We start from the raw sequence: 171,528 nt of genomic DNA on the forward strand, positions 1-171,528 counted from the left end.
TGATTTTAAATCACCCTAACCTTCCTTCAGTCTTGTCTTATGGTACTCTGGCTGCTTAAAAACTGTCCGGAGTATTGTCTTAACAGATATATCTAAATCATGATTGATGGCTGGCTGCATGATTTGCTCCTTAAAATGGGTATTCCGGAAAATACCTAAAACCCTATCAGGGATTGAAACTCGACTGTGCAGCCCTGAGTCGATCGGCAATCCCTCTGCCGGAAAATACCTAAAACCCTATCAGGGATTGAAACGGCACGGCTCCAAGGATTAGAGGGATACGCCTACGGCCGGAAAATAACTAAAACCCTATCAGGGATTGAAACGCTTTTTGCTTAAGTGTTGCGAGGTTGTTGCGATCGGGCCGGAAAATACCTAAAACCCTATCAGGGATTGAAACATGATCAAATTTGGAAACGTCGGATAAGTAATAGCCGGAAAATACCTAAAACCCTATCAGGGATTGAAACTAATTTTTAATGCTTTTGCTACTTTTTTTGGCTTAGGCCGGAAAATACCTAAAACCCTATCAGGGATTGAAACTACTTTGGCTAATCGGTACAAAAAGCTTGCAGACGCGGACGGCCGGAAAATACCTAAAACCCTATCAGGGATTGAAACCCTCACCATTACTACGCTGTAATTGTTTAACATACTGCCGGAAAATACCTAAAACCCTATCAGGGATTGAAACAATGGGGGAGTTTTATTTATTCCACCTGAAAAAGTAAGCCGGAAAATACCTAAAACCCTATCAGGGATTGAAACTACTCAATAACTGTCGAGGGTGCATCGTCGGTAAGCCGGAAAATACCTAAAACCCTATCAGGGATTGAAACATCGACTTATTGAAGAAGAAATTCTCCCTGATGGCGCCGGAAAATACCTAAAACCCTATCAGGGATTGAAACCAACTTTTGAGTAAGCTCCGACAGAAATTCCTACCGCCGGAAAATACCTAAAACCCTATCAGGGATTGAAACGGCAATTATTACCTCTAACAGCGCCAGAGGTTTGGGCCGGAAAATACCTAAAACCCTATCAGGGATTGAAACTTGGAATTCTCCACCCATACCGCTGCGAGGGAAGCCGGAAAATACCTAAAACCCTATCAGGGATTGAAACCACCAATTTCTAGAGTTCGCTGACGCTTGGCATCTAGCCGGAAAATACCTAAAACCCTATCAGGGATTGAAACGCGCATCAATCTTCCGCAATACAACTACGATCGGTGCCGGAAAATACCTAAAACCCTATCAGGGATTGAAACATTTTTTAGACTTGCGATAATCCCAAGGCTTTTCGCGCCGGAAAATACCTAAAACCCTATCAGGGATTGAAACGTAGCAGTGTAAGCTCAAACCGCTTAAAACTTCGGGAGCCGGAAAATACCTAAAACCCTATCAGGGATTGAAACTACCGCTCCATCACGTCTGGCTCGAATTGGGTAAATTCAGCCGGAAAATACCTATTTCCCCATCTAGGGCTTGAAACGCCCAAACTACAAAATTATTGGCTCAAAAATAGACCTCTCCTCTCTCTTTTTATCTCCTCCCATAACCTCAAGCAATCGATCGACTACCCGCCTCCAAGTAAAATTTTCAGCCACAAAAGCCGGGCCCGCAACCCTAGCTTTCGCAGCGATTCCAGGCTGTTCGATCGCCCCTTGCATCAAATCAGTCAAATGTTCCCACTCAGGAGCTAAGATAAATAAGGTTTCCCCGTCACTCGCCACAGCCTTAAATGTACTCTCGATCCGCTGTGCAAAGTTCGATCGCGTAAAATCATCCGTAGGGCCGCCGGCAGTGCAAATAACCGGCAAACCAGAAGCTGCTGCTTCCAACACCGGCAGATTAAAACCTTCTGCCAAATAAGGAGAAACATAAGCATCTGCTGCTTGGTAAAACTCTGCTATTTGAGCAAAAGATAGCTGGCTACCCGTATAAATTAATCTCGGTAAAACCCTCGCTCTTTCGGCATCGTTGAGCGCAACTCGGCACGCTTCAGCAATCTCGTCTCTGGACGGATAAAGCAGTTCTGAACCTTTTAAAACTAATCTCGCATCTGGATATTTGTCAACTACCGCAGCGAAGGCTTTTAATAAAGGGCGAATACCTTTGCGATCCGTTTGCCCTCCAATGTTTAAAAATATAAAATAGTTTGACCAGCCGAAGCTTTCGCGCAGTGATTGACGCCGATCGCCCGCAGCAGGATAATAAATCTGAGGATCGACTCCCAAAGGTACAACGGCAATGCGATCTGCCTCAACTCCGCTGCGAATTAAGCCAGCTTTTGACCAAGCTGAAGGTGTAATAATTTTCGTTTCTGAGTTAACCCCAGTTTCGGCGATCGCCTTAACACCCATCGCCTGTAATACTGTACTGGTAACAATCCCCCATTCTGTCGCTGCAAATACCCAAGTTTGATCGCTGGTGGATGCCGAGAAGTCCCACGGGCAGTACATTCGCAGGGTAACATCCGCTGACTGATTTACCGCAGGGTTCTTAATGCTGCGAAGTAATGTTTCATTTGGGCGATCGAACAAACTAATTTTCGTCTCCCAAGCTGCGTCAATGTAGGGCATATCGCGGTGGAAAAGCTCAATTTGTCCTCGCCGGCGACTCCCTACGGGATAGCTGCGCCGCGCGTGCATTTCCAGCAGTTGAAATTGATTGGCTACGCAATAGGAATGATAAATAAAACGCCAGCCTTCAACAATAATCTGCAATTCAAAACTCTCGCTTTTGGAATTAAAAATTAACCTAATAATCATAAATTGGTAATTAGTAATTAGCCCGCAGAAATTACCAATTACTAATTACCAATTCCTTACTTAATCACTTGCCAATCCATAATCCGCCACTGTCCCTCTTGACGGATCAAGTCGTAGCGCACGCGCAGGTTTTCGTTGCGGGAAGAAACGAGCTGATCGCGATCGAACACTTCGGCTTTTTCCGCGACTTGGGCTTCTACTTGAGCGCGATCGGGATTAGTCGGATTCGTCTTAACGGCATCAACTTGCAGCTTGTGTACATAACGCTGGTGCGCGTTGTTTCGCTGTTGAGCTTCTGCCATCAATTGCCAGCGAGACAAAGCCGGTTCTGTCAGAACTTGCTTTAATTCTTCCACAGCGTGATTGGGGCCCAAAGCCGCTGCTTTCGCCGACAGCCAGCTTTGAACTAAGTCTCTTGCTGCTACCTCAGTCATTGCTCCCGACACTGCGCCTGTGGCGCTCGGCTCTGGCGCCGCGGCCAAGGCAGGGATTTCTACGGGCGGTTCTTCTAGGCGGACAAGGGCTTGCTCTCCTCGGAGGGGGCCCGATAGGGCTTGCATGGCGTTAGCCAACAGACTGAGTATTAACCACAGGAATAACAGGCTCAGGACACCTGCGACTATAAACAAAGCCAGCCTGTTTGGAGGCATGGACTTGACTTGGGTGGTAATTTCTGCTGCCTTGGTGCGCGCCCGATCGACAAAATCGCCCTTTAGCCCATTGCCGCTTGCTCCGCTGCGCCCTGAATGTTGGCGTCTGCGTTGTTTGGAAGTCGAGTCTGCAGGGTGTGGCACGGTAGCTATCGGGAGAGAGACGGGGGCAACAGCGCTCGACGCGGCCACCGTTGCCTGGGATTTCGTTCCCGAAGCTGCGGTGGAAGCCTCGCCCGGTACGGGGGTCAAAGTGACCGTACTGGCTCCCTGCTTGGCTGTGGGTGGCTGTGCAGGTATGGCAGCGGGCGATCGGCCTGCTGTCGGTTGCAGTCGCCCTGGGGGCTTGCCGGAGCGGGGCTGCACGACGACCCATTCGTTGGCGGTTTCTGCGTCCTGTGGCAAAGCTTCTAGGTAAGCTTGTACTTTCGGGTCAGCAAAGTAGTCTTTCAAGGACACTGACTCGTTGGCCAAGTCGCGGAAGTGGGGAAACACTTCTTCTTGTAGCCAATGTTCGGCGTACAAGCACAGTCCGGGCAACAAGTCAGGTGAATCTTGGGAATGTTCGCGAATGAAGGCCAGGGGTTCTTTTTCCGAACTGAGTTCGAGGGCTCTGCTGGCTTCTTCTGTCTGGCCCAGCAGCAGGGAACAAACGGCTTTTTCCAGGTGAACGTCTTGGCGGCGACCGAGCTGCATCAGCATCAGCTTGGCGCGACGGATCATCGATGGCTGTCTGGCCGCAAATCCTTGGGCTAACAGGGTGTAGACCGAGAGGTAAGTGGCGACTGCGGAGGGGCGGCCGGCTTCGGCTTCAAATAGCGCCTGCTGCTCGCTGCTGGTTAGGTGTTTACGCATCTGCTGCACGAACCGGAGGAAGTCTTCTATTCCTAAACCCGATCGATCGTCTCCCGAACCGTCGATACCGCCTCGTTCTTGAAGCATTTCTCGCAGGATTTGCAGTCCCCGGCGACGCTCGGCGACTTTTTCTTCGGGAAGTGATAATAGCTCTAAAATGTTGTACGGACGGAGTTTGTATATGTCGGCTTGCATTTCACCCCTCACGCTTGCAAATAGGCTTTCGCGCAGCAGCAATTCTTGACCTGCTTCTAATGATTTTGCGGCATTTTCGTACTGACCTTGCTGCCACTGTTCGCGGCCGAGTTCTAGACAGGCAAGGCTGACAGTTAAAACTATATCTGGCCTCACGAGCTGCGGGTCGCCGAAACGACCTTCTGCGATCGCGATGCTGCCATTGTTAAGATACGGGCGACCCAGCTTCTGTACGAGTTCGTATTCCCCCAGTTCTTGCAGTATGAGCAGGGCTCCTACGAATTGGTTGTCATCGATTTCAATACTTGGAGTGTGGGGGTCGGGAGCAGCCTCTAAAGCCTTGGACTCTGCCGGAGCGGTTTCTCCTGCGTCTTGCAGGACTGTGGCCGTGCCTGCTGAGGTTTTTGACCTCTGGTGCTTGGCTTCCTGTGCGGCTTCCGACTCTCGATCGTAAGTTTTGGCTAAAAAACTGGCATCGTAAGCTTTGCGCCCCTCTGAGTCTGACAGAACGGCGCAGGCTTCATCGAGCAGTTGTTTGCGGGCGACAATCGCAACTTCGGAATACTCCCGGCGCGGAAGCTGTAAAGTTCGATCGCGGTGAGCCTGCTGCAACTGTTCGGCAGTAGCTTGAATCGGTAGACCCAAAATCCGGTAGTAATCTAGTGGAATTAACATAAGTTAAAGAACTGTCCACTTCCCCAAAGCGCTAGCAACTGAATTAGCCTATCTTAAGTGACATACTCCCGCAAACCAAATCAAAAATTCTGGTGTTGGCTTCCAACCGCCCCATTCACGGTATCTTGGACTTGTCGTAGAGATATTCTGACTTTTTTCCCTCTACAGCGTTTTACAGTGAGGAAAATGCCTTGCCCCACTGCCCGTCAGCTAAAGGAGTGGTTTGACTCTTGAGCATTTTCGGGTTTGAGAGTAATGGAATTATATCATTCGTTTGCATGGGGTTTAGATGGGAGTTGGCTCTCCGAGTCCCCGCAATCCGCCCCGAGGGCCAAACTCATTTTAACAATTCGTGAACTGTTGCACAGAAAACGTTTGATCGTTTTCTGCTGCGGTTGTGTCCCATCTGGGTTTAAATTTAGATGTCTAGGAAGCCGATCGTCGGGTATTAATTATTTATGGTTCAGGAACGGACTTTACCAGTTTTTGACGCGCAAAGCGTAAACATTTCTCGCGATGAGGGCTTAATGCTCTACGAGGATATGGTCTTGGGGCGCTACTTTGAGGACAAGTGTGCTGAGATGTACTACCGGGGCAAAATGTTTGGTTTTGTCCACTTGTACAACGGTCAGGAAGCTGTGTCTACAGGCGTGATTCGATCGATGCGCCGGGATGACACTGATTACGTCAGCAGCACCTACCGCGATCACGTTCACGCTTTGAGCGCGGGCGTGCCGGCGCGGGAGGTAATGGCGGAGTTGTTCGGGAAGGAAACTGGTTGCTCGAAGGGCCGCGGCGGTTCGATGCACATGTTTTCGGCCGAACACCGACTGTTGGGAGGTTATGCTTTTGTGGCTGAGGGGATTCCTGTAGCTACGGGGGCGGCTTTTCAATCGAAGTACCGCCGCGAAGCTTTGGGGGATGAAAGTTCCGATGGCGTGACTGCTTGTTTTTTTGGCGATGGTGCTGCAAATAACGGGCAGTTTTTTGAATGTTTGAATATGGCGGCTTTGTGGAAGTTGCCGATTATTTATGTTGTGGAAAACAACAAATGGGCGATCGGGATGGCCCACGAGCGAGCTACTTCTGATCCGCTGATTTACAAGAAGGCTCATGCTTTTGGCATGGCTGGTTTTGAGGTTGACGGGATGGATGTTTTGGCGGTGCGGGAAGTGGCGAAAGAAGCTGTAGCGCGGGCGCGAGCCGGCGAGGGGCCGACTTTGATTGAGGCTTTGACTTATCGCTTTCGCGGCCATTCTTTGGCCGATCCTGATGAGTTGCGTTCTAAGGAAGAGAAGGAATATTGGTTCCCTCGCGATCCGATTAAGAAGTTGGCTGCTGATTTGATCGATCGAACTTTGGCAACTGCTGAAGAATTGAAAGAGATCGATAATAAAATTCAAGCAGTAATTGATGATGCAGTCGATTTTGCTGAGAAAAGCGCTGAGCCAGATCCTAGCGAATTGTATCGGTTTATCTATGCAGAAGATGAGTAAGCTTTTGTGCATTTAACTTGTATGTTTAGGGCTGCCAGGATGCCCAACCCCTACTCCCCACAAGAGTGATAGATCCCCGTAGGGACAGGGCGAAAGCCTTTGTCCCTACTGCACTTCTTCAACCTGCAATACGCTGTAAGACTTACGTACAAACTCTACTTGTAGGGTGTGCACTGCGAATCTTACTACCATAAATTAGGGCTAGAATCAAAGGTAGACTTTATAGACGAAAAGAGAGGCGATATGATAAATCTCGATCGCGATCTAACTCAATCCAGCAAAAATATGGGTGCAGTTCGAGTCAAAGTCAAGCTAACGAATGCCATTGATGAAGAGTTAGTCAAGAGAGGATTGCTCAATCCAAATCTGTTGCGTGTGTACGAAGCTGAAGCACTCATAGATACTGGCGCAGTACGCACAGCTATTCCTGTAGAAGTCTGCGAACACCTGGGTTTAAGAATTAGGAGTCAGGAAATAGCAAAATATGCTGATGGCAGACAAGAAACAGTAGGATTGACTGGGCCTATTATCATTGAAATAGAAGGGCGCGAGACAATTGAGGCGGCAATGGTTTTAGGCGATATGGTGCTAATCGGCCAAACTGTGTTAGAAACTTTAGATTTGCTGGTAGATTGCAAAAATCAGCGTCTAGTTCCCAATCCCGAAAATCCCGAAAGGCCTGTATTGAGAGTTTAATACTAAATTCAGTTTAAATATTTCCTTTATTTGTAAGGTTCGAGTGCTAATATCGGCATGATTCCAGCATTTTTAATTTGCACAAATTTAAGGGTTTACAAACGCTTTTAGTCGTAGAGCCATTCTTCAAACTCATCTCGATCCATAAACTTATGGTTTAATTATTGCGAAATAAATCGACCGAAAAAGGTAAGGCTCGGCTCGCTGGAACCTGTGAAATTAATTTTTTTTGAGATTGAATTTCATGAACGCTTAATGATACCGCAAGTGCGGTATAACATTCTATACTAAGTGTTGACTGCCGGAAACAACCACAAGATTAGCCGATCGCCCATCCTGTATATTGCCCCAAATACAGCGCCGCCCCCAACCCGCAAATCTCCCTTGCAGAAAGTACCACAAATGTGATACGGTTGAAGCTTGTGTCCAAATAACACCAGTCCATGCCAAAACTCAAAACTCGCAAAGCAGCCGCAAAGCGCTTTAGAGCGACCGGCAGCGGTAAGATCGTGCGCCGCAAAGCTTACAAAAGCCACTTGCTACAGCACAAAAGTTCAGCTCGCAAAAGCCGTCTCTCTAAGCTGGTCGTCATCGACGAGACCAACGATGCTAACGTGCGGTTAATGCTTCCATACTTGTAAAGTTTAACGGAAATTAAAGATGACACGGGTAAAACGCGGTAATGTCGCCAGAGCGCGCCGCAAAAAAATTCTCAAATTAGCCAAGGGTTTCCGAGGCGCACAGTCGAAACAGTTCCGCACAGCTAACCAACGGGTGATGCAGGCCCTGCGTAACGGTTATCGCGATCGCAAAAAACGCAAACGCGATTTCCGCCGCCTGTGGATTGCTCGGATCAATGCTGCATCGCGCCAGCACGGCACGAGCTACAGCAGACTGATCGGCAACATGAAAAAAGCCAACATCGAAATTAACCGCAAAATGCTGGCACAAATGGCGATCATTGACCCCGCAACATTCGGTAAAGTCGTGGAAATGGCTAATCGAGCCGGAGCCTGAAAGTTAGGTTGATTTTCAGAATGCACAAAGCAGAAGTAAGAAAGATTTAACTGTCTGCCAGAGAAGGAAAACTCCTGATGAATTTAGGAGGTTGAGACAAACTTTCCTTCTTTGTTCTTACTTCTGGGCTGTTGCTTTTTCAGAAATCGCGATCGGGCCGGTCGATCGCTATTTCCTTGTTTTTTATACAGTTGCAGAGGCAGATATCAGAGATTTCTACCGCCTTAAAATAAATAAAACCTTCCGCAGACCTACCTAAATTTAAGAAAAACATGGATAGTAATTTGCTCATTATTTACTTGTCAGTCCTGCTCGCTATACTCGGCAGCACTTCCTGGTTTGTGGTGCGCCAGATTCTCAAAACTCGGAAGCTGGAAATGTCTCTGGAACGCTTAGAAAATAAGCTGACAGTAGAAAAAGGAACAGCACAGGAATACTACGAATTAGGAAGTATCTATCTAGATAAAAAGCTTTACTCCCAGGCGATCGTACTGTTTCAAAAAGCCCTGAAAGCCAAAGACTTAGAAGGCGAAGAAAATCAAGCTGTTATTTACAACGCCCTCGGTTTTGCACACTTCGGCCAAGAACAGTACGACATCGCCATCCGCCACTACAAAGAAGCCCTGAAGTTGCAGCCAGAATACGTTACATCTCTCAATAATCTGGGTCACGCCTACGAGCGCAAGAAATTAACAGCCCAAGCCTTGGAAATCTATGAACAAGCTCTCGCCTGCGAGCCAGACAATACCACGGCCAAACAGCGAGTAGAGTCCCTTCGGAAGCGTTTGGTAATCTATAATTGAGCGCCCATGTTAGGAGCAATAGAGATCCCGCAAACCTGGTTTCATTCAGAAACCGGGTTTTTTCTTCACATAGTCCAAGATACTAAACTATCCAATACATTAATGCGTTAGTTTTTAAGAACAGGAATTCCAAGTGAAGCTCGATCACACACCGTCCCAGCACTTTAAATTAATGTCAAGATAAAAGCAGTACCTGCAATACCGGTCAGTCCTAACAATAGAAGGAGGAGAACGTAGTGACATCAATTCTCGTTGTCGAAGATTCGTGGTTGACTCGCAGGGTAATCTGCAAAATTCTCCGAGCAGAGGGATACGAGACTTGGGAAGCATCCAGCGGCCCAGAAGCTCTAGAACAGCTCGGCACTAAAACTCCAAACTGTATGCTCTTAGATCTGCTGATGCCAGAAATGGAAGGTCGGGAAGTCCTGCAAGCTATGCGCGATCGAGGATATAAAATTCCAGTGATCGTAATTACCGCAGACATTCAAGCCAGCACCCGCTCCGAGTGCATGGATCTCGGAGCCCTGGCAGTCATTCACAAAATGCCCAACTCAGACGAACTAATCGGGTGGATCAAAAAAGCTCTCAGTGTCAGCGAGGAGAGCGCCCAATGAAATTAAGCACTCGACAGCTCGATGCTTTGCAGGAACTCGTCAACATCGGGATCGGTCAAGCCGCAGGGGTTTTGAATGACATGATCGACTCCCCGATTCGCTTGCAAATCCCGTACCTTCAAATTCTGACTCCCACCGACGTGGAAGAAGAGTTAGAGCAGCACCTCAACGGCGAGCAAATCGCCGCCGTCCAGCTCAAATTCACAGGCTCCTTTGGAGGCATTGCCCAGCTAGTCTTTCCCACCAACAGCGCTGCTTTGCTGGTGACGATGCTCACAGGCGAAGAAGGAACTCACGATCTCGATTCAGTCAAAATTGGTACGCTGAGTGAAGTGGGAAATATTGTAATTAATGGGGTTATGGGTGCAATCAGCAACGTGCTTCAGCAGCGCCTGAACTACTCAATTCCCACTTATAGTGAAGGGACGATTGCTAGTTTGCTGATCTCTGGCGGTTTAGCTACTGATACAGTTGTTTTATTAGCCCAGACCAGTTTCATGATTGAAAGGCTTCACATTGAAGGAGATATTATTCTTATTTTCAATGTTAATTCCTTTGACACCTTGTTGACTGCTATCAATCAACTTGCCGGGGGTCTATGATTGAGGAGAGCAAAAGTATTAAGGAAAAGTTTGGGGTTCTCGACAGCGTACCAGTCGGCGCCTGCTTGCTGCAAGATGATTTTGTGGTGCTGTTTTGGAACACTTGTCTGGAAGAGTGGACTAAAATTCCCCGCAGCCAAATATTGGGAACAAAGATCACAACCCATTTTCCTCACCTGAGTCAGTTAAAGTACGCCACTCGCTTCAAGCAAATCTTTGCAGGAGGCCCGCCAACAATTTTTTCTTCTCAAATTCACAAACACCTGATTCCGGCAACTTGGCAAGACGGCCAGCAGCGAATTCAGCAAACTACTGTGACTGCTGTGCCGGCACTGGAGGCTGGCATTGAAGAACAGGAGATTAGAGACTGGATTCTCCATACTCTTGAGCTGGAATCAGACGGTAATGTCGGCTCCCGATCATCAAGAAGTGCTTTTGTGTCTAGGGAATCTCCACCATCAGCTTCGTCATCAATATGGCCGGGGGTCAATGCCCCATCGTTCTACGCGCTGTTGGTGATTCAAGACGTGACCGACCTCACCCACCGCATCCAAGCTTACCGCACAATGCGGGATCAAGCTTTGGAAGAAGTGCAAGTGCGTCAGCGGGTGGAGGAAGAATTGCGATCGAGCCAGCATTTCATCCAGCAGATTGCTGACGCGGCGCCTTATTTGCTCTACATCTACGATTTGACTCAACAGCGCAATGTCTACGTCAACGGTCAAGCTTCTAAATTGCTGGGCTACACTCCCAAAGAAATTTTACAGATGCAAACTGCTTTGTACTCGAGTTTGGTGTACCCAGAAGATTTGCCGAGGCTCAAGGCCCACCAGCAAAAATTTCCCTCGACCCAAGACGGGCATATTTTAGAGTTGGAATATCGCCTCAAACATCGATCGGGCGAATGGCGCTGGTTTCGCTGTCGCGACCAAGTGTTCGCCCGCACAGCCGACGGCTGCCCCAAACAAATTTTCGGCACTGCTCAAGATATCACCGAGTACAAGCGGGCAGAAGAGGCGCTGCGGCAGCAGAACGAACGAGAACTGCTGATGGCGACGATTACTCAGCACATCCGCCAGTCTCTGGATTTGGGGGAAGTGCTCAGCACGACAGTTACAGAAGTGCGTCAGTTCCTTCAGGCAGATCGAGTGATGATCGTCCGCTTCAACCCCTGTACCGGCAGTCTGTGCGCGGGCCCGGCGACGGGGGCGGTGACAGTGGAATCTGTAGCTCCCAACTGCCAGCCCATGTTGGGGGAAACCCTGGAAAATTTCTGTTTTGACCAGTTCTATCTCGAAGCATACCAACATCGAGCGATCCGACCGATCGCCGATATCTTGGCCGCGGATTTGCCGCAATATCAAATTGACTTGCTCGCACAATTTGCGGTGAGAGCTTATTTGGTTGTGCCTTTAGTGCAAGGAGACGAGTTGTGGGGGCTGCTGATGGCCCACCAGTGCAGTCCCCGGCAGTGGATGCAGTTGGAAGTAGAGTTGCTGTCTTCTCTAGCCACCCAGTTGGCGATCGCGATCAAGCAAGCAGAACTATACCAGCAGTTGCAAGCGGCCAACCTCAAGTTAGAGCGCTTGGCAACTTTAGACGAACTCACACAACTAGCAAACCGCCGCCGTTTCGATCAGTATTTAGAAATGGAGTGGCGCAGACAAGCCAGGGAACAAACGCCTCTGTCCCTGATTCTCTGCGATATTGATTCTTTTAAAAGCTACAACGATACCTACGGGCACCCAGGGGGAGACGAATGTTTGCGACAAGTCGCCGCGGCGATCGGCAATGCAGTCAATCGCCCCGCCGATTTAGTAGCTCGCTACGGAGGCGAAGAATTTGCCGTTATTTTGCCCAATACCGCGATTCAAGGCGCGGTGCTGGTAGCCGAACACATAGAGCTCAAAATCGCAGCTTTACAGCTTCCTCACGCTGGTTCTCAGGTGAGCTCGTACGTCACTCTCAGCCTGGGCGTCGCGAGTATTGTCCCTGCATCTGAATCGGGAGCCGAAATTCTGGTTGCTGCAGCCGACCAAGCGCTTTATCAAGCTAAACGACTTGGGCGCGCTCGTATCCAACTTTACCAGCCTGAGCCTGCTGCCAAGGCGAATGGGACAGGCACTTCGATACTTCCTGTAGATTTTTCCCTACCCAATACTAATTTACCCTCTCCCACTAGCGCTTGACGAATTGCCATATTTGTGGGTTCCGAGTAGTTATACCACTACGTAAAAAATGCCCCTGTCAGCGCGTGATCCAAACCCTGATATCCCTCTTCTGTCACTCTGCGAATTAAAGAAGTAAGAAATAAGCTAGCTCAAACATAAAAATAAAAGGGTTGGAATTGATTTATTCTATCAATTAAATCCTTGAACCCAAGTAATAAATTAAGATTACCGAATATTAGACCTCTTGCAAAATAATTTTCTGATATAATCAGAATTTTGGCTTAAGTAGGGCTTGCTGAATAATTGATCGCACGTTACGTGGCGAAAGGTTAAGAGAGCGTGCGATCGAGAGTAAAGTGCAAGATTGACTGGTAAAATAGGTCAAAACCCGTGCATCACCATCTACGAACGTGTACCGAAAAGTTGAGCTTGCTCTTAGTCCCCCATCCGAGTTTGAACTGCCCTTCGGGGGAAAGTTGTCAGCAGACAACCGTTGGGTAAAAATGGCATCACTCATCCCTTGGAATGAATTTGAAGCAGAATATGCTAAAAATTTCCCTACAGAAAAGGGCGCGCCAGCCAAATCTTTTCGGATGGCTTTGGGGGCATTAATCATCAAAGAAAAACTGGGCATCAGCGATCGGGAAACCGTAGAACAAATCCGCGAAAACCCATACCTACAATACTTTATCGGTCAATTAACATACAGTAATGAACTGCCATTTGACCCATCACTATTAGTTCACTTCCGCCAACGTATCGGTGCGGACCTAATCAATAAAGTGAACGAACGCACAATAGAAAAACTTCTAGAAACCACCCCAAGCCCACCCGAAAAAAAAAAGGATTCGGACGAAAAAAATGAGTCATCAAATCGAGGAAAACTGATTGTAGATGCCACCTGCGCCCCCGCCGACATCAGCTATCCGACCGACATAGGACTATTAAATCAAGCCCGAGTTCATACCGAAAAAATCATAGACATCCTCTATAAATTCCTCAAAAATCAAATTTCCAAAAAACCCAGAACCTACCGCAAAAAAGCCAGAAAAGATTACTTATTCATAGCCAAACAAAAACGACCTTCTCGCAACAAAAGAAGACAGGCAATTAAAAAACAATTGCAATATATCAAAAGAAATTTAGGTCATATTGAACAGCTAATCGATTTAGGTGCGAGCCTAGAAGGTCTGAATAAAAAGCAATATAAAACCTTGCTAGTCCTCACAGAAGTCGCTCGCCAACAGCAATGGTTATTTGACAATAATAAACAGAGCATATCGGACAGAATAGTAAGCTTAAGCCAACCTTACATCCGTCCTATAGTCAGAGGAAAAGCCGGAAAAAATGTAGAATTTGGAGCCAAACTGTCAGCCAGTTGCTTTGAGGGGTATATATTTTTAGACCGAATAAGCTGGGATAACTTTAATGAATCAGGGGACTTAAAAGCACAAGTAGAAGCCTATTATAGATTCACAGGATACTATCCTGCATCAGTTCACGCAGATCGCATTTATCGTACAAGAGAAAACCGAGCATGGTGCAAAGAAAGAGGAATTAGGCTGAGTGGACCTCCCCTAGGAAGACCTCCAGCAAATGTGAGTAAAGAAAAAAAGAAGCAAGCCGCAGAAGACGAAAAAATTCGTCAGGCAATTGAAGGAAAATTTGGACAGGGTAAACGAAGATTTAGCTTGAACCGAGTGATGGCAAAACTTAGTAATACTTCCTCTACAGCCATTGCAATTACTTTTTTAGTAATTAACCTTTCTACCTGGTTGCACCGGGTTTTTTTGTGTGTTTTTATGCCGAGCAGACCAAACAACACCTGTTTTGAGATTGAGAATAAAGTTCAATTATATCTGAAGCAAATTAACACAGAAAAACTTATATTAAATCGAGCTACAGGATATCCATCGCTCCTGCTCTTGGTTGGCGATCGATTATTCAGCAAACCCTAAGTAGAGCAGATTGCAGGTTATATCAGCACTTGACAATTATGAGTTGGCTCTCAGGTCTAAAACTCAAAACCTTTAATTCTAACATAGATTTTTTTTGCAAGAGGTCTATTTATAACCAAGGATAAACCAACCAAAATATAAGGATAGTTTAGATAAGCTGTTGTGCATTTAAACTGTGATACAAAATTACCATGATTTGTGTTTTTTAGTCCCATTGAATAATCAACTCTCCGTAAGGATTCAGGTATCTGAAACGTAGCCACAGAAAGACTTATAGAATTCAAGTATTCGCTAAATCAACAGCTTAATTTTCAATAGGTACGAAAATAAAAATTTTCAGGATTTCTTAATAAGAATGGATATTTGATGATTATTCCACCAAATGTTTACAGCGTATAGGTTTTACTGCTTTTCGCATGACCTGAATCCTTACAACTCTCCTTCCTTTAAGACGGGATATAAGAGATCTCTTGCAAAATATTTTTGTGCCATTATGGAAATTTTAGCCATTTTTATAATCTAGCAGGCTAGGCAAGTTTAAGCAGATGCCAATCTACCCAATAACTCAAACTTTGACCTAAAGTTGAGCAAAGTTTTAAGGCTCACACATATTTTTTTGCCACAGGCTTATTGCCAGAAGTTAGGTCCAGTAGTAGCCTGCCATCCAGTGATTTTAGAGCAGTTTCTCAAAGATTTTTGGGATTATTACCGGGAATTATTAGCTTACAAAGATTGCCCGAGTGCAGAAGCTGCACGGGAATTAAAGTCTAAATTTTGGCAACTTTTTGACACTTTAAGCGGTTATGAGTTATTGTATCAACGAAAACAATTAACTGCTGCCAAAGCATTTCTTGTTGCGAGCGGGTTTTAGAGCATCCTGAATTACCTTTGCATAATAATCCGGCGGAGTTAGCTGCCCGGACTATGGTGCAGCACCGTAATATTAGCTATGGGAATCAGACTATTGAGGGGACTAAGGCTTGGGATACTTTTATGTCTATTGTTGCTATTACTTGTCAGTTGGCAATCAGTTTTTTGAGTATGTGCGTGACCGCATTTCTCAACTGGGAAATATTCCATCTTTGGGGACTATTATTCTAGAAAAATCTTCTCTTCTTCCCTTGGGCTTATCCTGGTAGCTAGAATAACTGCTCCCCCTACTTATTGAGCAGATAACCTCACAAGCTTGATTTGGCACAACCGCTAGCCTTCACCCCAAGCTGACAAGAAGCCCATTATTCTCAAACGCAACATTTGTTCAAGAACACCTGGGTTTTAGCACCTGCTTGTACGTCCGGTGAGGCTTGCCACCACCGCCACTAACTCGGCAGCATCTACGGGTTTTGTCAAGTGCATCTGAAAACCTGCTAATAGTGCCTGCTGACGATCGTCATTCCGGGCATAAGCCGTCAGCGCGATCGCGGGTAGCCTACCGCCCCGCTGCACTTCAAATTGACGCAACTTGCGGATCAGGGAGTAGCCATCCTCATCCGGCATCCCAATATCGCTCACTAAAACATCGGGGCTGCGATCAGTTGCGGTTTCGATAATGGTCAAGGCCTCCTTGACCGAAGCCACAGCCATGACATCAGCACCATACTTTTCGAGAATTGTGCTCAGCAACTCTAGCGCGTCAGCCTCGTCCTCTACAACTAAGATTTGTAAGCCTTCAAGGGTCGGCGAGGCCTGAAACCTCCCATGCGCCTCGACGATCGAGTTTAATGGCTCTGGATCGCTCGGTGGTAGATGGATAATCATCACGGGCAGTTTGACTGTAAAGGTCGTCCCCTGTCCTATCCCTGGACTCACTACTGTTACAGTCCCGCCATGTAATTCAACTAATTGACGCACAATGGCTAACCCTAAACCCAACCCCCCATAACTGCGAGTGGTCGTGCTGTCGTGCTGGCTGAAGCGATCGAAGACAAACGGTAGAAAGTCCGAGCTGATGCCTGCCCCAGTATCGCTGACAGTAATTTCAACATGGGAATTAACCCGCTGCAAACGAATCTGGACTCGCCCGTCTTTAGGCGTAAATTTGAGGGCATTAGAAAGTAGATTCCATACAACTTGCTGCAACCTATCGGCATCACCCAAGAGCGGGCCAGCTTCTGAATCGAGCACGCTTTGCAGGCGAATAGACTTTGCCTCAGCCGCCAACTGTACAGACTCAATCGCCGATTCAATCACCGGCACGAGGTTGACAGGACGGACTCGGAGGCGCAGTTTACCTGTGATAATGCGAGAAACATCGAGGATGTCTTCGATGAGCTGGGCTTGAGACTTCGCGTTTCGCTCGATCGTCTCCAAAGCCCGCGCCACCTTATCCTCACTCAGGTTTTTCTGCCTTAACATCGTTGACCACCCTAAGATCGCATTGAGAGGAGTTCTGAGTTCATGAGAAAGAATCGAGAGAAACTCATCCTTGGCACGGTTGGCTGCCTCTGCGTCTGCCCGAATTATTTGTTCACGCATCAATAATTCGTCTTTGGTGCGATTAGAAGCTTCCAGTTGGGCAGTGCGTTCCTGCACCCGTTGCTCTAGCTCCACATTAATCGCCTGGATACGGCGGCGACTCTCTTCTAGTTCCTGGTTTGTAAAGGCAAGTTGAGCTGGACTGGGCGTATCGAGTGCCACTGGAATTAAGGGAATCAGTAAAAAGGTGAACGTATAGAAAGACCAAACACCAGTGACAGCTTTGATCAGTCCTGAAACCCAATAAATGGGGTGCCAAAGTGTCACTATTCCCATCAGGTGCGTCGTGCCACATAATGCAAAGATAAAAAAGAAACCCACCAGCAGCATCACGGTGTGAGCAGGCAGATCCTTACGCTCATTCGTAAAGTAAACAATGGCAAACGCCACCGAGTAATAAGCGAGGGTAGTCAAGGCATCGGACGTTAAGTGCAGCCAGACTAACCCCGGTTTCCAGAGGTAACAATGCCCGTGAGGAATGAAATTATTAGAAAAGAAGGTGCTCAAGAGGTCAGGCATATTAGTTTACGGCACTGTCAAGTTAATTTAGGGGGTGTCATCAATTCAACCAGATGACCGCAGCAGCCAGAAGAATCGCACGCCGGAAAGTTCACCGCCCTAGGGTGATAGCGCGTCGCGATTGCCTGATACTGCTTGAGCTTGGGGAAAAAGTTCTCAATCAAATGACGGGCTTTGTACAATTGAGCATCGTAAGTTTCCAGGGTCTTGCAATTGCGGCGAGGTGAAATGACGGTGATCTTCCCCTCGGCATTGAGGCGGTCAATCACACGCTGATCTGGATCATAGCCCTTGTTAGCCAGCAGTGTATCCGCCACCAGTAATGGCTGCAGTTGGTCGCCTCCTACTCGCGTCACCAGTTTGTCGGGGGTGAGGTGAAACCCCAACGGATTGCTCAACGCATCCACGCGATCGCATGAATCTTGTTACTCAATGGCCCTTTGCTGCCTCCAATTGCTTCATTCCTACGCTCCTCAAAAAGCTCAGCAGGAAGATGTTTCTTTCAAGTGGGAAAATGCCTGAATTGAAACTAAGTGTACCGCCGGGAAATAGTGGGTAAATGTGATTTAATATATGTCGTCAAAATTCGCTCCTAAAAACTAAAATAAAAAATGTTAGAGTTCGATCGCCTGTTCCAAACAATCGAAGAATTAGTAATGCTGCACTCACCCAGCGGTGCGGAGTCGGAAATTAACCAGCGGTTGATGGAAAAATTCGCCGCCCTAGGAGTGAATGCTTGGCTCGATCGCGCGGATAATGCAATCGCCCTAATTAAGGGCCGCAATCCCGAAAAGTCGATCGCCATTACCGCCCACAAAGACGAAATTGGCGCCCTAGTTAAAACAATAGGCGAGAGTGGCCGCGTGGAAGTCCGCAGATTGGGCGGCGCATTTCCTTGGGTTTACGGCGAAGGCGTGGTGGATTTGCTCGGAGACAAGCAAACAATTAGCGGGATTCTCAGCTTCGGTTCCCGCCATGTTTCTCACGAATCTCCTCAGAAAGCTCAGCAGGAAGATGTTTCTTTAAAGTGGGAAAATGCCTGGATCGAAACTAAGTGTACCGCCGAGGAATTAGCCGAGGCCGGAATTCGACCGGGCACGCGGATGGTGGTGGGAAAGCACCGCAAGCGCCCGCTGCGGTTGAAGGATTGGATCGCCAGCTACACTCTGGACAACAAGGCTTCAGTGGCGATTTTGCTGGCTCTGGCGGAATGTTTGAAAGAGCCTGCGGTGAATGTTTACTTGGTAGCGTCAGCGAAGGAGGAGGTTGGGGCGATCGGAGCTTTGTATTTCACCCAGCGCCAGCCGTTGGACGCGCTGATCGCTTTGGAAATTTGCCCTCTGGCGCCGGAATACCCGATTCGTGACAGCGAAAACCCGGTCTTGCTGGTTCAGGACGGCTACGGAGTCTACGATGAAGGATTGAACGCCCAATTGCGCGCAGCAGCCACAGCAGCCGATGTAGAGGTGCAGTTGGCGGTAATTAGCGGTTTTGGGAGCGATGCTTCGATCGCCATGAAGTTCGGTCACGTAGCCCGCGCCGCTTGTTTGGCTTTCCCCACCCAGAACACCCACGGGTTTGAAATTGCTCATCTCGGGGCGATCGGCAATTGCGCCGCCATCCTCAAAGCCTACTGTGACGAGCTTTCGGACGACTAGAAAAAAAAGTTTCGCAAAGTAGTTGACAGATTGGGAAAGATTAGTTAAGGTAATAAAGGTGCGGAACACAAGCAAACGCAACGACGCGCCCCCATCGTCTAGAGGCCTAGGACACATCCCTTTCACGGATGCGACGGGGATTCGAATTCCCCTGGGGGTATTGAAAATTTAAGTCTGATATCAAAGTGATATCTAGTATGTGGGGTGGGCATTTTGCCCGCCCTTATTGCTATTAGGACTTACGCACGGATAGCCAGAAACCGGGTTTTTGCTGAGAAGACACGTGAGATCCCGCAGCAACGGCAAAAATCGGCTTGATTTAGTTTGGTTCCTGCTGCAGCGTTGAGCGATTTACCCCGGATTATTGAGCCGATACATAGGCTCAATATAGTTGAACACTTAGACAGCTAATAGCAGCAAAGGGAGTGCGATGTACATACCTGTTACTTTCGACCACAGCGGCATCCAAAGGAACGAAGCAATAGAAATAAAAGTCAGAAACTTTAAAGACTTAAACTTACAGGAAAGACATATTGAAGAGTTCTTACGCAAAAACATTAATTTGCTCTTTGGGGATGACCAAACTCTTCTAGTTGTAGGTCAACAAGTTCGTAATGCGAGTAACGGGATTAGCGACCTGACTGCCATTGATGCAGATGGCAATATTGTTCTAATCGAAATTAAACGCGACGTACAAGACATCAAAGCCAGAAAAGAACCTTTTGAATTTCAAGCTATCAGGTATGCCGCGAGTTATGCCAAAATTTCGACACCTGAATCCCTTGTAGAGTTGGTCTATAGTTCGTATATAGAGATCCACAAAGATGAGTATGAATTAGGTGATTTGACTCCTAGTGAAAAAGCGAGACGAGAGTTGAATAAATTCTTGTCAAGCAATGACGCACTCAAAACCTTTAACAAAAAACAACGAATAATACTTATAGCCTCATCCTTTGATGAGCAAACCCTTTCTGCTGTTGCTTGGTTGATTGCAAATGGGGTAGACGCCATCTGTCTTAATATCACTCCTGTTTTTATAGGAGAGCAAGGTTTTTTGAGTATTGATAAAATTTTGCCTCCGGCACAACTGGATGATTTTTACGTGGGTTTAGCCGGAGAATCTTCTACAATCAAGGAAGAAATTATATCCACTGCTTCTGCCTTTAATAGAACTTGGCTACCTCGAATGGACCAGTTGTTTGAGTGGGAATTAATCAAAGCTGGGGATAGCATTGAAATTAAAAATTTTGAAAGCTCTGAATCTATAATAATTGATGATACATTTGTCAGATTTAATGGGGAAGAAATCTCCTATAATAATTGGGGAAAGAAAGTTACTGGTTGGTCTTCTATAAATATTTATGAATGGGCAATGCTTAGTTCTATTAAGAAGACATTACATGAACTAAGGATGGAAAAAATGGCAGAGTTGGAAGCAAAAGCCAGGCAAAGTGAAAAAGTTTAAAACGAAGATGTGGGATAGATTACAAAGTTGTGAGAAGGGATATTAGATCGTGTCCGCTCGATCGAAATTTCTGTAGTAGGTTGGGTTGAAATTAGTGAAACCCAACATCAACTTTTGTTGGGTTTCATTATTATATAGCAATCATCAATCTCGCAACTTCAACAACGGTTCAATCTGCTGCCTTTGAAACTGCAATTCATCCGCCAAAGGCTGGTAAATTTCCCGATCGCCAGATTCATTGCAATAATCCCACAAACCATTGTAACAGTGCCTGTCGTCGTCCCAACCTGGGTGGTTGACAATCGGATACAAGCAGATTCCCTCTATCGGAACTCCTGCTTTCATCGCCCCCATTACCTCAGTGCACACATAATTAAACCAGACAGGTCTAAAATCGTCTTCAGTACCTGTTTCTGCGATGAATAAGGGGCGGCGGTAGCGCTCAAACACTTCTTGCAGCATTTCACGAAACGGGCGATACAGCGGATCGGTGTATTTCATCGGCTCTTCATTGTGAATCCACTGATTGCGATCGTAATAATTCACCCCAATAATATCGAGATATTTTTCCTTGCCGCCAAGTTCCGGGCGAAAACGTCCAGCCAACATATCCCAAGCTTGATATTGAGATAAGCGATAACCTTCCGCTGCGTCCCGATCCTCCGGTTTGTCAGGATCGGCAATAATGTTAATTGTGGGATCGATTTGAACGATGCGAGTGCGGGGATTGACTTCCCAAACTGACTCTATCGCTGCGATCGCAGCTTTGACTAACTGGATTTTGATCTCGTCTCCCCGCCCTTTTGCAAACGGATTGATGTAGGCAACATCGCCGCCTGCCCAAGCAATAAATGAAATTTCATTGACAGGTGTCACGAAAGGTGTTTGGTCTGTTTCCTCAGTTAGCACTTCCATAAAAGCGCGCACCATGTTTGCAAACCTGGACACAAATTCGGGACTGAAAATATCAATATCGTCTGGCCAGCCGTAGTGAAACAAATCCCAAATTACCTGCATTTTCATGTCGCGGGCGGCCCGGATAATTGGCAGGGAACTGGAAAAATCGTATTTTCCGGGTGTCTGTTCAATTAAGTGCCAGCGGAGGCCTTCGCGGACTGTATAAATGCCTTGTTCCTGCAAGCGTTGGTAGTCGGCTGCTGCAAATTTATCGTGACCGGTGGCGGCTGTGACATCGAGGCGTTTTCCAGATTGCACTCTGTGGGTGGAACATTCAAATCCGCCCATGAAAAAACTTTGAAACATCAATCGAATGGGTAATGGGTCATTGGGCATTGGGCATTAGGCATTGGGCATGGGGCATGGGGCATTGGGCATTAGGAATTTAGAAATTGGTAATTGTTAGCAATTAACTAATAACTAATAACTAATAACTAATAACCGATCCCCCATGCCCCATGCCCCATGCCCCATGCCCGATTAGCACTGAGTAATAGCTTGCGGCTGTGAACTTTCTTCGGGAATATCCCAGCCGAGAGTTGCCGCAGCCATCGTCTCTAGGGGAAATTTGGGAGTGCGATCGGCATACAGCAAACCGTTAGCTTCTTGGTAAGTATCGGTTAACTGCGTGTAACAAAATCCACTGAACATTTCCACTTGGTTTACCACCTTCAGCAGCGCGGTGTAGCGCCTTTGCAGTTCCTTCGTGTCCCATGCGCGCACGTAGCCCCAAACCCTGTAAAAATCCGGGTTTTCGTGGCCGGCGCAGGCGATGCCACCGAATTCTGTCAGCATCATCGGCTGTCCTTGGTGCGGGTGGCCGTCGAGGGTGAGGACTCGCCCGCCGGGACGCCCGCGATCAAACAAATCTGCTAGCTGGACTTCGGGCCCGTAGCGCTTAGCTAGTGTTTGCGGGTTGTTGTCGTAGTCGTGAATCGCCAGGATGTCGGTATCGATGCTTTCCCAGCCGTCATTACCGATGACGGGGCGAGTCGGATCGAGGGTTTTGGTTAAGAAATACAGCGCTTGCACGTAGTTGCGGTGGGCTGCGGCTTCGACTAAATTCGGAACTCCCCAAGATTCGTTGAACGGTACCCAGACTACGATACAGGGGTGGCTGGCGTCGCGGTCGATGACTTCTGTCCACTCCCGCGTCAGCCGTTGTACGGCTTTGGGAGTGAAGCGGTAGGCGCTGGGCATTTCTTCCCAAACTAGGAGCCCCAGCACGTCAGCCCAGTACAAAAATCGGGGGTCTTCGATTTTTTGGTGCTTGCGGACGCCGTTGAAACCCATTGCTTTGACTAATTCGACATCGTGGCGCAAAGCTTCGTCGGAAGGGGCAGTCATCATGGTGTCGGGCCAGTAACCTTGGTCGAGCACCAGTCGCAAATAGTAGGGGCGGCCGTTGAGCATGAAGCGATCGCGCTGGATGCTGACAGTCCGCATCGCGGTATAAGATTTTACCTCGTCGAGGAGTTTCCCGTCGGCCCACAACTGTACTTGAGCGTTAATTAACGTAGGTTTTTCGGGGCTCCACAGCAATTCGTTGCGGTAGTCGTCGATACCAGGGTCCGAGAGGGCGATACGGCGGTGGATTTCGCCGTTGATGACTTCGTAGGTGTCGTTGACTAGCAGCAAACAGCCGATCGACAGTTTAACTTTAATCTGGATTCCCGACTGGCGATCGCCCGCGACAAACGCTTCAAAACCGATTTCCCAGCGTTCAAACTGCGGAGTCCAGCGGATGCGCTCGATATAAGTGTGAGGCACCAATTCTACCCAGACTGTCTGCCAAATCCCGGTCGTGCGCGGATACCAAATACTGTGCGGCTCTATTTGCCAGTCTTGCTTGCCGCGCGGTTTCTCCAAATCTTGCGGGTCGTCTTGGGCCCAGACTGTCACCCGCTGCGGCCCGTTGAGGTTCACAATTGCTGTAATGTCTGCGGTGAAAGGAGTGTGTCCGCCTTCGTGTTCTATGACAAACTGACCGTTCACCCAGACGCGGGCGCGGTAGTCTACGGCCCCAAAGTGGAGGAGAACTCTGCCTTCTGTGTGGGGTACGTCAAATTCGCGTTCATACCAGCAGTTGGCGTGAAAATTTGTGTCGCCGATCCCACTTTTTGCGGATTCTGGAGCAAACGGCACTTCTATAGTGTGAGTCCACTCAGAAATATCGATCGGCTGCACGCAGTGGCCCGCGTCATCGTAAGCAAACTTCCACTGACCATTGAGACAAATCCAGTTGCTCCGGCGCAGTTGGGGGCGCGGATAACCTGTTTTCCGTCCTTGAACAGTCACCTTACTATCAAGAGTTGCAGACTCTTCTATTTCACAATTTTCTAGTTCTCTACCTAACCAACTCATCGGCACATCTACCCAAAGTTATATTTATAGGTTAGCTACAATTACCACCACTTTGACAAGTTTTTTGCTGATTAATTTGCAAAAGTTCTGCCCATTAAAACAGCCTCATCTGAAGGCTCTCTTGTGCTGAAGTCATTAGTCAAAAGAAAAAAGAATAAACCAGGAAGATTTTTCCTATGCGCCACTCTCCCCCTCTCCCCCTCTTCCTCTAGCTAGCAAGACTTTGCAAACCTCCTAACGGTTCAGTTGGGTCACTTTTGAGATAAAAGTCTTCTGCAAACGGCAAACACTGAAATATTTGCTGTAGTCCCGTGAGTTCAAAGAGAATTCTAACTTGTTCGCTCATGGCAGAGATCAAAAGTATACATTCGCTGTCTCTCACTAATTTCACGATCGCCACTACAGCCATTAACTCGGAATTTTTCAGGAAATTTATTTTTGAGAAATCCAGCATCAGAATTTTGCCACCGCTTTCAATGAGGCGCTGTATTTCTTTCTGAAACTGAGCAAATTGAGAAACTTCCAAAACCTCATGAGACAAAACAATTTTAACTAGAACGTTCATTTTTACCTCAAAGCTTGTTTGAATTATTAAATAACTTTTGATAAAAACCTAGTAAGGTGCTCAATCAGCACCTTACCTTTTTACCAGGAACTCGCAACTTCCAGCTACTTGCTAACAGATTTGCCGTTGCCGTTGCCATTGCTGTTGCCCTGGTTGACAGCAGCGACTTCTAGAGAAGCTGCGGCTGGGCGATGGGAAACTCCATTGGATGAGCTTACATTAGAGGCAGAAGCGTTAACATTTTCTACCAATTCAATCACCGGCTTGGTAGTAATTTGTTTGTAAGTTGTCAGAGCTTGAGCGACCACTTGATCCATGTTGTAATACCTGTAAGTCGCCAGCCTTCCCACGAAAGATACTCCCGGAGTTGCATCAGCCAAAGCCTTATATTTCTTGTAAATTTCGGCATTTTCTGGACGCGGAACTGGGTAGTAAGGGTCTCCCTCAGCTTGGGGATATTCGTAGACAATGCTAGTTTTTAGATGCTCTTGTCCGGTGAGGTATTTAAACTCGGTGCAGCGAGTATATAAATGCTCGTTGGGGTAATTTACCACCGGTGCTTCTTGGTGTACGGCTACGTTCAGTGTTTCGTGCTTGAATTCCAAGGAACGGTAAGGAAGTTTGCCGTAGCAATAATTGAAATAGGAATCGACTGGCCCGGTGTAAATCATTTCTCCGTAAGGGATAAAACCCTCAATCTCCCGGTAGTCGGTATTCAGCATCACCTTGATGTTTGGGTGAGAAAGCATCTTTTCAAACATCCGAGTGTAGCCGTGCAGCGGCATTGCTTGATAGGTATCGGTGAAATAGCGATCGTCCCGGTTAGTGCGAGTGGGTACGCGCGCAATCACTGAGTTGTCGAGTTCTGACGGGTCCATGCCCCACTGTTTGCGGGTGTAGTTGCGGAAGAATTTCTCGTAAAGTTCGCGACCGACTTTGCTGACAACGACATCTTCGGAAGTGCGAATGTAATCTTTTGGTTCTGCTACTTTTGCGAAGAAATCTTCGACTTCAAATGAGGTGAGATTCAGTCCGTAAAGTTTGTTTACGGTGTTGAGATTGATCGGAATTGGCAGCAGTTGACCGTCAACACTGGCGAGGACTCGGTGTTCGTAAGGCCGCCACTCGGTGAAACGCGAAAGATACTCGAAAACAGGGCGCGAATTGGTGTGAAAAATGTGGGGGCCGTATTTGTGTACGAGGATGCCGTGGTTGTCGTAGTGATCGTATGCGTTGCCGCCGATGTGGTTGCGGGTATCAATTATCAGGACTGTTTTTCCAGCCTCATTTGCTAGTCTTTCGGCAATGACGCTACCTGCAAATCCGGCTCCGACGATTAAATAGTCAAACATTGAAACACCTCTGATTGTGGGTAAGGGTAAGGGTAAGGAATAATTGGTAATTGGACATACAGCGAGGAATGTTGAGTGTTAAGTTTTGAATCCGTAAAGTGTAACTCTTTAACTTCAACCTCAACATTCCTAACTTAAAACTTTCATCTTGGCTTCGGCTTTCTGCCGTTTCTCGTCGATCGCACTTTCGATCAACCCCAGCATTTCGCCCCAGGTATTGTCCCAAGAATTGTCTGCTAAAAAGGCGTCTACTTCGCTCAGCCACTTGGTGTGAACGTCCGAACTTTCGCTGAGGATTTCTTCGGCACAAGCAACGAATTCTTCAGAATTGCTAGCAATCCGAACCAAGCCGTTTTCTCCGTACGGCCGCACCACGTCGCGGATAGGAGTAGAAATCACCGGTTTGCCGGCAGCGAGGTATTCTGGAGTTTTCGTGGGACTAATAAACTTAGTCGATTCGTTGATCGCAAAAGGCAGCATAGCGATATCCCATCCGCCAAGATACGCTGGCAGTTGTTGATAAGATTTGCCGCCGAGATAGTGGATATTTGGGTGAGTTGGCAGAGTTGTCGGATCGATTTTTGCCACCGGGCCAATGATGACTAAATGCCAGTCCGGCCTTGCTTGGGCAATGCCCCCCAGCAGTTCGATATCCATGCGTTCGTCTATAACGCCATAAAATCCCAAACGCGGGTGAGGAATGTCTTTTTGATCCGTCGGTTCTTGTGAAAGATTCCTGGCTGTCGCAAAGTGTTCTTTTTCGATGCTGCTGGGGAAGGCGTGAATGTTTGGGTGCTGGTGCTGTTTAGCTTCGTAAAGGTTGTGTCCCCCGGTAAATACTACGCTAGCGCGCTTTAATAATTGGTTTTCATTGCCTTTTAAATCCGGGTGCGCGCCTTTGAATGCTGACAGTTCATCCATGCAGTCGTAGACTACAGCTAGCGGCTTTAAGTGGCTTGTGAAACTGACAGCCATTGGTGTGTAATACCAGAGGATGTACTGGCTAATTTCTGCCGCTCGAAACAAATCATCTAGCATGGCTTGCTGAGCAGTTTGTGCTGTTGCTTCGCTGGTTCCTTCACTCAGGTGCGGTACTATTACCCAGACTCCGCTTTCGTGGATGCTCACATCAAGCCACCAATCTGTAGCCGCGCTAAACACAGGTTCTTCTACAAAGAATACGCGACGAGTTTTGGCACAGCGACTCAAGAGATGTTGCGGACGTTGATAGACAAAATTCCAGCGCAAATGGGACAGGCAAACTAAATCTGGTGCATCTAAAGCCTCAGTTTTTGATAAGTTGGCGCGCAATGCGGGCGACGCAGCGAATTGAGATGGCGATTTGGCTGGATCTATAGAGGTAAATCGGATCTCCCATGCTCGCTCTTTATTGCTATAATTATTGTTTACTGAGTTTTCTGGGGGCGACATATTAGCCTCTGGAATTTGTCAATGAAAATTTGTCCGTTAAAATTGGTCAATAGGATATATTTCTCAGCAGGGTCTTACTGAAAGTCGCAAGCATAAATCTGAGAACTTTTATTGACGAGCAAGCGGCGCATTCAGTGAGCCAAACAAAGAAACTGTTTAGCTGCGGTAAGAACAGGCTTATCTGCTTTTTTCAGAATTGAAACTTAGAGATAAGTTAATATGGTTTGACTTGCTATTGTTGTTAAATGTAACCCAGTTTTTTTGCCCTAACTTCTATCTGAAGGATGACTTTTCTCTCAGGAGACACCTAGCTTGCACGCTGGGTTCAAAAGCCGTTAAGATGCCGATCGACCTTGTAAAATGACTTTTAACTGGCAGGTACGGGGTGAAAAAAGAGCGAGTTTTATTGCTTTATTTGAAGATGAGAGAAAATTTGCCATCAAGTTTATGTTGCTTTTTGATTTGACAAACCTTGCTTTTTTTTAACTCATCCGATCGCTAATTTAGAAAATTTGTATCCTAATATACAGAAGATTGACCGACATTTCTGACTTCCGATAGATTAACAATTGACAGTTTATAGAGTGGGGTTAAACTCACCGAAGAACACCTGTCTCAACAATACCCAAGAAACCAGGCAACCGCAACGATAAACCTAAGATTTTGCGCGAGTCTGCGGCAAGAAACCCAGGTGATGACATCTGCGCTGTGGGCGTCAGTTTAACCTCGCGCCCCCAGCACAAATGTCAATCATCCCTCTCAGGGCGGCTTCGCCGATATCTGCAATCAAACGCCAAATATCCACGTAAACCCGCGACTAGAAAATAGCAGCTACTTTACAGTCGGCGGCTGTCAATTTTGGCGATTCCTCCTCCAAAGGCAAAATCTTGCACCGTCGAACTCTTTAAGAAATCGTGAGGGAAACCCAATTCAATTGCACTTACTTTGTCTAACTGCTGCATTTGTTCCGGGGTTAATTCAAACTCCAAACAAGCGAGATTTTCCTGAAGTTGCGAGAGTTTGCGCGAACCCACAATCGGAATAACTGCGACTGGCTGTTGGATCAGCCAATTTAAGGCTACTTGAGAAGCAGGTTTGCCAATTTTGGCTGCTATTTTGCTAACTTCGTCCGCAATTTTGAGGTCTCGTTCGTTAATTTTTCCCGATTCAGGTGAATTCAGCCGTTTAGCTTCGCTGGCTGTTTCTGAAGTGTTGTATTTTCCTGTCAGCAAACCTGCTGCTAGCGGACTCCAAGCTGTGACGCCAATATCAAAGGCTTTTGCCATAGGGATCAAGTCCCGTTCAGGAGTTCGCTCTTTTAAAGAATACTCGATTTGCAAGCCGATAAATGGTGTCCAACCGCGCAGATTAGCGATCGTATTTGCTTGAGAAATAATCCAAGCCGGCGTATCGGAAATGCCGATATAAAGAATTTTGCCGGCGCGCACCAAATCGTCAAAAGCGCGCATCACTTCTTCAACGGGTGTGGTAAAATCCCAAGCGTGCAGCCACAGCAAATCTATGTATTCAACTTGCAATCGCTTCAAACTTGCCTCTACTGCTTGTACCATATTTTTGCGGTGGTTGCCGAAACCGTTGATTTCGCCATTCTTCATGTTGAGGCTATACTTAGTGGCAACTACCCATTTTTCGCGATCGGCTGCGATGAACTCACCGACATATTTTTCGCTAGTACCGTTGGTGTAGAGATTCGCGGTATCAATGAAATTGCCGCCCGCTTCTGCAAAGGCGTCGAACATTTTCCGGCTTTCGTCGTAGGAGCTCCCCCAACCCCACTCTTCCCCAAAAGTCATGGTTCCGAGGCAGATTTCCGAAACGCGAAGTCCGCTGTGACCTAGTAGTTTGTATCTCATGTCACCCTTCCGCTAGTTAGTGGTTGTTAACAGTTTAGATCGGGATTTCCCAAACTGTTGCCATCAGTCGGGGTGGCGGGCTTTTGTAATCTGTTAGCGTGGCGCTGAAGGTTGAATGTTTTGCCAAGTTAATCAAAATGTTGTAGCAGGGGCGAGACAGCATCGCCCCTGCGTTTAGTTTAAAAAGCGCGCAGGGGCGATCGTCTGACTAATGTATTTAGGATTACATTGCTAAATAAAAATACACTAAAACTTAAAAATAAATATCTATCTTTAGATAGGTATTTTATGAAAGAAGTTAAATAAAAAATTGTTATCTTAAATATCAGAAAACCAGACAGAACTAAAGAAAAAATTAATGTAGCTAAATTAACTTTTTAGCGTTATAGTGATTTATAGATTACAAAAACTAGGTGACTCACTTGGCTGATATCGTTGATACCGCCGTTTCGGCTGGATCTTTTACAACCCTAGTTGCTGCTGTCAAAGCTGCTGGTTTAGTAGATACTCTCAAAGGCGCTGGCCCCTTCACAGTTTTTGCGCCTACTGACGAAGCTTTTGCTAAGCTTCCCGCAGGTACTGTAGAAGCACTGCTTAAGGACATTCCTAAGCTCACAAAAATCTTGACTTATCATGTCGTTTCTGGCAAAGTTATGGCCGCTGATGTGGTCAAGCTGAAATCTGCCAAGACAGTGGAAGGTTCAGAAGTGAAAATTGATGCTTCCAATGGCGTCAAAATCAATGATTCTACCGTTACAACAGCCGATGTTGCTGCTGATAATGGTGTCATCCACATTATTGATTCAGTCTTGCTTCCTGCGTAAGCACAGATTTAGATAGCGCAATACTATCTTGAGGGCGGTGGCTGTTGTTAGCCACCGCCCTGTTTTCGTTGATAGTGGAAAGTTAAATATTTTACGCAGCTCGATAATTAAAACTATTATAGAGCAGCGGGCATTGGGCGATCGCACTCAGCTTGAGTCCGTCCCAAATTTTTCGCTGCTGAATTTACCGGGAAAACAGCTTGTAGGCTAACTCCCACAGGTACTCTGGAAAAAATTTTATCAAAAAAATCACAAAGTGCGATCGACCGCGTTAGCAATTGCCGATAATTAGCGGCCCACTTATTTTGCACTCGCGGGCTGATTGCCGGTTGATGCGTAGATACCATGCTACCAAACCCAACATTTCTCCGAGAAACTGGGTTTACCAGGCCTTGTCCTAATTAAGATACAATAAGAGCCACAAAGAAAGTGCGATCGACATTATTTGACATTCAAGCTATGCAATCTACAACTCAGTCCGAAACAGAACTGGCGATGGACGCTCCCAAACACGGATTGCCCGTTACAATTATTACAGGATTTCTCGGTATTGATTAATGCAGTTTACAGTGTTTTAGAACGCCTAGAAAATATCGACTATCTAGTAGTCGAAACAACCATATTCGCCCCAGCCGGCGGCATTCCCGACGATTTCGCTCACCCAGACTTTGCACTGCCCGTAAAAAGTAAGTAGAAAGTAAATTTATGTCGGTGGAAAGAGCAAAAAAAACTATTTATTTTAGCTCGCCACTGGGAACATTTGACCAGTTGATGCAGGCAGTTATCGCCCAACCTGCACTTACAGCCAAAGCTAGAATTGCATACCCCCGTTTTCTAGCTAAAAACTGTCCTTGGAAACACGCCATAGACCAGTTGCTAGATGTCATATTACCCGAAAACACGAGCTATAAAATTGAGAAATCCACTTTGTAATCAATAATTTTGTAACCAAATAACCCTTTTTGTTAAGGGTAACGGGTAATAGGTAATTGGGCATTGGTAAGGGGTAATCGGTGATGGGCGAGCGGTAACAAACCAAAACTAACAACTAACAACTAACAAATAAATGCGTATAATTGTTGAAGGCTGGCGCTTTTTGCCGCACTCCTACGCGATAACCAATCAATTTCAGCTACTAGAAATGCTGAAATATCCCAATTTAGAACTTTTCCACAAAGATATCCCCTATCTCGACGAAAATTGGCAGCCAGCAATCGGTTTGTTAGATGCAACTGCTGAAGCAGCAATAAAAAATATTCCCCACCCTTCCGCGTCTATAAAAGCAGACGCTACCTTACGGATCTCAGTACCTTACAATTTTGCACCCTCAAATACAAAACGGACGTGCTTGTTTGCCACAACAGAATGGGGAATTCTGCACAACGAAAACTTTAGAATAACGGGCGCAGCTTCCCTCCGCGAAGGACACAGCAACTCCGATATAATTATTATTACGCCTTCCCAGTGGTCGAAAACCGGATTTATCCGCAGCGGTGCGAATCCCGCTCGCACAATTGTCATACCCTGCGGCATCGATCCAAATATTTACAAACCTTTAACAAAATCGGAACGCGAAGCTTTGCGGAAACAGCTAGGATGGGACGGATTTGTCTTTTTGAATATCGGTGCAGGATCTCCCAATAAAGGCATCGATTTATTGTTAAAAGCTTTCGCAGTTGTAGTTGAAAGTTATCCCGAAGCCAGATTAGTATTGAAAGGAGAAGAATCAATATATGAGTCGGATTCTCTAATCGCTCAAAACCTAGACGAACTGACTTTTGACGAAGCAGAAAAAGTTTTGCCGCGCATGGCTTACATAGGAGAAACACTGCCTTTTGCAAAAATGGCTCAACTTTATCAAGCCGCCGATGCCTACGTATCTCTTTATTTAGCAGAAGGCTTCAATTTGCCCGCACTAGAAGCAATCGCTTGTGGCTTGCCGCTTATCTGCACTAAAGGCGGCCCGACGGATGATTTTACAACTCCTGATTTTGCTTTGCACGTCGAAAGTACGTTTCAAGAAGGTACTTCTAACGGTCAGCCGATATTTCGCATGATGCCAGATTTAGAACATTCGATCGCCTTAATGAAAAATATTATAGAACAGCCGGACTTGTGCGATCGCTCTCGCGAAGCAGGCCCCAAATTTGTAGCGGCTGGGTTTACCTGGAAACACGTTGCAGAACAACTCCTAGAGGTACTTTTGCCAACAATTCCAGCGGTCAATTAAAAAAGTGCGATCGCATAGTTGGCAATTTTAGATAATTAGCGCTTGTAACGCGCTGTTCGGAATTAATATAAGATACAATAAGAACCACAAGTTTAAGCTTCCGACATTATTTGACATTCAAGCTATGCAATCTACAACTCAGTCCGAGACAGAACTGGCGATGGACGCTCCCAAACACGGATTGCCCGTTACAATTATTACAGGATTTCTCGGCAGTGGCAAAACAACCCTGCTCAACCACATCCTGACCAACCAGCAGGGTTTGAAAACAGCAGTTTTGGTCAATGAATTTGGCGAAATCGGCATCGACAACGAACTGATTGTCACCACCGACGACAACATGGTTGAGCTGAACAACGGCTGCATCTGCTGCACAATTAATGAAGATTTAGTTAATGCAGTTTACAAAGTTCTGGAACGTCAAGAAAATCTTGATTATCTAGTAGTCGAAACAACCGGACTCGCCGACCCGCTGCCAGTAGCGATGACTTTTTTAGGCACAGAACTGCGCGACCTGACTCGTCTCGATTCGATAGTTACAGTAGTAGACGCAGCCAACTACAGCTTAGATTTGTTCAACTCTCAAGCAGCGTACAGTCAAATAGCTTATGGCGATATAATTATCCTCAACAAAACAGATTTGGTAGAAGAAGCAGATTTAGATTTGTTGGAAGTTAAGATTCGGGATGTCAAAGAAGGTGCTCGAATTCTGCGAACTGTAAAATCGCAAGTTCCCCTACCGCTAGTCCTCAGCGTCGGATTGTTTGAATCGGACAAATATTTCCAATCTGAAGAAACTCCTAGCAGTCACGACCATCACGACCATCACGACCACGAACATCACGACCATCACAACCACGAACATCACGACCATCACGACCACGGCCATCACGACCACGGCCATCACGACCACAGCCATCACGACCACTCCGACCATTTAGAAAATGACGGATTTACCTCAATTTCTTTCCAAAGTGACAAGCCGTTTTCTCTGAGAAAATTTCAATATTTCTTAGACAAACAACTGCCAACAAATGTGTTTCGCGCGAAAGGAATTATGTGGTTTGAAGAAAGCCCTAAACGGCATATTTTTCACTTGAGCGGGAAGCGATTTTCGATGGATGACGACGAGTGGAAAGGCGATCGCAAAAACCAGCTTGTTCTCATTGGTCAGGGTTTGGATACCGAGACTTTGCGATCGCAACTCGAAAACTGTCTTTGTATGCCTTCAACCAATCGCGGCAAAGGTTTTGGGAAAAACTAAAGGTTGAAAATTAAACAGAACAGACGTGCGCTGGCTAGAAACCAGGTTTTTTCATCGAGACTTCGCGGTTAAAACTTATATCTTGCACCACTCTCAATTAGCCTTTTAGGAACAGGCTTTCCGGCCTGTTCCACAAGAAAATATACTCTTTGTGGAACAGGCATCTTGCCTGTTCTTGAGTATGGTGCAAGATATAAGTTAAAACCAAGATTTATCCGAGAAACCTATTTTTTTTTCATAATTCCTATTAAAAAGGTAAGTTGACCTTTTGATTTTTAGTTTTAAATTTAAGCATTTCTAATTTCCCATGCGAGTCATCATCCAGCGAGTCAAATCATCTCAAGTCGAAATTGACGGTCAAATTGTCGGCAAAATTGGCTGCGGACTTAACTTGCTTGTAGGTATTGCAGACACCGACACCGAAGCAGAACTCGATTGGATGGCTCGGAAATGCCTGGAATTGCGTTTGTTTCCCGATCCGGCCGGGGATACCGGGCGCTGGGACAAGTCAGTACAAGACATCGGCGGCGAGTTGCTGGTTGTCAGTCAATTTACGCTCTACGGGGACTGTCGCAAAGGTCGGCGACCTTCTTTTGACCGAGCCGCAGCTCCTGAACGAGCCGAAATTTTTTATGAGAAATTTGTCCAAAAGTTGCGCCAAAGCGGCTTAAAAGTCGAAACAGGCGTTTTTGGAGCGATGATGCAAGTCTCGATCGAGAATGACGGGCCGGTGACTTTGGTATTAGAGAGAGAATCGGGGTGAGTTGTTGGCAAACAAAGCTCTCTGTGCTTCTTTCTTATTCCTTCTTCCTTCTTGAATAAGATCAAATTTTCAGATTAACCGGGTTTCCTAACTGCTGTTGCGTAGCTTCAGAAGACATTGCAGTTAGCTACACTCTGCCAAGTCTCGATTCCACAATCTCTAACGCCCAAAACCGCCTCAAATAGCCAGTTATTAGATTGTCCACTCAGCAGCCTGGCAGCAACCTCCATTTTCCTTGCGATCGCCCCACCCCAATAACAGCTCAGAATGCTTGTACAGTAAGGCTTTAACGGCAATAAAACCAATCTTCCACAGCCAGCGCTTAGAATCAGATTCAGCAGCCAAAAACTGTTGCATGAGAGAGTGGAACACTGGCATAACTACGGTTATCTCTACTTCCGTAACATTCAATGTATAGAGAGTTGAATCAGCACAGCAAGCGAAACCGCCAGCAACTGCCGCCTCACTCTCTGACAAATGTCCTCGCACACCCGCTGTGTCCTACCACCCGATAAACGCCATGACTGTCAAAGCTGCCACCAACACCGTCAACTGCAACACCGCTTCTGACCTCAACAGCATTCCGGCTGCATCCAGCGAACAAATCGCCGAAATCAATTCTCTTCCAAGCATCGATATCCTCGCTTTGGCTAACTTCGCCCTCAAAGAATTGCAAGCGGAAATGAAAACTGCCAGCCGCAGCGCTCAAGCAGTGGCGATGCGGATTGCTAAGGAAGTCGAACGGATTTGCCAAAAAAGCGATCGCATCCAAATTTCCGGCGAAGTTGAAGCTTGGCAAATCACCTTGGCGGAGCACCGGTTGCAAAAAACCCTGCAATACTACCGCCTCGGTTCCAAACAAGGCCGCGTCGAACTGCATTCTCACCTCGCGGCGATGATTTACCGCCATGTTGCTTCTTTCCGATCGAACTTGAACTTCCAAGCTCGCTACAACATGATTGAAGACTTTTTGCAAGGCTTTTACATCGAATCTCTCCGAGCTTTCCGCCGCGAACACCAACTCGATGTCACCTACCAGCCCCGCACGCAGCTAGAATTGGCTGAGTACATGGCTTTCACCGAACACTACGCCAAGCGCCAAATCGGCTTACCCGGCCGCAACCGCCAGCGCCTGATCGTGTTGCGCGCTCAAGGATTTGCCAAGGGTCAGCCTCCCGAAACTGCGATCGACATTGAAATGGCTGTAGAATCCGGCAAGGGAGAAGATGCAGAAATTTACAGCCGCTCTCCGGCGCTGCAACAAGTGCGCGAGCAAATGGTATCGGAAACTGTCGATCCTGCTGATGCTGTGCTGCGCGATCGAGTAGTCTCGGAATTAATCGCCTATCTGGAATCGCAAAATCAGCCAGAATGCGTGAATTACTTAACTTTAAAATTGCAAGACCTTTCGGCTTCGGAAATTGACCGCGCGCTCGGTTTGTCTTCCCGCCAGCGCGACTACTTGCAACAACGTTTCAAGTATCACGTCGAAAAATTTGCCCGCACTCAAAATTGGAAACTCGTCCACGAATGGCTGGGTGCTGATGTCGATCAAAAGCTGGGAATGACTTCGGACAAATGGGAAGCATTTCGCGCTCAACTTGCGCCCGAAATGCAGCAACTGTTAGAAATGAAGCGGAATCAAGAAAGCGACAAGGCGATCGCCACCGCGCTCAAATGCACTCCCAAACAAGTCCAAAAACGCTGGGCGCAAGTGTTGGAGCTGGCTAGCCAGACTCGCAACAGCAACCAAGCTTAAGTGGTACTCAAATATGAATGCAACTGTTTTCTTGAGACTGGAAAATGCGATCGGGTGCGGCACCTGTACAGGACTGCCCGCCCCGGCGTCCGCTCTCAAATCAACAATCGCTGCTACTAAATTATCGCCGCTTTTTGGCAAATTCAATTTATTAAAACAACATTACTTTTTTGAATATCTTTCGTTCCCTGGTTAGGCCGGGGAATTTGTTTTTATTAGTTATTACTCATGAGTTATCAGTTATGGAAAATTGCTGGCTGAAGAGGCGGCATTGCATATATTCATAATAATATTTAAACATAGGGAGTAGTATAACAAAGGCAAAGTTGTTCAAAGTTCAAATTGCGAAACTTGAGGGAGCGGAAGATGGATAAAAAATGAGAATTCATCTATCCAGAGACAGAAAAAAATTAAAATAAATATACTCATCGTACTATTCTGTTTTATTTAATACTTCATAAGAAGGAAGCATCAAATTTGAGTTATATCTAAAATGGAGGCATAAGTTGATGTAGATAGAAAGGGAAGGATTCCTATGTTACTTTACAAAATTGAAGATTTTAATCCCCACTACCGCGAAGCGGCTTTTAATGGCGAAGATATCAAAGGCCTGGATATCTATGCTGGAAATACAGATGAGAAGATTGGCTCCATCGATACCGCGCTAGTTGATGAGACAGGACGTTTCCGATATTTTGTTGTTGACACAGGTTTCTGGATTTTTGGCAAGAAGGTATTAGTTCCAGTTGCTCTTTGTCGAGTGGATGTTGATGCAGAGCGCATCTACGCGACGGGTTTGAGGAGTAAAGACCAAGCAGAAAGACTACCCAGGTATGAGGATGGGATGGTAGTTGATTACGATTATGAAGAACAAGTGCGGGGTGTTTATCGTACTCTAACGGTAGAAGGGTCTGCACCTGTAGAAGCATCATTGCCTTTAGAAGCATCTGCACCAGTTTCTATGCCGCGTTCTGTCTCTAACCAAGCTAGGGCTGCTGGTTATAACCGCAACACCTACACTTACGAACAAGAGCCTCAATTGTATGAGATGAACGAGCGCGAGCATCACAAATTCCGACTCTACGAAGAACGACTGGTTGCAGAAAAAAGCCGTCACAAAGCTGGCGAGGTAGCAATTGGCAAGCGAGTAGAAACCGAAACGGCACGAGTTTCAATTCCAACAGAAAAAGAGCGAGTTGTAATTGAGAGTGTAACTCCCGGAAAGGCAGGTGCGCCCGTAAATCGGGATACTCCATTCCAGCAGGAAAAGGTGATGCGTATGGAAGTTTACGAAGAAACTGCTGAGCTCAAAAAAGAAGCTTTTGTGCGCGAAGAAGTTAACATCAGGAAAGAAGTTGAAACGGAGATTGTTGAGGCAACGGAAACACTGCGTCGTGAAGAGTTGGAGGTGAAGAGGGAAGGGCGTTAGAGTGCGAATGAATTGAACAAGGTTTTGTAGTTGCGCTGTCTTCGCCCACATGAGCTGGGTCAGCTAAAAAGCTGGTAGGATACTTTGTTTTTAGGATGGTTTGGTCCAAGGGGTGCGGCAGCGATTTTCTATGCCATGCTGGGGCTACGTAAAACGGGATTAGAGTTAGCTTGGGTCATTAGTAGCCTAATTATTTGCGCGTCAATAATCCCCCACGGCTTTACTGCTGTGCCGTTGGCGAAAGCTTATGCTAAAATGCAGCGTAAAAGACCAACTTTTAATGATTTGGTAGGTAGATGAACAACCCCAACCTAGCCGAAAAACAAGCCATAGAACAAGAGCAAGGCGAGATTTTCCAACAGCTAGAAGATTGGCTGGAAGCTCCCATGCTGGTGCTGGCATTTGTGTGGCTAGCCCTCTTTACTATTGAATTAATTTGGGGATTAAATCCACTGCTAGAAGTCGTTAGCACGACTATTTGGATTATCTTTATTGCCGATTTTCTAGTTAAATTTGCCTTAGCTCCCCGCAAAATTTCCTATATCAAAAGCCATTGGATAACGGCTTTTTCTCTGCTGTTGCCTGCTTTGCGTACCTTGAGGATTGTACGAGTTGTGCGAGCATTCAAAACAGCACGGGCTGTGCGAAGTTTGCAGTTGTTGCGAGTTATGACTGGTACGAATCGAGGGATGCGGGCATTAGCTGCGAGTGTTAGCCGTCGCGGATTTGGTTATGTCGTAGGACTAACGATAATTATTACCTTGGTAGGTGCAGCAGGGATGTATGCTTTTGAAAAAGATGTCGCCGATGGTTCCTCCGGGTTAAATAATTACGGCACAGCCTTATGGTGGACGGCTATGCTAATGATGACAATGGGTTCGGAATATTGGCCCAAAACGCCAGAAGGTCGCATACTTTGCCTTGTTCTGGCACTCTATGCGTTTGCGGTTTTTGGTTATGTAACTGCGACCATCGCCACATTTTTTATTGGTCGCGATGCAGAGGATGACGAAGCAGAATTAGCAGGATCGAAATCAATTACAGCACTTCAAACTGAAATTGCTGCCTTGCGGGCTGAGATTCAGCAATTATTGAATCAGAATTCAAAGTCTTGAATTAGGTAGATGCCAAGATCAAGTTTTGGTCAGCGCTGGCACTACGTTTTCGCCAAATACCTCAATAAACTGCTCTTGTTCTCGGTTAACATTGTGCAAAATTACTTGATCAAACCCCAATTCAATATCTTTTTGCAACCACTCAATATGCTGCTCTTGGTCTGCCGAGATGCGGACGTGTTGATATAACTCCTCTGGTTGCACAAACTCCCCGGCGGCATCAAATTGATCGGGTGTTATCAGTTCTGTCAGCATTTTACTTTTGAAGATGTTACTACGCCATTGATGATGAGCGCCTTGTAGTGCTTTCTCTGCATTACTGTCATAGGAAAGCTGCACTTTCAAAATCATTGGTTTCCCTTCTCCACCACCGCGACGAAACGCATCGACGACTTTTTTTAACTTTTCAGGTGGGCGAGAAGTCGTAATTAATCCATCAGCCCAACTGCCCACCCATTCTGCGGTTTCTGGGGTAACTGCGGCGCCGATAATTAATGGGAGAATTTCCGGGCGGGTATAGAGTTTTGCATCTTCTACGCACACTAAACCGCGATGGGTGACGGTTTCTCCTGCCCAAAGGGCGCGGATAATATCGACACATTCTTTGAGGCGTGTGTTGCGATCGCTCTTAGTAGGCCACTTATCCCCAGTAATATGTTCATTCAAGGCTTGACCGCTGCCAACCGTTAGCCAAAAACGATTGGGAAACATTTCTGCCAACGTTGCCGCAGCTTGGGCAATAATAGCCGGATGATACCGCTGTCCGGGAGCGCAAACAACTCGATAGGAAAGCGTTGGCGTTGCTTGCATTGCTGCACCCAACCAAGACCAAGCAAAACCGCTTTGTCCTTGCGCTTCACTCCAAGGATGAAAGTGATCGGAAGAAAGGGCATGGGTAAAGCCAGCTTGTTCTGCCATTTGGACATATTTCAGCAGTTCGCTGGGCTTAAACTGTTCGTGGGAAGCGTGATAACCAATTTGTGCCATAAGTTTTTAGGAGTTTTGAGTTGAGTAGGGGCGGTGCCTTCGTGTCCGCGCTGAGTTTTGAGTTAAAATATCCAGACTTAAAAGCAGGTGATTTAACCAGGACGGCTAGTAAAAGTTTTGAGTCTTGAGTTAGATAAGTTTTTAATTCACCCAAAATAATCTTGGACTCAAAATTCATAACTTTCTGTATAACGAGCAAGCTTATGAGTGGAAAATTCGCCGATAGCGAGCTTCAATTACCGAGTAGATGCCATAGGCAATTAAACCCAAAGGTACTAGAGCCAAAATCACTGGACTAAAAGGCTGTTGTGCCAGAATTGCCAACACCTCGCCCAATCCCTTGGTTTGACTGGCATCCGATAGCCTTGCTGCTTGAATTAAGAAAAAACCAATTATAACGAAAACAATTCCACGGGCAGCAATTCCAAATCGACCCAACCGTGTCGCCCACTTTTGCTCGGTTGGACTCATTTCATCTAGCTTGAAATGGCGGCGAAATTTGGCTTTATATGCTTCGTAGAAATAAGAAAAGCCTACACCAATAACAATTGATCCCGCCAATCCTACCAACCATTGTCCAAACGGTTGCGCTAAAATTTGGGCTGTCAAATCTTCGGTTGTATTGCTATTACTACGGCCCGAACCCATTATCAGTTTTACAGCCGTTAAAGCCAAACCTGCATAACCTAAAGCACTTAAGGCGTAGCCAATGCGTTGGGCAATTCGCTTGGCATCCATTTTCTGTCCTTGGTGTTCTGGGTCGAGAATTGTCTGAACGATACGCCAAAGGGCATAACCAATAATGCCAATCGTTACCAGAAATAGCATAAATTTACCGAACGGTTGGTTAACAATTTCTGATAATGCACCGCTAGTATCCGTTGTCCTGCCGCCCATACTAAAGGCTGCTTGTGCTGCTAGAAAACCGACAATAAAGTAAACTAAGCCTTTGGAAGCATATCCCAATCTTGCCAGTCGCTCAAACCAGGGATGAGAAGCTGCCTGTCCAATTGAGTCTTTAATGCTGTCGGTGGGTGAGTTGTCCCGTTTCATATTTTTTATACTTTAGTTGTTAACGACTGCTGGCATAGGCAATGCTGCATTCCTTTCCAGTTACCTGAGTTCTTAAACAAACGATTTATATTATCATTTATTAACTTAATAATTAGCTTATTTAGAGATTTTTTTCATCTGTCTTGAGCGGGAGTGTCAGCGGTTGATTGAGTGATAAATTTCACATTTATTAGCCTTGACAAATCTCGCTTTATGGGCTAAGAGATAGCTTCCCTGATGGAGCAGTAGACCAGCAGTCTAGTATATCTTTGATTCAAACTTCTTTAACCAAAGTTTTAATAACAATTAGAATGGGTGGCGCTGAAAATAATCCCAAAAAAACCAATAAAAATTTAAATGCTGTCTAGAATGCTAATGTGTAATTGGAAAGCAAATATCCCTGCTTTTTCATAAGGATAGGGGTGACAAAATTTCCGGCTGCAATTTGTTTAATTAGGAAATATAGCAACAACACCTCACCTGTTTTCCAATGCTAATCTAATAAAAGCAGCCCTGCTAAAATTACGCTTAAAAATTCGCCGATATAGGGAATAAAAGCGCATATAAATGCCACAACTCCGTTGAGACAAAGCAGTATCACTTGCCCAACAAAGCAATAATGGTTGTAATATAAAAAGCGTAAATCCTTGAATTTCTTACTGCCTCCCCGAACTCGCGGGGAAGGTTGGGGTGAGGTAAAATATTTATGACTACTGCAAGGATTGCTATAACAGATTAATATGCGAATTTGTTCACATAAAAATCGTTTTAATTTGTTGGGTTAAATGGTCAATACTCGGAAGGTGATAAAAAAATGTCCGGGTAATCTTGCTTGCAACGAATAGCTCCCAACTCGCATATGAATAGTTGGGAATCTGGAATAGCTGCCCTAACTAGCTTATGGATGTTGTAAGAATGGATGCGCCCCAGTGTGGCTGTTGGGAATCAAGCATTGATCGCCAATAGTGCGATCGATCGCACTTAACTCAAAGCTGTATCATAACTTTTTCCTCAATCATCTTCCATCAGGGGGATATTTTCTTATGGCATCAGACAGATGGCAAGGTCTGGCTAGTTAGATTAAATGGAGATAGAAGCAAGATTTTGAGATGGTGAACAGAAACAAGAGACGTTTTGCCTAAGTCGATTTTTAAGACTCTAAATCCCCAGTGTCGCAAGAAGTTGATTGTTCAGAACCGGGAGGATTTGAGGAAAATCCAATCAACCACAACGGCAGTGGCTGTGTTGAGTTCAACCTTTTATTTACCGGAAATTGCCGAATTCGGTTCCCAAACATCCGGCATCCTGTCCTGCCCTTAACTGACTTTTCAGGAAAACTCTAATAGCTAACCACAAGGCGATCGCTTGCGACAGGAAGACAAGCAGAACCTATTTCTTACGTCGTTTGCTTTCACGATCAATTCAGCAATAAGGTGTATATAATGAATCAACTTAATCAACCAGAACCCTTGTCGCAACCGCTGACCCAAACTGAATTCGTCGCAACTTTTCGCTTGTTTAGTAGATTTAGCTTCTGGATACAGTTATTCTTGGGTGCTGTTTCCGGCATTGTTTTATTATTTGCTATGTTGGGTCGCAACATGAGCGAACAAACCAATAATGCAGGTATTGGTTTCGGGGTATTTTTAGCAATAGTTGGTCTGTTATTGCTGTGCTTTAGAATATTTTGGGACTTTCGCTATAGGCTTTTAGGCAGACTTTTGCACGCCGAAAATTCCCAGGTCTATCCCAGCAAAGAACATATTACTCACACCTTACGGATTGGATTAGTTTCTAGTTTGGTGGGGGTATTAATCGCCTTTGTTGCTTCTGAAGAAACAGTTGCTTTAGTCCTCGCAAAAACTCTTAGTCAGCCCCAAGCGATGACAGCTTATTCGCCAGAAAATGTGATTCGTTCCCTAGATATTTTTGTGACGATGGCAAACGTCAATCTGATTGGCGCTCACTTTTTTGGAGCTGTTACTTCTCTTGGGTTACTCAATTGGGTAGAGGAGTAGTTGGCAGCATTGGCGATCGCTAAAGGCAAACACAACTCCTATGCCGTCAGCACTTACAAGCGCTGGCAGATTTAACTAATGTTTATGCTGGTGCACTGTCTTGGCGAAAGAGAGCGAAGGCAGTGCAGCTACAAGCTAAACTAATTGGCTATTTGGATGAACATCGAATCGGAAATTCCTAGCGATCGCTCCTGCTAACTGTAGTCAGCCGGATCGACCGTTTTTTAATTGAAAAAACGTAATGTATTATCTTGATAGATGTTTAATATACCGTTATATTGATATATTTTTAAGGGGTACAAATACGACTTAGAATTATCTTCCGAAGGATGAGCTATAGCCGTGGAATTCAGCTTGCTCAATAGCCCTGTGGCAGTTTCTGAACACAGCCATGTTACACCGTTTCTCTATTAAGAAATTTACTGATATGAAAGACCTCTGGTATAAAAACGCAATTGTCTACTCCCTCGATGTTGAAACCTTCATGGACTCGGACGGCAATGGTGTCGGCGACTTTCAGGGACTTATCAACCGCCTAGACTATTTATCCGGGCTAGGAATTACTTGTTTGTGGTTGCTGCCGTTTTATCCTTCCCCTAACCGGGACAACGGTTATGACGTGATGGATTACTACAACATTGATCCGAGACTCGGAACCCTGGGAGATTTTGTCGAGTTCATGCACCAAGCAAGGGAACGAGGAATTCGCGTGCTCATCGATCTGGTAGTAAATCATACGTCCAATCAGCATCCTTGGTTTGTGGCAGCCAAAAGCGATAAAAACTCCAAGTATCGCAATTACTACGTGTGGTCAGAAAATCCACCCAAAACTGATCCAGAATTGCTGGTGTTTCCCGATGCTGAGGACAGTATTTGGGAGTACGACGAACAAGCAAACGCTTACTATTTGCATCACTTCTATAAAGAACAGCCAGATTTGAATATTGGCAATCCGGCGGTACGAGAAGAAATCTGCAAAATTATGGGTTTTTGGCTAGAACTGGGTGTGTCTGGATTTCGCATTGATGCTGTTCCCTTTTTAATTAAAGGAATTGGCATTGAAGGTGCAGACCCCGAAAGCCTGCGAGGTTTCTTGGAGGAAATGAGAGATTTTGTGTCATCGCGTCAGGGTGATGCAGTGTTGCTGGCAGAAGCAAATGTCGATCGCGAGCAAATTTCTATCTACTTTGCTAAGGGCGACAGAATGCACATTCTGTTCAACTTTTTGCTGAACCAGCATCTGTTTTTGGCCTTGGCGCGTCAAGAATCCACCGCATTGCGCGAGGGACTAAAAACCTTACCGGATATTCCTGATATTTGTCAGTGGCTTAATTTTGTGCGCCACCATGATGAACTGACGCTAGACCGCATTACTTCATCGGAACGAGAGGAAATTTTTGCAGCGTTTGCCCCTGAGAAAACTATGCAAATTTTCGGGCGCGGGATTCGTCGCCGCTTACCACCGATGATGGGAGGATCTCGCCGCCGGATTGAACTAATCTACAGTTTGCTTTTCACCCTGCCTGGTACACCCATGCTGCGCTATGGCGAAGAAATTGGCATGGGGGATGACCTTTCGCTGGAAGGTCGAGACAGCGTTCGCACGGTGATGCAATGGTCAGATGCAGCGAATGGTGGCTTCTCGACGGCTGCAACTGATGCCCTTGCCAGACCTGCGATCGCCCACGGAGAATACGGTTACAAACAAGTCAATGTCACCGCAGCGCAGCGCGATCCTGGCTCATTAATTAACTGGATGGAACGTGCAATCAGCATCCGCAAGCAATGTCCTGAGTTGGGTAGGGGGAAGTGGCACCTTCTGGAAACCGACTCTCCCTCGGTGTTAGCCCACTGCTGCGACTGGCAAGGCAGGACGGTGATGGCTGTGCACAATCTAGCCGACAAGCCTTGTACCGCTACGCTCAAATCTCACGAATACAGCAATCTGTGCGATTTATTTGGCGATCAGCTGTATGAACCTCTCGGTGCCGACTCGCCCTCTATTCCCTTAGAAGCCTACGGCTATCGCTGGTTTCGAGTAAATCGAATCCAGGCGTAAAAAAGTTAAAGTTGATGGCAGAACTAGCGACGTGGGCTCGTAGGAATGTACTTAGCAGTATTCTTGTCTGGAAGCGGTTCTATCTGACCTTGATTGACCAAAGCTTGATGAATTAGGGCAGTAGCACTACCCCGACTGAGCAACTCGTTCGGATTAAGAACTCTGGGATCTGGATAGTTGACCACTATCTTTGCCTTTGTCGCTGCTGCCACGGGTTCAACCGCATATTTAGGAAGTTTCTCGGCATCTTTATAGTACGAATTGAGAAAATCTAATGCCGAATTTTTAGCAGGCGCAGTTGCAGCTTTTGTCGTTGTTGGTGGAACAGCCTTAGTCGGTTTAGGTGCGGGCGCAGCAGCCTGCGGCTGCCTTGCCACTACAGGTAATAATGGCTGCATCAAAACAGTCGCTGCGAGGGGAAATGCCAAACGGTTCCTAGCAATTCGACGTTTATTTACTGGAGTTTGCCTTGCTGGAGTTGCAGCAGCTCGATCAGTTTTGACAGCAGGGGGATTGAAATCCATATTTAAACCCCTCATTAACACAACTAATGCTTGTGCCTTCGTCAAGGGCTGCTTCGGACGAAACTCATTTCCGGGAAAATCATTCATAAATCCCGTTTCATAAGCTTCTTGAATCGGAGTTTCTGCCCAGTAGTTTTTAGGCACATCCTTAAAGTAACTTCCACTCGGTATCTTTCTAACGCTTGCTCGATTAAAAGCTTGGCGGATCATCGCCGAAAATTCATCCCGATCTACAGCCTGTTTGGGTCTAAAAGTTCCGTCTAGATATCCGGTAACAATCTCTTTTTCAGCTAAGGAATCAATAAACGGACGCGCCCAGTAATTCGGCGGTACATCAGGAAATTTCGATTTAGCTTGTTGAGCAGCAACTTGCTGGGAACTTAGCACAAACCCAGTACCACTGACACTAATTGCTAAAGCTAAAAAGGCTACGCTGATTGACGGTAAATGCCTGCGAGTAGACATGATAAATTTCCTCCTGATTTTTGCATTTTTTTTTAACGATACTCTTTGGCTGAGTTAAAGCGGATTACTTTTTTTCCGCTCCGCATCCGATTCTGTTTTTTTTACATCTAACTCTTCGCGACGTACTGTGTCTGTTGCCTCAACCGTATCTTGCTCAACTTCTTTTCTGACTTGCACTTCCTCGCGCACGAACGCTTGCTTTTTGATATCCACACTTTCTTCGTAGATTTCAAAATGTGCCATTTCTTCTTGCTTGAAGGCGGTATCTGGAGTTACTCGACTCCCTGCATATTCTGGAGTTGTGTGCTCAATCACAACTCGCTCTTTTTCTACAGGAACTTCCAGTTGTACCGTTTTGGTTTCAACTTGTTTGCCAATTATTACCTCGCCTGTTTTGCGACGGGTTTTATCTGCAACTAATCGTTCTTCGTACAGTTTGAGTTTTTGATGATCCTGTTCGTTCATCTGATACAATTGGGGCTCTCGCTCGTAAGTATAGGTATCCCGGTCATAAGCAGGATTACTAGCTTGAGGCGAGACCGAATGTGTTGTAGAAACTCGCACAGGTGCTTCTAAAGGTAATGATGCTTCTACTGGTACAGACGCTTCTACTGTTGAAGTTCGATAAATACCCCGCACTTGTTCTTCATAATCGTAATCAACTGCCATCCCATGCTCATACCTGGGTAGTTTTTCCACTTGGTCTTTACTCCGCAAACCTGTAGCGTAAACACGCCGCCCATTAAAATCAATGCGACAAAGAGCGATGGGAAGTAAAACTTTTTTGTCAAAAATCCAAGAACCAGTCTCTACCACAAAATAGCGGCAACGTCCTGTCTCATCTACCAGCACAGTATCGATCGTGCCAATTTTATCATCGGTACTTCCGCCATACACATCCAGTCCTTTGATATCGTCGTCCTCAAAAGCGGCTTGGCGGTAGTTGGGATTAAAATCCTCAATTTTGTAAAGTAACATAGTTGTTTCCTGTACTATCTACATCAACTTGTGTACCTACTTTAGATAGATATCAGCTCTAATACTTCCTTCTTATGAATGATTCAGCAAATTGAAAATCATCAAGATAGCGATATTTTTTTATATTTTTCTATCTTTAGGTAGATGAATTTAGATTTCCTGTACTCAAGGGGGTAAATTTATCTAATCATTCGTAGGTTGGGTGGAGCCAACCTATAACGTTTCTGCCAGCAACTCTCACAAGGATTTATTAGGTTTTACGATCACTTTAACTAGGAGATATCCTACAAAATTAAGGGCATCTCTAAAGGAGCTGCTGGTTTTTTTTAAAGGAAGTTTCGATTTTATAAGCGAAGTTACTACTTTTGATATTTAAAATTTTTAACTTAAAAATATTATGCCCATCGGTAGATATTCTGGTAATGATGATTAAGTAAAATTAAATTACCTTCAAGAAAAAAAATGACGTAACGCAGGGGTTAATCTTTTATGACTTATCCAGATCGATCGGGCAATCCACTCACTGAGCCTACAATCGTCAATCCGCTGGTGGATTACCACGATCAAGTGAGGTGGGGGCCAATTTTGGCAGGAATTGCGATCGCTCTGGGTACTCAACTACTTTTAAGCGCTTTGGGAATGGCGCTCGGATTAAGCGCGGGTGCAACAGGCGCGGATGCAGGTTCCGTTGGTATTGGGGTCGTAATTTGGTCGATTATCAGTTTGCTGATTTCCCTATTTTTAGGCGGTTGGGTGATGGCTCAAAGCTGCGGCCCGATGACCAAGAAAACAGCATTTTTGAATGCAGCAATTCTTTGGGGAGCTACATTAGCACTTAGTGCTTGGTTATTAGGAAGCGGGATATCGGGTGCTGTTGGCGCTGCGGCTGCTAATGCTGGAGAAATTGCCAATCAAGTACAACAACAGGGCGGCGTTAATATACCGAATCAAGCGCAGAATGTAGACCCAAATCAAGTTCGCGATATAGCTGGTAATACAGCTAAAGCTACTTGGTCATTTCTACTTGGCTCTTTGCTGAGTTTGGCAGCGGCAATGATGGGTGGTGCTGTTGGCGCTCGCAAACCTCGCGTTTATGCTTGATTAGCGATGATAAAACCTGAAAATTCAACAAGCACACCAGCGAGTCGAATGATTTTATACCATTGTGATGATGATTCATCCTTTCTTGGAGAAGATGAACGAGCTAAAAACCTTTTATAAGGTTTGGGCATAGAGATTTAAAAGGAGATAAAGCGATGCAAGAGCAGAGGATCTGGCAAAAATATACAAGGTTAACAAGTTCGATCTTGTTAACGGCAACAGTTTTAGTTGCTCCCTCGTTCGCCGCTGATACAAATCAAAAACAGATTCAAGGTGAATCTTTACTAGCGCAAGTACCGGATAGCTGTCGCCAGGTTATTGCGAGGAATGGTCTTAATGTTCGGCGACAACCGACGGCTAACAGCGAAGCGGTTGGCATCATCGGTTCCGCACGAAATGTGACGATTCAAAGTCTTGGTGAGAATGGCTGGGTACCAATTACAGCCCCGATACAAGGCTACGTATATGGTGGTTTTCTCGGAGCGTGTGAAGCGGCAACAGCCCCGCCTCCTACTAACTGCCGCCAAGTTGCAGCCGCCAGAGGAATTAACGTACATCAAGCACCTTCCACTGATGGGGAAAGCGTTGGAGTCGTCGCGAATGGACGAAGAGTGACGATTGAAAGTATAGGAACGGATGGTTGGGTGCCGATTACAGTGCCTCTGAGAGGCTACGTCCAAGCTGAAAACCTGGCGTATTGTAGTTAATTGAAAAAACAGTGATGGATGACCAATCAAACCCAAAAAAAGAAACTAATTCACAGCAAAAACCTGGTTTGTTAAATTTCATTGCCGAGACAACAGAATTTGCACTGAATACAGGTAAAGCGGTTGTTGACACAGCATTTGATTGGGGGGAAGCTGCTGCTAAACAAACTTATCGATTGATTGGACAAGCGACGCAAGGAACCGGAGATGCGGTGACTTATGTTGGCAATCTTCCCTTTGTTAAACAAGTGGCAGGGGTACTCAGGCTTGATTGGTTAGTTGGGGTCAGCGATCGCATCGACTTAGCCAAAGCCGAAGCTCAAGTCAAGGAACTCCAACAAAAGTATCCCAATGAATATCCCAGCGAAATTGCCCATCGCATTATGGTGGAAAAAGCAATTCACGCCGGTGGTGTTGGATTTGCTAGCAGCATTTTACCTGGTGTCGCGGCTGCACTGCTGGCGATCGATTTAGCCGCGACTACTGCGATTCAAACCGAAATGGTTTATGAAATTGCCGCCGCTTATGGGATGGATTTGCAACAGTCAGCCCGAAAAGGTGAGGTTTTGGCAATTTTTGGGTTAGCGCTAGGCGGTAGCAACGCAATGAGAGCTGGTTTGGGCTTTTTACGCAACGTACCGCTGGCTGGCGCGATGATTGGTGCGAGTACGAATGCTACGATGCTGTACGCGCTGGGATATGCGGCGCGCCAGTTTTACGAAGCCAAACTGAGGGAAGAGACTGAAGAACCTGGAACCGAAACGCTGCAAGCGATCCAGCAACAAAGCGAGAAATATCTCGATGTTGCGATCGCGCAGCAAGCAGGGATGGATCAAATTATGGTTCACATGATTTTGGCAAGTTATCCCAACAAAAACTGGGAAGATATTCTGCCAGAATTGAAGGCATTGCAATTAAATGCCGATTCTCTCAAAAGGATTGCTGCTAACATCAAGTCCCCCAAACCATTGGGTGCATTGTTAGAGCAACTTAACCCGGACTTTGCAGTACCGCTATTAGCTCAATGCCGTCGCATTGCCGAAAGTCACGGAGAGGTTTCCGAAGCAGAACAGAGGGTACTGGATGCGATCGCACAAAAACTCAACGGTCAAGATGTGGCTTCGATATCCACTTGAAAAAAATTGTTGGTGCGTTAGCTTTCTGCGTTACTCACCATCCCCAATATTTACTGTCGCTGTGTAAGTCCTAAATTAGCCTCACGTTAAAGTAATCTACACCCTTAATATAGAGTTTGACAGGGCTAATTTTAATACTATCAATAATGACTGATATCAATTCCTGCCTGCTGCCGGAATGATATCAAATCCGCGCCTCGAAAGTCGGGCCTAAAGTCGAATCAAGCGGCCAACAAATAATTCGCGCAACTTTCATTTTTTTGACTCACAGTCAACAGTCAACAGTCAACAGTCAACAAGCATTCCGGTGCAACCGGAATCGATATGATGCAAGAGGAAGTTTTATGACAGCAGAAATATCCGGAGTCTGGGACAAGATTGAGAGCATGATCAATGGCTTCATTATCCTGCTGCCTAATATGATACTAGCGTTAATTGTTTTTGCAATCTTTTTCTTTGTTGGGAGGTCAATTAAGAGAGCGGTCAGGCGGCTTACCCGCAACCACCGCCAATCCCGGAATTTGGGACTGGTGTTGGGAAGGTTAGCCCAGGGTATTACTGTTCTGGTTGGTCTGTTTATTGCCTTGTCGATTATAATTCCCACATTTAGAGCAGGCGATTTGGTGCAACTGCTGGGAATTAGCGGGGTAGCGATTGGTTTTGCCTTTCGCGATATCTTACAAAACTTCCTAGCTGGTATCCTAATTCTTTTGACGGAACCGTTCCAAATCGATGACCAGATTGTGTTTAAAAACTTTGAGGGAACGGTAGAAAATATTGAAACTCGCGCTACAACAATCCGAACCTATGATGGTCGCCGGATTGTAATTCCCAATGCGGAATTGTTCACCAATTCTGTTACTGTGAATACCGCCTTTGATAAACGCCGGATGGAATACGACGTTGGTATCGGCTACGGCGATGATATTCACCGAGCCAAGCAGTTAATGATGGAAGCCATGCACAGTGTGGATGAGGTTTTGAATGACCCTGCTCCTGACGTGTTGCTGATGGAACTTGCAGGAAGTACCGTCAATATCCGCGCTCGATGGTGGATTGCTCCGCCACGACGAATGGACGATCTGCGATCGCGGGACAAGGTACTTTCTGCGATTAAAGAAAAGCTTACTGCCAACGGCATCGACTTGCCCTTTCCTACGCAGCAAATTTTGTTTCATGACCAAACCGAAGAGACCGATGGCGATCGCAAACGTCAACGGGAAGGATGGCCCGCTGGTAATGGCGAAGTTCCCAAACCCCGCAGCATCAGCGGTTCTCTGCGACAACTAATTGAACAGCGATCGCAACAAGACGGCAACGGACAATCTTCACGCCACCCCAACTCATGAAAAATGTCAAATTAAGCAAACTTTGGGATTCACTGCACTCTAGCTACTGGTTTATTCCAACGTTGATGGCGGTGGGGTCGATGATTTTAGCGATCGCCATGCTGACACTTGATCGCACGGGTAATATACCAAACTGGAGGTGGATTTACACGGGTGGAGCCGATGGTGCGCGATCGGTTCTCTCATCGGTTGCCAGTTCAATGGTCAGCGTTGTTGCTACAGCTTTTTCCATTACTATTGTGGCGCTTCAGTTGGCGAGTTCAAATTTTGGTCCCCGATTGCTGCGTAATTTTATGCAGGATACGGGCAATCAAATCGTGCTTGGCACTTTCATTGGCACGTTTATTTACTGTTTACTCGTACTGCGAACCATTCATGGAGAAGGAGAAGGATACAGTCTCTTTGTACCCCAACTCTCGGTGACAGTTGGTACCGGATTGGCAATTGCCAGTATCGGCGTACTGATTTACTTTATCCATCACGCATCAACCATTATTCAAGCCTCCCATGTAATTACTCAGGTTAGTGGCGATTTAGACAAAGCTCTAGATCGTCTGTTTCCCGAAAAAATCGGAGAAGGTAAGGCGAACAACTCGCGACAAGTGGGAGAAAATCCGGCCAATTTTGACTCGGAAGCAAGTCCAATCAAAGCCATGGGCGAGGGTTATTTGCAAGCAATCGATGACGACGAATTAATGAAAATTGCCCGTCAGTACAATCTGCTTGTACGTCTTACAACTCGACCGGGAAAGTTTATCGTCAAAGGCAGCGAGATAGCGATGGTTTTCCCGGAAAAACAGGTTAATCAAAGCCTGAAACAACAGATTAACGATGCTTTTATTCTGGGCAAAGAACGGACTGAATATCAAGATGTAGAATTTCCAATCGATCAGTTAGTTGAAATTGCCTTGCGTGCGATTTCTCCTGCTATCAACGATCCGTTTACTGCGATTCGGTGTATCGATCGACTCAGCGCCGGATTATCCCGCCTCGCTCAAAGGGATTTTCCCTCGCCCTATCGCTACGACGATGAACAGAATTTGCGCGTCATTGTTGAGGGAGTGACGTTTGAAGGGTTAGTGGATGCTGCCTTTAACCAAATTCGCCAGTACAGTAAATCAGATGTGGCGGTAACAATTCGTTTATTGGAAGCTCTAGCTTGCATCGCCACTTACACCCACAATTTCCAACAACGAGAAGCTTTACGGCGTCAGGCGGAGATGATTTTAAATAGTAGCCGCGAACAAATCTCTCAGGAGCAAGACCAGAAAGATGTGCAAGAGCAGTATCACCAAGTCATTAAAGCTTTAAGACAGGATTAATTTGGTAGAGCAGAGTTATGGTAATAACAGCAGCTTTGCGATCGGCTCCTAATACTTTAGCTTTAACCGCGCTGATTGCCATTGGTTTAGCGCTGACACATTTATTTTGCGGCAAGTTGCGGTTTGCTTCTATTCCTCGCAGTGGCTGGCTTTCAGCAGCAAGTGGGGTTTCGGTAGCTTATGTTTTTGTGCATATTTTACCGGAATTAAATCTGCACCAAGTGGTATTAGAGCAAGTAGAAGCAGGAGTTATTTCCTATCTAGAACACCACGTTTATTTAATAGCTTTGTTAGGATTGACTGTATTTTATGGCTTGGAGCGAATTGCAAATTTATCTCGTCAGCGGGGCGAAGAGGATGTGACCAGTCTTGGTGTTTTTTGGTTACACATTGCCTCTTTTTCAATTTACAACGCTCTGATTGGCTATCTGCTGCTGCATCGGGAAGAACCGGGCCTTACCAATCTGCTGTTGTTTTCTTGTGCAATGGCCCTGCACTTTGCAGTGAACGACTCTGGTTTGCGGCAACATCACAAGCATATTTATGACCGCATCGGACGCTGGATACTAGCAGCAGCTATTATTGTGGGGTGGGTGTTGGGGAGCGCTACTGAAATTGGAAAAACTGCGATCGCAGTTTTATTTGCTTTTTTAGCCGGAGGAATTGTTCTCAACGTCCTCAAAGAAGAATTGCCAGAAGAACGAGAAAGTCGGTTTTGGGCATTTGTCCTTGGTGCTGGAATTTACACCGCTCTTTTATTGGCTTTGTAGAGGAATCAAAGGCAGCCCAAACGTTCGAGCTTAAAACCACTAGAACGAGCCAATCCTTCTGTCAGACGACGCTTAAAATTACCGGGATAATTTTTCCGATCGCTGCTACCAACTGCGACGGTATTAACAGTCTTAACTTTAGTCAAATTTCTCAGCGCTCGAGGTTTATTATTCGCATCCCTTGCTGCCAGTTCATTCTTAATTTATCTAGACATCCAACACAGCACAAACGAAGTCAAAAGCCGGGTGGTTTCTCACATGATTGCAGCAAAGATTGGTTGGTTTACTTATCTAATTTTTTGGCCAGGATATCCGTCAGCGGAGACGGCGATTAGGAGCAAATATCGTTATTATTGATTGAATAATGCTAGTTAAAAAAAATAGCCCTCTCTTCCGTTAGAAGCCTGGGGCTATCGCTGGTTTCCAGTCAATCGCATCCAGGGGTAAAAAAGTTAATGTTGAGGGGAACACTAGCGACTATAACTATGAGGAATGTACTTAGCAGATTAGGTAAAAAACCCGGTTTATGGCGCTCATCCGTAAGTCCTATATATAATTAATTTTTAGGCGCGAATAAAAAATTTTCCTTTGAGGTAGAGCTGATGTTTCCAGTGTGGTTGCAGGCAGGATTTTGGGGTTTACTGGGGGGTTCGGCGCTGCTACTGGGAGCGGCGGTGGGTTACTTTGTCAGCATTCCCCAGCGCGCGATCGCGACAATTATGGCTTTTGGCGCTGGTGTCCTGATTTCAGCGCTATCCTTTGAACTGATGGATGAAGCTTACAAGCGCGGCGGTTTCGACTCGACGGCGATCGGCTTTTTGGGTGGCGCTGCTGTCTACACAGCCGCCAATTGGTTTTTGAGTCAACAGGGAGCAAAACACCGCAAGCGATCGGGCGCTTTGCACCCAGCTAAAACAGAGTCAGGCGATGGCGGATTAGCCATCGCCCTCGGCGCGCTGTTAGACGGGATACCGGAGTCGATCGTCGTTGGCGTCAGCATGATTTCTGGAGGCGCTGTCAGTTGGGTGACAGTAGCGGCAATTTTTCTCTCCAACATTCCCGAAGGGCTCTCCAGCGCCGCCGGTATGAAAAAAGCAGGGAGATCGATGGGTTACATTTTTGGAGTTTGGGGTGCGATCGCGGTTATTTCCGGTATCGCAGCATTGTTAGGATATACGGTTTTCAGCGGCTTTTCTGCAGAAGTAATAGCCGCTACTACCGCCGTAGCAGCAGGGGGTATTTTAGCAATGATCTCAGATACTATGATTCCCGAAGCATTCGAGGAAACTCACGATTTTGCCGGACTAATTACTGTCTGCGGATTTTTAGCTGCTTTTGTACTCAGCAAGTTAGCAGAAAGATAATTGATAATTAGCGATCGCTCCTCACTAATGTAGAATTGCCAATTGCTGAGAGTTATAGTATTTTTGATATAGACACAGATGAATTTGATATGTTGCCAAGCTGTATTGGGCAACAAAAAAGCTTATAATCAACATTAAAGGCCGCAGCCTGTCAAGAGGTGTTGGAAGATTTATGTGTGTCAACTTAGGGCATATCCTACATGAAAGGTACGAAATTCTCGCTTTGTTGGGAGAGGGAGGGTTTGCTAGAACCTACACGGCTGTACAAATAAACAAACCTAATAATCCTCTGTGCGTTGTTAAGGAAATTCCTTTTCCCCTATCGAACGATCCGCGCGTCTTGGAGAGGGCAAGGAAGCGATTTGAAAGAGAGGCTAGCGCTTTGCGCCGTCTCGGCAAAAACTCGCGCATTCCCGAATTATTCGATAGCTTTGAAGAAAACGATTATTTTTACTTGGTTCAAGAATATATTGAAGGACATCCGCTTAGTCAAGAACTCACTGCGGGCGATCGGTGGAATGAGCAACAAACTGTTGCTTTGTTGCGGGAAGTTCTGGAAACACTAAAATCAGTCCACCAAGAAAATATTATTCACCGCGATATTACACCTTCTAACTTAATTCGGCGCAAAACCGATCAAACAATTGTTTTAATTGATTTTGGGGCGGTCAAAGAAATCGGCACTTTTACCGCTAACTCTACTGGTGAAATATTCACATCGCAGGCGATCGGCACCAGGGGTTATATGCCTGCCGAACAATACAATCCGCAGTCTGTCCCGCAACCCTACAATGATATTTATGCAGTAGGAATTATCGCGATTCAATCCCTCACCGGGCGGCGTCCCACCAATCTGCCACAAGACCCCGAAAATTGCGAAATTATCTGGGATTATTTAACATCTGAACCAGTTAGCGATGGTCTAACAAATATTTTAACCAAAATGGTGCGCTTCCACTTCCAAGACCGCTACCAGTCTGTTGAGGAAGTTTTGCAAGACTTGAATTTGATCGTCCCAGGGCCCCAATTACCCAAAACTTCGCGGAAGTTGCGATCGCGCTTTCGCTGGCTGCTGTTAGGCGTTGCGGGAATTGCGGCTTTTGGGGCGATCGTACTTTTAATCCCCAGAATTTTCCCGCTAATCCCCAGAATTTCCCCGCAACCAACGTTGCTGACACCCTCCGCCGATGGTGTAAGTTCCGGCGAAAAACTCTTAGTGCAAACCTCCGCCCTGTGGTCAAAACAAAGGGGAATAAATGAGTTTGCCGACTCTAATTATCCCGAAGCTTTAAAATTACTTAAACAGTCCTGGCGGGAAGACCGCAGAGATCCAGAAACTTTAATTTACATCAACAATGCTCTGCTGAAGGCAATAAATGCAGAATATTACACGATCGCAATTGTTGTTCCCATTCGCAGAAATCAGGACGGCAGCATCCTCAACGCAAATTTAGCAGAAGAACTGCTTCGTGGCATTGCTCAAGCTCAAACCGAAGTTAATTTAGGTCTTCTGGCTGCAAATGAGAACAATAAAAATTTTCCCGGTCAAGGCTTTCTCCAACCAAAAGCTATTAAAGGAAAAGGTCTCAAAGTCATCATTGCTGATGATGGCAATATCAAATCCTACGCGATTCAAAGGGCTAATTATCTGGTCGCTCAGCCCGATATTCTAGCAGTTATCGGCCACTACACCAGCGACATGACTGTAGAAACCGTAGATATTTACAATCGAAATCAACTAATCGCCATTTCTCCAGGAAGCACAACAGAAGAACTGACGAGAAAACCTCGAAAATTTTTCTTTCGGACGGCTCCTACAACTAGCATAGAAGCTGAAGCTTTAGTAAATCAACTGCTCTTGGTCGGTGAGAAAAAAGCCGCAGTATTTTACAATCCCAACAGTCCGTTTAGCGCTTCTTTGTGGGAAGAATTTAAAGAGCAATTTGAAGCCAAAGGAGGCTCGACTTTTAGAATTAGGAATTATTACGATTTATCTAAAAATAATTTAGACGCCGAAGCAGCAATCAAAGAAGTTGAGAAAGCCGGAAAAACAGCCTTACTTGTCATTCCCGACGGTCAAGTCACTAATTCCCTGGAAAATGCGATCGCAATGATTAAAGCTAATGGCGATCGCAATTGGATTGTCGGGCCCTGGACTCTGTACGAGCCGAGAACGTTAGAGGTAGCAAAAGAGCTAAAGTCTGTTGAAAAACTGGGCATATCTGTGTTTTGGCATCCGTTAATAAGTTTTGACAAACAATTTCCGCAAAACGCTGAAAAATTGTGGGGAGGCCCGGTCAATACTCGATCGGCTTTAACCTACGATGCCGCCCGGACGCTGATTAAAGCCCTCGAAATGCAGCCAGAACCTAGCCGCGAAGGAATGCAAAAAACCTTAGCCGATCCCAACTTTAAAGCCGAAGGAGCCTCCGGTATAATTGAGTTTGACCCGAAGACTGGAAATCGGAAAAACCCTCCTAAACGAGTGGCGCATATTGTACCGTGTTCTAGAGAACAGTTTGGAGTTACATTTGTGCCGATCGAATTTTCCACAGCCGCAGCCGCAGGTTTAAAGTGCGATTGAATTGATATAGCAATCCTTGCAGGAGTTGTAAACTTTTTACCCCACCCCAACCCTCCCCTTATCAAGGGGAGGGAGTAAGAAATTCACAAATGATGCGAGGATTGCTATATCTTGTGGCATTTTCCACAAACCTTTTAAGCGTGGGCAGGATGCCCACTCCACAATAAAATTTACTCTTTGTGGAACAGGCCGGAAAGCCTGTTGCTGAGAATGATGCAATAGGTGCGAGTAAATTGATATCTTGCGGCATTCTCCCCAAACCTGTAGAGGCGAGTTTTACCAACTATAAATTGCCTGAAATCAATAATCTCATAAACCGACCCCCACCCGACAATAAAATTCTGGATAAAGAATTGTGCAAGATGTGCGAGTGAATTGATATCTTGTGCCGAACGCAACAATCCGCCAGATATTTCAATCCCACAGCAGACTATTGCCACAGGTGCAACATATCAATTTATTAGATATATTAAACAAGGTTAGTTTTTTTTATAATAACGCTTATGGCTGTCAATCTCGCTGCCCCAACAAGTTCTAGTCTCAAACCAGAAGCCCAGAATATCTCAGCACTCAAACAAGTCTTCCAGACAATTGATGCCGATAGCTGTCCGGGTTCCTATAACTTTCATATGCACACAGTCTACTCCGACGGGCGATTGCAGCCAGAGAAATTGATGGAACAAGCGATAGCCGGAGGTCTCAAAGGCTTAGCTATCACCGACCACCACAGCACCCAAGGCTACGTTAAAGCTCAAATTTGGCTGGATAATTGGAAATTAAACCATCCCGACAAAAATAGCGAAGCACCTAGTCTCTGGACAGGCGCTGAAATTAATGCCGAATTGCTCAACAATGAGGTACACATTCTCGGTTACGCCTTTGATCCGCAACATCCCAGTCTCAAACCATACCTACGAGGTAAAAGCACTGAAGGCACTTATTGTTATTCAGCAGCCAGGGTAATTGAAGCTATTCATGAAGCAGGAGGTTTAGCAGTTCTGGCACATCCTTGCAGGTATCGATCGAGTGCAGATAAACTAATCCCAGAAGCAGCCCGTTTCGGCATTGACGGTGTAGAAATTTACTATGCTTACGGTAATCCCAATCCTTGGCAACCGAGTCCCAAACAAACTGCTTTAGTCAAAGAATTAGCAGAAACTTATGGTTTGCTGGGAACTTGTGGCACGGACTCTCACGGCCTGAGTCTTCTCGTCCGAATTTAGATAGTTGGGAAATAAGAAGTGCTTTATCCGGTCATTACCAGTCTAAGCGTTAGCGGATGTATCTCTTATGAAAGCAATCACAATGAGCCGAAAACAAACAATTTATCAGGTCATATTAAGTCCGATAAAATGACTATACAATTGTTTGGCAGTGAGGACTTCAGTCCTCATAAAAGTCTGTGGACTGAAGTTTTTACTACTTGCCTGATAACGGCTATTTTACGGGACGTGAGATGATTGCGATCGCCCGGATGATCTTTCGGTATCTAAAAGTAAGCAATTGCTTTCTTCAGGTAATATTCTTGCAACTCCGAGAGACATTGCGCCCTAAAAACCAGTCGCCCTTCTACCGTTCGGGGAACAACTGACAAGCCCGGTTAGTTGGCTGATTTGCCCAATCCAACCGAGAATTCCCAAATCGATCCATCCAACCTTCCAAATAAGCTCGATTAGCCTTTTTTTCCTCTGGATCTGAGGTATTCATGGGATGAGGTGCTAAACCCAAAATAGTCGCCGTCGTCACGCAAAACATCGACTTCTGAAAACTTTGGCAAATTTGCACCCGCACATCGTCTTCACCCCGACAGCTAGTGCGATAAACTTCGTGCAAATACTCCGGCAAATAATGACGCATATCTTGCATCAATTGAGTTGGCGGAATCCCTGCACCTCCAATAGGTAAAGGGTCAGCAAACAAAGCCCCGTAGGCAAATTCTCTTTGTTCTTCCGGGATTTGATGAGCTTGAGCGTTGTAGGAAACTGTGCCAAAAAAAGCTGTTCCCCGAAAGAAAATTGATTCTACATAAGGCACTGCTACATCTGGTAAAAATGTCAAGTTAGCCGAGGCCGGAATGATATCGTAGACTTGACCGCCAATCTTGACGCTGTAGGTAATTGGCAAATTAGCGGCGCTAACCAAACCTGCTAAGATAAAATCAACTACGTCTGCGATCGACTTAATTTTACCGGCTTCGTAGCAATCGGACAAATCAATAAACAAATCGCTCATGACCCGCCAAAACTGACCGAGACCGGTGTAGTAAGCCAGCATCCGCACTTGTTCCGGCAAAAAATCAGGAAATGCTTTGTTGAGTCCCTGCATGAAAAAATTGCCTTTCAGTTTAGCCGCGATCGCCTTTTCGACCAAACTGCTAAATTCCGGGGAATCCAAATAACTGTCAAAACCCCCGCCGCCGTGCCACAGCATAGTTTTCATAACATACTCAGCATACTCAAAATTAATGCGATCGTGCCACAAATAGCGCATTAATTTGGGCAGATTCACATCTCCGTTGAAATATTTAAAAAATGGGAAGAGCACTAAAAACTGTTCTTCTGCAATATAGTTGAGATTGCGAGAATAGGCATCTAAAACAATAGCATAACTTTTCAGCACGCCGACAACTTCAACCACATTTTCCGTAGACTCAGGCAGTAAAGCTTTGCCTGATTCTAAGAGGTCAATGTATGCGGCTAGGGGATGGGAAGAGGGTTTTAATACGGTACTTTTCATTTTTATTTAACCTTAACTGAAGGAAGGCACGACACGGATTTGAACACGGATACACTGATGAATGGAATAGCTAGGGACACGGCAGTGCCGTGTCCCTACAGCCGTCTGCTGTATTTCATGGGATTGAAAACTGCCATAGGACTAAAGTCCGATGCTACGAACCTAGGTCATATTTTATTTCAAGTTTTGAGCAATCACTTTAACTTGGGGTGGCACATTAGCTACCATTCCGATCGCAGTTTTTTCGCTCAAAGCAACTAAAACTCCCGGCTGCACTCCCATGATTGCAATAATTATTGCTAAAACCAGCGAAGGGATGCGATCGCGCCAGCGGACTTGCGGCAAATTTACCACCACATCCGAAAGGCGGCCGAAAAAGGCGCGGTTGACCATAATTAAAAAGTAAACTGAAGTTAAACCAGTGCCGATCATGCAGAGCAAAGTTTGCACCGGAAACACTGGCAAACTGCCCCGAAATATCAAAAATTCAGCAATAAATCCAGCCAAACCCGGAATGCCGGCACTTGCCATCACGCCGAGGATCATTAAACTGCCAATCATCGGCAAACCGCGATCGGGATTAAACAAACCTTTGAGCACATCGATGTTGCGGGTGCCGGATTTTTTGTAAACAATGCCGACGGTTAAGAATAGTAGCGCCGAAATTAAACCGTGGCTAACCATTTGTAAAACAGTTCCCAGCAGACTAATCGGAGTAGCTGCGGCGCTAGCTAACAAAATGTAGCCCATGTGAGCGATCGAACTATAAGCTACAATTTTTTTCATATCTTTTTGGGCGATCGCGCAACTCGCCCCGTAAAGCACACTCACCACCGCCCAACTCGCCAAAGTCGGCGCCGCCACCGCCCACGCATCTGGAAACAAACCTAAACCAAAGCGCAGCATCCCATAAGTTCCCAGCTTCAAAAGCACCCCCGCCAGCAGCACCGAAACCGGCGTCGAAGCTTCTACGTGAGCATCCGGCAGCCAAGTATGAAAAGGCACCAAAGGCATCTTAATTCCAAAAGCCAGCAACACCCCTGCCAGCAAAACAATTTGCCTTACCAAAGGCAAAGGCAATCCTCCTTGCAAATGCGATGCGCCCGCGGCACCAACCATATCGAAACTCGAAGCACCGCTAAGCCAACCAGTGCCCAAGAAAGCAGCCAGCAGCACAATTCCCGAAAATGCAGTATAGATTAAAAACTTAGTAGCAGCGTAACCCCGGCGCTCGCCTCCCCAAATCGCAATTAACAGGTAAAGCGGAATCAATTCTACCTCAAAAAACAGGAAAAATAGCAGCAAATTTTGAGATAAAAAAGCCCCTGTTACGCCGCCAGTAATTAACAGAATCAAAGAATAATAAAGTCGAGGTCTGCGGATCGACTCATCCGTAGCGTAAATAGCTACCCCTGTCAGCAGAGTATTTAAAATTACCAAAGGCAGAGCCAAACCATCAACACCGAGATTGTAATTCAATCCCAAAACATCTATCCAAGGAATGAATTCCCCAAACTGCAACTGACTGGTACTGGCATCAAACTGAATTGCCAAAATCACCGATAGAATAAAAGCTATACCCGCAATGGCGATCGCGACATTCCGAACTATTTTAGAACTCACTGAACCGGGCCAGAGCCCAATCAGGGCGGCAGCCAACATTGGTATCCAGATTAAAGCACTGAGCATCAATTAAAACTTTCCTTTGTTACACAGTATTTAGAGCTATATTTAACATTAACGCAAAGCAACTGAATAAAAAAGCGATCGGCTGATTTTCTTGTTAACATAGATTCAAATGTCTCTGGAATCCTCCTATGACCTCAAGTCTTACAGAGCCAGAAGATTTGCAAATTAAATCCGGTTCTCCTTCCACCCGCCTCACCGTTGCCGACTTGGAACAACTGCAAAGTATACTCTCGGAAGCACATCTCGACTACCAATTAGAACTGGTAGACGGGAAGATTATCGTTATGGGCCCATCAGACATTGTATCGAGCGAAATTGGGGCAGAGTTAGTCAGACTTTTACTAAACTGGGTCAAACCGCGCAAACTCGGACGAGTGTTTGAGTCCAGCGGCGGGTTTATTCTCCCCAATTCAAATCTTACAGCACCCGATGTTTCGTTTGTGGTAGCCGATCGCCTCAAACAAAGTAAAAGGTATTTTGCCGAACTTGTTCCCGACTTAGTTGTAGAAATCAAATCTCAGTCCGATCGCCTCAAACCCCTGCGAGAAAAAATTTTATCATTTATCGAACTCGGAGCAAAAGTAGGAATATTAATCGACCCAGACAAGCGTACAGTAACAATTTACACTCCGAAAGCAGAGCCAGTGGTATTGAGAGACGGCGACATGATTTCAATTCCCGAACTTTTGCCCGGTTGGGAAGTTGCGGTGACAGAATTGTGGCCGATCGAGTTTGAATAAAATTAGATAAAAAAGCAGACAAACCCAGAATAAAATCATCTGCGTTCATCTGCGTTCATCCGCCCTCATCTGCGGTTTAAAATTAAATAACATCAGACAAAAAGCAGACAAACCCCGAAAAATTCATCTGCCAACCTCTGCGGTTTAAAACTGCCAAATAATCAACGCCAGCAACACCGCAACCCCCCCCACAATAGTCAACACATAAAACTGCGACTGACCGGTGCCGCTGTACTTCAACCCTTCGCCGCTGAAAATTGTGGCAAAACCGAACAAATTCACCGCCCCATCCACCACATACCTATCAGTCCAAGCGCTGATTTTAGAAATAAAAGCCACCGCCCAAACGACAGTCAAGCGGTAAACTCGATCGATATAAAAATCGTAAGCGAACAAATCCTGCACCGCCGGCACCGGCAGCCGTACCGGTCGAGGTAATACCCCGTACCAATAAATCGCCACCCCAACCGCAACGCCAATCAACCCAGATAACAACAACAGCGGCGTATCCAGCGTCTTCAAAAGCAAATTTAAAGCATCAAAATCTCCCGTTTCCGCCCAAGGCCCAGTCCAACTAATTAACAGTTGCCACCGCTGCAACATCCAAGGAACCAACAGCCCCATCACTGTCAAAATTACCATCGGCAAAGCCATCGGCCAACCAACTTCTGGAGCTCTGCGAGTTTTCGGCTGCGGTTTTCCAGCAAACACTAAACCGAATATGCGAGTTAAATTTAGCGCTGTCAAACCGTTAACCAAAAGCAACACAACTACCAGCCACAAAGGCACAGTCCAAAAACCGTTGAGCCAGCGCCGCATTGCCCAAAAGTTGCCCAGAGGCAACAGCGCTACCATCCCCGCAGCGCCTACTAAATAAGCCGTAGTCGTGGCAGGCATCTTCGACCACAACCCACCCATTTCTGTTAAATCTTGAGTGTTAGTTGTGGTAATAATTGACCCTACGCTCATGAATAATAGGCCCTTGGCGATCGAGTGGGCGAACAGCAACAGCAAAGCAATGTCAACTTGATTTAGCCCCACGGCGATAAACACCAAACCCATAGAAGCGCTGGTAGAATGCGATAGTGCTCTTTTGATGTCGATTTGGGCGATCGCCACCAAGGAAGCGCCAACAGCCGTTACCGCACCCAAAACCACCAGCACCGCATCCGTCACGGGCGACAGCGCTAAAACAGGCTGAAGTTTAATCAAAACATAAGCCCCAGCGCCCACAACTACCGTATTCCGCATAATCGAAGCCGGGTTGGGCCCTTCCATCGCCTCGTCGAGCCACAAATGGAAGGGAAATTGAGCGCACTTGGCCGTAGGTGCGGAGATTAAAGCCAAACCTAAAAGAGTCGCCACTAGGGGAGACAAAGTTGCTGTTTCCGCCCATGTTTCCAAATCGGAAAAATTCAAACTTCCCGCTAAAGTTGAAAGCGTCACTACTCCCATCAGCAGTGGCACGTCTCCTACACGCTTGGTTAAAAACGCATCTCTAGCGGCCGTTACTACCAGCGGTTGAGCGTACCAAAACCCGACTAGCAAATAAGTTGAAAGCGTCAGCACTTCCAACAAACCGTAAGTTAGAAGCAGCGAGTCGCTAATGGCAATGCCACTAATTGCAGCTTCAAAAAAACCCATCAGCCCAAAAAATCGAGCTAGCGCCCAGTCTTTTTCCATGTAGCCTAGAGCGTAAATTTGTGCTAGCAAACTCAGAACACTAACTAACTCCATTGCTCCGACGCTGACGGTGGAGATTTCTATTGCAAAAGACAAATCTAAATCGGCTGCTTGCACCCAGTGCACGAGCAACTGTTGAGGCGGTTGATCCCAAGTCGCTGTAAAAATAACTGATCCGTGTATGAAAGCCACCACCGTCATCAGCAAGTTGAAGTAAGCTGCAGGTCTTGGCCCTGTTCTGCGAATGGTGCCGGTAGACCACGGCAAAGTTAAAATTGCGCCTATTAAGCCATATAAAGGTACCCACCAACAGGCTTGGAGGAGAAATTGAGTCATTTAATTTATCCCTTAAACTTCAAATTACGAGCTGCCTTTATACAAAAACAGTCGCGGGCGATCGCGCGAGGCCCTAAAACTTTGACTAAACCCGATCGTATAGTTGTGGCAAAATAATTTGCAGTCCAGATTAACTATACATGAAAGCATCAAAACTGATAATTATCTCAACACAAAATTATAGGCTGAGCAGAGGAGGCAGTCAAAGAAAAAAATGCCTGCCGATGGGCCAAGACTGCCTTTTTTGCCGATTTCCCTGCGATCCCCATTTTGAAATCCCCTAGTTTCCCGCCAGCGATCAGCTCCGGCTTCGCATACCGAACTCTACTTGATGAGTATTCTTACTTACTTTAATCCCCCCCTAGCTCTCGGTATCTATCCCTCTAAATATTAAGATTATTAAATAAATATTAAATTATTTTAAGTAACATAAAAAATTTTAATTTTTGTTATTAAACATTATGATGTTAGTTTATATTGTCAAGGTGGACACCTTCCCCTATTCTTATAGGATAGGAAGCTTTACACTGCATTACTAAAAAATGTGGGCCTCCCCGTCCAAATTTTTAGATTTCTCAAAGATTTGTAACGGTAATTTCGCTCATCCTCAAAGGAGATTCAAAAATGTCAATTGCCGTGGGAATGATTGAGACAAAAGGTTTTCCCGCTGTTGTGGAAGCTGCCGATGCTATGGTCAAAGCTGCCCGCGTTACCCTTGTGGGTTATGAAAAAATCGGCAGCGCCCGCGTCACCGTAATTGTGCGCGGCAACGTGTCGGAAGTCCAAGCCTCAGTCGCAGCAGGAGTGGAATCCGTCAAGCGTGTGAACGGCGGAGAAGTCGTCTCTACCCACATCATCGCTCGCCCCCACGAAAACCTAGAATACGTTCTGCCGATTCGATATACAGAAGCAGTAGAACAGTTCCGAGGCTACTAAGTTCTTAGCGCACAAAAGTTTTCTTAAAAGAAAATTTGTGCGATCGTCAAAAATTAACTGTTTAGTTCCCCAAATATTCAATCAGGAGTAAAACCAATGGCAATTGCAGTTGGCATGATCGAAACCCTAGGCTTCCCCGCAGTGGTAGAAGCCGCTGACGCGATGGTCAAAGCAGCCCGCGTCACCTTGGTAGGCTACGAAAAAATCGGTAGCGCTCGGGTTACGGTCATTGTAAGAGGAGATGTCTCGGAAGTGCAAGCTTCTGTCGCAGCCGGAGTAGAGTCAGTGAAGCGCGTTAACGGCGGACAAGTGATGTCCACCCACATTATCGCCCGCCCTCACGAAAACTTAGAGTACGTGTTGCCGATTCGCTACACCGAAGCTGTAGAACAGTTCCGTGAAGGCGTCAGCGGCATTCGCCCTCTCAACAGATCATAAGATAGGCGATTCCCTACGGGATAGCTTCGCTTCACGGCTGTTAGGGGCGTTTGGTAATTAAAAATTAAAAATCGCGATGTTTTTGATTTAGCATTTTTAATTTTTAATTGAGGTGGGCATGGGATATTGGTTATTAGTCATGAGTCATTAGTCATTAGTCATTAGTCATGAGTCATGAGTCATGAGTCATTAGTTACTAGACGAATAACTCTAAACGGCGGACAGCGGACTGAGCAAAACTAATAAAAAAAAGACAAGTGACCCTGTAAAAATGACAATTACCAATTACCTATTACCTATTACCTAAAATGCAAATGGCCAAAGTTCTCGGCACAGTTGTCAGTACCCAAAAAGAGCCGACGCTGAGAGGATCGAAATTTCTACTGCTGCAATTCATCGATGAGGAAGGTTCGCCAGTTCCCGGCTATGAGGTAGCCGCTGACTGTGTGGGCGCTGGTATAGATGAATGGGTTTTAGTGACCCGAGGCAGCGCAGCCCGGATCGCGCCCGGAAGCGAAAACCGTCCGATCGATGCTCTAGTAGTAGGCATTATAGATACTGTCAATGTAGAAAACCGCCTCATTTACAGTAAAAAAGACGACCCGTACGGCTAGTTGCAAGCGTTAGCAGTTAGCAGTTAGTGGAAAAATAACTAACAACTAACAACTAACAACTAACAACTAACAACTAACAACTAACAAAAAGATTTTTCAGTTTAGGAGAACTTAATTTATGGCAGTCCGCAACGTTGCGGCTCCCCCGACGCCTTGGTCGAAAAACTTGGCTGAGCCTAAAATTCACGACACCGCCTTCGTACATTCCTTTTCTAACATTATTGGGGATGTGCAGATCGGTTCTAATGTGATGATTGCCCCCGGGACATCTATCCGCGCCGATGAAGGTACTCCTTTTTATATCGGACAAGGAAGCAACATTCAAGACGGAGTAGTGATTCACGGCCTAGAACAAGGCCGAGTCACAGGAGACGACGACAAATCTTATTCTGTGTGGGTGGGGAAAAATACTTCCCTCACCCACATGAGTTTAATTCACGGCCCGGCCTACGTGGGCGACAACTGCTTTATCGGCTTTCGCTCCACGGTGTTCAATGCCAGAGTGGGCAACGGCTGCATTGTCATGATGCACGTACTAATTAAAGATGTGGAGATTCCCCCCGGTAAGTACGTACCTTCGGGAGCCATCATCACTAATCAGAAGCAAGCCGATCGCTTGCCTGACGTTCAAGATTCTGACATTCAATTTGCGACCCATGTCATCGGCATCAATGACGCTCTGAGAACGGGTTATCGCTGCGCTGAGAACATCGCCTGTCTAGCACCAATTCGCAACGAGCAAACTAAAAACCCAAATATGACTCAAACCAAATATTCTACCCATGCCGGCACCCAATTGAGTTCAACTCTTGCCGATAGCATTCGTAATTTACTAGCTCAAGGATACAGCGTGGGAGCCGAACACGCCGACGCACGCCGCTTCCGGACCGGTTCTTGGCGTACTTGCGGCCCGATTTCCTCAACCCGTGACTCAGAAGTGATCGCGGCTTTGTCAGCTTGCATGGCTGAACACCAAGGAGAATACGTCCGCTTGATTGGGATTGACACCAAAGCCAAGCGCCGCGTACTAGAAGAAATCGTCCAAAGACCGGGAGACAACGGCTCTAACGGTTCTAACGGTGCGAAAACTCACCAATCTAACGGTAAAGTTGCACAACAAGCTTCATACCACAATAGCGGTTCCGTGTCAAGCGGAAAATTGAGTGCCGAAACAGTGACTCAGGTTCGCGGCTTGCTAGCTCAAGGCTACAAAATTGGCACGGAACACGCCGACGCGCGCCGCTTCCGCACCAGTTCTTGGCAAAGCGGGGCTTCGCTGCAAGTCAGAAACGAATCTGAGGCGATCGCCGCTTTGGAAGCTGTGATGAACGAGTACCCGGGCGAATACGTGCGCTTGATCGGGATTGACCCGAAAGCTAAGCGGCGCGTGGTTGAAGAAATTATTCAGCGTCCCGACGGCCCAGTTGCTCAATCGGCTAAGCCGGCAGCAACCTCGGGATACAAAGCAGCTTCGACTGGTTCGGCCAGTAGCGGCAGTTTGACAGGCAAGACGATCGACCAAATCCGCAACCTGCTTTCCCAAGGCTACAAAATTGGCACGGAACACGCCGACGCGCGCCGCTTCCGCACCGGTTCTTGGAGCAGTTGCGCCCCGATCGCATCCAACCGCGAATCCGAAGTGATTTCTGCCCTCGAAAGCTGTCTCAAAGAACACAGTGGCGAGTACGTCCGTTTGCTGGGTATCGACTCCAAGGCGAAGCGCCGGGTACTCGAAGAAATTATCCAACGACCTTAATTTGCCTGGTAATTAGCTTGTTTCTCCCGTTAAGCCCTCGCACAGGTGCCCACGGGAGAAATCCAAGCGGATTAAAGTTGGATTTGAGATAGTTAAAAAGCTCGATTGAGAAGGGTTGGTCAAAATCTAGAATCTTCTGGAACTTTCTAGAAAACGTTAAAGCATCAATCTTCTCAGTATTAGTAAATTATCGTTTCTTAGATTGACATGGTTAAATTTATTAGTCGAAAAAACCCATAATTTAAAGTCCTTTGATCTAAAAAAATCGCTCCTTTCATGGTGAAGTTGAATGTATTTATCGCCACTGCAATTAAGTAGCAACTCTCAGATTTTGATGAGTGGCGATGTAGTTGTGAATGAGGGTGCGGCGATCGCCCCTGGAGCAATCCTGCAAGCAGATCCCGGAAGCCGGATCTCGATCGCCGCCGGGGCCTGTATCGGTATGGGAGTTATCCTTCACGCCCGTGAAGGTACTCTGGAAATTGCGGCGGGCGTTATTCTTGGTGCAGGAGTGCTGGTGGTAGGTGCGGGAACGATCGGGGAAAATGCCTGTATTGGCGCCGCGACCACCCTAATCAATCCTTGTATTGACAAAATGCAAATTATGGCAGCAGGTTCTCTACTCGGAGATACCAGCCGCCAAGCCGCCTCAGAAGAAGCAACCGCAACAGCGCCAAAAACAGCGCCAACATCACCAGAAACCCCCGAAGCCACTACGCCACCAGTCGATCGACCGATCGAGCCGATCGAGCCGCCACAACCCCCCGAAACACCGCCTCAAACTGCGCCGGAGACGGCCCCAGACCCGCCGGAATCCACCGCCGCAGATCCGCCCCAACCAGGGGAAACGCCGACTATTCTCTACGGTCAAGCTCACATCAATCGGCTGTTGGGGACACTGTTTCCGCACCGACAAGCTTTTAATCGATCGGAGGAAAACGGCCAAACTCTATCGGGCGGTTCCGGGTAGCCGTCATTTCGGCAAAAGGCAGCTATGCTGAAGGCAGAAAGATCAAATATAAATAGGTAATCTCATATTATTGGTAGCTCAGCAATTTGTCAGGCCTTGCCGTAGCAATCTGTGTCTTGTAGCTCGTGCAGTCTGTCTTCTCATCTGAGAAACTATAAACTATCAACAAATTTTTATTTTGGGAAGTTTCTAAGGGTAATAGAAGATGGACGGACAAACAGATCGTAACAGTCACGAAGAGCGATCGCAGCGCCAGGAATACTTCAAAGACACTGCTTTGGGTTTGGTATCCACCAAGAGTTTTCCGGCAATTGTGGGGACTGCTGACATGATGCTGAAGTCGGCAGGAGTGATTTTAGTAGGATACGAAAAAATTGGTTCCGGTCACTGTACCGCGATCGTCCGGGGCAGAATTTCGGATGTGCGTTTGGCTGTGGAAGCTGGAGCTCAAACTGCCGAACAGTTCGGGCAGTTTGTTTCTAAGTTGGTGATTGCTAGACCTTTGGCTAATTTGGAAGTGGTTTTGCCGATCGGCTTTCGGCTGACTGAACTTTCGGAAAAAGGCAGTTATTCTCGGCTTAGCAATCAGGCGATCGGTTTGCTCGAAACCCGGGGATTTCCGGCAATGGTCGGTGCTTGCGATGCTATGCTCAAATCCGCAGACGTACACTTAGCAGCTTACGAGAAAATAGGCGCCGGTTTGTGCACGGCAATTATTCGCGGTGCAGTAGCAGATGTAGCAGTAGCCGTAGAGGCCGGAATGTACGAAGCTGAGCGAATTGGCGAGTTGAACGCGGTGATGGTAATTCCGAGGCCTTTGGAAGATTTGGAACAAACTTTACCGCTGGCGAGTTGCTGGATCGAGCAGCGTAAACCGGTGATGATGCCTGTGTCGGTTAAGGAAAAGGAACAAGAATTGATTGAACTTCCCGATTTGGAGAAATTGAGAGTTTATGTGGAAGAGGAAATCAATCGGTAATTGGTAATTAGGCAACAAAAGTTTGTAGAGACGTACGGCAGCAAATACTGAGACGAAGTTTGTCAAAAAAATATAGAGTTTACTCGGTAGGACGGCTGGTAACAATTTATACTGAGTAGCGGTCTCAAACTTAATTTGGCGATCGAGCCGATCGCCGCCGCATCAAGAGACACAGAGCACCAAGTAAAACTAGACTTTTGAGATTAAGTCGATCGGGTAAACAATCGAACTGACTAATAAGTAAATCCAGCCGACGTGCAGAGCCTTTCAACAGGATTTAACTACTGTTAAAATAAACCAAAAATCCTGTTTACGGTAGATTGCCGGGAATCATTTAAGAGTTAATCTAACCGCAGGTGGATGCTCTTTCAACAGATGAACGGCTGTCGAACTCAAAACTGACTGCACAGGAATCAACCCCCAGAATCAAGCACTCTTGAAAGTTGACCTATGAACCTCAAACAATTTTACAAGCGCGGTTTGCACAGCGCCAAGAAAGGAAACTATGAAGCGGCACTTGAGGATTTCGATCAGATACTGCAGCTCAATCCCGCCGATGCCAAAGCCTATAACAATCGCGGCTTGGTTTACTATTACATGAAAGACTACCAAAAAGCGATCGCCGACCTCAGCCAAGCCCTAGATATCAATCCTAATTTGTTCGAGGCTTACTTGAATCGAGGCAATGCTTGGCGTCATCTCGGAGAACACGAAAAAGCCATTGAAGATCTCAACTGCGCTTTAGCAAATAAGCCTAACAGCCACGCTATCTACAACAACCGGGGACTTGTACTTGCTAATTTAGGAAATTACGAAGAAGCAATAGAAGACTACAATCGAGCTCTATCTATCAATTCCAACAATTATAAAACCTATTACAACCGGGGGCGCGCTTACTACCTTTTGGGAGAAAAAGAGGCAGCAACGGAAAACTTTAATGAAACGCTGCGGTTGAATCCTAAATATATCAAAGCTTACATAAATCGAGGTCTCTGTTACCACCAATTAGGAGACAATACGCAGGCGATGGCCGATTACAACATTGCACTCGCCATCGATCCACAAAATGTTTATGCCTATTATAACAGAGGTTGCGTTCGCTATAAATTAAAACAAATGCAGCTTGCAATTGAAGACTTTGACAAAGCAGTAGAACTCGATCCGAACTATGTTAAAGCTTATCTCAACCGGGGTTTAGCACTGTATAAACTTGGAGATGTGACGGCAGCAAATAAGGATTTTTACCACGTAATGTGCATTAATGCGGAAGCTTATGTATACTACCAGGCCCAGCGGTGCACGCCTGATATTAATTCGTACTTTAAGGAAGCGCCGCAGGTAGAACTTAATAATGCTGTCGAATACTACAATACAACCTTAAATACGATGTCAACTTCCTTAAGTTCCGCAGCATTAAACGCGGTCTGGAATCAAGAAGATTTGGAGAACAGAGACTCGATTATCTGTGAAGGTGAATTTATTAATGATTGATTTAGTAAGTAGTCAGTAGCCATTATTCATTAGACTTATTGCCTCAATCTTTGAGCGAGGAAACCGCAGATGCAACGCACAGACATTTAAACCCAAATTCCGCAACCCCCAACGGGCAGCCTACATGGATTGAGTAGATCAAAGTGAATCATCCGAGACAATGGTAAGTAGAAATATTCAATAATTTCTGTCCCTAATGCTCACCCAGTTCTCCATTCCTGAAAATTGAGGTTCGGAGGTGAGTTAAATCTGATTCCGTTAAAAATGCACGAGATCACAAACCAAGTTTATTGTTGAGTCGGGAAAAAGCCTCCTTCGCGCATTTCTTGAATGCTCTCTTTAACCGCCTGAATAATGCACTCTGTGTCTTCATGAGTGTGGGCGGTGGAGAGAAAGCAGCTACGACCTTCCGATATGAAAATACGCTTTTCGAGTAAGTGAAAAAGTAGCGGATCTATCTCAACGGATGCAGCAGCGCGAAATTGCGATCCGAAATTTACAAGCCAGACAGAGACTTCATTTTCTTTGAAATAAGCATTCAGGGTTTCAACTAGCTGCGAAGTTCGCTGATTCAACTGCTGCTGAAGGGCTGGGCCTTGACTTTTAAGATAGCGCAGCACGGAACGCGCCGCGGCCAGAGCAAGTGGGTGCTTGCAAAAAGTGCCGGCAAAAATTGTTGTTTTTACCTGGGGGTAGGAATCATCGCCGTAGTTCCACAAACCGCCGTCAATTTTATCCATATAAGCAGCTTTTCCAGCGATAACTCCAATGGGCATACCGCCCCCGACAATTTTACCGTAAGTTGCAATATCTGCCTCAATGCCAAACCACGCCTGCGCCCCGCCTTGATGAATTCGGAAACCAGTAACCATTTCATCAAAAATCAGCGCAATTTCTGATTCTTTTGTTAATTGCCTGAGTTGGTGGAGAAATTCTTTGGGTTGCAAATCGAGACGGCGGCTTTGCACCGGCTCCACGAGAACCGCCGCTAATTCGTGCTGATGAGCTTTGATAATTTCCAGGGCATCAGGGCTTCCGTAATCCAAAACTAAAACATCTTCAATAAAATTAGCGGGAATTCCTGGCGCTTTTGGAATGGTGCGTAAATCGCCATCTATCTTTTTTACAACTGCGAGAGTTCCGTCAAAATGACCGTGATAAGAACCAGAAAACAAAGCAATTTTATTGCGTTTAGTTGCCGCTCTAGCTAATCGTAGAGCTGCCATCACTGCTTCAGTGCCGGTATTAGAAAAAGCGACGCGCTCCATTCCCGTTAATTCGCAGATTAATTCCGCAACTTCTCCGGCAAGGTCTGCTTGTGCGCCAATTTGCACGCCGCGATCGAGTTGCTCTAATAGGGCTTCTTTAATAAAGGGCGGATTATGACCGAAAAGATTGATGCCAAATCCCATTGTGATATCGATGTATTCGTTGCCATCAACATCCCACATTTTAGAGCCAAGGGAGCGATCGGCTACAATGGGATAAAACATCTCCTTGACGGGAAAGCGAAACCCATCTGAAGCCCGATTGTCAGCGAGAACCGGACGGTATTTTTGCGCGAAATTCTTAGAGGTCTTTGTGCGATCGGTGTAGCGATCTATGAGCGCTTTCATGTGTCTTTGCTGCAATTGTTCGTTCATTTTGAATTCTCCAGAGATTGAGTCAGGTAGGGGCGCAATGCTTTGCGCCCTTACAGGTTTTAATTGCGGCTACCTATCAAGCCACAATCCGCGAGATAGGAAAAGTAAGTGCGAAACAAATTCGCATCCGCTTGGGGACAGGTGATGTCAGTGGTAGCAAGTCCATCTAGCGTATTTTGGCAATCGAAATGTAGCGTTCCTGATTGTGGCATTTCCGCTTCAGAAACTTTTTCGGAGAAAAGACCGACTAGCGGGTACAAAGCATGATCGGGAGAATTTCCAGCGCGATTGATTATTTCTGCTTGCCAAGTCTCAGAAGAAACTCGTTTGATTGGATAACCCATTGAGCCAATCCAGCCAAGCAATTCACTCATTTGAAACGACTGAGTGTTGACTAAATGAAAAGTTTTTCCGAGCAATTCTTTGTGGCTCGAAAGATGAACGATCGCTCGGCTCACATAGTCAACAGGCGCTACGTTCATCAGCTTATCGCCATCGGGCGCACATCCAAGCTGCACGCAACCAGCCATTAACCTGTACAGTAAATCGCTGGGATTGCAGGCCCCTGTTTGGCTGTCCCCAGAAATGCGGCCTGGCCTGTAAATGCTAACAGGAATTCCCCGATCGCGCGCGACCTCTACTAACTTTTCTGCCACCCACTTCGTCTGAGTGTAAGCGCCTTTTAGACCCTCTCCCGGAGTGAGTTCATCCTCCTCTCGCACGACCTTAATCCCAGATTCTCCCCTTGCCGAGAAAACGGAAATTGTAGAAATTAAATGCACTGGTTTTAGCTTACTTTGACTCGCCAATCTCAGAACTTCCTGCGTCCCCAAAACGTTAGCGGGTTTGAGAACAGAGTAGGGATAAGTAAACTTGACAAACGCGCCATTGTGGTAAATGACATCAATTTTACTGGCTAAAACTTGGAACTGCTCCTCGGAAAGCCCCAAAAGTGGTTGAGACAAATCTCCAGCAATTGGGATAATGCGAGCGCTGCTACTTTCATCCCAAATTAAATAGGATTCAAGGCTGCTTTGAATCCGTTTTTTGGCTGATTCTGCATCGGCAGAACGGACTAGGCAATAAATTTCTGCTTGAGTTTGTTGCAAGAGGTCGCGGAGTAAAAATGCTCCCAAAAAGCCCGTCGCCCCTGTTAAAAAAATGCAAGCTGGTTCAGTTTTTGGCTCGCTCAATGGAGTTGCAGGGCGAATTGCCTGGTCTAAAACAACTTCAGCGTTAATATCGAAACTTGTAGTGCGATCGCCCGCTGTGTTGCCCCCTTGTTGCATTTCGATTTTTTCAGCTAAACCAGCTACAGTAGGAGCTTCAAACAAAACGCGCAAAGGCAATTCCACCTGAAAAGATTCTCGCACTTTGGCTAACAACTGAGTAATCAGTAATGAGTGGCCCCCCAAGTCAAAGAAATTGTCGTGAATTCCTACCTTTTTAAGGTTGAGAAGCTGGCTCCAAATTCCGGCAAGAATCTCCTCACCGGGAGTGCGAGGGCCTACAAACGTATCTGTAAAATTGGCTGCTATGGACGGTGCAGGAAGCGCTTGACGGTCTATTTTGCCATTGGGATTCAGTGGCAGCGCTTTCAGAACCACAAAAGCAGAAGGTATCATGTATTCGGGCAGCTTTTCTTTGAGGAATGAACGCAGGTTTTCAATTAGTTGTGATTCCTGAACGCTGAGTTTTGAGTGAGAAACGATATAGGCGACTAAACGCTGATTTCCCGGTTCATTTTCCTGAAGTAAAACGGCTGCCTCGCGTACAGAGGGATGATGAGACAGCCCCGCCTCAATTTCCCCTAATTCAATGCGGAAACCTCGCAGCTTTACTTGGCGATCGACGCGACCGATAAATTCTATATTTCCGTCTGGCAAATAGCGAGCTAAGTCGCCAGTTTTGTAAAGTCGAGTTTCCGGTTCCTGAGTCAATGAATTGCCAATAAATTTTTCTGCAGTGAGTTCTGGTTGGTTTAGATAGCCGCGAGCCAATCCCGCCCCAGCAATATATAATTCACCGGCTACCCCTACAGGAACTGGCTGCAAGTGCGAATCGAGCAAATAAATCTGCGTGTTGGGTAGCGGGCGACCTAAAGGAACTGTCTGGGAAATGCGATCGCCTTGCATTTTTACCTGATAAGTCAGCACGCCTACAGTTGTTTCTGTCGGCCCGTAATGGTTGAAGATCGAACAGTCTGGATTGTATTTCTGAATTGTTTCAATTAAATTCCACATCAAAGGCTCACCGCCGAGAATTAATCGCTTTTTCGGCAAGATTTGCGAGGCGTTAGAAGCGCTCAACAAAGCTTTTAAGTGAGAGGGAACAATTTTCAGACAATCGATAGAATGTTGCTGAAAATAAGCGCCCATTGATTCTGAATCGGTTGCGCGTTCTTGAGAGATGATGTGCAGGCATCCACCCGAACACAAAGCCGGAAAAATAACGGTGTTTCCCAAGTCGGCGGCGAAGGTAGAAACGGTGGCATAATTTGCACCTGATGGCAGGTTTAATTTTTCCTGAATTCCGTGCAGGTAATTGAGCAGTTGTCGGTGTTCAATGGCGACTCCTTTGGGGGTGCCGGTGGAACCGGAGGTATAGATAATGTAAGCTAAATTTTCAGGAGAAGCAGAGACGAAAGTAGTAGGAGAAAAAGAGGGGAGGTCTGTATCTAAGCAGACGATATGTGCCTGAGTTTCCGGCAAATTTTTGATGAGATGCTGTTGCGTTAACAGCACAGGAGTCTGAGCATTTTGCACCAGCAATGCTAGGCGCTCTGTGGGCATGGCTGGGTCGAGCGGTAGGTACGCGCCACCTGCTTTGAGGATGCCTAGAATTCCAGCGATCGCCTCTAAAGAGCGATCGGCGCAAATGCCGACAATCACCTCTGGTTTTATGCCTAATTGCTGCAAGTAATGGGCGATTTTGTTAGCGCGGGCGTTGAGTTCGCTGTAGGTAATTTGCTGATTTTCACAAACAGCAGCTATGCGGTGCGGCCATCGCTCTGCTTGTTCTTCAAATAGCTGGTGAACGCACTTATCGAGCTGGTAATCTGCTTTTGTGCTGTTGAATTCTACTAATAATTGATGTCGGGCGCGATCGCTCAGCATTTCGAGCTTGTCGATTGCGGTTTGTGGGTTGGTGGCTACACTTTGCACCAAGGCGTAAAATTGCTCTGCCAAGCACCGGATACTGTTGTCTGCCAGGAAGATAGGATCGTAGTGAAACTCAGCGGCGAGCGAGTCATTTTGGCGGTGGCAAGAGAGTTTAACTTTGAAGCGATCGCAGCACGCATACTGCTTGTAAATCGAAAAATCTACGCCACTAGCCGAATGCTTTTCGAGGTGTTCCTCAAACTCGAAACCAAATGGAAAGCCCGAAGAGTTGCCTATATCTTCGGGGGAGAAATATTCTTGATACTTGTATGCTTCGCGTTCTTGCTGCTGAATTTGCTGCAAGGTTTCCGCGAAGGAAAAGTTTTCTGTTAGTTGGCCCCGCAGCGGTAAAAATTTGGCAAACAGCCCAAGCGCTGGCTCTAGTTCTTCGTATTTTCGACCGTCGAATGCCACGCCAACAGCGATCTCTGATTGGCCAATCAGCCGCCAGATCAAAATTTTCCAGCAAGCGAGCAAAAATGTAGAAAGTGAGGTGTTGTACTGGCGGGCGATCGCTTCCACTTGAACCAGCAACGCTAACTCTAATTTGACCTCAAAAGCTTGGGGAGTAAATTGAGCTGGCGCGTTAATTAATCTATTTTCCAACGGCAACCTTAAACTCGCTAGCGCTGAATAATTATGCCCAGTCCAGTATTCTTTGCCCTCCGCCGCTTCCTCATCTTCGAGCAATTCATTTTGCCATTCTGAAAATTGAATGTATTGCACAACTTCATCGGTAATTTCTTCGCCGTGAAGGCAGGCGGCATAGCACTGGCTGATTTCTTGAACCAGATTTTTTAGTGTGCGACTATCGGCGCACAGTGCGGGCAAACTAACCAGTAAAATATGCCTCTCAGATGAAAGTGTAATTAAAGACAAGCGCCAAACAGGATTGCGATCGAAGTTGAATAAAGCGCTCTTTTCTTGCTGAAAAATATCTTCTAGTTTTGCTTCTTGCTCCTGGGGAGTCACTTCCCTCAAGTTAACCGAGTTCCACGAAACCGAGCTATGTTCGGAGATAACTTGTATAGGAATTTTTAGCCCGGTTTTTCCCTGAAAGCTTGTGCGGAGAATTTCGTGGCGATCGCTAACTTTTTCTAAAGCTTTCTTTAGGCGATAGGTTTGAAGACTTCCCTCGATCAAAATAGCGGATTGAATGCGATAAGCAGGGCTGTCTTGCTGCAACAGCCACAGATATTTTTGCTGCGGTGAAAGCCGAAATCCATTAATTGTTTGCATTGTTCCTATTTATCAAAGCACTACTTTATTCTCGTTACCTTTGCCGGGAAGAGATGATAGGGAATTAAATTTCTGATTCAGGAATCATTTCGCCCATCGCTACAACAATTTTTCGCGAACCGATAAATGGATTGCGACTGTGAGCGGCAAGCATATTATCTAGCATTAAGATGTCTCCTGCTTGCCAGGGAAAACTAACAGCAGCTTCCCTGTACACTGCCTGAATTTCTTCCATTACCGAGTCTTCAATAGGAGTGCCGTCACCGTAATAAACATTGCGGGGGAGGTTCTCTTCTCTAAAAACAGAGAGCAAGGAAGCGCGGGTTGCCGCATCTAAGCAGGAAATGTGGTGCAAGGGAAGTTGATTGAAAAATACCATTTCTTGGGTTTTTGGGTGCTTGGCAATTGCGGGGCGAATTTTGCGAGTTCTCAAATTATTTCCTGCTTTCCACTCAAATTCCATCCCAGCTTGCCGGCAGTATTCCTCAACCACGGATTTGTCTTCTGTTTGGAAAAAATCTTTCCAGCTTACATCCAGTCCGTCTGTGTAGTTACGGACGTACATAATTTGCTTTTGGGCAAATTTTTCTCGGAGTTTCGCGTCTAGCAACTGGTAAATTTTACGGCAGTCAACAATCGGCGTTTCTCCACCTTCTTGCGCTGGCTGAACGCAGAAAAACCAGATTTTCATCGGCCAGCGGTGCAGGTGCGAACTCTCGCTGTGAAATAAGATAGCTTTATCTGCTGGGTAAGGAGTTGAACCATAAACTTTTCCGCTAACTCCTTCGCGTGGCAAATCCCCGTACTCCCCAAATAATTCCGAACAAATTGAGAGTGCAAACTGCTCGAATGCGGCAACAACAGGGCCGGTGAACCCTCGAAAAAGAATCCCTCCATGCTGTAGCAATTTTGCCTCTATAAATTCGCGGTTATTGTTCGCCCAGTCTGCGATATCGACATCGGCTACTGCGGGTTTTGCTACTAAAGGAAAGAGTTCGTCGGGGTGCAGGTACTCCGTTTTTATCAATTCGCCTTGCGGCAATGCTACTGGCTTCGGCTTGACGCTTTTGAACTTACTAAAATTGCTTTTTTCACGCTTTAATTCTTGCATGGCTTGTTTCTGCTTCTGGGCTTCTGTGAGAATTTCTAAAGTGTTTAAACGGCTGTCAGGCTGCGCCACAATGCTGCCGAGGAGGGTTTCAAAGCGATTTGACATTTGAGCGATCGTCTCTCTGTCAAATAGGTCTGAATTATACTTCCAACTGCCGACAATTCCTGTCTCTGTTTCCGACACAAATAGCGCTAAATCAAATTTAGCCGTACCGCTATCAACTTCAACCGGGATTAAAGTTAAACCCGCCATTTCTAAATTCGGCATAGGCGCATTTTGCATGACGAATAAAACTTGAAAGAGCGGTGTCTGACTCAGGGTGCGATCGGGACGCAGTTCTTCTACCAGTTTGTCGAAGGGCAAATCTTGGTGAGTGTAAGCTTTTAATGTCACTTCGCGCACGCGATCGAGCAGTTGGCGAAATGTAGGATTGCCGCGCATATCGGTTCGCAAGACGAGGATATTGACAAAGAAACCAATTAAAGCTTCTGTCTCAACTTGTGTGCGGTTTGCCAGATCAGTACCGACGACAATATCTTCTTGATTTGTGTAGCGATAAAGCAGCGTTTGAAGTGCTGCCAACAATGTCATAAACAAGGTGACATTTTGTTGCCGACTGAGTGCGTTTAGCCCTTCTGAAACTTGCTTATCAAGCTGGAAATTTTGAATCTCAGCTCGATGGCTAGAAACAGCAGAACGCGGTTGTTGTGCTGGCAATTGCAGCGGTGGCAAAATTTGACCCAACTGCTGCTTCCAGTCAGCGAGTTTTGCTTCCAGAACTTCGCCTTGCAGCCAGTTTATTTGCCAAACAGCATAGTCTGCGTACTGTACATTAAGTTCGGGTAGGGGAGAAGGTTTGCCACTGCTGAAAGCTTCATAAAGCGCCGCCACTTCCCGCACGAGTACCCCCATCGACCAGCCATCAGCTACGATGTGGTGTACTGTCACTAACAGCAGGTATTCTGTCTCGTCAAGATGTAACAATGTGACGCGCAGTAACGGCCATTTTGTTAGGTCAAAAGGCTGTCGCGCTTCTTCAGCGGCGAGTCGCATTGCCTCGGCTTCTCGTTCAGCTTGCGATAACTCTCTTAAGTTTACGATCGGCAATGTGAATTTAAAAGATGAAATAATAACCTGAGCGGGTCGTCCTTCCACCGAATTAAAAGTTGTCCGCAATGCTTCGTGTCGCTTGATAATCTCCTGAAAAGTTTGCTCTAGAACCGCTACATTGAGCGCCCCCTTCAAGCGCACGGCTGCTGGGATATTATAGGCAGGATTCCCCGGCTGCAATTGGTCGAGAAACCACAGTCGTTGTTGTGCAAAAGAAAGGGGCAATTCTCCCTGCCTTGACGCCCGCTTGATGGGGGGTGCTTTCAGTTGTTGCGAGGCGCGATATTGCAAGAGGCTTTCGGTGACAGTTGCGACGGTAGGCGATTCAAAAAGAGAGCGCAAGGGTACTTCTACTTGAAAAGCTTCTCGCAGGCGAGAAATCGCCTGAGTAGCCAGCAATGAATGACCTCCCAATTCAAAGAAGTTATCGTGAATTCCCACTCGCTCTAAACCGAGAACTTCCGCCCAAATTTCTGCTATTAATTGCTCGTCGGGAGTTCGAGGTTCGGCAAAATTGCTCTCGAATTCCGCTGTGTTTGTGTCAGGTGCTTTTAGCGATCGCCGATCGATTTTTCCGTTAGGCGTTAAAGGAAGCGACTCCAATAAAACAAACGCTGAGGGAATCATGTACTGCGGCAGTTTTTGTTTCAGGTAAGAGCGCAAATCCTTAATAAGTTCTGAGTCTTGAGTTTTGAGTGCTGAGTTAGCAACGATATAAGCTACTAAACGCTTGTCGCCCGGATTGTCCTCTCGAACCAGTGCGATCGCTTCTCGCACGGCTGGGTATTGGCTTAGTACCGCTTCAATTTCGCCTAATTCGATGCGAAATCCGCGAACTTTCACCTGGTGGTCGCTGCGCCCCATAAATTCAATGTTTCCATCTGGGAGATAGCGAGCCAAGTCCCCGGTTTTATACAGGCGTTCTGAAAGAATAAACGATGAAGGATGAAGGATTGTTGACTGTTGACTGTTGACTGTTGACTGTTGACTGTTGATTGTTGACTGTTGACTGTTGACTGTTGACTCGATTTTATGATTCCGATGCAACCGGAAACGATATGAAGCATGAATTGGGTCTTCTGCAAAGGGGTTAGGAATAAACTTCTCTGCGGTCAGTTCCGGTCGGTTTAGATAGCCTCTAGATAAGCCGGCACCGCCGATGTGCAGTTCGCCAAATACGCCAACGGGAACCGGCATTAAATAGGGGTCTAATATGAAAATTTGAGTGTTAGCGATCGGGCGACCGATGGAAACTGATTCATCTTTGCGATCGACCTGATAGAGAGTAGACCAGATAGTGGTTTCTGTAGGGCCGTATAAATTCCACACAGAAGCGCCGCGCAAAAGCAACTGATTGGCGAGTTGTCGGGGTAAAGCTTCTCCCCCGCACAGTATTTTTAATTGATTGTTTCCCTGCCATCCTGCTGCTAAAAGCATTTTCCAACTCGCTGGAGTAGCTTGCATAATGGTTGCGCCAGAATTTGTTAATGTTTCTAAAAGCTTTTCGCCGTTAGATGCCACTTCTCGGCTGGCTACAACAACGCGAGAACCTGTTGTAATAGGCAGGAACAGTTCCAGCGCTGCAATGTCAAAAGATAAGGATGTTACTGCTAGCCAAATATCTCGATCTGCGATCGCGAGTTGTTGGCGCATAGAACTCAAGAAGTTAACGGCAGAGGCGTGGGAAATTTGCACTCCTTTGGGTTTACCTGTTGAGCCTGAAGTATAGATGACATAGGCTAAATTGGAGGAATTTTGTAAACCCACGACTGGCTCGTCGCAGCTCGATATGCCTTCCCAATCTGCATCCAGAAACACGAGGGAAGCGCTATTTTTTGGCAGGGTTTCTAATAGCTTCTTCTGAGTGAGTAACACGGAAATTTTCGCGTCTTCCAGCATGAAGGCAAGGCGCTCTGGTGGATACGCTGGATCGAGGGGAACATAAGCACCACCGGCTTTGAGAATGCCGAGAAGCCCTACCATCATTTCTAGGGAACGCTCGACATAAATTCCCACCAAAACTTCTCGGTTGACACCGATTTTTTGCAAGTAACTTGCGAGATTATTTGCTTTTTTGTTCAGTTCCCGGTAAGTCAGATATTCATTTTTAAAGACGACAGCGATCGCATCCGGCGTCCGCTCGGTCTGCGCTTCAAAGAGTTCATGTATGCACTTATCTTGCGGAAAATTCGATTGAGTATTGTTCCACTCGAACAGCAGTTGCTGCTGTTCAGGTTTCGTCAACATTGGCAAATTAGAAAGGCACTCTTCGGGATTAGCAGCTATACTTTCTAGTAAGGTTAGAAAATGTCCGGCTATCCGCCGTGCAGTGCTAGCGTCAAACAAATCTTGGCTATACTCAAGCGTTGCATTAATACCCTCTAATCCTTCCTCCAGGTCAAGCGCTAAATCAAATCTCGCCGTTTTCCGTTCTATTTCTAAATTGCTCAGCGTAACTCCTGGCAATTTTATCTGCGGCGTCCGAACATTTCGCAGAGAAAACAATACCTGAAATAGCGGATTATGACTTAAATCTCGTTCGTGGTGTATGATTTCTACCAGTTTCTCGAAGGGCAAATCCTGGTGGTTATACGCGCCGAGAGCTACTTCTCGCACGCGACCCAGTAACTCTTTAAAAGTCGGGTTGCTCGATAGATTGGTGCGGAAAACTAAGGTGTTAGCAAATAAGCCAATTAATTCCTCGATTTCGCGTCGGTTGCGGTTAGCAATGGGGGAGCCGACTAAAATATCTTCTTGCCCGGTGTAGCGATAGAGCAAGGTTTTAAACGCTGCCAGTAGGGTCATAAATAAAGTAGCTTTTTCCCGCTGGCTTAATTGGGTCATTTCCTCTGCGATTGCCTTGGGAATGGTGAATTTATGCACCGCACCTCGGAAGGTTTGTACTGCCGAGCGGGGGCGATCGGTTGGCAAATTTAGTACAGGGAGATTGCCTCCAAGCTGTTTTTTCCAGTAAGCAAGCTGCGTCTCTAAAACTTCTCCCTGCAACCACTGGCGCTGCCAACTTGCAAAGTCTGCGTACTGTACCGACAGTTCGGGAAGCGGAGAAGGTTTGCCAGTGCAAAAGGCTTGATAAAACGTGGCGAGTTCTTGGATGAATATTCCCATTGACCAGGCATCGGAAATGAGGTGGTGCGTACTCAATAGCAGCACCCAGTTTGAATCGCTCAATTGCAGCAATTGGGCACGCAATAAGGGTGCTTGTGACAAATCGAAAGCAAGCTTTGCTTCTGCGGCGATTAACCGTTCAACTTCGCGAGATCGTTCAGTTTCAGGAAGCGATCGCAAATCTCTTTCTAAAATTTTCAATTCCAGATTTGAAGCGATCGCCTGAACGGGTTGCCCGTTTATTGTCTTAAAAGCCGTTCGCAAAACTTCATGACGCTTGACAAGTTCGTTGAGACTGCGATCGAGGGCTCTCGCGTCGAGTGTTCCCGTCAAACGCACGCCGGCGAGGATGTGATAGGTAAAGTTGCCTGGAGTTAGTTGCTCAAAAAACCACAACCGCTGTTGAGCAAACGACAGAGGAAAAGTGTTAGACTCTCGACTTTGAGGCTGAATTTTTTCTAGCGAAACGTTTTCTTTTTTATGGTTGAGCCGCTGCAACAGCAACTCGCGCTTTTGGGGAGAAAGAGCCGCGATGCGTTCGATTAAATCACTCATTTGCTGACTCCTTGCTGGGCGAGAATTTCCTGAATTTGTGCTTCTGACAGTTGATCGAGGTCTGCTAACACCTGAGCGAGCATTTCATTGTCTGTTTGTTCGATTTGCTTTTGCGCGATCGCTACAGCAAAATCGGCGACAGTGGCCGACTCAAATAAACGGTGCAAAGGCAACTCGACCTGAAATGCTTGGCGCACTCTGGAAATAACTTGAGTTGCTAATAGGGAATGCCCTCCTAATTCAAAAAAGTTGTCGTAAATGCCGACTTTTTCAATTTTGAGAACTTCAGCCCAGATAGCGGCTAAAACTTCCTCGATATTTGTGCGAGGCGCGACAAAGTTTCCTGTCAACTCCGATCGCATTTCGTCAGGTGCGGGCAGCGCTCGTCGGTCTATTTTTCCGTTAGAAGTTAAAGGAAAACTTTTGAGTATCACAAAAGCAGAAGGCACCATGTACTCCGGCAATTTTGACGTTAAGAAATTGCGAATTTCCTTGTGGGTAGGTGCTTGTTTCTGCTCGGAAATCAAATAAGCCACGAGGCGCTTTTCACCAGGCGCATCTTCCCGCGCCACAACTACAGCCTGCGCGATATCTGGATGTTGCCCCAGCACCGCCTCAATTTCTCCCAATTCAATGCGGAAACCGCGAATTTTTACTTGGCCGTCAATTCGCCCGATAAATTCGATGTTTCCGTCTGGCAAATAGCGAGCCAAGTCGCCGGTTTTGTACAGTCGCGTCTTTGCTTGCGTGTCAAATGGATTGGGAATAAACTTTTCTGCGGTTAATTCAGGGCGGTTAAGATATCCGCGCGCCAAATTATCACCGCCGATGTACAGTTCACCAGGTACGCCTATCGGCACCGGCTGCAAGTAAGAATCCAAGATATAAATCTGAGTGTTGGCAATCGGAAGACCGAGTGGAACTGTGTCAAAATCGCCGCCAATTTTATCAAATTCGACTTTATAAGTCAGCACACCTACAGTTGTTTCTGTTGGCCCGTAGTGATTGAATACTGAGCAACTGGGAGCCAGATTGCGAAGAGTTTTAATTAAGCTCCAGTTGGCAGATTCACCTCCTAAAATAAGCCGTTTACCAGGCAAAATTGACTTGGGTTGAGAGGAATTTAACAGGGCGGCTAGGTGAGAGGGAACTATTTTGAGGCAGTCGATGGAATTGCGGCAGAAATATTCACTCAGTGCCTCTGGATCGGTGGCGCGTTCTTGGGAGATAATATGCAGGCAACCGCCGAAACAAAGGGCGGGGAAAATCGCTGTGTTTCCTAAGTCGGCGGCGAAGGTGGAAACGGTAGCAAAACTGGCATCGGCTGGTAGGTTTAATTTTTCTTGAATGCTGTGCAGGTAATTGAGCAGTTGCCGGTGTTCGATCGCGACTCCTTTGGGGATGCCAGTGGAACCGGAAGTATAGATGACGTAAGCTAAATTGTCAGAAGAGGCGCGATCGGTGTAAGACGCAGAAACAGTGGGAATGTCTGTATCGATGCAAACAATATTTGCCTGAGTTTTCGGCAGGCTTTCTATGAGCCGCTGTTGTACGAGCAAAACCTTCACCTGAGCGTCTTCTAGCATTAGCGCTTTGCGCTCTATTGGGGTCGTTGGATCGATGGGTAAATAGGCGCCACCGGCTTTGAGGACGCCCAGCATTCCTACGATTGTTTCTAATGAGCGATCGAGGCAAATGCCAACAACGACCTCGGGTTCAACTCCCAAGTTTTGCAGGTAATGGGCGAGTTGATTGGCGCGATCGTTGAGTTCTCGGTAGGTGATTTGTTGACTTTCAAAGACGACGGCAATTTTGTCCGGGTTGCGTTCTGCTTGTTCTTCAAAAAGCTGATGAACGCATTTATTTTTCGGGTAATCTTTTTGGGTTTGGTTAAAGTCAATGAGAAGCTGGTGACGATCGCGATCGCTCAGTATGTCTACCTGACTGATAGCGACTTCTGGATTTTTGACTATGCTTTCTAAGAGCGCCTGAAAGTGTTCTGACAAGCGCTTTATATCTGCCGCAGCAAATAAAGCGGAATCATAGTGAAATTCAGCGCTTATGGAATTGCACAGGCGGAGGCAGGAGAGCTTGAGTTTGAATGGCTCTAGGCAGGCATCTTGCCGAACAAGGGAAAATGAAACGCCTGAATTACCATAGTTCTTAGGCTCTCCTTGGAACTCAAAGCAGACCGGGAAAAAGCTGCTACTTTTTTCGTTTTCTAGGATTTCTTCCCAGCTAAAATATTCTTGCCAGTTGTACATTTCGTTGAGATTAAGCTCAACTTGCTGCCTCGCTTGTGAGAAATTTAACTCGTCTTGCACTGGGCATCGTAGGGGTAAGTATTTGCACAGCAGGCCCAGAGAGTGTTCTAATTCTTCATATTTTCTGCCGTCAATCGCTACGCCGATTATCGGGTTTTGCTCTCTGGTAAGCCGCCAAATTAGAATTTGCCAGCAAGTCAGCAGGAAGCCAGAAATATCGCTTTTGTGCTTTGGGGCGATCGCTTCCAGGCTGTTCAACAAATCACCCCGAATTTCCAACCTTTCTACTAGCGGCTTAAATTCCGCTTCTGAATTCTTCTTTTCCCAAGGAAGCGTTAATAAATCCCAAGATTCAATGTTCAGCTTTCGCCAGTATTCTTTGCCAATTGCCGTTTCTTCTGATTCGAGTAACTCATTTTGCCACTCAGCAATATCGGCATATTGCATTGACTCATCAGAGAACTCTTCCCCGCACGCGCAGGCTGAGTAGGAAAGACTGAGTTCGCGGGTAAAATTTTTCAGGGTGACGCTATCTGCAATTAAGGCAGAGAAGTTCGCCACCAATAGGTGCTTGTCTTGGGCGAGAGTGACTAAAGAGATGTGCCAAAGTGGGCCGCGCTCAAAATCAAAAGGAAGCAGGTTTAGTTGCTGAAAAAGCGCTGCGATTTTAGCTTCTTGTTCTTTTGAAGACAAAGCGCTCAGATTGTGTTCCGAGATAGGAATTTTACCAGTGCTGGCGATCGCTTGCAGGGGTAGTGTCATCCCAGACAAGCAGTGAAAGCTAGTACGCAGGATTTCGTGCCGATTTACGACATTTTGCAGCGCACTTTTAAGCATCTCTTTGTCGAGATTTCCGGTAATTAAAATTGCACCTCGAACGCGATAAGTCTGTTGGCTTTTATTTTGCTGTAATTCCCACAGGTGCCGTTGCTGTGGAGAAAGTCTAAACCCTTCGATTGTTTCCTTTTGCATTTCTAAAGTTCCTTTAATAAGCCTAAATATCTTGACAGCTAAGCTGCTACGCATCTAAATTGAATACAGAGACGGGCAGGATGCCCGTTCCACAATAATTGGAGAAAAATTGACTGTCAAATTAGATGCACAGCAGCTTAAACGCTTCTGCCATCCCCACAACAACCCGACGCGCACCAGAGAATGGGGTGCGTCCGTGCGCGGTTAACATATTATCTAGCAGCAAGACATCTCCTTCTTCCCAAGGGAAAACAATCGTTTCTTGCTGATAGCAGCGACGAATTTCGTCTAATATAAAATCTTCAATGGGCGAGCCATCGCCGTAATAAGCATTGCGGGGTAAATCTTCCTCTTTAAAAGAAGTTAAAAGCTCTTTGCGAACGGCGGGTTCGAGATTGGAAATGTGGAAGAGGTGAGCTTGATTAAACCACACCATTTCCTGCGTTTTTGGATGCTCAGCGACAGCTTGACATATTTGCCTAGTTCTCAAGCCATCGCCACTTTTCCATTCTAACTGTATTCCCGCTTTTTGGCAATACTCTTCTACCTGAATTTTGCTATCAGTATTGAAGACATTTTGCCAGGGTAAATCTACGCCACCGCCGTAATTTCGCACATACATAACCTTTTTTTGTGCGAAGTCTTCTCTAATCTTTGAATCGAGGCGATTAAAGACTTTGCGGCTATTAGCGATCGGAGTTTCTCCTCCCTGTTCGGCTTTCTTGACGCAGAAAAAAGCGATTTTCAGCGGCCAATTTCGAGAATAAGCCATTTCATTGTGCAGGGGGATGAATTGCTCGGCAGGATACTCGGTGGAAGTGTAAATATTTCCGCTCACCTGACTGCGCGGAGTCGAGCGAAAAGAATATTCCAACAAGTCGCCAGCAATAGTTTGAATAAACTGCTCGAAACCATTCACCCCGCCGACTTCAAAGCCTCGAAAAAGTATTCCTCCATGCTTCCATAACTGCGTTTCAATTGATGAGCGATTGTTCGCAGCCCAACCCGCGAGATTTAATTTTTCTACTGTTGGCTGAACAACTAGAGGTAGAAGGTTTTCGGGCTGGAGGTAGGCGGTTTTGACTAATTCCTCTGAGGATAGGCTGACGGCTTTTCGCCTAACTGCTCCTAACTTTTGGGAATTGAGATTCTTTGTTTCTGTATTTGTCATAGTTTTTGGTTTGGTGAAAAAATTATCCCTTTTTTCCGAAAAAACCTGAGAGATTGATATCAAATCCATTAGCATCGGAACTATTCATCTCTCTGTTCTCTTCCTCTGCGTTCTCTGCGTACTCTGCGGTTTAATCATTCCAATGCAACCGGAATTGATACGAGCCATCATTTTCAACTCTTCATAACTTTGCGTTTAGCCATTTTTAATTTTTGAATTCCCGAAAGATGAATTTGTTTTTGCTGCTCGATTTGGTGCTGCCTTTCTGCTTCGGCCAGAATTTCTGCCAAGTCGTCGATCCTGATATCTGGCTGGATGACTACCTGGTTGAGGAGGATTTGAAAACCTCTCACCATTCGGGCAATAGTCGCAGCCTCAAATAAGTCTGTTTTGTAGTCAAATAAGCCTTGAATTCCTTCTGAACTCTCCCAGAGAGTGAGGCTTAAGTCGTGTCTCGACATACCGACATCGGATTCCAGAATGCTCAAGGTCAAACCAGCTAACTCCAGGGGTGGCATGGGTGCATTCTGGAGAACAAACCACACTTGAAACAGCGGGTTATAGCTGAGATTTCGCTCCGGCTGCAATTCCTCCACGAGCTTTTCAAAAGGAACATCCGGGTGAGCGTAAGCTGCTAACGCTACCTCCCGTGTTCGATCGAGTAGTTCGCGGAAAGTTGGATTACCTGCCGTGTCAATTCGCAGCACTAAAGTATTGACAAAAAATCCAATTAGTTCCTCTAATTCAAGGCGGTTGCGATTGGCAATAGGAGAGCCAATAGCGAGGTTATCTTGCTTTATTTGGCAGGATAGCAAGCAGTGAAATGCTGCCAACAACGTCATAAATAGGGTGACATCTTGTTGCGGGGCGAGCGTTTTCAGTCTTTCAGTTAAAGAAGCAGAAATCACAAAAGATTGCTGCGATCCTCGGAAACTTTGCACTGGAGATCGCTGCCGATCAGTTGACAGCACAGCTAAATCGCGTCCCAATTGCTGTTTCCAATAAGCGAGCTGTTTTTCTAATTTCTCTCCCTGGAAATGCTGCCGCTGCCAACTGGCGAAGTCGGCATACTGTACGGAAAGTTCAGGCAGCCCAGAGGGTTTGTCAGTGGAAAAAGCTTCATAAAGTGCGGCTACTTCTCGCACCAACACGCCCATAGACCAACCATCAGAAATAATGTGGTGTATCGTCAGCAGCAACACATATTCTGCCGGACTAAGTTGCAGGAGAGTGGCCCGCAGTAAGGGCGATCGCGTTAAGTCAAAGGGGCGTTGGGCTTCTTCAAGAGTACGCTGCTCTATTTCAGCTTGCTGCTCAGTTTCTGGTAAATGTCGCAAGTTTACCACCGACAAAGCGAAATCCAAGGAAGGAGAAATCAGTTGGACAGGTTCCCCGTCCACTTCTGCAAAAGCAGTGCGTAAAACTTCGTGACGCCGGACAATTTCATTGAGTGTTTGTTGCAGTGCCGACAAATTCAATTGCCCTTGCAAACGCACAGCAGCAGGAAGGTTGTAGGCAGGGTTTTCGGGAGACAATCGATCGAGAAACCACAGCCGTTGCTGGGCAAAAGAAAGGGGAGCCGTATGTTGCTGCGATCGCCTGGGAATGCGCTGAGATTGCTCAGCCTGTACTGCCTGTTTGCCCAATGCTTTGAGGAGGAGCGCTCGCTTCTGGGCCGAGAGGTTTTTTAGTCGTTCTGAACGATTAGTAGACATGATGATTCACCTCCTCGCAGTGGTCGCTGTTTGTGATAGTTAAGGAAAGCTTTGCTGCTATTTTGAGCTGGTCGTTTAAAACAATGTTGATATCTGCTTCAGTGGTAAGGGGGTTGGCAAGGACGACTCGAAAAGCAACAATGGGAATGGTTTTGCCATAACAGGTGTTTTGCAGGGTTGTTCGCGATACGAAGGTGTGACCGGCTTGCCGCTGGGCTTCCTGAAGGCGCTCGTTAAATTGATTAATGAAATGATTGTCTGCTTCGGTTAGTTGTTGTTTGGCTGCTTTTTCCCTGAATGTTTCTGGAATGTAGCGGTATAAAAGAATATTAATTTCTGGTTCTAGCAGCAATTCAAAGGCTGGATTTTCCCGAATTAAATTGGCCAAGTGCTGCGTTTTATGGATGCCTCCATCTATCAAAAATTCATAGCCTTGATGGCCGATGATATTCAAGGCGGCTTGCAAGTACAAACTCGCACCTGGTCGAGATCCTTCGAGAGAGCGCTTGCCTAAATCGATGGAGTCTTTTCGCACCGTGTAGGGTGCGTGTTTTTCAATAACTTTGGCGGTTTGGGGATTGCGGAATAAAACCAGACCAATTCCCATTGGCAAATACATTTGTTTGTGTCCATCTATGGTGACGGAATCTGCTAGTTCAATGCCTGCGAATTTGTGCCGGTGACGTTCGGAAAAAAGCACGGGCCCGCCCCAAGCGGCATCGACGTGAAAGTGAGCGTTTGCTTCTTGGGCGATCGCGGCTATTTCTGGAAGCGGATCGATACTTCCCGAATCGGTGCTGCCTCCAATACCGATAATTGCCAGAATGTGCAGATTGCGATCGCGACATTCGGCCACAGTTTGGCGCAGCGCGGCCAAATCCATGCGGTGATTGCAATCAGTGGGAATTTTTAGGAGATTGCGATCGCCAATGCCTAATAAACCAGCAGCCTTTTCAAAAGAATAGTGCATCAAATTGGAGCCGATTATCACCATTCCCTTGTAGCCGTAAAACTCTAAAGCTGCGTACAAGCCTTCTTTTTCAATGCCACTAAAGTTATTTTTTGGCCCTAAAGAAGCGTTGCGAGCGCACCACAAAGCTGTAATATTAGCTAGGGTGCCGCCCGTTGTCATGATACCGAGCGTGCTGTCACTTTTTTGAATGTGCTGGTTATAAAAATCCTCAGAAAAATCGTAAATTAATCGGTGCATCATTGCCAAAGTCTGGCGCTCGCAGGGGCTTAAAACTTTGGCAGTTTCCATCTTGACCAAATTTTGATTCATCGCGGTTAAAAGCTTCGCGATCGGGCGCACAAAATAGGGAAGTGCGCTTGTCATGTGACCGATATATCGGGGGGAAGATGTGTGAATGGAATGGGCAACGAGGGTTTGGGTCAAATCATCGATATAATTCCCAACATCTGTAGGAAGGGCGGGAATTTTGTTTTCCCTAAACTCCTGAATAATTAACTCTAAGTCAATATCTGTACTAGCGGTTTTTGCGTACAAAAAGTCTTGAACTAGGGCAGAAATTCGCTCCTCCATTGCTTCTTCTGCCAAAAAGGACTTTTCTGAAGCACTGAATAGCTCCATTAACTTTTCTTCAAGTGGGGTAACACAGGCTTTTAAGGGCTGCATTACATCTTGACAATCTTTGGCTTGTACTGTTAGTTTACTCATCCCGAATCAATCCTTTTAGAGGGTTTTTATTATCTCCTATCCCCACCGAAGCCTTAAGGATAAAAGGGCTGTTTGTGTTTTTTCACCAAGCCGATATTTACTCAGTCAGCATCACAGTTTGTGCTGAGTCTCCATCACTCTTTTCTAAGAGAGCGAGCAATTTATCTATCTGGTTAGAATCGGCGTTTGCCAGAATTTCTTCCTCGATTAGTTCAGCTAAATTCTCAATGGTGGGAGCGGCAAAAAAATCGCACAGCGCTAACTCTACCCCAAAGCACGATCGCACTCGCGATATTAACTGTGTTGCCATCAGAGAGTGACCGCCGAGGTCAAAAAAGTTTTGGTTAGTTCCTACTTTTTCTAGCCCTAAAAGAGCAGTCCAAATCTCAGCGATTTCTGCCTCTGTGGGCGTTTGTGGCTCAGTGAAGGCTGTTTCCTCAGAAACGTAATCGCACCTTTGAGATAAGGCGAGGCGGTCAATTTTTCCGTTGGGCGTTAGTGGCAGCGCATCTAATAGCACAAAAGCTGAAGGCACCATGTAATCGGGCAGTTTGTGCTTCAAGAATGAACGCAGTTCGGAAATAAGTTCTGGGTGCTGATTTATGAGCCCTGAGTTAGGAACTAGGTAAGCGACTAGGCGTTGACTGCCCGGTGCTTTTTCTTGAAGCAAAACAGCAGCGGTGGACACAGAAGAATGTTGAGAAAGTGCTGCCTCTATTTCTCCTAGTTCGATGCGGAAACCGCGAATTTTTACTTGGCAATCGTCACGGCCCAGAAATTCTATATTACCATCCGGCAGGTAACAACCGATATCGCCTGTTGTGAACAAAACTTTTTGATGAGAATTACCGAGAAAATCTAATTTTTCTTGTCCAAACGGGTTAGGAATGAATTTCTCCGAGGTTAAGTCGGGGCGGTTTAAGTAGCCCTGTGCCAATCCATCGCCGCCGACGTAAATCTCGCCGGGAATTCCTATGGGAACGGGTTGCAAATTGCGGTCGAGCAGATAAATTTGCGTGTTGGCGATCGGGCGACCGATGGGAACTTTCTCAACACAGTGAGTTGCATCGTACCACGTCACGTCCGCAGCTACTTCAGAAGAGCCATAAAGATTGATTAATACCCGTTGGGGCATCTGCTCTCGAAATTGCTGGCAAAGTTCCAGCGGCAGAGTTTCTCCGCTGCAAATCCAATATTTTAATTGAGGCAAACGCCTGTCTACATCAGGGAATGAATCTAAGATAGCGCGCAACAAAGAAGGAACCAGCACCAGTCGCGTTACATTTTGTTTTGATAAAGTCTGAATGAATTGGTTAATATCTTTGACGGCTCGATCGCGAATAATCACAGTGGGCAACCCATGCAGCAAAGGAGCAAAAATTTCCCAAACCGAATCGACAAAATTTAAGGACGTTTTTTGACAGCAAATATCTTTTTCGATAAAAGGGTAGGGGTTCCAAAAACAGCGATTGACTGTGCCTCGGTGGGTGCCGAGTACGCCTTTGGGAGTGCCTGTGGAGCCGGAAGTGTAGAGGACGTAAGCGAGGTTTTCGGCTTCCACTTTAACAGCGGGGTTGCGATCGCTCTGGCGGGAAATTTCCTCCCATTCGGCGTCGATACAGACGACTTTTGCGCTGTGTTCGGGGAGGGTTTCTAGGAGGTTTTTTTGAGTCAAAAGCATCGGAACTTTTGCGTCCGCCAGCATGAAGGATCGGCGTTCTTGGGGATAAGCAGGATCGACAGGAACGTAAGCGGCACCGACTTTTAAAATGCCCAAAATGGCTACCAGCATTTCCAGCGATCGCTCTAAGCAAATTCCCACCAAAACTTCGCGTTTTACACCTAGAGATTGCAGGTAATGCGCGATTTGGTTGGCTTTGGCATTCAATTCGCGGTAAGTCAATTGTTCATTTTCGCAAATTGCAGCTACTGCATCGGGGGTTCGCTCTGTTTGCGCTGCAAATAATTCGTGAATTGAGGAATTTTTGGGGTAATTCGCTTGGGTATCGTTCCACTGAACAAGTAATTGCTGGCGTTCGGCGGCGCTCAATAAAGGCAATTCTGACAGTTTCCGCTCAGGATTGGCAGCCATTCCCTCCAGTAAATTTTGCAGGTGTCCGAGCATCCGTGCGATCGCACTGTCCTCAAAGCGGTTGCTGTTGTAACCAATTTTGAGCGCCAACTCCTCACCCGGCACCACCGTCAGCGTTAGGGCATAGTTCGTCTTTTCAAAAGAAAGAACGCTTTCTATTTCCAGGTTTTTAACCCGCTTCTGCAAAGAAGACTCTAAGGGATAGTTCTCAAAAACTACCAGCGAGTCAAACAAAGGCAGCCCGCGCGACACTTCGCTCCACCGCTGCACCTCTACCAAGGGGCTGTATTCGTACTGCCGCGCCTCTATTTGTCGATCCTGCAACTGCTTGAGCCAAGACAGCAGCGAGTCTTTTTGGCGAATCTTGACGCGCGCGGGCTGGGTGTTGACGAACATCCCCACCATCGATTCTACTCCCGCCAAGTCTGGTGGACGACCGGAGACAACCGTTCCAAAAATAACGTCTTCCTCGCCACTGTAGTGGCTCAGAAGCAGCCCCCAGGCTCCTTGTACTAGAGTATTTAGCGTCAATTGCTGCTGCCGAGCTAACGATCGCAGTGCTGCTGTTGTCGCTACAGACAGCAGGATTTGCTGCTCGCGATCGCTTTCTTCTCCCGCAGCGGCTCCAAAATCCCGCTCAATTGGCATCGGCGTGGGTGCGGTAAAGCCTTGGAGGCGCTGCCGCCAAAACGACTCAGCCTCAGACAAATTCTGCTGCTGTATCCAAACAATGTAGTCGCGATAGGGGCGCGGGCGCGGCAAGGATAATTGCTCGCCGTTGAGTTCGGCTTGGTAAAAATCAAAGACTTCTGTGAGGATGGCGGGGTTAGACCAGCCATCTAGCAGAAGGTGGTGGTGGCTCCAGATGAAATAATAAGTATCTTTTGCCAGTTTTATGAGAGTCATCCGCATCAACGGCGGTTGCCGCATATCGAAACCCCGATCGCGATCGCTTTTGAGAAAGGTTTCTAGCTGCTGTTTCTGTGCTGCGGGCGCGAGTCCTTGCCAGTCGCACTCCTCCCAAGGCAGTTGGGCTTGTCGGTAGACGACTTGAACGGGTTCTTTGATGCCTTCCCAGACAAAGGAAGTACGCAAGATGGGATGTCGATCTGTCACGTGCTGCCACGCCTGCTTGAATGCCTGCGCGTTCGCCAGTTTGCGAAGCGTGCAAGTTAATTGCTCGAAATAAACTCCGGAGTTGGGAGAGTAGAGGGTGTGAAAGAGCATCCCCTGCTGCATGGGCGAGAGGGGGTAAAAATCTTCAACGTTTGCTTTGCCCATTTCAAACTTTTCCAATTGCTGAAAGAATGTCTTCTAGGTCGTTTTGCGTCCACTGACTCCACTTGAATTCTGCAAAGTCAGAGGGAGTGCAGCCGAATGCTTCGGGTTCCTGGGAAGCCAGGGCGATCGCTCGCAGGGCTTCGGCAAATTTTTGCGCTAAATTCTCCACCGTAGAACGTCGGTGAATTTCCTCGCTGTAAGTCCAATCCATTCGCAACTGCCCGCCCGCAACAAATCCGTTAATTTCTATCAAATAGCTGCGGTTTCCTTCGGGACTGAAAGGCTGCCCGACGGATTCCCCAGACAGGGCAAATAAAGATGATTCAGGGAGAACTTGGTCGAACTGTCCGAAGTAATTGAAACTCACCTCTGCTGCAGGGAGGGAGATCAGTTTCTGGGAAATTTCGCCGCCGAGATATCGCAGTAACCCGTAACCCATACCGCGATTTGGGATGGCGCGCAACTGTTCTTTCACAGCCTTTAAGCCATCTGCGGGAGTGGAAGCTTCGCCGATCGACAGCAGTACCGGAAACACGGAAGTAAACCAACCCACAGTCCGCGAAACGTCTGCATCTGGGAAGATATCTTCCCGCCCGTGCCCGTCTAAATCAACCAGCAGCGAGCGCTCTCTGGTCCACTGGGCAAACGCCCACGCCAGTGCTGCCAGCAGCACGTCGTTAATTTGGGTTCGGTAGACTTTGGGAACTTCGTGCAGCAAGACGTTAGTGTCTTCAGCAGCGATCGCCACCGACACGATGCGCGACTGCGCTACCGCATTGCTTCCCCCAGCGAAATCTACTGGCAGGGGAAAAATCGGCTTTTGCAGGTGTGCCAGCCAGTAATCGAATTCTTGGTGCAATGCTTCTGACTGAGCATATTCAACCAGCCGCTGTGCCCAATGTTTGAAAGATGTCGTCTTCGGCGGCAGCGAGATTGCAAGACCCCTGCTCAACTGTTCGCAGGCATTCTGCAAGTCTTCGAGCAAAATTCGCCACGATACGCCATCGACAGCTAAGTGGTGGATAACTATTAGCAGGCGCGAAGGTTGCTGCGCCCCCAGATCGAACAGAACAGCGCGCGCGATCGGCCCTTCTGACAGGTTTAAGCTTGCCTGTACTGCATCGGTCTTAGACGAAATCGCACAATCTTGCTCATTTGTCAACAAATTAGATAAATCTAATTTTTCAAACGGCACGGCTCCCCCCGGTTCGGCATTGAACTGCTGCCAGCCAGATTCGCCGGGGGCAAAGCGCAGGCGCAGCGCGTCGTGGTGCGTCAGAAGTTGCGCGAACGCTCGCTCCAGCAGCACTGCTTCGAGGGGTTGCCGCACTTCTAATAACATCACGGCTTGATTCCAGTGGTGCCCACAGGCAAAATTTTCTTCAAAGAACCACTGCTGCACGGGAGTCAGCGGCACCGCGCCCGTCACCGGTTTTTGCTCGGCTCGCACAGCCTCGACAGTGCCAGCAGCGGCTGCCAGAAACGCGATCGTCTGGTGCTGGAATAGCAGTTTGGGAGTCAGTTGAATCCCCGCTCGATTGGCTTTGGCGACAATCTGAATGCTGAGAATCGAATCTCCGCCCAACTCGAAAAAGTTGTCGTGTATGCCCACTCGCTCGATTCCGAGAACCTCCATCCAAATACTGGCTAGCTGCTGCTCGATGCCGCTGCAAGGAGCCGCGAAAGTCTCTTCCAATTCGGATCGCGTCAAGTCGGGCGCTGGCAGCGCAGCCCGATCGAGCTTGCCGTTGGGCGTTAGAGGCAGTTTCTCCAGCAAGACGAAAGCAGACGGCACCATATACTCTGGCAAGCGTTCTTGCAAGAACTGGCGCAGCTCGCTAGAAGATAACTGTAGGGGCGGTGCCCCCGTGCCCGCCCCTACGCGGGCGTCGGGGACGACGTAAGCAACGAGACGCTTGCGAGCGTTCGCCTCTTCCCATACCAAAACCGCACTTTCTCGCACTGCCGGATGCTGGGACAGCACCGCCTCAATCTCTGCCAGCTCGATGCGGAACCCGCGAATTTTCACCTGATTGTCAAGGCGACCAATTAGCTCGATATTGCCGTCTGGCAAGTAGCGAGCTAAATCCCCAGTTTTGTAAAGGCGATTTGAAGGCCCGAAAGCAGAAATTTCTTCGCAGAAGGGGTTGGCAATGAATTTCTGGGCGGTTAATTCGGGGCGGTTGAGATAGCCTCGCGCCAAGCCTGCACCGCCGACGTGCAGTTCTCCGGGAACGCCGATCGGCACGGGCTGCAAGGAAGCCTCTAAGATGTAAAGCTGGGTGTTGGGAAAGGGCCGTCCGATGGGGACTAACTGCTCGCCCGCTAAATTTCCCGCCGCGCTTTCAAAATAGCAACTGTCGATCGTGGCTTCAGTGATGCCAAAGGAGTTAATCAACCGAGTTTCTCTGCCGCAAAATTGCCGGAATTTTTCATATTCCGAGCCATACCAACTGTCTGAGCCGCAGACGAGGATTTTCATAAAGTCGAGCCGCTGTCCGCTCTCTTCTAGGTACTGGATCAGGTTCCTCAAGACGGCGGGAACGAATTCGGCAAAGTCGATCTTTTGCTGCAGCATCAGTTCGTAGAGTTCCTGCGGCGCGAGCAGCTTCTGGCGATCGCACAGCACCAGTTTGCCGCCAGAACACAGCGATCGCATCAAGTCGCCGCTAAAAACGTCGAAGGAGAAGCTGGCCATCTGCAGGTGAGATGTTACCCCAGAGCGAAGTCTATAAGCGGTTTCCCAGCCTAAATAGGCATTTACCAGACTGCTGCGATTGACTGCCACCCCTTTAGAGCGTCCAGTAGAACCCGAGGTGTAGGTAACGTAAGCGAGGTTTTCAGGCGTGGCTGTGTTAGAGGGGTTTTCTTCGCTCTCCAGGGCAACTTGCTCCCAGTCTGCGTCCAAACAAACGACTTTGCAGGAGTGCGGGGGGAGCTTGTTTAACAGGTGTTGTTGCGTCAGCAGCAGTGGTGCCGCGGCGTCTTCGAGCATATAAGCCAAGCGCTTCGGCGGGTAAGCGGGGTCTAGGGGCAGGTAGGCTGCACCTGCTTTGAGGACGCCCAGAAAAGCCGCGATCGCCTCTAGAGAGCGATCGGCGCAAACGCCCACCAGCACCTCTGGACTTGCTCCCAGCTTTTGCAAGTAATGCGCGATTTGGTTGGCCTTGGCGTTGAGCTGTTGGTAGGTTAGCTGCTGGTTGTCAAAGACTGCCGCCGGGGCGTCGGGGGTTTGCTCCACCTGTTTTTCAAACAGATCCTGCGGGCACTGGTTGGGCAAATAACCCGTATTGGTGTTATTCCACTGCAGCAGTTGCTGCTTTTCGGCAGCAGTCAGCAGGGGCAAGCTGGAGAGGTGCTGCTCTGGATTAGTGGCGATACCTTCCAACAAGGTTTGCAGGTGTCCGAGCATCCGGGTAATGGTGGCGTGATCGAACAAATCCGTGCTGTATTGCACTGAGGCTTGCAGCCTTTCCCCCACTTCTTCTAAATCCAAGCTCAAATCACACTGCGTCGTATTCGTTTCGACCTCGAGCATACTTAAAGTCAATCCGGGCAGATCCAAGGGCGGCATGGGGTTATTCCGCAACTGGAACATAACCTGAAATACCGGGTTATAACTCAGACTGCGCTCGGGTTGCAGTTCCTCAACCAGTTTCTCAAATGGCAAGTCTTGGTGCGCGTAGGCTCCCAAAGTCACCTCGCGCAAGCGTTGAAGCAATTCTCGAAAAGTAGGATCGCCGGAAACGTCAGTCCGCAACACCAGCGTATTGACGAATACGCCAATGAGCCCTTCAATTTCCGCGCGGTTGCGGTTGGCGATCGGCGAGCCGACTAGCAAGTCTGTCCGCCCTGTATAGCGGTAAAGCAGCGCTTTAAATGCCGCCAGCAGCGTCATAAACAGGGTAACGTCCTCCCGCTGGCTGAGGTTTTTGAGGGCGGCTGTCAGCTCCTGAGACAGCAAGAGCGACTGGGTTGCGCCTTCGGAGGTCTGAATTGGAGGTCGGGGTCGATCGGCAGGCAGTTCCAGCAAGGGAGGCGCTCCCTCCAACTGCTGCTTCCAGTACGCAAGCTGAGTTTGCAGCACTTCGCCGCTGAGCCAGTTGCGCTGCCAGATCGCAAAGTCGGCATACTGCACGGGAAGCTCTGGAAGCTGCGGTTGGTTTCCGGCGGATAAGGCTTCGTAAATTGCCGCGAGTTCCCGCGCCAGCACTCCTATGGACCAGCCATCTGAAACGATGTGGTGCATCGTCAGCAGCAAAACGTATTCTTCTTGGCTAAGCTGTAGCAAAGATGTCCGCAGCAAGGGGCCTCGTTCTAAGTCAAAGGGCTGTTGCGCTTCCTTTGCAGATAGCTGGTTTACGGCTGCCTCTCGATCGCTCTGGGGCAGTTCTCGCAGGTCTATTACTGGCAGTCGCAGGGGAGTTCCAGGAGGAGCAATGACTTGAATTGGCTGTCCCTGAACCTCAGTAAAAGTCGATCGCAAAGCTTCGTGCCGGTTGACGATTTCGTTGAAAGTTTGCTCCAACACGGCCACATTTAATTTGCCTTTGAGCCGGATAGCGCCTGGGAGATTGTAGAAAGATTTTCCCGCCTCGAACTGGTCGAAAAACCACAGCCGTTGCTGGGCGAAAGACAAGGGGAGCGAGTCGCCTTCTTTCCTTCTAGGAATTCTGCGATCGCTTGAGGATTCTACCCCCTTTTCTCGTAGCATCACTTCCAGCAATGCGCGTTTTTTTGCAGATAGTTTCAAATAGCTCATTTGACCCTGATTAATTTTGACTAGACTGCTGGAATTAATAAGTAGATGGAGAGGCGATCGCCAATTCCCGATCGGGGAGAGAAGTTTTCTCGGCTAGCATTCGCTCTACTTCTTCATCGGAAAGTTCCGCAAGACTCAGCAGCAATTGAGCGGTATTTTCAACGTTCTCTCGCTGCGCGGGATTTTCCACCAGGGCAGCGGCTTGCTCGGATGCCGTAGGCGACTCGAAGAAGGAGCGCAGGGGGACATCTACCCCGAAGGTGTCGCGCACGGCTGAGATGATTTGCGTTGCTAGTAGGGAGTGCCCTCCTAAATCGATAAAAAAGTTGTCGTGAATGCCGATTTTTTCCACTCCGAGTATTTCAGCCCAGATGCCTGTGAGAACTTTTTCAACCGGGGTGTTAGGCGCGACAAAGGTTTTCGGAAGGAAGGCAGCATCCGGTGCGGGAAGAGCTTTGCGGTCTACTTTTCCATTGGCAGATAGCGGCAGCGCCTCTAGCATGACAAAGGCAGACGGCAGCATATATTCGGGCAGCTTTTGGCTGAGAAATTGCCGCAATTCGCAAGTTTCTGGCGCTGCATTTTGTTGGGGAACCACATACGCTATTAACCGTTTCTGACTGCGATCTTCCCCGAATGCCGTTACTACACACGATCGCACTGCCTGGTGCTGGTTCAAAGCGGCTTCAATTTCTCCCGCCTCGATGCGGTATCCGCGAATTTTGATGCGGAAGTCTTCTCGCCCTAAAAATTCGATGTTGCCGTCAGGGAGGAAGCGCCCTAAATCTCCCGTTCGGTACAAGCGTTCGCCCGTGACGGGGTGCGTGACGAAGCTGGCGCGAGTTTTTTCTTCATTCCGCCAGTATCCTTTTGTCAGTCCCACTCCGGCACAGCACATCTCGCCGGCAACCCAGACGGGACAGTCTTCCAGCCTTTGATTCAAAATGTAATAGCGTGTATTGGCGATCGGCGATCCGTAGGGAATGCTGTTCCAAGAAGAATCAACAGTTTCTACCGGATACCAGATATTCCAAAGAGTAGTTTCGGTTGGCCCGCCGACACTGACAACGCGACATTCTTTGACGATCGCCCTTAACCTCTCAGGCAGCGTTATCGGTATCCAGTCTCCGCCGAGAAACGCCCAGCGCAAGCACTCCGGCAACACCTCAGAACGTGCGCCAGCGTAATCGAGCAGCATTTCCATCATCGGCGGAACCGAGTTCCAAATAGTGACGCGCTCTTTTACCATCAATTGAGCCCAGTGAGCGGGGTCTAGCCGTTGTGCGGCATCGGGAATGACGATCGCTCCCCCGGCCGCTAGGATGCCGAAGATATCGTAAACCGACATATCGTGGTGCAGTGCGGTGACTGCGATCGCGCGATCGCACTCGGCCACATTAAACACTTGGTTGGTCTGAGCGATCGCATTGACTGCACCGCGATGCGCGATCGCCACGCCTTTCGGCAAGCCTGTTGAGCCGGAAGTATAAATCACATAAGCTAAATCTTCCGGTTCCTGCACCGCCTCTAAAGCTTCGCTGCTTTCGGCAGCCAATTCGTCGTTATCGAGACAAATTCGCCGCACATTTTCCGGCCATTCCAGGCGCTGATTTAACTGAGATTGCGTCAAAACAATCTCAACTTCGCCATTTTCCAGCAAATACCACAGCCGCTCTTTTGGCAGCGCCGCATCTACGGGCAAATAAGCGGCGCCGGATGCGAGAATGCCCAGCACAGCGACGATTTGCTCCCATCCTTTTTCCATGACGACGGCAACCAACTGGTTAGGGCGAGCTCCCAGCTTCCGCAATCGGTGAGCTACTTGATTCGATCGCAGATATAGTTCCTCGTAGGTGAGGGTGCGCGTTGAAGTAATCACGGCGGATTGCTGCGATCGCGAGGCGACTTTCTGAGCAAACAACTCGTGCAGCAATACATCGGGAATGGCTGCTTCGATGCCCTTAGCGACTGGTTGCTGCTGCAACTGCGCCTCTTCTTGCCAAGCTGACTCCGAGCTTGCGAGGCGTTGCAACAGGCGGCAGTAGGCGTCAAACATATCGTCGATTAGCCCTTGGGGGAAGAGTTCTTCCACCGCATCCCAGTTCAAGAATAGAGTGCCGCCAGCTTCGCTGTACTGATTGTCTATCCAAACTTGGGGAGTTTGACCGACGACGTAAACAACCTCTCCGATTTCTGCGATCGCGCCCAGTATGGAAGAATCGCTTTGTCCGGCGTTATTCTGCGGATTAGTCGTGAATACCACTGGCATCGGTGCCGCCGATGTCATCCGGTGCAGTTGCGCCAATTCTCGCAAAACGCGCACGCCGCTGACGTACTGGTGCTCTAAATCGTGCCAAAGCTGCTGAGTCAGGCGTTTCGCCCGCACTTCAAAACTTTCTCGGCGCGAGTTGTCTACCTCCAGCAAAGTAAACGAGGCAAACTCGCCGATAATGTCGTTGACTTGCGGGTGCAGTAAAAGGCGATTGAAGCGCGGCACGTTGAGGGTAAACCGAGGGCTTTTGCTCCACAGGCTAAGAACTTCGGCATAAGCAGCCAGCAAAACGCCTGTCGGAGAAAGCGCCGATCGCGCGGCTCTGGCTTTAAGTTTTTTCCAGGTTTCCGGCTCTAACTGAGCGCTCCAGCGCTTGAAGCGAGGCTGTGTCAGGGAACTCGGATGCTTGGCTAAGGGGAGTTCGGGCGCTGGCGGCAGAGTGGCGAGGCGATTTTTCCAATACTCTAAAGATTGCTGGAAAAATGAGGAATCTTGGAGCGCGATCGCAGCTAAAACGTAGTCGCGGAATGACAGTTGCAAAGGCGCGTGAAGCGGAGCTATCCCGTAGGGAATCGCTGCGTTGGGATTGCGGTAAAACCTCACCAAATCTCCGAAGAGAATTTGATAGCTCCAACCGTCAATGCACAAGGCGTCAATGCTGACGTGCAAGCGGATGCGGCGATCGCGTATAAGCGAGGCGCGAATCTCGAAAAGCGGCCAGCGATCGAGCGGCAGCACTTGGTGAGACAGGGATTCGCGAATTGCTTCGAGTTGGGAATTCACCGCCTCTGGGCTTTGTCCGCGCAAATCTAATACTGGAATTGCATAAGCTGGCACTGTTTCTAAAATTTGCTGTTGCCCGTCTGGATGGACGATCGCGCGCAGCATATCGTGGCGTTCCACCACTCGCTGCCACGCCAGGCTAAACCGCTCTAAATCTATATCGTCGCCTTCAATTTCTACATAGCCGTGAATAGCGACATTCCCCATTTCAAAAAAGCTATTTCTCCCGATCCAGTAAGCCTGCTGCATTTCATTGAGCGGAAATGGTTCGTAGCGATTTTGAGGATCGGGGACGATTGCAGGCAGTTGCACAAGGGCGCGGGGTTCGATCGCCTGCTGCGCTTTAGCAATGGCGATCGCTTCTGCCAAACTTTCCACCGTCGGTGACTGAAACAAACTGCGTAGTGGCAACTCTACCTGAAACATTTCTCGGACTTTAGCAATCAGTTGGGTTGCTAGCAGGGAATGTCCTCCCAACTCAAAGAAATTGTCGCCAATTCCTATTTGTTTGACGCCGAGAACCTGACTCCAAATTTCAGCGAGTAACTGTTCTTCCCGAGTGCGAGGTGCAGAAGTTGCGTTTAATTCCGATCTTTCTACATCGAGCCCTCTGAGCGATCGCCGATCGATTTTTCCATTAGATGTTAAAGGCAGAGCCTCTAGCAGCACGAAGGCTGAAGGAATCATGTATTGTGGCAGCTTTTCTTTGAGAAAGCCACGCAGTTTGCTAATTAAAGATGGCTGCCCAGTGCTGAATTCTGAGCTAGAAACGATATAAGCCACCAAGCGGTTTTCGCCTGAATTATCCTCCCCAAGCAACACTACACTTTCCCGCACTTCTGGATGCTGGCTCAGTACCGCTTCAATCTCGCCCAGTTCAATTCGGAAACCGCGAATTTTGACTTGATTGTCGCTGCGGCCTACAAATTCAACCGTTCCATTTGGCAGGTAGCGGGCAACATCTCCTGTGTTGTACAACCGCGCCTCAATTTCCTCACAGAAGGGATTGGCAATAAACTTTTGGGCAGTTAGTTCGGGTAGGTTCAAATAGCCTCTGGATAAGCCAGCGCCGCCGATATAAAGTTGGCCCAAAACGCCTACAGGAACCGGCTGCAAATTTTCGTCCAGAATGTAGAGCTGGGTGTTAGGAAGAGGGCGACCAATCGGGATCGAACCGCGCTTTGATTCAACGGATTTTATCGGATGGATAGCTGTCCAGACAGTAGCTTCTGTGGGGCCGTAAAAGTTCCAAAGGGGGACGTTCCACTCAAGCAACTCAGAAGCGAGTTCTGCAGGCAAAGCTTCTCCGCCACACATAATTAGGCGCAGGCTCCATTTTGGCTCGCTATCTGCTGTTTTTTGAGCGTCAATCAGTTGGCGAATTGCTGAAGGAGTTTGATTGAGAATGGTAACTTGCTCGGAGCATAGCAATTGGTAAAAAGCGGAGGGCGATTGAGTCACTTCTAGAGGGACGATAACCAGCTTTCCGCCGTGAACAAGCGCTCCCCAAATTTCCCATACTGAGAAGTCGAAAGCGTAAGAATGAAAAACAGTCCAAGCGTCGCGCTCGCTAAAATTAAATACGGGGTAAGTGGCTGCAAAAAGATGAACGGCGCTGCGATGGTTGACTTGAACGCCCTTGGGTTTCCCTGTCGAACCTGACGTATAGATTACATAAGCAAGACAATCGGGCGTTACATCGCTCAAACAATTTTCTTTGCTTTCTTGCGCGATGTTTTCCCAGTCTGAATCAAGGAAAACTGCACTCAGCGCCCGATCGCGAATCTCCGGATCTAAATGCGACTGCGTCAGCAGCACTTGAACATTGGCATCCTCCAGCATGAAGCTCAAGCGTTCACTTGAATACGCCGGATCGAGCGGAACATAAGCGCCGCCAGCCTTAATAATTCCCAGCAATCCCACCACCATTTCTATGGAGCGATCGACATAAATTCCGACGCGGACTTCAGCTTTTACACCGAGTTTTTGCAGGTAGTGCGCGACTTGATTTGCTCGTTCATTCAGTTCGCGGTAGGTAAGTTTTTGGTCTTCAAATACGACTGCAATTGCATCGGAATTTCGATCGACCTGCGCTTCAAATAATTGGTGAATGGTGGAATCTTTTGGATAATCGACTTGCGTATTATTCCACTCGATTAGGAGTTGATGCCGATCGCGATCGCTCAACAATGGCAACTCTGAAATGCGCGTGTCGGCATTGCCGATAATTCCTTCCAGCAAAATCTGAAAATGCCCGTGCATCCGCGCGATCGTGCTGGGTTGGAACAGGTTGGTGCTGTACTCCCACGTCGCTATCAACCCCCGCTCAGTTTCTTCCAGAAATAGCATCAAGTCGAAATTAGCGGTTCCGGTATCAATTTCATGGGAATTTAATGTCAGCCCTGGCAATTCTAGAGTCTGCGTCAAGCCGTTTTGCAAGGCAAACCCCACTTGAAACAGTGGCGAGTAGCTCAAATCTCGCTCTGGCTGCAACTCCTCGACCAGCTTCTCAATCGGTACATCTTGATGCGCGTAAGCGCCTAATGCCACCTCTCGCACGCTCCTTAGCAACTCTCGAAAAGTCGGATTTCCATTTAAGTCAGACCGCAGCACTAAAGTATTGACAAAAAATCCAATTAATGATTCAATATCGCGGAGATTGCGGCTGGCGATGGGAGAGCCAACTAAAATATCTGTCTGCCCCGTGTAGCGATAAAGCAGCGTCTTGAAAGCTGCCAGCAATGTCATAAATAGGGTGGCTTTTTCTTGCTGGCCCAATTGGCCCAGCGCCAAGCTCAAATCTTTGGGCAACTCCCAAGTTTGTCTCGCACCTTGGAACGTTTGAACGGCGGGGCGAGGAAAGTCTGTTGGTAAATTTAGAATCGGCAAGCTGCCGCTTAACTGCTGCTTCCAGTAAGCCAGTTGCGTCTCTAATATTTCTCCTTGCAACTGCTGGCGCTGCCATGTGGCAAAGTCGGCGTATTGAATTGGCAGCGGGGAAAGCAAGGGTAAACGATCGCTAGAAAAAGCTTGATAAAATTCTGCCAACTCCCGGAGAAATACGCCTAGGGACCAACCATCAAAAATGATATGATGCACGGTTAGAAGTAAGACGTGTTCTGTTTCGCCCAGGCGCAGCAGTTTGGCGCGCAGCAGAGAGCTTTGCCCCAAGTCAAAGGGAGCTCGCGCTTCTTCCGCAGACAGCCTTTGCACCTCGGCCTGGCGATCGTCTGGAGAGCGATCGCTCAAATCTATCAGCGGCATTTGGAAATCGCCCGCAGCAGCGACAACCTGTATCGGTTGCCCTTCCACAGCGGCAAACGCAGTTCTCAAAATCTCGTGTCGCTCGATAATTTTCTCAATACTTTGCCTGAGTGCTTCTGCATTAAGTTGTCCTGTGATCCGAACTGCACCGCAGAGGTTATAAAAGGGGTTTCCTGGTTCCAATTGGTCAAAGAACCATAAGCGCTCTTGAGCAAAAGACAGGGGGATGTTTTGTAGGCGAGAAACTGCCTGAATAGACGCTATTTTCGGCGCTTCTGCCAATTTTTCTAAAATTTTTTCAGCCAGTTGAGCAAGGCTTAATTCCTGGAATAAGTCTTCTATTGATAAAGCTATTTTTAGATCGGTTTCGATCTGATTTTTAAATTCAAAGACCGCCAATGAATCCAAACCCAAGTTACTAAAACCCTGTGCTGATTGGATTTGAGAAATGCTGACTTTCAGCACCCTCGCTACCTGCTGTCGCAAATAGGTTTCTAACTGTGCCTGCTGTTCGGCTAACTCGGCTGTCAGCAGATTTTCTCGCGTGAGGCGATTCTCGATTTCCACCGAATCAGCTAACTCTAAAATGCTACTGACGACAACTTCCAATTTGTCAGCTAGAAAGTCAGCACAGGCGGCGCGACGTTGAATTTTACCACTGGTAGTTTTCGGAATGCTTCCCGGCTTAATCAGCACTACTCCATAGGCTTGTACTTCATATTCGATCGCAATGCGATCGCGGATGGCGCTGATAATTTCCTCGCTATTGGTCGGTGTTTTGCGAGATTCTATTTCTTGGACAATAACGAGTTGTTCAGTGTCGGCAATTTTTACGGAAAATGCTGCGTTAGCCCCCAACCGTAAAGTGGGGTAACTTTGCTCTGCCGTTCTTTCTATATCTTGGGGGTAAAGATTGCGACCTCGGATGATAATCAAATCTTTGAGTCGCCCTGTAATAAACAGTTCTCCGTCTCGTAAAAAGCCTAAATCTCCAGTTCGCAAAAATGGCCCTTCGCTGGTATCTGAAAGATATGCTTGAAAGGTTTTTTCTGTCTCTTCTGGGCGATTCCAATAGCCTCGCGTCACTGTTTCGCCAGCTACCCAAATTTCTCCGACTTCCTGCGGCTGGCATTGCGTCAGAGATTCGGGATTGACGATCGCAACTTTAGTGCCAAATTCAGGGAAACCGCAGCCGACTAAAGTTCTCGCGCCACGATCGCCTTCCAAAACTTCTACAATGTGATTATTTTCCAGCGCCCCCGCGTCAACAGGTAAGAAAGTCGGTGTTATTCCGCTGCAAACCGTGGCAATTTTTAGCGTGGTTTCTGCCATTCCGTAAGCAGGACAAAAGGCATCCGCGTGAAAACCGCAGGGTTCAAAAGCTTGGGTAAATCTCTCTAGGGTTTCTTTGTGGATGGGTTCTGCGCCGTTATAGGCGACGCGCCAACTACTCAAGTCGAGCATTTTTTCGCCATTGCCCAACATTTTGCTGATTTTGCTAGCACACAAGTCGTAAGCAAAATTTGGCCCGCCGCTGTGGGTAGCTTTGTAGCGCGAAATCGCTTCCAACCAGCACATTGGGTTCTGAATAAACGCCGCTGGTGGCATGAAGTAAGAGGGAATTCCCAGATACAAAGGTTTGAGCAATCCGTCTATTAACCCCATGTCGTGAAAGGGGGGAAGCCACGTTACGGCAACGCTTTCGGCATCGTGATCAAAGCCTCGGTGAATGTATTCGATGTTGTACAAAACGTTGGCGTGGCTCACCATTACGCCTTTGGGGGTGGAGGTTGAGCCGGAGGTGTACTGAAGATAAGCCACTTCGTTGGGATGGATGGGTGGCTGCTGCCACTTTTCGCCGTCATCGGCAAGCGCCTCTGCTGTCAGCCAGCGCATCGCTTTGAGTTCTGGCGCTTGATCGCATAGCTGCTCTAAATTTTCCAAGTGTCGCGCGGGTGCGATCGCAAGTGTTGCTCCTGCATCTTTGGCGATCGCACTAATTTTCGCTAAATTCCGTTTCAGCTTCGGCGGATAGAGGGGAACTGCGATCACTTTGGCGTACAAACATCCAAAAAAGGCGGCGAGATAGTCCAATCCTGGCGGGAAAAGCAGTAACGCTCGTTCGCCAGTGACTCCCAATGTCTGAAGTCGCGTGGCGTGCGATCGGGCGATCGCATCTAACTCTCGATAAGTCAAACTGGCGGTTTCAGTTTTTCCGTCTAACAGAAAAGTATATTTCTGCTCTGGTTGGTGTAATGCTCTGTTTTTTAGAAGTTCTACTAAATTGGTACAACTTTCGGTGAGTTGGTTTCCCTTAATGCTTGCGTCACTCATCGATTCTTTTTACCTATAAATCTTGTTTGCAGTACGCCAACCAGTTCCGCCCAATTCTTTCCACATAGACGTTCTGTGAACAGTTGTCGGGCGTTACGAGTCTCCCATCAGCGCGTTTGAGTCTTCAATTCGGGTATGAGCGCTTGTTTTCACGTTTTGTTGTCGATCGCGCTGTTCGGCAATGGCTCCGGGGCGATTTCAGTCCGCGCCAGCTTCGATATCAGCTTCAGGGGCTTTACGGCTATCGACTTTAAGCATAGTAGGCTAGATGATATTTATTGTCAAGAGTAGTTGAGAGAATTTATTGACTCCTCTCATTGCCTATATGACAATATTTTTTAACTTTTGCCATAGCATTTTAGGCGGTCGTTTGTCTAGCCCTGACAATAAACCATACTACGCAAGTGGTGTCCAAGGAAATAGAGGGGTGAGACCCCCTATCATGAGATGCAATAATTTTTCATTAGTTAACTCTTGACAGATGCAAGTGCTCTGTTATCTAATTAAGGCACTTTCTCATTAAGCGTCCAGCGACTACTTACTTTAACCGAGGAAGGTGCCAACCGTGGGCGATCGTCCAGAGCGCCACCGGACTGAGGAGTTCGCCCTCACGCGCCTGCTGTATTCCCAGACAAATGCCACTAGCGACGGGAGAATCGGATCGAACTGCGCCCGACAACTGGGCCGGATCTTCTGCACGTCAGTTTCAAGAGGCACACAAGAGCAGTAACGCTGCCACAAATCATGTTGTGCAAGCAACGCAAACCACATATCCGAAGTTCCATTAATTGTTGATTTAAGAGTAATGAACAGATCGCAGAAATTACTAAGTAGCCTTGGGCTGGCAGGAGTCGTGTCGGCGGTAGTCGCTCAGTCGGCGTGCGCTTCCAACATCGCGCAAGTGACGGGCGTTCGCCTCAACCCCACGTCAGAAGGCATTGAAATCATCCTAGACACTGAAGATGGAAGACCCCTGCAAGTCTTCACCACCACCTTTGGCGAAACTTTACAAATTGATGCCATCACCGCTCAACTGCGACTACCGGGGGGAAATGAGTTTCGTCAAGACAAACCGGCTGCGGGAATTGCTTCTGTCACCGTTACTCCTTTAGATAACAACAGCATCCGAATCAGAGTCATTGGCGAGAGGGGTCAACCAGTGGCACGGGTGATTCCTAACGCTGCAGGTCTGATTCTCAGCTTAAAACCCACCTCGCAGATGACTGCTCGCCCGCCTGCACCGGCTCCTACAACACAGCCACCTGGGACACCCGGAGAACCCTTGCCACCGACCGGGCAGCAGGTAGAGATACCCGGAGAACCCTTACCGCCTACAGCGCAGCCACCTGGGACACCCGGAGAACCCTTACCGCCTACAGCGCAGCCACCTGGGACACCCGGAGAACCCTTACCGCCTACAGCGCAGCCGCCAGGAACGCCCGGAGAACCCTTACCGCCTACAGCGCAGCCACCTGGGACACCCGGAGAACCCTTGCCGCCGACAGCGCAGCCACCTGGGACACCACAGCCGGGGAGAGACCCGATTGAAATCGTCGTCACTGCAACACGAACCTCAGAAAGAGTGTCAAACGTGCCGCGCTCTATAACGGTGATAGACTCAGAAGAACTTCAGCGGGACACAGGGGCATCGAGAAATGTCGGGGAAGCTCTGGCAAATCAGGTTCCCGGTTTCGCGCCGCCGACTCAAACTACGAGCACTTATGGTCAAACTTTGCGGGGTCGCAACGTTTCCGTTCTGATTGACGGCGTGCCGCAAACGACCAATCTTCAATCTTTTGTCAGGGATTTTAGAAACATCGATCCCAGTGCGATCGAACGTATTGAAGTAGTGCGGGGGTCTACCGCAATCTACGGCGCTCAGGCTACAGGTGGCGTGGTTAATATTATTACTCGTCGGCCAACTGAGGAAAGGCTAACTGGTGTTACTGAAGTGGGCGTCAGTAGCGCTTTAACAAACACAAGAGATGCTTTAGGCTTTAACGCTCAGCAGACAATTTCTGGCCGAAGTGGCAATTTCGATATGACGGGCACTGTGTCGCTCGCCAGAAGTGGAGCTTTTTACGATGCCAAAGGCGATCGTATTCCCTTTTTTGAACTCGGCGGAGATAGCAGCACCCTCTTCAACGTGATGGGCAAAGTCGGGGTAGATTTGGACACCCAACAGCGGCTGCAACTAACTGTCAATCACTATCGGGAAACTCAAGATCCCAATGTAATTCCCGACTTTAGTGTTGACGAACAGGAAGGACGGCAAAAAGCCCGCGCCATCCGAACCGGAAATTTGGATATTGACGGGGTAACACCGGGAAATAGGAATACACAGCTCAACTTAAGTTACACCAACCAAAACCTTTTTGGCAGCAGCCTTCAAAGTCAAATTTACTATCGAACGCATTCCAATGTAGGTGTTCCTTCAGATTACCGCACGTCCGATTTCTTTGGGCCGTTTGTCGGCGTTACTCGTTCGCGCACCAACACCGAACAAATAGGAGGAAGGCTTGCGATCAACACTCCTTTATCGCGTGCCGAAAATCTTCGATTAACTTGGGGATCTGACTATGTTACTGAAGATAGCAGACAGCGTTTCGACCTGTACGACCCGGAGAGATTTGACGCAAGTGGCGGCCGGGTTTACCGGAAAATCTCCGAGCGTCCTTTCGTCCCTCCTTACACTTTCAACAGCCTTGGCTTTTTCGGTCAAATGGAATGGAATATTGACGATATCCTCATTCTAAGTGGTGGGATACGTCACGAACGCCTCGGGTTAAACGTCAATGATTATACCACTTTTAATGAGCGCCAGATCGAAGGAGGCGATCGCAAATTTAACGCCACCCTATTTAATACAGGGGCTGTCTATAAAATTACTGACAACTTCAACATATTTGGCAACTTTTCTCAAGGTTTCTCAGTTCCAGATTTCGGCCGCATCCTCCGCCAACCCCCCGACGATTTTGTCGGAATTGAATCTTCGTTAGAAGTAACTCAACCGCAAAAAGTCAACAGCTACGAAATTGGCATTCGAGGAGGGTGGCAATCCGTGCAAATGTCGCTTGCCGCTTTTTACAATACCTCCGATCTAGGAGTCCGTTTTACACCAGTTGGTAACACAGGCCGCCTGGAACTACAGCGCTCCCCAGAACGCATTTATGGCTTAGAAGGAACTGTGGATTGGCAACCTGCACAAGCATGGTCGCTCGGCGGGACTGCTACTTATATTCAAGGCGAATATGAGGACGAAAACAGTTACCTCGCCCTCGATAGCAGCCGAATTCCACCACTCAAGCTAACAGCTTATGTTCAAAACGAAACTTTGCCGGGATGGAACAATCGGTTACAGTTATTATATTCTGGAAATCGCGATCGGGCATTCAAAGACGGCTCGGATGGCGGCCCGATTAGCAGCTATCTCACACTGGATTACATCAGCGCGGTTAAAATTGGCTCTGGGCTGCTAGAAGTCAAAGTCGAGAATTTATTGAATAATCAATATTTTCCCGTGATCTCGCAATACTCCGCTGGATTTGAATCGGACAGCTCTAATTATGCAGGCAGAGGTTTGACTCTCAGTGTTAATTACCGCCTTAACTGGTAATTACAGCAGATTGCAGGTTTATGAGGTAGATTCAATATCCCCGTAGGGACACTCCAAGAACCCATTGGTGTCAATTTAAGCTGTTAGTCCGCTAGTCCTCGCGCCCACACGCTAGTCCGCCAGGGGTTGAAACCCCTGTCTAATAGCTAAAGTCCTCTCAAGAGGATTAATGAGTTGAGAAGTGTTTTTCTCAGTCCTCATAGCGAGGACTTTAGCTTTGAGACAGGGATTTCATTCCCTGTCGGACTATCGGTTTTACCTTAATGAGAACAGTTAACGGCTTTGAGAAAAATTTCGAGATGAAGTTCCGCAAACTCGCATTCAAACTGCACTTGTATTTGGGGTTAGTGGTAGGAATATTTCTAGCAGTAATTGCTTTAACGGGTAGCTTGCTGGTTTTCGGGCCCGAAATCGAGCGGTTCTTCAATCCCCAACTCCTGCAAGTCATTCCTCAATCCGAACAGATACCGCTGGAAAATGTCCTGCAAATTGTCGAAAAAGCTTATCCGCAAAATCAAGCTCTTAGTATCTTGCTGCCGCGATCAGCGAAGGAAGTTTGCCAAGTTTGGATGCTGTCAAAGAATGAGGAAACAGTTAGGGTTTATGTCAATCCTTACAGCGGAGAAATTACGGGTGCGCGTTTAGGTAAACAAACTTTTACAGGTTTAATTTTGACGTTACACGCGGAATTAGCGGGAGGAGAATTCGGTCATCTTGTTGTCGGTATTTGCGGTCTAGTAATGCTAGGACTAACTTTTAGTGGCTTGGTATTGTGGACGGGTTGGCGCAATTTGGCTCGCGGATTTTCTATTAATTGGCAAGCTCACTGGCAGCGGACTGTATTTGATTTACATAACGTTTCGGGCATTGTATCGGTTGCTTTTATCATACTAATCTCTGCTACAGGGACAGCGATAATTTTTTACACGCCGGTTGAATCGGCTCTGTATTGGCTAACGAATGAAAAGCCACAGCCAGCATTGACTTCTCATCCCCACTCTAGCAGTTCGAGGCAAAACCTTGACGAAATCTTACACCAAGTTAATACCGTTTGGCCGGAAGCTACAACCACTTTTATTTCTCTGCCTTTGAAGCCTGAAGCCATTTTTAAAGTACGGAAAAAATTTCCCAATGAGCCGCACCCAAACGGGATTAGCACCATTTATCTCGACCAATATAGTGGCAAAATATTGCAGGCTGACAGTGTAAATTCAGCTTCTGTAGCAAATCGAATTCTCAACTCGCTTTATCCGCTACATATTGGCAGCTATGGCGGAATTTACTTGCGACTTGTACACGCGATCACAGGATTAGCAGCGATTGTACTGTTTGTTACGGGCGTACTAATGTGGCGGCAGCGGCACTTGGCAAAATTTTACCGCAAGGAGGCGAGACAGCAATATGAAGAATTATCTCCACTTAGCCAGCAATGGCCTTGGTTTTAAGGAGAGCGGCGTGCGGTTGGATGCGGGTGTCATTCTCCTGCCTAAAAGCCCCGATTCTCTGAATTTTAAATTCTATCAATCGCCTATTTAATGCAAAAATTTATTCAACTCTGGCTGGGACAAACTGCTTCGATGATTGGCAGCGCTATGTCCGCGTTTGCGCTGACTATTTGGATTTGGGAGTCCACCAGTCAAGCGACGGCTTTGGCTTTGTTGATGTTTTTTACTCAATTGCCGCGCATCTTGCTTGCTCCGGTTGCTGGCATTCTCGTCGATCGCTGGAATCGAAAATTTTTGATGGGGATCGGTGATGCGGTTTCAGCTTTGTTAACGCTCACTATCCTATTACTTTATATCAGCCAAAACCTGCAAATATGGCATATATATGTAGCGGCTGCGATTAACGGAATTTTTGACCAACTTCAGCAGTTAGCTTACTCAGCAGCGATCGCCACAATGATGCCCGAAAAGCATTACAGCCGCGCTAGCAGTTTAAGTTTTTTGGCAAATTACGGCGCAAGTATTATTGCTCCGACGCTGGCGGGGATTCTCTATTCTGCGATCGGGTTGAGCGGGATTTTTACGATCGACCTGGCAACTTTTACAATTGCGATCGCCACGCTAGTATGTGTCAAAATACCACAGCCCGCGATCGCGCCAGCGTTGCGGAGCAATATCGCCTCCAATCCCCAGCCGACTCGCCCCCACCTGTTGCAAGAACTCAGCTTCGGATTCCGCTACATCGTCCAGCGTCCCAACCTACTTGCCTTGCTGGTGTCCCTTTCGCTATTCTGGTTCGCTCACGACATCGGCGCGGCCCTGTACTCACCGATGATACTGGCACGCACCGGCAACAATGCCAGAATCCTCGGTACTATCCTTTCAGCCGCCGGCGCAGGCGGCGTTTTAGGAGCATCAATCGTCAGTATTTGGGGCGGCCCCAAACGTCGAATCCGGGGCTTTCTGCTCGGCATGGCAGGCGCGGGCTTGAGTAAAATAGTCTTGGCTTTCGGTCAGGCGCTTTCCATCTGGATTCCCGCTCAATTTTGTTCGTCTTTCAATTTCCCCATCCTCGGCAGTTCCAACGAGGCAATCTGGTTGGCGAAAGTCGCACCAGAAGTACAGGGCCGCGTTTTTGCTACCAGAGCAGTCATCGTACAATTGGCATCAGCGATCGGTCTATTGATCGCAGGCCCACTTGCCGATCGCGTCTTTGAACCCGCCATGCAACCGGGAGGTTTTTTAGCAGCTATTTTTGGCCCAATTATCGGGACAGGTGCCGGTGCTGGCATGGCTTTGTTATACGCTATCTCCGCCCTGGGCTTATTCCTCGTTGCAGTCAGTGGGTATGCTTCCCGACAGTTGCGCGATGGCTAGAGGACGAGAAAGGTAAAAGGAGTGTCAAAGTTTCTGGCGCGAACTCAGGTGAGCTTCAATTTCCGATCGCGATCGCCATACAGGGCGCAATTCCTTGCGAGCAAAAAGCTGCAACTGATCGCCGACGTGGGGTGAACCAGGTTGAGTGGCGTTGCCGTAACTGTTTAGCGCCATCGCTTTCACCGGATTGGAGAACTCAATCGCAGCGACAAAAGAATCGCCGGCAACCGCTTGAAAGCGATCGTCCTTGCCAGGAGCGAACCATACTGAGCGAAATACACCCAAAGCACCGTCAGCTCCATTTGCAGGCAGATTCGCCACCCCAGGCAATCGGAAGACTTCCCCCCATGCCACATCTAACGCGCCATAAGTTACCTCAACTTTGGTTGCTGCCGCTTCCAGCACCCGCAACGCCTCCGCAGGATTTGCCAACCCGTCTGGCGTCGTTAGCGGCGCATCTTCGCTCCAAGGTTTAGCGAATAACTCATCGGCATCCATCGCTTTTTTCCAAAAGGCAAACAGCACCGCACCGCGACTGTCAGCATCGACTTTCCGATCCCAAGTGGCGAGAACTTCCGCAGCGCGGCGCGCTTTTTCACTGCCTTGCCGTGCGGCGGGAATTAAATCATCAAGGAGGCGATCGGCGAGTTCTACCTGAGTAGAATGTTTGTATTGCATCAATTCATCGAAAGAGATTTTGTCATCTTCTAAGAGCATTTTTGCCGATCGCTGCGATCGCAAATCCATCGGGCCGCGCGGTGCCATGTAGGCGGGATAATTATCGGGTGCGATCGCGCTGGGAAACGTCGTTGTCCAAGGCGGATCGTTGGTATTTTGCAACCAACCGCTGGGCGGATCGACAACGCGCGGCAAATCCGCATAGGGATGATTTTTACTCCACAAAGTCTCTGAGGTATTGCCTGCGATCGTGCCTGACCAGTATTTAAAATCTCCTTTTTTGCGTATGGGGACTTGACCGTTAAACAAGTGCATGATATGCCCCTCACGATCGGCATACATGACGGTAAACATGGGAATTTCCAAGCGCTTTAAAGCAGCTTCAAATTCAGAAAAATTCTTGGATCGTGCCATATCCCACCACTGCTGAAGGGCTGCGGATTTATCGAGCCCGACAACGCGCAGGGCGATCGCTTTGCCCTGTTTTTCTGTGATAATCGGCCCGTGAACAGAACGCCGCACGACTAGAGATTCCGATCGCAAATTTCCATTCTTTTCTTTGACTTTTAAAACCTTCTCTTCTCTGTCAAATTTTCGGACTTCGCCATCGAAGCGATAACCATCGTTAGCGAGAGGCAATTCATAGGCATCCCAGCCATCGTGAGTGTTGACAGTATGAGTCCATCCCAAGTTGTCATTAAAGGCGATCGTTAATACAGGAAATCCGACGAGAGTCGCTCCGTAAGCGTTAATTTCTGGGCCAATCAGTTGCGCTTCGTACCATAAATATAAATCCGACCAAGGAAGGTGAGGATTTGCCAATAGCATAGCATTGCCACTTTCAGAGCGCGAAGGAGCGATCGCCCAACCATTAGAGCCTTTGGGGGTGTCATTTTCAGCGAGTTCTTCAAGGCGCTCTGGCTCGACTATAAAAGTAAAATTGATGACACGTTGCGCGTGTGCCAATACATCTACCGGTTTGAGAGGCAATGCTATCTTTAATTCTTGGGTGAGCGCCTCTGGGTGTTCTTTTGCATAGGCATTCATTCCGCCAACAAAAGCATCGAGATAGTTGCGAAAAATGGGATTTTGTGATTCATACCACGCATTAGCGCGATTAGGAATTCCCATAGTTTGCACCCAGCGATCGGATTCCAGATAATCTTCGCCCCAAAACTCGGCAGCTTGCCCGCGAGCTTGTCCATAAAGACGCAAAATCAGATTACCGTGACTTTGCATCTGCGCCCACCCAAAAGCGTAGAAAAGGCTTTTACTATTTTCTCCGTAAATATGTGGAATTCCATAGGTATCCCAAAGAATTTGAGTGCCGGTTTGAGGCGAGGATTGAACCCCATTATTTAGAAGCAAAACTAAAATAAAACTCATCAATAACGAGACAATCCGCAGGCATTGTTTTTTTAGTTGTAGAAACACTGGAAATTAATTGGCTAGGGTTAAACTGAGACATTGCAGCCTTTTCAACAAGCTGCATGAACAAAACGCCGAGGATTTAAATTCCTTTTATGGAGCACAAGGGAGAAAACTATAGAAATCCTAAATCATTTGTGAATTTCTTACTCCCTCCCCTTGATAAGGAGAGGGTTGGGGCGGGGTCAAAATTTTACGACTCATTTAGAATTGCTATATACCCAATCCGATGCCCAAAAACGTAACCTATCTGCGTCCATCTGCGTCCATCTGCGGTTAAAAAAATACCACCTCTTCGAGAATTCCATAAAATCCGAAAAAACACCCTGTGTAAATAGGATGTGAAATTAAAAGCCCTCCCCTAACCTCACCAAATTGAAAAGCGCTATAAAACGCCTGTGTGTCGGCCCTAAAGCGCATTAATTTCATTGGTGAGGAGGGGGGGAAACAAGTAGGGCGAGATAGGTTATAAGGTTATTTTTTAATTTGACCTTGTTGCCAATTTCCTTCTACTTTCGTTCCATCTGCATAAATGTAGGAACCTTGCCCGTGTTTCTGACCGTTGAGGAATTCACCTTGATAGCGATCGCCATTGGCGTAAATGCAAGTACCTTTGCCGTTGAACTGACCATCGGTAAATTCGCCTTCGCAGCGATCGCCATTCTTAAAAACGTAAACTCCTTTCCCGCTCATCTTACCCTTGACAAAAGTGCCTTTATAGCTATCTCCATTGGCGAACTCACGGACACCTTCACCACTAAATTCTCCATTGTCAAACGGCCCTTGATAACGTCCCCCTTCTTTAAAAGTAAACAGCCCCTGACCTTGAATGTTGCCCTTCACAAACTCTCCTTCATAGCGGTTGCCGTTCTGATATTCGCGAACCCCTTTACCGTGAAACTGCCCTTCACTAAATTGCCCCTCATAACGACCTCCTTCAGCAAAGGTATAAATTCCCTGCCCGTTAGGCACATTATTCAGCAACTCTCCTTCGTAGCGGTTCTTATTAGCATATTGACAGACGCCTTTGCCGTTAATTTTTCCTTCTTTAATATCTCCTTCGCACCGAGTGCCATTACTGAACGTAAAAGCCCCCCGACCGCTGGGAGAACCATTGCTAAAAGAGCCTTCGTAACGAATGCCGTTAGTTGAGGTAAAAGTGCCTGTACCGTCGAACTCACCGTTTTTAAAAGTGCCTTCGTAGCGGTTGCCGTTAGCAAATTCGCGGACACCTTTACCGTTGAATTCCCCATCCCCAAATTCTCCTTGGTATCGACCTTCTTCTTTAAAGGTATAGATGCCTTGACCGTGAGGTTTGCCGTTGAGAAATTGGCCTTCGTAGCGATCGCCGTTGGCATATTGACAAATGCCGGGCCCGCTGAGTTTTCCCTCACTCAATTCTCCCTCGCAACGTCCGCCATCGGGTAAAGTAATTACTCCTGCCATTGCGCTGTGAGGGTTGGCAAACAACAAAGCCATTCCCAAGTTGGAACCAAGTAAGAGAGCGAGTCCCACTCGCTGAAGTTTACTTAATATTGCTGACGACATTCCCAAATTCATAATTCACAAAAAATTCAATTTTTAACTTTGCTATTTCTTGGACGGTGCTATAGAATTCCCAGCCAAATTGCTAGAGTCTCAAAAAAATCCCTAGTCAGTGAGCCGGAAGGTAATGGATGCTCTTTCTCCTTGAATGCCACTCTCTGATGAGGCAAGTTTCCATTTTTCTACTGCTTTAATCGCTGCCTTATTCAAGTCGTTGTATTTGCTAGGAGTCGAGATCTTGATGTTGAATGGCTTACCGTTGGGGTCAATGTCAAACACGACTTCCACTTCGCCTTGCCGCCCTTCTTCTCTGGCTGCGCTCGGATATTCAGGTCTACCGCAGCTAATGCAAGTGTCGGGAAGCCGACCGGAAGGGCCTGAAGGACTCCTCCCTCTTCCTGGATTTGTCGGTTTCGGCACTGGCCCGGAACCGCTGCCAAATGGCCCTGACGAACCCCCGCCGCCATTTCCACCCCCACCGGGTGATGAGTTCGATGCACTTCCAACCGGGCTACCAGAGGAGGGGAGGTTTCCTACATCTCCGATCGCATTTCCAGAATTTCCGCCACCTCCTGGCCTGGTAGCTGTGACTGGTGAGCCAGCCGCAGGCGATCGGGGCGATCGCCCCGAACCAGTCGCAAATGGATCTGAGGAAGGTATGTTGCCATTTTCGCTGGCACCGGATGGTGAGTTGGACGCACTTGCTCCGGGGCTATCAGAGGAGGAGGGGTTTGTGAGATCCCCGATCGCATTTCCAGATTTACTACTGCCTCCTGGCCTAGTAGCTGTGACTGGTGGGCCAGCCGCGGGCGATCGCGCCAATGGCCCGGAAGAAGGATTTAATGGCTGTGAGGAAGGCTCCCCGCTACCCGCCGAAGCAGATGACGAGAGCGGGTTATTTTTTTCAGGGCTGTCGGAGGAGTTGGGATTTCCAGCATCTTTTGTAAAGTCTGGGAGACTCGCAGCACCCTTGGGGCGGGAGTCGCTAACGGGTGGTTCGCTTTTTGGAGGATCGGGCGAAGGGGTTTCGGGTTCCTGGGCGATCGGGGTTTTAGGAGTTTCTGGGGACTTTAAATCCTGTTGAGGTGCGGGGGAAGGCTCGATAGGAGTTGGCGGTGGCGTTACCGCTACGGGTGGCTCCTCTGGAATCGGCGGTGGAGTTACCGCTACGGGTGGCTCCTCTGGAATCGGCGGTGGCGTTACCGCTACGGGTGGCTCCTCTGGAATCGGCGGTGGCGTTACCGCTACGGGTGACTCCTCTGGAATCGGCGGTGGCGTTGCGGCTACGGGTGACTCCTCTGGGGGAGTTGGCTCTGCTGGCGGTTCTGGTTTGAACGTCTCAGGTGGGGGAGATACCTTTTCTGGAATAGTCGGCTCTGGCTGGGTTTCCTCTACTTTGGGCTCATCAAGCACAACAACTTCAATGGGTTCCTCTGCAAATTCAGCAGGTTTAACCAAGTTGAGGCTCAACGGCAGCGCGACACCGTGCAGGAAGCTTGAGGCTAACAGACTGATCGCCAGAACTTTTTTGAGAGCTTCTTCTTGTTGTTGTCTTTGCGTCGCCGAAATATTTGAAAAACTCATGCCTTATGACTCTCCTTGATGGATGGGTTGGCAACGTCCTCGCTGGCTCCCCGACATAACCCGAAACAAGCTACCAACTGCTGGTTGAGCTTGCTATCACTGATGAACCTACCCATCCTATAAGAAGACTGTCACCCTGTTCAAGACTCTTGCAATTAATTTTCATTATTTAATTTTGAGATAGCGACTAGACGCTACCAATCAGCATTTCCTTTGGGGGCGTCTACCTTGCTCTTATGGGCGCTGTCAATATTCTGATTCTGCTAGGGGAAGGTTCACAAATGCCTTAAATACAATACTCTAGCCCGTAATCTACCAACAAATTTCCACATTCTCAAGATTTTCATGTATTTTGTAAATAACTAAAATTGATTTTGTTTTCTTTGTCGATAGGTTATTTTTATGTATAAACGTGGGTCATGACTTGACAAACCCTGAATTTTGTGGAAACCTAGTTGAGAATCTTTTAAATTATTGAAGATTATTGTCAAGTCCTAACGCAAATATTTAGCAAAGAAGCACTGGCAGAACAATCTGTCGCGATCTCGGTCGGGATCACATTAGGAGCATTTTGGGTACAGACGAAGATAGTCACATACAGGTAGTGCGTTTGTGCGATCGCGATCGCGATCGCGCTTGAGTGAAACAATTCGCAGCCTGAATCACTTGTGCCGACTTGACGCAGAAACTCTACCAGCCTTCTCACGGGCTAATTGCACCATTAGGCAGCTTGCGATCACTCAACACAGCTAACGAGAATACAAACTAATGGATAATTTCATTTACATTTTTCGCGCTGGGGGCATTGTTTCTTGGCCGCTGCTTGCCTCGTCAATCGCAGCAGTCGCACTGATTTTAGAGCGTCTTGTCTTTTGGTTTAAAGTGAATCGGCGACAGCGGCGGGTCGTCCGGGAAGTGCTAAAACTTTACACTCAAAACCCGGATTCCGCCATCAAAAAGTTACAAGTAAACGCTGATTTGCCCTTAGCCCGAATTTTTTTGGAAGCATTAGAATTAGACTCGCCCAACATCGAAGAATTTTGTTTGGTTTTAGAGAGTGCAGCTCAGGCAGAAATCCCCGTTTTGAAGCGATTCAATACAATATTTGACACCATTATCACCCTCTCCCCGCTATTTGGGTTGCTCGGAACAGTTTTGGGCTTAATTACCACCTTTGACTCCCTCAAACTGGGAGATGCTGCAGGCACCAATGCCGCGGGCGTTACCGGGGGGATTAGCGAAGCCCTCGTTTCTACGGCAATGGGGTTAGTGGTGGCAATCTTTACACTCTTATTTGCCAATATGTTTCGCGGGTTTTACTTACAGCAGATTGCTTTTATTCAGGAAGCCGGAGGCCAGCTAGAGCTATTGTACCGTCACCACTACGAAAAACTACCAAGAGAATCTAATTATGCGCCTACCCGATGAACCTGAGAGTATTGCCCAGATTAACATCGTGCCACTGATTGATGTAACCTTCGCCATATTGACGTTTTTCATTGTTTCCTCTTTGTCTTTATCCAAATCCGAAGGTCTGCCCGTAAATTTACCGAAAGCAGCAACCTCTCAAGTTCAGGACTCGCCTTCTAAAATTACCGTCACCATTGATCCTAATGGAAAATTAATGGTTGATAAAAAGTCAGTCAACTTAGACCAGATTGAGAGTACGGTGCGGCAGACGATGGGGTCAAATCAGAACTCATTAATTGTGCTGAATGCGGATAAAAGCGTCAATCACGGAAATGTGGTGGAAGTTATGGATCGATTACGCCGAATTAAGGGAGCTAAGTTAGGGATTGCTACCGCAAAGTAGAGAGTTCCTATAATTACTAATTTTGATTGTCCTCACACCCTTAAACAGGAATTACCCCGTGAAAATTTACGAAAAAAGCCTGTAAGCCTAATTAAAAGCTAGTCCTGCATAGTCTGTATGATTCAGGACTTTATATCAAATCCGTTAGCATCGGAATAGTAAATTCGAGTTCACTGTTGACTGTTGACGGTTCACTGTCAACAGTCAACCGTCAACATCATAAGCAGTGTAACCGGAAATGATATTATTTGATAAAGCCGTTAAAAATTAAAGTCCTTAGTTAAGAATTAAAGTCCTTACTGCCAACAAACAGCAAGGACTTTAATTATTTATTCCTGAGTTTTACGGACAAACATCCTTACTACACACGTTAAATACTTGCCATCACTTCACGCGCTGCAGCCAAAGTTCGATCGATATCTTCCTCAGTATGAGCCAAAGAAGTAAATCCCGCCTCAAACTGGGAAGGAGCAAGATAAATACCGTGCTCCAACATTCCCCGGTGAAAGCGACTGAACTTTGTCAAATCCGACTTCTTCGCATCCTCGTAATTGTGAACCGGGCCAGCCGCAAAAAACAAACCAAACATCCCGCTAATTTGCCCGCCCCAAACCGCGTGTCCGGCTTCCTTAGCAATTTTTAGCAATCCGTCAGAGAGTTTTTTGGTAATCTTATCCAACTGTTCGTAAGTGCCGGGTTTTTGTAGCAATTCCAAAGTCTTAATCCCAGCAGTCATCGCCAAAGGATTTCCCGAAAGCGTACCCGCTTGATACATCGGGCCAGCAGGAGCCACCATCCCCATAATATCCCGCCTTCCCCCGTAAGCTCCCACCGGCAAACCGCCACCGATAACTTTACCCAAAGTCGTCAAATCCGGGGTGACACCGAATCTTTCCTGAGCTCCGCCGTAGGCGATGCGGAAACCGGTCATTACTTCATCAAAAACTAACAAAGCACCGTTATCCTTAGTAATTTCCCGCAAACCTTCGAGAAAACCTGCATCCGGGGTAATAAAACCGGCATTCCCCACCACTGGTTCGAGAATTACGCCTGCTATCTCGCCGGGATTTTCGGCAAATAAAGCTTTGACTGCTTCTAAGTCATTGTAGGGAGCGTTGAGGGTATTGGCAGTAGTGGATTTCGGGACGCCCGGAGAGTCGGGAAGGCCCAGAGTTGCGACGCCGGAACCGGCTTTTACCAAGAACATATCGGCGTGTCCGTGATAGCAGCCTTCAAATTTAATCAGTTTATCGCGTCCGGTGAAAGCTCGCATCAGCCGCAAAACGGCCATACAGGCTTCGGTGCCGGAGTTGACAAATCGCACCATTTCAATGCTGGGAACCGCATCGATGACCATTTCCGCGAGTACGTTTTCCAACAGCGATGGTGCGCCGAAACTCGTACCTTTTTCTAAAGATTCGTGCAAGGCTTTGATGACTTCCGGGTGGGCGTGGCCACAGATGGCTGGGCCCCAAGTGCCTACATAGTCAATGTATTGGTTTTCGTCAACATCCCAAATGTAAGCTCCTTTTACCCTGTCAAAGACGATGGGCTGTCCGCCTACGGATTTGAAGGCGCGGACGGGGGAACTGACGCCACCTGGCATCAACTTCTGGGCTGCAGCGAAAATTTCTTCTGATTTGGTCGTTTTCAAGGTTGTGGAAACCAATGTTTTCTCCTTAGTGAACGTCTGTTGTTGGTAGAATAATTTTATAGCCAGTTCAACATAAAGGTTAGGTCGATTCAAGGAAACTATTCTAGTAGATTTTAGGGTACAAACGAATGAGTAGCAATACTAGCTTGGGTTTTTCGGGCTTTGTCGCACTAGCACCGTGAAGCGAAGCTATCCCGTAGGGAAGCGCCCTAAAATGTAATTTTTTGTAAAATAGTTCTTGACAATTTAGCCATCAGTTGCTCAATCTTCTCTCTTCCTCTCCCTCCTCTGCGTTCTCTGCGGTTAATAAAAAAAATCTCCGACAGGAAAGCGTTAATCTATCTTACCAAGTTGAAATAAAATTATGTCTACTACTGATTTATCAAGTTTGAGCCGATCGATCCCAATTGAAAAAATTCGTTACGACGATCGCGGTTTAGTGCCTGCGATCGTCCAAGATTATTTGGACGGTACGGTGTTAATGATGGCCTGGATGAATCGGGAGTCCCTGCAAAAAACGCTCTCTACCGGGCAAACTTGGTTCTGGAGTCGCTCACGCGCTGAATTGTGGCCAAAAGGCGCGACTTCGGGACACATTCAAAATGTAAAAGGGCTGCGTTACGACTGCGATAGTGATGCTTTGCTGGTGACAGTCGAACAAATCGGAGATATTGCTTGTCACACCGGAGAAAGAAGTTGTTTTCACCAAGTTGATGGGGAAATTTCACCGCCGCCAGGGGATATGTTATCTCAATTATTTGCGGTAATTTGCGATCGCCGCGATCATCCTAACGAAAGTTCTTATACTTGCAAATTGTTCGAGGGCGGCGACAACAAGATTCTCAAGAAAATTGGCGAAGAGTCGGCGGAAGTTGTGATGGCTTGCAAAGATGACGACAAAGAGGGGATTGCTGGGGAAGTTGCGGATTTATTTTATCACGCTTTGGTTGCTTTGGCTCACCATCAAGTTGATTTGAGAGCAGTTTACCGCAAATTGGGCGATCGACGAAAATAAATTAGTTATTGGGCATTGGGCATTGGGCATTGGGCATTGGGCATTGGGTATTGGGCATTGGTAGCAGCAACAAATGACTAATGACTAATGACTGCTGACTAATGACTAATGACTAATGACTAATAACTAATGACTGCTATTTTTCAACATTCGATCGAGCTTTTGCAAAATAAAAATAGCCACGCCCACACTCAAAGCCAAACCCAACCAAAAATTATCTGCCGCCCATTTACCTCTATCCAAAGCCAAACCGCCCAGCGGCGGCCCGATTAAATAGCCGATCGCCCAACACTGAGAACTAACCGCCAAATACACGCCCCGCAAAGACTCCGGCGCTAAATCCACCACCAAAGCAGAAGCAAAAGGCGTATAAGCAACAGTCGCCATCGACAAAAAGCTCAAGCCTAAAACAGCTAAAAATAGATTGCCAGTTGCAGCCATTCCCGTCAAGCCGATCGCAATAAATCCCATTCCCCATAGCAGCGCAGAAATCATCAAAGCTTTTGGACAAGAAAACCGCCTCAAAGCTTTAACAACCGGCAGTTGCAAAGCCACAGTTAAAAACGTGCTAAAAGCAAACAAAACCGTAATTGTACCTGTAGAAAAGCCTTTTCCCGATGTCCCCACCGCGACAAACTTGCTAAAGTACAGTGGCATTGTGGTTGGGATTTGGGAAATATATAATGTGAACAGGGTATTTACTAAAGCATAAACTACAAGACTTCGATCGCTCAGCGCCACCATCCAGCCATTTGCCCGATTTTTTTTGCCTCTATCCGCTGAATTAACTGGTTTGTAGGTTTCGGCGATCGCGATCGCCACCACCGCAAACAGCAGTAAAAACGAGATACCATCAATAATAAAGAGCGAGCGATAATTCCCCGTTACAGCAATCAACAAACCGCCCAAAATAATCCCAACTTGCAAACCCAAATTATCAGCAAGCCGCGTCAAAGCAAAAGCCTCCTGTCGCTGTTCGCCCTCAGTTAAATCCGCCACCATCGTCTCCGTTGGAGGCCAATACAAACCCACACCAAAACCCATCAGTAAATTGCCCACAATTAAGCCAGCGAAATCATTAGTCGCCGCCAGTACAAAAGAAGCCGCCGCCGAAATAACTGTCGCCAGCAGTAAAGTTCGGCGCCTTCCCCAAAATTTAGAATCGCAAAAAGAACCGCCCAAAATTCTGCCCAAAATTCCCGAAACTGAACCGCTACCCAAACCAATCCCAACAGCAGTAGCAGATAAACCCACGCGATCGACAAAAAATATCGGCGCGTAAAATAAAGTAAAACCGGTGCCGCTTTGGGAGAGGAATCTGCCGGCGGCAAGAATCCAGACTTGAGGGGGGAGACGGGGCAACCAAGAGGATAATTGAAATTTAGGCATATACACTTAAATTAGGAGTTATTTCTGGACGCTGAAACCTGGTTTTTTATAAAAAATACGTTACGGTGTTTAATCAGGATCAAAACCAGATGTCTTTGGTCGCAGTGCATAAGTCCTATGAGTAATTATTAATTTATTCCGTACTTTTTCGGAATTAGTATTAATTAACCGAGGTGAGGACAAACATACGTGAGCTTAACAATTCTTCAGCGTCTGTTACAGAAAAGTTACCATTAATTTAAAAATACTTAACACGATTTGAGAAAAAAGTTAGTTAAACTCTAGAAAAGGCAGAAGAAAATTTTAGAGGGTCTAATTATATGACAGCTATTACAACATCAAGAGTGGAATCAATCAAACCGCGCTGGCAAGCAATTGTCATGGTTGCCCTAATTTTCTGGCTCAGCGTTAGCCTGATTTTGGATCTAGTAATTATGCCCAGTCTCTACGTATCTGGCATGACGACATCTGCCGAGTTTGCAACTGCCGGGAATTTAATGTTCTGGGGATTCAACCGCGTTGAGTTAATCTGTGCGGGCCTGGTGGCAACGGGTTTGATGGTTTTGAGCAATTTAGTTGGTGACTTCGGCAAGCGCAGCCGCACAGCAATCTTATTATCATTGGTACTTCTGACGATCGCCCTGATTGACACCTACGCCCTGACACCCCAAATGAGCGCCTTGGGAATGCAGCTAAATCTGTTCGATTCCGCAGCAGAAGTCCCCGCCGGGATGAATCTACTGCACCAAGGCTATTTTGCATTGGAAGCGCTGAAGTTAGCCGTCGCCGGTACGCTGCTAGGCTGGTGCTACCAAAACCAAGTTTAATCGACACAATACTCAGAGGTTGAGTGCAGAAAAAAAACTCAACCAGCAGCGGGGGGCGTGAAGTCACGCCCCCCGCTAATTTTTAAAATTTTAGCTATCGAAAACGAGGCTTGAATGAATTGCAGCCCTTCTGTATTCATCGGCGTTAATCTGTGTTTATCTGCCTGTATCTGCGGTTAAAAAAAGAGAATTTCTTGGGCCGCAGATGACAATGGATTGACGCTGATTCACGCGCTTGTCGAGAAGAGAGATATGAATAAACTCCGAGGCTAACAGATTTGAGATAACTATACTGTCAAGTTTCCTGACCCGCCCAAAAACGGATACTTGCGAACGACTCCTGTTGTGGAGAGAGCAAAATTTTAGACTCTTGTTCAAACTCCCAGATTCATCTGTAGAGTAAATCTAAAATCTAAAATCTAAAATCGACCGACGCCACGCCCTACTCGGATGCTTCCGGTAAATCTGCTTTTGGCCAGAGCAAGCGCAAGCCCATTACCGCAAATCCGATCGCTGCGATCCCCTTTACCAGTCGTTCCGGCAACACCTCAGCCGTGCTGAAGCCAATGCCCACACCGATTAAACTCGCCAGCAGCAGCGCCGACGCCGTACCGAAAAATACAGCCCGCGGCGAGTTACAACTACTACCCAGGGCGATCGCAGCTAATTGACTTTTGTCTCCCAATTCTGACAAAAACACTGTAATAAAACTGATTCCCAAAAGTTGCCAGTCCATGTTTTTTTAGTTCTTAGTTAGCTATTGTAGAAATCTAGGACTTACCGACAAGGCAGACAATTAACCCAGCACTTCCCACAGCAAAACCGCCGAAATTGCCAGTAAAATCACTCCGGCTGCTCTCTCCAAAGTTCTCGGAGCAATCCGACTAGCCAGCCACCTTCCCAGCAAAACCCCCAGCAAACTGGTTGCTATCAAAGCCGAACCCGCACCCGCAAACACGATCCAAGGATTTCGAGATTCAGCCGTCATCAGCAAAATCGCGAGCTGAGTTTTGTCTCCTATTTCAGCTAGAAAAATAGTTGCAAAAGTTGAAGCAAAAATTGCCCAGTGCTTGGGCTTCAGTTTCTTTTGTTCCTGACAAATATCGGGATTTACAGTCACTGAGACTTCAGCGGGCTCCGGGGTTAAAGCAGCACAAATCTCAGTAACCTCTTTTATTTGTAGTTGTACCTGTTGTGGCAAATCATAATTGAGGTTTACTGAGTCAGAAGCAGACAAGCTTGGCGGAACAGAATCAAGTTTCACGGGCAATGAGTGCTAAAAGCTATTTATTTTTGACTTGTACTTTTGATTCTAACTCTCTCGGTGCCTGCTTTTACCAAACCAGGGTCATCTTTTTCCCCCGATATTTCAGCAACTGATTCCTAGAACCACTCACCGCACCCACAAAGGCATACAAGCCCCCAGATTGCTCTGTCGAGTCAATCTCAAATCTCAAATCTAAAATCTCAAATTGACTGACTGACTCGCTTCATGTGCCGTAAGTTCGATCGCCCGCATCTCCCAAACCAGGTACAATAAAGCCCTGTTCGTTGACTATTTCGTCGATCGTTGCCGTATAAATAATCAAACTCGGGTACTCTGCACTCAGCCTCTTCAAAGCCGGAGGAGCAGCCACCACAGAGATAATCCGAATCAAGTTTGGGTCAATTCCCCGTGCAGTCAATTCCTGCATAGTCGCTATAATCGTCCCGCCAGTCGCCAGCATCGGCTCGCTAATTATCACCCGCGTTTCCGGGTTAAACTGCGCCGGCAATTTGTTCAAATAACAAGTCGGTTCCAGCGTCTCCTCATTTCTTGCCATGCCGAGGTGGTAAACCGAAGCCAGCGGTACAACCGTCTGAATTCCTTCGAGCAGTGACAAACCCGCCCGCAAAATCGGTACCACAACTAACGGAGCTTCTGGGTTGATAAAAGTTGCCGGACATTCTGCCAAAGGCGTTTGCACTGTTGTTTCCACTGTCGGCAGCCATTCTCGAATCGCCTCGTAAGCCAGCCACCTTCCTAATTCTGTCATCGCAGAACGAAAAAGTACCGAGGGGGTGGCGGCGTCGCGGGCAACAGCCAGCCAGTGTTTAATTAATGGATGTGGAGGAACGTAAACGCGCAGTTGCAGGGACATTAGGAAATTGGGGAGATTGCTAGGTTTGAGGGATTTTATGCGGTGCGATCGATCTTCTTCGAGGGCTTCCCCCACGGGCGATCGATCGCTCTGTGCAACTTATCACATCCTTGAGGGCGCATACAAGCTAGAGATTGAGTTAGAACCTATTCGCCGATCAACCTCCATCAGCTTATTGAAATATTTTTCCAATAGTATTGACATTAATTAGCAACAAGGCTATAGTGATTTTTAGTGTTCTCCTCTCAAAGGATCGGCAGACGGGGGCAGTCGGCAATGGTAGACTGTTCCCGCATTTTTTTGGGAAGCAGGGGCATCGGGAATCGGGCGTCGGGCATTGGGCATTGGATATTGGGCATTGGGCATTGCCGAACTTCGGTCTTCCTGACATCCGTTACATCCGCTACATCCGCTACAAATCTCTTGCCGAACTTCTTGCTTCGGGAGCGATCGACTGTAAAATCATAGAAATATTAAGATTTTTAACCGAATGTCAGCTCCTACCCAATCCCAGTTATTTTCTCCCAACTCCCGCCCTACACAGCAAGAGTTTGATGTAATTGTCATCGGTTCCGGCATTGGTGGACTGGTGACAGCCACCCAGCTAGCCGCTAAGAAAGCCAAAGTTTTAGTGCTCGAAAGCTATACAATTCCGGGGGGTAGCGCTGGATATTTCGATCGAGAAGGCTACAGATTCGATGTCGGCGCCTCCATGATTTTTGGTTTCGGACAGCGTGGCACCACCAACCTCCTCACCCGCGCCCTGAAAGCAGTCAACGTCACCTTAGAAACCATTCCCGACCCCGTACAGCTTCACTATCACTTACCCAGCGGCTTGGAACTTGAAGTTCCCCAAGCTTATGACAAATACTTGCAAGAATTAACTGACAGGTTCCCTCACGAACGCGAAGGAATCCACAAATTTTACGGCGAATGTTGGAGCGTCTTCAACTGCCTCAACGGCATGGAATTGCTATCTCTAGAAGAACCTGGATATCTCGTTCGAGTCTTTTTTCAGAATCCTTTAGCCTGTTTGGGATTAGTAAAATATCTGCCTCAAAATACTGGCGACATTGCGCGGCGCTACATAAAAGACCCTACTTTGCTGAAATTTATCGACATGGAATGCTACTACTGGTCTGTAGTACCTGCCGACTTGACGCCGATGATTAATGCCGGAATGGTATTTTCCGACAGACATTACGGTGGCATAAATTATCCCAAAGGCGGAGTCGGTCAAATCGCCCAAAAATTAGTAGAAGGATTAGAAAAATGCGGCGGGAAAATTCAATACAAAGCTAAGGCGAAAAAAATTATCACAGAAAACGGCCGCGCTGTCGGAGTCGAGCTAGCAACCGGCGAAGTTTACCGGGCAAAGCGCATAGTTTCTAACGCCACGCGCTGGGATACTTTTGAGAAATTGCTGCCGGCCGAAGAGATGCCCGCTAGCGAGAAGAAATGGCAGCAGCGCTATCAAAAAGCCCCCAGTTTCTTGAGTTTGCATTTGGGAGTGGAAGCAAGCGTAATCCCTGCTGGTAGCGCCTGCCACCACATTTTGTTAGAAGAGTGGGACAAAATGGAAGCGCCGGAGGGAACAGTTTTGGTGTCAATTCCGACCGTACTCGACCCGGATTTAGCTCCTGCAGGATATCACATCGTTCACGCTTTTACTTCGAGTTGGATGGAAGAGTGGGAAGGACTTTCGCAGCAGGAATATGAGGATAAAAAAGAAGAGGCGGCAGGGAGAATTATTGAAAGATTAGAAAAGATTTTTCCCGGTTTAGACGCCGGTTTGGATTATATGGAAGTTGGGACAGCGCGTTCTCACCGCCGCTTTTTGGGGCGCGAAGATGGAACTTACGGGCCGATTCCGCGACAGAAGCTAATGGGTTTGCTGGGAATGCCGTTTAATCGAACTTCTATGCCTGGTTTGTATTGTGTGGGTGACAGTACGTTTCCCGGACAGGGTTTAAATGCGGTGGCGTTTTCTGGGTTTGCTTGCGCGCACCGAATAGCGGTTGATTTGGGTTTTTAGTGGTAGTAGTAGGGTGCGTCAGATTGTTAGGTTGAAAGACGAGAGAAAATGTGAGGCTCCGGGGCTCCCTACACAAAAACTAAAAACCCGGTTTCTGCAGAGAAACCGGGTTTTTAACCTCAAAATTAGTGTTTTCCATTCTTTTAAGGAGTTTACTGGTCGTAGCTGCCGCCGACGCCGATTTGGGTATTGTAGATTTTCGCATCTGTGATGGTCATATCTTCCATTGATGCGCCGGATACGTCAGCGGTGTTAATGATGGCCGCGGTCAGATCTGCCCGATCGAGGTCTGCGTCATTTAAACTGGCATTAGTCAGGAAAACTGCGGTTAAGTTAGCACCCGTCAAGTTAGCACCCGTCAAGTCAGCACCTTCGAGGTTGGCCTGAGATAGGTTTGCTCCTTGCAAATTTGCTTCTCTCAAATCAGCACCAATTAAATGAGCTCCCTTTAAATCTGCTCCAGACAAGTCGCACTTAAAACATTGCCCGGTTGACAATAACTGTTCGACGTGAACGGGATTTTCAGCGCGAGCCGGGCCTGCCAACAGTAGGGGAGTAATTAAAAAAGTAGCGGCTAATAGATTGCGTTTCATAATCTCTTTTCCTCACCAGACTCTGTATTCAAGTTCTTGTCTTGATATCTACAATCTTACCACGGTTGTTTTCGCAAGTTGCGATCTAATTCACACATTGGCTGTGATATCGATTGCCCTCAACAACGCATACATGGTCTCGACAAGCTCGCAAAACATAATTTCGCAAAACTTAACACTGCCGAACTTAATACAGTGCCTTTTTGTAGTAACCTTTTCTAGGTTAGCTAATACAGCAAACAGATGCGTCTTTCTGAAGAGGGAGATGATTCGCAATGCTATGGATGATTTTAGCCGATAATCTTATCGCAAAAAGTTCACAACAAATACATTATTTTTAATAAATGTGTCACGGGATAGAAAATTTAACTTAAAATAAAGATAAGCTTCTAACTTTATAGGTAGAAGAAAAGCAGTCACTGGCCCGATCCCCAGCCCGAGCTCTGCTGCATTTTTAACAATAAATTTTAATTAGGTCTCACCAGCGCCGTAAAAATCCACCTAGTGCTTGGAAATCAGCACTTTTTTGGAATGTCGCAGAGTCCACGCGATCGCAAAACTCAATTAAATATGCTCAAAAACGATTCATCCAAGTATCTGCCAACCTTAGCTCAAGTAATAGACCGCTACCCCTTGACAGTGGCGCCCGATACCCCACTAGCAGAAGTAATTACCCTGATGGGCCAACGGCGCCCAAGTTGCTCTCTAAACGCAGTCATTCCACCAACCGATATCTATCAGCCACTAACAGAAATCGTAAATCCGCCCACCTCAAGTGCATTCAGAGACGCGACAGGTATCTGCGTCTTTGTCGTGGAAAAATCACTCTTAAAATTATCCTCGCACTCTGATCCACCTTCTCAATTGCAAGGAATCTTCACAGAAAGGGATCTTGTCGATTTGATTGCCTCGGGCAAAAACTTAAAAGGTGTCACCATCGCACAAGTGATGAGGCAGCCGACAGCAACTCTGACAAAATCCGAGACTCAAGACATTTTCAGCGCCCTAATTCTGCTGGGGCAACGAAGAATTAAGCATTTGCCAATATTGGATAGTGAAGGTCAACTATTAGGAGTAATTACGCCGGAAAGCATTCGCCAAGCCATGCTTAAACCGGCAAATATCTTAAAAATGCGGCGCGTGAAAGAAGTAATGACCGCACAAGTCATTCAAGCGCCTCGCTCCGCGTCAGTTAGGAGTTTAGCCGAGTTGATGGCGCAGCACCGCGTTAGCTGCGTAGTAATTACGGAATCAACAGAATTATCGAGGGATTTACCGTTCCCAATTCCAGTAGGTATAGTCACAGAACGGGATATTGTCGAATTTCAAGCTTTAGATATAGATTTGTCGCAAACGATCGCCCAAACTGTGATGAGTACCCCCTTATTTAGCCTCAAGCAAGAAGACTCGCTGTGGGTAGCTCATCAGGAAATGCACCAGCGTTTAGTCCGTAGGTTGGTAGTAACGGGGGAACATGGAGAACTCCTGGGAATAGTTACTCAAACCAACATACTGCGCGTACTTGACCCGATGGAAATGTCCGGGGCGATCGATGTTCTGCACGATTCAGTGACAGAAAGAACTAGGGAATTGCAACAAGCGATCGCATCCCTCAGCTTGACTAACGCCAGACTAGAAAGCGAAATTGCTATCCGCGTTAGGGCCGAGGCCAGACTCCACCTTTTAGAATCTGCTGTAGTGAACGCTAACGACGCAATCGTGATTATGGATGCCGGAGACAGCGATATCTCCGACCCCACCATCATCTATGCCAACGAAGCTTTTACCCAAATGACGGGCTACCTACCCGAAGAAATCATCGGACAAACCCCCAGTTGCTTGCGCGGCCCAGAAAGCGACCCCACCCAAGTCGCTAAAATTCGCCGTGCTTTCTCTCGCCGAGAACCCCTACGCCTGGAATTGATTAACTACCGCAAAGACGGTTCAACTTATTGGGTGGAACTCAACAGTGTACCCATTGCCGATACCTCCGGGAACGTTACCAACTGGGTGTCGGTGCAGCGAGATATTACCGATCGCAAGCGCATGGAACAAGCATTTTTTGAAGAAAAAGAACTCGCTCAGGTAACACTACAATCGATCGGCGATGCCGTCATTACTACTGACGCCGACGGCTGCATTTCCACCCTGAATCCAGTTGCCGAAACACTCACGGGTTGGTCTACATTGGAAGCTAAAGGTTTGCCCCTCGCCAGCGTGCTGAGAATAGTTGACGAAACTACCAGGCTGCCGATCGAAAATATCGCCGAAATCGCTTTGTCCGAAGGTCGGATTGTTGACCAAGGACGCAACAATTTGCTGATTGCCCACAACAACACCGAATTTGCGATCGACCACTGCGTCGCCCCCATCCATGCTAGCAGCGGCGAAATTGTCGGCGCCGTCGTTGTGTTCCGAGATGTCACCCAAGTGCGAACTCAAGCGCGGCAACTCACCTGGCAGGCAACTCATGACCCCCTAACGCAATTAGTCAACCGCCGAGAATTTGAGTACCAGCTAGAGCACGCCCTACACGGCGCTCAAGGTTACGGGCAAGAACACGTGATGCTTTACCTGGATCTCGATCGCTTCAAAATAGTTAACGACACCTGCGGTCATGCTGCTGGGGACGAACTACTGCGCCAAGTCAGCCAGCTATTTAAAAGCAGTATCCGCAAAACCGATATTTTGGCACGTCTGGGTGGCGATGAATTTGCCGTACTCCTGTACCACTGTCCCGTCGAACGAGGATTGAACGTGGCTGAAACGCTGCTGCGAAGCATTCAGGCATTCCGCTTTGCGTGGCAGGACAAAACTTTTTCGATCGGCGTCAGTATCGGTTTGGTAGCAATCAATCCCAAAACAGCATCCACATCGGCGATTTTGAGCGCGGCCGATATTGCCTGTTACGCTGCTAAAAATAAAGGCCGCAACCGGGTGCAGATTTATCAAGCCGGCGATCAAGAATTAATTAAACAGCACGGCGAAACGCAGTGGGTGGTGCAAATTAATCAAGCTTTAGAAGAGAATCGCTTTTGCTTGTACTCTCAGCCGATCGTACCTTTGCTTAACTCTCCAACCACCGGAACCCACTGCGAAATCCTCCTGCGCCTCCAGTTGGAAACTGGTGAGTTGGTGTCGCCGATGGCGTTTATTCCGGCTGCAGAACGCTACAACTTGATGCACGCGATCGACCGCTGGGTAATTCGTACTTTATTTAGCAATTTATCTAAAATTTTCACGGCAAATTTATTAGTCCAAAACCCTGAGGTAGACAGCGATAAAATAGTTACTTTCCCTGCTTGCTCTCTTTTGTCTAATCCGCAATCCTCCTTTGGCAAATATCCCAGCCTTTATTCCATCAACCTTTCTGGGGACAGCCTCAACGAAGAAAAGTTTATCGAGTTTATTCAGGAACAGTTTTCCATCCATCAAATACCGCCACAAATAATTTGTTTTGAAATTACCGAAACCGTGGCGATCGGTAATCTCAGCAAGGCAGCCAGCTTGATTTGGCAACTCAAAGAACTAGGCTGCCAGTTTGCCTTGGACGACTTCGGCAGCGGGATGTCTTCCTTTGCTTACCTAAAAAGCTTGCCGGTTGATTATCTCAAAATAGACGGCAATTTTATTAAGCATATTGTAGACAATCCTATTGATGTCGCAATGGTGGAAGCTATTACCAAAATCGCTCACGTCATGGGAATTAAAACTATTGCCGAGTATGTTGAAAATCAAACAATTATGGATAAACTCAATGAACTTGGGGTAGATTACGCTCAAGGTTATCATTTGGGCAAGCCTCAACCTTGTAACTTCACATCTCCTATTTTCGAGGAAGTTTTGGGGGAGTTTCCTGTTAATTCTTTGGCTTTTGAGGCTAAGCTGGCTTGTTGAATAAGGAAGTTCGGCAACGATCAAGCAAGAGGATTTAACCGATTTAAGGGAGAGATGTTGAGGGAACAAGGAAAAGGGAGATGTTAAGTGGTGATCTCAATTCCCCATTCCCCCTTTTTCCATTACCCATTACCTTCTACAATTGTTTCCGCTACTTCAATGTACTGACTGTCTAACAGAAAAGCACCTTTTTCAAAGCGAATTCCCCAATAATTGCCGGGACGCCGATCGATCACAACGCCTTCAGCGCCGATGGCAATTAAATTCGCAGGCCGCAGCATCGGCATCGGTTCGGCAGTTTTGACGTAAGGCGGCATCGCCACAACTCTGACTTTTTGACCGATTGTAAATTCTTTTTCCATGAGTTTTATTTCCTAAAAAAACACAGCGATAAAGGAATTTTGACAAGAAATGTTTCTGTTTAATTGATTGATTGATTAGGGATGGATAATAAAATGGGGAATCATGGATCATTGTCAAGGGAATTACGGCTAAATTATTGATATTTTAGGCTTCCATCTTCGTTATATTCAAGTTCATGATATTTTCCCCCTAACCCTAAGTCATGAATACATCGTTGGTAGTTTTTGGCTCCCATATCGAAAGGGTTAGTCCTGTTCAATCTGGCCCATTCAGCTATCCTTAGCTGGTTAGTTATCCCTGAAGCATCGGCTACGGTTTTGACAATCCAATCAAACATTTTTTTCCTCTAAGCTGTCTCTCACTCTACATCTCTATATTAGCTATATATTCGCCTATGGCAATTAAACATTTTTTTCCTCTAAGCTGTATCTCACCCCTAACTCGGACGATCGCCCGTAACACGCCTGACCGATCGCGCTACAATTGTCTATTGGGATGAAAACGGCCGATCTAAAAGTAGGGGATAGTTGTTATGGCTACAAGTCGTCGCATTGAGCGCGTAGCTTCAATGATTAAGCGGGAAGTCAGCCTGATGTTGCTGAACGGCATTAAGGACGATCGGGTAGGTGCCGGTATGGTTAGCGTTACCGACGTAATTGTTTCTGGAGACCTTCAGCATACAAAAATTTTTGTCAGCATCTACGGTACTGATGAGGCGAAGGCTGAAACTATGGAAGGTTTGAAATCTGCTACTAGCTACGTCCGCAACCAGTTGGGCCAACGATTGCAACTGCGCCGGACGCCGGAGGTGATTTTTCTGGAAGACCGTTCTTTGGAACGGGGCGATAAAATGTTGATACTGCTGAATCAGCTTTCTGCCGATCGCAAACCGGGTATGTTTGATGACGAAGAATTGGCCGATGGCAATGAAAATGATGATGATGATTTAGAAGCAGACGAGGATTAGGTCTGAAGGTAGTCAACAGCCCAAAGTCAACAGTCAACAGTCAACAGTCAACAGTCAACAGTCAACAAACAATTCCTAATTTCCCATGATTGACAATCTTTCCTTACCCGAACTGGTGGCCCAGATGTTCGTGGTGCGCGCTTCTGGCTGCTTGTTCGACCACCAAATTCGCTATCCCGAATGGGAACCAACTGCTAGCAAACTCCGCTATTATCTGGAAAAGTTGGGCGTCGGCGGGGTGATTTTGGTCGGGGGAAGTGCTGCGGAGTTGGCAGTTCGATCGCACCAATTGCAGTCTTGGGCTAAGTTTCCGCTACTGCTGGCTGCTGATATTGAAGAAGGTGTCGGCCAGCGGTTCGCGGGGGCGACTTGGTTCGGGCCGCCGATGGCAATTGCTGAAATTGCGCGGCACGATGCAGGTAAAGCCGATCGATATGCTGAACAAATGGGCGCTGTCACTGCGATCGAAGCTAGGGCGATCGGTCTAAATTGGATTCTCGCACCAGTGGTTGATGTTAACAACAATCCCGACAATCCTGTGATTAACGTCCGCGCTTTTGGCGAGACACCGGAAATTGTCGGGAAATTAGCCGCTGCTTTTATTCGCGGCGCAGGCCAACACCCGGTTTTGACTACAGCTAAGCATTTTCCCGGCCACGGAGACACGGCGGTTGATTCTCACTTGGAATTACCGGTTTTGCCGCATTCGCCAGCGAGATTGACTGAGGTTGAGTTACCTCCTTTTGTCGAGGCGATGGCTGCTGGGGTCGATGCTGTGATGAGTGCTCACTTGCTGATTCCGGGTTGGGATGCCGAGTTTCCTGCTACTCTTTCTCGCAAAATTTTGATTGGGAAGCTGCGAGAAGAGTTGGGATTTGAAGGTTTGATTGTGACGGATGCTTTGGTGATGGGCGCGATCGCCAATAAGTACGGCGCTAATGAAGCTGCTGTTTGGGCTGCTGAGGCTGGTGCTGATGTTTTGCTGATGCCGCTTGACCCGGAAGGGGCGATTCTCGCTGTCTGCGAAGCGGTCACTCAAGGGAGGATTCCAATTTCACAAATTAAGGAATCTGTCAAGCGGATTTGGTCGGCTAAAGCTAAAGTCGGTTTGTTAGTAAAGGAAAAGGAAAAAGCAGTAGATTCAACATCGATCAAGTCGATCGACTTAAGTTTGCTGGCAACTCCTGATGCCAGGGCAACTGCTGCCGATATTTTGCGAGATTCTTTGAAATTTGGTGGCAATCTACCTTTGCAGGTTGCAAAACCCCCAGAAAACAAGTTTTTGCGGAATTTGATTGTTGTAGATGATGTTTTGGGGTGCGAGTTTTTGGGCAATCACACTCCGGCGATCGCCCTTCCTGAACAGTTTGGTTACGAATTGCAACTGATTGACGATCGCACAGGGGCGATCGCTGATAATACAGGTGCAGAGCATTTTTCTCCGACACTGCTGCAAATTTTCATTCGCGGCAATTGCTTCCGAGGCAGTGCTGGTTTGACCGAAGCAGCTCAAGATTGGTTTAAGAAATTATTAAAGACGGGAGAACTGCAAGCTGTGTTAATTTACGGCAGTCCCTACGTTTTAGAGCAATTTTTGCCACAATTGCCTCCGAGTATTCCTTATGTATTTTGTTTTGGGCAGATGCCTGCAGCGCAATCTCTCGTTCTAGAAGTGCTATTCGGCATTGACGGAACTGGTAATGCTTGAGTTGCCCGACTTCTGAATCTTTCCTTTGCTGCTTGCTGTGTTAGGAGTTAAATTCATCAACCCGGTTTCTCGCCGGAAATGTTGCCTTTGGTGGCAAAGCATCCAGAAACCGGGAATCCGATGCGGGTTCCTAAGTTCTGAATTGAGCTTTCCAGCAGATCCGCTTCCTAGTCAGGAAAATGTGCTGTTTATCAATATCCTAAGACAGATCCCATCACTTACTGATGATTCGTATAATTTATTTTTATTTACGGCAGTGAATTGTATAGCTGGATACGGACAAAATTTAACTTCCATATTCGTAAGTTTGGACTATATTATTACCAGGGCCATAAAATTTTTTAGTAAAACATTGAGGGCGCATTATGATTCACTCCACTATTCCCCAAATCCAATACTCTTTAGATGTGATCCAAGATGAAGCGCGTCACCTTGTCCACGAGGGCGTGCTGAGCCGCCAACAGCCTATCTACACGCTTTGCCAATTCATTCCGCCTCGGGAATGGGCCTGTGTAGAGTGCGAATTAGAAAAATGCGACTTCTTGCTGCGCGATCGCATTGCCGACCTGATCGGTTCTGAAAAATGGGACAATGACTAAAGTTTGGTTCTCTTAAATAAGTTTGCAAATAAGTTTGCAAATAAGTTTGCAAGTAATTTTCCAAGTCAACTCCGGCTGTGTTAAAGACTCTTGATTCTTTAATACTGGGAATTTTCGGCGCGCAAATTTTCCAGCTCGGCCCTCAGCGCTGCCATCTGTGCAGTTAATTCTTGAATCTCTAGCTTTACGTTAGGCTGTACAACCGACTCGGGAGGAGCATCAGTCGCTGCATCTGATTGCTTGGGCGAGACAGATTCACTGTCTGCATTCTCCCGATCGCCCGGTTGAGAGAAAATAGTATCTACAAAATTCCGGGCTTCTCGCTCAGTCATTTCTCCTTTTTCCAGCAGCTCATCGGCGAGTAACCCCAAATCAGACTTCAGTTTGTCAAGATTTTCTTCTCGCTTCAGAGGATCTTGCAATGTCTCAATTAAAAAGGAAGTTGCACCTAAAGTTAGGTGAAATCCTGTTTGCAGCATTTGAGGCAGGTTGTCGGGATTCATCTAAAAATGCCGCTAGAACGTTTTTCTGAGTTTTTGCTTCGCTAATTGCTCCCCAGTCGGGGCGTCAAGCCGCTTCTTAGGGAAAAGATGCTTGCCTTCTGGGTAGCGATCGCCCCGATTCAGGAAATATCAGCTTTTGGGGGGACTTTTTACCGTTGTGCCAATACTAATCGTATCATTACTCCGTAAATTAATAAATGTCAAGTGTAAACTTTTGTAACTACGAATCGAGACTTTCGCACAGGAAGGATCAGTCTATTTTAGATGTTAGATTTTAGATTGAACAGGACTTAGGCCCTGCGACTAAAAAACCCCGGTGGCTGATTACCCGTGCGTAAGTCCTGTTCAATCCAGTTAAGGATACAACGCTTCCCCGGTGGAAGGGTCAAATATAAATAGTCGATCGAAGTCAAGCTGTACCGTCAGTCGATCGCCCGATCGCAAGCGAACACTCGCAGGTATTTGTAACTGTACAGTAGTTTCAGCACTCAACAACGGCAAACTCGCCCGAATTAAAGTTTCTCGCCCCAGAGGTTCCACTACTTTTACCTCTAGATCGAGGGGGACTTTTTCTAGTGCCCAAACATCGGTTTTCAAATCATCATCTTCTACTGTTTGTGGCGTAAAGATTTCTATATTTTCTGGACGGATGCCCAAATCAAATCCTTGTCCTTCTCTCGCCTGCAATTTTTTCTGAATCGAGGGCGGACAGGGTAAATATTGATTTCCCACTTGAAAGGATTCGTTAGTATAAATTGCAGGAAAAATGTTCATCGCGGGATTGCCTAAAAATGTGGCAACCATGCGGTTAGCTGGTTTGGCGTAAATGCTTTGCGGGTCTCCAATTTGTTGAATTTTGCCCCCATTTAAGACTACAATCTTATCAGCTAAAGTCATCGCTTCCACTTGGTCGTGGGTGACGTAAACGGTGGTAATTCCTAGCCGTTGATGAAGTTGTTTAAGTTCTGCTCTAGTGTCGTCTCGCAATTGAGCATCGAGGTTAGAAAGCGGTTCATCTAAAAGGAATACTTTCGGTTCGCGGGCGATCGCCCTTCCGAGTGCTACCCGCTGCTGCTGTCCGCCTGATAGCTGTTTGGGCTTACGCTTGAGGAGGTGGTCGATCGAGAGCGATCGGGCTACTGTTTCAACTCGTTCTTGAATTTTAGTCGGGTCAACATTCCGCATCCGCAATCCAAATGCCAAGTTTTCTGCGACAGTCATGTGCGGATAAAGCGCGTAATTTTGAAACACCATTGCTACATCCCGCTGTCTAGCAGGAATGTTGTTAACTAAATTATCTCCGATGTAAAGATTGCCGGAAGTTGCGGTTTCTAAACCTGCAATTGTCCGCATAATTGTGGATTTCCCGCAGCCGGATGGCCCGACTAATACCCAAAATTCCCCGTCCGGGATTTTGAAGCTGATGTTTTCGATCGCGGTGACGTTTTGGTAGCGTCGGGTAATATTTTCTAAGCGAACATTTGCCATTTTTTAATTGTAATTGGTAATTGATAATTAGTGATTTTTACCTTCAGTCTTCAGCCTTCAGAAAACTGTTCCAATTCTAAAACTGTGCGGTCTAATTCTTCAACTATAGGCGTTAACTCTGTTTGGCGGAATGCTTCTACTAAAGAACGATAATACCAGAGAGAACCATCTTTGCCACCTTTGAAGCGTTCCCAAACAGTATCTCCTAATTGACGGGAATCTTTCAGGATCGATCGAGCATTATAAAGTTTATCAGCAGCCGAGACTAATCTGACTGAGCCAGAAGCTGTAGAAATGCGATCGATATAAGCTTGTTTTCGCTGTCGCCAAGGCGGTTTCGGCGTCACGTCACTGTCGGTACAGCCGTCTACAATCGCTGTGACGGTATCGCCAAAGCGGTGGCGGATGGCTTCGCGGGTGGTGGCGCCGCCTTGATCTTCGATCGCATCGTGAAGCAAAGCTGCGATCGCCTCATCTTCATTTGCCCCATATTCTAAAGCTATACTAGCAGTGCCCAACAAATGGGCAATGTAGGGAACGCCAGAACCTTTGCGAACTTGGGTAGCGTGCAATTCGGCAGCATAGGTGAGGGCTTCAGAAAAACGGTTTGAGAGAATCATGAAAGTCACCTTTGTCAATTGCTATGATATATAAATTGTCGGGCTAAGTGGAAAAGACAAAATCTACCAAATTCCATAAGATCATAAAGATGCGATCGAGAGCGATCGATTGTACAATTCTAATCGTTAAAGAGATGTTTATAGCATGACAGCTACTATAATTATACCAAACAGTGGCGACCAAAACTCAGAGCCAGAACTACCGCAAAAATTAGAAAATGTAGCAGAAATTCTGGCACAATCTGAGCATAAAAAAGTCATATCTCTCGAAAAGTTTTTAGTCAAGCCTCCTGATAGAATGGAATGGGTTGACGGCAACTTAGTTGAGAAAACAGGAAGGACATTCAAGCACGGTCTCGCTCAAGCTAAATTATCTACATCCTGGAGAAATTACAAACATTCCAGCGGACAGGGAGGAGAAGTTCTTACAGAAGTCCTTTGCCGCACTAGCAAACAGGGCCGCCGTCCCGATGTTGCTTACATTACTCCTGAACTGCTGCCACAATCAGGCAATTTTACAGCCTTTTCCCAAAGTTTTCCCTTGATAGCGGAAGTTGCTTCTCCCGAAGATAGTGGCGAAGAGTTATTTGCCAAAGCTCAGGAATATTTGGAATCGGGATGTTTAGAAGTTTGGTTGCTGTTTCCTGAAGCTAGATTAATATTTGTCAATGCAGGGCAACGCTGGCGGTTGTTTAATGCCGATGAAGTTGTTAACACTCAAAGTGTGCTTGCAGGTTTTAGCGTAGCTGTGAGTGAATTGTTGGCTTGAGGAATTTGTTCAAACAAAATTATCAAAGATTCTGCAGTATTGATATAGTAGTACGCGGTGCAAAAAACGGTAAGCCATGACAGCCAAAAATCTCGTCAATAAATTTGAGTACAAACCCCTATACAAACCAAATCAATTAATTTGCGGAACGGGGCAAACAGCCATTGTCAGCGGCTGGACAGTAAAAAGTGCGATCCTTTCCAAGGGCTGCGCTAACGGCAAAAAATTACAACCCAATGAATTTGCTGTCATCGGACAACTATACTCTCCTACTCGCGGCATCAACTTCTTAATTAGAAACTTGCTGTGCAATCCCCACGTCCGCTTTTTAGTAATTCTCAACGCTACCAAAGAAGACCGCAACTCCGGTGCCGCAACTTGCTTGCTAGACTTTTTTCGCAACGGCTTTGAAGCCGGCAAAAGCGATACTGGTAGAGATTGTTGGCTAATTAAATCTTCAATATTTGGCTACATTGATATTGAAATAGCAGCAGAAGCCTTAGAACTATTGCGTCATTCAATAGAATGGAAAGAAGCCAAAAATATAGCAGAAACAGTGACTCTTGTCAAGTCTTTTTCCGAAAAAGCAGTGGTTGAACCTTGGGGAGAAACCGTAACTTTTCCGTTAGTCGAAATCGTCCCGACTGTACTCCCCGGTCAGAAATACGGACATAGAATCGAAGGCAAAACTATAGCCGAAACTTGGGTAAAAATCATCCACCGAATTAAGACCACCGGCACCCTGCGGCCGACTGGTTACGACGGACAGTGGCAAGAATTAATCGACTTGATGGCAGTGATTACAGATGAACCTGCGGAGTTCTATTTTCCAGAACCGAATTACTTACCAATCGACCGCGATTTCCTCGAACAGTACAAACCGCAAATGCTCGAAGATGCCCCATATAGCGAAGGCATTAAATATACCTACGCACAGCGGATGCGGTCGTGGTTTGGACGCGATCAAATTGAAGAAGTTATTGCCAAACTAATTAAGGAAATTGACGCGGCAAGTGCTGTAATTAGTTTATGGGATGCCGGCGGAAATATTAACAGAAGGCCTGACGGTTCATCAGACCACCAGCACAGCGGCAGTCCTTGTTTAAATCACATTTGGGTGCGAGTTGTAGATGATGAAATATCGCTAACTGCAACTCTCCGCAGTAACGATATGTTTGCGGCTTGGCCGGCTAATGCAATGGGTTTGCGGGCTTTGCAGCAGCACATTCGCGATGAAATTGCGAGGCGTTCCGATTATAATTTGACAATGGGCCCGTTGGTAACGTTGAGTCAATCGGCTCACTTGTATGACGATACCTTTGAAAATGCCGATCGACTAATTCAAACCCAATATGCTAAAATCTGCGAAGATCGAGACTTTTTCGATGCAGCGGGCAATTTTTTAGTTGAAGTAGCCGACAATCAGATAGTAGTCACGCAAACCACCCCGGGCAGCGGCGAAGTTGTCACCTGTTATTCTGGAAAAAACCCTCTCAAGTTAGTGCGAGAAATTTGTGCGGCTTCCCCTGCCATCCAACCCGAGCATATTGGTTATTTGGGAATAGAATTGCAAAAGGCGGCCGAGTGTCTGAAAACCAGCAACCAATACATTCAGGATAGAAAATGAATCTAGAAGAAGAAAGACCGACTTGGGACGAATACTTCTTAATGTTAGCAAAATTGGCCGCTACTCGATCGACTTGTTTGGCTTTTCCTGTAGGCGCGGTGATAGCTAAAAACAGGCAAGTTTTAGCAACGGGTTACAACGGTTCGCCGTCAGGTTCGGCACACTGTACTGCTCAAGGCTTCTGCTATCCTGGTTTGAGTAGTTGCGACGCCAGCAAAACTTTGCCATCAAGGGCGGTTCACGCGGAAGCAAATGCGATCGCTAAAGCTGCTAAACACGGTATATCTACTGCTGGGGCTAGTATTTACGTCACTTTAGAACCCTGCATCTATTGTTTGAAATTAGTCATTGCCGCTGGAATTAGAGAAGTGTTTTACGAAACGAGTTTTAACAGCGGAGAAAAAGCTGCTTTGAGAGATACTTTTATCAGTGAAGGTATTGTTGAGTTAAAACAAATTCAGCTATCTGAAGATACAGCAAAAAAGGCAGCTTTGTTTTTATTGCATCCTACATCTGTGTCCAAAAAATTAGTATAGGAGCAATCCTCCCCGTGGTTGTGGCAGCCATAGGAAATAACTGTGCTGTGTTCCTATACATGATATTTATTTGCTTTGCTGGCAATTTGTAGGTATAAGGCAGTGCCGTATCTAGAATCCCGCGTGATACAAAAGATATTTATTGTGTCTTGTAAAGACACGGCACTGCCGTGTCTTTACAACAAATAGAGATGGGAATCAACCAAAAAACGTCCTGACAAATTGTGAATACCGTCTAGTTCAATCAATCAAACTCATTCACAGCTTGCAAATAGTCGATCGCGGCATCTATCCTCGAAGAATACTTAAAAGCAAACTGATCGAACCAATATCCCTCATCGGAATTCTTATCCAACTTTTTCAGCCAAACCTGAGCTTGCCTAACTTTCTGTCTGTGCGTTTGTACGTCTAACTGCGGCCCCGCGACTTTTTCTGCGGGTTGCGGTTCCAGTGAAGCTACTTCCTGCGCTTTATTTGGCGCTTCGTTCTCAGCCTTCAGCGGTTGCTGTGAAGCTGCTTCCTGAGCTTGATTTTGCCCTTCGTACTCAGCCTTAATTTGAGCTAAATCCTGATCCAAAGGACTAGCATACAAATTTATAAGCGGTTGCTGTGAATCCACTTCCTGAGATTTATTTTGCCCTTCGTACTCAGCCTTAATTTGAGCTAAATCCTGATCCAAAGGACTAGCATACAAATTTATATCTGATGTTTTAACTGTTGGATTTGACGGCGTTTGTGCTTGCACCGATGCCTGACTTTTCAACTCAGCATTTTTTTGAGATGCTTGATACTCTGCCTTAAGTTCACCTAACAGGCGCTCGATAGATTCCATAACTTAAACCCCCTAAAAAATCCTGCTGGGCTAACTGGCCCCAATATAATCACGGAAACTTCGCCCGCCTCCTTAATCAGTTATTGCATTCAGCAATACCTCTGTCAGGGTCATTCCTTCAATATCATCCATCGTCACAGTATCAACGATATCGAATTTAGCCCCGGCGCTTTGCAGTTCGTCATCCAATATCTTGAGAAACTTAGTAGCTTCCGGCGCATTCCCTACTTGAATGAAAGAAATCGCCAACTCTTCATCTCGATCGAGCTTCCGGGAAGCCTCTATAATCGTTTTCATCACTTCTTTGCGATCGTCCGGTTCCCCGTCCGTCACCACTAATATTGTTTCCCCATTTTGCTTGGTCTTACCGGATGCTTTGCGCTGAAAAAAATTGTTCAGAGCGTCTTGCAGAACAGCAGCTAAATTGGTAGTCCCCGAAGGTTCGTTTTCTTGGAAAATTTGCACGACTTTAGCTGAGGTTACGTTGTCGTAGCGTTTGAAGCGACCGGAAAACACATAAACTGTTATGCCATCAGGATCAAGTTCTTCGCATTTATTCGCTAATGCGATCGTCGATTCTTGCATGAGCGCCCACCGAGTTTTACCGCCCATTTGGTCTTTTGTGTACATACTGCCACTTTTGTCAATAATGATGGTATAATCGCGGTTCTGAAGCATAAGATTTTTCCTGTTAATTAAGTTTTTCCCAAAAATATCAAAACCAGCGAGCAGAAGCTGTTGAGCTTTAGTTGCTCGCTGCGTTTTTTTAGTTGATTTGCGATCGCAAATACCGGAATTTAAGCTGCAACTAAAGCATCTTTAAGTGGCTTCCAGCTAAAAGCTCGATCGCCCCCCATCTCCACTGCTATTTTAACTCGCGGTTCTAACGTCGGCAAAACAGTCAAATACTCAATCTCCTGACTCGACAAAATCTGCCCTTCAATAATCCACAGCACCAGTCCTTTTGCTTTAGGTGGCAAATTGTCTAATTGAGTTTTCAACATCGGTGGCACGTAGTATGTATAACCCACAGCCGCTTCGTTGCCAGTAGTTTTCTTGCCCAAATGTGGCGGCCGCACGCCGTGAACCCCCGTTAAATACATCGCCAAATCACCCAAACCCCGCGCCGAAATCGTGTACCCACCGTAGCCCGCAGCCCTCAGCCTGCGGAGATAGCGCCCCTCAAATCCTCCCTCTAAAGGAACGTACAGGGCCAGCGACCCCGACTTTTCCAAATCCCGAATCAGATCAGATCCCGTCGTAATCAGTCCCATAAATTTGTGTTTCCTGCTGTATCAAAATTTGGTCGATCGCTGCTTGCGAGCTGGAAATATTATAAATCTTAAAGTTGAGCCTAAAAATTCTCATCCCGGCCTTGACAAACGGCAAACACTTCATGTACTATTGTGAATTGTCGCCGTAAAGGATACTGAGTGGTTTGCTGCTCAAGTCCTGGCACAAACAAGCAAGACCGAGACAAAACTCGGAGATCTAGCCGGTAAAAAGCCGCGAATCTCAACCCTTGCAAGACTTCCACAAGCTCGCTCCCAAATTTAAAACTCAAATTTTAAACACCGAGGAAGGCTGTTGGTTGATAACAGTTAATTGCAGGAACATTGAAATAAATGTTTCTGCACAAGAGCAAGCGGATTGACGTAAATTTCGCAATCCGAAACCTCTTGCGTAAATAAAAGGAAGAAAATCCGTGTCTGTAGGCATTCTTGGCACTAAACTAGGCATGACTCAAGTGTTTGACGCCGAAGGGAGAGCCATCCCCGTCACCGTCATACAAGCAGGGCCTTGTACAGTAACTCAAATCAAAACAAAACAAACTGACGGCTACGGTGCCGTTCAAGTTGGATACAACGAAGTCAAACCAAAGGCTCTCAACAAGCCAGAACTAGGACACCTTGCCAAGTCGGGGGCGAATCCATTGCGCCACTTGCAGGAATACCGATTGGAAGACACCAGTTCCTTTGAATTAGGTCAACAACTAAAAGCAGATACTTTTACACCGGGACAAATAGTAGATGTCATCGGTACCAGCATCGGTAAAGGTTTTGCAGGTTTTCAAAAGCGCCACAACTTTAAACGAGGCCCAATGTCTCACGGTTCCAAGAACCACCGCGAGCCTGGATCGATCGGACCTGGAACTACTCCCGGTCGCGTTTATCCTGGGAAAAGAATGGCAGGACGTATGGGCAACGTTCAAGTCACCGTCCGCAAACTAACAATTGTCCGGGTGGATACAGAGCATAATTTGCTGCTAATTAAGGGAGCAGTTCCCGGCAAAGCTGGCGCCTTAGTCAATGTTGTGCCTGAGAAAAAAGTAGGACGTTAGTCAGTAGTAAGTAGTCAGTAGTCAGCAGTCAGTAGATAGTGGTTGGCCGTTAGTAGCAAGCAATAACTAAGAACTAAAAGCTGAAAACTAAGAGCTGAAAACTAAGACCTGAGAACAGACAACAGACGACAGACAACAGACAACAGACAACTAACAACAGACAACTAACAAAAGACAAAGGACAAAAGATATGGTTAACTGTGTAGTGCGAAATTGGCAAGGTGAAGAAGTTGGAGAAACAACTTTAGAACTGCGCGTAGCCAAAGAAGAAAATGCGTCTCACATCGTTCACAGAGCATTGACGCGGCAACTGAATAACGCTCGTCAAGGAAATGCTTGCACCAAAACTCGATCGGAAGTCAGAGGCGGTGGCCGCAAACCTTGGCGTCAAAAAGGCACGGGTCGAGCCAGAGCAGGTTCTATCCGTTCTCCGCTGTGGCGGGGCGGCGGTGTCATCTTCGGGCCAAAACCGAGAGACTTTGAAGTCAAAATGAACAAAAAGGAACGCCGTCTCGCTTTGCGGACAGCATTCCAAAGTCGCACCGAAGACATCATTGTGGTTGAAGAATTTGCAGAGCAATTTCCGAGACCGAAAAGCAAAGAATTGCTGAGTGCGATCGCCCGCTGGGGCATCGAACCCGATACAAAAGTTCTGTTAATCTTGCCAGAACCGCAACCAAACGTCTACTTATCAGGACGCAACATCGAATTAGTAAACGTCATCTTGGCAACCTCCCTGAATGTTTACGACGTTCTCGCGGCTGACAAAATTATCGTCACATCTACAGCCATAGCTAAAATTCAGGAGATTTACGGTGAGTAAAATCGACCCCCGCGACTACGCAGATTTGATCCAGCGTCCGATTCTCACCGAGAAAGCTACCCGAATGATGGAATTAAATCAATTCACATTTGACGTAGCCCCCAAAGCGACGAAGCCTCAAATCAAAGCTGCAATCGAAGAACTATTTAAGGTCAAAGTCATCGGCGTCAACACCCAAAACCCGCCGCGTAAAAAGCGTCGAGTTGGCAAATTCGTCGGCTTTAAACCTTGTTACAAGCGAGCAACCGTAACTCTGACCGACGGAGACTCGATCCGCAAACTCCTATTCCCAGAAGTCTAGACGATTTTGGATTTTAGATTTTAGATTTTAGATTTTAAATTGCGGTTAACTGGTGGAAATTCTAGAACCAGAAAACTCGTAAGTTAACCAAACATCGCCAATCTTCAACCTAAAATCTAAAATCGATAAACGTCAAATCCAAAATCCAAAATCCAAAATCTAAAATAGATCGATTATGGGCATCCGTTCTTACCGACCTTATACCTCCAGCACCCGAGAACAAACCGTCTCGGACTTTGCTGAAATTACCAGATCAGAGCCAGAAAAGTCTCTAACCAGCAATAAGCACACCAAACAAGGCCGCAACAACCGAGGCGTCATCACCTGTCGCCACCGGGGAGGCGGTCACAAACGGCTGTATAGAGACATCGACTTCCGCCGCGACAAACACAGCATTCCCGCTACCGTCAAGGCGATCGAATACGACCCCAATCGCAACGCCCGCATCGCCCTCCTGTTCTACAAAGACGGCGAAAAACGGTACATCCTGCACCCGCTCAACTTAAACGTCGGTACAGTAATTGTCTCAGGCCCAGACGCGCCGATCGAAATCGGTAACGCCCTCCCCCTGAAGAACATTCCCCTCGGTACGAGCATCCACAACGTCGAGCTAGTACCCGGAAAAGGCGGACAAATCGTTCGCTCCGCCGGCTCCAGCGCTCAGCTAATGGCAAAAGAAGGTAGCTACGTCACCCTCAAACTGCCATCCGGCGAACAGCGCAAAGTCCGCGCCGACTGCTACGCCACCATCGGTCAAGTCGGCAACACCGACGCCAGAAACATCAGCCTGGGTAAAGCCGGCCGCACCCGCTGGAAAGGTCGCAGACCAACCGTTCGCGGTAGTGTCATGAACCCGGTAGACCACCCGCACGGCGGTGGCGAAGGCAGAGCTCCCATCGGACGTCCGGGGCCTGTCACTCCTTGGGGTAAACCAGCATTGGGTGCAAAAACTCGACGCAAAAACAAGCGCAGCGACGCTTTAATCGTCCGGCGCCGCCGCAAAGCTTCCAAGCGCGGCAAGGGCGGCAGACAAAGCTAGTCATCAGTCAGCAGTCTTCAGTGCTTAGTTATTAACTGCTAACTAATGACTGAGGACTGATGACCAATGACTGCTTAATTCTGACTAATGACTCCTGAATTACTAAAAAAATCATGTCTCGATCGCTAAAAAAAGGGCCTTTTGTCGCAGATGCTCTGATGACAAAAATCGAAAAACTCAACGCCGCCGGCCAAAAACAAGTAATTAAAACTTGGTCGCGATCTTCCACAATCCTGCCCCAAATGGTAGGTCACACGATCGCCGTTCACAACGGCAGACAGCACGTACCCGTCTACCTCACCGACCAAATGGTAGGTCACAAACTCGGAGAATTTTCCCCCACTCGCACCTTTAGAGGTCACGCGAAAAGTGGTGATAAAAAGGCGAAAAGATAGCCGAATTAGGTGACAGGTAATAGGTAGTAGGAAAAAAAATTACCAATTACCAATTACCTTTTGCCCAATTACCAATTACCAATTACCGAAATCGAAATGGCTATAGATACCACATCCGAAATTAAGGCGATCGCCCGTTACATCCGGACATCCCCCTTCAAAGTGCGCCGAGTCCTCGACCAAATTCGTGGCAAAAGCTACCAAGAAGCGCTGATTTTACTCGAATTCATGCCCTACCGCGCCTGCGAACCAATCGTCAAAGTTTTGCGATCGGCAGTAGCCAACGCCGAACACAACGCAGGATTGGATAAATCCAAGCTAGTAGTGTCTCAAGCTTACGCAGACCAAGGCCCAGTCCTCAAACGCTTTAGACCCCGCGCTCAAGGTCGCGCCTACCAAATTCGCAAGCCAACCTGTCACATTACCGTAGTAGTAGCTCCGCTCCTAGAAAACTAAACCAGGGAAAAACGTAATAGGTAATAAACAGCTTAAAGTTGAAAAATGGGTAATCACCAATTACCAATTACCAATTACCAATTACCAATTACCAATTAACTCATCAACTATTATGGGCCAAAAAATACATCCAATTGGTTTTCGCCTCGGCATTACCCAAGAGCACCGCTCTCGCTGGTTTGCCGATCCCAAAAACTATCCAGAACTCTTGCAAGAAGACTATAAAATTCGCAAGTACGTTCGTAAAACCCTCAGCAATGCTGGGATTTCCTCGGTCAGAATTGAGCGGAAAGCCGATCAAATCGACCTAGAAGTGTTCACCGCCAGACCAGGCGTTGTCGTAGGCCGCGGCGGAGCAGGCATCGAAACCTTGCGCGTCGGTTTGCAGCAGCAACTCGGTAGCAACCGCCAAATCCGCATCAACGTCGTCGAAGTCCAGCGAGTAGACGCCGATGCCACACTGATCGCGGAATACATCGCTCAGCAACTAGAACGGCGCGTATCCTTCCGCCGAGTCGTCCGCCAAGCTATCACCCGCGCCCAAAAAGTCGGCATCCAAGGCATCAAAATTCAAGTCAGTGGACGCCTCAACGGTGCAGAAATTGCCCGTACCGAATGGACACGGGAAGGAAGAGTCCCCTTGCACACGCTGCGGGCAGACATCGACTACTCCTACTGCACTGCTCAAACCATCTACGGTATTCTGGGCATTAAAGTTTGGGTTTTCAAAGGCGAAATTATTCCCGGACAGGAACAAGAGGCTGCACCAAATGCAGCAGTGCCCCGCACCAAACAAAAGCGCCGCCGCCAGAACTTTGAAGATCGATCGAACGAAGGCTAGCTAATTGTTAACTGTTAGTTGTCACTTGTTAATTGTCAGTTGTTCCAAACCAATTAGCAATTAGCAATCACCAATTACCAATTACCAATTACCAATTACCCAACTCCCTTTCGCCATGTTAAGCCCCAAAAGAACCAAATTCCGCAAACAACAGCGCGGGCGAATGAGCGGTATTGCCACCCGCGGCAATACAGTTAGCTTTGGCGACTTCGCGCTCCAAGCCGTCGAACCCGCCTGGATCACTTCTCGCCAAATAGAAGCCGGACGGCGCGCCATGACCCGCTATATCCGCCGGGGCGGCAAAATCTGGATTCGCATTTTTCCCGACAAACCAGTCACCCAGCGCGCAGCAGAAACCCGGATGGGTTCCGGTAAAGGTAATCCTGAGTTTTGGGTTGCTGTGGTCAAACCCGGCCGGGTAATGTTTGAAATTGGCGGCGTAAGTGAAGAAACTGCCCGCGAAGCAATGCGTTTGGCATCTTTCAAATTACCAATTAAAACCAAGTTCATCACTCGCGAAGAAGACCAGTCATAGCGAAGAGCGAAGGTAGAATTAGGTCTGTCTTAATCAGCATTTTAAACGGCTACAGCAATTTAAAATCTGGCTTTCATAACTTTTCTTTCCTTCGACCTTCAGCCAAGCGAGACAATTCTGTCTTCTGTCATACCGCTCGCTAACGAGAAAGCACACAATTATGTCTTTGACCAAGATTAAAGAAGCTAGAGAATTAAGCGATGCTGCCGTAGCAGAGCAAATTTTAGCCGTCAAGCGCCAACTAATGGAATTGCGGCTCCAGCAAGCTACCGGCCGCATGGAAAAGCCTCACCTGTTCAAGCACGCCAAACATCGGCTAGCTCAATTGATGACAGTTGAACGCGAGCGCCAAATCGTTGCTGAGAAAGAAGTGGCAGAAAAATTAGCCGCCGCATCTAAACAGGTAGCACAGCCTGCTGCAACCGCAGCAGTCAGCCAAGAGTCAGAAGCAGCCGAGCCGACGATCGCACAGTAGCTAAAAACAGTCAATTGCACAACAAAAATAGGTAGCTATGGCAATTAAAGAACGAGTTGGCGTAGTAGTCAGCGACAAGATGGATAAAACCGTCGTGGTAGCAATCGAAAACCGCTCCTCCCACACCAAATACGGCAAAATCGTAGTCCGCACCAAGCGGTACAAAGCTCATGACGAAGAAAATCAGTGCAAATCGGGCGATCGTGTCCGCATCACTGAAACTCGCCCACTGAGCAAAACCAAACGTTGGACGGTTGCTGAGATTTTCGGGACAAAAAACGGCTAACAGTTAATTGCGATCTCGCGCTCGCCCGATCGGTACTTGATTAATCAATTAGCCGTCAACAGTCAACAGTTAACAGTCAACAGTTAACAGTCAACAGTTAACAGTCAACAATCACCATGATTCAACCCCAGACATACCTCAATGTCGCCGACAATAGCGGAGCCCGCAAACTGATGTGCATCCGCGTATTGGGAGGCGGCAACCGTCGCTACGGCGGAGTCGGCGATGTCATCATTGCCGTCGTCAAAGACGCCATCCCCAATATGGCCGTCAAAAAATCCGATGTCGTTCGGGCTGTCATTGTCAGAACCCGCAAAGGTTTGCGCCGCGACAGTGGCATGAGCATTCGTTTTGACGATAACGCCGCCGTTATTATCAACGTAGACGGCAACCCCAAAGGCACTCGCGTCTTCGGCCCCGTCGCCCGCGAATTGCGCGACAAAAACTTTACTAAAATCGTTTCCTTAGCCCCGGAGGTACTTTAAAATGTACGGAAAAAAGGGTAAACCAACTAGCGAGCCGCAGCGCTACAGAATGCACGTCAAAGCAGGCGATACCGTGCAAATAATTACTGGCAAAGAGAAAGGAAAAGTCGGAGAAATCTTAAAGACATATCCTAAAGTCAGCAAAGTAATTGTTAAAGGTGTAAACATCAGAACAAAGCACGTCAAGCCCCAGCAAGAGGGAGAGTCCGGGAAAATACTCACATTTGAGGCTCCCATTCACAGCTCAAATGTCATGCACTATTCCGAAAAAGAAAAAATAGCTAGCCGCGTTTGCTATACATTTAGCGAAGATGGCCGGAAACTGCGACAGCTCAAAAAAACTGGAGAAATCCTCGATAATTAGTCATTAGTCATCAGTCATTAGTCATCAGTCATCAGTCATTAGACAAATGCTTTCCTGACAACAGTCAACGGACAACTGACAACGGACAACTGACAACGGACAACTGACTACTAATAATTCCCTGACCAAGCCCAGGGACAGTTAACGAAACACAAAAACTATGCCGGACAAACTCAAAGTTCTTTATCAAGGAAAAATCGTTCCCACACTGATGGATCAGTTTAAATATACTAATATCCATCAGGTGCCCAAACTGGTCAAAGTCACAGTGAACCGAGGTTTGGGAGAAGCATCTCAAAACGCTAAGGCACTGGATTCGTCGATCAACGAAATTAGCATCATCACCGGGCAAAAACCAGTGGTAACGCGGGCGAAAAAAGCGATCGCAGGCTTCAAAATCCGCAAAGGAGTACCCGTCGGCGTTATGGTGACGCTGCGCGGCGATCGGATGTACGATTTTCTCGATCGGCTGATCAACCTCGCACTCCCCCGAATTCGCGACTTCCGCGGCATCAGCCCCAAAAGCTTCGACGGGCGCGGCAACTACAGCTTGGGTCTGAGAGAACAGCTAATTTTTCCAGAAATAGAATATGACCGCATCGATCAAATTCGAGGCATGGACATTTCAATTATCACCACAGCAAACACCGACGAAGAAGGACGCGCCTTGCTTAAAGAAATGGGAATGCCGTTCCGGGACAACTAAGCACTAGAGTAAGAAGCAAAAGATGGCAGCTAACGATACCATAGCAGATATGTTGACGCGCATTCGCAATTCTTGCATGGCGCGCCACCAAACAACGCAAATTCCAGCTACAAAAATGACCCGCAGCATCGCCCAAGTCCTCAAAAGTGAAGGCTTTATCAGCGAATTTGAAGAAGCAGAACCAGAAGGGATCAAGCGACATTTAGTGCTTTCTCTAAAGTACAAAGGTAAAACTCGCAAGCCCATTATCACGGCACTTAAGCGAGTCAGCAAACCAGGACTGCGCGTTTACTCGAACCGTAAAGAATTGCCCAGAGTATTAGGCGGAATTGGCATAGCCATTATTTCCACCTCCAGTGGCATTATGACGGATAGAGAAGCTCGACGCCAAGGTTTGGGCGGTGAAGTGCTTTGTTATGTTTGGTAGTCATTAGTCATTAGTCATTAGTCACTGGTCGTTGGCAAGAGACTCAAAAATCAATAACTAAGGACTAATAACTAAGCACTAATAATCAAGGACTAATAACTAAAAACAAAGGACAAAAAAACTATGTCGCGAATTGGCAAGCGTCCGATTAGCATCCCCACGAAAGTCACCGTCACCCTAGACGGCCAAAAAGTAGCCGTCAAAGGGCCCAAAGGTGAACTTTCCCGAGTGATTCCAGCCGAAATCCTCATGGGAATTGAAGGCGAGACTTTACTCGTTACCCGCCGAGACGAATCTCGCGTCGCCAGACAACTGCACGGATTGTGCCGTACCCTAGTCGCCAACATGGTCGAAGGTGTATCTCAAGGTTTTCAGCGGCGTCTCGAAATTATCGGCACAGGTTATCGGGCACAGGTTCAAGGACGGAACCTGATTTTAAACGTCGGTTACAGCAAACCCGTTGAAATGCCCCCTCCCGAAGGCATCACAATGGCAGTTGAAGGCAACACCAACGTCATTGTCTCCGGCATTGACAAAGAACTCGTAGGCAATACAGCAGCCCGCATCCGCGCGGTGCGTCCGCCCGAAGTCTACAAGGGCAAAGGCATTCGCTACAGCGGCGAAGTCGTCCGGCGCAAAGCTGGTAAAACAGGCAAAACAGGTAAGAAGTAACAATGAAGCTTACTCGCAAAGAATCAGTCCAGCGCAGACACCGCCGTGTTCGGCGCAAGGTGTTCGGCACCTCCGAACGTCCCAGACTAGCGGTATTTCGCTCAGATCAGCACATCTACGCTCAAGTAATCGACGACACCGCCCAGCACACTTTGGCCGCCGCGTCAACCCTCGATCCCGAATTGAAGTCAACTCTCAGTTCTGGCGGCAACTGTTCCGCGAGCGTGCAAGTCGGTCAGTTGATTGCCAAACGCTGTTCCAGCGCTGGCATAGTCAAAGTCGTATTCGATCGGGGGGGCAACCTCTATCACGGTCGTGTCAAAGCCCTCGCAGAAGCAGCTCGCGAAGCGGGGTTAGACTTCTAGAGGGGGTAATGGGTAGCGGGTAATGAGTAATTAAAAAGTAAAAAGTCAAAAGTTGAAAGTTAAAAGGCAAAATCCAGATTTCTTCTATTTTTACTTTTTACTCAAACAATTACCACTTGCCGATCGCCTTTCACCAATTACTAATTCCCACAGGACAAAACTATGGCAGAACAAAAAGAACAGCGCAACAAGAAAAAAAGCAGCAGCAACAACAAAGGGCGCGAAAAAGAATCCGAATGGCAAGAACGGGTTGTTCAGATTCGGCGCGTTACCAAAGTAGTCAAAGGTGGTAAAAAACTCAGCTTCCGCGCCATAGTCATTATTGGCAACGAACGCGGTCAAGTTGGAGTAGGAGTCGGAAAAGCGAGCGACGTAATCGGTGCCGTTAAAAAAGGCGTCGCTGACGGCAAAAAGCACCTAATTGAAGTCCCCCTCACCAAATCTAACTCCATCCCTCACCCCATCAACGGTGACGGTGGCGGAGCTAAAGTGATGATGCGGCCGGCCGCTCCGGGAACCGGGGTAATTGCAGGGGGAGCAGTGCGAACAGTTCTCGAACTAGCAGGAGTCCGCAACATCTTAGCCAAACAGCTAGGTTCCGGAAATCCCTTAAACAACGCCCGAGCAGCAGTCAATGCCCTCTCCACCCTCCGCACCTTGTCCGAAGTTGCTCAAGAGCGCGGAATTCCAGTAGAAAATCTCTACGGTTAGGGCACGCGAGAATGGGAAACTGTAAGTTTTGAGTGTTAAGTGCTTGCGGTGAAAATAAAAAAATCCGCAACTTAAAACTCACGCACTCAAAACTACTGCGTACCCCCTCTCTAAATACCAATTACCAATTACCAATTACTAAAACTATGAGATTGCAAGACGCCCGACCCAAAGCAGGCTCCCAAAAGCGCCCCCGACGCTTGGGCAGAGGTATTTCTGCCGGTCAAGGCGCGAGCTCCGGCAAAGGGATGCGCGGTCAAAAATCTAGAGCCGGTAGCGGCACTAGACCCGGTTTTGAAGGAGGTCAAAATCCTCTCTACCGCCGTCTCCCCAAGTTGAAAAGCTTCCCTCTAGTGAACCGGAAAGAGTACACTACCATTAATGTGAGTAAATTAGCATCGCTGCCAGCAAACACCGAAGTTACTCTCACCTCTCTGATCCAAGCAAAAATTGTCACCACAGACGACGGGCCGCTGAAAATCTTAGGAGATGGCGAACTGAATGTACCTTTGCAAGTGCGCGCCTCGGCTTTTACCGCAGGTGCTCGCACCAAAATTGAAGCTGCAGGCGGAAGTTGCGAATTAGTTGCGTGAAGATTTGAGGTTTGAGAGTCTGTCCAAATCTCAAATCCTCAAGCTTGCTATCAGAAAATGATTTAGTCGAAAATCCCAAATCTAAAATCCAAAATCGTAACTATGGACGTTAGTAGAGAGAAAGCGCCAACTGCACAAGAGACGTTCATGCAGATGGCTCAAGCTGCTGGTTTGCGAGGCCGCATCCTCGTAACAGTTGGTTTACTGATTTTAGTACGCCTGGGTGTCCACTTGCCAGTCCCCGGCATCGATCGAGTCGCCTTTGCCCAAAACGTCCAAAATAGCCCTTTAATTGGCTTTCTGGACTTGTTTTCAGGAGGCGGCTTGTCAGCGTTGGGGATTTTCGCGTTGGGGATTTTGCCCTACATTAATGCTTCAATTATTGTGCAACTTCTAACTGCGGCTCTGCCAAGCTTAGAAGACTTGCAGAAAAATGAAGGAGAAGCAGGGCGACGCAAAATTTCTCAAATTACTCGCTACGTTTCATTGGGCTGGGCAATTCTGCAAAGTATTGGCATTGCGATTTGGGTCAGCCCTTTTGCTCAATCTCCAGCGCCTTTATTCATAGCACAAACTGCTTTGGCTCTGACAGCCGGCTCAATGTTTGTGATGTGGATATCGGAAGTGGTGACGGAACGAGGTATCGGGAACGGAGCGTCGCTCCTGATTTTTATCAATATTGTGTCGGTATTGCCCCGCTCTTTGGGACAAACTTTTGAATTGGCTCAAAGCGGGGACACGCAAGTTGTCGGCCGCGTAGTCGTTCTGCTGCTGGTCTTTTTGGTAACGATTGTTGGGATTGTTTTTGTTCAGGAAGGTACTCGCCGCATTCCGATTATTTCGGCACGTCGCCAAGTCGGCCGCAAAGTTTATCGGGAGAGCCGGAGTTATCTGCCCCTGCGCTTGAATCAAGGTGGAGTGATGCCGATTATTTTTGCATCTTCGGTCTTGATTGTGCCTTCTTTCCTCGCTCAGTCTCTCAATAACCCGTTTTTGGTTCAAGTTGCTAATGTTTTGAGTCCGAACGGCCCTGCCCCTTGGGCTTACGCGCTGTTTTATCTAACTTTGATTCTGTTCTTCAGCTATTTCTACGCTTCGTTGATTGTCAACCCCGTAGATATGTCTCAGAACTTGAAGAAAATGGGCGCTAGCATTCCTGGAATTCGTCCGGGTCAGAAAACGAGTGATTATGTGGAGAAGGTTTTGAACCGTTTGACTTTCTTGGGAGCGATATTTCTCGGTCTGGTGGCCATTGTACCAACTGCTGTAGAAAGCGCGATCGGTGTGCAAACTTTTAGAGGTTTTGGCGCAACTTCCCTACTGATTCTAGTAGGTGTGGCGATCGAAACTGCTAAGCAAATTCAAACTTACGTCATCTCCCAGCGATATGAAGGAATGGTGAAGTAATCGCAATGAAATTGATTTTTATGGGGCCTCCAGGGGCGGGAAAAGGAACTCAGGCTCAGATATTAGCCGCTCACTGGAAAATACCCCACATTTCTACGGGCGATATCCTGCGCGCCTGCGTGGTTGCCAAAACTGCCCTGGGTCTAAAGGCGAAAGCCTACATGGATGCTGGTGAGTTGGTTCCCGACGAGTTATTGATGGATATCGTGCAAGAACGCATGAATCAACCAGATGCTAGTGCTGGTTGGATTCTGGACGGCTTTCCGCGCACTGTGGCACAGGCAGCGTTTTTTGACAAACTCCTTTGTGATGTTAGGGGTGCTGGGGGAAGTACGTCTGGTAAGGACTGCGATCTCAGAGCTGTCAATTTGGAGGTGCCTGACAACATTTTGGTGGCACGCCTGCTGTCGCGGGGCCGCCTCGATGACAATGAGGAGACGATCCGCCGCAGGTTGCAAGTTTATCGCGAGCAAACTGAGCCTTTGATTGAGTTTTACAGCGCCCGCCAACAGTTAGTTGCGGTTGATGGCGATCGCGACATGGAATTAATCACCGCAGAACTGCAGCAAGCTCTCTCGATCGACTCTTGAACCCTCTCAAGACAGCTTGTTACTCACAAGCTTTTGCTAAGATATGTTAACTAGGAGCTTTTTGTGCTATCAGGTTTTGTGAGGGTTGCTAGAGACCGGATTGAACTCGATACTAATTGCCAGAACTTTACTCAAGTAAAGCCAAAGTGAGCGGTTAATTGAGTCTTTAAGTTGATCGAGTCGCCCTAATTATTGCCCCCCGTTCCCGTTTGACTCCTACCAGTAAATAGGTTTTGAGGCCAACGCCGGGACACTCCTAGTTAATCAAATGTAGAGTTGAGGTAAATACCAAATTGTCTAAGCAAGATTTAATTGAAATGGAAGGGACAGTGACGGAATCCCTGCCCAATGCGATGTTTCGCGTTGACCTAGATAATGGGTTTAACGTGCTGGCTCACATTTCCGGCAAGATCCGCCGCAACTACATCAAAATTCTGCCTGGCGATCGCGTCAAAGTCGAATTGACTCCCTATGACTTGACCAAAGGCAGGATTACTTATCGCCTTCGGAAAAAATAGGCTTAGATAAAACTTTCTAAAAACTAATTCTAAGTTTAATTAGAGAGAATTTGGTAAAAAGCTTCAAATTTATGCTATAATGCTACGTTTGTAGTGTTGCCGAGAAGGGCGTCAACAACCCACCGGTGTACCGGGTTAAGTCATTGTTACACCGTAAAAGTATCGCTCGCCAACACTTTGGCGCAGGCGAACTTTACCCAGCAATGGGAGTGGGTGCAAGCGGGCTCCTTCATGAAACAACCCGCACTTTATACAATTTAATCGAGGAGAGGCCTACACCTTGCCCAGCCTCTCCTCCCACCGCTCTACGGGCAGTCCCAGCGTGCCTGTTCTCCGCTAGAGCGGGGTTCTCCAGGCAGGAAGAAAGATGAAAGTTCGAGCATCTGTCAAAAAAATTTGTGAGAAATGTCGCGTCATCCGCCGTCGCGGTCGAGTGATGGTGATATGCACTAACCCGAAACACAAACAGCGCCAAGGTTAGAAAAAAGCAAGATTGGGCAATGCACGCAGGTGCATCCTAATTGAACATTGTAGCCAAACAGGAAAACTAGGGAGACAAAAAGTGTGGCACGGATTGCCGGGGTAGACCTTCCACGCGATAAGCGCGTCGAAATAGGTCTGACATACATTTACGGAATAGGCTTGTCGCGGGCCCAAAAAATTATCGCTGCAACAGGCGTAAATCCTGACACTCGCGTCAAGGATTTAACAGAGGCCGACGTGACAGCTCTGCGGGCTCATGTAGAAACAACATACCAAATCGAAGGAGACCTCCGGCGCTGGGAGTCAATGAACATCAAGCGCCTGATGGACATCGGAACTTATCGCGGTCGGCGTCACCGTTTGGGTCTGCCGGTGCGGGGACAACGAACCCGTACCAACGCCAGAACCCGTCGTGGCGTCCGCCGAACAGTTGCGGGCAAGAAAAAGGCACCTTCCAAGAAGTAACATCTTTTTGGGAAAAATACGCTGGGGGCTGCTGGCTCCTAGCGCTTCGGGACATTAGTTGAGAGAAACGTTAAAGAGACTAATATGGCGCGACAACAAACAGGCAAGAAATCTGGTGCAAAAAAGCAGAAACGGAATGTACCCAATGGGGTAGGCTACATCCAGTCTACCTTTAACAACACGATAGTAACTATTACCGACCTCAACGGCGAAGTGATATCCTGGGCATCGGCAGGTTCCAGCGGTTTTAAAGGAGCTAAAAAGGGAACTCCCTTTGCAGCTCAAACAGCAGCAGAAAGTGCTGCCCGCAGAGCCAACGACCAAGGAATGCGCCAAATAGAAGTAATGGTGAGCGGGCCTGGAGCAGGTAGAGAAACTGCAATCCGGGCGCTGCAAGGGGCGGGACTGGAAATCACCCTGATTAGAGATGTTACCCCAATTCCTCACAACGGCTGTCGCCCTCCCAAGCGGCGTAGAGTCTAAAACGATTTGAGATTTTAGATTTTAGATTTTGGATAATGGCTAACTGCTTAAAGTCAAAAACTAATGGTTCTAACTGTTGCCCCGTCCATCCAAAATCCGAAATCCGTTCAGGGGTATGCTCTGCAATCTAAAATCCAAAATCAAAAATCCAAAGTGGAAAAGGGAGGTCACTCCGTGGCGCAGTTTCAAATTGAATGTATAGAGTCTAACACTGACAAAGACCGCAGTCAGTACGGAAAATTTGTCCTGGAACCGCTCGATCGCGGTCAGGGAACAACTGTTGGGAATGCGCTGAGGCGAGTTCTGCTGTCAAACTTAGAAGGAACGGCAGTAACTTCAGTCCGAATCGCGGGCGTCAATCACGAGTTTGCCACGATCGAAGGGGTACGTGAGGATGTTCTAGAAATTCTCCTGAACATGAAAGAGGTGGTCCTCAAAACTCATTCTCAGCAGCCGCAAATCGGCAGGTTGCGGATTGAGGGGCCTGTAACAGTTACGGCCGATCGATTCGATTTGCCCTCAGAGGTGGAATTGATCGATCGATCCCAGTACATTGCAACTCTCTCCCCAGGTTCAGTTCTGGAAATGGAATTCAGAATTGAAAAAGGCATCGGATACAGAGCAGTAGACCGCAGTCGGGATGATGGATCGGCTTTGGATTTTCTCCAAATTGACGCCATATTTATGCCGATTCGCCGAGTCAACTACAGCGTTGAAGATGCTCGGGTAGGCGGTACGGTCGAAAAAGACCGGCTGATTATGGAAATCTGGACTGATGGCAGCGTCACTCCTCAAGAAGCTTTGAGTCAATCTGCCAACATCCTGGTAGATTTATTTGCACCTCTCAAAGACATCACCCAAGATTCTCTCAAACCAGAGTATCCAGGTGAAGCCGATCCTACTAGCCAAATTCCGATCGAAGAATTGCAGTTGTCCGTCCGGGCTTACAACTGTCTCAAGCGGGCTCAGATCAACTCAGTTGCAGACTTATTGGATTATACCCAAGAAGACTTGCTCGAGATCAAGAATTTCGGGCAGAAGTCCGCAGAAGAAGTGATTGAAGCTTTACAAAAACGCTTGGGCATTACCTTGCCACAGGAAAAATCAGCTAAAAGTTAATCAACGGGTAACGGGTAAAAAAGTTCTGAATTTTAAGTAGGTGAGTTTTTAAGTTAAAGAATTCACCGCTCAAAACTCGCGGACTATCCCGGCACCCAATTACCAATTACCAATTACCAACTGCTATGCGTCACCGCTGTCGCGTTCCCCAACTCAGCAAACCGGCTGACCAGCGCCGCGCCCTACTGCGCTCGCTGACCACCGAATTAATCCGCCACGGTAAAATCACTACCACTCTAGCCCGCGCCAAAGCGCTACGCTCAGAGGCGGACAGGATGATTACCCTGGCCAAAGATGGCTCATTGGCCGCTCGCCGCCAAGCTATGGGCTATATCTACGATAAACAGTTAGTACACGCCCTGTTTGAGGCGGCACAAGAACGGTACGGATCGCGCAACGGCGGCTACACCCGCGTCGTGCGAACAGTCCCCCGTCAGGGAGACAATTCCGAAATGGCGATCGTTGAACTGGTTTAATTCAATTTTGGGTTGGAGATTTGTGATTTATGACTGACAATCCAAAATCCCCAATCGAAAATCCCCAATCGATACAGCGCGTTGCTCTAGTAATCCAATACCTCGGCACTAACTTTCACGGTTGGCAGCGACAGCCGAACCAGCGTACAGTACAAGAAGAAATTGAAACAGCAATATCGACTGTTCTGGAACGCCCGGTAACGCTGCACGCTGCTGGGAGAACCGATGCGGGAGTTCACGCCGCTGCTCAAGTAGCGCATTTTGATGCCCACGGCCCAATTCCGGCTCACCGCTGGGCAAGCGTTCTCAACTCTCGACTGGCAAAAGATATTTTAATTCGAGCTTCGGCAAAGGTGGAACCTACCTGGCACGCTCGGTTCTCAGCCAGTTGGCGGCGCTATCGCTACACCCTTTATACAGACCCGACCCCTAATTTGTTTGTGCGTCCTTTTGCTTGGCACTGCTATCACGCCCCTGTGGATGAATCTTTGATTCAGACAGCTTTGACACCGCTCATCGGGCGGCATCACCTGGCTGCTTTCCACCGCGCGGGATCTGCCCGCCCCCATTCCTGGGTGGACGTGCAAGCGGCCGAGTGTCAGCGTTCTGGGCCTCTTATCTATATTGAGGTTCAGGCGAGCGGGTTTCTGTACGGGATGATGCGGCTGCTGGTGGGGTTGCTGGTGCAGGTGGGTCGCGGGGAAAGGCCGATCGACAATTTCACAGATATCTGGGTCAACGAACGCCGAGAAATGGTAAAATATGCCGCTCCCGCTCAAGGTTTGTGCCTGCTGCGGGTTGGCTATTCAGAATTTCCCTTCCCCCCAGATGTGTGGTACGACACTCAGCCAAAATTAGTCATTAGTCATTAGTCATTAGTCATTAGTCATTAGTCATTAGGTAACTACTAATAAAAAACTAAGGACAACTAACAATTAAAAACTGACAACTGACAACTGACAACTGACAACTAACAACAGTTAACAGTTAATAGACAACTAACAACAAACAATGAACAAAACTTACGTCCCTACTCAAGACTCCCTAGAGCACAAGTGGTACGTGGTCGATGCCGCCGACCAGCGGCTGGGCCGTCTGGCAACTGAAGTTGCCATGTACCTCCGGGGGAAACACAAACCGACTTACACCCCTTCTATGGATACCGGCGACTTCGTAATAGTCATCAATGCTGACAAAATCGCTGTTACTGGCAAAAAACGCACCCAGAAAATCTACCGCCGCCATTCTGGAAGACCGGGCGGCATGAAAACAGAAACTTTTGCCAAATTGCAAGCACGTTTGCCCGAAAGAATTGTCGAAGAAGCGATACGAGGAATGCTGCCTCACACTTCTCTTGGCAGACAATTGTTTACTAAACTGAAGGTGTACGCTGGCCCCAACCACCCGCACCAAGCTCAAAAACCAGAAGAATTAATTGTTCACACGATTCCGGGAGGAAATGAGTAATGCAAGCAACAGATACATCCGGTCGCGCTGTGTACTGGGGTACCGGCCGCCGCAAGTGTTCCGTAGCGCGGGTGCGCTTGGTTCCCGGCACTGGCATACTGACAGTCAATGGTAAAGAGGGGGATTTGTACCTGCAATTCAACCCTACTTATTTGGCTCTGGCTAAGGCCCCTCTGGAAACTTTGGGTCTGGAAAATGAGTACGACATTTTGGTGAAAGTCGAAGGCGGTGGCTTAACAGGTCAGGCTGACTCGATTCGCTTGGGTGTCGCTAGAGCACTTTGTCAATTAGACCCGGACAACCGCAAGCCTCTGAAGACTGAGGGCTATTTGACTCGCGACCCGCGGGCAAAAGAACGGAAAAAGTACGGTTTGCGGAAAGCTCGCAAAGCTCCTCAATACTCGAAGCGGTAATCGAGGGAAGAAGGAAGAAGGAAGAAGGAAGAAGGAAGAAGGAAAAGGCAAAAATTATCTATCCAGATTTTATCGGCCTTTTTTTGAAGTTTATTTCCCATTCCTGATTCCTGGTTCCAACAGATATAAGGCAAAATTCGTGCAGTTGTTGGTGTACAAGTCCTGCGGCAGCTAAAATGGTTGTAAAGTCAAAAACTAGAGAGTAAAAACAATGGCAAAAGATGGCATTCACCCTGAGTGGTATCCCGAATCTCAGGTTTATTGCAACGGGGAACTTGTGATGACTGTGGGCTCAACTAGACCAAAGCTTCAAGTTGATGTCTGGTCGGGAAATCATCCTTTTTATACTGGCACTCAGAAGATTATTGATACTGAAGGTCGTGTGGAGCGCTTTATGCGGAAATACGGCATGACCGAGGTAGAAATGCCGAAGGCAGATGCTTCCTCTGGACCGCTGAAAATGGAAGATCCGAAAGCAGATGCTGCTAAGGCTGCTGGTAAAGGCAAAAAGAAGAAGTAGCCGGATTGTCATTTGTCCGCTGTTTGTTGAGAGTAGTTCTTTCTACTGGCAACTTACCGCCCTCGGATTTTAGATTTTAGATTGAAGACTTCGCTATGCAGGCAGTAGAGTTTGATCGCGTAGAGTTTGATCGACATTCTATCCTAACTGCTCTTGAGTTCTAAAATCTAAAATCTAAAATCTAAAATCTAAAATCGATCCGCCCTCGGATGGGAGAGTTTAGATCGAAGACTTCGCTATGCAGGCAGTTGAGTTCTATCGAGATTCTATCCCAACTGTTCTTCAAATCTAAAATCTAAAATCTAAAATCTAAAATCTAAAATCGATTGACAAAGGACAACTGACAATGGCTGAATCTTATTTGCTGGATAAATTGAAGTCGGTAGAGCAAACTTTTAATGAGTTGACTCGCCGCATGGCTGACCCGGATGTGGCTAGGGACAATCAAGAGTTTCAACGGGTAGCGAAAGCTCGATCGTCCTTGGAGGAAGTGGTCGATACTTTTGCTTTGTGGAAAACCACTCAGGAAGATTTAGTAGGTGCCCGACAGGTTCTCAAGGAAGCCGCGGGCGATCGAGATATGCAAGAAATGGCTGCGCTGGAAGTTCAGGAACTTGAGGCGAGGCTGGAGAGTTTGGAAAGTCGTTTGAAGGTTTTGCTGCTCCCCCGCGACCCGAACGATGACAAGAATATTATGCTGGAAATTCGGGCGGGTACGGGCGGAGATGAGGCTAGTATTTGGGCGGGAGATTTGCTGCGGCTGTATTCGCGCTACGCTCAAACTCAAGGCTGGGTGGTGAAGTTGGTGAGCGAGTCGCTGGCGGAAATGGGCGGGTTTAAAGAGGTGATTCTGGAAGTTACAGGCGACAGCGTTTACAGCAAGCTGAAGTTTGAGGCTGGGGTACACCGGGTGCAGCGGGTGCCGGTGACTGAGGCTGGCGGCCGGGTGCATACTTCGACGGCGACGGTGGCTGTGATGCCGGAGGTTGATGATGTGGAGATTCACATCGATCCAAAGGATATTGAGATGAGCACGGCTCGATCGGGCGGGGCTGGCGGTCAAAATGTGAACAAGGTGGAAACTGCTGCGGATTTGTTTCACAAGCCGACGGGAATTCGGATTTTCTGTACTGAGGAGCGCAGTCAGTTGCAGAATAAGGAGCGGGCGATGCAGATTTTGCGGGCTAAGCTCTATGAGATGAAGTTGCGGGAGCAGCAGGATGAGGTGAAGTCACGGCGTTTGGCTCAGGTTGGTACTGGTTCGCGATCGGAGAAGATTCGCACTTACAACTATAAGGACAATCGGGCTACGGACCACCGTTTGGGGGAGAATTTCTCGCTCAATAGTGTTTTGGAAGGGGATATTGAGGGGATTATTCAAACTTGCATTTCTCAGGATCAGCAGGAACGTTTGGCTGAGTTGGCTGCTTCTACTAATTGATGGAGTGATGGGGGGCTAGGCGCATTGTTTGCTCAGCCTCAGTTCCCTTGTTACGCGGGAGATCTGGTTGAGTAGGGCTTCCCAAATTGCATCGGCGATTGCCACTGGATATTTGAAATGTTCGAGGTCGTATTGTACAATGACTTCTAGGGGTGCTAGGATTTGCTGGTTTCGACAACTGGCAATTGCTGCGTTCGCCTCTTGTTCCCATCTGGCAAATAGTCTGTAGCTGAAAAAGGAACTGCATTTTTGTCCTTTCTTGTTCAGGTAAACGACTATTACTTGATGTTGTTTGGGGTAAACTTTGACTATGTGTTTTACGGGCATTCTCAGGGCTTCGGCTGCTTCTATTTTGGAGATTTGCCAGCGCTGGGGTTTTAGCCAACCGGAGGCTGTGAGGCTTTGACGGGTGTGGCTGGGCTTGTGAGTTTTTTGAGTCCGTCTCTTGGTCATTGCTATTTCTCCTAAATCCGTTTTCATTAAAATTAAAAAATTCAATCTAATTAAAAGAATATCTGTTAAATCTTTTCCTGTCAAGCAAGACAGGTAAATTTGTTGGTACACAAGTAAACTAGGAATTGTGGTTATCTCGTGGCTGATACCGTGGACGCAGAAGCTAAGAAAAAACTGAGTGAGGTTGTTAAATTAGCGCGGGGCTCGATGAGTCTGACTGCTTTTGGCAAGCTGTTGGGAGTTTCTGCTGCTTCTGTCTTGTATTGGGAAAAGGGGCAGGTAATTCCAGATACGAAAAATTTGACTCAGATTGCGACAAGAGCAGGCTTTACGATGGAAGAGCTCATGGCTCACCTCGAAGGCAAGCCGGTGCAGGAACCTCTGGATACCAACGAGCTGCTTAAGAAAATCCAATGTATGCCACTGAGTGACTTAGCAGTGATTGTTCGAGCTGGTATGGAGCGACTGGCTGCTGCTGCTGTAGCTTCTGGGAAGTATGGTTGATCTGGTACAAATCCCGATCGCCCTTAAAAATTTCCACCACTCGTGCATATCACAAACCGAGGAATTTGTCAAGGTCAAATCTACTTTGTTACGGAGTGCGATCACCCTTATCGACTGACGCACTCCGACAAAGAAACCTGGTTTTTTACCGAATCTGCGGGATACAACGAAGTATTATCCTAAAAAACCCGGTTTCTGGGCCCCTATGCGATCGCCCTTATCAGAAAACCACTCGCCCTATCCCTGACTCAATATGTCTAAAAACTCTTGGACAATGCGATCGGATGTTTAACTTTATACCGATGTTCAAGCTGCAAATTTTAATTTTTATGGTGCTGCCCGATCGGCGATCGATACAATGATAGATATCCTAAATCTGTGTAGACGATGAACGTTATTCTTGCCATACCAGAAGAGCTGCAAACCTATATTGAGGCTCAAATTCAGGCAGGGGCTTATGCCAGTGCGGTAGAGTATTTTCTACATTTGGTGCAGCAAGATCGCCAGCGAAAACAGGCGCAAGCCAAACTAGAAGGTTTACTGCAAGAGGGTTTAGACTCGGATGGGGAACCCGTTACGGCTGCGTACTGGCAGAATTTGCGGGAATCGGTTTTGGGTGGCGATTCACAACCAGTATGAGCGATCGATTAATTGTCAAAAATCGTGCCACGCAGGATCTCAGACAACAGGCAAACTATATTCTGGTCAATGGAAATGCTCGTGCCCCCGTGCGATTTCTGGAGTTAGCCGAAGCCACTTTTGCCCAATTAGCCACGATACCGGGAATGGGAAAAGTCGTGCGATTGGTTTCTTTTGGAGTTTAGACTCAGCAGGTCAAAAAGTGCGCTCGCTGTGAGACTGACGAACTTTTATCAAGAACGGCAACGGTCGCTGGCGACAAGCTATCAGGTTCAACCATAAGATAGATGCCAGCGACCGTTGACGTTCTCTTTGACTGCCAACAAGAGAAAAAAACTGTCTGCGATAGTTTCAACAGACAGCGTAAGGGTAGAAGATTGAGAATTCAGCAAAAAATCTCAAATCTACCTGCAAGGAAGTTTGAACAATTATACGAATTTCGTCAACTTGCTTATGAATACCTTGGCAACGCTAAAGATGCCACCTTTGAACTGGCAGATGCCGTAATGACGACGCGCCACGTCTCATGTTTAGGAGATTTTGCTCTCAGTCCTTTATTTCGGCGTGAGTGGTCGAGTGTCTATGAAGCTATGCAAGATTGTAGACCAGACCCAGAAAAATTGATGCAACTATACATCCAACAGATGTCAGAAGTGGAACGCCCAGTATTGGTGATCGATCATACAGCATGGTTGAGACCCTATGCACCTACCCTCAAAGAGCGTACTTACGAACATCAACCCACCGCTTTGCCTTACGGCATACCTGTCGGTATCGGTCAGGGATATAGTACGCTCGCGTGGATACCTTCGAGCATCGGCAGTTGGGCACTTCCTTTGAGACACGAACGTATTATACCATTTTTTTAAAGATGTGATAGAGATAAAGAATGTAAAATCCAAGACCATCCGGTGAGAAAACCAATGACGCGAGCGGTGAAAGATGCCAAAATTTCCTGGACTTTTGTGCGGAGTTCGTCAAGATTACTAAACACCGACTTTCGCTAAAGAATCTTTGAGATATTCCCACACTCTTTCTGTGGGATTTACTTCGGGACAAGCCGGAGGCTGAAATAGTAAAATAACATTGTCTGGTAATTCAGATGAGCCTAAATTATGAGCGGGTGCGTTATCAACTTGAATGATGTGTCATTCCGCAGGATATTGTCTTGACAAAAGTTGTAAATATGCTTCAAAACAAACTTTGTCTAAATGCGAAAACTCCCAAAAAAAACTTTTTCCATTAGCGATCAATACGGCTCCATACAGCCAAAAGCACTCAAACTTCCATTGATGCTTTCCGATTGGCTTTACGCCTGAAAGCGTCAGCTTACGCCGACGAATTGTATGCAGCCCTAAACGAGTTTCATCACGCTCACCAATAATTGACTTTTTTATATTTGTTTACTTGAGGTAAAGCTTTGTCTAGTAAAGCTTTTATCTGTTGATGTAAGTTATTTTTAAATTAATTAATTGCCGTAGATTTCTGAGAAATACTGCGAGGTCTGGGAATTTTTAATTTACTTTTTAATTCACCCCTAACTAAAGAATATACAGCCTGGTAACTACTGGCTATTCCTTTAATCAACCAGAGCCAGAGATGAACTTCTTGGTAACTCCGAAATCCTTCGGGGTCTCTCAACTCTTGTTGCAAGGTCGCTGCTATTTCAACTGAAAACTTTTTTGGGCGGCCAAAAACCTGCCGAGTTTTTAACAAATTTTCCAGACCGCCCTCTTTATATTGAGAGAGCCAGCGATGAATTGTTGCCTCACTTTTACCTAAAAGTGCGGATACTTCCCGCACAGTTTTTACTTGTTTTGACTGAAATAAATAAAGCATTTGAACTTTGTTATAAGCTAGGATTCTTTTTTGCTGTTTGAGGATTTCTCGTAAATTTTCTACAGATTCGGTAATCTTTATATGAGGACGACCAGACATTGTAATTGTCTCCTTTACTTTTAACACAAGTCTATCACATCTTTAAAAAAATGGTATTACGAGTTGGGAAAATCCGATCGCTAAAGGTGCTGAACAATTGGCACAAGTGTGTCAAAAGCTTCAACATCGACCAATCGCTTTATTTGATAGCGAGTATGGATGTGCCCAAGAGTGTAAAAGCCTGGTTGACTGACAAAAGTCAGTCAAGATCGGGATAAAAGCTGACCCAGACTGGATTAAAGAGAAAAAGAGGGATAAACTGTTTTTAACCAAAAAACCAGTATGAATCGAAATGATCGATCGCCCCTCTCATCTTCATCATAAACTAATGAAATTCGCAGGTCAATACAGTCAGTGGTCAGATTTAAGACATCTAGGAGTGATGTGTTGGATGATGGTTGGTTTGATTGTAGAAGGCAAGGTAAATCTAACCAAATGGCTCGACCATGTTTGCACCAAAGCACAAATAGCCCAAAGCACACAACGAAGATTGTCTCGATGGGTAAATAATCCTCGCATCAACCCAGCAAAACTTTATAGTCCTGTAGTGAAGGCCTCCTTTGCCAACTGGAAAGACTCAGAAATTTATCTGAGTTTTGATACCAGTATGTTATGGGATAAATATTGCATAATTCGGATCTGTGTTGTACATTTGGGCAGAGCGATTCCGGTGGGCTGGCGAGTACTCAAACACAAAAGTAGTAGTGTCAAAATCGATACTTATCAGGACCTCCTCAAGCGTGTCTCTAGGCTCCTACCAGTCGATGTCAAAGTCATTCTCTTGGCTGACAGGGGGTTTGCCAATGCCGAATTAGTCCGTTATGTCAGAAAATTAGGCTGGCACTGTCGAATCCGGATTAAAGGCAATTTTTGGCTGCGTCATCCACGGCAGGGGTGGCAGCGAGTGAGTCAATTTCCGGTAGCCATCGGCGAGGCAAAACTGATCCACAACGTTCAAATTCACAAATGTAACTCGCTCACAGATGTCCATCTAGCAATTGCGTGGGAATCTACGAATGGTGAACACTGGTACATTATTAGTACTGAACCTACTAATCTCCAAACTTTTCGGGAATATGGCCAACGCTTTACCATTGAGGAAAATTTTCTGGATGATAAATCCTCTGGATTCAATCTCGAAGACTCTAAACTCCGTTCCGCTCCAGCTCTTTCTCGACTGTGCTTGGTGTTAGCGATGACTACTTTGTTCTTGACTGCTCAAGGTGTTGAAGTTGTCATTTTAGGTCAGCGTCGCTGTGTAGAGCCACATTGGTATCGGGGTGCTAGCTACTTGAAAATTGGCTGGAGTTGGGTCAAACAAGCTCTGAACAAGGGCTGGAATTTAATTTCTGTTATCTCTTTTTCTACTAATATTGACCCCGAACCAGTCAAGGCTTCTCGTTTACAACATCAGCAAAGAACTTACCGAATTGAGTTTCAAGCTACCACTGTAGTTTGGGCTAATTAAACTTTTGTCAGTCAATCAGGTTCTTTACCCGTAGATGCTAAAGCGGAATGGTCGCGCTATTCGCCAACATTGGAGTATTGAAAATCAAGAACATGGGGTTTTAGATGTCACTTTCAATGAAGATCTATGTCGCATTCGGTCGTTGAATAGCCCTCGGAACTGGACTGTGATCAGACGGATGTCCCTGAATGCTGTCAATCAAGAAACCACTCTCAAGCGTAGCTTGCGACAGAAAAGGAAACGGGCTGCAATGAATGATGAATACATCATGCTTCTTCTCAAATCCTTTTGTCAAGACTGATTGAGATGCTCTTACCCTGTTCAGCAAGCCCTAGTTAGGGCTTGCTGAATATATCGATGGCACTTGACGTAGCCTGGGTTATGCGCTCGCGAGAGCGAGGGTAAAGTGCAAA

The 171,528-nt window shown here is 47.1% G+C and carries 141 protein-coding genes, 1 tRNA gene, 2 pseudogenes and 1 CRISPR repeat array; of the genes and pseudogenes, 94 read left to right on the plus strand and 50 right to left on the minus strand.

Annotated elements, in window-relative coordinates; all coding sequences use genetic code 11:
• Positions 1–143 precede the first annotated feature (143 nt).
• A CRISPR array of direct repeats spans positions 144–1,417; the repeat unit is 37 nt; unit sequence GCCGGAAAATACCTAAAACCCTATCAGGGATTGAAAC.
• An 84-nt stretch (positions 1,418–1,501) separates the two neighbouring features.
• Together QUA34_RS06445 and QUA34_RS06450 are read right to left on the minus strand one after the other, a co-directional pair.
• Positions 1,502–2,773 carry a glycosyltransferase family 4 protein gene (locus QUA34_RS06445; RefSeq protein ID WP_333384999.1) on the minus strand — a complete coding sequence of 424 codons (1,272 nt, stop codon included), beginning with the start codon at positions 2,771–2,773 and terminating at the stop codon, positions 1,502–1,504.
• 56 nt (positions 2,774–2,829) lie between these two features.
• Complete coding sequence (locus QUA34_RS06450; protein WP_333385002.1) at positions 2,830–5,148, minus strand: IMS domain-containing protein; 2,319 nt, start codon at positions 5,146–5,148, stop codon at positions 2,830–2,832.
• Between the two features lie 458 nt (positions 5,149–5,606).
• Here QUA34_RS06450 and pdhA point away from each other — a divergent pair, with 458 nt between their 5' ends.
• From pdhA to QUA34_RS06500, 10 genes are all read left to right on the plus strand, one after another.
• Positions 5,607–6,644 carry a pyruvate dehydrogenase (acetyl-transferring) E1 component subunit alpha gene (gene pdhA / locus QUA34_RS06455; protein ID WP_006634162.1) on the plus strand — a complete coding sequence of 346 codons (1,038 nt, stop codon included), beginning with the start codon at positions 5,607–5,609 and terminating at the stop codon, positions 6,642–6,644.
• A gap of 243 nt (positions 6,645–6,887) precedes the next feature.
• On the plus strand, positions 6,888–7,340 hold the full coding sequence (locus tag QUA34_RS06460) for a clan AA aspartic protease (RefSeq protein WP_333322983.1): 453 nt from the start codon (positions 6,888–6,890) through the stop codon (positions 7,338–7,340).
• 443 nt (positions 7,341–7,783) lie between these two features.
• Positions 7,784–7,981, plus strand: coding sequence for a 50S ribosomal protein L35 (gene rpmI, locus QUA34_RS06465; RefSeq protein ID WP_006634164.1), 198 nt, complete (start codon positions 7,784–7,786; stop codon positions 7,979–7,981).
• Between the two features lie 19 nt (positions 7,982–8,000).
• The gene (gene rplT, locus QUA34_RS06470; RefSeq protein WP_006634165.1) at positions 8,001–8,357 is read left to right on the plus strand and encodes a 50S ribosomal protein L20; all 357 of its coding nucleotides are present in this window, start codon (positions 8,001–8,003) and stop codon (positions 8,355–8,357) included.
• A gap of 272 nt (positions 8,358–8,629) precedes the next feature.
• Positions 8,630–9,160 carry a tetratricopeptide repeat protein gene (locus tag QUA34_RS06475; protein WP_333053714.1) on the plus strand — a complete coding sequence of 177 codons (531 nt, stop codon included), beginning with the start codon at positions 8,630–8,632 and terminating at the stop codon, positions 9,158–9,160.
• A 236-nt stretch (positions 9,161–9,396) separates the two neighbouring features.
• Positions 9,397–9,774: a response regulator gene (locus QUA34_RS06480; protein WP_333213290.1), complete on the plus strand. Its 378-nt coding sequence runs from the start codon at positions 9,397–9,399 to the stop codon at positions 9,772–9,774.
• Complete coding sequence (locus QUA34_RS06485; protein WP_333067864.1) at positions 9,771–10,376, plus strand: chemotaxis protein CheC; 606 nt, start codon at positions 9,771–9,773, stop codon at positions 10,374–10,376. Before QUA34_RS06480 ends, QUA34_RS06485 begins: the two co-directional genes overlap by 4 nt.
• Positions 10,373–12,565: a diguanylate cyclase domain-containing protein gene (locus QUA34_RS06490; protein WP_333385008.1), complete on the plus strand. Its 2,193-nt coding sequence runs from the start codon at positions 10,373–10,375 to the stop codon at positions 12,563–12,565. The genes QUA34_RS06485 and QUA34_RS06490 overlap by 4 nt, the downstream gene beginning before the upstream one ends.
• A gap of 392 nt (positions 12,566–12,957) precedes the next feature.
• Complete coding sequence (locus tag QUA34_RS06495; RefSeq protein ID WP_445242805.1) at positions 12,958–14,505, plus strand: IS5 family transposase; 1,548 nt, start codon at positions 12,958–12,960, stop codon at positions 14,503–14,505.
• A 583-nt stretch (positions 14,506–15,088) separates the two neighbouring features.
• The gene (locus QUA34_RS06500) at positions 15,089–15,376 is read left to right on the plus strand and encodes a hypothetical protein (protein WP_333385010.1); all 288 of its coding nucleotides are present in this window, start codon (positions 15,089–15,091) and stop codon (positions 15,374–15,376) included.
• Positions 15,377–15,780: 404 nt separating this feature from the next.
• Here the strand turns inward: QUA34_RS06500 and QUA34_RS06505 are convergent, their stop codons facing one another.
• On the minus strand, positions 15,781–17,499 hold the full coding sequence (locus tag QUA34_RS06505; protein WP_333385013.1) for an ATP-binding protein: 1,719 nt from the start codon (positions 17,497–17,499) through the stop codon (positions 15,781–15,783).
• 17 nt (positions 17,500–17,516) lie between these two features.
• The gene (locus tag QUA34_RS06510; RefSeq protein ID WP_333385016.1) at positions 17,517–17,906 is read right to left on the minus strand and encodes a hypothetical protein; all 390 of its coding nucleotides are present in this window, start codon (positions 17,904–17,906) and stop codon (positions 17,517–17,519) included.
• Between the two features lie 204 nt (positions 17,907–18,110).
• On the opposite strand from QUA34_RS06510, the gene QUA34_RS06515 reads away from it, so the two are divergent.
• From QUA34_RS06515 to QUA34_RS06525, 3 genes are all read left to right on the plus strand, one after another.
• Positions 18,111–19,157, plus strand: coding sequence for a M42 family peptidase (locus QUA34_RS06515; RefSeq protein ID WP_333385019.1), 1,047 nt, complete (start codon positions 18,111–18,113; stop codon positions 19,155–19,157).
• Positions 19,158–19,244: 87 nt separating this feature from the next.
• Positions 19,245–19,317 (plus strand) — tRNA-Glu (locus tag QUA34_RS06520).
• Positions 19,318–19,587: 270 nt separating this feature from the next.
• Positions 19,588–20,622: a hypothetical protein gene (locus tag QUA34_RS06525; RefSeq protein ID WP_333385022.1), complete on the plus strand. Its 1,035-nt coding sequence runs from the start codon at positions 19,588–19,590 to the stop codon at positions 20,620–20,622.
• A gap of 144 nt (positions 20,623–20,766) precedes the next feature.
• Here the strand turns inward: QUA34_RS06525 and QUA34_RS06530 are convergent, their stop codons facing one another.
• The 6 genes from QUA34_RS06530 to QUA34_RS06555 all read right to left on the minus strand — a co-directional run bounded on the left by QUA34_RS06530 (position 20,767) and on the right by QUA34_RS06555 (position 29,165).
• The gene (locus tag QUA34_RS06530) at positions 20,767–21,915 is read right to left on the minus strand and encodes a beta-glucosidase (protein WP_333385024.1); all 1,149 of its coding nucleotides are present in this window, start codon (positions 21,913–21,915) and stop codon (positions 20,767–20,769) included.
• A gap of 144 nt (positions 21,916–22,059) precedes the next feature.
• Positions 22,060–23,943, minus strand: a complete 1,884-nt coding sequence (locus QUA34_RS06535; protein WP_333385027.1) for a glycoside hydrolase family 2 TIM barrel-domain containing protein — start codon at positions 23,941–23,943, stop codon at positions 22,060–22,062.
• Between the two features lie 208 nt (positions 23,944–24,151).
• The gene (locus QUA34_RS06540) at positions 24,152–24,508 is read right to left on the minus strand and encodes an STAS domain-containing protein (RefSeq protein WP_333322967.1); all 357 of its coding nucleotides are present in this window, start codon (positions 24,506–24,508) and stop codon (positions 24,152–24,154) included.
• 104 nt (positions 24,509–24,612) lie between these two features.
• Positions 24,613–25,860: a UDP-galactopyranose mutase gene (glf, locus tag QUA34_RS06545; RefSeq protein WP_333322965.1), complete on the minus strand. Its 1,248-nt coding sequence runs from the start codon at positions 25,858–25,860 to the stop codon at positions 24,613–24,615.
• A gap of 129 nt (positions 25,861–25,989) precedes the next feature.
• Positions 25,990–27,291, minus strand: a complete 1,302-nt coding sequence (locus QUA34_RS06550) for a glycosyltransferase family 1 protein (RefSeq protein WP_333385031.1) — start codon at positions 27,289–27,291, stop codon at positions 25,990–25,992.
• Positions 27,292–28,127: 836 nt separating this feature from the next.
• Positions 28,128–29,165 (minus strand): aldo/keto reductase, encoded by a 1,038-nt coding sequence (locus QUA34_RS06555; protein WP_333385034.1) that lies wholly within the window; start codon positions 29,163–29,165, stop codon positions 28,128–28,130.
• 422 nt (positions 29,166–29,587) lie between these two features.
• On the opposite strand from QUA34_RS06555, the gene QUA34_RS06560 reads away from it, so the two are divergent.
• Positions 29,588–29,989 (plus strand): fasciclin domain-containing protein, encoded by a 402-nt coding sequence (locus tag QUA34_RS06560; RefSeq protein WP_333067889.1) that lies wholly within the window; start codon positions 29,588–29,590, stop codon positions 29,987–29,989.
• Positions 29,990–30,105: 116 nt separating this feature from the next.
• Here QUA34_RS06560 and QUA34_RS06565 read toward each other — a convergent pair whose 3' ends face one another.
• Complete coding sequence (locus tag QUA34_RS06565) at positions 30,106–30,336, minus strand: hypothetical protein (protein WP_333385037.1); 231 nt, start codon at positions 30,334–30,336, stop codon at positions 30,106–30,108.
• A gap of 112 nt (positions 30,337–30,448) precedes the next feature.
• Between QUA34_RS06565 and QUA34_RS06570 the strand changes: the two are divergent.
• From QUA34_RS06570 to dtd, 5 genes and pseudogenes are all read left to right on the plus strand, one after another.
• Positions 30,449–30,608: pseudogene (locus tag QUA34_RS06570) on the plus strand (GTP-binding protein); the annotation flags it as partial.
• 86 nt (positions 30,609–30,694) lie between these two features.
• Complete coding sequence (locus tag QUA34_RS06575; protein ID WP_333385040.1) at positions 30,695–30,922, plus strand: hypothetical protein; 228 nt, start codon at positions 30,695–30,697, stop codon at positions 30,920–30,922.
• Positions 30,923–31,055: 133 nt separating this feature from the next.
• Entirely contained in the window at positions 31,056–32,219 is a 1,164-nt protein-coding gene (locus tag QUA34_RS06580) for a glycosyltransferase (RefSeq protein ID WP_333385043.1), read from the plus strand.
• Between the two features lie 124 nt (positions 32,220–32,343).
• Positions 32,344–33,483 (plus strand): GTP-binding protein, encoded by a 1,140-nt coding sequence (locus tag QUA34_RS06585; RefSeq protein WP_333323039.1) that lies wholly within the window; start codon positions 32,344–32,346, stop codon positions 33,481–33,483.
• A gap of 307 nt (positions 33,484–33,790) precedes the next feature.
• Positions 33,791–34,246: a D-aminoacyl-tRNA deacylase gene (gene dtd, locus QUA34_RS06590; protein WP_333385046.1), complete on the plus strand. Its 456-nt coding sequence runs from the start codon at positions 33,791–33,793 to the stop codon at positions 34,244–34,246.
• Between the two features lie 192 nt (positions 34,247–34,438).
• Here dtd and QUA34_RS06595 read toward each other — a convergent pair whose 3' ends face one another.
• On the minus strand, positions 34,439–34,723 hold the full coding sequence (locus QUA34_RS06595) for a hypothetical protein (protein ID WP_333385049.1): 285 nt from the start codon (positions 34,721–34,723) through the stop codon (positions 34,439–34,441).
• Between the two features lie 43 nt (positions 34,724–34,766).
• Here QUA34_RS06595 and QUA34_RS06600 point away from each other — a divergent pair, with 43 nt between their 5' ends.
• The 3 genes from QUA34_RS06600 to QUA34_RS06610 all read left to right on the plus strand — a co-directional run bounded on the left by QUA34_RS06600 (position 34,767) and on the right by QUA34_RS06610 (position 38,549).
• Entirely contained in the window at positions 34,767–36,005 is a 1,239-nt protein-coding gene (locus tag QUA34_RS06600) for a HetZ-related protein (protein ID WP_333385052.1), read from the plus strand.
• 535 nt (positions 36,006–36,540) lie between these two features.
• Entirely contained in the window at positions 36,541–37,434 is an 894-nt protein-coding gene (locus tag QUA34_RS06605) for a DUF2382 domain-containing protein (protein WP_333385054.1), read from the plus strand.
• Between the two features lie 296 nt (positions 37,435–37,730).
• Positions 37,731–38,549 (plus strand): ion transporter, encoded by an 819-nt coding sequence (locus QUA34_RS06610; protein WP_333385057.1) that lies wholly within the window; start codon positions 37,731–37,733, stop codon positions 38,547–38,549.
• 18 nt (positions 38,550–38,567) lie between these two features.
• Here the strand turns inward: QUA34_RS06610 and QUA34_RS06615 are convergent, their stop codons facing one another.
• Positions 38,568–39,536, minus strand: a complete 969-nt coding sequence (locus tag QUA34_RS06615; RefSeq protein WP_333385060.1) for a TIGR03885 family FMN-dependent LLM class oxidoreductase — start codon at positions 39,534–39,536, stop codon at positions 38,568–38,570.
• A 201-nt stretch (positions 39,537–39,737) separates the two neighbouring features.
• Positions 39,738–40,589 carry a DUF1206 domain-containing protein gene (locus QUA34_RS06620; protein WP_333385063.1) on the minus strand — a complete coding sequence of 284 codons (852 nt, stop codon included), beginning with the start codon at positions 40,587–40,589 and terminating at the stop codon, positions 39,738–39,740.
• Between the two features lie 1,442 nt (positions 40,590–42,031).
• Here QUA34_RS06620 and QUA34_RS06625 point away from each other — a divergent pair.
• Both QUA34_RS06625 and QUA34_RS06630 read left to right on the plus strand, forming a co-directional pair.
• Positions 42,032–42,607, plus strand: a complete 576-nt coding sequence (locus QUA34_RS06625; RefSeq protein WP_333081830.1) for a DUF3611 family protein — start codon at positions 42,032–42,034, stop codon at positions 42,605–42,607.
• A gap of 427 nt (positions 42,608–43,034) precedes the next feature.
• Positions 43,035–44,666, plus strand: a complete 1,632-nt coding sequence (locus tag QUA34_RS06630; protein ID WP_333385066.1) for an alpha-amylase family protein — start codon at positions 43,035–43,037, stop codon at positions 44,664–44,666.
• A gap of 23 nt (positions 44,667–44,689) precedes the next feature.
• On the opposite strand, the gene QUA34_RS06635 is transcribed toward QUA34_RS06630, so the two are convergent.
• Both QUA34_RS06635 and QUA34_RS06640 read right to left on the minus strand, forming a co-directional pair.
• A complete protein-coding gene (locus tag QUA34_RS06635; protein WP_333385068.1) occupies positions 44,690–45,655 on the minus strand; it encodes an S-layer homology domain-containing protein in 966 nt (321 codons plus the stop codon).
• A gap of 54 nt (positions 45,656–45,709) precedes the next feature.
• The gene (locus QUA34_RS06640) at positions 45,710–46,633 is read right to left on the minus strand and encodes a DUF2382 domain-containing protein (RefSeq protein ID WP_333385071.1); all 924 of its coding nucleotides are present in this window, start codon (positions 46,631–46,633) and stop codon (positions 45,710–45,712) included.
• A gap of 489 nt (positions 46,634–47,122) precedes the next feature.
• Here QUA34_RS06640 and QUA34_RS06645 point away from each other — a divergent pair, with 489 nt between their 5' ends.
• The 6 genes from QUA34_RS06645 to QUA34_RS06670 all read left to right on the plus strand — a co-directional run bounded on the left by QUA34_RS06645 (position 47,123) and on the right by QUA34_RS06670 (position 53,018).
• The gene (locus tag QUA34_RS06645; protein WP_333385073.1) at positions 47,123–47,734 is read left to right on the plus strand and encodes a hypothetical protein; all 612 of its coding nucleotides are present in this window, start codon (positions 47,123–47,125) and stop codon (positions 47,732–47,734) included.
• 206 nt (positions 47,735–47,940) lie between these two features.
• Positions 47,941–48,441: an SH3 domain-containing protein gene (locus tag QUA34_RS06650; RefSeq protein WP_333385076.1), complete on the plus strand. Its 501-nt coding sequence runs from the start codon at positions 47,941–47,943 to the stop codon at positions 48,439–48,441.
• 14 nt (positions 48,442–48,455) lie between these two features.
• Positions 48,456–49,577: a hypothetical protein gene (locus tag QUA34_RS06655; RefSeq protein ID WP_333385078.1), complete on the plus strand. Its 1,122-nt coding sequence runs from the start codon at positions 48,456–48,458 to the stop codon at positions 49,575–49,577.
• Positions 49,578–49,921: 344 nt separating this feature from the next.
• Entirely contained in the window at positions 49,922–50,926 is a 1,005-nt protein-coding gene (locus tag QUA34_RS06660) for a mechanosensitive ion channel family protein (RefSeq protein ID WP_333385081.1), read from the plus strand.
• On the plus strand, positions 50,923–52,248 hold the full coding sequence (locus tag QUA34_RS06665; RefSeq protein ID WP_333322931.1) for a DUF2254 family protein: 1,326 nt from the start codon (positions 50,923–50,925) through the stop codon (positions 52,246–52,248). Before QUA34_RS06660 ends, QUA34_RS06665 begins: the two co-directional genes overlap by 4 nt.
• Before the next feature lie 17 nt (positions 52,249–52,265).
• A complete protein-coding gene (locus QUA34_RS06670; RefSeq protein ID WP_333322929.1) occupies positions 52,266–53,018 on the plus strand; it encodes a hypothetical protein in 753 nt (250 codons plus the stop codon).
• Between the two features lie 5 nt (positions 53,019–53,023).
• Here the strand turns inward: QUA34_RS06670 and QUA34_RS06675 are convergent, their stop codons facing one another.
• Entirely contained in the window at positions 53,024–53,164 is a 141-nt protein-coding gene (locus QUA34_RS06675; RefSeq protein ID WP_333322927.1) for a hypothetical protein, read from the minus strand.
• Between QUA34_RS06675 and QUA34_RS30170 the strand changes: the two genes are divergently transcribed.
• The 4 genes from QUA34_RS30170 (at position 53,121) to QUA34_RS06690 (ending at position 58,189) form a co-directional block, all read left to right on the plus strand.
• A complete protein-coding gene (locus tag QUA34_RS30170; RefSeq protein WP_445242806.1) occupies positions 53,121–53,375 on the plus strand; it encodes an HPP family protein in 255 nt (84 codons plus the stop codon). The two genes, QUA34_RS06675 and QUA34_RS30170, sit on opposite strands and share 44 nt — an antisense overlap.
• 245 nt (positions 53,376–53,620) lie before the next feature.
• On the plus strand, positions 53,621–54,382 hold the full coding sequence (locus QUA34_RS06680) for a ZIP family zinc transporter (RefSeq protein ID WP_333085227.1): 762 nt from the start codon (positions 53,621–53,623) through the stop codon (positions 54,380–54,382).
• Between the two features lie 172 nt (positions 54,383–54,554).
• On the plus strand, positions 54,555–56,966 hold the full coding sequence (locus QUA34_RS06685) for a bifunctional serine/threonine-protein kinase/ABC transporter substrate-binding protein (protein WP_333385085.1): 2,412 nt from the start codon (positions 54,555–54,557) through the stop codon (positions 56,964–56,966).
• A gap of 503 nt (positions 56,967–57,469) precedes the next feature.
• Positions 57,470–58,189, plus strand: coding sequence for a PHP domain-containing protein (locus QUA34_RS06690; protein ID WP_333385087.1), 720 nt, complete (start codon positions 57,470–57,472; stop codon positions 58,187–58,189).
• Positions 58,190–58,535: 346 nt separating this feature from the next.
• Here the strand turns inward: QUA34_RS06690 and QUA34_RS06695 are convergent, their stop codons facing one another.
• Positions 58,536–59,702, minus strand: coding sequence for a CO2 hydration protein (locus QUA34_RS06695; RefSeq protein WP_333322921.1), 1,167 nt, complete (start codon positions 59,700–59,702; stop codon positions 58,536–58,538).
• A gap of 174 nt (positions 59,703–59,876) precedes the next feature.
• Positions 59,877–61,391 carry an NADH-quinone oxidoreductase subunit M gene (locus tag QUA34_RS06700; protein WP_333322919.1) on the minus strand — a complete coding sequence of 505 codons (1,515 nt, stop codon included), beginning with the start codon at positions 61,389–61,391 and terminating at the stop codon, positions 59,877–59,879.
• 128 nt (positions 61,392–61,519) lie between these two features.
• Between QUA34_RS06700 and QUA34_RS06705 the strand changes: the two genes are divergently transcribed.
• Positions 61,520–62,131 carry a Uma2 family endonuclease gene (locus QUA34_RS06705; protein ID WP_333385090.1) on the plus strand — a complete coding sequence of 204 codons (612 nt, stop codon included), beginning with the start codon at positions 61,520–61,522 and terminating at the stop codon, positions 62,129–62,131.
• A 144-nt stretch (positions 62,132–62,275) separates the two neighbouring features.
• Here QUA34_RS06705 and QUA34_RS06710 read toward each other — a convergent pair whose 3' ends face one another.
• Complete coding sequence (locus QUA34_RS06710; protein WP_333385093.1) at positions 62,276–64,150, minus strand: NAD(P)H-quinone oxidoreductase subunit F; 1,875 nt, start codon at positions 64,148–64,150, stop codon at positions 62,276–62,278.
• A 624-nt stretch (positions 64,151–64,774) separates the two neighbouring features.
• Between QUA34_RS06710 and QUA34_RS06715 the strand changes: the two genes are divergently transcribed.
• The 7 genes from QUA34_RS06715 (at position 64,775) to QUA34_RS06745 (ending at position 71,334) form a co-directional block, all read left to right on the plus strand.
• Complete coding sequence (locus QUA34_RS06715; protein ID WP_006635059.1) at positions 64,775–65,086, plus strand: carbon dioxide-concentrating mechanism protein CcmK; 312 nt, start codon at positions 64,775–64,777, stop codon at positions 65,084–65,086.
• 96 nt (positions 65,087–65,182) lie between these two features.
• Positions 65,183–65,524 carry a carbon dioxide-concentrating mechanism protein CcmK gene (locus QUA34_RS06720; protein ID WP_006635058.1) on the plus strand — a complete coding sequence of 114 codons (342 nt, stop codon included), beginning with the start codon at positions 65,183–65,185 and terminating at the stop codon, positions 65,522–65,524.
• 308 nt (positions 65,525–65,832) lie between these two features.
• A complete protein-coding gene (locus QUA34_RS06725) occupies positions 65,833–66,138 on the plus strand; it encodes a EutN/CcmL family microcompartment protein (RefSeq protein WP_006635057.1) in 306 nt (101 codons plus the stop codon).
• Between the two features lie 118 nt (positions 66,139–66,256).
• Entirely contained in the window at positions 66,257–67,894 is a 1,638-nt protein-coding gene (locus tag QUA34_RS06730) for a ribulose bisphosphate carboxylase small subunit (RefSeq protein WP_333322913.1), read from the plus strand.
• A gap of 289 nt (positions 67,895–68,183) precedes the next feature.
• On the plus strand, positions 68,184–68,864 hold the full coding sequence (locus QUA34_RS06735) for a carbon dioxide concentrating mechanism protein (protein WP_333385096.1): 681 nt from the start codon (positions 68,184–68,186) through the stop codon (positions 68,862–68,864).
• Positions 68,865–69,069: 205 nt separating this feature from the next.
• Positions 69,070–69,843: a BMC domain-containing protein gene (locus QUA34_RS06740; protein WP_333101844.1), complete on the plus strand. Its 774-nt coding sequence runs from the start codon at positions 69,070–69,072 to the stop codon at positions 69,841–69,843.
• A gap of 450 nt (positions 69,844–70,293) precedes the next feature.
• Positions 70,294–71,334 carry a tetratricopeptide repeat protein gene (locus QUA34_RS06745; protein ID WP_333085237.1) on the plus strand — a complete coding sequence of 347 codons (1,041 nt, stop codon included), beginning with the start codon at positions 70,294–70,296 and terminating at the stop codon, positions 71,332–71,334.
• Between the two features lie 287 nt (positions 71,335–71,621).
• On the opposite strand, the gene QUA34_RS06750 is transcribed toward QUA34_RS06745, so the two are convergent.
• From QUA34_RS06750 to QUA34_RS06800, 11 genes are all read right to left on the minus strand, one after another.
• On the minus strand, positions 71,622–72,977 hold the full coding sequence (locus QUA34_RS06750) for an aspartate aminotransferase family protein (protein WP_333385100.1): 1,356 nt from the start codon (positions 72,975–72,977) through the stop codon (positions 71,622–71,624).
• Between the two features lie 59 nt (positions 72,978–73,036).
• On the minus strand, positions 73,037–77,377 hold the full coding sequence (locus QUA34_RS06755) for an amino acid adenylation domain-containing protein (protein ID WP_333385103.1): 4,341 nt from the start codon (positions 77,375–77,377) through the stop codon (positions 73,037–73,039).
• Positions 77,378–77,441: 64 nt separating this feature from the next.
• Positions 77,442–83,279 (minus strand): amino acid adenylation domain-containing protein, encoded by a 5,838-nt coding sequence (locus QUA34_RS06760; protein ID WP_333385106.1) that lies wholly within the window; start codon positions 83,277–83,279, stop codon positions 77,442–77,444.
• Positions 83,276–86,515 (minus strand): amino acid adenylation domain-containing protein, encoded by a 3,240-nt coding sequence (locus QUA34_RS06765; RefSeq protein ID WP_333385109.1) that lies wholly within the window; start codon positions 86,513–86,515, stop codon positions 83,276–83,278. The genes QUA34_RS06760 and QUA34_RS06765 overlap by 4 nt, the downstream gene beginning before the upstream one ends.
• 121 nt (positions 86,516–86,636) lie before the next feature.
• Complete coding sequence (locus QUA34_RS06770; RefSeq protein ID WP_333385112.1) at positions 86,637–87,686, minus strand: TauD/TfdA family dioxygenase; 1,050 nt, start codon at positions 87,684–87,686, stop codon at positions 86,637–86,639.
• A 173-nt stretch (positions 87,687–87,859) separates the two neighbouring features.
• Positions 87,860–89,401, minus strand: a complete 1,542-nt coding sequence (locus QUA34_RS06775; RefSeq protein WP_333385115.1) for a condensation domain-containing protein — start codon at positions 89,399–89,401, stop codon at positions 87,860–87,862.
• Positions 89,391–91,079 carry a pyridoxal-dependent aspartate 1-decarboxylase PanP gene (gene panP, locus QUA34_RS06780; RefSeq protein ID WP_333385117.1) on the minus strand — a complete coding sequence of 563 codons (1,689 nt, stop codon included), beginning with the start codon at positions 91,077–91,079 and terminating at the stop codon, positions 89,391–89,393. Before panP ends, QUA34_RS06775 begins: the two co-directional genes overlap by 11 nt.
• Positions 91,080–91,176: 97 nt before the next feature.
• Positions 91,177–94,452, minus strand: a complete 3,276-nt coding sequence (locus tag QUA34_RS06785; protein ID WP_333385120.1) for an amino acid adenylation domain-containing protein — start codon at positions 94,450–94,452, stop codon at positions 91,177–91,179.
• Between the two features lies 1 nt (position 94,453).
• Positions 94,454–99,214, minus strand: coding sequence for an amino acid adenylation domain-containing protein (locus tag QUA34_RS06790; protein WP_333385123.1), 4,761 nt, complete (start codon positions 99,212–99,214; stop codon positions 94,454–94,456).
• Between the two features lie 34 nt (positions 99,215–99,248).
• On the minus strand, positions 99,249–107,867 hold the full coding sequence (locus tag QUA34_RS06795; RefSeq protein WP_333385126.1) for an amino acid adenylation domain-containing protein: 8,619 nt from the start codon (positions 107,865–107,867) through the stop codon (positions 99,249–99,251).
• 538 nt (positions 107,868–108,405) lie between these two features.
• The gene (locus tag QUA34_RS06800) at positions 108,406–108,546 is read right to left on the minus strand and encodes a hypothetical protein (RefSeq protein WP_333322894.1); all 141 of its coding nucleotides are present in this window, start codon (positions 108,544–108,546) and stop codon (positions 108,406–108,408) included.
• 126 nt (positions 108,547–108,672) lie between these two features.
• Between QUA34_RS06800 and QUA34_RS06805 the strand changes: the two genes are divergently transcribed.
• The 3 genes from QUA34_RS06805 (at position 108,673) to QUA34_RS06815 (ending at position 114,305) form a co-directional block, all read left to right on the plus strand.
• Positions 108,673–111,483: a TonB-dependent receptor domain-containing protein gene (locus tag QUA34_RS06805; RefSeq protein ID WP_333322893.1), complete on the plus strand. Its 2,811-nt coding sequence runs from the start codon at positions 108,673–108,675 to the stop codon at positions 111,481–111,483.
• Between the two features lie 263 nt (positions 111,484–111,746).
• Positions 111,747–112,928, plus strand: a complete 1,182-nt coding sequence (locus QUA34_RS06810; RefSeq protein WP_333385129.1) for a PepSY-associated TM helix domain-containing protein — start codon at positions 111,747–111,749, stop codon at positions 112,926–112,928.
• 90 nt (positions 112,929–113,018) lie between these two features.
• Positions 113,019–114,305: an MFS transporter gene (locus QUA34_RS06815; RefSeq protein WP_333385132.1), complete on the plus strand. Its 1,287-nt coding sequence runs from the start codon at positions 113,019–113,021 to the stop codon at positions 114,303–114,305.
• Positions 114,306–114,329: 24 nt separating this feature from the next.
• Here the strand turns inward: QUA34_RS06815 and QUA34_RS06820 are convergent, their stop codons facing one another.
• From QUA34_RS06820 to QUA34_RS06835, 4 genes are all read right to left on the minus strand, one after another.
• Positions 114,330–116,369: an acylase gene (locus QUA34_RS06820; protein ID WP_333385135.1), complete on the minus strand. Its 2,040-nt coding sequence runs from the start codon at positions 116,367–116,369 to the stop codon at positions 114,330–114,332.
• 516 nt (positions 116,370–116,885) lie between these two features.
• A complete protein-coding gene (locus tag QUA34_RS06825; protein ID WP_333385138.1) occupies positions 116,886–117,959 on the minus strand; it encodes a hypothetical protein in 1,074 nt (357 codons plus the stop codon).
• Between the two features lie 102 nt (positions 117,960–118,061).
• Complete coding sequence (locus QUA34_RS06830; RefSeq protein WP_333385141.1) at positions 118,062–119,540, minus strand: TonB family protein; 1,479 nt, start codon at positions 119,538–119,540, stop codon at positions 118,062–118,064.
• 487 nt (positions 119,541–120,027) lie between these two features.
• Positions 120,028–120,246, minus strand: a complete 219-nt coding sequence (locus QUA34_RS06835; protein WP_333322883.1) for a hypothetical protein — start codon at positions 120,244–120,246, stop codon at positions 120,028–120,030.
• Between the two features lie 62 nt (positions 120,247–120,308).
• Between QUA34_RS06835 and QUA34_RS06840 the strand changes: the two genes are divergently transcribed.
• Together QUA34_RS06840 and QUA34_RS06845 are read left to right on the plus strand one after the other, a co-directional pair.
• On the plus strand, positions 120,309–120,968 hold the full coding sequence (locus QUA34_RS06840) for a MotA/TolQ/ExbB proton channel family protein (RefSeq protein ID WP_333082117.1): 660 nt from the start codon (positions 120,309–120,311) through the stop codon (positions 120,966–120,968).
• On the plus strand, positions 120,952–121,353 hold the full coding sequence (locus QUA34_RS06845) for a biopolymer transporter ExbD (RefSeq protein ID WP_333385145.1): 402 nt from the start codon (positions 120,952–120,954) through the stop codon (positions 121,351–121,353). The genes QUA34_RS06840 and QUA34_RS06845 overlap by 17 nt, the downstream gene beginning before the upstream one ends.
• 370 nt (positions 121,354–121,723) lie before the next feature.
• Here the strand turns inward: QUA34_RS06845 and hemL are convergent, their stop codons facing one another.
• On the minus strand, positions 121,724–123,022 hold the full coding sequence (gene hemL, locus QUA34_RS06850; protein ID WP_333035451.1) for a glutamate-1-semialdehyde 2,1-aminomutase: 1,299 nt from the start codon (positions 123,020–123,022) through the stop codon (positions 121,724–121,726).
• 349 nt (positions 123,023–123,371) lie between these two features.
• Between hemL and hisIE the strand changes: the two genes are divergently transcribed.
• Positions 123,372–124,022 (plus strand): bifunctional phosphoribosyl-AMP cyclohydrolase/phosphoribosyl-ATP diphosphatase HisIE, encoded by a 651-nt coding sequence (gene hisIE, locus QUA34_RS06855; RefSeq protein WP_333385148.1) that lies wholly within the window; start codon positions 123,372–123,374, stop codon positions 124,020–124,022.
• Between the two features lie 126 nt (positions 124,023–124,148).
• On the opposite strand, the gene QUA34_RS06860 is transcribed toward hisIE, so the two are convergent.
• On the minus strand, positions 124,149–125,411 hold the full coding sequence (locus QUA34_RS06860) for an MFS transporter (protein WP_333385151.1): 1,263 nt from the start codon (positions 125,409–125,411) through the stop codon (positions 124,149–124,151).
• Between the two features lie 320 nt (positions 125,412–125,731).
• Between QUA34_RS06860 and QUA34_RS06865 the strand changes: the two genes are divergently transcribed.
• Positions 125,732–126,238 carry a hypothetical protein gene (locus tag QUA34_RS06865; protein WP_333212663.1) on the plus strand — a complete coding sequence of 169 codons (507 nt, stop codon included), beginning with the start codon at positions 125,732–125,734 and terminating at the stop codon, positions 126,236–126,238.
• Positions 126,239–126,680: 442 nt separating this feature from the next.
• Here the strand turns inward: QUA34_RS06865 and QUA34_RS06870 are convergent, their stop codons facing one another.
• The 3 genes from QUA34_RS06870 to upp form a co-directional block, all read right to left on the minus strand.
• Positions 126,681–126,974, minus strand: coding sequence for a TMEM165/GDT1 family protein (locus tag QUA34_RS06870; protein WP_333385153.1), 294 nt, complete (start codon positions 126,972–126,974; stop codon positions 126,681–126,683).
• Positions 126,975–127,034: 60 nt separating this feature from the next.
• Complete coding sequence (locus QUA34_RS06875) at positions 127,035–127,502, minus strand: TMEM165/GDT1 family protein (RefSeq protein WP_333385156.1); 468 nt, start codon at positions 127,500–127,502, stop codon at positions 127,035–127,037.
• Between the two features lie 226 nt (positions 127,503–127,728).
• Positions 127,729–128,379, minus strand: a complete 651-nt coding sequence (upp, locus tag QUA34_RS06880; RefSeq protein WP_333323037.1) for a uracil phosphoribosyltransferase — start codon at positions 128,377–128,379, stop codon at positions 127,729–127,731.
• A 224-nt stretch (positions 128,380–128,603) separates the two neighbouring features.
• On the opposite strand from upp, the gene QUA34_RS06885 reads away from it, so the two are divergent.
• Both QUA34_RS06885 and crtH read left to right on the plus strand, forming a co-directional pair.
• On the plus strand, positions 128,604–128,939 hold the full coding sequence (locus QUA34_RS06885) for a hypothetical protein (RefSeq protein ID WP_333385159.1): 336 nt from the start codon (positions 128,604–128,606) through the stop codon (positions 128,937–128,939).
• Positions 128,870–130,414, plus strand: a complete 1,545-nt coding sequence (crtH, locus tag QUA34_RS06890) for a carotenoid isomerase (RefSeq protein ID WP_333385162.1) — start codon at positions 128,870–128,872, stop codon at positions 130,412–130,414. The genes QUA34_RS06885 and crtH overlap by 70 nt, the downstream gene beginning before the upstream one ends.
• 152 nt (positions 130,415–130,566) lie before the next feature.
• Here the strand turns inward: crtH and QUA34_RS06895 are convergent, their stop codons facing one another.
• A complete protein-coding gene (locus tag QUA34_RS06895) occupies positions 130,567–131,007 on the minus strand; it encodes a pentapeptide repeat-containing protein (protein ID WP_333322872.1) in 441 nt (146 codons plus the stop codon).
• Positions 131,008–131,538: 531 nt separating this feature from the next.
• Here QUA34_RS06895 and QUA34_RS06900 point away from each other — a divergent pair.
• Positions 131,539–134,904: an EAL domain-containing protein gene (locus tag QUA34_RS06900; protein ID WP_333385165.1), complete on the plus strand. Its 3,366-nt coding sequence runs from the start codon at positions 131,539–131,541 to the stop codon at positions 134,902–134,904.
• Between the two features lie 122 nt (positions 134,905–135,026).
• On the opposite strand, the gene sipA is transcribed toward QUA34_RS06900, so the two are convergent.
• Positions 135,027–135,266 carry a regulatory protein SipA gene (sipA, locus tag QUA34_RS06905; protein WP_333385168.1) on the minus strand — a complete coding sequence of 80 codons (240 nt, stop codon included), beginning with the start codon at positions 135,264–135,266 and terminating at the stop codon, positions 135,027–135,029.
• Between the two features lie 533 nt (positions 135,267–135,799).
• Between sipA and rbfA the strand changes: the two genes are divergently transcribed.
• From rbfA to QUA34_RS06920, 3 genes are all read left to right on the plus strand, one after another.
• Positions 135,800–136,234, plus strand: a complete 435-nt coding sequence (gene rbfA, locus QUA34_RS06910) for a 30S ribosome-binding factor RbfA (RefSeq protein ID WP_333160269.1) — start codon at positions 135,800–135,802, stop codon at positions 136,232–136,234.
• Between the two features lie 85 nt (positions 136,235–136,319).
• Positions 136,320–137,942 (plus strand): glycoside hydrolase family 3 N-terminal domain-containing protein, encoded by a 1,623-nt coding sequence (locus tag QUA34_RS06915; RefSeq protein WP_333385171.1) that lies wholly within the window; start codon positions 136,320–136,322, stop codon positions 137,940–137,942.
• A gap of 365 nt (positions 137,943–138,307) precedes the next feature.
• Entirely contained in the window at positions 138,308–138,541 is a 234-nt protein-coding gene (locus QUA34_RS06920; protein ID WP_333057778.1) for a DUF4327 family protein, read from the plus strand.
• A gap of 98 nt (positions 138,542–138,639) precedes the next feature.
• Here QUA34_RS06920 and QUA34_RS06925 read toward each other — a convergent pair whose 3' ends face one another.
• The 3 genes from QUA34_RS06925 to QUA34_RS06935 form a co-directional block, all read right to left on the minus strand.
• A complete protein-coding gene (locus tag QUA34_RS06925) occupies positions 138,640–139,044 on the minus strand; it encodes a hypothetical protein (RefSeq protein ID WP_333322865.1) in 405 nt (134 codons plus the stop codon).
• A 354-nt stretch (positions 139,045–139,398) separates the two neighbouring features.
• Complete coding sequence (locus QUA34_RS06930) at positions 139,399–140,532, minus strand: ABC transporter ATP-binding protein (RefSeq protein WP_333385174.1); 1,134 nt, start codon at positions 140,530–140,532, stop codon at positions 139,399–139,401.
• Positions 140,533–140,582: 50 nt separating this feature from the next.
• A complete protein-coding gene (locus QUA34_RS06935) occupies positions 140,583–141,152 on the minus strand; it encodes an HD domain-containing protein (RefSeq protein WP_333385177.1) in 570 nt (189 codons plus the stop codon).
• 145 nt (positions 141,153–141,297) lie between these two features.
• Here QUA34_RS06935 and QUA34_RS06940 point away from each other — a divergent pair, with 145 nt between their 5' ends.
• The 3 genes from QUA34_RS06940 to QUA34_RS06950 all read left to right on the plus strand — a co-directional run bounded on the left by QUA34_RS06940 (position 141,298) and on the right by QUA34_RS06950 (position 144,084).
• Positions 141,298–141,921 (plus strand): Uma2 family endonuclease, encoded by a 624-nt coding sequence (locus QUA34_RS06940; protein ID WP_333322859.1) that lies wholly within the window; start codon positions 141,298–141,300, stop codon positions 141,919–141,921.
• Between the two features lie 76 nt (positions 141,922–141,997).
• Positions 141,998–143,548 carry a thymidylate synthase gene (locus QUA34_RS06945; RefSeq protein ID WP_333322857.1) on the plus strand — a complete coding sequence of 517 codons (1,551 nt, stop codon included), beginning with the start codon at positions 141,998–142,000 and terminating at the stop codon, positions 143,546–143,548.
• Entirely contained in the window at positions 143,545–144,084 is a 540-nt protein-coding gene (locus tag QUA34_RS06950; protein ID WP_333385181.1) for a dCMP deaminase family protein, read from the plus strand. The genes QUA34_RS06945 and QUA34_RS06950 overlap by 4 nt, the downstream gene beginning before the upstream one ends.
• A 244-nt stretch (positions 144,085–144,328) precedes the next feature.
• Here QUA34_RS06950 and QUA34_RS06955 read toward each other — a convergent pair whose 3' ends face one another.
• The 3 genes from QUA34_RS06955 to QUA34_RS06965 form a co-directional block, all read right to left on the minus strand.
• The gene (locus QUA34_RS06955) at positions 144,329–144,916 is read right to left on the minus strand and encodes a salt stress protein, Slr1339 family (RefSeq protein WP_333385183.1); all 588 of its coding nucleotides are present in this window, start codon (positions 144,914–144,916) and stop codon (positions 144,329–144,331) included.
• A 72-nt stretch (positions 144,917–144,988) separates the two neighbouring features.
• Positions 144,989–145,594: a VWA domain-containing protein gene (locus tag QUA34_RS06960; RefSeq protein ID WP_333290962.1), complete on the minus strand. Its 606-nt coding sequence runs from the start codon at positions 145,592–145,594 to the stop codon at positions 144,989–144,991.
• 119 nt (positions 145,595–145,713) lie between these two features.
• Positions 145,714–146,190: an NAD(P)H-quinone oxidoreductase subunit N gene (locus QUA34_RS06965; RefSeq protein WP_333082093.1), complete on the minus strand. Its 477-nt coding sequence runs from the start codon at positions 146,188–146,190 to the stop codon at positions 145,714–145,716.
• A 431-nt stretch (positions 146,191–146,621) separates the two neighbouring features.
• Here QUA34_RS06965 and rplC point away from each other — a divergent pair, with 431 nt between their 5' ends.
• The 31 genes from rplC to prfA all read left to right on the plus strand — a co-directional run bounded on the left by rplC (position 146,622) and on the right by prfA (position 166,113).
• Positions 146,622–147,257 (plus strand): 50S ribosomal protein L3, encoded by a 636-nt coding sequence (gene rplC / locus QUA34_RS06970; protein ID WP_333290964.1) that lies wholly within the window; start codon positions 146,622–146,624, stop codon positions 147,255–147,257.
• Between the two features lie 190 nt (positions 147,258–147,447).
• Complete coding sequence (gene rplD, locus QUA34_RS06975) at positions 147,448–148,080, plus strand: 50S ribosomal protein L4 (RefSeq protein WP_190657994.1); 633 nt, start codon at positions 147,448–147,450, stop codon at positions 148,078–148,080.
• Positions 148,073–148,381, plus strand: a complete 309-nt coding sequence (locus tag QUA34_RS06980; RefSeq protein WP_006634999.1) for a 50S ribosomal protein L23 — start codon at positions 148,073–148,075, stop codon at positions 148,379–148,381. Before rplD ends, QUA34_RS06980 begins: the two co-directional genes overlap by 8 nt.
• A 175-nt stretch (positions 148,382–148,556) precedes the next feature.
• Complete coding sequence (rplB, locus tag QUA34_RS06985) at positions 148,557–149,420, plus strand: 50S ribosomal protein L2 (protein WP_333057787.1); 864 nt, start codon at positions 148,557–148,559, stop codon at positions 149,418–149,420.
• Positions 149,421–149,533: 113 nt separating this feature from the next.
• Positions 149,534–149,815 carry a 30S ribosomal protein S19 gene (rpsS, locus tag QUA34_RS06990; RefSeq protein ID WP_006634997.1) on the plus strand — a complete coding sequence of 94 codons (282 nt, stop codon included), beginning with the start codon at positions 149,534–149,536 and terminating at the stop codon, positions 149,813–149,815.
• Between the two features lie 96 nt (positions 149,816–149,911).
• A complete protein-coding gene (gene rplV / locus QUA34_RS06995) occupies positions 149,912–150,271 on the plus strand; it encodes a 50S ribosomal protein L22 (protein ID WP_015178707.1) in 360 nt (119 codons plus the stop codon).
• Between the two features lie 112 nt (positions 150,272–150,383).
• Positions 150,384–151,112 (plus strand): 30S ribosomal protein S3, encoded by a 729-nt coding sequence (rpsC, locus tag QUA34_RS07000; protein ID WP_242719701.1) that lies wholly within the window; start codon positions 150,384–150,386, stop codon positions 151,110–151,112.
• Positions 151,113–151,227: 115 nt separating this feature from the next.
• Positions 151,228–151,647 (plus strand): 50S ribosomal protein L16, encoded by a 420-nt coding sequence (gene rplP, locus QUA34_RS07005; protein ID WP_333082091.1) that lies wholly within the window; start codon positions 151,228–151,230, stop codon positions 151,645–151,647.
• A gap of 160 nt (positions 151,648–151,807) precedes the next feature.
• Complete coding sequence (gene rpmC / locus QUA34_RS07010) at positions 151,808–152,122, plus strand: 50S ribosomal protein L29 (protein WP_333385187.1); 315 nt, start codon at positions 151,808–151,810, stop codon at positions 152,120–152,122.
• A 37-nt stretch (positions 152,123–152,159) separates the two neighbouring features.
• Entirely contained in the window at positions 152,160–152,408 is a 249-nt protein-coding gene (rpsQ, locus tag QUA34_RS07015) for a 30S ribosomal protein S17 (RefSeq protein WP_006634992.1), read from the plus strand.
• Positions 152,409–152,524: 116 nt separating this feature from the next.
• A complete protein-coding gene (rplN, locus tag QUA34_RS07020) occupies positions 152,525–152,893 on the plus strand; it encodes a 50S ribosomal protein L14 (protein WP_006634991.1) in 369 nt (122 codons plus the stop codon).
• A 1-nt stretch (position 152,894) separates the two neighbouring features.
• On the plus strand, positions 152,895–153,257 hold the full coding sequence (rplX, locus tag QUA34_RS07025) for a 50S ribosomal protein L24 (protein WP_333212630.1): 363 nt from the start codon (positions 152,895–152,897) through the stop codon (positions 153,255–153,257).
• Between the two features lie 160 nt (positions 153,258–153,417).
• On the plus strand, positions 153,418–153,963 hold the full coding sequence (gene rplE, locus QUA34_RS07030; RefSeq protein ID WP_333082089.1) for a 50S ribosomal protein L5: 546 nt from the start codon (positions 153,418–153,420) through the stop codon (positions 153,961–153,963).
• A gap of 22 nt (positions 153,964–153,985) precedes the next feature.
• A complete protein-coding gene (rpsH, locus tag QUA34_RS07035; RefSeq protein ID WP_332978141.1) occupies positions 153,986–154,390 on the plus strand; it encodes a 30S ribosomal protein S8 in 405 nt (134 codons plus the stop codon).
• A 123-nt stretch (positions 154,391–154,513) separates the two neighbouring features.
• Positions 154,514–155,062 carry a 50S ribosomal protein L6 gene (rplF, locus tag QUA34_RS07040; RefSeq protein WP_333039622.1) on the plus strand — a complete coding sequence of 183 codons (549 nt, stop codon included), beginning with the start codon at positions 154,514–154,516 and terminating at the stop codon, positions 155,060–155,062.
• A 2-nt stretch (positions 155,063–155,064) separates the two neighbouring features.
• Positions 155,065–155,427 (plus strand): 50S ribosomal protein L18, encoded by a 363-nt coding sequence (gene rplR, locus QUA34_RS07045; RefSeq protein WP_333101803.1) that lies wholly within the window; start codon positions 155,065–155,067, stop codon positions 155,425–155,427.
• A gap of 162 nt (positions 155,428–155,589) precedes the next feature.
• Complete coding sequence (rpsE, locus tag QUA34_RS07050; protein WP_190745441.1) at positions 155,590–156,138, plus strand: 30S ribosomal protein S5; 549 nt, start codon at positions 155,590–155,592, stop codon at positions 156,136–156,138.
• A gap of 146 nt (positions 156,139–156,284) precedes the next feature.
• On the plus strand, positions 156,285–156,731 hold the full coding sequence (gene rplO, locus QUA34_RS07055) for a 50S ribosomal protein L15 (protein ID WP_006634984.1): 447 nt from the start codon (positions 156,285–156,287) through the stop codon (positions 156,729–156,731).
• A gap of 102 nt (positions 156,732–156,833) precedes the next feature.
• Positions 156,834–158,138, plus strand: coding sequence for a preprotein translocase subunit SecY (secY, locus tag QUA34_RS07060; RefSeq protein ID WP_333082087.1), 1,305 nt, complete (start codon positions 156,834–156,836; stop codon positions 158,136–158,138).
• 5 nt (positions 158,139–158,143) lie between these two features.
• Entirely contained in the window at positions 158,144–158,728 is a 585-nt protein-coding gene (locus QUA34_RS07065; RefSeq protein WP_333322845.1) for an adenylate kinase, read from the plus strand.
• A gap of 293 nt (positions 158,729–159,021) precedes the next feature.
• Complete coding sequence (infA, locus tag QUA34_RS07070) at positions 159,022–159,246, plus strand: translation initiation factor IF-1 (protein WP_006276978.1); 225 nt, start codon at positions 159,022–159,024, stop codon at positions 159,244–159,246.
• Between the two features lie 367 nt (positions 159,247–159,613).
• Positions 159,614–159,727, plus strand: coding sequence for a 50S ribosomal protein L36 (rpmJ, locus tag QUA34_RS07075; protein WP_015178722.1), 114 nt, complete (start codon positions 159,614–159,616; stop codon positions 159,725–159,727).
• Positions 159,728–159,810: 83 nt separating this feature from the next.
• Positions 159,811–160,194 carry a 30S ribosomal protein S13 gene (gene rpsM, locus QUA34_RS07080; protein ID WP_006634981.1) on the plus strand — a complete coding sequence of 128 codons (384 nt, stop codon included), beginning with the start codon at positions 159,811–159,813 and terminating at the stop codon, positions 160,192–160,194.
• An 84-nt stretch (positions 160,195–160,278) separates the two neighbouring features.
• Positions 160,279–160,677 (plus strand): 30S ribosomal protein S11, encoded by a 399-nt coding sequence (gene rpsK / locus QUA34_RS07085; RefSeq protein WP_006634980.1) that lies wholly within the window; start codon positions 160,279–160,281, stop codon positions 160,675–160,677.
• Positions 160,678–160,851: 174 nt separating this feature from the next.
• Positions 160,852–161,796 (plus strand): DNA-directed RNA polymerase subunit alpha, encoded by a 945-nt coding sequence (locus QUA34_RS07090; RefSeq protein ID WP_202798589.1) that lies wholly within the window; start codon positions 160,852–160,854, stop codon positions 161,794–161,796.
• A 125-nt stretch (positions 161,797–161,921) separates the two neighbouring features.
• A complete protein-coding gene (gene rplQ / locus QUA34_RS07095) occupies positions 161,922–162,272 on the plus strand; it encodes a 50S ribosomal protein L17 (RefSeq protein WP_242719721.1) in 351 nt (116 codons plus the stop codon).
• A gap of 29 nt (positions 162,273–162,301) precedes the next feature.
• A complete protein-coding gene (truA, locus tag QUA34_RS07100; protein ID WP_190745434.1) occupies positions 162,302–163,144 on the plus strand; it encodes a tRNA pseudouridine(38-40) synthase TruA in 843 nt (280 codons plus the stop codon).
• A gap of 139 nt (positions 163,145–163,283) precedes the next feature.
• The gene (rplM, locus tag QUA34_RS07105) at positions 163,284–163,739 is read left to right on the plus strand and encodes a 50S ribosomal protein L13 (RefSeq protein ID WP_015178725.1); all 456 of its coding nucleotides are present in this window, start codon (positions 163,284–163,286) and stop codon (positions 163,737–163,739) included.
• Positions 163,739–164,152, plus strand: a complete 414-nt coding sequence (gene rpsI / locus QUA34_RS07110; RefSeq protein WP_194067224.1) for a 30S ribosomal protein S9 — start codon at positions 163,739–163,741, stop codon at positions 164,150–164,152. The genes rplM and rpsI overlap by 1 nt, the downstream gene beginning before the upstream one ends.
• A 211-nt stretch (positions 164,153–164,363) precedes the next feature.
• Positions 164,364–164,672, plus strand: coding sequence for a 50S ribosomal protein L31 (rpmE, locus tag QUA34_RS07115; RefSeq protein WP_333059812.1), 309 nt, complete (start codon positions 164,364–164,366; stop codon positions 164,670–164,672).
• A 346-nt stretch (positions 164,673–165,018) separates the two neighbouring features.
• Entirely contained in the window at positions 165,019–166,113 is a 1,095-nt protein-coding gene (gene prfA / locus QUA34_RS07120; protein WP_333385192.1) for a peptide chain release factor 1, read from the plus strand.
• Between the two features lie 15 nt (positions 166,114–166,128).
• On the opposite strand, the gene QUA34_RS07125 is transcribed toward prfA, so the two are convergent.
• The gene (locus tag QUA34_RS07125; protein ID WP_333322843.1) at positions 166,129–166,566 is read right to left on the minus strand and encodes a hypothetical protein; all 438 of its coding nucleotides are present in this window, start codon (positions 166,564–166,566) and stop codon (positions 166,129–166,131) included.
• A 138-nt stretch (positions 166,567–166,704) separates the two neighbouring features.
• Here QUA34_RS07125 and QUA34_RS07130 point away from each other — a divergent pair, with 138 nt between their 5' ends.
• The 4 genes from QUA34_RS07130 (at position 166,705) to QUA34_RS07145 (ending at position 168,578) form a co-directional block, all read left to right on the plus strand.
• A complete protein-coding gene (locus QUA34_RS07130; RefSeq protein ID WP_333121186.1) occupies positions 166,705–167,070 on the plus strand; it encodes a helix-turn-helix transcriptional regulator in 366 nt (121 codons plus the stop codon).
• Between the two features lie 387 nt (positions 167,071–167,457).
• Positions 167,458–167,709: a hypothetical protein gene (locus tag QUA34_RS07135; protein ID WP_333322840.1), complete on the plus strand. Its 252-nt coding sequence runs from the start codon at positions 167,458–167,460 to the stop codon at positions 167,707–167,709.
• A complete protein-coding gene (locus QUA34_RS07140) occupies positions 167,706–167,894 on the plus strand; it encodes a type II toxin-antitoxin system RelE/ParE family toxin (protein WP_333322839.1) in 189 nt (62 codons plus the stop codon). Before QUA34_RS07135 ends, QUA34_RS07140 begins: the two co-directional genes overlap by 4 nt.
• Positions 167,895–167,996: 102 nt before the next feature.
• Complete coding sequence (locus QUA34_RS07145) at positions 167,997–168,578, plus strand: hypothetical protein (RefSeq protein WP_333322838.1); 582 nt, start codon at positions 167,997–167,999, stop codon at positions 168,576–168,578.
• On the opposite strand, the pseudogene QUA34_RS07150 reads toward QUA34_RS07145, so the two are convergent.
• Positions 168,575–169,647, minus strand: a pseudogene (locus tag QUA34_RS07150) (IS630 family transposase). The gene QUA34_RS07145 and the pseudogene QUA34_RS07150 sit on opposite strands and share 4 nt — an antisense overlap.
• A gap of 328 nt (positions 169,648–169,975) precedes the next feature.
• On the opposite strand from QUA34_RS07150, the gene QUA34_RS07155 reads away from it, so the two are divergent.
• A complete protein-coding gene (locus QUA34_RS07155; protein WP_333322837.1) occupies positions 169,976–171,115 on the plus strand; it encodes a transposase in 1,140 nt (379 codons plus the stop codon).
• The last annotated feature ends 413 nt before the right edge of the window (positions 171,116–171,528 follow it).

It is taken from the genome of Microcoleus sp. POL10_C6, from assembly GCF_036701585.1.
Lineage (GTDB): Bacteria > Cyanobacteriota > Cyanobacteriia > Cyanobacteriales > Microcoleaceae > Microcoleus.

What these genes read in the sequence shown, in the direction of transcription:
- QUA34_RS06445 (WP_333384999.1), bottom strand. Translation starts at nt 2,773, where the DNA reads ATGATTATTAGGTTAATTTTTAATTCCAAAAGCGAGAGTTTTGAATTG.
- QUA34_RS06450 (WP_333385002.1), bottom strand. Translation starts at nt 5,148, where the DNA reads ATGTTAATTCCACTAGATTACTACCGGATTTTGGGTCTACCGATTCAA.
- pdhA (WP_006634162.1), top strand. Translation starts at nt 5,607, where the DNA reads ATGGTTCAGGAACGGACTTTACCAGTTTTTGACGCGCAAAGCGTAAAC.
- QUA34_RS06460 (WP_333322983.1), top strand. Translation starts at nt 6,888, where the DNA reads ATGATAAATCTCGATCGCGATCTAACTCAATCCAGCAAAAATATGGGT.
- rpmI (WP_006634164.1), top strand. Translation starts at nt 7,784, where the DNA reads ATGCCAAAACTCAAAACTCGCAAAGCAGCCGCAAAGCGCTTTAGAGCG.
- rplT (WP_006634165.1), top strand. Translation starts at nt 8,001, where the DNA reads ATGACACGGGTAAAACGCGGTAATGTCGCCAGAGCGCGCCGCAAAAAA.
- QUA34_RS06475 (WP_333053714.1), top strand. Translation starts at nt 8,630, where the DNA reads ATGGATAGTAATTTGCTCATTATTTACTTGTCAGTCCTGCTCGCTATA.
- QUA34_RS06485 (WP_333067864.1), top strand. Translation starts at nt 9,771, where the DNA reads ATGAAATTAAGCACTCGACAGCTCGATGCTTTGCAGGAACTCGTCAAC.
- QUA34_RS06490 (WP_333385008.1), top strand. Translation starts at nt 10,373, where the DNA reads ATGATTGAGGAGAGCAAAAGTATTAAGGAAAAGTTTGGGGTTCTCGAC.
- QUA34_RS06505 (WP_333385013.1), bottom strand. Translation starts at nt 17,499, where the DNA reads ATGCCTGACCTCTTGAGCACCTTCTTTTCTAATAATTTCATTCCTCAC.
- QUA34_RS06515 (WP_333385019.1), top strand. Translation starts at nt 18,111, where the DNA reads ATGTTAGAGTTCGATCGCCTGTTCCAAACAATCGAAGAATTAGTAATG.
- QUA34_RS06525 (WP_333385022.1), top strand. Translation starts at nt 19,588, where the DNA reads ATGTACATACCTGTTACTTTCGACCACAGCGGCATCCAAAGGAACGAA.
- QUA34_RS06530 (WP_333385024.1), bottom strand. Translation starts at nt 21,915, where the DNA reads ATGCCCAATGACCCATTACCCATTCGATTGATGTTTCAAAGTTTTTTC.
- QUA34_RS06535 (WP_333385027.1), bottom strand. Translation starts at nt 23,943, where the DNA reads ATGAGTTGGTTAGGTAGAGAACTAGAAAATTGTGAAATAGAAGAGTCT.
- QUA34_RS06540 (WP_333322967.1), bottom strand. Translation starts at nt 24,508, where the DNA reads ATGAACGTTCTAGTTAAAATTGTTTTGTCTCATGAGGTTTTGGAAGTT.
- glf (WP_333322965.1), bottom strand. Translation starts at nt 25,860, where the DNA reads ATGTTTGACTATTTAATCGTCGGAGCCGGATTTGCAGGTAGCGTCATT.
- QUA34_RS06550 (WP_333385031.1), bottom strand. Translation starts at nt 27,291, where the DNA reads ATGTCGCCCCCAGAAAACTCAGTAAACAATAATTATAGCAATAAAGAG.
- QUA34_RS06555 (WP_333385034.1), bottom strand. Translation starts at nt 29,165, where the DNA reads ATGAGATACAAACTACTAGGTCACAGCGGACTTCGCGTTTCGGAAATC.
- QUA34_RS06565 (WP_333385037.1), bottom strand. Translation starts at nt 30,336, where the DNA reads ATGGTATCTACGCATCAACCGGCAATCAGCCCGCGAGTGCAAAATAAG.
- QUA34_RS06575 (WP_333385040.1), top strand. Translation starts at nt 30,695, where the DNA reads ATGTCGGTGGAAAGAGCAAAAAAAACTATTTATTTTAGCTCGCCACTG.
- QUA34_RS06580 (WP_333385043.1), top strand. Translation starts at nt 31,056, where the DNA reads ATGCGTATAATTGTTGAAGGCTGGCGCTTTTTGCCGCACTCCTACGCG.
- QUA34_RS06585 (WP_333323039.1), top strand. Translation starts at nt 32,344, where the DNA reads ATGCAATCTACAACTCAGTCCGAGACAGAACTGGCGATGGACGCTCCC.
- dtd (WP_333385046.1), top strand. Translation starts at nt 33,791, where the DNA reads ATGCGAGTCATCATCCAGCGAGTCAAATCATCTCAAGTCGAAATTGAC.
- QUA34_RS06600 (WP_333385052.1), top strand. Translation starts at nt 34,767, where the DNA reads ATGACTGTCAAAGCTGCCACCAACACCGTCAACTGCAACACCGCTTCT.
- QUA34_RS06605 (WP_333385054.1), top strand. Translation starts at nt 36,541, where the DNA reads ATGTTACTTTACAAAATTGAAGATTTTAATCCCCACTACCGCGAAGCG.
- QUA34_RS06610 (WP_333385057.1), top strand. Translation starts at nt 37,731, where the DNA reads ATGAACAACCCCAACCTAGCCGAAAAACAAGCCATAGAACAAGAGCAA.
- QUA34_RS06615 (WP_333385060.1), bottom strand. Translation starts at nt 39,536, where the DNA reads ATGGCACAAATTGGTTATCACGCTTCCCACGAACAGTTTAAGCCCAGC.
- QUA34_RS06620 (WP_333385063.1), bottom strand. Translation starts at nt 40,589, where the DNA reads ATGAAACGGGACAACTCACCCACCGACAGCATTAAAGACTCAATTGGA.
- QUA34_RS06625 (WP_333081830.1), top strand. Translation starts at nt 42,032, where the DNA reads ATGAATCAACTTAATCAACCAGAACCCTTGTCGCAACCGCTGACCCAA.
- QUA34_RS06630 (WP_333385066.1), top strand. Translation starts at nt 43,035, where the DNA reads ATGAAAGACCTCTGGTATAAAAACGCAATTGTCTACTCCCTCGATGTT.
- QUA34_RS06635 (WP_333385068.1), bottom strand. Translation starts at nt 45,655, where the DNA reads ATGTCTACTCGCAGGCATTTACCGTCAATCAGCGTAGCCTTTTTAGCT.
- QUA34_RS06640 (WP_333385071.1), bottom strand. Translation starts at nt 46,633, where the DNA reads ATGTTACTTTACAAAATTGAGGATTTTAATCCCAACTACCGCCAAGCC.
- QUA34_RS06645 (WP_333385073.1), top strand. Translation starts at nt 47,123, where the DNA reads ATGACTTATCCAGATCGATCGGGCAATCCACTCACTGAGCCTACAATC.
- QUA34_RS06655 (WP_333385078.1), top strand. Translation starts at nt 48,456, where the DNA reads ATGGATGACCAATCAAACCCAAAAAAAGAAACTAATTCACAGCAAAAA.
- QUA34_RS06660 (WP_333385081.1), top strand. Translation starts at nt 49,922, where the DNA reads ATGACAGCAGAAATATCCGGAGTCTGGGACAAGATTGAGAGCATGATC.
- QUA34_RS06665 (WP_333322931.1), top strand. Translation starts at nt 50,923, where the DNA reads ATGAAAAATGTCAAATTAAGCAAACTTTGGGATTCACTGCACTCTAGC.
- QUA34_RS06670 (WP_333322929.1), top strand. Translation starts at nt 52,266, where the DNA reads ATGGTAATAACAGCAGCTTTGCGATCGGCTCCTAATACTTTAGCTTTA.
- QUA34_RS06680 (WP_333085227.1), top strand. Translation starts at nt 53,621, where the DNA reads ATGTTTCCAGTGTGGTTGCAGGCAGGATTTTGGGGTTTACTGGGGGGT.
- QUA34_RS06685 (WP_333385085.1), top strand. Translation starts at nt 54,555, where the DNA reads ATGTGTGTCAACTTAGGGCATATCCTACATGAAAGGTACGAAATTCTC.
- QUA34_RS06690 (WP_333385087.1), top strand. Translation starts at nt 57,470, where the DNA reads ATGGCTGTCAATCTCGCTGCCCCAACAAGTTCTAGTCTCAAACCAGAA.
- QUA34_RS06695 (WP_333322921.1), bottom strand. Translation starts at nt 59,702, where the DNA reads ATGAAAAGTACCGTATTAAAACCCTCTTCCCATCCCCTAGCCGCATAC.
- QUA34_RS06700 (WP_333322919.1), bottom strand. Translation starts at nt 61,391, where the DNA reads ATGCTCAGTGCTTTAATCTGGATACCAATGTTGGCTGCCGCCCTGATT.
- QUA34_RS06705 (WP_333385090.1), top strand. Translation starts at nt 61,520, where the DNA reads ATGACCTCAAGTCTTACAGAGCCAGAAGATTTGCAAATTAAATCCGGT.
- QUA34_RS06710 (WP_333385093.1), bottom strand. Translation starts at nt 64,150, where the DNA reads ATGACTCAATTTCTCCTCCAAGCCTGTTGGTGGGTACCTTTATATGGC.
- QUA34_RS06715 (WP_006635059.1), top strand. Translation starts at nt 64,775, where the DNA reads ATGTCAATTGCCGTGGGAATGATTGAGACAAAAGGTTTTCCCGCTGTT.
- QUA34_RS06720 (WP_006635058.1), top strand. Translation starts at nt 65,183, where the DNA reads ATGGCAATTGCAGTTGGCATGATCGAAACCCTAGGCTTCCCCGCAGTG.
- QUA34_RS06725 (WP_006635057.1), top strand. Translation starts at nt 65,833, where the DNA reads ATGCAAATGGCCAAAGTTCTCGGCACAGTTGTCAGTACCCAAAAAGAG.
- QUA34_RS06730 (WP_333322913.1), top strand. Translation starts at nt 66,257, where the DNA reads ATGGCAGTCCGCAACGTTGCGGCTCCCCCGACGCCTTGGTCGAAAAAC.
- QUA34_RS06735 (WP_333385096.1), top strand. Translation starts at nt 68,184, where the DNA reads ATGTATTTATCGCCACTGCAATTAAGTAGCAACTCTCAGATTTTGATG.
- QUA34_RS06740 (WP_333101844.1), top strand. Translation starts at nt 69,070, where the DNA reads ATGGACGGACAAACAGATCGTAACAGTCACGAAGAGCGATCGCAGCGC.
- QUA34_RS06745 (WP_333085237.1), top strand. Translation starts at nt 70,294, where the DNA reads ATGAACCTCAAACAATTTTACAAGCGCGGTTTGCACAGCGCCAAGAAA.
- QUA34_RS06750 (WP_333385100.1), bottom strand. Translation starts at nt 72,977, where the DNA reads ATGAACGAACAATTGCAGCAAAGACACATGAAAGCGCTCATAGATCGC.
- QUA34_RS06755 (WP_333385103.1), bottom strand. Translation starts at nt 77,377, where the DNA reads ATGCAAACAATTAATGGATTTCGGCTTTCACCGCAGCAAAAATATCTG.
- QUA34_RS06760 (WP_333385106.1), bottom strand. Translation starts at nt 83,279, where the DNA reads ATGAGTGATTTAATCGAACGCATCGCGGCTCTTTCTCCCCAAAAGCGC.
- QUA34_RS06765 (WP_333385109.1), bottom strand. Translation starts at nt 86,515, where the DNA reads ATGCAAAAGGAAACAATCGAAGGGTTTAGACTTTCTCCACAGCAACGG.
- QUA34_RS06770 (WP_333385112.1), bottom strand. Translation starts at nt 87,686, where the DNA reads ATGACAAATACAGAAACAAAGAATCTCAATTCCCAAAAGTTAGGAGCA.
- QUA34_RS06775 (WP_333385115.1), bottom strand. Translation starts at nt 89,401, where the DNA reads ATGTCTACTAATCGTTCAGAACGACTAAAAAACCTCTCGGCCCAGAAG.
- panP (WP_333385117.1), bottom strand. Translation starts at nt 91,079, where the DNA reads ATGAGTAAACTAACAGTACAAGCCAAAGATTGTCAAGATGTAATGCAG.
- QUA34_RS06785 (WP_333385120.1), bottom strand. Translation starts at nt 94,452, where the DNA reads ATGGGCAAAGCAAACGTTGAAGATTTTTACCCCCTCTCGCCCATGCAG.
- QUA34_RS06790 (WP_333385123.1), bottom strand. Translation starts at nt 99,214, where the DNA reads ATGAGCTATTTGAAACTATCTGCAAAAAAACGCGCATTGCTGGAAGTG.
- QUA34_RS06795 (WP_333385126.1), bottom strand. Translation starts at nt 107,867, where the DNA reads ATGAGTGACGCAAGCATTAAGGGAAACCAACTCACCGAAAGTTGTACC.
- QUA34_RS06805 (WP_333322893.1), top strand. Translation starts at nt 108,673, where the DNA reads ATGAACAGATCGCAGAAATTACTAAGTAGCCTTGGGCTGGCAGGAGTC.
- QUA34_RS06810 (WP_333385129.1), top strand. Translation starts at nt 111,747, where the DNA reads ATGAGAACAGTTAACGGCTTTGAGAAAAATTTCGAGATGAAGTTCCGC.
- QUA34_RS06815 (WP_333385132.1), top strand. Translation starts at nt 113,019, where the DNA reads ATGCAAAAATTTATTCAACTCTGGCTGGGACAAACTGCTTCGATGATT.
- QUA34_RS06820 (WP_333385135.1), bottom strand. Translation starts at nt 116,369, where the DNA reads ATGAGTTTTATTTTAGTTTTGCTTCTAAATAATGGGGTTCAATCCTCG.
- QUA34_RS06825 (WP_333385138.1), bottom strand. Translation starts at nt 117,959, where the DNA reads ATGTCGTCAGCAATATTAAGTAAACTTCAGCGAGTGGGACTCGCTCTC.
- QUA34_RS06830 (WP_333385141.1), bottom strand. Translation starts at nt 119,540, where the DNA reads ATGAGTTTTTCAAATATTTCGGCGACGCAAAGACAACAACAAGAAGAA.
- QUA34_RS06840 (WP_333082117.1), top strand. Translation starts at nt 120,309, where the DNA reads ATGGATAATTTCATTTACATTTTTCGCGCTGGGGGCATTGTTTCTTGG.
- QUA34_RS06845 (WP_333385145.1), top strand. Translation starts at nt 120,952, where the DNA reads ATGCGCCTACCCGATGAACCTGAGAGTATTGCCCAGATTAACATCGTG.
- hisIE (WP_333385148.1), top strand. Translation starts at nt 123,372, where the DNA reads ATGTCTACTACTGATTTATCAAGTTTGAGCCGATCGATCCCAATTGAA.
- QUA34_RS06860 (WP_333385151.1), bottom strand. Translation starts at nt 125,411, where the DNA reads ATGCCTAAATTTCAATTATCCTCTTGGTTGCCCCGTCTCCCCCCTCAA.
- QUA34_RS06865 (WP_333212663.1), top strand. Translation starts at nt 125,732, where the DNA reads ATGACAGCTATTACAACATCAAGAGTGGAATCAATCAAACCGCGCTGG.
- QUA34_RS06870 (WP_333385153.1), bottom strand. Translation starts at nt 126,974, where the DNA reads ATGGACTGGCAACTTTTGGGAATCAGTTTTATTACAGTGTTTTTGTCA.
- upp (WP_333323037.1), bottom strand. Translation starts at nt 128,379, where the DNA reads ATGTCCCTGCAACTGCGCGTTTACGTTCCTCCACATCCATTAATTAAA.
- crtH (WP_333385162.1), top strand. Translation starts at nt 128,870, where the DNA reads ATGTCAGCTCCTACCCAATCCCAGTTATTTTCTCCCAACTCCCGCCCT.
- QUA34_RS06895 (WP_333322872.1), bottom strand. Translation starts at nt 131,007, where the DNA reads ATGAAACGCAATCTATTAGCCGCTACTTTTTTAATTACTCCCCTACTG.
- QUA34_RS06900 (WP_333385165.1), top strand. Translation starts at nt 131,539, where the DNA reads ATGTCGCAGAGTCCACGCGATCGCAAAACTCAATTAAATATGCTCAAA.
- sipA (WP_333385168.1), bottom strand. Translation starts at nt 135,266, where the DNA reads ATGGAAAAAGAATTTACAATCGGTCAAAAAGTCAGAGTTGTGGCGATG.
- rbfA (WP_333160269.1), top strand. Translation starts at nt 135,800, where the DNA reads ATGGCTACAAGTCGTCGCATTGAGCGCGTAGCTTCAATGATTAAGCGG.
- QUA34_RS06915 (WP_333385171.1), top strand. Translation starts at nt 136,320, where the DNA reads ATGATTGACAATCTTTCCTTACCCGAACTGGTGGCCCAGATGTTCGTG.
- QUA34_RS06920 (WP_333057778.1), top strand. Translation starts at nt 138,308, where the DNA reads ATGATTCACTCCACTATTCCCCAAATCCAATACTCTTTAGATGTGATC.
- QUA34_RS06925 (WP_333322865.1), bottom strand. Translation starts at nt 139,044, where the DNA reads ATGAATCCCGACAACCTGCCTCAAATGCTGCAAACAGGATTTCACCTA.
- QUA34_RS06930 (WP_333385174.1), bottom strand. Translation starts at nt 140,532, where the DNA reads ATGGCAAATGTTCGCTTAGAAAATATTACCCGACGCTACCAAAACGTC.
- QUA34_RS06935 (WP_333385177.1), bottom strand. Translation starts at nt 141,152, where the DNA reads ATGATTCTCTCAAACCGTTTTTCTGAAGCCCTCACCTATGCTGCCGAA.
- QUA34_RS06940 (WP_333322859.1), top strand. Translation starts at nt 141,298, where the DNA reads ATGACAGCTACTATAATTATACCAAACAGTGGCGACCAAAACTCAGAG.
- QUA34_RS06945 (WP_333322857.1), top strand. Translation starts at nt 141,998, where the DNA reads ATGACAGCCAAAAATCTCGTCAATAAATTTGAGTACAAACCCCTATAC.
- QUA34_RS06950 (WP_333385181.1), top strand. Translation starts at nt 143,545, where the DNA reads ATGAATCTAGAAGAAGAAAGACCGACTTGGGACGAATACTTCTTAATG.
- QUA34_RS06955 (WP_333385183.1), bottom strand. Translation starts at nt 144,916, where the DNA reads ATGGAATCTATCGAGCGCCTGTTAGGTGAACTTAAGGCAGAGTATCAA.
- QUA34_RS06960 (WP_333290962.1), bottom strand. Translation starts at nt 145,594, where the DNA reads ATGCTTCAGAACCGCGATTATACCATCATTATTGACAAAAGTGGCAGT.
- QUA34_RS06965 (WP_333082093.1), bottom strand. Translation starts at nt 146,190, where the DNA reads ATGGGACTGATTACGACGGGATCTGATCTGATTCGGGATTTGGAAAAG.
- rplD (WP_190657994.1), top strand. Translation starts at nt 147,448, where the DNA reads ATGGTTAACTGTGTAGTGCGAAATTGGCAAGGTGAAGAAGTTGGAGAA.
- rplB (WP_333057787.1), top strand. Translation starts at nt 148,557, where the DNA reads ATGGGCATCCGTTCTTACCGACCTTATACCTCCAGCACCCGAGAACAA.
- rpsS (WP_006634997.1), top strand. Translation starts at nt 149,534, where the DNA reads ATGTCTCGATCGCTAAAAAAAGGGCCTTTTGTCGCAGATGCTCTGATG.
- rplV (WP_015178707.1), top strand. Translation starts at nt 149,912, where the DNA reads ATGGCTATAGATACCACATCCGAAATTAAGGCGATCGCCCGTTACATC.
- rpsC (WP_242719701.1), top strand. Translation starts at nt 150,384, where the DNA reads ATGGGCCAAAAAATACATCCAATTGGTTTTCGCCTCGGCATTACCCAA.
- rplP (WP_333082091.1), top strand. Translation starts at nt 151,228, where the DNA reads ATGTTAAGCCCCAAAAGAACCAAATTCCGCAAACAACAGCGCGGGCGA.
- rpmC (WP_333385187.1), top strand. Translation starts at nt 151,808, where the DNA reads ATGTCTTTGACCAAGATTAAAGAAGCTAGAGAATTAAGCGATGCTGCC.
- rpsQ (WP_006634992.1), top strand. Translation starts at nt 152,160, where the DNA reads ATGGCAATTAAAGAACGAGTTGGCGTAGTAGTCAGCGACAAGATGGAT.
- rplN (WP_006634991.1), top strand. Translation starts at nt 152,525, where the DNA reads ATGATTCAACCCCAGACATACCTCAATGTCGCCGACAATAGCGGAGCC.
- rplX (WP_333212630.1), top strand. Translation starts at nt 152,895, where the DNA reads ATGTACGGAAAAAAGGGTAAACCAACTAGCGAGCCGCAGCGCTACAGA.
- rplE (WP_333082089.1), top strand. Translation starts at nt 153,418, where the DNA reads ATGCCGGACAAACTCAAAGTTCTTTATCAAGGAAAAATCGTTCCCACA.
- rpsH (WP_332978141.1), top strand. Translation starts at nt 153,986, where the DNA reads ATGGCAGCTAACGATACCATAGCAGATATGTTGACGCGCATTCGCAAT.
- rplF (WP_333039622.1), top strand. Translation starts at nt 154,514, where the DNA reads ATGTCGCGAATTGGCAAGCGTCCGATTAGCATCCCCACGAAAGTCACC.
- rplR (WP_333101803.1), top strand. Translation starts at nt 155,065, where the DNA reads ATGAAGCTTACTCGCAAAGAATCAGTCCAGCGCAGACACCGCCGTGTT.
- rpsE (WP_190745441.1), top strand. Translation starts at nt 155,590, where the DNA reads ATGGCAGAACAAAAAGAACAGCGCAACAAGAAAAAAAGCAGCAGCAAC.
- rplO (WP_006634984.1), top strand. Translation starts at nt 156,285, where the DNA reads ATGAGATTGCAAGACGCCCGACCCAAAGCAGGCTCCCAAAAGCGCCCC.
- secY (WP_333082087.1), top strand. Translation starts at nt 156,834, where the DNA reads ATGGACGTTAGTAGAGAGAAAGCGCCAACTGCACAAGAGACGTTCATG.
- QUA34_RS07065 (WP_333322845.1), top strand. Translation starts at nt 158,144, where the DNA reads ATGAAATTGATTTTTATGGGGCCTCCAGGGGCGGGAAAAGGAACTCAG.
- rpmJ (WP_015178722.1), top strand. Translation starts at nt 159,614, where the DNA reads ATGAAAGTTCGAGCATCTGTCAAAAAAATTTGTGAGAAATGTCGCGTC.
- rpsK (WP_006634980.1), top strand. Translation starts at nt 160,279, where the DNA reads ATGGCGCGACAACAAACAGGCAAGAAATCTGGTGCAAAAAAGCAGAAA.
- rplQ (WP_242719721.1), top strand. Translation starts at nt 161,922, where the DNA reads ATGCGTCACCGCTGTCGCGTTCCCCAACTCAGCAAACCGGCTGACCAG.
- truA (WP_190745434.1), top strand. Translation starts at nt 162,302, where the DNA reads ATGACTGACAATCCAAAATCCCCAATCGAAAATCCCCAATCGATACAG.
- rplM (WP_015178725.1), top strand. Translation starts at nt 163,284, where the DNA reads ATGAACAAAACTTACGTCCCTACTCAAGACTCCCTAGAGCACAAGTGG.
- rpsI (WP_194067224.1), top strand. Translation starts at nt 163,739, where the DNA reads ATGCAAGCAACAGATACATCCGGTCGCGCTGTGTACTGGGGTACCGGC.
- rpmE (WP_333059812.1), top strand. Translation starts at nt 164,364, where the DNA reads ATGGCAAAAGATGGCATTCACCCTGAGTGGTATCCCGAATCTCAGGTT.
- prfA (WP_333385192.1), top strand. Translation starts at nt 165,019, where the DNA reads ATGGCTGAATCTTATTTGCTGGATAAATTGAAGTCGGTAGAGCAAACT.
- QUA34_RS07125 (WP_333322843.1), bottom strand. Translation starts at nt 166,566, where the DNA reads ATGACCAAGAGACGGACTCAAAAAACTCACAAGCCCAGCCACACCCGT.
- QUA34_RS07135 (WP_333322840.1), top strand. Translation starts at nt 167,458, where the DNA reads ATGAACGTTATTCTTGCCATACCAGAAGAGCTGCAAACCTATATTGAG.
- QUA34_RS07140 (WP_333322839.1), top strand. Translation starts at nt 167,706, where the DNA reads ATGAGCGATCGATTAATTGTCAAAAATCGTGCCACGCAGGATCTCAGA.
- QUA34_RS07145 (WP_333322838.1), top strand. Translation starts at nt 167,997, where the DNA reads ATGCCAGCGACCGTTGACGTTCTCTTTGACTGCCAACAAGAGAAAAAA.
- QUA34_RS07155 (WP_333322837.1), top strand. Translation starts at nt 169,976, where the DNA reads ATGAAATTCGCAGGTCAATACAGTCAGTGGTCAGATTTAAGACATCTA.